The 229,964-nt window shown below is 72.9% G+C and carries 196 protein-coding genes and 5 tRNA genes (1 of these 201 cut by a window edge); 110 read left to right on the top strand and 91 right to left on the bottom strand.

Features of this window, described 5'->3' with window-relative positions:
- Positions 1-583: 583 nt before the first annotated feature.
- The 3 genes from ACZ4VF_RS12300 to ACZ4VF_RS12290 all read left to right on the top strand — a co-directional run bounded on the left by ACZ4VF_RS12300 (position 584) and on the right by ACZ4VF_RS12290 (position 5,783).
- Positions 584-2,080 carry a D-ribitol-5-phosphate cytidylyltransferase gene (locus ACZ4VF_RS12300; RefSeq protein WP_467925351.1) on the top strand — a complete coding sequence of 499 codons (1,497 nt, stop codon included), beginning with the start codon at positions 584-586 and terminating at the stop codon, positions 2,078-2,080.
- A gap of 188 nt (positions 2,081-2,268) precedes the next feature.
- Positions 2,269-4,359: a hypothetical protein gene (locus ACZ4VF_RS12295; protein ID WP_467925647.1), complete on the top strand. Its 2,091-nt coding sequence runs from the start codon at positions 2,269-2,271 to the stop codon at positions 4,357-4,359.
- A gap of 251 nt (positions 4,360-4,610) precedes the next feature.
- Positions 4,611-5,783 carry a glycosyltransferase family 2 protein gene (locus tag ACZ4VF_RS12290; RefSeq protein ID WP_467925646.1) on the top strand — a complete coding sequence of 391 codons (1,173 nt, stop codon included), beginning with the start codon at positions 4,611-4,613 and terminating at the stop codon, positions 5,781-5,783.
- A gap of 129 nt (positions 5,784-5,912) precedes the next feature.
- Here ACZ4VF_RS12290 and ACZ4VF_RS12285 read toward each other — a convergent pair whose 3' ends face one another.
- Positions 5,913-7,322: a polysaccharide pyruvyl transferase family protein gene (locus tag ACZ4VF_RS12285; RefSeq protein WP_467925349.1), complete on the bottom strand. Its 1,410-nt coding sequence runs from the start codon at positions 7,320-7,322 to the stop codon at positions 5,913-5,915.
- A 244-nt stretch (positions 7,323-7,566) separates the two neighbouring features.
- Here ACZ4VF_RS12285 and proB point away from each other — a divergent pair, with 244 nt between their 5' ends.
- From proB to ACZ4VF_RS12260, 5 genes are all read left to right on the top strand, one after another.
- Positions 7,567-8,673, top strand: a complete 1,107-nt coding sequence (gene proB / locus ACZ4VF_RS12280; RefSeq protein ID WP_467925644.1) for a glutamate 5-kinase — start codon at positions 7,567-7,569, stop codon at positions 8,671-8,673.
- A 242-nt stretch (positions 8,674-8,915) separates the two neighbouring features.
- A complete protein-coding gene (locus ACZ4VF_RS12275; RefSeq protein ID WP_467925347.1) occupies positions 8,916-9,341 on the top strand; it encodes a hypothetical protein in 426 nt (141 codons plus the stop codon).
- A 334-nt stretch (positions 9,342-9,675) separates the two neighbouring features.
- Positions 9,676-10,962 carry a glutamate-5-semialdehyde dehydrogenase gene (locus ACZ4VF_RS12270; protein WP_467925345.1) on the top strand — a complete coding sequence of 429 codons (1,287 nt, stop codon included), beginning with the start codon at positions 9,676-9,678 and terminating at the stop codon, positions 10,960-10,962.
- 121 nt (positions 10,963-11,083) lie between these two features.
- Entirely contained in the window at positions 11,084-11,656 is a 573-nt protein-coding gene (locus ACZ4VF_RS12265; protein ID WP_467925343.1) for an SCO2584 family spore wall biosynthesis protein, read from the top strand.
- A gap of 86 nt (positions 11,657-11,742) precedes the next feature.
- Positions 11,743-12,810 (top strand): SCO2583 family membrane protein, encoded by a 1,068-nt coding sequence (locus tag ACZ4VF_RS12260; protein WP_467925341.1) that lies wholly within the window; start codon positions 11,743-11,745, stop codon positions 12,808-12,810.
- Positions 12,811-12,853: 43 nt separating this feature from the next.
- Here the strand turns inward: ACZ4VF_RS12260 and ACZ4VF_RS12255 are convergent, their stop codons facing one another.
- Complete coding sequence (locus ACZ4VF_RS12255; protein WP_467925642.1) at positions 12,854-13,936, bottom strand: M48 family metallopeptidase; 1,083 nt, start codon at positions 13,934-13,936, stop codon at positions 12,854-12,856.
- Between the two features lie 102 nt (positions 13,937-14,038).
- Between ACZ4VF_RS12255 and ACZ4VF_RS12250 the strand changes: the two genes are divergently transcribed.
- The 7 genes from ACZ4VF_RS12250 to ACZ4VF_RS12220 all read left to right on the top strand — a co-directional run bounded on the left by ACZ4VF_RS12250 (position 14,039) and on the right by ACZ4VF_RS12220 (position 18,448).
- Positions 14,039-14,203 carry a hypothetical protein gene (locus ACZ4VF_RS12250; RefSeq protein WP_467925339.1) on the top strand — a complete coding sequence of 55 codons (165 nt, stop codon included), beginning with the start codon at positions 14,039-14,041 and terminating at the stop codon, positions 14,201-14,203.
- A 166-nt stretch (positions 14,204-14,369) separates the two neighbouring features.
- On the top strand, positions 14,370-14,534 hold the full coding sequence (locus ACZ4VF_RS12245; RefSeq protein ID WP_393598561.1) for a hypothetical protein: 165 nt from the start codon (positions 14,370-14,372) through the stop codon (positions 14,532-14,534).
- A 56-nt stretch (positions 14,535-14,590) separates the two neighbouring features.
- Entirely contained in the window at positions 14,591-15,277 is a 687-nt protein-coding gene (nadD, locus tag ACZ4VF_RS12240) for a nicotinate-nucleotide adenylyltransferase (protein ID WP_467925337.1), read from the top strand.
- Positions 15,278-15,293: 16 nt separating this feature from the next.
- A complete protein-coding gene (locus ACZ4VF_RS12235; RefSeq protein ID WP_467925335.1) occupies positions 15,294-17,012 on the top strand; it encodes an LCP family protein in 1,719 nt (572 codons plus the stop codon).
- 158 nt (positions 17,013-17,170) lie between these two features.
- On the top strand, positions 17,171-17,614 hold the full coding sequence (gene rsfS, locus ACZ4VF_RS12230; RefSeq protein WP_467925333.1) for a ribosome silencing factor: 444 nt from the start codon (positions 17,171-17,173) through the stop codon (positions 17,612-17,614).
- Complete coding sequence (locus ACZ4VF_RS12225) at positions 17,614-18,282, top strand: histidine phosphatase family protein (protein WP_467925331.1); 669 nt, start codon at positions 17,614-17,616, stop codon at positions 18,280-18,282. The genes rsfS and ACZ4VF_RS12225 overlap by 1 nt, the downstream gene beginning before the upstream one ends.
- 93 nt (positions 18,283-18,375) lie before the next feature.
- A tRNA-Ala gene (locus ACZ4VF_RS12220) sits at positions 18,376-18,448 on the top strand.
- Between the two features lie 88 nt (positions 18,449-18,536).
- Here ACZ4VF_RS12220 and ACZ4VF_RS12215 read toward each other — a convergent pair.
- A complete protein-coding gene (locus ACZ4VF_RS12215; RefSeq protein WP_467925329.1) occupies positions 18,537-19,439 on the bottom strand; it encodes a helix-turn-helix transcriptional regulator in 903 nt (300 codons plus the stop codon).
- Between the two features lie 382 nt (positions 19,440-19,821).
- Between ACZ4VF_RS12215 and ACZ4VF_RS12210 the strand changes: the two genes are divergently transcribed.
- The 3 genes from ACZ4VF_RS12210 (at position 19,822) to ACZ4VF_RS12200 (ending at position 21,666) form a co-directional block, all read left to right on the top strand.
- Positions 19,822-21,186, top strand: a complete 1,365-nt coding sequence (locus ACZ4VF_RS12210; RefSeq protein ID WP_467925640.1) for an MFS transporter — start codon at positions 19,822-19,824, stop codon at positions 21,184-21,186.
- 69 nt (positions 21,187-21,255) lie between these two features.
- Positions 21,256-21,429 (top strand): hypothetical protein, encoded by a 174-nt coding sequence (locus ACZ4VF_RS12205; RefSeq protein ID WP_365699502.1) that lies wholly within the window; start codon positions 21,256-21,258, stop codon positions 21,427-21,429.
- Positions 21,430-21,432: 3 nt separating this feature from the next.
- Positions 21,433-21,666, top strand: a complete 234-nt coding sequence (locus ACZ4VF_RS12200; RefSeq protein ID WP_030653820.1) for a hypothetical protein — start codon at positions 21,433-21,435, stop codon at positions 21,664-21,666.
- Here ACZ4VF_RS12200 and ACZ4VF_RS12195 read toward each other — a convergent pair.
- Positions 21,656-22,864 carry a glycosyltransferase 87 family protein gene (locus tag ACZ4VF_RS12195; protein WP_467925327.1) on the bottom strand — a complete coding sequence of 403 codons (1,209 nt, stop codon included), beginning with the start codon at positions 22,862-22,864 and terminating at the stop codon, positions 21,656-21,658. The two genes, ACZ4VF_RS12200 and ACZ4VF_RS12195, sit on opposite strands and share 11 nt — an antisense overlap.
- Positions 22,865-22,975: 111 nt before the next feature.
- Between ACZ4VF_RS12195 and ACZ4VF_RS12190 the strand changes: the two genes are divergently transcribed.
- A tRNA-Ala gene (locus tag ACZ4VF_RS12190) sits at positions 22,976-23,048 on the top strand.
- A gap of 118 nt (positions 23,049-23,166) precedes the next feature.
- Here the strand turns inward: ACZ4VF_RS12190 and ACZ4VF_RS12185 are convergent.
- Together ACZ4VF_RS12185 and ACZ4VF_RS12180 are read right to left on the bottom strand one after the other, a co-directional pair.
- On the bottom strand, positions 23,167-24,777 hold the full coding sequence (locus ACZ4VF_RS12185) for an NADH-ubiquinone oxidoreductase-F iron-sulfur binding region domain-containing protein (RefSeq protein ID WP_467925324.1): 1,611 nt from the start codon (positions 24,775-24,777) through the stop codon (positions 23,167-23,169).
- Complete coding sequence (locus tag ACZ4VF_RS12180) at positions 24,774-26,057, bottom strand: cytochrome b/b6 domain-containing protein (RefSeq protein ID WP_467925322.1); 1,284 nt, start codon at positions 26,055-26,057, stop codon at positions 24,774-24,776. The genes ACZ4VF_RS12185 and ACZ4VF_RS12180 overlap by 4 nt, the downstream gene beginning before the upstream one ends.
- 401 nt (positions 26,058-26,458) lie before the next feature.
- Here ACZ4VF_RS12180 and leuS point away from each other — a divergent pair, with 401 nt between their 5' ends.
- The 8 genes from leuS to holA all read left to right on the top strand — a co-directional run bounded on the left by leuS (position 26,459) and on the right by holA (position 37,838).
- Positions 26,459-29,341, top strand: a complete 2,883-nt coding sequence (leuS, locus tag ACZ4VF_RS12175; RefSeq protein ID WP_467925320.1) for a leucine--tRNA ligase — start codon at positions 26,459-26,461, stop codon at positions 29,339-29,341.
- 290 nt (positions 29,342-29,631) lie between these two features.
- Positions 29,632-30,375 (top strand): hypothetical protein, encoded by a 744-nt coding sequence (locus ACZ4VF_RS12170; RefSeq protein ID WP_467925318.1) that lies wholly within the window; start codon positions 29,632-29,634, stop codon positions 30,373-30,375.
- A 72-nt stretch (positions 30,376-30,447) separates the two neighbouring features.
- Positions 30,448-31,293 (top strand): DegV family protein, encoded by an 846-nt coding sequence (locus tag ACZ4VF_RS12165; protein ID WP_467925316.1) that lies wholly within the window; start codon positions 30,448-30,450, stop codon positions 31,291-31,293.
- A gap of 532 nt (positions 31,294-31,825) precedes the next feature.
- Positions 31,826-32,614, top strand: coding sequence for a ComEA family DNA-binding protein (locus ACZ4VF_RS12160; protein WP_467925314.1), 789 nt, complete (start codon positions 31,826-31,828; stop codon positions 32,612-32,614).
- A gap of 77 nt (positions 32,615-32,691) precedes the next feature.
- The gene (locus tag ACZ4VF_RS12155; RefSeq protein ID WP_467925309.1) at positions 32,692-35,244 is read left to right on the top strand and encodes a ComEC/Rec2 family competence protein; all 2,553 of its coding nucleotides are present in this window, start codon (positions 32,692-32,694) and stop codon (positions 35,242-35,244) included.
- Between the two features lie 61 nt (positions 35,245-35,305).
- The gene (locus tag ACZ4VF_RS12150) at positions 35,306-36,172 is read left to right on the top strand and encodes an arylamine N-acetyltransferase family protein (RefSeq protein ID WP_467925307.1); all 867 of its coding nucleotides are present in this window, start codon (positions 35,306-35,308) and stop codon (positions 36,170-36,172) included.
- A 212-nt stretch (positions 36,173-36,384) separates the two neighbouring features.
- Positions 36,385-36,630, top strand: coding sequence for a hypothetical protein (locus ACZ4VF_RS12145; protein WP_467925305.1), 246 nt, complete (start codon positions 36,385-36,387; stop codon positions 36,628-36,630).
- A 218-nt stretch (positions 36,631-36,848) separates the two neighbouring features.
- On the top strand, positions 36,849-37,838 hold the full coding sequence (holA, locus tag ACZ4VF_RS12140; RefSeq protein WP_467925303.1) for a DNA polymerase III subunit delta: 990 nt from the start codon (positions 36,849-36,851) through the stop codon (positions 37,836-37,838).
- A 560-nt stretch (positions 37,839-38,398) separates the two neighbouring features.
- Here holA and rpsT read toward each other — a convergent pair.
- Positions 38,399-38,665: a 30S ribosomal protein S20 gene (gene rpsT, locus ACZ4VF_RS12135; RefSeq protein WP_004001350.1), complete on the bottom strand. Its 267-nt coding sequence runs from the start codon at positions 38,663-38,665 to the stop codon at positions 38,399-38,401.
- A gap of 225 nt (positions 38,666-38,890) precedes the next feature.
- Between rpsT and lepA the strand changes: the two genes are divergently transcribed.
- From lepA to hemW, 4 genes are all read left to right on the top strand, one after another.
- Positions 38,891-40,765, top strand: a complete 1,875-nt coding sequence (lepA, locus tag ACZ4VF_RS12130; protein WP_467925300.1) for a translation elongation factor 4 — start codon at positions 38,891-38,893, stop codon at positions 40,763-40,765.
- A 261-nt stretch (positions 40,766-41,026) separates the two neighbouring features.
- Entirely contained in the window at positions 41,027-42,901 is a 1,875-nt protein-coding gene (locus tag ACZ4VF_RS12125; RefSeq protein ID WP_467925299.1) for an AMP-dependent synthetase/ligase, read from the top strand.
- Positions 42,902-43,147: 246 nt separating this feature from the next.
- On the top strand, positions 43,148-44,968 hold the full coding sequence (locus ACZ4VF_RS12120) for a SpoIIE family protein phosphatase (RefSeq protein ID WP_467925638.1): 1,821 nt from the start codon (positions 43,148-43,150) through the stop codon (positions 44,966-44,968).
- A 27-nt stretch (positions 44,969-44,995) separates the two neighbouring features.
- Positions 44,996-46,228, top strand: a complete 1,233-nt coding sequence (gene hemW, locus ACZ4VF_RS12115) for a radical SAM family heme chaperone HemW (RefSeq protein ID WP_467925297.1) — start codon at positions 44,996-44,998, stop codon at positions 46,226-46,228.
- A 91-nt stretch (positions 46,229-46,319) separates the two neighbouring features.
- Here the strand turns inward: hemW and ACZ4VF_RS12110 are convergent, their stop codons facing one another.
- Together ACZ4VF_RS12110 and ACZ4VF_RS12105 are read right to left on the bottom strand one after the other, a co-directional pair.
- Positions 46,320-47,192, bottom strand: coding sequence for a DUF3097 domain-containing protein (locus tag ACZ4VF_RS12110; protein WP_467925295.1), 873 nt, complete (start codon positions 47,190-47,192; stop codon positions 46,320-46,322).
- An 840-nt stretch (positions 47,193-48,032) separates the two neighbouring features.
- On the bottom strand, positions 48,033-48,755 hold the full coding sequence (locus ACZ4VF_RS12105) for an MBL fold metallo-hydrolase (protein WP_467925293.1): 723 nt from the start codon (positions 48,753-48,755) through the stop codon (positions 48,033-48,035).
- 162 nt (positions 48,756-48,917) lie between these two features.
- Here ACZ4VF_RS12105 and hrcA point away from each other — a divergent pair, with 162 nt between their 5' ends.
- From hrcA to ACZ4VF_RS12080, 5 genes are all read left to right on the top strand, one after another.
- Positions 48,918-49,934, top strand: coding sequence for a heat-inducible transcriptional repressor HrcA (gene hrcA, locus ACZ4VF_RS12100; RefSeq protein WP_467925291.1), 1,017 nt, complete (start codon positions 48,918-48,920; stop codon positions 49,932-49,934).
- Positions 49,935-51,071 (top strand): molecular chaperone DnaJ, encoded by a 1,137-nt coding sequence (gene dnaJ, locus ACZ4VF_RS12095; RefSeq protein WP_189294225.1) that lies wholly within the window; start codon positions 49,935-49,937, stop codon positions 51,069-51,071.
- Positions 51,072-51,316: 245 nt separating this feature from the next.
- Entirely contained in the window at positions 51,317-52,390 is a 1,074-nt protein-coding gene (locus tag ACZ4VF_RS12090) for a nitronate monooxygenase (protein WP_467925289.1), read from the top strand.
- Complete coding sequence (locus tag ACZ4VF_RS12085; RefSeq protein WP_467925287.1) at positions 52,390-53,142, top strand: 16S rRNA (uracil(1498)-N(3))-methyltransferase; 753 nt, start codon at positions 52,390-52,392, stop codon at positions 53,140-53,142. The genes ACZ4VF_RS12090 and ACZ4VF_RS12085 overlap by 1 nt, the downstream gene beginning before the upstream one ends.
- A 30-nt stretch (positions 53,143-53,172) precedes the next feature.
- Positions 53,173-53,565, top strand: a complete 393-nt coding sequence (locus ACZ4VF_RS12080; protein WP_467925285.1) for a VOC family protein — start codon at positions 53,173-53,175, stop codon at positions 53,563-53,565.
- Here ACZ4VF_RS12080 and ACZ4VF_RS12075 read toward each other — a convergent pair.
- Positions 53,507-53,881, bottom strand: coding sequence for a hypothetical protein (locus ACZ4VF_RS12075; protein WP_467925283.1), 375 nt, complete (start codon positions 53,879-53,881; stop codon positions 53,507-53,509). The genes ACZ4VF_RS12080 and ACZ4VF_RS12075 overlap by 59 nt on opposite strands.
- A gap of 89 nt (positions 53,882-53,970) precedes the next feature.
- On the opposite strand from ACZ4VF_RS12075, the gene ACZ4VF_RS12070 reads away from it, so the two are divergent.
- The 5 genes from ACZ4VF_RS12070 to ACZ4VF_RS12050 are packed head-to-tail and all read left to right on the top strand — an operon-like array spanning position 53,971 to position 60,098.
- The gene (locus ACZ4VF_RS12070; protein WP_467925280.1) at positions 53,971-54,492 is read left to right on the top strand and encodes a hypothetical protein; all 522 of its coding nucleotides are present in this window, start codon (positions 53,971-53,973) and stop codon (positions 54,490-54,492) included.
- A gap of 48 nt (positions 54,493-54,540) precedes the next feature.
- On the top strand, positions 54,541-57,768 hold the full coding sequence (locus ACZ4VF_RS12065) for a S41 family peptidase (protein WP_467925278.1): 3,228 nt from the start codon (positions 54,541-54,543) through the stop codon (positions 57,766-57,768).
- Between the two features lie 42 nt (positions 57,769-57,810).
- The gene (locus ACZ4VF_RS12060) at positions 57,811-58,164 is read left to right on the top strand and encodes a histidine triad nucleotide-binding protein (protein WP_467925276.1); all 354 of its coding nucleotides are present in this window, start codon (positions 57,811-57,813) and stop codon (positions 58,162-58,164) included.
- A 3-nt stretch (positions 58,165-58,167) separates the two neighbouring features.
- Positions 58,168-59,073, top strand: coding sequence for a ribonuclease Z (locus ACZ4VF_RS12055; protein ID WP_467925274.1), 906 nt, complete (start codon positions 58,168-58,170; stop codon positions 59,071-59,073).
- Positions 59,074-59,093: 20 nt separating this feature from the next.
- Positions 59,094-60,098, top strand: a complete 1,005-nt coding sequence (locus tag ACZ4VF_RS12050; RefSeq protein ID WP_467925272.1) for an adenosine deaminase — start codon at positions 59,094-59,096, stop codon at positions 60,096-60,098.
- Here ACZ4VF_RS12050 and ACZ4VF_RS12045 read toward each other — a convergent pair.
- Positions 60,050-61,399: an MFS transporter gene (locus ACZ4VF_RS12045; RefSeq protein ID WP_467925270.1), complete on the bottom strand. Its 1,350-nt coding sequence runs from the start codon at positions 61,397-61,399 to the stop codon at positions 60,050-60,052. The genes ACZ4VF_RS12050 and ACZ4VF_RS12045 overlap by 49 nt on opposite strands.
- 287 nt (positions 61,400-61,686) lie before the next feature.
- Here ACZ4VF_RS12045 and ACZ4VF_RS12040 point away from each other — a divergent pair, with 287 nt between their 5' ends.
- The 12 genes from ACZ4VF_RS12040 to ACZ4VF_RS11985 all read left to right on the top strand — a co-directional run bounded on the left by ACZ4VF_RS12040 (position 61,687) and on the right by ACZ4VF_RS11985 (position 73,181).
- Positions 61,687-62,583 carry a 5-dehydro-4-deoxyglucarate dehydratase gene (locus ACZ4VF_RS12040; RefSeq protein ID WP_467925636.1) on the top strand — a complete coding sequence of 299 codons (897 nt, stop codon included), beginning with the start codon at positions 61,687-61,689 and terminating at the stop codon, positions 62,581-62,583.
- Positions 62,580-63,869 carry a glucarate dehydratase family protein gene (locus tag ACZ4VF_RS12035; protein WP_467925268.1) on the top strand — a complete coding sequence of 430 codons (1,290 nt, stop codon included), beginning with the start codon at positions 62,580-62,582 and terminating at the stop codon, positions 63,867-63,869. Before ACZ4VF_RS12040 ends, ACZ4VF_RS12035 begins: the two co-directional genes overlap by 4 nt.
- A gap of 74 nt (positions 63,870-63,943) precedes the next feature.
- Positions 63,944-65,101 (top strand): carbohydrate kinase family protein, encoded by a 1,158-nt coding sequence (locus ACZ4VF_RS12030; RefSeq protein ID WP_467925266.1) that lies wholly within the window; start codon positions 63,944-63,946, stop codon positions 65,099-65,101.
- A 131-nt stretch (positions 65,102-65,232) separates the two neighbouring features.
- A complete protein-coding gene (locus tag ACZ4VF_RS12025; RefSeq protein ID WP_467925264.1) occupies positions 65,233-66,312 on the top strand; it encodes a PhoH family protein in 1,080 nt (359 codons plus the stop codon).
- Positions 66,313-66,324: 12 nt separating this feature from the next.
- Positions 66,325-66,822 carry an rRNA maturation RNase YbeY gene (ybeY, locus tag ACZ4VF_RS12020; RefSeq protein ID WP_030657030.1) on the top strand — a complete coding sequence of 166 codons (498 nt, stop codon included), beginning with the start codon at positions 66,325-66,327 and terminating at the stop codon, positions 66,820-66,822.
- 9 nt (positions 66,823-66,831) lie between these two features.
- Positions 66,832-68,133, top strand: a complete 1,302-nt coding sequence (locus ACZ4VF_RS12015) for a hemolysin family protein (RefSeq protein ID WP_467925262.1) — start codon at positions 66,832-66,834, stop codon at positions 68,131-68,133.
- Positions 68,130-68,489 carry an MmcQ/YjbR family DNA-binding protein gene (locus tag ACZ4VF_RS12010; protein WP_467925260.1) on the top strand — a complete coding sequence of 120 codons (360 nt, stop codon included), beginning with the start codon at positions 68,130-68,132 and terminating at the stop codon, positions 68,487-68,489. Before ACZ4VF_RS12015 ends, ACZ4VF_RS12010 begins: the two co-directional genes overlap by 4 nt.
- Positions 68,490-68,532: 43 nt before the next feature.
- Positions 68,533-69,552, top strand: a complete 1,020-nt coding sequence (locus ACZ4VF_RS12005; RefSeq protein WP_467925258.1) for a S66 family peptidase — start codon at positions 68,533-68,535, stop codon at positions 69,550-69,552.
- A 30-nt stretch (positions 69,553-69,582) separates the two neighbouring features.
- A complete protein-coding gene (locus ACZ4VF_RS12000; RefSeq protein WP_467925256.1) occupies positions 69,583-69,936 on the top strand; it encodes a cytidine deaminase in 354 nt (117 codons plus the stop codon).
- Between the two features lie 212 nt (positions 69,937-70,148).
- Positions 70,149-70,625: a hypothetical protein gene (locus ACZ4VF_RS11995; protein WP_467925255.1), complete on the top strand. Its 477-nt coding sequence runs from the start codon at positions 70,149-70,151 to the stop codon at positions 70,623-70,625.
- Between the two features lie 151 nt (positions 70,626-70,776).
- Positions 70,777-72,105, top strand: a complete 1,329-nt coding sequence (locus ACZ4VF_RS11990; protein ID WP_467925254.1) for a WxL domain-containing protein — start codon at positions 70,777-70,779, stop codon at positions 72,103-72,105.
- Between the two features lie 59 nt (positions 72,106-72,164).
- Positions 72,165-73,181: a DUF916 domain-containing protein gene (locus ACZ4VF_RS11985; RefSeq protein ID WP_467925253.1), complete on the top strand. Its 1,017-nt coding sequence runs from the start codon at positions 72,165-72,167 to the stop codon at positions 73,179-73,181.
- On the opposite strand, the gene ACZ4VF_RS11980 is transcribed toward ACZ4VF_RS11985, so the two are convergent.
- The gene (locus tag ACZ4VF_RS11980) at positions 73,075-73,413 is read right to left on the bottom strand and encodes a P-II family nitrogen regulator (RefSeq protein WP_467925252.1); all 339 of its coding nucleotides are present in this window, start codon (positions 73,411-73,413) and stop codon (positions 73,075-73,077) included. The genes ACZ4VF_RS11985 and ACZ4VF_RS11980 overlap by 107 nt on opposite strands.
- Complete coding sequence (locus ACZ4VF_RS11975; RefSeq protein WP_467925251.1) at positions 73,410-74,720, bottom strand: ammonium transporter; 1,311 nt, start codon at positions 74,718-74,720, stop codon at positions 73,410-73,412. The genes ACZ4VF_RS11980 and ACZ4VF_RS11975 overlap by 4 nt, the downstream gene beginning before the upstream one ends.
- Positions 74,721-74,871: 151 nt before the next feature.
- Between ACZ4VF_RS11975 and era the strand changes: the two genes are divergently transcribed.
- Complete coding sequence (gene era, locus ACZ4VF_RS11970) at positions 74,872-75,825, top strand: GTPase Era (RefSeq protein ID WP_467925250.1); 954 nt, start codon at positions 74,872-74,874, stop codon at positions 75,823-75,825.
- Here era and ACZ4VF_RS11965 read toward each other — a convergent pair.
- The gene (locus tag ACZ4VF_RS11965) at positions 75,822-76,676 is read right to left on the bottom strand and encodes a helix-turn-helix transcriptional regulator (RefSeq protein ID WP_467925249.1); all 855 of its coding nucleotides are present in this window, start codon (positions 76,674-76,676) and stop codon (positions 75,822-75,824) included. The two genes, era and ACZ4VF_RS11965, sit on opposite strands and share 4 nt — an antisense overlap.
- A gap of 124 nt (positions 76,677-76,800) precedes the next feature.
- Between ACZ4VF_RS11965 and ACZ4VF_RS11960 the strand changes: the two genes are divergently transcribed.
- Entirely contained in the window at positions 76,801-77,649 is an 849-nt protein-coding gene (locus ACZ4VF_RS11960) for an NAD-dependent epimerase/dehydratase family protein (protein ID WP_467925246.1), read from the top strand.
- On the opposite strand, the gene ACZ4VF_RS11955 is transcribed toward ACZ4VF_RS11960, so the two are convergent.
- The 3 genes from ACZ4VF_RS11955 to ACZ4VF_RS11945 are packed head-to-tail and all read right to left on the bottom strand — an operon-like array spanning position 77,644 to position 80,382.
- Complete coding sequence (locus ACZ4VF_RS11955) at positions 77,644-78,966, bottom strand: GH1 family beta-glucosidase (protein WP_467925244.1); 1,323 nt, start codon at positions 78,964-78,966, stop codon at positions 77,644-77,646. The genes ACZ4VF_RS11960 and ACZ4VF_RS11955 overlap by 6 nt on opposite strands.
- A 57-nt stretch (positions 78,967-79,023) precedes the next feature.
- Positions 79,024-79,290, bottom strand: a complete 267-nt coding sequence (locus ACZ4VF_RS11950) for a protealysin inhibitor emfourin (RefSeq protein WP_467925242.1) — start codon at positions 79,288-79,290, stop codon at positions 79,024-79,026.
- A 21-nt stretch (positions 79,291-79,311) separates the two neighbouring features.
- On the bottom strand, positions 79,312-80,382 hold the full coding sequence (locus tag ACZ4VF_RS11945; RefSeq protein WP_467925240.1) for a M4 family metallopeptidase: 1,071 nt from the start codon (positions 80,380-80,382) through the stop codon (positions 79,312-79,314).
- 340 nt (positions 80,383-80,722) lie between these two features.
- Between ACZ4VF_RS11945 and leuA the strand changes: the two genes are divergently transcribed.
- The 5 genes from leuA (at position 80,723) to ACZ4VF_RS11920 (ending at position 85,941) form a co-directional block, all read left to right on the top strand.
- A complete protein-coding gene (leuA, locus tag ACZ4VF_RS11940) occupies positions 80,723-82,444 on the top strand; it encodes a 2-isopropylmalate synthase (RefSeq protein ID WP_467925238.1) in 1,722 nt (573 codons plus the stop codon).
- Between the two features lie 189 nt (positions 82,445-82,633).
- Positions 82,634-83,329 (top strand): tellurite resistance TerB family protein, encoded by a 696-nt coding sequence (locus ACZ4VF_RS11935; protein ID WP_467925634.1) that lies wholly within the window; start codon positions 82,634-82,636, stop codon positions 83,327-83,329.
- A gap of 50 nt (positions 83,330-83,379) precedes the next feature.
- Positions 83,380-84,567 (top strand): sialidase family protein, encoded by a 1,188-nt coding sequence (locus ACZ4VF_RS11930; protein ID WP_467925236.1) that lies wholly within the window; start codon positions 83,380-83,382, stop codon positions 84,565-84,567.
- A gap of 79 nt (positions 84,568-84,646) precedes the next feature.
- Positions 84,647-85,012, top strand: coding sequence for a DoxX family protein (locus ACZ4VF_RS11925; protein WP_467925631.1), 366 nt, complete (start codon positions 84,647-84,649; stop codon positions 85,010-85,012).
- Positions 85,009-85,941 carry an RNA polymerase sigma-70 factor gene (locus ACZ4VF_RS11920; protein WP_467925234.1) on the top strand — a complete coding sequence of 311 codons (933 nt, stop codon included), beginning with the start codon at positions 85,009-85,011 and terminating at the stop codon, positions 85,939-85,941. Before ACZ4VF_RS11925 ends, ACZ4VF_RS11920 begins: the two co-directional genes overlap by 4 nt.
- Before the next feature lie 9 nt (positions 85,942-85,950).
- Here ACZ4VF_RS11920 and ACZ4VF_RS11915 read toward each other — a convergent pair whose 3' ends face one another.
- The 7 genes from ACZ4VF_RS11915 to ACZ4VF_RS11885 all read right to left on the bottom strand — a co-directional run bounded on the left by ACZ4VF_RS11915 (position 85,951) and on the right by ACZ4VF_RS11885 (position 93,754).
- Positions 85,951-86,907 carry a dihydrodipicolinate synthase family protein gene (locus ACZ4VF_RS11915; RefSeq protein ID WP_467925232.1) on the bottom strand — a complete coding sequence of 319 codons (957 nt, stop codon included), beginning with the start codon at positions 86,905-86,907 and terminating at the stop codon, positions 85,951-85,953.
- Entirely contained in the window at positions 86,908-87,912 is a 1,005-nt protein-coding gene (locus tag ACZ4VF_RS11910) for an oligopeptide/dipeptide ABC transporter ATP-binding protein (RefSeq protein ID WP_467925230.1), read from the bottom strand. It lies immediately after the preceding gene.
- Positions 87,909-89,888, bottom strand: a complete 1,980-nt coding sequence (locus tag ACZ4VF_RS11905) for a dipeptide/oligopeptide/nickel ABC transporter permease/ATP-binding protein (RefSeq protein WP_467925228.1) — start codon at positions 89,886-89,888, stop codon at positions 87,909-87,911. Before ACZ4VF_RS11905 ends, ACZ4VF_RS11910 begins: the two co-directional genes overlap by 4 nt.
- Positions 89,888-90,844: an ABC transporter permease gene (locus ACZ4VF_RS11900; protein ID WP_230920742.1), complete on the bottom strand. Its 957-nt coding sequence runs from the start codon at positions 90,842-90,844 to the stop codon at positions 89,888-89,890. The genes ACZ4VF_RS11905 and ACZ4VF_RS11900 overlap by 1 nt, the downstream gene beginning before the upstream one ends.
- Before the next feature lie 4 nt (positions 90,845-90,848).
- Positions 90,849-92,486, bottom strand: coding sequence for an ABC transporter substrate-binding protein (locus tag ACZ4VF_RS11895; protein ID WP_467925225.1), 1,638 nt, complete (start codon positions 92,484-92,486; stop codon positions 90,849-90,851).
- 174 nt (positions 92,487-92,660) lie between these two features.
- Positions 92,661-92,939: a DUF397 domain-containing protein gene (locus ACZ4VF_RS11890; RefSeq protein WP_467925223.1), complete on the bottom strand. Its 279-nt coding sequence runs from the start codon at positions 92,937-92,939 to the stop codon at positions 92,661-92,663.
- On the bottom strand, positions 92,921-93,754 hold the full coding sequence (locus ACZ4VF_RS11885; protein ID WP_467925629.1) for a helix-turn-helix domain-containing protein: 834 nt from the start codon (positions 93,752-93,754) through the stop codon (positions 92,921-92,923). Before ACZ4VF_RS11885 ends, ACZ4VF_RS11890 begins: the two co-directional genes overlap by 19 nt.
- A 115-nt stretch (positions 93,755-93,869) precedes the next feature.
- Between ACZ4VF_RS11885 and ACZ4VF_RS11880 the strand changes: the two genes are divergently transcribed.
- The 5 genes from ACZ4VF_RS11880 to ACZ4VF_RS11860 all read left to right on the top strand — a co-directional run bounded on the left by ACZ4VF_RS11880 (position 93,870) and on the right by ACZ4VF_RS11860 (position 97,344).
- A complete protein-coding gene (locus ACZ4VF_RS11880; RefSeq protein ID WP_467925221.1) occupies positions 93,870-94,070 on the top strand; it encodes a hypothetical protein in 201 nt (66 codons plus the stop codon).
- The gene (locus tag ACZ4VF_RS11875) at positions 94,067-94,282 is read left to right on the top strand and encodes a hypothetical protein (protein ID WP_467925219.1); all 216 of its coding nucleotides are present in this window, start codon (positions 94,067-94,069) and stop codon (positions 94,280-94,282) included. The genes ACZ4VF_RS11880 and ACZ4VF_RS11875 overlap by 4 nt, the downstream gene beginning before the upstream one ends.
- 83 nt (positions 94,283-94,365) lie before the next feature.
- On the top strand, positions 94,366-95,112 hold the full coding sequence (gene recO / locus ACZ4VF_RS11870) for a DNA repair protein RecO (protein ID WP_225821203.1): 747 nt from the start codon (positions 94,366-94,368) through the stop codon (positions 95,110-95,112).
- Between the two features lie 18 nt (positions 95,113-95,130).
- Positions 95,131-95,979 (top strand): isoprenyl transferase, encoded by an 849-nt coding sequence (locus tag ACZ4VF_RS11865; RefSeq protein ID WP_189294189.1) that lies wholly within the window; start codon positions 95,131-95,133, stop codon positions 95,977-95,979.
- 39 nt (positions 95,980-96,018) lie between these two features.
- Entirely contained in the window at positions 96,019-97,344 is a 1,326-nt protein-coding gene (locus ACZ4VF_RS11860) for a histidine-type phosphatase (protein WP_467925216.1), read from the top strand.
- 22 nt (positions 97,345-97,366) lie between these two features.
- Here ACZ4VF_RS11860 and ACZ4VF_RS11855 read toward each other — a convergent pair whose 3' ends face one another.
- From ACZ4VF_RS11855 to ACZ4VF_RS11840, 4 genes are all read right to left on the bottom strand, one after another.
- Complete coding sequence (locus ACZ4VF_RS11855) at positions 97,367-97,786, bottom strand: Fur family transcriptional regulator (protein WP_467925214.1); 420 nt, start codon at positions 97,784-97,786, stop codon at positions 97,367-97,369.
- Between the two features lie 61 nt (positions 97,787-97,847).
- Complete coding sequence (locus ACZ4VF_RS11850; RefSeq protein WP_467925212.1) at positions 97,848-98,750, bottom strand: metal ABC transporter permease; 903 nt, start codon at positions 98,748-98,750, stop codon at positions 97,848-97,850.
- Entirely contained in the window at positions 98,750-99,523 is a 774-nt protein-coding gene (locus tag ACZ4VF_RS11845) for a metal ABC transporter ATP-binding protein (protein ID WP_467925210.1), read from the bottom strand. The genes ACZ4VF_RS11850 and ACZ4VF_RS11845 overlap by 1 nt, the downstream gene beginning before the upstream one ends.
- Positions 99,524-99,534: 11 nt before the next feature.
- Positions 99,535-100,515, bottom strand: coding sequence for a metal ABC transporter substrate-binding protein (locus ACZ4VF_RS11840; RefSeq protein WP_467925208.1), 981 nt, complete (start codon positions 100,513-100,515; stop codon positions 99,535-99,537).
- Between the two features lie 160 nt (positions 100,516-100,675).
- Here ACZ4VF_RS11840 and ACZ4VF_RS11835 point away from each other — a divergent pair, with 160 nt between their 5' ends.
- Complete coding sequence (locus ACZ4VF_RS11835) at positions 100,676-102,058, top strand: glycine--tRNA ligase (RefSeq protein ID WP_467925206.1); 1,383 nt, start codon at positions 100,676-100,678, stop codon at positions 102,056-102,058.
- Positions 102,059-103,258: 1,200 nt separating this feature from the next.
- Here ACZ4VF_RS11835 and ACZ4VF_RS11830 read toward each other — a convergent pair.
- Positions 103,259-104,302 (bottom strand): chitinase, encoded by a 1,044-nt coding sequence (locus ACZ4VF_RS11830; RefSeq protein WP_467925204.1) that lies wholly within the window; start codon positions 104,300-104,302, stop codon positions 103,259-103,261.
- A gap of 169 nt (positions 104,303-104,471) precedes the next feature.
- Here ACZ4VF_RS11830 and ACZ4VF_RS11825 point away from each other — a divergent pair, with 169 nt between their 5' ends.
- Both ACZ4VF_RS11825 and ACZ4VF_RS11820 read left to right on the top strand, forming a co-directional pair.
- A complete protein-coding gene (locus ACZ4VF_RS11825) occupies positions 104,472-105,482 on the top strand; it encodes an aldo/keto reductase (protein WP_467925202.1) in 1,011 nt (336 codons plus the stop codon).
- A gap of 25 nt (positions 105,483-105,507) precedes the next feature.
- A complete protein-coding gene (locus tag ACZ4VF_RS11820; RefSeq protein WP_467925200.1) occupies positions 105,508-106,098 on the top strand; it encodes a TetR/AcrR family transcriptional regulator in 591 nt (196 codons plus the stop codon).
- Here ACZ4VF_RS11820 and ACZ4VF_RS11815 read toward each other — a convergent pair.
- The gene (locus ACZ4VF_RS11815; protein WP_467925198.1) at positions 106,095-107,579 is read right to left on the bottom strand and encodes an MFS transporter; all 1,485 of its coding nucleotides are present in this window, start codon (positions 107,577-107,579) and stop codon (positions 106,095-106,097) included. The genes ACZ4VF_RS11820 and ACZ4VF_RS11815 overlap by 4 nt on opposite strands.
- Positions 107,580-107,804: 225 nt before the next feature.
- Between ACZ4VF_RS11815 and ACZ4VF_RS11810 the strand changes: the two genes are divergently transcribed.
- Entirely contained in the window at positions 107,805-108,689 is an 885-nt protein-coding gene (locus ACZ4VF_RS11810) for a helix-turn-helix transcriptional regulator (RefSeq protein ID WP_467925196.1), read from the top strand.
- An 84-nt stretch (positions 108,690-108,773) separates the two neighbouring features.
- Here ACZ4VF_RS11810 and ACZ4VF_RS11805 read toward each other — a convergent pair whose 3' ends face one another.
- From ACZ4VF_RS11805 to ACZ4VF_RS11795, 3 genes are all read right to left on the bottom strand, one after another.
- Entirely contained in the window at positions 108,774-110,303 is a 1,530-nt protein-coding gene (locus ACZ4VF_RS11805; protein WP_467925194.1) for an AMP-binding protein, read from the bottom strand.
- 93 nt (positions 110,304-110,396) lie between these two features.
- On the bottom strand, positions 110,397-111,284 hold the full coding sequence (locus tag ACZ4VF_RS11800; protein WP_467925192.1) for a LysR family transcriptional regulator: 888 nt from the start codon (positions 111,282-111,284) through the stop codon (positions 110,397-110,399).
- A gap of 220 nt (positions 111,285-111,504) precedes the next feature.
- Entirely contained in the window at positions 111,505-111,993 is a 489-nt protein-coding gene (locus ACZ4VF_RS11795; RefSeq protein WP_467925190.1) for a hypothetical protein, read from the bottom strand.
- A gap of 121 nt (positions 111,994-112,114) precedes the next feature.
- Between ACZ4VF_RS11795 and ACZ4VF_RS11790 the strand changes: the two genes are divergently transcribed.
- Complete coding sequence (locus tag ACZ4VF_RS11790) at positions 112,115-112,726, top strand: hypothetical protein (RefSeq protein ID WP_467925188.1); 612 nt, start codon at positions 112,115-112,117, stop codon at positions 112,724-112,726.
- A 196-nt stretch (positions 112,727-112,922) separates the two neighbouring features.
- Complete coding sequence (locus ACZ4VF_RS11785; RefSeq protein WP_467925186.1) at positions 112,923-113,045, top strand: hypothetical protein; 123 nt, start codon at positions 112,923-112,925, stop codon at positions 113,043-113,045.
- Between the two features lie 513 nt (positions 113,046-113,558).
- Here ACZ4VF_RS11785 and ACZ4VF_RS11780 read toward each other — a convergent pair.
- Both ACZ4VF_RS11780 and ACZ4VF_RS11775 read right to left on the bottom strand, forming a co-directional pair.
- A complete protein-coding gene (locus ACZ4VF_RS11780) occupies positions 113,559-115,019 on the bottom strand; it encodes an MFS transporter (protein ID WP_467925184.1) in 1,461 nt (486 codons plus the stop codon).
- Positions 115,020-115,063: 44 nt separating this feature from the next.
- On the bottom strand, positions 115,064-116,503 hold the full coding sequence (locus tag ACZ4VF_RS11775) for an MFS transporter (RefSeq protein WP_467925182.1): 1,440 nt from the start codon (positions 116,501-116,503) through the stop codon (positions 115,064-115,066).
- Positions 116,504-116,604: 101 nt separating this feature from the next.
- Between ACZ4VF_RS11775 and ACZ4VF_RS11770 the strand changes: the two genes are divergently transcribed.
- Together ACZ4VF_RS11770 and dusB are read left to right on the top strand one after the other, a co-directional pair.
- Positions 116,605-117,588 carry a helix-turn-helix transcriptional regulator gene (locus ACZ4VF_RS11770; protein WP_467925180.1) on the top strand — a complete coding sequence of 328 codons (984 nt, stop codon included), beginning with the start codon at positions 116,605-116,607 and terminating at the stop codon, positions 117,586-117,588.
- 53 nt (positions 117,589-117,641) lie between these two features.
- Positions 117,642-118,775, top strand: coding sequence for a tRNA dihydrouridine synthase DusB (dusB, locus tag ACZ4VF_RS11765; protein WP_467925178.1), 1,134 nt, complete (start codon positions 117,642-117,644; stop codon positions 118,773-118,775).
- 44 nt (positions 118,776-118,819) lie between these two features.
- Here dusB and ACZ4VF_RS11760 read toward each other — a convergent pair whose 3' ends face one another.
- From ACZ4VF_RS11760 to ACZ4VF_RS11750, 3 genes are all read right to left on the bottom strand, one after another.
- Positions 118,820-120,544 (bottom strand): alkaline phosphatase family protein, encoded by a 1,725-nt coding sequence (locus tag ACZ4VF_RS11760; protein ID WP_467925176.1) that lies wholly within the window; start codon positions 120,542-120,544, stop codon positions 118,820-118,822.
- 73 nt (positions 120,545-120,617) lie between these two features.
- Positions 120,618-122,555: an amylo-alpha-1,6-glucosidase gene (locus ACZ4VF_RS11755; RefSeq protein ID WP_467925174.1), complete on the bottom strand. Its 1,938-nt coding sequence runs from the start codon at positions 122,553-122,555 to the stop codon at positions 120,618-120,620.
- Positions 122,552-124,126, bottom strand: coding sequence for an MGH1-like glycoside hydrolase domain-containing protein (locus ACZ4VF_RS11750; RefSeq protein WP_467925172.1), 1,575 nt, complete (start codon positions 124,124-124,126; stop codon positions 122,552-122,554). Before ACZ4VF_RS11750 ends, ACZ4VF_RS11755 begins: the two co-directional genes overlap by 4 nt.
- A 120-nt stretch (positions 124,127-124,246) precedes the next feature.
- Between ACZ4VF_RS11750 and ACZ4VF_RS11745 the strand changes: the two genes are divergently transcribed.
- From ACZ4VF_RS11745 to ACZ4VF_RS11725, 5 genes are all read left to right on the top strand, one after another.
- Positions 124,247-125,467, top strand: coding sequence for an ROK family transcriptional regulator (locus tag ACZ4VF_RS11745; protein WP_467925170.1), 1,221 nt, complete (start codon positions 124,247-124,249; stop codon positions 125,465-125,467).
- 418 nt (positions 125,468-125,885) lie between these two features.
- Positions 125,886-128,606: a pyruvate, phosphate dikinase gene (gene ppdK / locus ACZ4VF_RS11740; RefSeq protein WP_467925168.1), complete on the top strand. Its 2,721-nt coding sequence runs from the start codon at positions 125,886-125,888 to the stop codon at positions 128,604-128,606.
- Positions 128,607-128,860: 254 nt separating this feature from the next.
- On the top strand, positions 128,861-130,108 hold the full coding sequence (locus tag ACZ4VF_RS11735) for an ABC transporter substrate-binding protein (RefSeq protein WP_467925166.1): 1,248 nt from the start codon (positions 128,861-128,863) through the stop codon (positions 130,106-130,108).
- Positions 130,105-131,007 (top strand): carbohydrate ABC transporter permease, encoded by a 903-nt coding sequence (locus ACZ4VF_RS11730; RefSeq protein WP_467925164.1) that lies wholly within the window; start codon positions 130,105-130,107, stop codon positions 131,005-131,007. The genes ACZ4VF_RS11735 and ACZ4VF_RS11730 overlap by 4 nt, the downstream gene beginning before the upstream one ends.
- Entirely contained in the window at positions 131,000-131,833 is an 834-nt protein-coding gene (locus ACZ4VF_RS11725) for a carbohydrate ABC transporter permease (RefSeq protein ID WP_467925162.1), read from the top strand. The genes ACZ4VF_RS11730 and ACZ4VF_RS11725 overlap by 8 nt, the downstream gene beginning before the upstream one ends.
- Positions 131,834-131,852: 19 nt before the next feature.
- Here the strand turns inward: ACZ4VF_RS11725 and ACZ4VF_RS11720 are convergent, their stop codons facing one another.
- From ACZ4VF_RS11720 to ACZ4VF_RS11680, 9 genes are all read right to left on the bottom strand, one after another.
- Entirely contained in the window at positions 131,853-132,620 is a 768-nt protein-coding gene (locus ACZ4VF_RS11720) for an SDR family NAD(P)-dependent oxidoreductase (protein WP_467925160.1), read from the bottom strand.
- Between the two features lie 72 nt (positions 132,621-132,692).
- Positions 132,693-133,277 carry a TetR/AcrR family transcriptional regulator gene (locus ACZ4VF_RS11715; protein ID WP_467925158.1) on the bottom strand — a complete coding sequence of 195 codons (585 nt, stop codon included), beginning with the start codon at positions 133,275-133,277 and terminating at the stop codon, positions 132,693-132,695.
- Between the two features lie 42 nt (positions 133,278-133,319).
- Positions 133,320-133,670 carry a nitrite reductase small subunit NirD gene (nirD, locus tag ACZ4VF_RS11710; RefSeq protein WP_467925156.1) on the bottom strand — a complete coding sequence of 117 codons (351 nt, stop codon included), beginning with the start codon at positions 133,668-133,670 and terminating at the stop codon, positions 133,320-133,322.
- Positions 133,667-136,276 carry a nitrite reductase large subunit NirB gene (nirB, locus tag ACZ4VF_RS11705; RefSeq protein WP_467925154.1) on the bottom strand — a complete coding sequence of 870 codons (2,610 nt, stop codon included), beginning with the start codon at positions 136,274-136,276 and terminating at the stop codon, positions 133,667-133,669. Before nirB ends, nirD begins: the two co-directional genes overlap by 4 nt.
- Complete coding sequence (locus tag ACZ4VF_RS11700; RefSeq protein ID WP_467925152.1) at positions 136,277-137,491, bottom strand: NAD(P)/FAD-dependent oxidoreductase; 1,215 nt, start codon at positions 137,489-137,491, stop codon at positions 136,277-136,279.
- Positions 137,492-137,627: 136 nt separating this feature from the next.
- A complete protein-coding gene (locus tag ACZ4VF_RS11695; RefSeq protein ID WP_467925150.1) occupies positions 137,628-138,080 on the bottom strand; it encodes an iron chaperone in 453 nt (150 codons plus the stop codon).
- An 86-nt stretch (positions 138,081-138,166) separates the two neighbouring features.
- Complete coding sequence (locus ACZ4VF_RS11690; protein WP_467925148.1) at positions 138,167-138,796, bottom strand: class F sortase; 630 nt, start codon at positions 138,794-138,796, stop codon at positions 138,167-138,169.
- Between the two features lie 121 nt (positions 138,797-138,917).
- Positions 138,918-139,427 carry a hypothetical protein gene (locus ACZ4VF_RS11685; protein WP_467925146.1) on the bottom strand — a complete coding sequence of 170 codons (510 nt, stop codon included), beginning with the start codon at positions 139,425-139,427 and terminating at the stop codon, positions 138,918-138,920.
- Positions 139,428-139,764: 337 nt separating this feature from the next.
- Complete coding sequence (locus ACZ4VF_RS11680) at positions 139,765-141,414, bottom strand: M4 family metallopeptidase (protein WP_467925144.1); 1,650 nt, start codon at positions 141,412-141,414, stop codon at positions 139,765-139,767.
- Between the two features lie 259 nt (positions 141,415-141,673).
- Between ACZ4VF_RS11680 and ACZ4VF_RS11675 the strand changes: the two genes are divergently transcribed.
- Positions 141,674-142,078, top strand: coding sequence for a gamma-glutamylcyclotransferase family protein (locus tag ACZ4VF_RS11675; protein WP_467925627.1), 405 nt, complete (start codon positions 141,674-141,676; stop codon positions 142,076-142,078).
- Between the two features lie 38 nt (positions 142,079-142,116).
- On the opposite strand, the gene ACZ4VF_RS11670 is transcribed toward ACZ4VF_RS11675, so the two are convergent.
- From ACZ4VF_RS11670 to ACZ4VF_RS11655, 4 genes are all read right to left on the bottom strand, one after another.
- A complete protein-coding gene (locus ACZ4VF_RS11670) occupies positions 142,117-142,956 on the bottom strand; it encodes an arylamine N-acetyltransferase family protein (RefSeq protein WP_467925142.1) in 840 nt (279 codons plus the stop codon).
- Positions 142,957-143,012: 56 nt separating this feature from the next.
- A complete protein-coding gene (locus ACZ4VF_RS11665; protein ID WP_467925140.1) occupies positions 143,013-145,172 on the bottom strand; it encodes a molybdopterin oxidoreductase family protein in 2,160 nt (719 codons plus the stop codon).
- Positions 145,173-145,284: 112 nt separating this feature from the next.
- Positions 145,285-146,754 carry a membrane-associated oxidoreductase gene (locus tag ACZ4VF_RS11660; RefSeq protein WP_467925138.1) on the bottom strand — a complete coding sequence of 490 codons (1,470 nt, stop codon included), beginning with the start codon at positions 146,752-146,754 and terminating at the stop codon, positions 145,285-145,287.
- Between the two features lie 2 nt (positions 146,755-146,756).
- Entirely contained in the window at positions 146,757-147,437 is a 681-nt protein-coding gene (locus ACZ4VF_RS11655) for a SanA/YdcF family protein (RefSeq protein ID WP_467925136.1), read from the bottom strand.
- Between the two features lie 154 nt (positions 147,438-147,591).
- On the opposite strand from ACZ4VF_RS11655, the gene ACZ4VF_RS11650 reads away from it, so the two are divergent.
- The 5 genes from ACZ4VF_RS11650 (at position 147,592) to ACZ4VF_RS11630 (ending at position 154,379) form a co-directional block, all read left to right on the top strand.
- Positions 147,592-148,380: a sirohydrochlorin chelatase gene (locus ACZ4VF_RS11650; protein WP_467925134.1), complete on the top strand. Its 789-nt coding sequence runs from the start codon at positions 147,592-147,594 to the stop codon at positions 148,378-148,380.
- A 28-nt stretch (positions 148,381-148,408) separates the two neighbouring features.
- On the top strand, positions 148,409-149,683 hold the full coding sequence (locus tag ACZ4VF_RS11645) for a deoxyguanosinetriphosphate triphosphohydrolase (protein WP_467925132.1): 1,275 nt from the start codon (positions 148,409-148,411) through the stop codon (positions 149,681-149,683).
- Between the two features lie 104 nt (positions 149,684-149,787).
- Positions 149,788-151,053 (top strand): NAD(P)/FAD-dependent oxidoreductase, encoded by a 1,266-nt coding sequence (locus tag ACZ4VF_RS11640; protein WP_467925130.1) that lies wholly within the window; start codon positions 149,788-149,790, stop codon positions 151,051-151,053.
- 47 nt (positions 151,054-151,100) lie between these two features.
- The gene (gene dnaG, locus ACZ4VF_RS11635; protein WP_467925128.1) at positions 151,101-153,005 is read left to right on the top strand and encodes a DNA primase; all 1,905 of its coding nucleotides are present in this window, start codon (positions 151,101-151,103) and stop codon (positions 153,003-153,005) included.
- Between the two features lie 102 nt (positions 153,006-153,107).
- The gene (locus tag ACZ4VF_RS11630; RefSeq protein ID WP_467925126.1) at positions 153,108-154,379 is read left to right on the top strand and encodes an RNA polymerase sigma factor; all 1,272 of its coding nucleotides are present in this window, start codon (positions 153,108-153,110) and stop codon (positions 154,377-154,379) included.
- A gap of 23 nt (positions 154,380-154,402) precedes the next feature.
- Here ACZ4VF_RS11630 and ACZ4VF_RS11625 read toward each other — a convergent pair whose 3' ends face one another.
- From ACZ4VF_RS11625 to ACZ4VF_RS11600, 6 genes are all read right to left on the bottom strand, one after another.
- Positions 154,403-155,662, bottom strand: a complete 1,260-nt coding sequence (locus tag ACZ4VF_RS11625) for a hypothetical protein (protein ID WP_467925124.1) — start codon at positions 155,660-155,662, stop codon at positions 154,403-154,405.
- Between the two features lie 68 nt (positions 155,663-155,730).
- Positions 155,731-156,240 carry a SigE family RNA polymerase sigma factor gene (locus ACZ4VF_RS11620; protein WP_467925122.1) on the bottom strand — a complete coding sequence of 170 codons (510 nt, stop codon included), beginning with the start codon at positions 156,238-156,240 and terminating at the stop codon, positions 155,731-155,733.
- Between the two features lie 180 nt (positions 156,241-156,420).
- Complete coding sequence (locus tag ACZ4VF_RS11615) at positions 156,421-158,349, bottom strand: ABC transporter ATP-binding protein (RefSeq protein WP_467925120.1); 1,929 nt, start codon at positions 158,347-158,349, stop codon at positions 156,421-156,423.
- On the bottom strand, positions 158,349-160,082 hold the full coding sequence (locus ACZ4VF_RS11610; protein WP_467925118.1) for an ABC transporter ATP-binding protein: 1,734 nt from the start codon (positions 160,080-160,082) through the stop codon (positions 158,349-158,351). Before ACZ4VF_RS11610 ends, ACZ4VF_RS11615 begins: the two co-directional genes overlap by 1 nt.
- 113 nt (positions 160,083-160,195) lie before the next feature.
- Entirely contained in the window at positions 160,196-161,635 is a 1,440-nt protein-coding gene (locus ACZ4VF_RS11605) for an FGGY family carbohydrate kinase (RefSeq protein ID WP_467925116.1), read from the bottom strand.
- 64 nt (positions 161,636-161,699) lie between these two features.
- Positions 161,700-162,005: a YtxH domain-containing protein gene (locus tag ACZ4VF_RS11600; RefSeq protein WP_467925114.1), complete on the bottom strand. Its 306-nt coding sequence runs from the start codon at positions 162,003-162,005 to the stop codon at positions 161,700-161,702.
- A gap of 160 nt (positions 162,006-162,165) precedes the next feature.
- Between ACZ4VF_RS11600 and ACZ4VF_RS11595 the strand changes: the two genes are divergently transcribed.
- The 4 genes from ACZ4VF_RS11595 (at position 162,166) to ACZ4VF_RS11580 (ending at position 164,274) form a co-directional block, all read left to right on the top strand.
- Positions 162,166-162,238, top strand: a tRNA-Asn gene (locus ACZ4VF_RS11595).
- Between the two features lie 6 nt (positions 162,239-162,244).
- A tRNA-Asn gene (locus tag ACZ4VF_RS11590) sits at positions 162,245-162,317 on the top strand.
- 187 nt (positions 162,318-162,504) lie between these two features.
- Positions 162,505-162,578: transfer RNA gene (locus ACZ4VF_RS11585), tRNA-Ile, on the top strand.
- Positions 162,579-162,978: 400 nt separating this feature from the next.
- Positions 162,979-164,274, top strand: a complete 1,296-nt coding sequence (locus ACZ4VF_RS11580; protein ID WP_467925112.1) for a M20 metallopeptidase family protein — start codon at positions 162,979-162,981, stop codon at positions 164,272-164,274.
- 7 nt (positions 164,275-164,281) lie between these two features.
- Here ACZ4VF_RS11580 and ACZ4VF_RS11575 read toward each other — a convergent pair whose 3' ends face one another.
- Positions 164,282-164,716: a hypothetical protein gene (locus ACZ4VF_RS11575; protein ID WP_467925110.1), complete on the bottom strand. Its 435-nt coding sequence runs from the start codon at positions 164,714-164,716 to the stop codon at positions 164,282-164,284.
- A 32-nt stretch (positions 164,717-164,748) separates the two neighbouring features.
- Here ACZ4VF_RS11575 and ACZ4VF_RS11570 point away from each other — a divergent pair, with 32 nt between their 5' ends.
- On the top strand, positions 164,749-165,360 hold the full coding sequence (locus ACZ4VF_RS11570) for an asparagine synthase-related protein (RefSeq protein ID WP_467925108.1): 612 nt from the start codon (positions 164,749-164,751) through the stop codon (positions 165,358-165,360).
- 76 nt (positions 165,361-165,436) lie between these two features.
- Positions 165,437-166,759, top strand: a complete 1,323-nt coding sequence (locus ACZ4VF_RS11565) for a serine/threonine-protein kinase (protein ID WP_467925106.1) — start codon at positions 165,437-165,439, stop codon at positions 166,757-166,759.
- 149 nt (positions 166,760-166,908) lie between these two features.
- Here ACZ4VF_RS11565 and ACZ4VF_RS11560 read toward each other — a convergent pair whose 3' ends face one another.
- Positions 166,909-167,652 carry an ANTAR domain-containing response regulator gene (locus tag ACZ4VF_RS11560; RefSeq protein WP_467925104.1) on the bottom strand — a complete coding sequence of 248 codons (744 nt, stop codon included), beginning with the start codon at positions 167,650-167,652 and terminating at the stop codon, positions 166,909-166,911.
- A gap of 179 nt (positions 167,653-167,831) precedes the next feature.
- Between ACZ4VF_RS11560 and ACZ4VF_RS11555 the strand changes: the two genes are divergently transcribed.
- On the top strand, positions 167,832-168,143 hold the full coding sequence (locus ACZ4VF_RS11555; RefSeq protein WP_467925625.1) for an STAS domain-containing protein: 312 nt from the start codon (positions 167,832-167,834) through the stop codon (positions 168,141-168,143).
- Complete coding sequence (locus tag ACZ4VF_RS11550; protein WP_467925102.1) at positions 168,140-169,105, top strand: anti-sigma factor RsbA family regulatory protein; 966 nt, start codon at positions 168,140-168,142, stop codon at positions 169,103-169,105. The genes ACZ4VF_RS11555 and ACZ4VF_RS11550 overlap by 4 nt, the downstream gene beginning before the upstream one ends.
- Before the next feature lie 21 nt (positions 169,106-169,126).
- Here the strand turns inward: ACZ4VF_RS11550 and ACZ4VF_RS11545 are convergent, their stop codons facing one another.
- The 5 genes from ACZ4VF_RS11545 to ACZ4VF_RS11525 form a co-directional block, all read right to left on the bottom strand.
- Positions 169,127-170,164 carry a rod shape-determining protein gene (locus ACZ4VF_RS11545; RefSeq protein ID WP_467925100.1) on the bottom strand — a complete coding sequence of 346 codons (1,038 nt, stop codon included), beginning with the start codon at positions 170,162-170,164 and terminating at the stop codon, positions 169,127-169,129.
- A gap of 157 nt (positions 170,165-170,321) precedes the next feature.
- On the bottom strand, positions 170,322-174,770 hold the full coding sequence (locus ACZ4VF_RS11540) for an SAV_2336 N-terminal domain-related protein (protein ID WP_467925098.1): 4,449 nt from the start codon (positions 174,768-174,770) through the stop codon (positions 170,322-170,324).
- Complete coding sequence (locus ACZ4VF_RS11535) at positions 174,760-175,854, bottom strand: AAA family ATPase (RefSeq protein ID WP_467925096.1); 1,095 nt, start codon at positions 175,852-175,854, stop codon at positions 174,760-174,762. The genes ACZ4VF_RS11540 and ACZ4VF_RS11535 overlap by 11 nt, the downstream gene beginning before the upstream one ends.
- Positions 175,855-175,894: 40 nt before the next feature.
- On the bottom strand, positions 175,895-177,712 hold the full coding sequence (locus ACZ4VF_RS11530) for a VMAP-C domain-containing protein (RefSeq protein WP_467925623.1): 1,818 nt from the start codon (positions 177,710-177,712) through the stop codon (positions 175,895-175,897).
- Positions 177,712-178,266 (bottom strand): CU044_2847 family protein, encoded by a 555-nt coding sequence (locus tag ACZ4VF_RS11525; protein ID WP_467925094.1) that lies wholly within the window; start codon positions 178,264-178,266, stop codon positions 177,712-177,714. The genes ACZ4VF_RS11530 and ACZ4VF_RS11525 overlap by 1 nt, the downstream gene beginning before the upstream one ends.
- A gap of 181 nt (positions 178,267-178,447) precedes the next feature.
- Between ACZ4VF_RS11525 and ACZ4VF_RS11520 the strand changes: the two genes are divergently transcribed.
- A complete protein-coding gene (locus ACZ4VF_RS11520; protein ID WP_467925092.1) occupies positions 178,448-182,065 on the top strand; it encodes a S8 family serine peptidase in 3,618 nt (1,205 codons plus the stop codon).
- Here the strand turns inward: ACZ4VF_RS11520 and ACZ4VF_RS11515 are convergent.
- Together ACZ4VF_RS11515 and ACZ4VF_RS11510 are read right to left on the bottom strand one after the other, a co-directional pair.
- Positions 182,040-183,428 carry a carboxyl transferase domain-containing protein gene (locus ACZ4VF_RS11515; protein ID WP_467925090.1) on the bottom strand — a complete coding sequence of 463 codons (1,389 nt, stop codon included), beginning with the start codon at positions 183,426-183,428 and terminating at the stop codon, positions 182,040-182,042. The genes ACZ4VF_RS11520 and ACZ4VF_RS11515 overlap by 26 nt on opposite strands.
- Positions 183,421-184,905, bottom strand: coding sequence for an acyl-CoA synthetase (locus ACZ4VF_RS11510; protein WP_467925088.1), 1,485 nt, complete (start codon positions 184,903-184,905; stop codon positions 183,421-183,423). The genes ACZ4VF_RS11515 and ACZ4VF_RS11510 overlap by 8 nt, the downstream gene beginning before the upstream one ends.
- Positions 184,906-185,081: 176 nt before the next feature.
- Between ACZ4VF_RS11510 and ACZ4VF_RS11505 the strand changes: the two genes are divergently transcribed.
- Together ACZ4VF_RS11505 and ACZ4VF_RS11500 are read left to right on the top strand one after the other, a co-directional pair.
- Entirely contained in the window at positions 185,082-185,960 is an 879-nt protein-coding gene (locus tag ACZ4VF_RS11505) for an ATP-grasp domain-containing protein (RefSeq protein WP_467925086.1), read from the top strand.
- A 55-nt stretch (positions 185,961-186,015) separates the two neighbouring features.
- Positions 186,016-186,846, top strand: coding sequence for an oxidoreductase (locus ACZ4VF_RS11500; RefSeq protein WP_467925084.1), 831 nt, complete (start codon positions 186,016-186,018; stop codon positions 186,844-186,846).
- Positions 186,847-186,852: 6 nt separating this feature from the next.
- Here ACZ4VF_RS11500 and ACZ4VF_RS11495 read toward each other — a convergent pair whose 3' ends face one another.
- Entirely contained in the window at positions 186,853-187,410 is a 558-nt protein-coding gene (locus ACZ4VF_RS11495; protein WP_467925082.1) for a hypothetical protein, read from the bottom strand.
- Positions 187,411-187,552: 142 nt separating this feature from the next.
- On the opposite strand from ACZ4VF_RS11495, the gene ACZ4VF_RS11490 reads away from it, so the two are divergent.
- Together ACZ4VF_RS11490 and ACZ4VF_RS11485 are read left to right on the top strand one after the other, a co-directional pair.
- On the top strand, positions 187,553-188,326 hold the full coding sequence (locus ACZ4VF_RS11490; protein WP_467925080.1) for an IclR family transcriptional regulator: 774 nt from the start codon (positions 187,553-187,555) through the stop codon (positions 188,324-188,326).
- The gene (locus ACZ4VF_RS11485) at positions 188,323-189,171 is read left to right on the top strand and encodes an SMP-30/gluconolactonase/LRE family protein (RefSeq protein ID WP_467925078.1); all 849 of its coding nucleotides are present in this window, start codon (positions 188,323-188,325) and stop codon (positions 189,169-189,171) included. Before ACZ4VF_RS11490 ends, ACZ4VF_RS11485 begins: the two co-directional genes overlap by 4 nt.
- Positions 189,172-189,202: 31 nt before the next feature.
- Here the strand turns inward: ACZ4VF_RS11485 and ACZ4VF_RS11480 are convergent, their stop codons facing one another.
- Entirely contained in the window at positions 189,203-190,429 is a 1,227-nt protein-coding gene (locus ACZ4VF_RS11480; protein WP_467925076.1) for an MAB_1171c family putative transporter, read from the bottom strand.
- Positions 190,426-191,028: a toxin-antitoxin system, toxin component family protein gene (locus ACZ4VF_RS11475; protein WP_467925074.1), complete on the bottom strand. Its 603-nt coding sequence runs from the start codon at positions 191,026-191,028 to the stop codon at positions 190,426-190,428. The genes ACZ4VF_RS11480 and ACZ4VF_RS11475 overlap by 4 nt, the downstream gene beginning before the upstream one ends.
- Positions 191,029-191,275: 247 nt before the next feature.
- Here ACZ4VF_RS11475 and arfA point away from each other — a divergent pair, with 247 nt between their 5' ends.
- Positions 191,276-192,796, top strand: a complete 1,521-nt coding sequence (gene arfA, locus ACZ4VF_RS11470) for an arabinosylfuranosidase ArfA (RefSeq protein WP_467925072.1) — start codon at positions 191,276-191,278, stop codon at positions 192,794-192,796.
- On the opposite strand, the gene ACZ4VF_RS11465 is transcribed toward arfA, so the two are convergent.
- On the bottom strand, positions 192,797-195,751 hold the full coding sequence (locus ACZ4VF_RS11465; protein WP_467925070.1) for a beta-galactosidase: 2,955 nt from the start codon (positions 195,749-195,751) through the stop codon (positions 192,797-192,799).
- A 284-nt stretch (positions 195,752-196,035) separates the two neighbouring features.
- On the opposite strand from ACZ4VF_RS11465, the gene ACZ4VF_RS11460 reads away from it, so the two are divergent.
- Both ACZ4VF_RS11460 and ACZ4VF_RS11455 read left to right on the top strand, forming a co-directional pair.
- A complete protein-coding gene (locus ACZ4VF_RS11460) occupies positions 196,036-196,236 on the top strand; it encodes a hypothetical protein (RefSeq protein ID WP_467925068.1) in 201 nt (66 codons plus the stop codon).
- Between the two features lie 195 nt (positions 196,237-196,431).
- Complete coding sequence (locus tag ACZ4VF_RS11455) at positions 196,432-197,085, top strand: DUF4360 domain-containing protein (protein ID WP_467925066.1); 654 nt, start codon at positions 196,432-196,434, stop codon at positions 197,083-197,085.
- Between the two features lie 192 nt (positions 197,086-197,277).
- Here the strand turns inward: ACZ4VF_RS11455 and ACZ4VF_RS11450 are convergent, their stop codons facing one another.
- The gene (locus ACZ4VF_RS11450; protein WP_467925064.1) at positions 197,278-197,751 is read right to left on the bottom strand and encodes a DUF7878 domain-containing protein; all 474 of its coding nucleotides are present in this window, start codon (positions 197,749-197,751) and stop codon (positions 197,278-197,280) included.
- A gap of 200 nt (positions 197,752-197,951) precedes the next feature.
- Between ACZ4VF_RS11450 and ctaD the strand changes: the two genes are divergently transcribed.
- Entirely contained in the window at positions 197,952-199,676 is a 1,725-nt protein-coding gene (gene ctaD / locus ACZ4VF_RS11445) for an aa3-type cytochrome oxidase subunit I (protein WP_467925062.1), read from the top strand.
- Positions 199,673-200,029, top strand: coding sequence for a cytochrome C oxidase subunit I (locus ACZ4VF_RS11440; RefSeq protein WP_467925060.1), 357 nt, complete (start codon positions 199,673-199,675; stop codon positions 200,027-200,029). The genes ctaD and ACZ4VF_RS11440 overlap by 4 nt, the downstream gene beginning before the upstream one ends.
- Before the next feature lie 43 nt (positions 200,030-200,072).
- Here the strand turns inward: ACZ4VF_RS11440 and ACZ4VF_RS11435 are convergent, their stop codons facing one another.
- The 8 genes from ACZ4VF_RS11435 to ACZ4VF_RS11400 form a co-directional block, all read right to left on the bottom strand.
- A complete protein-coding gene (locus ACZ4VF_RS11435) occupies positions 200,073-201,818 on the bottom strand; it encodes a pyridoxal phosphate-dependent aminotransferase (RefSeq protein ID WP_467925058.1) in 1,746 nt (581 codons plus the stop codon).
- Positions 201,819-201,920: 102 nt separating this feature from the next.
- Complete coding sequence (locus ACZ4VF_RS11430) at positions 201,921-203,081, bottom strand: aldose epimerase family protein (RefSeq protein ID WP_467925056.1); 1,161 nt, start codon at positions 203,079-203,081, stop codon at positions 201,921-201,923.
- Between the two features lie 26 nt (positions 203,082-203,107).
- Positions 203,108-204,352 carry a multiple monosaccharide ABC transporter permease gene (gene mmsB, locus ACZ4VF_RS11425; RefSeq protein ID WP_467925054.1) on the bottom strand — a complete coding sequence of 415 codons (1,245 nt, stop codon included), beginning with the start codon at positions 204,350-204,352 and terminating at the stop codon, positions 203,108-203,110.
- Positions 204,349-205,899, bottom strand: a complete 1,551-nt coding sequence (mmsA, locus tag ACZ4VF_RS11420) for a multiple monosaccharide ABC transporter ATP-binding protein (protein ID WP_467925052.1) — start codon at positions 205,897-205,899, stop codon at positions 204,349-204,351. The genes mmsB and mmsA overlap by 4 nt, the downstream gene beginning before the upstream one ends.
- Positions 205,900-205,933: 34 nt before the next feature.
- The gene (gene chvE / locus ACZ4VF_RS11415) at positions 205,934-207,043 is read right to left on the bottom strand and encodes a multiple monosaccharide ABC transporter substrate-binding protein (RefSeq protein ID WP_467925050.1); all 1,110 of its coding nucleotides are present in this window, start codon (positions 207,041-207,043) and stop codon (positions 205,934-205,936) included.
- 37 nt (positions 207,044-207,080) lie between these two features.
- Entirely contained in the window at positions 207,081-208,049 is a 969-nt protein-coding gene (locus tag ACZ4VF_RS11410; RefSeq protein ID WP_467925048.1) for a hypothetical protein, read from the bottom strand.
- A gap of 123 nt (positions 208,050-208,172) precedes the next feature.
- Positions 208,173-209,177, bottom strand: coding sequence for a zinc-dependent alcohol dehydrogenase (locus ACZ4VF_RS11405; protein WP_467925046.1), 1,005 nt, complete (start codon positions 209,175-209,177; stop codon positions 208,173-208,175).
- Positions 209,174-210,337, bottom strand: a complete 1,164-nt coding sequence (locus tag ACZ4VF_RS11400) for a mandelate racemase/muconate lactonizing enzyme family protein (RefSeq protein WP_467925044.1) — start codon at positions 210,335-210,337, stop codon at positions 209,174-209,176. The genes ACZ4VF_RS11405 and ACZ4VF_RS11400 overlap by 4 nt, the downstream gene beginning before the upstream one ends.
- A 201-nt stretch (positions 210,338-210,538) precedes the next feature.
- Here ACZ4VF_RS11400 and ACZ4VF_RS11395 point away from each other — a divergent pair, with 201 nt between their 5' ends.
- Both ACZ4VF_RS11395 and ACZ4VF_RS11390 read left to right on the top strand, forming a co-directional pair.
- Positions 210,539-211,396: an SCO2400 family protein gene (locus ACZ4VF_RS11395; RefSeq protein ID WP_467925042.1), complete on the top strand. Its 858-nt coding sequence runs from the start codon at positions 210,539-210,541 to the stop codon at positions 211,394-211,396.
- Between the two features lie 298 nt (positions 211,397-211,694).
- Positions 211,695-212,855 (top strand): serine hydrolase domain-containing protein, encoded by a 1,161-nt coding sequence (locus tag ACZ4VF_RS11390; RefSeq protein WP_467925040.1) that lies wholly within the window; start codon positions 211,695-211,697, stop codon positions 212,853-212,855.
- 136 nt (positions 212,856-212,991) lie between these two features.
- On the opposite strand, the gene ACZ4VF_RS11385 is transcribed toward ACZ4VF_RS11390, so the two are convergent.
- A complete protein-coding gene (locus ACZ4VF_RS11385) occupies positions 212,992-213,411 on the bottom strand; it encodes an organic hydroperoxide resistance protein (protein WP_467925038.1) in 420 nt (139 codons plus the stop codon).
- A 94-nt stretch (positions 213,412-213,505) separates the two neighbouring features.
- On the bottom strand, positions 213,506-214,504 hold the full coding sequence (locus ACZ4VF_RS11380) for an NADP-dependent oxidoreductase (RefSeq protein ID WP_467925621.1): 999 nt from the start codon (positions 214,502-214,504) through the stop codon (positions 213,506-213,508).
- Positions 214,505-214,593: 89 nt separating this feature from the next.
- On the opposite strand from ACZ4VF_RS11380, the gene ACZ4VF_RS11375 reads away from it, so the two are divergent.
- The 3 genes from ACZ4VF_RS11375 to ACZ4VF_RS11365 are packed head-to-tail and all read left to right on the top strand — an operon-like array spanning position 214,594 to position 216,490.
- A complete protein-coding gene (locus ACZ4VF_RS11375) occupies positions 214,594-215,031 on the top strand; it encodes a MarR family winged helix-turn-helix transcriptional regulator (RefSeq protein WP_467925036.1) in 438 nt (145 codons plus the stop codon).
- Between the two features lie 53 nt (positions 215,032-215,084).
- Entirely contained in the window at positions 215,085-215,879 is a 795-nt protein-coding gene (locus ACZ4VF_RS11370) for an EI24 domain-containing protein (protein WP_467925034.1), read from the top strand.
- The gene (locus tag ACZ4VF_RS11365) at positions 215,876-216,490 is read left to right on the top strand and encodes a LysE family translocator (protein ID WP_467925032.1); all 615 of its coding nucleotides are present in this window, start codon (positions 215,876-215,878) and stop codon (positions 216,488-216,490) included. Before ACZ4VF_RS11370 ends, ACZ4VF_RS11365 begins: the two co-directional genes overlap by 4 nt.
- Here ACZ4VF_RS11365 and ACZ4VF_RS11360 read toward each other — a convergent pair.
- Both ACZ4VF_RS11360 and ACZ4VF_RS11355 read right to left on the bottom strand, forming a co-directional pair.
- Positions 216,462-217,718: a pyroglutamyl-peptidase I gene (locus ACZ4VF_RS11360; RefSeq protein ID WP_467925030.1), complete on the bottom strand. Its 1,257-nt coding sequence runs from the start codon at positions 217,716-217,718 to the stop codon at positions 216,462-216,464. The genes ACZ4VF_RS11365 and ACZ4VF_RS11360 overlap by 29 nt on opposite strands.
- Positions 217,719-217,827: 109 nt before the next feature.
- A complete protein-coding gene (locus ACZ4VF_RS11355) occupies positions 217,828-218,409 on the bottom strand; it encodes a TetR/AcrR family transcriptional regulator (protein WP_467925028.1) in 582 nt (193 codons plus the stop codon).
- A gap of 102 nt (positions 218,410-218,511) precedes the next feature.
- On the opposite strand from ACZ4VF_RS11355, the gene ACZ4VF_RS11350 reads away from it, so the two are divergent.
- Entirely contained in the window at positions 218,512-220,953 is a 2,442-nt protein-coding gene (locus ACZ4VF_RS11350) for a beta-glucosidase H (protein WP_467925026.1), read from the top strand.
- Positions 220,954-221,050: 97 nt separating this feature from the next.
- Here the strand turns inward: ACZ4VF_RS11350 and ACZ4VF_RS11345 are convergent, their stop codons facing one another.
- Together ACZ4VF_RS11345 and ACZ4VF_RS11340 are read right to left on the bottom strand one after the other, a co-directional pair.
- Complete coding sequence (locus ACZ4VF_RS11345; RefSeq protein WP_467925024.1) at positions 221,051-221,962, bottom strand: hypothetical protein; 912 nt, start codon at positions 221,960-221,962, stop codon at positions 221,051-221,053.
- 74 nt (positions 221,963-222,036) lie between these two features.
- The gene (locus ACZ4VF_RS11340) at positions 222,037-223,014 is read right to left on the bottom strand and encodes an aldose epimerase family protein (RefSeq protein ID WP_467925022.1); all 978 of its coding nucleotides are present in this window, start codon (positions 223,012-223,014) and stop codon (positions 222,037-222,039) included.
- Between the two features lie 90 nt (positions 223,015-223,104).
- On the opposite strand from ACZ4VF_RS11340, the gene ACZ4VF_RS11335 reads away from it, so the two are divergent.
- Positions 223,105-223,233, top strand: a complete 129-nt coding sequence (locus ACZ4VF_RS11335) for a hypothetical protein (protein ID WP_467925020.1) — start codon at positions 223,105-223,107, stop codon at positions 223,231-223,233.
- A 42-nt stretch (positions 223,234-223,275) separates the two neighbouring features.
- Here ACZ4VF_RS11335 and ACZ4VF_RS11330 read toward each other — a convergent pair whose 3' ends face one another.
- Positions 223,276-224,160: an SGNH/GDSL hydrolase family protein gene (locus ACZ4VF_RS11330; RefSeq protein WP_467925018.1), complete on the bottom strand. Its 885-nt coding sequence runs from the start codon at positions 224,158-224,160 to the stop codon at positions 223,276-223,278.
- A gap of 256 nt (positions 224,161-224,416) precedes the next feature.
- Between ACZ4VF_RS11330 and ACZ4VF_RS11325 the strand changes: the two genes are divergently transcribed.
- A complete protein-coding gene (locus ACZ4VF_RS11325) occupies positions 224,417-224,911 on the top strand; it encodes a DUF3145 domain-containing protein (protein WP_030649497.1) in 495 nt (164 codons plus the stop codon).
- Positions 224,912-224,979: 68 nt separating this feature from the next.
- Here ACZ4VF_RS11325 and fabF read toward each other — a convergent pair whose 3' ends face one another.
- The 5 genes from fabF to ACZ4VF_RS11300 form a co-directional block, all read right to left on the bottom strand.
- The gene (gene fabF, locus ACZ4VF_RS11320; RefSeq protein WP_467925016.1) at positions 224,980-226,242 is read right to left on the bottom strand and encodes a beta-ketoacyl-ACP synthase II; all 1,263 of its coding nucleotides are present in this window, start codon (positions 226,240-226,242) and stop codon (positions 224,980-224,982) included.
- 136 nt (positions 226,243-226,378) lie between these two features.
- Positions 226,379-226,627 (bottom strand): acyl carrier protein, encoded by a 249-nt coding sequence (locus tag ACZ4VF_RS11315; RefSeq protein ID WP_133885909.1) that lies wholly within the window; start codon positions 226,625-226,627, stop codon positions 226,379-226,381.
- An 81-nt stretch (positions 226,628-226,708) separates the two neighbouring features.
- Positions 226,709-227,740 (bottom strand): beta-ketoacyl-ACP synthase 3, encoded by a 1,032-nt coding sequence (locus ACZ4VF_RS11310; RefSeq protein ID WP_467925014.1) that lies wholly within the window; start codon positions 227,738-227,740, stop codon positions 226,709-226,711.
- Between the two features lie 13 nt (positions 227,741-227,753).
- On the bottom strand, positions 227,754-228,680 hold the full coding sequence (locus ACZ4VF_RS11305) for an ACP S-malonyltransferase (protein ID WP_467925012.1): 927 nt from the start codon (positions 228,678-228,680) through the stop codon (positions 227,754-227,756).
- A gap of 89 nt (positions 228,681-228,769) precedes the next feature.
- Positions 228,770-229,964: the 3' portion of a PucR family transcriptional regulator gene (locus ACZ4VF_RS11300; RefSeq protein ID WP_467925010.1), read on the bottom strand. 11 nt of this gene lie beyond the right edge of the window; the window shows 1,195 of its 1,206 coding nt (coding positions 12-1,206); its start codon lies beyond the right edge, outside the window — the gene reads right to left on this strand; it ends in the stop codon at positions 228,770-228,772.

Raw genomic sequence — 229,964 nt, 5'->3', positions numbered from 1 at the left:
TGGTGGACGACCGCGACCGGGGCGGGCCTTCGCGCGCCTCCGGGACGCTGCCCGGACCGGCCGGGAACTCCCGCGGCCGGTTCCGGACACCTCGAATCGGTCGGCTCACCCTGGCCGAGACCGAAATGCTACGGAAACTTGATGTCGAATTCCGTGGCAATGGCCTCCCCGGCGCCCCGTATTCCCGTCTTGTGCGGGCCGGAGGCGTGCCGCATTTGAAGAACGCGTGCAGTCCCGCGTCCCGGGACGTGAAGATCCCGGCCCCCCCGCAGGGCGGTGGGGGAGGCCCGCGTGACCGGCGCGGAGACGGCCGGGCGGACCGGCGCGCCGGGCACCCTGTCCTCGGTGGCCCGGCGTCGCTGTCCGGGGCGGCCGAGGGCCGCTGAACCCGCCGTTCGCGGGTACCTGTGGACTTACTCACAGCAAATTCACGGGCGTTCACAGCGCCCGCCGTCAATCACCTGGAGTGCAAGGTGAATGACAGGTAGCGCGCACATATGCAGCGAAGGTCACTCACCTTGCACTGCGGTTACCGGAAGTGGGACCATTTCACGGTTCCCTGTCGCCCCAAGGTAGGTCACCTGTGTCCCAGCACATAGCCAAGCCCCGTACCACCGCAGTGATCCTGGCCGGTGGCACCGGTCAGCGGGTGGGTCTGTCGATCCCCAAGCAGCTGCTGAAGATCGCCGGCAAGGCAGTCATCGAGCACACCCTGACCACCTTCGAGAACGCCGACTCGATCGACGACGTCATCGTGCTGATGGCCCCGGGCTACGTGCCGGACATCGAGAAGATCGTCGCCAAGGCGGGCTTCACCAAGGTGAAGAAGATCATCGAGGGCGGCTCGACGCGGAACGAGACCACCGAGCGCGCCATCTCCGCCCTCGGCGAGGGCCTGGCCGAGGGCGAGGACCTCAACGTCCTCTTCCACGACGCCGTCCGCCCCCTGCTCTCGCAGCGCGTCATCGACGACTGCGTGGCCGCGCTGGACCGCTACCAGGCCGTCGACGTCGCCATCCCGTCCGCGGACACCATCATCGTCACGCGCACGCACGGCGGGGACGGCGAGTTCATCACCGAGATCCCGGACCGCTCCCGGCTGCGCCGCGGCCAGACCCCGCAGGCCTTCAAGCTGTCCACCATCCGCCGCGCCTACGAGGTCGCCTCCGGTGACCCCAACTTCCAGGCCACGGACGACTGCTCGGTGGTCCTCAAGTACCTGCCGGACGTGCCGATCCACGTTGTCGCGGGCGACGAGTACAACATGAAGGTGACCCAGCCGGTCGACGTCTTCATCGCCGACAAGCTGTTCCAGCTCGCCTCCACCGCCGCGCCCGAGCAGAAGGGCGAGGAGGCCTACCGCGAACTCCTCACCGGCAAGACCGTCGTCATCTTCGGCGGCTCCTACGGCATCGGCAAGGACATCGCCGAACTCGCCGGTTCCTACGGCGCGAACGTGTACGCGCTCGGCCGCTCCACCACCGGCACCCACGTGGAGAACCCGGAGGAGGTCGACGACGCGCTCTCCAAGGCGTACGCCGAGACCGGCCGGATCGACTACGTCGTCAACACCGCGGGCGTGCTGCGCATCGGCAAGCTCGCCGAGACCGACAACGCCACCATCGAGGAGGCGCTGAAGGTCAACTACCTGGCCCCGGTGCAGATCGCGCGCTCCTCCTACAAGTACCTGGCGGAGACCAACGGCCAGCTGCTGCTCTACACCTCCAGCAGCTACACCCGCGGCCGCGCCGAGTACTCCCTGTACTCCTCCACCAAGGCCGCCATGGTGAACCTCACCCAGGCGCTGTCCGACGAGTGGGCGGGCGACGGCATCCGCGTCAACTGCATCAACCCCGAGCGCACCGCGACCCCGATGCGCACCAAGGCCTTCGGCCAGGAGCCCGCGGGCAGCCTGCTGTCCTCCGAGGCCGTGGCCCGTACCTCCCTGGACGTGCTGCTGTCGGAGCTGACCGGGCACGTCATCGACGTCCGCCAGCAGGACCCGACCGCGGGCGCCGCGAACGCCTCCGGCTTTGAACAGGCGCTGGCCGCCGTGCTGGACCGTCAGGACGGCGTGTAATAATCAGAGGTAATTAAGACTTTGGGAATTCAGGCCTCTGCGGGTACCCGTTCACCGGGTATTCGCAGAGGCCTGTATCCGTACCTCACCCAATTGCCGGTCTCTCCCGGCATACCTGTACAAAACCGGCACTCCCCCCTCCCAGAGCAGGTTTCTCCGTGATATCCACCGCTATTCGCGTCGCCCGGGTGGGCAGCGCGGCCGAGCTTGCCGCGGCGGCCCTCGTGATGCTGGGCTTCCCCGCGCTCATGCTGGCCGCGCTCGTCCCGAGCGTTCCCGCCTTCGCGGCCCTGGCCGCCGTGACGTACCTGGCGGATCACTATCTGCACCGCAAGGGCAGCTACCTGATCAACCGCCTCAGCAAGGTCCGCGCGGGCCTGTCGATCCGCTTCCTGATCCGGCAGCTGCTGCTGATCCTCCTGCTGGCCCGGCTGTCCCTGTCGAACGACCTGCTCTTCTACGGCGCGGTCGCCTGCTTCATCGCGTTCTACGGCCTCCAGGCCCCGCACGGCGCCCTGGTCACCCTCATCCGCAACCGCCGCCGGATGCCGGTCGCCACCCGCAACATCGACCTGAAGTCCCGCATCCGCATCCCGGACGCCCCGCCGCGCGGGCTGCTGCACCGCTCCGCGGAGAAGATGCTGCACCTCGACCTGTGCGCGGTCGCCGGCATCCTCGTCTCCGCCGAACTGGGGTCGGCCGGCTTCGGCTTCCTCGGCATCGGTCTCACCGTCGGCGGGGGCGTGGGGTACGTCCTGCGCCTGCTGCCGTACGTGCGGGGCCGGCGGGTCCCGCCGAAGGCCGACGTCGTCCTCGCCGCCGTCGACGACTGGCTGGCCGTCTACAAGCCCGAGACGGTCCTGTACTTCTCCGGGTCCAAGGACTCCGCGTACCAGGTCAACATGTGGCTGGAGACGATGGAGCAGCTGGACACCCGGCCGCTGATCATCCTCCGCGAGCGGGTCATCCTGAACAACCTCGCGCCCACCACGGTCCCCGTCATCTGCGTGCCCGGAGGGGTGCACCTGATGAACCTGGACCTGTCCACCGTGCGGGTCGCCCTCTACGCGGCCAACGTCGGCAAGAACATCCACCTGCTGCGCGTGCCCACCATGAAGCACGTCTTCATCGGCCACGGCGACAGCGACAAGCTCGCCAGCGTCAACCCGTACAGCAAGGTCTACGACGAGGTGTGGACCGCCGGCCGGGCCGGTCGCGACCGCTACGCCATCGCCGACGTCGGCGTCCGCGACGACGACATCGTGGAGGTCGGCCGCCCGCAGCTCGCCCCCATCCAGAGCTGGCAGGGCGTGCCCGAGGATCGCATCCCGACCGTGCTGTACGCGCCCACCTGGGAAGGCTGGGACGGCAACCCGGGCAACACCTCGATCGTGCTCGCCGGCGAGAACATCGTGACGAAGCTGGTCACGGCCGATCCGCCGGTCCGCGTCCTGTACAAGCCGCACCCGTTCACCGGCACCGTCAGCAAGGACGCCAAGGCCGCCCACCAGCGCATCACCGCCCTGGTCGAGAAGGCCGCCGCCGAGCGCGCCGCCGACTCCCGGTTCACCGCCGACACCGCCGCCCAGGCCCAGGCCAAGGCCGAGCTGGCCCGCATCGAGGCCCGGCTCGCCGAGCTGGCCGGCGCCGGCGGCAGCAAGGGCGACGAGGCCGAGGCCACCCGCGACGGCATCGTGGACGTGCACCGGCACGAGGAGATCGCCCGGCTGCGCGCCGCGTGGAACGACGCCTACTGGCGCTCCTTCCCCTCGTACGAGCACCGCGTCATCACCGGCGCCGAGCCGCGGCTGTACGACTGCTTCAACGTCTCCGACGCGATGGTCTCCGACATCTCCTCCGTCGTCTCCGACTTCATCGCGAGCGGCAAGCCGTACGCCGTCACCGACTCCGGCGAGCTGGGTGCCGAGGAGTTCAAGCGGCACAACACCGCCGTGCGCGCCGCGGTCATCCTGTCCAACAGCGCCGCCGAGCTGGGCGGGCTGCTGGACGCCGTGCGCGACCCGTCCGCCGACCCGCTCGCGGACGCGCGCAAGGAGCTGAAGCAGTACCTGCTCGGCCCGGACGAGCCGAAGTCGATCGACCAGTTCAACGCCGCGGTCGCCGATCTCGCCCTGAAGGCCGAGGCCCGCAACGTCGGCCAGCAGTCCCGGCTGGGGGTGGCGAACGCCGATCCCGCCGAGGCGGCCGAGCTCACCAACGCGGTCCCGGGCCAGCGCACCGCGACGGCCGGGGAGACGGACGGCGTGAACGCCGGCTGACCGCTCCAGCGTGACCACCGGGCCCCCGAGGACCTCCTCGGGGGCCCTCTTCGCGCTCCGTCCCGCCTCAATCGGGGATGCACCTGTGAGGTGCACCACTCTTTGCCTTCCGCAAGGCAACCGCTTGCGCAAGGTGTCCGTCTAACACATTGCGATTGAGGTGATACGGGGGAAATATTCCGTGACTAGGGGGAAGAGTGACCGTCGTGACGCAGCCTGATGTGACTGTGATCATCGGGGCGTACGAAGCGATGCCGTACCTGGTGGAGTGCCTGGCATCCGTCGAGGCGCAGACCATCGGCCCGGCGCGCATGGAGGTCATCGCGGTCGACGACGGCTCGACCGACGGCACCGGCGAGTGCCTGGAGGAGTTCGCGGCCCGCGCCCCCATGTCCGTCACCGTCGTCCGCCAGGAGAACTCCGGCGGGCCCAGCGGGCCGCGCAACGTCGGCCTGGACAAGGCGACCGGCCGCTACGTCTTCTTCCTCGACGCCGACGACCGGCTCGGCCCCGAGGCCCTGGAACGCATGGTCGCCATGGCCGACAAGAACGGCACGGACGTCGTCCTCGGCAAGGTGGAAGGCGTCAACCGCAGCGCCCCGAAGTCCATGTGGGGCAAGACGCTCGACCGGGCCGACGTCTTCACCTCCAACATCAAGTTCACGCTCAGCGCGCAGAAGCTCTTCCGCCGCTCCCTGCTGGAGCGGCACGGCATGCGCTTCGACGAGTCGCTGTTCACCGGCGAGGACGCCCTGTTCACGCTGGAGGCCTACCTGCGCGCCGACGGCGTCTCCGTGGTCGCCGACTACACCTGCTACTACCTGGTCGGCCGCGACGACGGCAAGCAGGTCACCAAGACCGGCAGCTACACCCTCCGCTTCGACTCCGCGCGCGCCCTGATGAAGCTCATCGCCGACATGGTCCCGGCCGGCGAGAAGCGCGACCTGCTCATGGTCCGGCCGTTCCTCATCACGCTGCTGCCCCAGTTCGGGCCCAAGTTCCTCACCGACAGCGAAGAGGTGCGCCGGCACAAGTTCGAGCTGGCCAAGCCGCTGATGGACGCCTACTGGACGCCCGGCGTGGCCCGCCGCCTCAAGGTGAACGAGCGGCTGCGGCTGCACCTGGTCGCCATGCAGCGGCCCGAGCTGCTGCTGGACGTCGTCACGTTCGTCAAGGCGAAGAGGCAGGCCGCGGCCGTGCTGGAGAAGCGCGGCACCCGCCTGTACCTGATCTACCCGCACTTCCGGTCCAGGAAGGCCGGCATCCCCGACGAGATCTACCTCGCCGACCCCCGGGAGGCCCGCCCCTTCCTCGGCTACCGGGAGGCCGCCGCCCAGTCCTTCCCGCGCCGCGCCCTGCGCAAGGCCCGGCGGACCCTGCGGCGCGTACTGCCGGGGAAGGGCTTCGGGGCGGCGGCGGCCTGAGCGGCCCGCGCCGGCGCGAGGGGTGAGCCCGGGCCTGACCGCCCGGGGCTCCGTGCCGCCGCAGGTCTGCTCCTGCTCGCCCGCCGGTGCGCGCGCCGCGGGAGCGGATCCGCTCCCGCCTCGCTCCTGCTACTGCTTGCCCGCCTGCAGCGCGCGCCGCAGGGGCCGGCCCACCACGCGCCGCGCCCGCCGGTAGACGGACGCGGCCGGGGCCGGCACCACCGCCGCGGCCTTCTGCTTCGCCTTCTGCGCCTTCGCCAGCTCCCGCCGCAACTGGGCGTTGTTCTGGGTCAGTTCCGCCATCTGGCTCTGCAGCCAGCCGAACCGGCTGCTGAGCGAGGCCAGATCGGTGTCGTTCCACGGCCGCACGCCCGGCGGGAACGACAGCGCACGCATCCTCTTCTCGAAGGCGGCCCCGCCGTCGCCGTGGGTGAAGGTGTTCCGCAGCCCGTTCCTGTCCAGGAACGCCACGAACCGGTCGAAGCGCTCCCCGTGGCCCCCGACCAGCCGACTGAGATCGGCCTGCTCGTACAGCCGGGCCGGATCCGCCGCCTCCGGGTCCTTCGCGACCTTGTCCAGCCGCAGGTGCGGGATGTCGAAGTACCGGCACAGCTCCAGCGTGCGCGAGTCCCCGCACAGCACCGTCGCCGGCGTCCCCGCGAGCAGCGCCGCGATGTTGCCGTGGATGCGCGAGCCGAAGGAGAAGTCGAAGTCCCGCAGGTCGTCGATCCAGGTGACCGGGTCGACGTACACCCGCACCTTGCCCTCCCGGTACATCGGGTGGTCCGGGTGCGTCGGCATCGCCGTCACCAGCGCGTTCGGGTCCGTCAGGTCCCGCCAGTGCAACTGCCGCGCGTCGCTGATGTTCTGCCCGACGAAGCACAGGTTCGGGTAGCGGGCGTGGGTGCGGCTGATGATCCGGTCCAGGCCCTGCTTCTGCACCGCGCTGTGCGAACCGTTCACCGCGACCCGCGCGTCGGAGGTCAGCTCCGGCAGCCGCTTTTGCACGTCGAGGTCGCGGCCGTGGTGGAACAGGGACGGGCAGCCGATGACCTCCACGTCCCGGAAGCCCATGTCCCGCAGGTACTGCTCGGTGAACTCGCCGCGCACCCCGATCGAGGCGCTGCGGTCCAGCACCGCCGAGCAGAACTCGCGCACGGACTGCTCCATCGGCTTCAGCCGCGCGGCGTCGTAGCCCAGCCCGGTCTGCGCGCCGACGCCCAGCACCACCACGGGGATCCGCAGCTTGCTGATGAGCCGGGTCATGCGCTTCAGCCGGCCCTCGAAGGACGGCCGGAAGGCGTTGGCCAGTGGCACGACGAAAGCGTCGTACTCCTCGTTGATCCGGGCCGCCGCCGACACGTCGGTGCCGATGCCGTTCGAGACGACCTCGGTTCCCGGCACTTCGAGGATCTTGTGCGCGGCGTCGCTGAAGATCAGGTTGCCGGCGTTGGTGGCGATGACGTCCCGGTGAAGGGCCTCCTCGAGGGAGAGGACATCGTACGGGCTCTTGCCCGATCGCAGCAGGATGCGGTTCACAGAAGGAACAGTACGTGACACAAACTTCAACTTATGTTGGTAAGACATTTTATTTCTACAGGCAACCAACACAACTTTTTTGCCGTATGCAAACGGTGAGCGAACGATTACGCACCGCCTGTCCGGGAGGTGGACCGGCGCGCACCGGCCGATCCACTTCGCGTAGATTGCGGGGCAGGCGGCAGCACAGGCGGCCGGAGCGCGCGAGGGGACGGAAGGCACCGTGTCAAGGGCAAGGCAGGCCGTGGGTGAGGCCCGCAGGATCGTCGTCAAGGTGGGCTCCTCGTCACTGACCACCGCCGCGGGCGGCCTGGACGCCGACCGCGTCGACGCCCTCGTCGACGTCCTCGCCAAGAGCCGCGGCGGCGCGGAGCGGGAGGTCGTCCTAGTCTCCTCCGGCGCCATCGCCGCCGGACTCGCCCCGCTCGGCCTGCGGCGCCGCCCCAAGGACCTGGCCCGCCAGCAGGCCGCCGCCAGCGTCGGCCAGGGCCTGCTCGTCGCCCGCTACACCGCCTCCTTCGCCCGCTACGGCGTCCGGGTCGGCCAAGTCCTGCTCACCAGCGACGACATGAGCCGCCGCGCCCACCACCGCAACGCCTCCCGCACCCTCGACAAGCTGCTCGCGATGGGCGCCCTCCCGATCGTCAACGAGAACGACACCGTCGCCACCGACGAGATCCGCTTCGGCGACAACGACCGCCTCGCCGCCCTCGTCGCCCACCTCGTCCACGCCGACCTGCTGGTCCTCCTCTCCGACGTCGACGGCGTCTACGACGGCGACCCCAGCAAGCCCGGCACCTCCCGGATAGCGGAGGTCAAGGGCCCGCAGGACCTCGCCGGCGTCGAGATCGGCAGCGCGGGCAAGGCCGGCGTCGGCACCGGCGGCATGGTCACCAAGGTCGAGGCCGCCCGGATCGCCGCCGCCGCCGGCATCCCCGTGGTGCTGACCAGCGCCGTCCACGCGGCCGAGGCCCTCGCCGGCGGCGACACCGGCACCTACTTCCACCCCACCGGCAAGCGCTCCGCCGACCGCCTCCTGTGGCTCCAGCACGCCTCCACCCCGCAGGGCGCCCTGATCCTGGACGACGGAGCCGTGGACGCGGTCGTCAAGCGGCGGACATCGCTGCTGCCCGCCGGAATCGCCGCCGTGGAGGGCGAGTTCAGCGCGGGCGACCCCGTCGAACTGCGGGACGCGACGGGCCGCGCGGTGGCCCGGGGGCTCGTCAACTTCGACGCCAAGGAGATCCCCCGGCTGATCGGACGGTCGACCCGGGAACTGGCACGGGAGCTGGGCGCCGCCTACGAACGCGAGGTCGTACACAGGGACGACCTGGTGCTCCTGCACGCCTGACTCTCGCAAAACAGCTCGTAAAACAGGGCGTAAGGAACGCCCCCGGTGGGGGACGTTCCGTAAAACCCCCACGCGGAGCCCGGCGGCCTGCTCAACTTTGTCTCGGGGACATGTTGATGGGAACACGTTCCGTCAAGGGGCCATGCGAGCCATACGAGCCAAGCGCGCCTTGCACGCCACGCGAGCCGTGCGCGCCGGGCACGCCATGCGAGCCGAGCGAGCCATGCGTGAAGGAGGCCGTCGTGAGACGAGTGCGCCCGGGGGCGGCGTCCCGCGGTGCTCTGACGAGCGTCGCGGCCGGGGACACCTATGAGGAGCCCAAGGACCTGCCCAGGCTGTGGCACGTCACCCTCAGCGTCTCCGGGGAGAAGGTGCCCCTGCCCGAACTGCGGCGGGCCCTGGAACAGCTCGCCCACGACCACCCCTTCCTGCTGACCAGCAGATACGCGACCGACCACGCGGAGATCCGGTACTGGGAGGAGGCCCGCGACCTGCACGACGCCGCCGCCGTGGCGCTGCGCCTGTGGGGCGAGCACCGGCAGAGCGCCGGCCTGCCGCGCTGGGAGATCGTCGGCCTGGAGGTCATCGACCGCGAGACTTACCACCACCGCATCGCCGAGGGCTACGGGCCACCACCGGCGACACCGGTGGGAGTGCATCCGTTCTGAGCCGGAGCGGGGGCCGGGACCGAGGCGGAGCGGGGGCCGCGGGGCCGGGGGCCGGGACCGAGGCGCGGGCCGGGGATCCCGGAGCCGCGGGTTCCGGGAGTTCCGGAATTCCGCTGGTTCCGGCAGTGCCGGGGCCCGGGATCCGGTCGCCTCGCGGGGCTGCAACGGGAAGGGCGCGGGGGTAGGCCTGGGGGCCGTGGCGCGGGCAGGGGTGGCGGTTCGCCCCCTTTGGGATGCCCCGGGGCGGCGATTCGCCCCCTTTGGGGTGTGCCGGGGTGTCTCGGGGTGTGGGACGTCCGCTGAACCGCCGCGTCCCGCGCACTACCCTTCCCTCATGACCACGCTCTCTCCGTACGACTCGATGTCCCCGGTCACCCAGGCCGCCTACCGGGCCAAGGCCGCCGCCGCCGACCTCGCACCGCTCCCGCGCGCGGTGAAGGACGACGCGCTGCTCGCCATCGCCGACGCCCTGGAGGTCCGGACCGCCGAGATCGTCGAGGCCAACGCCAAGGACGTGGCCAAGGCCCGGGAGAACGGCACGAGCGAGGCCATCGTCGACCGGCTCACCCTCACCCCCGAGCGGGTCCGCGCCATCGCCTCCGACGTCCGCGACGTCGCCGGGCTGCCCGACCCGGTCGGTGAGGTCGTGCGCGGCTCCACCCTCCCCAACGGCATCGACCTGCGCCAGGTCCGCGTCCCGCTCGGTGTCGTCGGCATCATCTACGAGGCCCGCCCGAACGTCACCGTCGACGCCGCCGCCCTCTGCCTGAAGTCCGGCAACGCCGTCCTGCTGCGGGGCTCCGCCTCCGCCTACGAGTCCAACACCGCCCTCGTCCGGGTGATCCGCGACGCCGTCGGCGGCGCCGGGCTGCCCGCCGACGCCGTCCAGCTGGTGCCGGGGGAGAGCCGCGACTCCGTCCGCGAGCTGATGCGCGCCCGCGGCCTGGTCGACGTCCTCATCCCGCGCGGCGGTGCCTCCCTGATCCAGACCGTGGTCAACGAGTCGACGGTCCCCGTGATCGAGACCGGCACCGGCAACTGCCACGTCTACGTCGACGCCCAGGCCGACATCGACACGGCCGTCGAGATCCTGATCAACTCCAAGGCCCAGCGGGTCAGCGTCTGCAACGCCGCCGAGACCCTCCTCGTCCACCAGGACATCGCCCCCGAGTTCCTGCCCCGCGCCCTGGACGCCCTCGCCGAGGCCGGCGTCACCGTCCACGCCGACGAGCGCGTCATGGCCTACGCGAAGGACTCCAAGGCCACCGTCGTCGAGGCGACCGCCGAGGACTGGGAGACCGAGTACCTCTCCCACGACATCGCCGCCGCGGTGGTGGACTCGCTGGACAAGGCCGTCGAACACATCCGGCTGTGGACCTCCGGCCACACCGAGGCCATCGTCACCACCTCCCAGCAGGCCGCCCGCCGCTTCACCCAGCTGGTCGACTCCACCACCGTCGCCGTGAACGCCTCCACCCGCTTCACCGACGGCGGCCAGTTCGGCTTCGGCGCCGAGATCGGCATCTCCACCCAGAAGCTGCACGCCCGTGGCCCGATGGGCCTGCCGGAGCTGACCAGCACGAAGTACATCGTCACCGGCGACGGACACGTGCGCCGCTGACCCGTTCACCCGTCCGGCCGAGCCCGCCGGCGCGCGGCCGGTGTCCTGAACGCCGTCTCACCAGGCAGACGAATTTCCATACCGTCTGCCCAAATTGACCCCCCAGGACTACTCTGGACCCGTGCCGGAGGACGTGGGGGGTACGCCGTTCCCTGACGGCTGGGAGCCCGACGACGACCACGACCACGGGGTGTCGGACGAAGAGTTCGCCTCCGTGGTCTTCGACGAGGCCTTCGTGCAGGCGGCCACGGTCCATGAGCCGACCGCCGTCGAACGCCTCCTGGCCGCCGCCCAGGCCAGAGCCGAGGCCTCCGAGGCGGAGACCCGCCGCGCCCGCGCCCGCAGCGAGCACTACGACGACGGCCACGGCCCCGACGGCATCGCATTCGGCCAGGATCAGGACGACGACGAGCTGGACGACACGTACGTCCTCGGTGTCCGCCGCGGCGCCTTCGGCCCCTACGGCAGACAGGTCCGCTGGCACCGTCCCGTGGCCTGGGTCCTCGCCGTCGTCATGGGCATCGGCATGGTCGCCCTGGCCTTCGCCGCCGTGTACCGGGGAAGCTCCTCGGGCACCCGCGACCGGGTCCCCGCCCCCGCCTCGACCGGCCTGGAACAGGGCGGCGCCTCCCCGCCCGGCGCCCCCGCCGACCCCACACGGCCGGCCGTACCGGCCGTCCCCCACTCACCCTGAACGCCCGCCCGCGCTTGGTGAGAACCTGTCAGAAGTTGTCGAAAGCAGGGCGTTTACCCGGCCTCCGCGAGACCTACTCTGAAAGTATGGGCGGGCCTGGAGACCCACCGGAGGGGACACCCGAGGGCGGCCCCGGAGGTGCGGAGGACGAATACCGATCCGTCGTCTTCGACGAGTCGTTCGTCCGTGCTGCCCGCCTCCAGGAGTTCTCCGCCAAGGAGCGGATGGCCGACCGCACGCCCGCCGTCCGCCGCCGTCCGCCCCTGCACCGCGGACTCGGCCGGCAGGCCCTGGCCCTCGTCCTGCTGATCGCCGTCGCCTTCGGCACCGCGATCTACATGGGCGTCCGCCACCCGTACGGCTCCCCGGGGGTCCGGCGGCCCGTGGAAGCCCTGCGGATCACGGTCATCCCGCTCGCCCCGCAGGGCAAGGTGCCCGGCGCCGCCGACGCCGAGAGCCTGTACGCCCGCAGCCCCGCCGCCCCCTTCGAGGTCGGCGCCGAGGGCATACCCCTGCCGGCCTCGCGCAGCACCTCCCACTTCTCCGACAGCCAGGTGGTGGCCGCCCTCACCACCGTCAAGGACTACCTCGTCCGCTCCTCGCTCTACCCGGAGGTGCTCACCGGCCGCGAGGTGCGTCCCGCCCGGTCCCTGATCGACTCCGACCAGCTCGACCAGTTCGACCAGAGCTTCGACCACCCGGCGGCCGACGGCCGGCACGCGCCCACCGGCTGGGTGATCCGCATCGACCCCGCCCGGGCCCAGCTGGCCGACGACCGGATCCGTGTGCTCGGCTCCCTGGAGGTCACCGAGGCCGACCCGGCGACGCTGGAGATCACGGCCGACCACACCTTCGTCTACGCCCTGCGCCCCACCGGCGCCGCCGGCGCCCCCGCATCCCTCTTCACGGTCCGCCGCGAGGTGACCTTCCACCTCGACCGCGACGACCTGCGCACCCACCAGGTCCAGCTGATCACTTCCCACGTCCAGGCGGGCCCCCTCGCCTGCGCCGAGGACTCCGCCGCCTACCTCCGCCCCCTCCTGGCCGGCCAGACGGCCCGCTCGGGCGCCCCCGCGGGAACCAACCCCTACGAGACGGACAGTCCCACGGCCCTGTGCGGGACGCTGGCCACGGGGGCTCAGCCGAAGGTGTGAGCGCCGCCGAGACGGGCGGCCGCCAGGCGTGCCCCCTCGGCTACTACTCGTCCCCGCCCGGGGCGTCCCCCTCGGCCGGCGGGGGGCTCCGGAAGCCGTCGAAGCCTCGGCGGACCCGGCCCCCGATGTCGCCCGCGCCGCCCGCGAGGTCCGTGACCAGCTTCATCAGCGGGTCCTTGGAGCTCTTCACATCGCTCGCGTAGCTGGCCGCCGACTCGCGGAAGGAATCGCTGACGGACGTGTCCTTGTCCTCGGTGCGCCGCGGGTAGTGCCCGTCCATGAGCCGCTGGTAGTCCCGGGACTCGGCCCACTTCTTCAGCTCGGCGGCCCGCACGGTGGTGAACGGGTGCGAGCGGGGCAGCACGTTCAGGATCTTCAGCACGGAGTCGCGCAGATCGCCACCGGACTCGTACTCCTCGGCCTGCTCCAGGAACGCGTCCACGTTCATCTCGTGCAGGTGGTTGCCGCCCGCGATCTTCATCAGGCCCCGCATCGAGGCCCGGACGTCCTGGCCCACCAGCAGCCCCGCCCGGTCGGCGGACAGCTCCGACTTGCGGAACCACTCCCGCAGCGCCGTGATGATCGCCATGATCGCGAGGTTGCCCAGCGGGATCCAGGCGACCTTCAGCGCGAGGTTCGTCAGGAACAGCAGGATCGTGCGGTAGACCGAGTGCCCGGACAGCGCGTGCCCCACCTCGTGGCCGACGACCGCCCGCATCTCCTCCTCGTCGAGCAGCTCCACCAGCCCCGTGCTGACCACGATGATCGGCTCGTCCAGCCCGATGCACATCGCACTCGGCTGCGGGTCCTGCGTGACGTACATCGGCGGGACCTTCTCCAGGTCCAGGATGTAGCACGCGTCCAGCAGCATGTCGTGCAGGTGCGTGAACTGCCGCTCGGAGACCCGCACCGAGTCGGACAGGAACAGCAGCCTCAGGCTCCGCTCCGGCAGCAGCCCGCTGAGCGCCTTGAAGACGGTGTCGAACCCGCTCAGCTTGCGCAACGCGACCAGGGCCGAACGGTCGGCCGGGTGCTCGTACGCGCGCGAGGAGATCCCCGGGAAGCGCCTGCGCTGCCTGCTCGGCACCCGCTCGTACCCCGCGTGCTGGTGGCCGTCGTCGGACATGTCTTCCCCCATGCGTCTGAGTGCCCCACTGCGCCCCCGAGGCGGGGACCAGCCTAGGCGGAGATACCGTGGACGGGCAGTACACCCCGAAGGAGTCCCGCCATGGAGCACCACCCCGTAGCCGCCCGGCTGACCGAGGCCGCCGCCGGCGCCGTCCAGCAGCACGGAACGGGAAACCTGCTCCGCATCGTGCTGATCGTGATGGTCCTCGGCTGTGTCCTCACCGCCTGGTTCCTGCTGCGCGGCTACAAGCGGAAGGACGACTGACGAGCGGGGAAAGTTCCCCGCCGCCGGGCGCCTGACGCCTGCCCGGAGCCCGCGCCGACGGCGCCCTCCGTCCCCAACGGCGGAGTCGGCGTGATCGCCGCAGCGCCGCCCGCTTACGATGAGCCGACATCTTTATTCCGCCCACACGCGATAGGTCCTGCCGAAGATGAGCTTCCACAGCGCCGCAGCCCAGTTGGTCACCCTTGCCGCCGAGGGCGGGGAGCACGGCGGAAACCACAACAGCCTGAACCCGGCGGTCACCGGCGGCGGCGCCCTGATCATCCTGCTCCTGCTGCTGTGGATCACCACGCGTTTCAACCGCGACCGCTGAGCGGGGACCCCGTCCCCGGCCGGACGTCCGAGACCGGGCCGGTAGGGTCTGCACGCATGGGAGAGCAGGACATGCCTACCGGTCCGGCGCACGAGACCGCCGACGACACGGTGAAGCAGCCGCAGTACGGACCGGGCCACGGCCCCGCCCACACGGGCAAGCGGCGCCTGGGCGTCATGGGCGGAACGTTCGACCCGATCCACCACGGTCACCTCGTGGCGGCCAGCGAGGTCGCCGCGCAGTTCCAGCTGGACGAGGTGGTGTTCGTCCCCACCGGCCAGCCCTGGCAGAAGTCCCACCGCAAGGTCTCCCCGGCCGAGGACCGCTACCTGATGACGGTCATCGCCACCGCCGAGAACCCGCAGTTCTCCGTCAGCCGCATCGACATCGACCGCGGCGGCCCCACCTACACCGTCGACACCCTGCGCGACCTGCGCGCCCTCAACCCCGACACCGACCTCTTCTTCATCACCGGCGCCGACGCGCTCGGCCAGATCCTCACCTGGCGGGACTCCGAGGAACTCTTCTCCCTCGCCCACTTCATCGGCGTCACCCGGCCCGGCCACCACCTGGCCGACCCCGGCCTGCCGGAGGGCGGTGTCTCGCTCGTCGAGGTGCCGGCGCTCGCCATCTCCTCCACGGACTGCCGGGCGAGAGTCGCCAAGGGAGACCCCATCTGGTACATGGTGCCGGACGGAGTCGTGCGCTACATCGCCAAGCGCGAGCTGTACCGCGGCGAGTGAGCCGAGAGGGGCACCGGTGAACGACCGATACGACGCGGGTGACGCGGGCTACGGCGCCGGTCCGTACGAAATCGTCGGCTACGACGAGTACGGCCGGCCCGTCTACGGGCAGGTCCCGGCCCAGCAGACTCCGCAGGCCCAGCAGGCCACCTACGATCCGTACGCCCAGCAGCAGGGCTACGGCTACGACCCCTACGCCACCGGCCTGCAGCAGCCGGCCCCCTCCTACGACCCCGGCCGGCAGCCGCCCGCCTACGACCCCTACGGCTCCCAGACCCCGTACGACCCGTACGCCACCGGCACCCAGGACGCCACGGGCCACGACCCCTACGGGCAGGCCGCGAGCAGCGGACAGCAGCCCCGGGTCGCCGAGCAGACCGCCTACATCCCGCAGCAGGCCGGACCCGCGGAGGACGTGCAGACCCCGCAGGAGACCGGGCCCGACCCGGGCGAACCGGACTACCGCACCGAGCAGTTCGCCTTCGTCGAGGAGCCGGACGGCGACTCCGAGGACGTCATCGACTGGCTGAAGTTCACCGAGAACCGCACCGAGCGCCGCGAGGAGGCCCGCCGCCGCGCCCGCAGCCGGATCATCGCGCTCCTCGTCGTCCTCGCCGTCGTCGCGGCCGGCGGTGTCGGCTACCTCTGGTACGCCGGGAAGCTGCCCGGCCTGTCCTCCTCCGACGGCGGGACCGGCAGCGGCACCCCCGTCACCGCCCAGAAACGGGACGTGCTCGTCGTCCACCTGCACAACACCGCGAAGGGCGGCACCTCCACGGCCCTGCTGGTCGACAACACCACCACCAAGCAGGGCACCACGATCCTGCTGCCCAACTCGCTCGCGCTGACCGGCGACGACGGCTCCACCACGACCCTCGCCAAGTCCGTGGACGACGACGGCTCCTCCGGCACCCGTGACCAGCTCGACACGGTCCTCGGCACCAGCATCCAGGGCACCTGGCGCCTCGACACGCCCTACCTGCAGAACCTCGTCGAACTCGTCGGCAACATCGAGGTCGACACCGACACCGACGTGCCCGACCCGGACGGCAGGAAGAAGGGTGCCGCCCCGCTCGTCCACAAGGGCCGGGAGCAGACCCTCAGCGGCAAGATGGCCGTCGCCTACGCCACCTACCGCGCCGCCGGCGAGTCCCAGAACGCCCAGCTGGAGCGGTTCGGCCAGGTCATGCAGAGCGTACTGCGCAAGATGTCCTCCGACCCGTCGTCCGCCACGACCACCGTGCAGACCCTCGCGCAGATCCTCGACCCGCCGCTCACCGACAAGGACCTCGGCGCCTTCCTCGCCAAGCTCGCCGACCTCGCCAAGAGCGGCGCCTACAAGACCGCCCTGCTGCCCGTGCAGGACGACGGCACCCTCAGCGCGCAGACCAGCGACAGCGTGGTCAAGGACATCCTCGGCGGCACCGCCAAGAGCCCCGACGCCGGCTCCGCGGTCCGGGTCTCCGTGCAGAACGCCACCGGTGTGAAGGACGACACGGAGAAGGCCCGCGTCGTGCTCCTCAACGGCGGCTTCACCTTCCTGGAGGGCGGCAGCGCCTCCGGCACCCAGGCCGCCTCGAAGGTGCTCTACGCGGACGCCGCCCACAAGGCCGACGCCGCGGAGGTCGCCAAGACCCTCGGCCTGCCCGCCGGCTCCGTGACCAAGGGCGGCGTCTCCTCCGGAGCCGACGTCTCGGTGGTCCTCGGCAGCGACTACAAGCCGTCCTCCTCCTGACCCCGGGGCCGCCTTCCGGACGGGAGGGCGGCCCCGTGGGGCACCCCACGTCCGGCAGCAGCACCCGCTGAGCCGCGGTGCTGCCGTAATCACGTGGGGTGCGCCGGGCGGTCCGTGAGACCCTTGATGGCAAAAGACCGCCGACGGAAAGCCGTGTAGTGACCGCCACCGACCGTTCCCTTGAGCTCATCAGCACCGCCGCCCAGGCGGCGGCCGACAAGCTCGCCCACGACGTCATCGCCTACGACGTGAGCGACGTACTGTCGATCACGGACGCCTTCCTGCTGGCCTCCGCGCCGAACGACCGCCAGGTCAGGGCCATCGTCGACGAGATCGAGGAGCGCCTGCTGAAGGAGCTCGGCGCCAAGCCGGTCCGCCGCGAGGGCGACCGCGAGTCCCGCTGGATCCTGCTCGACTACGTCGACATCGTCGTCCACGTCCAGCACAGCGAGGAGCGGGTCTTCTACGCCCTGGAGCGGCTGTGGAAGGACTGCCCCGAGCTCGAGCTGCCCGCCGACGCCAAGGCCACCCGCGGCAAGGCCGAGGAGCACGCCCGGACGCAGGCCGCCGAGGCCGACCAGGAGCCGGGCGGGGAGTGGTGATGAGCGCCACAGGTGAGGTGACCGACCGCAAGGGCCGGGGCCGCCGCATCATCCTGTGGCGCCACGGCCAGACCTCCTGGAACGTCGAGCGCCGCTTCCAGGGCACCACCGACGTCGAGCTGACCGAGACGGGCCTCGAGCAGGCCCGCCGCGCGGCGCGGCTGCTGGCCTCCCTGCGGCCGGACGCGATCGTCTCCTCGGACCTGCAGCGGGCCGTGCACACGGCGGCCGAGCTGGCCGCCCTCACCGGCCTCGACATCACGCGCGACGAGAGTCTGCGCGAGACCTACGCGGGCGTCTGGCAGGGGCTGACGCACGAGGAGATCATCGCCCGGTACGGCGAGGAGTACGCCGCCTGGAAGCGCGGCGAGGCGGTCCGCCGCGGCGGCGGCGAACTGGAGACCGAGGTCGCCGACCGCGCCGCCCCCGTCGTGCTGCGGCACGTCGAGAAGCTGCCCGAGGACGGCACCTTGGTCGTCGTCAGCCACGGCGGCACCATCCGCACCACCATCGGCCGGCTGCTCGGCCTGGAGGCCCGGCACTGGGAGAGCCTCGGCGGCCTCTCCAACTGCTGCTGGTCCGTGCTCGGCCAGGGCGCCCGCGGCTGGCGCCTGCTCGAGCACAACGCGGGCACCCTCCCGGAGCCCGTCCTCGGCGACGACGACTGACCGTCCCGAGGGCCCCCGACCCCGGATTTCACTTTCCGGCAGGTCACAGGCTAAAGTTCTTCTTGTTCGCCCCGCCGAGCGGGAAGAACACAAGGGGCTATAGCTCAGTTGGTAGAGCGCCTGCATGGCATGCAGGAGGTCAGGAGTTCAATTCTCCTTAGCTCCACTGATCGACACTCTGTTGAGTTGTCAAAGATCGGTGATGAGGATCCCGTCCCCGCAGGGGGGCGGGATTTTCTGTGTCCGGCCTCCGATCAGCCGCGGACGCGTTCCTCGGCCTCGACCTCCTCTCCCCGTACCGGCGGCCACAGCCGCTCTCTCCGCTCCCGCAGCAGCGCGATCTTCGTCCGCGCGTCCTCGTCCTCCGGGCTGTAGACCACGATCCGGCACTCCGGCATCCCGTCGATGGACAGCGACTGGGAGGTCATCCGCATCTCGCCGACCGCCGCGTGCCGGAACGTCTTCACCCGGGGCCCCGGAGGCACCACCTCACCGTGCGCCCACAGCTCCGCGAACCAGGGGCTCGCCGCCGACAAGCCGCGTATGTAGTCGTCCCAGGCCGGCTCGCCCACGTGTCTGCCGTAGGAGGACCGCAGCGTCGCCACCATCAGCGGCAGCTCCGTCTCCCGGTGCACCAGCGGACAGATGCCGTCCGGCAGCGTGAAAAGCGTCCACAGCACGTTCGGCAGGCCGGTCCTGGCGGTCTCCGGCACCAGGAACAGATCCCGGTAGGCCGCGTTGGTCGCCAGGACGTCGTACCGCGAGTTGTAGACCACCGCCAGCATCGGGTCGAGGGCGTCGATGATGCCCTGCACCGCCGGGCCGATCTGCCGGGCCAGGCCCTCCGGGTCCGGCTGGAACGGCACCTCGGCCAGCCGGTACAGGTGCTCCCGCTCCGGGGGGTCCAGCAGCAGGGTCCGCGCGACCGCGTCCAGCACCTGCGGCGAGGCGTTGATCGGCCGGCCCTGCTCCAGCCACGTGTACCAGGTCACGCCGACACCCGAGAGCTGCGCCACCTCCTCCCTGCGCAGCCCGGGCGTGCGCCGCCGAAGGCCCGGCGGCATCCCCACGTCGGCCGGCGTGACCCGTGCCCGCCTGGTGCGCAGAAAGGCGGCCAGCTCCGGCCTGCGCCGCTGTGTCCTCGTCCCCATCGTCATCCCCCGTCGTCCCCGTCGTCCCCGTCGTCCCGATGACCCCGTGGCCCTCAGCCCCGCGGACCCGTCGTCCCCGCGTCCCCGTCGTCCCCGTCGTCCTCGTCGTCCCCGTCACATCGTCGGTACGCGGACCCGGCCCTGCCAGGTGCTGGCAGTACCAGCATCGGCGGGCACTCGGCACCCGTACCGCCCCGCCGTCACGCTCGACGCCATGACGACGACATCCCGGACCGGTCCGGGCATCGAGCCCGTTCCGAACCTCGCGACCAGTGAACCACCCGCCACCGACAGTGACCCCGCGACCGTCGGCCACCGAGCCGCATCACCCGTCACGCACAGTGAAGCACCCGCCACTGACAATCGTCCTCGGCTGCTGCTCGGGGTGCTGCTCGCCGCCCTGTTCATGGCAGCCCTCGACGTCTTCATCGTGAACGTCGCGGCCCCCACGATCGGTTCCGACCTGCAGGCCTCCGGCGCCGACCTCCAGCTGGTGATCGCCGGCTACACCATCACCTACTCCGTGCTGCTGATCACCGGCGCCCGGCTCGGCGACCGGCTCGGCCACGGCCGCGTCCACTTCGCCGGGCTGGCGCTGTTCACCGCCGCCTCGCTCGCCTGCGGACTGGCCCAAGGCTCGACCGAGCTGATCGTGTTCCGGCTGGTGCAGGGGGCCGGCTCGGCGCTGATGATCCCGCAGGTGCTCAGCCTCATCCAGCGCACCTTCACCGGCGAGGCCCGGGCGCGGGCGCTCGGCGCCTACTCGGCGGTCCTGGCCGTCGGCGCGGCCGCCGGACAGGTCGCAGGAGGCGTGCTGGTCAGCGCCGACCTGTTCGGTACCGGCTGGCGGCCGGTGTTCCTGGTCAACGTCCCGGTGGGGGCCGCACTGCTGGTGCTGGGCCGGCGAGTCCTTCCCCGCGGCGCCGCGGGCGGCCGGGAGCGGGCCCGGGCTCTCGACCTGCCCGGTCTGGTGCTGCTCGGTGCCGCCGTCTCGCTGCTGACGGTGCCGCTGGTGCTCGGGCAGGAGGAGGACTGGCCGCTGTGGTCCTGGCTGTCGCTGGCCGGAGCGGTGGTGCTGTTCGCCCTGTTCTGCGGCTACGAGTCCCGGCTGGCCCGGCGCGGCGGCGCCCCGCTCATCACCCCCCGCGTGCTGCGCCACCCCGGCATCGGGAGGGCCGTCTTCCGGATCCTCGCGGCGATGTCGGTCAACGCCGGCTTCCTCTTCGCCCTGACCCTGCACGTCCAGGGCGGCCTCGGCTACAGCGCCCTCAGGGCGGGACTGAGCTTCGCGCCGACCGCCGCCGTCTTCGGCGCCGTCAGCCTGACCTGGCGGAAGTGGCCGGCCGCCTGGCAGCGGGCGCTGGCGCCGGCCGGGTTCGCGCTCACCGCGGTGTCCGTCGCCGTGGTCGGGCTGGCCTTCCACGGCGGTGGTGACGGGGGAGCGGCCCTGTACGCGGGGTACGCGGGCACCGGTGCGGGGCTCGCGCTCGCCTTCAGCCCGACGCTCACCGGCGCGCTGGCCACCGTACGGCCCGAGGACGCCGCGGACGCCAGCGGTCTGCTGGCGACGGTCGCGCAACTCGGACAGCTGATCGGCGTGGCCGCGTTCGGCACACTGTTCCTGAACCGGCTTGAGTCATTCGGGGCCCTGCGCCCGTACACCTCCGCGGAGGCGTTCTCGGTGAGCGTCTGGGCGCTGGCCGCGACGGCCGCGGTGGGGAGTGTGTCCGGACTGGTACTGAGGCGTCGCTGACCGTATTGCTCCGGCCGTGGCAGAATCAAACGGCCGGAAGGGGGCGCGGCCCGACGGGAGGGAGTAGCGATGCCTGCGAGCATCCTCGAGGAGGTCGGCCACCTCCTCGGTGCGGCGTTGATACGGGACACGACCGCCCGGCTGAGCTGCCCTTCCTGCGGTTCCGCACATGTGGCCCAGGTTCTCGGCGACAATGGCGGAATCTCCTACGTGTGCACGGCCTGCGGCCACAGCTGGAGCTGATCGATGGGTGCACACCGGCGAAAGTGCGACTGGTGCGGGAGCGGTACGCCGATCGTCCGCGACATGGAGCCGATCAATCCCGACTACCAGTACTGGTGCGAGGAATGCGCGCGGGCGCTGATCATAAAAGGCGACCCGATCGAGACGTACCGGGAACTGGAGGGTGAGCCGATCTACGGCCGCCTCCTCGAGGAGCACTGCACGCTCAAGCGGTTCTACCAGTTCGTCACGGCCTGACACGGACCTCGTCGCCGGACCTCGGCAACGATGTCCGGGCCCGTGCGAGGAAGAGCGCACCGGTCGCCCCATAGACGGCTGACAGCGCCAAGGCCCCCCAGGTCAGGTGCAGTTCGGGCCGGCCTTTTCCGTGCGGCACCCACCAGGGGGCGTACGAGCAGAAGACCAGCAGGGTGCCCAGGGCAGCGGCCCGGTGCCGGCGTGTCCACAGCAGCAGCACCAGGGGCACGCACCACACCCAGTGGTGGGTCCACGACACGGGGCTGATCAGCAGGGCGGTGACCGCGCAGGCGCACACCGCCCAGGCCCGTCGCCCCCGCAACTCCGCCCGCACGGCCACGGTGAGCCCCACGGCGCCCGCCACGGCCGCGCAGGCCGCCCAGAGGACTCCCGGGTCGGGCGTGTGCAGGAAGCGGGCCAGGAGGCCGCGCAGCGCCTGGTTGGCGGTCTCCTCGGCGTGCCCGGCCCGGCTCGGACGGAACACCATGTCCGTCCAGAACCGCCACGAGTCGTACGGCAGGACGGCCGCCGCCAGCAGTGTCGCCCCGGCGAACGCGACGGCCGCCCCGCGCGCGTGCCGCAGCCACGGCCCTCCGTCGCCGCCCCCCAGGCGGGCCACCAGGCCCGTGACGAGCAGGTACACCGGGAACAGCGCGGGCGTCAGCTTGACCGCCGCGGCCAGCCCCAGGCCCACCCCCGTCCAGCGGTCGTGCCCGCCGGCGGGGCGGCGGGTCAGGTCCCACAGCACCAGGACGGCGAGCAGCAGGTTGATCTGGCCGTAGCGCAGTGTCGTCCACACGGGCTCGCACCACACCGCCGGCGCCGAGAGCCACCAGACGGTCTCCGCGCGCGTGTGGCCGACGAGTCTCAGGGACAGCCGTACGAACACCACCAGCAGCGCGAGGTTGCCGGCCGTCGCCAGGGGGCGCAGGAGCGCGGTGTCCAGCAGGGGGAGCGGGGTGAACAGCAGGGCCGCGAACGGCGGGTAGGTGGTGGGCAGGCGCGCGGCCGTCGCGCGCAGGGCGTACAGGTCGCCGCCGGCCCGTACGGCGGCCCCCTCGGCCCGGTAGACCATCAGGTCGATCATCGACACGTGCGCGGCCCGCTGGGCGGCCCAGAACGCCGCGAAGGACAGCAGGCACACCCCCACGGCGACCGGCATCCGGCGGCGGGCGGCGGGAGACGCGATCATGGTCACGAAGCCGACATTAGTGCCCTAATCGGGACGGGCGGGAAACCGATTTGGTGCTGCACTGCGGGCCCTGTAATGTTTACGTCGTCGCCGGGGGAACCCGGCGGGACACAACAAGGGGCTATAGCTCAGTTGGTAGAGCGCCTGCATGGCATGCAGGAGGTCAGGAGTTCAATTCTCCTTAGCTCCACAGAAATCGAAGGCGGATCATCCCACGGATGATCCGCCTTCGGTGTGTTGTGCCCCCATGACGCGCGCGTGGGTGGGGGCGGGTCACCGGCTCGGGTGACCCGCCGTTCCCTACGCGCTCAGCGGCCCAGCGCGCGCCGGCCGCGCCCCTGGGACAGGACCGGCAGGTTCCGCGACGGCGCCTGCCCGCGCGTGTCCTCCTCGATGCGCAGGGCGAGCGCCGGGCAGCGGCGTACCGCGCGCAGGGCCTTCGCCTCCGCGTACCGCGGCACCCGCGCCTGGGCGACGGTCGGGAATCCGTCGGCGCCCAGCTCGAACACCTCCGGGAGGATGTCCGCGCACAGTCCGTGGCCCCGGCACAGCGTCCAGTCGACGTAGATCTTCTGGCGGCTGGAGCCGGACTCCTCGGGCTCTGCGCCGCCCGGGATGCCCGTGGGGGCCCTGCCTCCCTCGAAGAGCGGCAGAACGCCCTCCACGGGCCGTCCGCAGCCATTGCCGAGGACGTGTGCGGCCAAGTCGTCGGTGAACGCCTTGATGGTCGACTCGAGGAACATCGCCGAGCCGTCCGGGTGCGAACACGCCCCGCGCCGCTTCACGTTCTTGGCGACCTGCTTGAGTGCCTCCAGGGCGGCCGGTCCGCCGCCGTTGAGGATGTCCTCCATCCCGCGCGCGGCGGCCGGCAGTCCGAGGTAGCAGGGTCCGCACTGGCCGGCGCTCTCCTCGGCCAGCCACTGCGCGACCCGCAGCGACTCGCCCAGCGGGCACGTCTCCTGGCTGATCGGCAGGATCGCGCCCGCGCCCAGCGAACCGCCCACCGCGTCCAGCGAGTTGCGGGAGACGATCGCCTCGTTCACGGTGGCCGCGTCGATCCACTTGCCGTGATAGCCGCCGGTCAGCACGCCCTGCGGCACCGGCGGGGCGCCCGCCAGCTGCAGCACGTAGCGCAGCGGCACGCCCGTGGGGACCTCGATCACCATCGGGCGGGCCACCGCCCCGGACACGGTGAGCATCACGGTGCCCGGTTCGTCGTACAGGCCGGTGTTGCCGTAGCGCTCCGGGCCGATACGGGCGGCGATGGCCAGCTGCGCGAACGTCTCCGCGTTCGACAGCAGCGTGGGTGCGCCGCCGACGCCGCTCTGCGAGGCGCTGATCTTGCGGCCGGGCGGGATCGCCGGGCCGCCGTCGATCGAGCGGACCAGCGAGGCGGCCGCACCGGTGACCATGCGGACCGGATTGCGCTGCACCCACGCGCGCAGTGCCGATCTACGGCTGTTGCTCAGGCCCCGCTCGGCGAGCGCGGCCTCCATGGAGCGCTGGGTGGACTCCCGGGTGACGCCGATCACGAGCGTGCGCGCGCCGAGCGCCTCGGCGCACAGCAGCGCGCCGTCCAGGATGAGGTGCGGGGCACGGTTGATCAGCACCGTGTCCTTCCGGCAGGCCGGTTCGTCCTCGCTGCCGTTGACCACGACGACCGGCCGCACCCCGCGCTTGATGGCCGACTCGGCGACCGAGCGCAGCTTCTTGTGGAACGGGAAACCGGCGCCGCCGCGCCCCTTCAGGTTGATGCGTTCGGCGAGCTGGGCGAGCTGCTCGCCGCCCAGCGGATCGAGCGGCCCGTGCACCTTCAGATGCATGGGGAGATCGAGCCGCTCCACAAGGTCGAAGCCCGACGTGAGCTGGGGAAGCCCGACCACGCGGACTTCGGGGACGTCGGGCAGGGCCTCGTTCACTTAAAGCCTCCGGAAGGCATGTTCCAAGGTTCGCCCGAACCCGGTGCCTCATAGGACGAACCGGGCAGCGTTTCGGTGGCGGGACCGCTGTTGAACGTGTCACTCGGGTTGTACGTGCCGTAGAGGCCGTTTGTCTCACCGGTGTCGTACACGTCACTCCCGCCGTATCCCGTGGCGCCCGGATTGCCATAGACCGGGATGGTGTAGCCGGTGTCCTGGAGCGGGTCGTACGCGGACGGCGGGGCCTCGCCGACCGGCGGCGGGGACGGGATCGGCCAGCTGCCCGAGGTGCTGGAGGGGCCGTCCACGCGCGGGACGGCCTCCGTGGGCTGGAGATCCAGCGGCAGGTCCATCCGGGCGGTCTGGCCGGCCGCGAAGGGCTGCTGCGGGCGGCCCGGCGTGGAGACCGCGCGGTAGGCCGCCGCGAAGCCGGAGGCGGGCTCACCGGCCGGGGCGGCCGGGGTCTGGTACAGCGGGGACGCCGTGGCCCCGGCGGGTGCCGGCCTCGGCTCCCGGCGGCTCTCGAAGCCGGGCAGCGCCGACTCGGCCACCCGGGAACGGCTCGCGTCCAGATCGTCGAGCCCGGGCCGCTCCGAACTGCCGAACAGGGCCACCAGCCGGTCGGCGACCCTCCGCTTGACCGGGCGCGGTGCGGCGCGCAGCGCGAGGGCGCCCATCACGCCGAGCAGGGAGAGGCTGTAGAGGATCACGAAGACCGGCTTGGCCGATCGACCCGCGTAGAGGCCGTGGACCAGCGCGGCACACCAGGCCGGGTAGGCCAGCATGTGCATGGCCCGCCAGCGGGCGGCGACCGGGGCCGGCGTGGCGAAGTTGCTGCGCAGGGCGCCGGTGATGCCCACGAAGATCATCAGCAGCCCCGCCAGCGAGCCCAGGCCGATCAGGCCGCCGATCCCGGTGACGCCGAGCGAGAACGGGATGATCGCGGCGATCAGCCGGGTGTGGTCCAGGGCGATCTTCGTGGTGATGTGCAGCAACAGGAACGCGATGGAGGCGACCGCGGTCGTCCGGTGCACCGCCTGGCCGATGATCCGCTGCCGGGTGTTCAGGAAGATCCGGTCCTGCGCGAACAGGCCCCAGATCACCGAGCAGCTCAGCGAGACGAGGGAGAGCACGCCCGCGCCGAAGTTCAGGAACTCGCGGAACTGGCTGCCTCCGACCAGCACGATCACGGGTATGAGCAGCAGGACGACAGCGGACGCCACCCCATAGGCCGAGCGGCCGGGTTTGGGGAGCGAGCTGGTACTACGACGAGGGTTCATGGGGGCAACTCCGAGCAGTTTCGGGAAAGCGGTCCCGCTGCCGCACTCTAGGTGGCGCCATACCGATCAGTACGGGGTTTGAGTTATTGCGTTGTTATCAACAGACAATGCGACGGGGGCGGTGTCCCATAGGGGACGGTACGCGAAGTAATTGCTGACCTTCGTTCAGTTCCGGCGGGCTTCGTGACATGTCCATCAGGGATACGGAAGCGCCTCGCGGCTTGCTCAAGGGCTGCGGTACCCTAACGCCATGCGTGCCGTACGCCTTCTGCTTAGCGGGCCGCGCTGATCAGTACCGACCCCGGTCCCACCGTGAGGTCGGCATCGGCGCGGCGTCCCCTCCTGTGCGAGGGGCTTTTTCATTTCCGCAGGCAGAGACGATCGATGGAGCTTTGAGGATCATGAGCGAGACGAACCCCGCTGCCACCGCCGGCGCGTCGGCGGAGGCCGCGCCGCACCGCTACACGGCCGCACTGGCAGCCGACATCGAGGCACGCTGGCAGGACTTCTGGGACGCCGACGGCACCTACGCGGCTCCGAACCCCACGGGCGACCTGGCGGGCGATCCCGCGGTGGCCGCCCGGCCCAAGAAGTTCATCATGGACATGTTCCCGTACCCCTCCGGTGCGGGCCTGCACGTCGGCCACCCGCTGGGTTACATCGCCACCGACGTCTACGCCCGGTTCCAGCGCATGACCGGCCACAACGTCCTGCACACCCTGGGCTTCGACGCCTTCGGCCTGCCCGCAGAGCAGTACGCCGTGCAGACCGGCACGCACCCGCGCGTGTCCACCGAGGCCAACATGGAGAACATGAAGGCCCAGCTGCGCCGGCTGGGCCTGGGCCACGACAAGCGCCGGTCGTTCGCCACGATCGACCCGGAGTACTACAAGTGGACCCAGTGGATCTTCCTGCAGATCTTCAACTCCTGGTACGACGAGGAAGCCCGCAAGGCCCGCCCGATCTCCGAGCTGATCGCTCAGTTCGAGTCCGGTGAGCGCGCGATTCCGGGCTCCACGCGCGCGTGGAGCCAGCTGACCGCCGCCGAGCGCGCCGAGATCCTGGGCGAGTACCGCCTGGCCTACGCCTCCGACGCGCCCGTCAACTGGTGCCCGGGCCTGGGCACCGTGCTGGCCAACGAGGAGGTCACCGCCGACGGCCGGTCCGAGCGCGGCAACTTCCCCGTCTTCAAGGCCAAGCTGCGCCAGTGGAACATGCGCATCACCGCCTACGCCGACCGGCTGCTGGAGGACCTGGAGGGGCTGGACTGGCCCGAGGCCATCAAGCTGCAGCAGCGCAACTGGATCGGCCGCAGCGAGGGCGCCCGCGTCGACTTCCCGATCGACGGCGAACGCATCACGGTCTTCACCACCCGCCCCGACACCCTGTTCGGCGCGACCTACATGGTGCTGGCGCCCGAGCACCCGCTGGTCGACAAGTTCACCCCCCAGGCCTGGCCCGAGGGCACGCACGAGGTGTGGACCGGCGGCCACGCCACCCCCGCCGACGCCGTCGCCGCCTACCGCGCGCAGGCCGCCTCGAAGTCCGACGTCGAGCGGCAGGCCGAGGCCAAGGACAAGACCGGCGTCTTCACCGGCGCGTTCGCGACCAACCCGGTCAACGGCGAGCGGGTCCCGGTCTTCATCGCCGACTACGTCCTGATGGGCTACGGCACCGGCGCGATCATGGCCGTCCCCGGACACGACAGCCGTGACTTCGCCTTCGCGCGCGCCTTCGAGCTGCCGATCCGCTGCGTGGTCGAGCCGACCGACGGCCGCGGCACCGACCCGTCCACCTGGGACGACGCCTTCGTCTCCTACGACGCGAAGATCGTCAACTCCGACAGCGACGACGTGAAGCTGAACGGCCTGGGCGTGGTCGAAGCCAAGGCGCGCATCACCGAATGGCTGGCGCGCGAGGGCATCGGCGAGGGCACCGTAAACTTCCGGCTGCGGGACTGGCTCTTCAGCCGCCAGCGCTACTGGGGCGAGCCCTTCCCGATCGTCTACGACGAGGACGGCGTCGCCCACGCGCTGCCCGAGTCGATGCTGCCGCTGGAGCTGCCCGAGGTCGAGGACTACAGCCCGCGCACCTTCGACCCGGACGACGCCGACACCCAGCCCGAGACGCCGCTGTCGCGCAACGAGGAATGGGTCAACGTCACCCTGGACCTGGGCGACGGCCCCAAGAAGTACCGTCGCGAGACCAACACCATGCCCAACTGGGCCGGTTCCTGCTGGTACGAGTTCCGGTACCTGGACCCGCACAACGACCGCAAGCTGGTCGACCCGGAGATCGAGCGGTACTGGATGGGTCCGCGCGAGGGCCAGCCGCACGGCGGTGTCGACCTGTACGTCGGCGGCGCCGAGCACGCCGTGCTGCACCTGCTGTACGCGCGCTTCTGGTCCAAGGTCCTGTACGACCTGGGGCACGTCTCCTCCGCGGAGCCGTTCCACAAGCTGTTCAACCAGGGCATGATCCAGGCCTACGTCTACCGCGACAGCCGTGGCATCGCGGTGCCGGCCGCCGAGGTGGAGGAGCGCGACGGCGCCTACTACTACCAGGGCGAGCAGGTCAGCCGGCTGCTGGGCAAGATGGGCAAGTCCCTGAAGAACGCGGTGACCCCGGACGAGATCGCCGCCGAGTACGGCGCCGACACGCTGCGCCTGTACGAGATGGCGATGGGTCCGCTGGACGTCTCCCGCCCGTGGGACACGCGCGCGGTGGTCGGCCAGTTCCGGCTGCTGCAGCGGCTGTGGCGCAACATCGTGGACGAGGCCACCGGCGAGGTCACCGTGACCGACGCCGAGCCGGACGAGGACACCCTGCGCGCCCTGCACAAGGCGATCGACGGCGTCCGCCAGGACCTGGAGGGCCTGCGCTTCAACACCGCCATCGCCAAGGTCACCGAGCTGAACAACCACCTGACCAAGGCCGGCGGCCCGGTGCCGCGGTCCGTGGCCGAGCCGCTGGTGCTGATGATCGCCCCGCTGGCCCCGCACATCGCCGAGGAGCTGTGGCGCAAGCTGGGCCACACCGACTCGGTCGTCCACCGGGACTTCCCGGTCGCCGACCCGAACTACGTCGTCGACGAGACCGTGACCTGCGTGGTGCAGGTCAAGGGCAAGGTCAAGGCGCGACTGGAGGTGCCGCCCGCCATCTCCGAGGAGGAGCTGGAGAAGGTGGCGCTGGCCGACGAGAAGGTCGTCGCGGCGCTGGGCGGCGCGGGCATCCGGAAGGTGATCGTGCGGGCGCCGAAGCTGGTCAACATCGTTCCCGCGTGAACCCGCGTGAACCCGCGTGAACCCGCGTGAACCCGCGTGAACCGGCGTGAACCCGCGTGAAAGGGGTGACCGGTCCCACATGACGACCGCGGACCGGTCCCTCGCCGCGACAACCGTGTCATCCCTCCTGCGTGACGGGTGCTTTCCATCGGCTCGGGGTAGCCCCCTACGGGGAGGTTCAGGGTCCTCTGCGGGCAGGTTCGGGGTTCTTCCGGAACTCCGGGCCTGCCCGCAGCGTTTACCGTGGAGAGCACAGCGGCTCGTGCCGTACCGGCCGGAGGAGGAGCGTCATGGACGTAGTGCTGACCGTGTTCGTTCTGCTCTTCCTGCTCGTCGTCGGCCTCGGCGCGTACGCCACGGTCAAGGCGGTCCGCGCCACCAAGCGGGGGGTGGACCGGACCATCGCCCAGGCCCGCCGCGCGGTCGAGGACCAGACCCTGCGCGCGAAGTCCTTCACCCAGACCGGTCCTGCCGCCGAGATCGCCCAGCTGCGGCTCGCGCTGCGCACCTCCATGCGGGCCACGCAGGACGCGCTGCACGCGGGTGCGGCCGAGGACGAGTCGCTGAAGGAGTCCCTCGGCCTCTTCGAGCGGCTCAGCGCGCACGGACACGAGCTGGACGCCGACCTCAAGCGCCTGGAGTCCGAGCCCGACCGGGCCACGCTCACCGAGCGCCTGCCCGAACTGCGCAGCCGTACCGAGCGCATCACCCAGTCCGCCGACTCCCTGCGCTGGGCCGTCCGCGACCGGGCCCGCCGCTTCGCCGACGACGATCTGGGCACCCTCAGCGCCCAGATCGACATCGAAGCGGGCGCCCTGCGCCACTGGACGCGTGCCGAACCCGGCCACGCGTCCCCGCCGTGGCCCGAAGCACCCGCCTCCGCCGCGGCTGGCAGACAGGCCACCGAGCAGACCCGGCCGAAGGCACCCGGGCCCCGCGCGGCCGACGAGCCCGCTCCCGAGGCGATCGCCCCGCCGTCATGGCGTCCCGCTTCCCCTTGGCAGAAGAAACCCCGTCCCGAGAGCACCACATGAGGGTGCGGCTCCACGGCCGCGGCGCAGGGGCCGGGCTGCCGCGCGCGCACGACGACAGGTAACCTCCAGCTCATGTCCCGCCATGTCGCGATCGTCACCGATTCAACGGCCTACCTGCCGCCCCGGGCGATGGAGCGTCATGGCATCACCGCGGTCCCGCTGACCGTGGTCCTCGGCGACCAGGCCCTCGAAGAGGGCACCGAGATTTCGACCCGCTCCCTGGCCCAGGCGCTGCAGAAGCGGCGCTCCGTCACCACCTCCCGGCCCAGCCCGCAGGTCTTCGCCGAGACCTACCGCAGGGTCGCCGAGTCCGGCGCGAGCGGCATCGTCTCCCTGCACCTGTCCGCCGAGTTGTCCGGCACCTACGACGCGGCGGTCCTCGCTGCACGTGAGGCACCGGTGCCCGTGCGGGTCGTGGACACGGGAATGGTCGCGATGGCGCTCGGCTTCTGCGCCCTCGCCGCCGCCGAGACCGCCGAGGCCGGCGGCACTGTCGACGAGGCCGTCGCAGCCGCGGAGAAACGGGCCGCCGGCACCTCCGCCTACTTCTACGTCGACACCCTGGACTACCTTCGCCGCGGCGGCCGGATCGGTGCCGCGCAGGCCCTGCTGGGCTCCGCGCTCGCCGTCAAGCCGCTGCTTCAGCTGGGCGACGGCCGGATCGAGCCGCTCGAGAAAGTCCGTACGGCGTCCAAGGCGATCGCGCGCCTGGAGGAACTGGCCGCCGAGCGGGCGGGCAGCGCCGAGGTCGACATCGCCGTCCACCACCTCGCGGCCCCCGACCGCGCCGCCGCCCTCGCCGACCGGCTGCGGGCCCGCGTCCCTGGCCTGGCCGATCTGCATGTCAGTGAGGTCGGAGCGGTGATCGGCGCACACACCGGGCCCGGGCTGCTGGGCGCGGTCGTCTCCCCCCGCTGACACCGGTCGTTCCGGAGCCGGCCTTCCCGCTCGGCTCCGGAACCCGGCCCGTTTCACTCGTCCGGGTGGCGGAGTTGTCCACAACTGCCCGGGCGTCCACGGAAATTCACCAAGATCATCGCGATGCGGTGGAATGCCCCATCCTCGTCGCATGACACTCCGATCTCGCTCACGTACGGCAACCCCGACCAGCGGCCCCGGCCGTGGCCCCGCCTCCGACGGCCGCCTCCGGCACCGCCGTACGACCGGCCCTCGCCGCCGCGTCCGCCACCGCCCGTCCGAGCCCGCGGAGGAGCTGCGCCGTCGGGTACGACTCCTCTTCGGTGAACAGGCCGTGCAGTGGCGGGAGTCGGGAAACGCGCCGCCGGGCCCGGACGGGCCTGGCGGCGCACCGACGGCAACGGGGACGGGCTTGGCCCCCGGACTGAGCGCGACTGGGGGTTCCGGGCGGGCGGTGCCGGCGGTCAGGTCGGCGCCGCGCGGGGACTGGGAGAGAGCGGCGACTGCGCCTGCACGCGAACCCGGTGGTGCGGTGAGGCTGCCGGAGCGGGAGCCGGAGCCGGAGCCGGAGTCGGCGCTGAGGCGGAAGCCGGACGCGGAGCACCCGGCGGCCGCGGACTGGCGGGTGCGGGCCGGACTGGCTCTGCGCGAGCGGATGCCGGTGTGGCTCCAGACCCGGTACGCGGTGGAGCGGCGGGGAGCCGTGGCGCTCGCCGTGGTGCTCGTGGTCGCCGCGGTCTTCGCGGTGCAGCACTTCTGGGCGGGCCGGCCACAGCAGCTGAGTGCTCCTCAAGTGGTGCGTACCCCCGTGCCCTTCGGGAAGAAGGCCGGGGGAGCGGCCGCCGGACCGGCCGTGGGGACGTCGGCGGCACGCGGTGCGGAGATCGTCGTGGACGTCAGCGGCAAGGTCCGCAAACCGGGGATCCTGCGGCTGCCGGCCGGCGCACGGGTGGCCGACGCGCTGCGGGCGGCGGGCGGCGTCCGGCCGGGCGTGAGCTTGGAGGGACTCAACCGGGCCCGCTTCCTGGTCGACGGCGAACAGGTCGTCGTCGGCACCCCGGCCGGCTCCGCCGCCCCACCCGGCCCGGCAGCCGGTCCGCTCTCCGGGTCCACCGGCACGGGACCGACAGCGCCGGTCTCCCTCAACACGGCCTCCGTGGACCAGCTCGACACCCTCCCCGGGGTCGGCCCCGTACTGGCCCGGCACATCATCGACTACCGCACCCAGCACGGTGGTTTCCGCTCCGTGGACGAACTGCGGGAGGTCAACGGGATCGGCGACCGCCGGTTCACCGATCTGCGCGAGCTGGTACGGCCGTGAACCGCGCGCCCGACAAGGCCGGCCCGCGCTCGGAACCCGGGCGAGGTGAAGCCGGGCAGGCCGTCCGGGGCGGCCCCATGGACCTGCGCCTGGTCCCGCCCGCCCTCACGGCGTGGGCCACGGCGGCCCTGACCCTGGACGCGCCGGCGCCCTGGACCGCCGCGTCCGCTGTCGTCTGCCTGGTCGGCGGCGTCGCCCTCCTGCTGCTGTCGGTACGGCGGCCGGGGACAGGCGGGCGTGGTACCCGGTTCGGCTGGGCGCGCCCAGCCGTCGCCGCGACCCTGCTCTGCGCCGCCGCGGCAGCCACGTCCGCCGGGCTGCACGGGGCTGACGTGCGGCGCGGGCCGGTGCCGGAGCTGGCACGGCGGTCCGCGACCGTGACCGCAGAGGTCGAGGTGAGCGGCGATCCCTGGCTGAGCAGGCCACGGGTGCGAGGCGATCACGCGGCGCCCGTGGCGGTCCTGGCCCGGGCCGAGCTGCGGACCGTCGAGGAGACCGACGGAACGCGTGTGCGGACCCGGACACCCGTGCTGGTGGTCGTCGACCCGGACGTCCCGGCGCCGGACGGCGGTGCCGAGGGGAGCCGGAGTCCCGGGCCGCCCCCGGCCCGTGCCGGACAGGGCACCCCGGCCGGCCGGGCCGCCTGGCTCGGGGTGCTGCCGTCCACACGGCTGCGGGTTGCCGGGCGCCTGGCTCCCGCCCTGACCGGAGGTGACCGGACCGCGGCCGTGCTGCGGGTGCGTGGCCGGCCGGCACCGCGGATCGTGGCGGGGCCGAGCGCAGCACAGCGACTGGCGGGCCGGCTCAGAGCGGGCCTGCGGGAGGCGACCGCGGACCTGCCGGGAGACGCGCGGGCCCTGCTTCCGGGGCTGGTCGTCGGGGACACCTCGCGGATCACGCCGGAACTGGACCACGCCTTCGAGGAGACGGACCTGACGCACACGCTCGCCGTCTCCGGCAGCAACCTCACCGTTCTGCTCGCACTGCTCATCGGGCCGCCCGGCCTGGCACACCGGGCCGAGCGCCGTGGCCTGGCCCCACGACTGGGGCTCTCGCTGCGGGCCACGGCGCTGCTCGCGGGAGCGCTGACGCTGGGCTTCGTGGTCGTCTGCCGCCCCGACCCCAGTGTGCTGCGGGCCGCCGCCTGCGGCACGGTCGCGTTGCTGGCCCTGGCCACCGGGCGCCGCAGGTCCCTGGTGCCGGCGCTGGCCACGGCCGTCCTGCTGCTGGTGCTGTACGACCCGTGGCTGGCCCGCAGTTACGGCTTTCTGCTGTCGGTGCTGGCCACCGGCGCCCTGCTGGTGCTGGCGCCCGGCTGGAGCGAGGCGCTGCGACGCCGCCGGGTGCCGCCGCGGCTCGCCGAGGCACTGGCGGCGGCGGGAGCGGCGCAGGCGGTGTGCGCGCCGGTCGTGGCGGTGCTGTCGGCCCGGGTGAGCCTGGTGGCGGTGCCCTGCAACCTGCTGGCCGAGGTGGCGGTGGCGCCGGCGACCGTGCTCGGCTTCGCGGCGCTCGCGACGGCGCCGATGGTGATGCCGGCGGCCAAGGTTCTGGCGTGGTGCGCGAGTTGGCCCGCCGGGTGGATCGCCGGGGTCGCCCGGGCCGGGGCGGCACTGCCCGGCGCGGGAGTGGACTGGCCGGGAAGCTGGCCGGGGGCGCTGACGCTCGCGGCGGTCACCGTGGCCGTCGTCCTGGCCGGCCGGAGACTGCTGCGGCACCCGCGGTGGTGCGCGCTGCTCGGCGCACTGGTCCTGCTGCTGGTGACGCGGCCGGCGCCGCTGACCCGGGTGATCACGGGCTGGCCGCCTCCGGGCTGGCGGTTCGCGATGTGCGACGTCGGCCAGGGCGACGCGACCGTGCTGGCGGCGGGGGAGGGTGCCGGAGTGGTCGTGGACGCCGGACCCGATCCGGCGCTGGCCGACCACTGCCTGCGGCGGCTGGGCATCACCCGCGTCCCCCTCCTCGTCCTCACCCACTTCCACGCCGACCATGTGGCGGGCCTGCCCGGCGTCCTGCGGGGCCGCTCGGTGGCCGCGATCGAGACGACGGGGCTCACGGAACCGGCGGACCAGGCGGCGTTCGTCCGGCGGGAGGCTGCCGGACGGCACATCCCCGTCACGACGGCCGTCGCCGGAGAGGAACGGCGCACCGGCCCCCTCACCTGGCAGGTCCTGTGGCCCCCGCCGCAGAGCACGCGTCCGCCCGGCGGGGCGGCGGTGCCTCCGCTCCGTCCGGGCGCCCTGTTCGAGCCGGAGGGGCCGAACGATGCCAGTGTCGCGCTGCTCGTGCGCACGGGCGGGCTGAGGCTGCTGCTGCTCGGAGACCTCGAACCCCCGGCCCAGCAGGCCCTGATGCGGTCACCGGCGGCCGCCGAGCTGGCCGGAGTGGACGTGCTGAAGGTGGCCCATCACGGCTCGGCCCATCAGGACCCGGAGCTGATCCGCCTCGCGGCACCCCGGGTGGCACTGGTCTCGGCGGGCGCCGGCAATCCCTACGGCCATCCGGCACCGACGACCATGGCCGCGCTGCGGGCCGGTGGCGCGGCGGTCCTGCGCACCGACCGCGACGGAGCCCTGGCGATCACCGGGACCGGAGGAGTCAAGGGAGGGATACAGGTGGCGAGAGAGAACTAGACACCAGGGAACACGACCAGGGGGTTGGGGGAGCGGCCTGGCCAGAGCCCAGACTGACCCCATGACACCAGCACAGACCGATGCCTGTCCGGCCGACGCCCGTTCGATCGATGCCTATCTCCGCCGGCTGGACCTCGCCCGCCCGCCGCGGCCCACCAGTGAGGCGCTGCGCGAGCTGCACCTGAGCCATCTGCGGACCGTCCCCTTCGAGAACCTGTCCGTCCACCTGGGAGAGGAGATCACGCTGGAGGAGAAGGGCCTGTTGGACAAGGTGACCGAGGCCCGCCGGGGCGGCTTCTGCTACGAACTGAACGGCGCGTTCGCGACGTTGCTCACCGCCCTCGGTTACCAGGTGGAACTGCTCGCGGGGCGGGTGTACGACAGCGAGGGGCGGCTCGGGATCCCCTTCGACCATCTCGCGCTGCGGGTACGGACGGCGGAGGGGGACACCTGGCTCGCCGACGTCGGATTCGGGGCGCACAGCCACTACCCGCTGGCCTACGGGGAGCGCGGGGACCAGGACGACCCCGGAGGCAGGTTCCGGGTGGTGGAGGCCGGCCCGGACCCGGCCGGGGTGCGCGGCGCCGCTGAACCGGGCGCCGGGGACCTGGACGTCGTACGGGAGGGCGAACCGCAGTACCGGCTGGAGACCCGGGCCCGGGTGCTCGGGGACTTCGCGGCCGGGGCCTGGTGGCACAGCACCTCGCCGACGTCGCACTTCACGCGGTCGCTGGTCTGTTCCCGGATCACCGGGGACGGAGGGCGCATCACCCTCAGCGGGCGCAGGCTGAAGACGACCGCGGCGGACGGCACGCAGCGGACGCGCGAGCTGGAGACGGACGACGAGGTGCTGACGGTCTACCGGGAACGCTTCGGGATCGAGCTGAGCTGTGTACCGACTGTGCGAAACCCCGACCCGGCCGGCTGATCCGCCTCGGTCGCGGCGCACGCACGTAATGCGCGTGGATTCACGTGATCGTCGGTTCCGCCCGGAGGTTCCCCTCCCCGCCCGGGCTCGCCCCCGCCCCAGCCCAAGGCCGGCCTGGGCGTCGTGCCGCACGGGCGACCCCGGGCCGTTCCTCCCGCCGCCCCCGCCTGACCTGCCTCTTCACCCCGTCCCCGGTGCCGGACAATGGGCCCGTGAGCGATGTGAGACATGTGCTGGTGCTGCCCGACCGCGACGCCGCCGAGGAGGCGGCCGAGGCGCTCGGGGAGCGGTTCGGGCTCCACGAGGAGCCCCAGCTGGTCCGGGACGCCCTGGCCGGCGAGGACGATGCCGAGGACGCCCAGTGGCTGGTGGTGGTGCGCGACGAGCACGAACGCCTCGACCCCGCCGAACTGGACGCCTTCGCGGGGGAGTGGGACGGCTGGCGCGAGGAGCCCTGACCCCGGCCCGGCCCCCGGACCGCGACCCCTGGAGCCCGGCCCCTGGACCCCAGACCCGGACCCCGGACCCCGGACCATGGACCCCGGCCCCCGGACCCCAGACCCCAGACCCTGGGTCCCCGGTACCCGGGCCCTGACCCCCACCAAGGGTCCGCTCCGGGCCCGGTCAGGGTGCCGGGGCCGCTTCGGTGTCAGTGCCGCGTGGGATGCTGTGAGTGATGGCCAGGAAGACTGCGAACGACGACCCTCTCGCCCCGGTGACCCTTGCCGTGGGCCAGGAGGACCTCCTGCTCGACCGTGCCGTGCAGGAGGTGGTGGCCGCCGCCAAGGCCGCCGACGCCGACACGGACGTACGTGACCTGACCCCGGACCAGCTGCAGCCCGGCACACTCGCCGAGCTGACCAGCCCGTCGCTCTTCGCCGAGCGCAAGGTCGTGGTCGTACGCAACGCGCAGGACCTGACCGCCGACACGGTGAAGGACGTGAAGGCGTACCTCGGTTCGCCCGCCGAGGAGATCACGCTCGTGTTGCTGCACGCGGGCGGCGCCAAGGGCAAGGGGCTGCTGGACGCCGCGCGCAAGGCGGGCGCGCGGGAGGTGGCCTGTCCGAAGATGACCAAGCCGGCGGACCGGCTGGCCTTCGTGCGGGGGGAGTTCCGCTCGTCCGGACGGTCGGCCACCCCCGAGGCGTGCCAGGCGCTCTGCGACGCCATCGGGAGCGATCTGCGGGAGCTGGCCTCCGCGGTCTCCCAGCTGGTCGCCGACGTGGAGGGCACGATCGACGAGGCGGTCGTGGGACGGTACTACACGGGCCGTGCCGAGGCGTCCAGCTTCACCGTCGCCGACCGGGCCGTGGAGGGCCGTACGGCGGAGGCGCTGGAGGCGCTCAGATGGTCGCTGGCCACGGGCGTGGCGCCGGTGATGATCACCAGCGCGCTGGCGCAGGGCGTGCGGGCGATCGGGAAGCTGTCCTCGGCGCGCGGCGGACGGCCGGCCGATCTGGCACGTGAGCTGGGCATGCCTCCGTGGAAGATCGACCGGGTCCGGCAGCAGATGCGGGGCTGGACGCCCGACGGGGTCGCGGTGGCGATGCGAGCGGTCGCCGAGGCCGACGCGGGCGTGAAGGGAGGCGGGGACGATCCCGAGTACGCGCTGGAGAAGGCGGTCGTGGTGATCGCACGGGCGGCGCGGTCGAGGGGCCGGGGCTGATCCGTTCACCCGGCGGTCGCGGCCAGGAGACTCGCACGACGAAGGGCCAGGACACGGCCATCGGGAGGTACGGCCGGCTCTGCCAGGAGACCACGGGAGACCGGTGGCGGCTTCCGGGTGATCCACGCCGGGCGCGAGGCGTCGGCCGGCGGTGCGCCGTGGCCCTGCATCCCATCACACCGGAGCACTAGGACAGGCGGTTCCGAGGGGGCGGCCACCTCGGTCTCCGGAGTGCCGAAGACCGGACCACCGGCATCGACCAGTGCGTCGAGGACGACCAGTGCGTCTGAGGACGATGAACATGCCGAGGACCCCGACAAGCGGGGCAAACGGGACAAGCGGGGAGGCGGGTCGGGTCCGGGGCTGAGTCCCTGGCGCATGCCGAAGGCCCCGGCGCCTGCCTTGGGGAAAGGAGAGGTGCCGAGGCCTTCGGATCAAGCTGGTGTGAGCCCGTTCCCGCGTGGCGAACGCAGGCCGCGAACAGGCTCGGGGGTGCCGGACGGGAGCGGATGAGAGAGGGCCCGCTCTGGGTCCTTCCGGCGGTCAGATCAGAAAGGAGTTCAGCCCTTGAGGGACGCGACCTTGGAAGCAAGCGCCGACTTCTTGTTGGCGGCCTGGTTCTTGTGGATGACGCCCTTCGAGACGGCCTTGTCGAGCGCACGCGCGGCAGCGCGCTGCAGCTCGGTGGCCTTCTCGACGTCACCGGCGGCAGCGGCCTCACGGGCCTTGCGGATCGCGGTCTTCAGGGAGGACTTGACGGCCTTGTTGCGCAGCCGAGCCTTCTCGTTGGTCTTGATCCGCTTGATCTGGGACTTGATGTTCGCCACGAAGGAGCCTTTTCAGGTTCAGGTACGGGGCCGCGGGGGTCCCGTACCGGTGATCCAAACTTTTCTGTCGCGCCTCGCGCTGAGAGGGCATGAGGCACAGCCATCTACAGTACCAGTGGCCTTCCGGACGGCCCAAAACGGCCCCCGGTCCCTCCCCGTGGGACCATGGAGACTACGTAACGATCCGACCCGAGGCATAAGGCGCCTCAAGAGACAGGACCCTGCGTGCCCGCGACCCCTAACCATGTGCCCGAGCCGAGCCGTACCGCCCCGGCTCTGATCCGCAATTTCTGCATCATCGCGCACATCGACCACGGCAAGTCCACGCTCGCCGACCGGATGCTCCAGCTGACCGGTGTGGTCGAGCAGCGGCAGATGCGTGCTCAGTACCTCGACCGGATGGACATCGAGCGCGAGCGCGGCATCACGATCAAGTCCCAGGCGGTGCGTCTGCCCTGGGCCCCGACCGAGGGCCCCGACCAGGGCACGACCCACATCCTCAACATGATCGACACCCCGGGGCACGTCGACTTCACCTACGAGGTCTCGCGGTCGCTCGCCGCCTGCGAGGGGACCATCCTCCTCGTCGACGCCGCCCAGGGCATCGAGGCGCAGACCCTCGCCAACCTGTACCTGGCGATGGAGAACGACCTCACGATCATCCCGGTGCTGAACAAGATCGACCTGCCGGCCGCCCAGCCGGAGAAGTTCGCCGAGGAGCTGGCGAACCTGGTCGGCTGCGACCCGGAGGACGTGCTCAAGGTCTCCGCGAAGACCGGTCTCGGCGTGGACGCGCTGCTGAACAAGGTCGTCAAGGAGATCCCGGCGCCGGTCGGGGTCGCCGACGCACCCGCCCGCGCGATGATCTTCGACTCGGTGTACGACTCGTACCGCGGTGTGGTGACGTACGTCCGTGTCATCGACGGCCAGCTCAACAAGCGCGAGCGCATCAGGATGATGTCGACCGGCGCCACCCACGAGCTGCTGGAGATCGGCGTCAGCTCGCCCGAGATGCTCCCGGCGGACGGCCTCGGCGTGGGTGAGGTGGGATACCTCATCACCGGCGTGAAGGACGTCAGGCAGTCCAAGGTCGGTGACACCGTCACCAGCCAGGCCAAGGGCGCGACCGAGGCGCTCGGCGGCTACAAGGACCCGAAGCCCATGGTGTTCTCGGGTCTGTACCCGCTGGACGGCTCGGACTACCCGGAGCTGCGCGAGGCCCTGGACAAGCTGCAGCTCAACGATGCCGCGCTGGTCTACGAGCCGGAGACCTCCGCCGCCCTCGGCTTCGGTTTCCGCGTCGGCTTCCTCGGCCTGCTGCACCTGGACGTGATCCGGGAGCGGCTGGAGCGCGAGTTCGGCCTCGACCTGATCGCCACCGCGCCGAACGTGGTCTACCGGGTGGTGATGGAGGACGGCAGCGAGCACACCGTCACCAACCCGAGCGAGTTCCCCGAGGGCAAGATCAACGAGGTGTACGAGCCGGTCGTGCGGGCCACCATCCTCGCGCCGACCGAGTTCATCGGCTCGATCATGGAGCTGTGCCAGACCCGGCGCGGCACCCTCCTCGGCATGGACTACCTGTCGGAGGACCGGGTCGAGATCCGCTACACGCTGCCGCTCGCGGAGATCGTGTTCGACTTCTTCGACCAGCTGAAGTCCAAGACCCGCGGCTACGCCTCGCTGGACTACGAGCCCACCGGCGAGCAGACCAGCTCCCTGGTCAAGGTCGACATCCTGCTGCACGGCGACAAGGTGGACGCGTTCTCGGCGATCACCCACAAGGACCAGGCGTACGCGTACGGCGTGCGGCTCGTCGCCAAGCTCAAGGAGCTGATCCCGCGGCAGGCCTTCGAGGTCCCGGTGCAGGCCGCCATCGGCTCCCGGGTCATCGCCCGCGAGACCATCCGCGCCATCCGCAAGGACGTCCTCGCCAAGTGCTACGGCGGTGACATCTCCCGTAAGCGGAAGCTGCTGGAGAAGCAGAAGGAAGGCAAGAAGCGGATGAAGATGGTGGGTTCCGTGGAGGTTCCGCAGGAGGCCTTCATCGCGGTCCTGTCCAGCGATGACAGCGCGGGGTCGGGCAAGGGCAAGAAGTAACCTGAGGTAACAGCCGGTCACGTCCGCAAAGCGGGCATGCGGGGGCCCGTCGTACGAAAGTGCGGCGGGCCCTTGCGCGTGCGTAGCGTCGCGCCGAGTGGAAAGCAACAGGCCGAAGCCCCTTACGCACGGGCCGGTCGCCCCTTACCCTGATCCCTGCTCGATAGTTACTCGCGAGTTAAACAACAGCCCGAAACCCCACCGTGAGTTAACCCAGCCGCACCGAGTCAGCCGCACCGTCGCGGGCCCCCGGAGGATGTCGTGAGCGACACACAGACCCTGATCGAGAACCGTCCGCCGTCCGTGGCAGCCCTCTTCCTGGAGCGCGTGGCGGCCACACCGGACGCCGAGGCCTACCGCTACCCGGTCCCACCGGCCTCCGGCCAGGGCCCCGACGACTGGAAGTCGCTGAGCTGGGCCGAGGCGGCCGAGCGGGTGTACGCCATCGCGGCCGGCCTCATCGACCTGGGCATCCAGCCCGAGCAGCGGGTGGCGCTCGCCTCGTCTACCCGGGTCGAGTGGATCCTCGCCGACCTCGGCATCATGTGCGCCGGCGGCGCCACCACGACCGTCTACCCGCAGACCAACGCCGACGAATCGGCGTTCATCCTCTCCGACTCCGAGAGCCGGGTGCTGATCGCCGAGGACGCGGCCCAGCTCGCCAAGGCCCTGGAGAAGCGCGCCGAACTGCCGGAGCTGACCAAGGTCGTGGTCGTCGACGCGGCCGGCGTCGAGACCGGCGACTGGGTGATCAGCCTCGCGGAGCTGGAGGAGCGGGGCAACGCCTACCTGGAGCAGCACCCGCAGCTGATCAAGGAGCGCGTCGGCGCGATCGCCAAGGACCAGCTCGCCACCCTCATCTACACCTCCGGCACCACCGGCCGCCCCAAGGGCGTGCGCCTGCCGCACGACAACTGGGCCTACATGGCCAAGGCCATCGCCGCGACCGGCCTGATCAGCGGCGTGGACGTGCAGTACCTGTGGCTGCCGCTCGCGCACGTCTTCGGCAAGGTGCTCACCTCCGGCCAGATCGAGGTCGGGCACGTCACCGCCGTCGACGGCCGGGTCGACAAGATCATCGAGAACCTCCCGGTGGTCCAGCCGACGTACATGGCGGCCGTGCCGCGCATCTTCGAGAAGGTCTACAACGGAGTCGCCGCCAAGGCCCGCGAGGGCGGCGGGGCCAAGTACAAGATCTTCCAGTGGGCCGCCGAAGTCGCCCGCGAGTACGCCAAGGCCAGCCAGGACAACTTCCGCCGCACCGGCACCGCCTCCGTGCCGTTCGGGCTCGGCGCCAGGCACAAGGTCGCCGACACCCTCGTCTACGGCAAGCTCCGCGAGGCCTTCGGCGGCCGGCTGCGCGCCTGCGTCTCCGGCGCCTCCGCGCTCTCCCCGGAGATCGGCTACTTCTTCGCCGGCGCCGGCATCCACATCCTGGAGGGCTACGGCCTCACGGAGACCTCCGCGGCCTCCTTCGTCAACCCGGGCGAGGCGTACCGCACCGGCACGGTCGGCAAGCCGCTGCCCGGCACCGAGGTCCGCATCGCCGACGACGGCGAGATCCTGCTGCGCGGCCCCGGCATCATGGAGGGCTACCACCAGCAGCCCGAGAAGACCGCCGAGGTGCTGGAGTCCGACGGCTGGTTCCACACCGGCGACATCGGCGAGCTGTCCCCCGACGGCTACCTGCGCATCACCGACCGCAAGAAGGACCTCATCAAGACGTCCGGCGGCAAGTACGTCGCCCCGGCCGAGGTCGAGGGGCAGTTCAAGGCGGTGTGCCCGTACGTGTCCAACATTCTCGTGCACGGCGCCGACCGGAACTACTGCACCGCCCTCATCGCCCTGGACGAACTCGCGATCCAGGAGTGGGCGAAGGAGAACGGACTGGAGGGCAGGCCGTACGCCGAGATCGTCGCCGCGCCGCAGACGGTCGAGATGGTCGACGGGTACGTGCGGCAGCTCAACGCCGGGCTCCAGCGCTGGCAGACGATCAAGAAGTTCCGGCTGCTGCCGCGGGACCTCGATGTGGAGCACGGCGAGATCACGCCGAGCCTGAAGCTGAAGCGGCCGGTGGTGGAGCGGGAGTACAAGCACCTCATCGACGAGATGTACGCGGGGACGCGGGAGGCGTAGCGCCGTTCCGGAGGGCCGGTCGGGTCGGTGGGGCCGGTGGGGAGCGCCGGCGGTCGCGGGCCGTCCGTGGGGCCGGGCGCGCCCCGCGGCGGACCGCGTGCCGACACCGCCCCGCGCCGCTTGGGGAGTTTGTGACTGGGCGCCGCCGTCGCGTGCTCGACGGCGCTCGAAAGTGTCCGCCTTCCGGCCACTTGAGTAACTCACCGCTTATACGCGCCCCCTGTCTGTCACCCTGACCGCATGGATATGGCGGCCATACCGACGCAGCGGGAGAGCGGCGCCCAGCCCGGGGAGCGGCGGGGGCGGGCCACGCTGCCCGGGAGCGCCCTCGCCCCGGGGTCGGCCCGCGCGCTGGTGCGGGCCGCCCTGACCGCGGCGCCCGGGGTCTCCGCGCGGCTCGCCGACGACGTCATGGCCGTCGTCAGCGAGCTGGTCACCAACGCCGTCGTGCACGCCGGCACCGAGGTGCACGTCGAGTGGCGGCTGGAGGAGACCGGCGCGTTCGTGGTCGAGGTGGGCGACCAGCACCCGTTCCGTGCCCCGCGGGACGCCACGGGAGGCGAGGGGACGTACGACACCCCGGAGTACGGGCGCGGCCTGCGCCTCGTCGCCACGCTCGCCGAGTCCTGGGGCGTCACCTACCGCACCGGCGCCAAGACCGTGTGGGCGCGGCTGCCCCCGGGCGACGGCGAACCCCTGGACGGACCCGCCCCCGAGCCCGCCCTGGGGATCGCCGAGGACCTCGCCCCGCAGCCGCACCGCGCCGACGGCGACCGGGACTGGCTCGGCCGGGGCGCCCTGTCCTTCCTCGCCGAGGCCTCCGACCTGCTCGCCGGACAGCTGGACGAGAACCTGGTCGTCGCGCTCACCGGCCAGCTGATCGTGCCCCGGCTCGCCGACTGGTGCGCGGTCTGGCTGGAGGACGAGGCGACCGTACGCGGCGGTGCCGACCACGGGCCCGCACGGGTCTGGCACGCCGGCGAGACCCGCGTCGAGGAACTGCGGTGCGCCCTGGAGAAGGAACCGCCGGGCCCGCCCGACGGGCTGCGCTCCGGCCCCCGGCCCCACCCCTGGCCCGGCCACGCGCTCGGCCCCCAGGGCGCCCAGGGGACGGCGCTGTCGTACCGGCTGATCGCGGGCGGCCGGCCGCTCGGCACACTGGTCATCGGCCGGTGCGGGCCGGAGGGTGTTCCCGACGAGGTCACCGGGCTGCTGGAGGACCTCGGCCGCAGGGTCGCGCTGGCCATCGGCGCGGCCCGCCAGTACGCCCGCCAGGCCACCATCAGCGCCGTCCTGCAGCGCGGCCTGCTGCCCGGCGCGGTCGCCGAGATCCCCGGCATGCGCAGCGCGCTCGTCTACGAGCCCTGCGACAAGGGCGGCCCGAGCGGCGACTTCTACGACCTGTTCCCGGCGGGCGACGGCCGCTGGTGCTTCGCCGTCGGCGACGTCCAGGGCAAGGGCCCCGAGGCCGCCGTGGTGATCGGCCTCGCCCGGCCCTGGCTGCGCCTCCTCGCCCGCGAGGGCTACCGCGTCGCCGACGTCCTGGACCGCCTCAATCAGCTCCTCCTGGACGACGCCACCGAGGCGTCCGACGCCGCCGCCCGCGCCCTGGTCGCCGCCGGCGCCCGGCCCCTGGCCGCCGGGGACGGCCCGCAGACCCGCTTTCTCTCCCTGCTCTACGGCGAGCTGCGGCCGTACGACGGCGGGGTCCGCTGCACCCTCGCCTCCGCCGGCCACCCGCTGCCGCTCGTGCTCGGCCCCGACGGCACCGTCCGCACCGCCGCCCGTCCGCAGACCCTGCTCGGCGTGGTCGAGGACGAGACCTACACCAGCGAGACCCTCGACCTGCGCCCCGGGGACAGCCTGCTGTGCGTCACCGACGGGGTGACCGAGCGACGCTCCGGGACCCGCCAGTTCGACGACGGCGACGGGCTCGCCCGCGCCCTGTCCGGCTGCGCCGGGCTCGACGCCGAGCAGATCGCTGAAAGGATCCGCCGCCTGGTCCACGACTTCGGCGGCGGACTGCCCGAGGACGACCTCGCCCTGCTGGTGCTCCAGGCGGAGTAACACCACCGGTGCTGGACAATGGAAGGCATGCCTTCCGCACTCCCCGACGGCGAGCCCGTCCCCACCTACGGCGCGCTGCCCGCGCACGCGCTCGCCGGGGCCGCCGACCGCCCGCTCGGTTTCTACCTGCACGTCCCGTACTGCGCGACCCGCTGCGGGTACTGCGACTTCAACACCTACACGGCGACCGAGCTGCGCGGCACCGGCGGGGTGCTCGCCTCCCGGGACAACTACGCGGACACGCTGACCGACGAGATCCGGCTGGCCCGGAAGGTGCTGGGCGACGACCCGCGCGAGGTCCGTACGGTCTTCGTCGGGGGCGGTACGCCGACGCTGCTGGCCGCCGACGACCTCGTACGGATGCTGGGGGCGATCCGGGACGAGTTCGGGCTGGCGCCGGACGCCGAGGTCACGACCGAGGCGAACCCGGAGTCCGTCGACCCCGCCTACCTCGCCACCCTCCGCGAGGGCGGCTTCAACCGGATCTCCTTCGGCATGCAGAGCGCCAGGCAGCACGTGCTGAGGGTCCTGGACCGCACCCACACCCCCGGCCGCCCCGAGCGTTGCGTCGCCGAGGCGCGGGCGGCGGGCTTCCAGCACGTCAACCTGGACCTGATCTACGGCACCCCGGGCGAGAGCGACGACGACTGGCGGGCCTCGCTGGACGCCGCCCTCGGCGCCGGCCCCGACCACGTCAGCGCCTACGCGCTCATCGTCGAGGAGGGCACTCAGCTCGCCCGCCGGATCCGCCGGGGCGAGGTCCCGATGACCGACGACGACGTGCACGCCGACCGGTACCTCATCGCGGAGGAGATGCTGGGCGCGGCGGGCTTCGACTGGTACGAGGTCTCCAACTGGGCCACCTCCGAGGCGGGCCGCTGCCTGCACAACGAGCTGTACTGGCGCGGCGCCGACTGGTGGGGGGCCGGGCCGGGCGCCCACTCGCACGTGGGCGGCGTCCGCTGGTGGAACGTGAAGCACCCGGGGGCGTACGCGGCGGCGCTGGCGTCGGGGAAGTCGCCGGGCGCCGGGCGTGAGCTGCTGTCCGACGAGGACCGGCGGGTGGAGCGGATCCTGCTGGAGCTGCGGCTGCGGGAGGGGGTCCCGCTGTCGCTGCTGAAGGAGGAGGGACTCGCCGCGTCCCGTCGCGCGCTGGCGGACGGACTCCTCCAGGAGGGGCCGTACGGGGAGGGGCGGGCCGTGCTGACGCTGCGGGGGCGGCTGCTGGCGGACGCGGTGGTGCGGGACCTGGTCGACTGATCACCCCGGCGCGTGAGTGCCCCCGGGACGCCGGGCCCGTCCCCGACGTGACGACGGCCGGCCCCGACACCGTGCACGGCACTCCCCGGCGTCAGGCCCCGCCGCTGCCCGTGACGAAGTCGATCAGCTCCTCCACGCGTCCCAGCAGCTCCGGCTCCAGGTCCTTGTAGGACCCCACCCGCTTCAGGATCGCCTGCCACACCGCGCCGGTGTTCTCCGACGGCCAGCCCAGGGCCCGGCACACCCCCGTCTTCCAGTCCTGCCCCTTCGGCACCGCCGGCCAGGCCGGGATGCCCAGGGCCGCCGGTTTCACGGCCTGCCAGATGTCGATGAACGGGTGGCCGACGACCAGGGCGTGCTCGCTGGTCACCGACTCCGCGATGCGCCACTCCTTCGTGCCCGGCAGCAGGTGGTCCACCAGGACGCCGAGGCGGGCGTCGGGGCCCGGGGCGAAGCCGGAGACGATGGAGGGCAGGTCGTCGACGCCCTCCAGGTACTCCACGACCACGCCCTCGACGCGCAGGTCGTCGCCCCACACCTTCTCGACCAGCTCGGCGTCGTGCCGGCCCTCGACGTAGATGCGGCCGGCGCGGGCCACGCGCGCGCGTGCCTGGGGGACGGCGACGGAGCCGGACGCCGTACGGGTGGGACGTACCGGGGCCGAGGGGGCGGGCCGTACGAGCGTCACCACGCGGCCCTCCAGCAGGAAGCCGCGCGGCTCCAGCGGGAACACCCGGTGCTTGCCGAAGCGGTCCTCCAGGGTCACCGTGCCGGCCTCGCAGCGGATCACCGCCCCGCAGAACCCGGTACCGGGCTCCTCCACCACCAGGCCCGGCTCGGCCGGCACCTCCGGCACGGGCTTCCGCTTCTTCCACGGAGGGGTCAGGTCGGCGGAGTACACACGAGGGCGCGGACCCGGGGGGCCCTCGTGGGAGGGGTGCTGGCGGGAGACGGGTGGGCGCATTCGGATGACGATAGGAGAACCCGTACGGAGCCGCTCACGACACGCCGGAGATCGAGCCGAAACGCCGGGTGTTCCGGGCCGGGGGTGGGTTTGCGCCGCACGGGTCTGCCGGGCGTCCCTCGCCGTGGGCCGGCTCGCGCCGCACAGGACCGCCGTGTGTTCCGCGCCGGGGTCCGGCTCGCGCCGCGCAGGACCGCCGTGTGTCCCGGGCCGGGGGCGGGCTCGCCCCGCACGAGTCCGCCGTGTGTTCCGCGCCGGGGTCCGGCTCGCCCCGCACAGGACCGCCGTGTGTCCCGGGCCGGGGGCGGGCTGGCGCCGCACGAGTCTGCCGGGCGTCCCGCGCCGTGGGCCAGCTCGCGCCGCACGAGTCCGCCGTGTGTCCCGCGCCTTGGTCCGGCTCGCCCCGCACAGGAACCGCCGTGCGTCCCGCGCCGTGGGCCAGCTCGCCCCGCACAAGACGGCCGTGCGTCCCGGGCCGGGGGCTCGCGCCGCACAGGACCGCCGGGTGTTCCGGGCCGGGGCCGGCTCGCCCCGCACGAGTCCGCCGTGTGTTCCGGGCCGGGGCCGGCTCGCCCCGCACGAGGCCGCCGTGCGTCCCGCGCCGGAGGCCGGCTCGCCCCGCACAGGACCGCCGGGCGTCCCGCGCCGGGATCCGGCTCGCCCCGCGCGAGTCCGCCGGCCGTCCCGCGCCGGAGGCCCGCCGCAGCCGCCGTCCCGCGCCGGAGGCCCGCCGCGGCCGCCGTCCCGCGCCGGAGGCCCGCCGCGGCCGCCGTCCCACGTCGGAGGCCCGCCGCAGCCGCCGTCCCGCGCCGGAGGCCCGCAGCCGCGCCCGGCCTCCGCTCACCCCACACCGAACCGCCTCGCCAGTTCGTCCCGCTGTCGTCGTACGAAGTCCGCGTCCACCACCGCTCCGTGGCCGGGTACGTACAGCGCGTCCTCGCCGCCGAGGGACAGCAGGCGGTCGAGGGCGTCCGGCCAGCGGGACGGGACCGCGTCCGGGCCCGCCTGGGGCTCGCCGGACTCCTCCACCAGGTCGCCGCAGAAGACCACCTCCGGATCGCCCGGCACCAGGACCGCGAGGTCGTACGCGGTGTGGCCGGGGCCCACGTTGGCCAGCAGCGCCTGGCGACCGCCGCCGAGGTCGAGGGTCCACTCGCCGGAGACCAGGTGCCGGGGGGCGGTCAGGGCCTCCACGGCCTCGTCGGCGTCGGCCACCGGCAGCCCGTTGCGGACCGCGTCCAGACGCAGCTCGTCGCGCTCGTGCGTCAGCGCGGCGTCCACCCCCACCGCCCCGTACAGCTCCGCCCCCGCGAACGCCGCCGCGCCGAAGACGTGGTCGAAGTGGGGGTGGGTGAGCGCGAGATGGGTCACACCGCCGCCCGCCAGCCGCTCGGCCCGCGCGCGCAGCCGGGCCCCCTCCGCCAGGCTCGAACCGGCGTCCACGAGGAGGGTCGTGCCCTCCCCCAGGACCAGCCCCGCCGTGCAGTCCCAGCCGGGCAGCCGGCACCGCCCCACCCCGGCGGTCAGCCGCTCCCACCCCAGCTCTTCCCAAGTCACGGTCATACCCGCGACGCTAGCGGTACGACCCCGTACCGCGGCCCGACCTTGCCCAGTGTGCACCCGACAGCCGTACACTGGGCCGGGGATCGCTGGCACTCGCGTGGGAAGAGTGCCAGGCGGAGGACCCGAAGGGACGAGGGGACGACATGCTGGAGGTGCGCGCGGATGCTGAGTGAACGCAGGCTTCAGGTACTGCGCGCCATCGTCCAGGACTACGTGGGCACCGAGGAGCCGGTCGGGTCGAAGGCCCTGACCGAGCGGCACAACCTCGGCGTCTCCCCGGCGACCGTCCGCAACGACATGGCGGCCCTGGAGGACGAGGGGTACATCGCCCAGCCGCACACCAGTGCCGGGCGCATCCCCACCGACAAGGGCTACCGGCTGTTCGTGGACAAGCTCGCGGGCGTGAAGCCGATGACCGCGCCCGAGCGCCGCGCCATCCAGAACTTCCTGGAGGGCGCCGTCGACCTCGACGACGTCGTGGCGCGGACCGTGCGGCTGCTCGCCCAGCTCACGCGGCAGGTCGCCGTCGTGCAGTACCCGTCGCTGACCCGGTCCACGGTCCGGCACGTCGAGCTGCTCTCGCTCGCTCCGGCGCGCGTGATGCTCGTGCTGATCACGGACACCGGCCGGGTCGAGCAGCGCATGGTCGACTGCCCGGCGCCGTTCGGCGAGGCCTCGCTGGCGGATCTGCGGGCGCGGCTGAACAGCCGGGTCGCCGGCCGCCGTTTCGCGGACGTGCCGAAGCTGCTGGAGGACCTGCCGGACGCCTTCGAGCCGGAGGACCGCGGTACGGTCTCCACGGTGCTCTCCACTCTTCTGGAGACACTCGTGGAGGAGAACGAGGAGCGGTTGATGATCGGCGGCACCGCCAATCTGACCCGTTTCGGACATGACTTCCCCCTCACGATCCGGCCCGTCCTGGAGGCACTGGAGGAGCAGGTCGTGCTCCTCAAGCTCCTCGGCGAGGCGAAGGACCCGGGCGTGACCGTGCGCATCGGCCACGAGAACGCCCACGAAGGACTCAACTCCACCTCCGTCGTGTCGGTCGGCTACGGTTCTGGCGGCGAGGCGGTTGCCAAGCTCGGCGTGGTCGGACCGACCCGCATGGACTACCCGGGAACGATGGGAGCGGTACGCGCAGTGGCACGGTACGTCGGACAGATCCTGGCGGAGTCGTAAGTGGCCACGGACTACTACGCCGTTCTCGGCGTGCGCCGCGACGCGTCGCAGGATGAGATCAAGAAGGCGTTCCGTCGGCTCGCTCGCGAGCTGCACCCGGACGTCAACCCCGATCCGAAGACCCAGGAGCGGTTCAAGGAGATCAACGCCGCTTACGAGGTGCTGTCGGACCCGCAGAAGAAGCAGGTCTACGACCTCGGCGGCGACCCGCTCTCCCAGTCGGGCGGGGCCGGCGCGGGCGGCTTCGGCGCCGGCGGCTTCGGCAACTTCTCCGACATCATGGACGCGTTCTTCGGTACGGCGTCGCAGCGCGGGCCGCGCTCGCGCACCCGGCGCGGCCAGGACGCGATGATCCGGATCGAGGTGGAGCTGGACGAGGCGGCCTTCGGGACCACCAAGGACATCCAGGTCGACACCGCGATCGTCTGCAACACCTGCAACGGCGAGGGAGCCGCCCCCGGCACCTCCGCGCAGACGTGTGACATGTGCCGCGGCCGGGGTGAGGTCTCCCAGGTCACCCGGTCCTTCCTGGGCCAGGTCATGACCTCCCGCCCGTGCCCCCAGTGCCAGGGCTTCGGCACGGTCGTGCCGACCCCGTGCCCGGAGTGCGCCGGCGACGGCCGGGTCCGCTCGCGGCGGACCCTGACCGTGAAGATCCCGGCCGGTGTCGACAACGGCACCCGGATCCAGCTCGCCGGCGAGGGCGAGGTCGGCCCCGGCGGCGGCCCGGCCGGCGACCTGTACGTCGAGATCCACGAGCTGCCGCACCCGACGTTCCAGCGGCGCGGTGACGACCTGCACTGCACGGTCACCATCCCCATGACGGCGGCGGCCCTCGGCACCAAGGTGCCGCTGGAGACGCTGGACGGCATGGAGGAGGTCGACATCCGGCCCGGCACCCAGTCCGGCCAGTCGATCCCGCTGCACGGCCGGGGCGTCACGCATCTGCGCGGCGGCGGCCGGGGCGACCTGATCGTGCACGTCGAGGTGACCACCCCGACCAAGCTGGACCCCGAGCAGGAGCGACTGCTGCGCGAGCTGGCCAAGCTGCGCGGCGAGGAGCGGCCGCAGGGGCAGTTCCAGCCCGGTCAGCAGGGGCTGTTCTCCCGGCTGAAGGACGCGTTCAACGGGCGCTGACGTGGCCCGCGGGGCCGGCCGGGACGTGCGGGGACCGGCCCCGGGCCGGCGCGGCCGGGCCGGTCGGCGGAGGCTGTTCCCCGGCCCGGAGGACGCGTTCGGCGGGCGCTGCCCCTGACCGTCCCCCGACCGTCGGGGAACGCCGGGCGGCGGCGTACGGAGGGCTCCCGCCCCGTGTGCCAGGGGCCTGATGCCGGGGGAAGCCCGGATTCGGACTTGTACGGAGGACGTGACAACATGCGGTCATGTCCTCCGCACTGACCGATCTCTTCCCCCAGCCGATCGTGCAGGCCCCCATGGCGGGCGGCGTCTCCGTCCCGCGGCTCGCCGCCGCCGTCTCCGAGGCCGGTGGCCTGGGCTTCCTCGCCGCCGGGTACAAGACGGCCGACGGCATGTACCAGGAGATCAAGCAGCTGCGGGGGCTCACGAGCCGCCCGTTCGGCGTGAACGTGTTCGTGCCGCAGTCGGACCAGGCCGAGTCCGGCGCGGTGGAGGTGTACGCGCACCAGCTGGCCGGCGAGGCCGCCTGGTACGACACCGAGCTGGGCGACCCGGACAGCGGCCGCGACGACGGCTACGACGCCAAGCTCGCCGTCCTCCTCGACAACCCGGTGCCGGTGGTCTCCTTCCACTTCGGCGTGCCGGCCCGCGAGGTGCTCGACCGGTTCCGCCGGGCCGGGACCCTCACCCTGGTCACCGCCACCACCGCGGAGGAGGCCCGCGCGGTCGAGCGGGCCGGGGCGGACGCGGTGATCGCGCAGGGCGTGGAGGCCGGCGGCCACCAGGGCACCCACCGGGACCTCCCGGAGAACGACGGCTCCGGCATCGGACTGCTGTCGCTGGTCGCGCAGGTGCGGGAGGCCGTGCGGATCCCGGTCGTCGCCGCCGGCGGCATCATGCGCGGCAGCCAGATCGCCGCCGTCCTCGCGGCGGGCGCGAGCGCGGCCCAGCTGGGCACCGCCTTCCTCGCCACTCCCGAGTCCGGGGCGCACGCCCTGCACAAACAGGCGCTGACCAACCCCCTGTTCGCGCGCACCGAGCTGACCCGTGCCTTCACCGGACGCCCGGCCCGCGCGCTCGTCAACCGCTTCCTGCGCGAGCACGGCCCGTACGCCCCCGCCGCCTACCCGGAGGTCGGCCACCTCACCGCGCCGCTGCGCAAGGCCGCCGCGAAGGCCGGGGACGCGCAGGGCCTGGCGCTGTGGGCGGGACAGGGGCACCGGATGGCGCGGGAGCTGCCGGCCGGACGGCTGGTGGAGGTACTGGCGGCCGAACTCGCCGAGGCCGGGACAGCGTTGTCGGCCGGGGGTGGTGCGTGATGACCGCGCCGGTGTTCGTCGTCGACTCGCTGGAGGGCGTGGGCCCCGGCTCCGTCGTCGACGTCCAGGGCCCCGAGGGGCGGCACGCCGTCTCGGTACGGCGGTTGCAGCCGGGCGAGCACGTGGTCCTCACCGACGGCAGGGGCCGGGGCGCGGCCGGGGCCGTCGTCAGCGTGTCGGGCAAGGACCACCTGGTGGTCGAGCCCTCCGAGTTCCCGGTGGAGCCCGAGCCCAGCCCCCGCATCACCGTCGTCCAGGCCCTGCCCAAGGGGGACCGCGGCGAACTGGCCGTGGAGACGATGACGGAGACCGGTGTCGACGCGATCGTGCCCTGGCAGGCGGCCCGGTGCATCACCCAGTGGAAGGGCGAGCGGGGGCTGAAGGCGCTCGCCAAGTGGCGGGCCACCGCACGGGAGGCCGGCAAGCAGTCCCGGCGGCTGCGCTTCCCGGAGGTCGCGGACCTGGCGACCACCAGGCAGGTCGCCGAGCTCCTCGCCGCCGCCGACTTCGCCGCCGTGCTCCACTCCGACTTCGAGCACGTCAGCCGGCCCCTGGCCACCGCCGAACTCCCCACCGAGGGCGAGATCGTGCTGGTCGTGGGGCCGGAGGGCGGCGTCTCCCGGGACGAGCTGGCGCTCTTCGAGGAGGCGGGCGCGAAGGCCTGCGTCCTCGGTCCCACCGTCCTGCGCACGTCCACCGCCGGCACCGCCGCGACGGCCCTGCTGCTGGGCCGCACCGGCCGCTGGTCCTGACCCCTCGTCCCGACCCGTCGCGGAGGCCCCGTGGAACTCGCCCAAGTCCGGCTCCTGGTCACCGACTTCCCCGCCTGCTACCGCTTCTACGCCGACGTCCTCGGCCTCAAGCCGCAGTCCGGCGCCGCACGCGGCCCGTACGAGAAGTTCAGCCCGCACACCGGCTCCGCCGGGATCGCCCTGCAGGACCGGGCGATGATGGCCGAGGTCCTGGCCGAACTGGGCGACACCGCCACCGGCCACCGCTCCCTGGTCGTCCTGCGCGTGGACGACCTCGACGCCTACTGCGCGGAAATCACCTCCCGCGGCGCCACCCTGCTGCACGGTCCGGCCCCCATGACCGACCGCATGCGCGTCGCCCACCTCAAGGACCCGGAGGGCAACCTGGTGGAGCTCCAGGAGTGGCTGCTGCTGCGCGGCTGACGGCGGGCAGCAGCAGCCAGCCGTCCACCTCGCCGGCCACCGGCCCGCCACGGCCCCGCAGTTCGTCGACGAAGGCCCGGACGACGCGGGGTTCGTGCAGGTTGACGGTGTGTCCGTGCCGGTCGAAGACCAGACCGGAGTGCCCGTAACCGCCGACGACCACGCCGGGGAACACGATGTGCGTCACGGTCCCGTCCCGGTTGAGCGAGAGCACCTCCGTACAGGGTCCGCCCTCGGTGTGGCGGTGCCGGACCCGCCACCGGTACTCGGTCCCGTCGGGCAGGACGAGCCGTCTGAGCCTGCGTTCACTGCGCACCGGACCACCGTAGGCGGCCCGCCCCCCGAACGGGTGAGTGGCCGTATGCGGGCTTCCGCGCGGTGCGGGGCGGTGGCACGCTGCGCTGTATGGGCGTATCGAGGCGGATACGGCGCGGGTCGCGGACGGCGGCCGTGGTGGGGCTCGTCGCGGTGGGCGCGGGAGCCGTCGTGGCGTGTCAGCCCGGCGGGCTCGGGTCCGCGACCGTCGCCTACACCACGGACCGGACCGCGACCGCCGCGCTGGAGCACCGGCAGGTAAACGTCGCCTGGCTGACCTGCACCGGGCGGCAGGGCGACGACGGCACCCGGGGTGCCTCGCCGTCGCCGACGGAGAGCACGCTCGTCTCCGTCGACTGCCGGGGGGAGACGGACGACGGACGGAAGATCGTCGTCACCGGGGTGGTGACCAAGGCCGTCGACGGGGCCTGCGTCCGCGGTGACCTGACGGCCAAGGTCGGCGGCAGGCAGGTCTTCCACGTCGACGGGCTGGGCGACTGCTCGGCGACGCCCGGACCGACGTACCGCCCGCCCACCGGGGGCCGGCCCGATCCGGCGGTCACCGTCACCGTCACCGTCACGCGGACCGTGTGGCCCGTACCGGGCAAGTGATCGGCGAACCGGGAGCGGAGCACACCGGTCGCTGCGTACAGTGACGGGGTGACTCAGGGCGCCTATCTCCGATTCCCCCACCTGTACGGCGACTTGGTGACCTTCGTCGCCGAGGACGACGTGTGGCTCGCCCCGCTGGACGGCGGCCGGGCCTGGCGGGTCAGCGCCGACAACGTGCCGGTGACCCGGCCCCGGATATCACCCGACGGACGGCACCTCGCCTGGACCTCCACCCGGGACGGCGCCCCCGAGGTGCATGCCGCCCCGGTCGACGGCGGCCCCGCCGAGCGGCTGACGTACTGGGGCAACCGCCGCACCGAGGTGCGCGGTTGGACCCCCGACGGGCGGGTTCTCGCGCTCGGCGCGCAGGGCCGGCCCAGTCTCCGGCACTCCTGGGCGCACGCCGTCCCGCTGGACGGCGGACCGGCCGAGACCCTGCCGTACGGCCCGGTCGGCGACGTGGCCCTCGGCCCGGCCACCGTGCTGCTGTCCGCGCCGATGGGCCGCGAGGCCGCCCACTGGAAACGCTACCGGGGCGGCACCGCCGGAAAGCTGTGGATCGACCGGGACGGCGACGGGGAGTTCGTCCGGCTGCACGAGGACCTCGACGGCAACATCGAGTGCCCGGTGTGGGCGGGGATGGGGGTCCCCCCTGTTCGAGCGGAGCCGAGAACTCGGGGGAGGATTGCCTTCCTCTCCGACCACGAGGGCACCGGCGCGCTCTACTCCTCCCTCGCCGACGGCTCCGACCTGCGCCGGCACACCCCCCTGGGAGGCTTCTACGCCCGGCACGCGGCCGGTGACGGCACCCGGGTCGTCTACAGCTCGGCCGGTGAACTCTGGCTGCTGGACGACCTGGACGGCGCCGAGCCGCGCCGGCTGGACGTACGGCTCGGCGGACCCCGCGTCGACCTGCGGCCCCGCCCGGTCAACGCCTCCCGCTGGTTCGGCGAGGCCGCACCCGACCACACCGCGCGCGGCAGTGCCGTCTGCGTGCGCGGCGGCATCCACTGGGTCACCCACCGTTCCGGCCCCGCCCGCGCCCTGGCCGCCACCCCCGGCGTCCGCGCCCGCACCCCGCGCGTCTTCCGCGCCGAGGGCGAGGAGTGGGTGGTGTGGGTGACGGACGCCGAGGGGGAGGACGCCCTGGAGTTCGCGCCCGCCACCGGCACCGTGCCCGGCGCCCCGCCGCGCCGGCTCGCCGCCGGAGAGCTGGGCCGTGTCCTGGAACTGGCCATGGCGCCCGACGGCAGCCGGGCCGCCGTGGCCGCGCACGACGGCCGGCTGCTCCTGGTCGAACGCGAGACCGGCGAGGTCCGCGAGGTCGACCGCAGCGACGACGGCGAGGTCTGCGGCCTCGCCTTCTCACCCGACTCGGCCTGGCTCGCCTGGGCCCACCCCGGCCCCCGCCCGCTGTCCCAGCTCCGCATCGCCCACACCACCGACCTCTCGGTCACCGAGGCGACCCCGCTGCGCTTCCAGGACTACGCGCCCGCCTTCACCCTCGACGGCAGACACCTCGCCTTCCTCTCCAACCGCGCCTTCGACCCGGTCTACGACGAACACGCCTTCGACCTCGCCTTCGTGGTCGGCGCCCGGCCGCACCTGATCACCCTGGCCGCCACCACCCCCTCGCCGTTCGGCCCCCAGCGCCACGGCCGCCCCTTCGAGACCCCCGACAAGGACGAGGTCCCCGACGGCGAGGGCGCCCCGGCCACCCGCATCGACCTGGAAGGCCTCGCCGACCGCATCGTCCCCTTCCCGGTGGAGGCCGGCCGCTACTCCACGCTCCGCGCCGCCAAGGACGGCGTCCTGTGGCTGCGCCACCCCGTCGAGGGCGTCCTCGGTGCCGCCCGCGCCCACCCGGAGGACCCCGACCCGCACACCGAGCTGGAGCGCTACGACCTCGCCCAGCGCCGCCTGGAACACCTCGCCTCCGCCGCCGACCACTTCGAGGTCAGCGGCGACGGCAAACGCGTCCTGCTGTGGAGCGACGGCCGGCTCCGGGTCGTCCCCGGCGACCGCCGTACCGGCAGCGACGACGACGGCGACACCAGCGTCACCGTCGACCTCGCGCGCGTCCGGCAGACCCTCGACCCGGCCGCCGAGTGGCGGCAGATGTACGACGAGACCGGCCGCCTGATGCGCGACCACTTCTGGCGGCCCGACCTCGGCGGCGCCGACTGGACCGGCGTCCTCGACCGCTACCGCCCGCTCCTTGCCCGCCTCGCCACCCACAGCGACCTGGTCGACCTGCTCTGGGAGGTACACGGCGAACTCGGCACCTCGCACGCCTACGTCACCCCGCGCGGCGGCTCCGGCGGCACCCGGCACGGCCTGCTCGGCGCCGACATCTCCCGCCACGAGGACGGCAGCTGGCGCATCGACCGCATCCTGCCGTCGGAGACCTCCGACCCGGACGCCCGCTCCCCGCTCGCCGCACCGGGGGTCGCGGTCCGTCCCGGCGACGCGATCATCGCGGTCGCCGGCCACCCGGTCGACCCGGTGACGGGCCCCGGACCGCTGCTCGCCGGCACGGCCGGCCACCCCGTCGAACTGACCGTCTCCCCGGCCGCCGGCGGCGAACCCCGGCACACCGTCGTCGTCCCCGTCGCCGACGAGGAACCCCTGCGCTACCACGCCTGGGTCGCGGACCGCCGGGCCCACGTCCACGCGGCCTCCGCCGGCCGCCTCGGCTACCTCCACGTCCCCGACATGCAGGCACCCGGCTGGGCCCAGATCCACCGTGACCTGCGCGTCGAGGTCGCCCGCGAGGGCCTCGTGGTCGACGTCCGGGAGAACCGGGGCGGCCACACCTCCCAGCTCGTGGTCGAGAAACTGGCCCGCCGGATCATCGGCTGGGACCTCCCGCGCGGCATGCGCCCCACCAGCTACCCGCTCGACGCCCCCCGGGGCCCCGTCGTCGCCGTCGCCAACGAGTTCTCCGGATCCGACGGCGACATCGTCAACGCGGCCGTCAAGGCCCTCGGCATCGGCCCGGTCGTCGGCACCCGCACGTGGGGCGGTGTCATCGGCATCGACAGCCGCTACCACCTGGTCGACGGCACCCTGGTCACCCAGCCGAAGTACGCGATGTGGCTGGAGGGCGTCGGCTGGGACGTGGAGAACCACGGGGTGGATCCGGACGTGGAGGTCGTACAGAGGCCCCAGGACTGGGCGGCGGGCCGGGACACCCAGCTGGACGAGGCGATCCGGCTCGCACTGGAGGCACTGGAGGAACGCCCCGCGAAAACACCACCGGGCCTGCCCGGCTGACCGACTACGATGCCCACGGAATGGATCACAGGAGGCACACGCATGGCCGGAGAACCGCAGGACGACTGCCTGTTCTGCAAGATCGTCGCGGGTGAGATCCCGGCGACGATCGTCCGCGAGACCGAGACGACCGTAGCCTTCCGCGACATAAATCCCCAGGCCCCCACCCACGTCCTGGTGATCCCGAAGGCCCACTACGAGAACGCGGCCGAGCTCGCCGCGGGCGCCCCGCAGGTGGCCGCCGACGTGCTCGCGGAGACCAGGGCCGTGGCCGACGAGGAGAAGCTCGACAGCTACCGCCTCGTCTTCAACACGGGCTCGGGAGCCGGCCAGACCGTCTGGCACGCCCACGCCCACGTCCTCGGCGGGCGCGGCCTCGAGTGGCCGCCCGGATAAGCGGTGTCCGTACGCGAGTTGGTGGTCCTCGGCACCGCCAGTCAGGTCCCCACCCGGCACCGCAACCACAACGGCTACCTGCTGAGGTGGGACGGCGAGGGCATCCTGTTCGACCCCGGCGAGGGCACGCAGCGGCAGATGCTGCGCGCCGGGGTCGCCGCCCACGACCTGAACCGGATCTGCGTCACGCACTTCCACGGTGACCACTGCCTCGGACTCGCGGGAGTCGTCCAGCGGATCAACCTGGACCGGGTGCCGCACGAGGTCACCGCGCACTACCCGCGCTCCGGGCAGCGTTTCTTCGACCGGCTGCGCTACGCGACCGCCTACCGGGAGACGGTCGGCCTGACCGAGGCCCCGGTCGCCGCCGACGGCATCCTCGCGGTGACCCGCTCGTACACCCTGGAGGCCCGCCGGCTCTCCCACCCCGTCGAGTCCTACGGCTACCGGCTCATCGAACCCGACGGCCGCCGCATGCTGCCCGACCGGCTCGCCGCGCACGGTCTCAGGGGCCCTGACGTGGGCCGCATCCAGCGCGACGGCCGGCTCGGGGACGTCACCCTGGAGGACGTCAGCGAGGTGCGGCGCGGGCAGCGGTTCGCGTTCGTCATGGACACCCGGCTCTGCGACGGCGTGCACGCGCTCGCGGAGGGCTGCGACCTGCTCGTCATCGAGTCCACGTTCCTCGACGAGGACGTCGAACTCGCCGTGGAACACGGGCACCTGACGGCCGGACAGGCCGCCGCCGTGGCCCGGGACGCCGGCGTACGGCACCTGGTCCTCACCCACTTCAGCCAGCGCTACACCGACCCGGAGGAGTTCGAGCGGCAGGCGCGGGCGGCGGGCTTCGAGGGCGAGCTGACCGTGGCGTACGACCTGCTGCGGGTGCCGGTTCCGAAACGGCGGTGAAGCGGCCGTACGATGCTTTGATGCCCCTCCCGAAAGCAGAACTGCACCTCCATATCGAAGGCACGCTGGAGCCTGAGCTGGCGTTCGAGCTGGCCGCCCGCAACGGTGTGACCCTCCCGTACGCGGACACCGAGGCCCTCCGCGAGGCCTACCGGTTCGAGGACCTCCAGTCCTTCCTGGACCTGTACTACGAGCTGATGGCCGTCCTGCGCACCGAGCAGGACTTCGCCGACCTGGCGAACGCCTACCTCGCCCGGGCCGCCGCGCAGGGCGTGCGGCACGCGGAGATCTTCTTCGACCCGCAGGCCCACCTGGCCCGGGGCGTGTCGATGGGCACGGTCGTGGAGGGGCTGTGGCGGGCGCTGGGGGGCAGCGAGGCGCGCCACGGCGTGTCCACCAGGCTGATCATGTGCTTCCTGCGGGACGAGTCCGCCGAGTCGGCCCTGGCCGCGCTGGAGGCCGCGAAGCCGTACCTGGACCGGATCACCGGGGTCGGCCTGGACTCCGCCGAGGTCGGGCACCCGCCGGTGAAGTTCCGGGAGGTGTACGAGGCCGCCGCCGCGCTCGGGCTGCGCCGGGTCGCGCACGCCGGTGAGGAGGGGCCGCCGGAGTACATCACCGAGGCGCTGGACGTCCTCGGCGTGGAGCGGGTCGACCACGGACTGCGCTGCATGGAGGACCCGGCGCTCGTCGAGCGGCTGGTCCGGGAGCGGATCCCGCTGACCCTGTGCCCGCTGTCCAACGTCCGGCTGCGCGCCGTGGACACCCTGGCCGGCCACCCGCTGCCGGCCATGCTCGACGCGGGCCTGCTGTGCACGGTGAACTCCGACGACCCCGCGTACTTCGGCGGCTACGCGGGCGACAACTTCGCGGCCGTGCACCGGACCCTGGGCCTGTCCCGGGACCGGCTGCGCGAGCTGGCCCGCAACTCCTTCCTCGCCTCCTTCCTGGAGGACGACGAGGAGCGGCGGGCGCGTTACCTCGCCGAGGTGGAGGCGTACGAGTTCGGGGACGCCGTCTCGTAGGCACGCCGGGCGGGTACGGCGGGCGACTCCACCGGGATCTCGACGACCGGGATCTCGACGACCGGGATCTCCACGACCGGAATCTCCGTGGCAGGGACCTCCGCGACCGGGATGTCCCGAGCCGGTGCCATGACCGGCCGGGGGAGCCTGCCCGCCCGCACCGCCACCGCCGTCATCGGCACGGCCACCAGCAGCAGCCCGGCGCCCAGCACCCGCCCCATCGCCGGGAAACCCGCCCCGGCCGCCAGCGCACTGCCCGCGAGCGGCCCCGCCGCCGTCCCCAGTGAGGACGCCGAGCCCACCAGGACCGTCCAGCGGCCCCGCGGGTCCAGGGACGCCGCCAGGGCGATGACGTACGACAGCACGACCGGGTACAGCAGGTTCCAGGCGATCTCGCCCGCCGCGAACGCGGGCAGGTCCGTCGCCGCCGCGCTGAGCGCGACGCAGCCCGCGATGAGGGCCGTACCGGCACCGATCGGCAGCGCCCGGCCCAGCCGCGGGCCGAGCGCGCCCGCGCCCACGACACCGAGGAGCCCGGCGCCGAGCGCGACCGCGAAGACCGCGCCGACGGTGACCTCGGTGAGGTGCGCCTGAGCGAGGCCGATCCGGCCGCTGACCCCCCACAGGGCGTTCTGGGCGAGGGACCAGCAGGGCATCGCGGCCGCCAGGAGGAGCCCGGCCCGGAGGTGGGGGAGACGGTCGTACCCGGCCGTGGGGCGGACCGGGGCGGTACGCGGGGACAGACGTCCGGTGAGCGGCCAGACGGCGAGCGCGGTCAGCGCGATCGCGGCCAGCGGGAGGCCGTGGCCGGGGCCGAAGCGGGGGATCGTCAGGTACAGCGCGCCCGCGAGCGCGGAGACACCGAGCAGACCCAGCGTGGTGACCCGGTGCGGATCCGCCCCCCACGCTCGGACGCCCTCGCGCGGGGGGAGACCCACGGCCGCGATGCCGCTCGCGGCGACCGCCGTGACCGTCCCCGACCCGAACCCGCCGAGCACCGCGCCCGCGACCACGGCCGGTACGGCGCTGGTGAGGGCGGCGCCGCCGTAGCCGAGGACGGCGAGCGCGAGGCCGGCGCGGGCGAGGGTGCGCGGGCCGGCCCGCTCGACGCGGGAGGCCAGCAGGAAGCCCGCCGTCGCGGCGCTCAGCAGCAGCGCGCTGCCGACGGCGCCGGCCTGAGTGGCCGTCAGCGGCAGGCCCGCGTCCAGGCGTCCGACCGTCGTCGGCAGGAGGTAGGGGGCGAGGTACCCGGCCACGAAGAGGGCGACGAGGGGCCAGGGCAGGGTGCGGCGGGCGGACACGGGCGTTCCCAGGGCAGGCGAGCGGTACGGCTCGGAAAGGGCTTGAGGAGAAAGGGGGATGGGCTGCGACCGTCGACGGACAGGAACGCGCGAGCAAGTTGTATCAAGCACGCGGTTTCGGAAGAAGACCGGCCGGTGTGATCCGGACCACGGTGGGGTTTGGGGGTGGTGTCCAGGGGCAAGAAGCCCTAGCCTCCGTTCTCATATGTGGACGATATTCATAAGAGGAGATGCTCGTGAGCGGCGACCCGGCTCCGCAGAAGGTGGCGCGGCGACTGCGGGAGGGGATGGCGCGCGGGGTGCTCTCCTTCCCGCTCACCGCGTTCCGCGACGACGGCGCCCTCGATCCCGACGGCTTCCGCGCCCACGTCGCCGGCCGGCTCGCCGCCGGCCCCGGCGCCCTCTTCCCCGCCTGCGGCACCGGCGAGTTCTTCTCGCTGGACGAGGACGAGTACCGGACCGTCGTCACCGTCGCCGTCGAGGAGGCGCACGGCCGTGTGCCCGTGGTGGCCGGCACCGGCTACGGCTGGGCGCAGGCCGCCCGGTTCGCGCGGATCGCCGAGGAGGCCGGCGCCGACGCCCTGCTCGTGCTGCCGCACTACCCGACCGAGGCCCCGCAGGACGGCCTCGCCGCCCAGCTGGAGCACCTCGCCGCCCGCACCCGGCTGCCGCTCGTCGCCTACCAGCGCGGCCAGGTCGCCTACACCGCCGGCTCGCTGCGCCGCCTCGCCCGCGTCCCGAACGTCATCGGCCTCAAGGACGGCCACGGCGACCTCGACCGGCTCCAGCGCCTCACCCTGGCCGCCCCCGACGGCTTCCTCTTCTTCAACGGCGCCGCCACCGCCGAGATCCAGGCCCGCGCCTACGCCGCCGTCGGCGTCCCCGCCTACTCCTCCGCCGTACACGCCTTCGCCCCCGAGATCGCGGGCGCCTTCTTCACCGCGCTCCGCGACGGCGACCACGGCACCGCCGACGAACTGCTGCGCGGCTTCTACGTCCCGTTCGTCGAACTCCGCGACCGGGTGCCCGGATACGCGGTGTCCCTGGTGAAGGCGGCGGCCCGGCTGCGCGGACAGCCGGTCGGGCCCGTGCGCGCCCCGCTCACCGACCCCGCGCCCGCCGACCTCGCCGACCTGAAGGCCCTCCTCACCGCCGGACTCGACCTCGTAGGAGCCTCCCTGTGACCCGTGACCTGACCATCGCCGAGGTACGGCTGACGCCGATCCTGGTCGCCGACCCGCCGCTGCTCAACACCCAGGGCGTGCACCAGCCGTACACCCCGCGGCTGATCGTGGAGATCGTCACCGCCGACGGGGTCACCGGACTCGGTGAGACGTACGGCGACACCAAGTACCTGGAGCTGGCCCGGCAGCTGGCCGAACGACTCCCCGGACGCTCGGTCACGGATGTGAACGGCTTGTTCGGGATCGACCTCGCCGTGGACGCCTCCCGGGTCGAGGGGGAGGCGGACGCGGGCGGCCTGCGCGGGGTGCAGACCGCCGACAAGCTCCGGCTGTCCGTGCTGTCCGCCTTCGAGGTCGCCTGCCTCGACGCCCAGGGCAGGGCACTCGGGCTGCCCGTGCACGCGCTGCTCGGCGGCAGGGTGCGGGACGCCGTCGAGTACAGCGCCTACCTCTTCTACAAGTGGGACGGGCACCCGGCGGGCGTCTCCGCCGAACCCGACGCGTGGGGCGCCGCGCTCGACCCGGCCGGCGTGGTGGAACAGGCGCGCCGGATGCGGGAACTGCACGGGTTCGGCTCGTTCAAGCTCAAGGGCGGTGTCTTCCCGCCCGACGAGGAGATCGCCGCCGTCCGCGCCCTCGCCGACGCCTTCCCCGGCCACCCGCTGCGGCTCGACCCCAACGGCGCCTGGTCGGTGGAGACCTCGCTGAAGGTCGCGAGGGAACTCGGCGACGTCCTGGAGTACCTGGAGGACCCCACGCTGGGCACACCCGCCATGGCCCGGGTCGCCGCCGGCACCGCCGTCCCCCTCGCCACCAACATGTGCGTGACCACCTTCGGGGAGATCAGGGAGGCGTTCACCGAGGACGCCGTCCAGGTCGTCCTCTCCGACCACCACTACTGGGGCGGGCTGCGCAACACCCAGCGGCTCGCCGCGGTCTGCGCCGCCTTCGGGGTCGGGGTGTCCATGCACTCCAACACCCACCTCGGCATCAGCCTCGCCGCGATGACCCAGGTCGCGGCCACGGTCCCGAACCTGCACCACGCCTGCGACTCCCACTACCCCTGGCAGTCCGAGGACGTCCTCACCGAACGGCCCGCCTTCGACGACGGCAGGGTCGCGGTGTCCGATACGCCGGGCCTCGGCGTCGAACTCGACCGGGACGAACTCGCCCGCCTGCACCGGCGGTGGGCCGAGGACGACGGCGCGCTGCGCGACCGCGACGACGCCGCGGCGATGCGCGTCGCGGAACCGGACTGGCGGACACCGGTCATGCCCCGCTGGTGACCGACGCCGTGCGGCATCCCGGTGCCCGACCTGGTGCACACTGGCCAGAACCGCACCACGCCAGGGAGCGCACCGTGACGCCGTCGCACACCCTCACCGGAGAGGAACCGGAACACCTCACCCAGGCAGCGCGCTGCCAGACCCAGGTCGACCCGCTCGCCGCGCTGCGCGCCCCCGGCGACCCGCCCTGGGACGTCTACCTCACCGGCACGGTCTTCCTCGACATCATCTTCACCGGCCTGGACTCGGCACCGGTGCGCGGCACCGAGTCCTGGGCCCGCGGCATGGGCTCCAGCCCCGGCGGGGTCGCCAACATGGCCACCGCCCTGGCCCGGCTCGGCCTGCGCACCGCCCTCGCCGCGGCCTTCGGCGACGACCACTACGGCGAGTACTGCTGGGACGCGCTGGAGCAGGGCGAGGGCATCGACCTCTCCGCCTCGCGGACCGTGCCCGGCTGGCACTCCCCGGTGACCGTCTCGATGGCCTACGAGGGCGAGCGGACCATGGTCTCCCACGGCCACGAGCCGCCGCCCGAGGCCGTGTTCCCCGACGAGGGCGCCCCCGCGCACCCGCCCCGCGCGCGTGCGGCCGTCGCCTCCCTCACCCCCGGCACGCGCGCCGCGTGGATCGCCCGGGCGGCCCGCGACGGCACCCGGATCTTCGCCGACGTCGGCTGGGACGACACGGGCGCCTGGGACCTGTCCGGGCTGGCCGACCTGGAGCACTGCGAGGCGTTCCTGCCCAACGCGGAGGAGGCGAAACGGTACACCGGCACCGACTGCCCGCGGCTGGCCGCGCACGCCCTGACCGAGCACGTGCCGGTGGCCGTGGTCACCCTCGGGGAGGAGGGCGCCTACGCCGTGGACCGGCGCACGGGGGAGGCCGCCGAGGTGCCCGCGATCGCCGTGGAGGCGCTGGACCCGACCGGGGCGGGGGACGTGTTCGTCGCCGGGTTCGTGACGGGCTCCCTCGCGGGCTGGCCGCTCGCCGACCGGCTGGCCTTCGCCGGGCTGACGGCCGCGCTGTCCGTGCAGGAGTTCGGGGGCTCGCTGTCGGCGCCGGGCTGGTCGGAGATCGGCGCGTGGTGGCGGCGCGTGCAGTCCCTGCCGGGGCAGTCGCCCGCGGCGCTGCGGCGGTACGAGTTCCTGGAGGGCCTGGTCCCCGAGCGGCTGGACCGGCCCTGGCCACTGCGGCGAGCCGTACCCACGATCGGCTTCCGCCGTTCGGGCTGACGTACCGGGTGAAGCGGTCGTATGAAAAGCCCTACGGCGATGTCGGCCCCCCGTCGTACCCTGGAATCGCGAGGCCGCCCTCAGCTGTGCGGCCGTGACGAGGAGGAAGCGCAGGCCTTAAGCGCCGGCCCATGACACAGACACCTACAGCTCACACCCCCGCGCAGGAGCAGGCGAGAGCGCAGTTCACCGTCCCCGCCCAGCACCCCATGGTGACCGTGCTGGGGTCCGGCGACGCCCTCCTGCGGGTGATCGAGAAGGCCTTCCCGGCGGCCGACATCCACGTCCGGGGAAATGAGATCAGCGCGGTCGGCGACCCGGTGGACGTCGCCCTGATCTCGCGCGTGTTCGACGAGATGATGCTGGTGCTCCGCACCGGGCAACCGATGACGGAGGACGCAGTGGAACGCTCGATCGCGATGCTCAAGGCGAGCGAGAACGGGACGAGCGACGGCCCGGAGACCCCGGCGCAGGTGCTGACGCAGAACATCCTGTCCTCGCGCGGCCGGACGATCCGCCCCAAGACCCTCAACCAGAAGCGGTACGTCGACGCGATCGACAAGCACACGGTCGTCTTCGGCATCGGCCCCGCCGGCACCGGCAAGACCTACCTGGCCATGGCCAAGGCCGTGCAGGCCCTCCAGTCCAAGCAGGTCAACCGGATCATCCTGACCCGTCCGGCGGTGGAGGCCGGCGAGCGCCTCGGCTTCCTGCCCGGCACGCTCTACGAGAAGATCGACCCGTACCTGCGCCCGCTGTACGACGCGCTGCACGACATGCTCGACCCGGACTCCATCCCCCGGCTGATGGCCGCCGGGACGATCGAGGTCGCGCCGCTCGCCTACATGCGCGGACGCACGCTCAACGACGCCTTCATCATCCTGGACGAGGCCCAGAACACGAGCCCCGAGCAGATGAAGATGTTCCTGACCCGCCTCGGCTTCGACTCGAAGATCGTGATCACGGGTGACGTGACCCAGGTCGACCTGCCCAACGGGCAGAAGTCCGGTCTGCGGCAGGTGCAGGAGATCCTCGAAGGGGTCGAGGACGTCCACTTCTCCCGGCTGTCGTCCCACGATGTCGTCCGGCACAAGCTGGTGGGCCGTATCGTCGACGCGTACGAGAAGTACGACAGCAAGTACGGCACCGAGAGCGGCGCCCCCAAGGGCGGCCGTGGCACGTCCGGCGCCAAGGGCACCAAGGGGAAGTAGACCAGCACGACCATGTCGATCGACGTCAACAACGAGTCCGGCACCGAGGTAGACGAGCAGGCGATCCTGGACATCGCCCGCTACGCGCTCGCGCGGATGCGCATCCACCCGCTCTCCGAGCTCTCGGTGATCGTCGTGGACGCCGACGCCATGGAGCAGCTGCACATCCAGTGGATGGACCTTCCGGGCCCCACCGATGTCATGTCGTTCCCGATGGACGAGCTGCGCCCGCCGTCCAAGGACGACGACGAGCCGCCGCAGGGGCTGCTCGGCGACATCGTCCTGTGCCCGGAGGTCGCCGCGAAGCAGGGGGCCGAGGCGCCCACGCAGCACTCCATGGACGAGGAGCTGCAGCTGCTCACCGTCCACGGCGTGCTGCACCTGCTCGGGTACGACCACGAGGAGCCCGACGAGAAGGCCGAGATGTTCGGCCTCCAGGCCGCCATCGTGGACGGATGGCGGGCCGAGCGCGGCCTGACCGGGCCGTCGCCGGCGCCGACCGTCTCGTAAGCGGGCCGGATGTCTCCGCAGATCGTGGTCGGCGCGATCGCGCTGGTCGTCGTCGCCTGGCTCGCCGCCTGCGCGGAGGCGGGCCTCGCGCGGGTCTCCAGCTTCCGGGCCGAGGAGGCCGTGAAGTCCGGCCGGCGCGGCGGTGCGCGGCTCGCGCAGCTCGCCGCCGACCCCACCCGCTATCTGAACGTCGCCCTGCTGGTCCGCGTGGCCTGCGAGATGGCCGCCGCGGCCCTGGTGACCTACGCCTGCCTGCAGGAGTTCGCCGCCACCTGGCAGGCCCTGCTGGTCGCCATCGGTGTGATGGTGCTCGTGTCGTACGTCGCCGTCGGCGTCTCCCCGCGCACCATCGGCCGCCAGCACCCCGTCAACACGGCGACCGCGGCGGCGTACGTGCTGCTGCCGCTGGCCCGCGTCATGGGGCCGATCCCGTCGCTGCTGATCCTCATCGGCAACGCGCTCACGCCCGGCAAGGGCTTCCGGCGCGGGCCCTTCGCCTCCGAGGCGGAGCTGCGCGCGCTGGTCGACCTCGCGGAGAAGGAGTCGCTGATCGAGGACGAGGAGCGCCGGATGGTGCACTCGGTCTTCGAGCTGGGCGACACCCTGGTCCGCGAGGTGATGGTGCCGCGCACCGACCTGGTCACCATCGAGCGCTTCAAGACCATCCGCCAGGCCCTCACCCTGGCCCTGCGTTCCGGTTTCTCCCGCATCCCGGTCACCGGGGAGAGCGAGGACGACATCGTCGGGATCGTGTACCTGAAGGACCTGGTCCGCAAGACGCACATCAACCGGGAGGCGGAGGGCGACCTGGTCTCCACGGCGATGCGCCCGGCCGTCTTCGTGCCCGACACCAAGAACGCCGGCGACCTGCTGCGGGAGATGCAGAAGGAGCGCAACCACGTCGCCGTCGTCATCGACGAGTACGGCGGCACCGCCGGCATCGTCACCATCGAGGACATCCTGGAGGAGATCGTCGGCGAGATCACCGACGAGTACGACCGGGAACTGCCGCCCGTGGAGGACCTCGGCGACGACCGCTTCCGGGTCACGGCCCGCCTGGACATCACCGACCTCGGCGAGCTGTACGGGCTGGAGGAGTACGACGACGAGGCAGTGGAGACCGTCGGCGGACTTCTCGCCAAGGCGCTCGGCCGGGTGCCCATCGCGGGTGCCTCGGCGGAGGTCGCCCTGCCCGACGGGCGCAGCCTGCGGCTGACGGCGGAGGCCGCGGCCGGCCGCCGCAACAAGATCGTGACGGTCCTGGTCGAACCCCTCCCGGCCCCCGTCCCCGAGGAGGCCGGGCCCGAGTGACCCCGCAGCAGCTGCGCGCCTTCTGCCTCTCCTTCAACGCGGTGGTGGAGGACTTCCCGTTCAACCCCGAGACGTCCGTCTTCAAGGTGCTGGGCAAGATGTTCGCGCTGACCAGCCTGGACGCGCGGCCCCTGACGGTGAACCTCAAGTGCGACCCGGAGGACGCCCTTCGGCTGCGCGGGGAGCACGAGGGACTGATCGTCCCCGGCTGGCACATGAACAAGCGGCACTGGAACACGGTGACGGTGGACGGCGGACTCCCCGACGGGCTCGTGAAGGAGCTGATCGAGGACTCGTACGACCTGGTCGTCGCGGGCCTTCCGAGGGCGGAGCGGCTGCGGCTGGACCGGCCGTGAAAAACCGTTGCCGGGTCCAGGCGGGTGCATGTCAGAATCCGGCATGACCGTGCGATATCCACGCCCCCTGCGCCCCGGTGACCGTATCGGCGTGACGTCCCCGTCCAGCGGGGTGGCCGAGGAGCTCCGGGGCCGCCTCGACCTCGCCGTACGCGACCTGGAGGCGCGCGGGTACGAGGTGGTCGTCGGCCGGTGCATGGACGGGACGACCCACGTCAGCGCGCCGGCGGCGGAGCGCGCGGCCGAGCTGACCGAGATGCTGACCGACCCCGCCGTCCGGGCCGTGGTCCCTCCCTGGGGCGGGGAGACCGCGATCGACCTGCTGCCGCTGCTCGACCTCGAACGGATCGCGCGGGCCGAGCCGACGTGGATGGTCGGCTGGTCCGACATCTCCACGATCATCACCCCGTTGACCCTGCGCACCGGCATCGCGACCGTGCACGGCAACAACCTCATGGACACGCCCTACCGCACGCCCGAGGGCCTCGTGTCCTGGCTCGACGTCGTCACCGCCGCACAGGGCGAGCCGTTCACCCAGAGCCCGCCGGGCCGCCACCGGACCGGAGGCTGGGACGACTGGGCCGCCGACCCCGGCATCCGCGACCTCACCCTCGACGCCGAGGGCGGCTGGACCCGCCTCGACGGCGGCGGAGACGTCGACGCCGAGGGCCGGCTGATCGGCGGCTGCATCGAGATCCTCGCCAACCTCACCGGGACGCCGTACCTGGACACGTCCTCCTTCGCCGTCGGCGAGCCGCTGCTCGTCTACGTCGAGGCCTGCCAGGACGACGCGTTCGAGATCTGCCGCAATCTGCACGGCCTGCGCCTCGCCGGCTTCTTCGACCGGGCGGCCGCCGTCCTCGTGGGCCGCACCCACGCTCCCGACAGCCGCACCCTCACCCAGTACGAGGCCGTCCTCGACGCCCTGGGCCCGCTGGGCGTGCCGATCGTCGCCGACGTCGAGTGCGGGCACGTGCCGCCCCACCTCCCCCTGGTGAACGGGGCACGGGGGCGAGTGGTGCACACGGGCGCGCGCAGCGAGATCACGCAGACCCTCGACTGACTCCCGGCCGGGACTTCGTATGCTCGGGGCATGACCGAGAGCAACGCGCTTGACCCCGAGGACCGCAAGATCGTCACCCTGGCCCGTTCCGCCCGGGCCCGCAACGCGGTGCCCGAGGGCGCGGCCGTACGGGACGACACCGGACGGACCTATGTCGCCGGGTCGGTGGAGCTCGCCTCGCTGAGGCTGAGCGCGCTGCGGACGGCCGTCGCCATGGCCGTGGCCTCCGGGGCCACCTCTCTGGAGGCGGCGGCGGTGGTGAGCGAGGCGGAGTCCGTGCCGGCGGAGGACCTGGCCGCCGTCGCCGACCTGGGAGGCGCCGGGACGCCGGTGCTGCTCGCCGCGCCCGACGGCACGGTGCGGGACACCGTCTCCGCGGGCTGAGGCGGCACCGGACAGCGCGTCACCGAACAGAAGGTCGGCCGGAATTCAACCTTGTTGGGTTCCGGCCGCCGCGCGTCAATGGGGCCATACGTTCCGACGGGCCGTCAGATCCGCACCCCCGCGCAGTGTGCCCGCACCCGCCTGCGCGAGCCCTCCCGTCCGTCGGCCGTCCCCACGCGGCACTCCCCACCAGGAAAGGGAAGCGGATCCCCATGAGAGGCAAGCGCACGGCAACGGGTGCGGCACTGGCCGCCGGGGCCCTCGCGGTCACCGGACTCGCCTTCGCCCCCACCGCGGCCGCCGTCACCCCCCAGTCGGCGACCATCACCGCGAACTGCGGCATCTTCGGCGGCGGAACGGCCACGCTCACCGCCACCCAGGCCGGCACCTCGGCCACCCTCACCCTCACCTCCACCGCGATCAGGACGCCGGTCGCGGTGGCCCAGGACTCGATCGCCTCCACGCTCACCATGGTCAGGGCGAGCGGCGGCACCACCGTCTTCAGCGGCACGAAGAACCCGGCCATGGCGAGCGGCTCGGCGGTCACCGTCGGCCCGCTGCCCGGCACCGTGGGCGCCGGCGACAGGCTGGAGGCGTACGGCGGCTCGCTGAAGATGGTGATCTTCGGGGTCACCGTGACCTGTACGGCCTCGGCCAAGCAGTCGCCCGGCCCGTTCGTGTTCGACTGACCCGACCGAGCGAAGTGTTCCGGATGCCGCGGAAACTGATGATCCGTCAGCTTTCTGCGGCATCTCCATTGACTTCTCACCCCCGCTCCACATCAATGCCCCCTGTCGGCGCAGACGAGCCGCTGCGCCAGCAACCCTCAGGAGGGGGCCCATGGGTCCGACACCCCGAAGAGCCCGACGGTGGCGCTGGGCGTCACTGCTCGGGGCGACCGCCCTCGCGGTCACCGCGAGCGGCGCGCTGGCCTGCCCGGCCGGCGCCGCCGGCACCGACGTGGACTTCGCCACGCACTGCATCCCGCCGGCCGTCGCGGGCATCCCGCCCATCGACGGCACCACCACCGGGAACGTCACGGTGGACAACACCAGCCCCAAGGTCGGCGACACCGTCACCGTGACCTACACCGTGGTCAAGGCCGCCGCCAGCAACCCCACCGACCTGGCCCTGCCGGCCGACATCATGACCCCGACCGGGAAGGTGACGCTCGGCGGCGCCCAGAGCGGCGCCGTCACCGTCGCCGGACCGAAGAAGAACCCGCCGGTGCCGGGGAAGGCCGCCTTCCCGTCCTTCTCCATGACCGGCACGTTCACCGTCACCAAGGCCGGGCAGATCACCCTCTCGCCCGGTGACTACACCATCCACACCAGCTACATCCTGGAGCTGGACACCCCCTGCACCGTCATCACCCCGCCCGCCCCGGTCTCCCAGACCGTCACCGCGACCGACGGCACGCCCGGCAACACCCGGACCATCTCGCTGGGTTCGGCCTCCGGTGCCCCCGGGGCCGGCGTCACCGTCAGCGGCAGCCACTTCACACCGGGCGCCACCGTCACCCTGGCCGGGCGGGCCGGCGACACCCAGACCGCGGACACCGCGACCGTGACCGCGAACGCCCAGGGCTCCTTCAGCGGCACCCTCGTCGTCCGCGACAAGGCGACGACCGGGATCGTGGCCTACGAGGGCGGCTCCTGGAACCCGGACAAGGGCGCCGGCCCCGCGGCCTACGCCGTCGACGACGGCACACCCGTCCCGGCCGGCGGCCAGAAGCTCACCACCACCGTCAAGGCGGGCACCCTCTCCATGTCCCAGGCCGGTGACTCCGTCGCCCTGTCCGGGGTCGACTTCGGCCGGGGCGGAGCCTCCACCGGCAGTCTCAACACGGTGACCGTCAAGGACTTCCGCGGCGGGCCCGCGGGCTGGTCCCTGACCGGCAAGGTCACCGACTTCACCGGTCCCGGCGCCAGGATCGACGCCGGCCGGCTGAGCTGGACGCCGGCCTGCGCGACCAAGGCGGGCAGCCCCAGCACCTGCAAGGCCGGCTCGGCGGGCACCGTGGGCAGCGCGGGCGCGACCCTCGCGTCCACCTCCGACGGCACGCTGACCGGCGGTGAGTTCACCGTCGACGCCGGACTCTCGCTGGACGTGCCGGCGTTCACGCCGCCCGGCGCGTACTCCGGGGTGCTCACGCTGACGCTCACCTGAACGCACGGGCGTCCGCACCCGCCCGTTCCCCAGTCTCCCGTCCGTGGGGGTCCGCACCCATGCGCAAGCTGTACGTCCTCCTGAGCCTGACCGCCCTGCTCCTCGGCCTGCCCACGGCAGTGGCCCGCGCCGCCGACAACGGCAGCTGGTCCGTCTACCCGGTCGCCTCGAAGACCGCCGCACGGCCCTACTTCACCCTCTCCGCAGAGCCCGGCCAGACCCTCACCGACAAGGTCGCCGTCCGGAACAGGACCGCCCGGCCGCTCACCTTCCGGCTCTACGCCGCCGACGCCTACAACACCGCCCGCGACGGCGGGTTCGCCGTCCGCACGCTGAAGGAGCGCATGCGCGGGGTGGGCGCCTGGGCCAGGCCCGCGACGTCCCGGATCACCGTGCCGGGCCACCGGACCCGCACCGTGCCCTTCACCCTGCGCATCCCCGCCGGGGCCGGGCCCGGCGACCACGCCGGTGCGATCGTCGCCCTGGACGAGCGGGTCGACAAGGGCGCCGGCCGTCTCGCGCTCGGCGTCCAGCGGGCCGTCGGCGCCCGGGTCTACCTGCGGGTCGGCGGTCCCACGCTGCCCGCTCTCGCCGTCGGCGACCTGCGCGTCAGCCACCACCAGCCGCTCGTCCCCGGCCTCGGCGACAGCACCGCCACCGTCTCCTACACCCTGCGCAACACCGGCAACGTCACCCTCCACCCCACGGTGGAGCTGACGGCGCGCGGACTGTTCGGCCGTACGCTGCTCGACCGGGAGCCGGCCCGGGTGCCCGCCGAACTGCTGCCGGGGCAGCGGGTACGGCTCACCGAGACCTGGCGCGGGGCACCCCAGTTCGACCGGGCGGAGCTGACGCTCACCGCGAGCGCCCAGGACAGCCGCGAGTCGGCGAGCGCCGGCTTCCTCGCGCTGCCCTGGCTGCCGGTGGCGCTGGTGTTCGCCGCCGGTGTGCTCACCGGGGCGCTGCTGGTCAGAGCGCGTCGGGCCCGCGCTCGCCGGTCCGCACCCGGACGACCGTCTCCACCGGAACGGCCCACACCTTCCCGTCCCCGATCTTCCCCGTCTGCGCGGCCCTGACGATCGCGTCGATCACGTCGTCGGCGACGGCGTCCTCCACCACGACCTCGATCCGCACCTTCGGCACCAGGTCGACCCGGTACTCGGCCCCCCGGTACACCTCGGTGTGGCCGCGCTGCCGGCCGTAGCCGCTCGCCTCGGTCACGGTCAGACCCTGCACCCCCAGCTCCTGCAGGGCGGTCTTGACCTCGTCGAGGCGGTACGGCTTCACGGTGGCGGTGATGAGCTTCATGCCTGGGTCTTGACCTTCTGGGCGGAGGTGAGGACGGAGTGGGAGACCGGGGCGCCGTGGCCCAGGACGCCGTGATCGTATGCGGTCTCGGCGTGCACCGTAAGGTCCAGACCGGTGTGCTCCTGCTCCTCGCTCGCCCGGAAGCCCATGGCCTTGTCCAGCAGCGTGCCCAGGCCGTACGTCACCGCGAAGGCGTACACCGCAACGGCCACCACGGCCAGCAGCTGCCTGCCGAGCGGGGCCAGCCCGCCGCCGTAGAACAGGCCCTCCGCCCCGCCGGTCATCGCCTTCTCGGCGAACAGGCCGATCAGCAGGGTGCCGATGATCCCGCCGACCAGATGGACGCCGACGACGTCCAGGGAGTCGTCGTAGTCCAGCTTGAACTTCCAGCTCACGGCGTAACTGCAGACGACACCGGCGGCGAGGCCCACGACGAGGGCGCCGAGCAGGGACACCGTGCCGCAGGACGGGGTGATCGCGACCAGGCCGGCCACCGCGCCGGAGGCCGCGCCCAGGGTGGTCGGGTGGCCGTCGCGCCGCTGTTCCACGAAGAGCCAGCCGAGCAGACCGGTGCAGCCGGCGGCGAGCGTGTTGAGGAACGCGGCGGCGGCGAGGCCGTTCGCGCCGAGCGCGGAGCCCGCGTTGAAGCCGAACCAGCCGAACCAGAGCAGACCGGCGCCGAGGATCACCATGGGCAGGTTGTGCGGGCGCATGGCGTCCTTCTTGAACCCGAGCCGCGGGCCCAGGACCAGGCACAGGGCGAGCCCGGAGGCACCGGAGGTGATCTCCACCGGCAGGCCGCCGGCGAAGTCGAGCGCACCCAGCCTGGCGAGGATCCAGCCACCGGGACCCCACACCCAGTGCGCCACCGGAACGTATACCAGCAGCGTCCACAGCGGGACGAAGACCAGCCACGCCGAGAACTTCGTCCGGTCGGCGACCGCACCGCTGATCAGCGCGGCCGTGATGATCGCGAAGGTCAGCTGGAAGGTGGCGAAGAGGGCGGTGGGGACGGTGCCGTGGACGCTGTGCGGGGTGATGTGCGCCATGCCGGCGTGGTGCAGGCCGCCGATCAGTCCCGCGCCGAGGTCGTCGCCGAACGCCAGCGAGTAGCCGGCCGCCAGCCACACCACCGTCACCAGGGCGATCGACACGAAGCTCATCATCAGCATGTTCAGGACGCTCTTCGTGCGGACCATGCCGCCGTAGAAGAGGGCGAGACCCGGCGTCATCAGCAGGACGAGGGCGGTGGCGGCGAGGAGCCAGGCGGTGTCACCGGTGTTCACGGCGGCGGCGGCGAGGGTCACGGGCGTCTCCAACGGTGGGCGGGCTGCGTCAGAGGGTCACCGGTGCGGGTTTCCGGTCGCGTACGGCCGTGTTTCCGTGACGTTTCGTTGCGCGGAGGTCACCGAAACCTCACGGTACGGCGTGCTCCGTGAATCAGGGAGAATGAACGGCATGAGCGTTCGCACCCAGTCATCCGAGCAGCCGGCCGAGACCGTCCACCGCGCCGGCTTCGCCTGCTTCGTGGGCCGCCCCAACGCGGGCAAGTCCACCCTCACGAACGCTCTGGTCGGGCAGAAGGTGGCGATCACCGCGGACCAGCCGCAGACCACGCGGCACACGGTGCGCGGCATCGTGCACCGGCCGGACTCCCAGCTGATCCTGGTGGACACGCCCGGTCTCCACAAGCCGCGCACGCTGCTCGGCGAGCGGCTCAACGACGTCGTACGGACGACGTGGGCCGAGGTCGACGTGATCGGCTTCTGCCTCCCGGCGAACGAGAAGATCGGCCCCGGTGACCGCTTCATCGCCAAGGAGCTGGCCGGGATCCGCAAGACCCCCAAGGTCGCCATCGTCACCAAGACCGACCTGGTCGACTCCAAGACACTGGCCGAGCAGCTGATCGCGATCGACCAGCTGGGCAAGGACCTCGGCATCGAGTGGGCCGAAATCGTCCCGGTGTCGGCGGTGGGCGCCAAGCAGGTGGATCTCCTGGCCGACCTCCTGGTCCCGCTCCTTCCCGAGGGTCCGCCGCTCTACCCCGAGGGCGACCTGACGGACGAGCCCGAGCAGGTCATGATCGCGGAGCTGATCCGCGAGGCCGCGCTGGAGGGTGTCCGCGACGAGCTGCCGCACTCCATCGCCGTGGTCGTGGAGGAGATGCTCCCGCGCGAGGACCGCCCCGCCGACCGTCCCCTCCTGGACATCCACGCCAACGTCTACATCGAGCGCCCCAGCCAGAAGGGGATCGTCATCGGCCCCAAGGGCAAGCGCCTGAAGGAGGTCGGCATCAAGTCCCGCAAACAGATCGAGGCACTCCTCGGCACGCCCGTCTTCCTGGACCTCCACGTCAAGGTCGCCAAGGACTGGCAGCGCGACCCGAAGCAGCTCCGCAAGCTGGGCTTCTAGCCGACGGCCCCCTGGGGGGTCATGTCCTGCAGGCCCACCACCCTCAGCAACCGGAGCCTGTCGTACGACTCCGTGCCGGGGCGTGCCGTGTGGATGACGAGGTGGTGGTGGGCCTCGTGGCTCAGGAGGACCTCGCAGTCGAGTTCCAGGAGCCCGACCACCGGGTGCAGGAAGCGTTTGGTGGCGGGGCGGCGCAGCGACACCTCGTGGTTCTGCCAGAGCCGGGCGAACTCCTCGCTCTTCGTGCGGAGTTCGCTCACCAGGGCCGCGGGTTCCGGGTCGTCGGGGCGGGCCGCGGTCACCGCCCGGAGGGTGGCCACGTGGTCGCGGGCGTGTGCCGGGAGGTCCTCCGGCGGGAACAGCGCACGGGCCGTCGGGTCCAGGAAGAAGCGCCGGGTCAGGTTCCGTTCCCGCGCCGGGCGGGCGGACGCGTCGCCGACCAGGGCTTTGGCCAGCGCGTTCTGTGCCAGCACCGTCCCCCAGTCCGTGACCACCTGTGCCGGTGAGTCGTACAGCCGGTCCAGGACCAGCAGCAGGCCGGGGCGGACATGGGGCGACGCCCCCTGCCGGCGCGGCGGCTCCTCGCCCACCAGGTGGAAGAGGTGGTCCCGTTCGTCCTCGGTCAGGCGCAGCGCCCGCGCCAGCGCCGTCAGCATCTGGCGGGACGGGCGCGGGCCGCGCTGCTGCTCCAGGCGCGTGTAGTAGTCGGCCGACATCCCGGCCAGCGACGCCACCTCCTCCCGGCGCAGTCCGGGCGTACGACGGCGGGCGCCCGCCGCGAGGCCCACGTCGGTCGGTTCCAGCCGGGCGCGGCCACGGCGCAGGAAGTCGGCGAGTTCTGCTCGGTTCACCCCTCCAGCGTGGGGCAGCCCGCCCGGCTTATCCAGGGACTGCCGATCCCACGATCAGGAGGTCTCTCCCGGTCCGTGCTCCGGCCGCCGAGGGTGGAAGCCGTCCACCGAGAGGAGCACCACCATGTCCACCACACTCGTCACCGGCGCCACCGGCCAGGTCGGCACCGGGTTCCTGCCGAGGCTGCTGGCCCAGCGGCGGCCGGAGGAGCGGGTCCGGGTCCTGGTGCGGGACCCCGCCCGCGCCGACCGGCTCGGCGACCTCGGCGCCGACCCCGTCCTCGGCGATCTGCGCGACACCGACGTCCTCGGCAAGGCCCTCACCGGAGTCGACGCCGTCGTCAACATCGCCGCCTCCTTCCGGGGCGTGACGGACGAGGAGATGCGGGCCGTCAACCGCGACGCCGCGCTGGAGCTGGGCCGGGCGGCCCTCGCCTGCGGGGTGCGGCGGTTCGTGCAGGCCGGCACCGTCCTGGCGTACGGCACGGGCCGCGGCCGGCCGCTCGTCGAGGACGACCCCACCGTGCCGGGCGGCCCGATGTGGATGGCGTACCCGCAGGCCAAGGCGGAGGCCGAGCGCGGACTGCTGGCGCTGGACGGGCTGGACGTCCGCGTCGGCCGCCTGGGCTTCGTCTACGGCGAGGGCGACCCGCACCTGCCGGGCATCACCCGCTGGACCGCCGCCCAGCCCGCCACCAAGCGGCACCACCTGGTGCACGTCGCCGACGCCGCCCAGGGCCTGCTGCGCCTGCTGTACGCCCCCGGCGCCGACGGCCGCACCTACAACATCGCCGACGACGCCCCGGTCACCGTCCTGGCCATCCACCGGATCCTCGGCGTGGAGCCGCCCGCGGACGGCCCCGACCCCGACCCCTGGTACGCCATCGCCTCCACCGACCGCATCCGCCGCGAACTGGGCTACCGGCCCCACTTCCCGACCCTGTGGTCCGCCCGGGACGCCGGAGCCCTATGAGCGCGGACCCTGGGCCCGCAGCAGGTCCCGGTACCACCGGTACGACGCCTTCGGCGTCCGCTGGAGGGTCTCGAAGTCCACGTGCACCAGGCCGAACCTGCGGGCGTAGCCCTCGGCCCACTCGAAGTTGTCCATCAGGGACCACACGAAATAGCCGCGCACGTCGACCCCGGCCTCGACCGCCCGGTGCAGGGCCCGGACGTGGGCGTCCAGGTAGGCGATCCGCTCCTGGTCGTCCACGCCCTCGTAGGAGCAGCCGTTCTCGGTGATGACGACGGGCGGGAGCCGGTCGCCGTAGCGCTCGCGGAAGCCGGTGAGCAGTTCCGTCAGGCCCTCCGGTACGACCGGCCAGCCGAAGTCCGTCACCGGGCGGCCCTCGATCCGCCGGACGGAGAAGGGGAGCTCGGCCGGCATCGTCACGCCGCCGAACTCGGTGTCGCCGCCCTGCGGTGCGCCGACCAGCGTCGGGGCGTAGTAGTTGATGCCGTACCAGTCGACCGGCTCGGCGATCACCTTGAGGTCGGCCTCCACGTCCCCCGGCATCAGGGCGCCCATGCCCTCGGGGTACTCGCCCAGGAGGACCGGCTCGGCGAAGAGGCGGTTGAGGAGGACGTCGTAGAAGCCGGCCGCCTCCAGGTCCGCCTGCTGCCGCGAGGCGGCCCAGGTGGGGCCGTGGGAGTTGGCGATGCCGATGTCGCCCGCACCGGCCGCGCGCAGCGCCCGTACCGCGAGGCCGTGGGCGAGGAGCTGGTGGTGGGCGGCCGGAAGGGCGTCGAAGAGCAGCTGCCGGCCGGGGGCGTGGGCCCCCAGGGCGTGCCCGAGCAGTGTGTGTTCGGCGGGCTCGTTGAGAGTGATCCACTTGCGTACCCGGTCGCCGAGCCGCTCCGCGACCACCGTCACGTGGTCGGCGAACCGGGCCGCCGTGTCCCGCTCCAGCCAGTCCAGGTCCGCCGGCAGGTCCCAGTGGAAGAGGGTCGGGACCGGGCGGACCCCCGCCGCGCACAGCTCGTCCACCAGCCGGTCGTAGAAGTCCAGGCCGCCGGGTGAGTTCACCCGCGGCCAGGAGACCGAGAACCGGTACGCGTCCACGCCGAGGCCGGCGAGGAGGGCCACGTCCTCGGTGTAGCGGTGGTAGTGGTCGCAGGCCACCGCCGCCGTCGAGCCGTCCTTCACCCGCCCGGGCTCGGCCGTGAACACGTCCCACACGGACGGCTCCCGCTCCCCGGCCGCGCCTTCGATCTGGTGGGCCGAGGTCGACACGCCCCACAGGAAGCCGGGCGGGAACCGGGGGACCGGGGTGCCTGCGTCAGTCGCCATGGCCGGATCATCCGTACCGCCGGTAACGGAAGTCAACGCCCCTGCGGGAAACGGCCGTCACGCACCCTCCTTCAGCACCCTGGACACCAACTCCCGTTCGTCCTCGCTGAGTCGGGGGTCCGCCGCGTACACCGTGCGGCCGTCCACCGAGATCTCGTAGGCGAAGCCGTCCGGAACCCCGGCCGGAGGGGTGCTCCGGCCGGACGCGAGGACGCGTCCGGCCAGGGCCTCCCAGTCGGGGGCGTCGGGCCGGGCCGAGGTGTCCACCTCGGCCCGGCGCTCGATGCCCGCGAAACCACCCGTGCGCCGCACTCGAATCCACATGGGTCCGTGTCTAGTACGGAACTACAGCGTCCGCACCCCCACCTGTTCCCACGCCTTCTGCACGGCCTGGAGTTCACCCCCGGCGCCGTACCGCTCGCGGGCCGCCTTCACCGTCAGCGTGGCGAAGTCGGAGAAGAGGGCGTCCTCCCGCAGTCCGCCGCCGGTCAGCACGTCGTACCAGATCTGCCCGGCCTTCTCCCAGGCGTAGCCGCCGAGGGCGGTGGCGGCCAGGTAGAAGGCGTGGTTCGGGATGCCGGAGTTGATGTGCACGCCGCCGTTGTCGCGGCCGGTGCGGACGTAGTCCTCCATCTTGGCCGGCTGCGGGTCCTTGCCGAGGACGTCGTCGTCGTACGCCGTGCCCGGGGCCTTCATCGAGCGCAGCGCCACGCCCGTGACGCGCGGGGCGAGCAGCCCGGCGCCGATCAGCCAGTCCGCCTCGGCGGCGGTCTGGCCGAGGGTGTACTGCTTGATCAGCGAGCCGAAGACGTCCGACACCGACTCGTTCAGCGCGCCGGACTGGCCGTAGTACTCCAGGTTCGCGGTGTACTGGGTGACGCCGTGGGTGAGCTCGTGCCCGATGACGTCGACCGGGATGGTGAAGTCGAGGAAGATCTCGTTGTCGCCGTCGCCGAAGACCATCTGCTCGCCGTTCCAGAAGGCGTTGTCGTAGCCCTCGCCGAAGTGCACGGTGGCGTCCAGCGGCAGCCCGTTGTCGTCGATGGAGTGCCGGCCGTACGCCTTCAGGTACAGGTCGAAGGTGGCGCCCAGGCCCGCGTAGGCGCGGTTGACGGTGGCGTCGGAGCCGGGCTCGGAGCCCTCCTCGCGGACCTTGGTGCCGGGCAGGTCCTGGGTGTGCCCGGCGTCGTAGATCGTGCGGTGCGGCTGGTCGGCGGCGGCGCCGGCGGGCGGGGTGGCGGCGGCCGCGCCGATCACCGTGGTCAGGCGGCGCTTGGTGCGCTGGTAGGCGTCGTGCTCCAGGGACCGGCGGGCCGGGCCGGAGAGCGCGGGGTCCTCGTGCCGGGCGAGCCGGTCGAGGACGTGCGGCGGCACGATCGTGCAGAAGACGGGCTGGAAGCCCCCGTTGGTCGTCATATGCGCACCATTGCACTGCGTGATGACGATGTCACTAGCTGCCACCATGATTGGTGAAATACCGGGACACGGAACGCCACGGTCCGTGACGATGTGGTACGGCGATGTGGTGCGGCGCACTTTTTGTCCCTGTTTGCCGTGCGGTCCCGCATACTGGGACAGGCCCGCGCACCCCGGAACGGCTCCGCTAGGCTGCGGAGCATCATGCGTTTCTGGCTGCTTCTTCTTAGCTGCCGCGGCGAGGGCCTGTAGTCGAGGCCGACTCCCTCCCCGCGGAGCTTGGCGTTGCGTCGTCGGCCGCCCACTCGGATATCGGACATCCTGAGGAGCCCACGCCATCATGGCCAACCGCCAGCAGCCCAGCACCATGCCGATCCACAAGTACGGCCGCTACGAGCAGGTCGACATCCCCGACCGCACCTGGCCGGACCAGCGGATCACCACCGCCCCCCGCTGGCTCTCCACCGACCTGCGCGACGGCAACCAGGCCCTGATCGACCCCATGTCGCCCGAGCGCAAGCGGCGCATGTTCGACCAGCTGGTCAAGATGGGCTACAAGGAGATCGAGGTCGGCTTCCCCGCCTCCGGCCAGACCGACTTCGACTTCGTGCGCTCGATCATCGAGGAAGAGGGCGCGATCCCCGAGGACGTGACGATCTCCGTCCTGACCCAGGCCCGCGAGGACCTGATCGAGCGGACCGTGGAATCCCTCAAGGGCGCCCGCCGGGCCACCGTCCACCTGTACAACGCCACCGCCCCGGTCTTCCGCCGGGTCGTCTTCCGCGGCTCCCGGGACGACATCAAGCAGATCGCCGTCGACGGCACCCGCCTGGTGATGGAGTACGCCGATAAACTGCTGGGCCCGGAGACGGAGTTCGGCTACCAGTACTCGCCGGAGATCTTCACCGACACCGAGCTGGACTTCGCCCTCGAGGTCTGCGAGGCGGTCATGGACGTCTGGCAGCCCGGCCCGGGCCGCGAGATCATCCTCAACCTGCCCGCCACCGTGGAGCGTTCGACCCCCTCCACGCACGCGGACCGCTTCGAGTGGATGCACCGCAACCTGACCCGCCGCGAGCACGTCTGCCTGTCCGTCCACCCGCACAACGACCGCGGCACGGCCGTCGCCGCCGCCGAGCTGGCCCTGATGGCCGGCGCCGACCGCGTCGAGGGCTGCCTGTTCGGGCAGGGCGAGCGCACCGGCAACGTCGACCTGGTCACCCTGGGCATGAACCTGTTCTCGCAGGGCGTCGACCCGCAGATCGACTTCTCCGACATCGACGAGATCCGTCGCACGTGGGAGTACTGCAACCAGATGGAGGTCCACCCGCGCCACCCGTACGTGGGCGACCTGGTCTACACGTCCTTCTCCGGCTCCCACCAGGACGCCATCAACAAGGGCTTCGACGCTATGGAGGCCGACGCGAAGGCCAAGGGCGTCACCGTCGACGACATCGAGTGGGCGGTGCCGTACCTGCCGATCGACCCGAAGGACGTCGGCCGCTCCTACGAGGCCGTCATCCGCGTCAACTCGCAGTCCGGCAAGGGCGGTGTCTCCTACGTCCTGAAGAACGACCACAAGCTGGAGCTGCCGCGCCGGATGCAGATCGAGTTCTCCAGGATCATCCAGGCGAAGACGGACGCCGAGGGCGGCGAGATCACGCCGAAGGAGATCTGGGCGGTCTTCCAGGACGAGTACCTGCCGAACCCCCAGAACCCGTGGGGCCGCATCCAGGTGAAGACCGGCCAGTCGACCACCGACACCGACGGCGTGGACACCCTCACCGTCGAGGCCACGGTCGACGGCGAGGACCGGATCCTGTCCGGCTCCGGCAACGGTCCGATCTCGGCCTTCTTCGACGCCCTGCAGTCCATCGGCATCGACGTACGCCTGCTGGACTACCAGGAGCACACGATGAGCGAGGGCGCCTCCGCGCAGGCCGCCTCCTACATCGAATGCGCGATCGACGGCAAGGTCCTGTGGGGCATCGGTATCGACGCGAACACGACGCGTGCGTCGCTGAAGGCGGTCGTCTCCGCGGTGAACCGCGCGGCCCGCTAGACCCCGTCCGACCGGCACTTTCGGCGCCCTGACCGCGGAACGCGGCGGTCGGGGCGCCGTCGTGTATCGGCCATCGCGCCCCTCAGGTCACGGAAAGGTCTCTTACGGGGTACTGACTCCGCCTCGGTGATGTGGCTAACATCACGCCAGCGCGGCGATGTTGCCGCGCCGTTACGGAGGTGCGACGTGCTGCTGCCAGTACGGGGACGAGACGGCCGTGCCACCAGGGCTGTGCGCATCCTGGGCACCCGCACCGCGTGGACACCCGTCGGAGACGGCGAGTTCTTCTGTCCCGGCTGCGGCGGCGACCGCAATTACCAGCGCCTCACCGGCCGGCGCCGGCTCACCGTGCTCGGCGTGCCGGTGCTGCCGCGCGGGACCACCGGACCGGTGGTGGAGTGCGCGGCCTGCGAGCACCACTTCGGCACCGAGGTGCTGGACCACCCCACCACCCGCCGCTTCTCCGCGATGCTCCGCGACGCCGTGCACACCGTCGCCCTCGCCGTGCTCGCCGCGGGCGGCACCGGCTCCCGCACGGCCCTGGAGACGGCCGCCACCGCGGTCCGCGCGGCCGGCTTCGACGACTGCACCGAGGACCAGCTGGCCGCCCTGGTCGAGGCCCTCGCCGCCGACACCGGCCGCTACTTCGAGCAGCCGTGCGGGGCCGGGCTGACCATAGAGCTGCACGAGGCCCTGGACCCGCTGGCCCCGCACCTCGCCCCGGCCGGCCGCGAGTCCCTGCTCCTCCAGGGCGCCCGCATCGCCCTCGCCGACGGCCCGTACACCCCCGCCGAACGCGACGCCCTCACCACCGTCGGCGCGGCCCTCACCATCTGCTCCGACGACGTGACCCGCCTGCTGGCCGCCGCCCGCACCCCGTCCTGACCACCCGCACGGAGTAAGGCCGGCCCCGCGACCGCGGGCAGCCTCAGGGAGTGACCCCGCGCAGCCGCTCCCTCCTCGCCGGCCTGGTGCTCCTCGCCTCGCTCACCGCCCCCCTGCCCGCGCACGCCGCACCCGCGTCCGGCGGCTGCGACTCCTCCGTGCCCTACGTCTCCGGGCAGGGCGGCTACGCCGTCTACCGCATCCCGGCCGTGGTGAGGACCCGGCAGGGCACGGTCCTCGCCTTCGCCGAGGGCCGCCGCTCCGGTCCCGCGGACACCGGGGACATCGACGTCGTCCTGCGCCGCTCCACCGACGGCGGCTGCACCTGGGGCCCGCTGACCGTCGTGGCCGCCGGGCAGGGCGACACCCGGGGCAACCCCGCCCCCGTGACCGACCCGCACACCGGCGCGATCGTCCTGGTGACCTGCGCCAACAGCGGGACCGTGACGGAGGACCAGATCATGCGCGGCCGGGTGACCCCCCGGCAGGGCCGCCGGGTCTACGTGCAGCGCAGCCGGGACGACGGCCGGCACTTCACGGCCCCCCGCGACATCACCGCCCAGGTGACCCGGCCGGGCTGGCGCTGGTACGCCACCGGCCCCGGCCACGCCCTCGCCCTCACCCACGGCCCCCACACCGGGCGCCTGCTCGTCCCCGCCGACCACTCCGAAGCCCCGCCGCCCCGTTCCCCCGACACCGGCCGGGAACCCAGGTACTACGGCGGCCACGCCCTCTACAGCGACGACCTCGGCCGCACCTGGCACCTCGGCTTCACCGACGACACCCCCGACGGCCGGACCAACACCAACGAGACCAGCGCCGCCCAGCTCCCCGACGGCCGCGTCTACCTCGGCGCCCGCGACCAGAACGGCACCGCCCCCGGCAACCGCCTCGACACCTACTCCCGCGACGGCGGCCGCACCCTCGACCGCCCCTTCACCGTCCAGCCGGCCCTGAACGCCGTCCCCGTGGTCCAGGGCAGCGTCCTGCGGCCCCGCGGCCCCCGCGCGCCCCTGCTGTTCTCCGCGCCCTCCGTGCCGGACGCCCGCCGCGCCCTCGCCCTGTGGGCCAGCACGGACGCCGGCCGCACCTTCACCCGGCTCCGCACCCTCTCCGGTCACCCGGCCGCCTACTCCGACCTCGTCCAGCTCGCCCCCGGCACCATCGGCGTGCTCTACGAGACCGGCCGCCAAGGCCCCTACGAGTCGCTGGAGTTCCGCAGGATCCACCTGCCCTGACTGCCCTGGGTGTCACAGGCGCGCCCGCCGTCTCGTCGTAGGGGGTGCACGCACCGACCGGTACAAGGAGTGGATGACGGTGGACCTCGCCCTGTGGATCGCCGCCGGACTGCTGGCCGCAGTGGCCCTGCTCGGCGGAGTCACCAAGACGTTCGTGCCGCGGGAGAGACTGGCCGCCGTGCACGGCGGGGGGTGGACCGGCGAGGTCGGCGCCGGTTTCGTGAAGACCCTCGGCGTGCTGGAACTGCTGGCCGCTGCGGGTCTGATCCTGCCCGCCGCCCTCGGTACCGCCCCGGTCCTGGTACCGGTGACCGCCGTCTGCTGGATGCTGCTGATGACCGGTGCGATGATCACCCACGGGCGGCGCGGCGAGTTCGCGCTCGTCCTGCTGAACCTCGGCTATCTCGCACTGGCCGCATTCATCGCATGGGGGAGAGTCATATGAGCCGGACAGAGGAGTTCCAGGAGCTGCGGCCCCTGCTGTTCTCGATCGCCTACCGGATCCTGGGGAGCGTCAGCGAGGCCGAGGACGCCGTCCAGGAGACCTGGCTGCGCTACGTCGACTCCCCGACCGAACCCCGGTCGGTCAGGGCCTTCCTGTCGGCCACGGTGACCCGGCTCTCCATCGACGTGCTGCGCTCGGCCCGCGTCCGGCGGGAGGCCTACGTCGGACCGTGGTTCCCGGAGCCGCTGCTCGCCGACCCCTACGAGGACCCGGCACGCTCGGCGGAGCTCGCCGACTCCGTGTCCATGGCCGCCCTGCTCCTGCTCGAACGGCTCAGCCCGCTGGAACGGGCGGTCTTCGTGCTGCGGGAGGTGTTCGACTTCGGCTTCCCCGAGATCGCCTCGGCCGTCGGCCGCTCGGAGGCCGCCTGCCGCCAGCTCGCGGTGCGGGCCCGCCGCCACATGTCCGAGGGCCGGCCCCGCTTCGAGGCCGACCGGACCGAACGGGAGGAACTGGCGTCACGGTTCTTCGACGCCCTCCGCGAAGGCGATGTCACCGGGCTGCAGGACCTGCTCGCCGCCGACGCGTCCATGGTCGGCGACGGCGGCGGCAAGTCGCCGCAGCTGGCCCGGGCCGTCCTCGGCGCCGACAAGGTGGCCCGGCTGCTCGGCTCCGTCATCTCCCAGCTGGCCCTGGTCGACGCGACCTTCGAGACCCACGAGGTCAACGGCCAGCCCGGCGCGATCTTCCGCGACCGGGACGGCAAGGTGCTCCAGACCCTGGTCCTCGACGTCCTCGACGGACGGATCCAGGCGGTCCGGCTGGTGGGCAACCCGGACAAGCTCGGGCACGTGGGCCCGGTCGCGGACGCCTGGGCCGTCCACCGCGAGCTGCAGCGGCTCCGCAGGGACGCCCGGCGCACACCGTGACCGCCGCCCTCAGCGCCGGTGCGTCCCCCGCGCCCCGGACCCCAGCAGCCCCGCCGCCGCCAGGAACTTGCCGACCTGCTCGATCTCCGCGCCGGACAACGGGACCTGCGGCTCGGCGGTCACCGGGCAGTCGATGATCCCGCGCAGATGCAGCGCCGCCTTGAACGCGCCCAGCGCCGACGAGCTGCCGCCCATCCGCGCGGGATCCCCGGCGCCCACCATCCCGAACAGCGCGCACAGCCGCTCCTGTTCGGCCCGCGCCCCGTCCTGGTCGCCCGCCACGCACAGGCGGTACAGACGGACGTACCCGTGCGGGTCGACGTTGGCCAGACCCGGCACCGCCCCGTCGGCGCCCAGCGCCAGCGCCGCGTCGGCGACCAGCTCCGAACCGGTCAGCACACTGAACCCGGCGTGGGCCCTGGCTCCCGTGACGACCTCCCGGAACGCCGCCAGGTCCCCGCTGGAGTCCTTGATCCCGGCCAGTACCCCGTCCCCGGCGAGCCCCAGCACCAGCTCGGCGGGGAGCTTGGTGTGCACGGCGACCGGAATGTCGTAGGCGATCACCGGGACCGGGCTGGCGGCGGCGACCCGGCGGTAGTGGTGGACGATCTCGGCGGGGTGGGTGCGGGCGTAGAAGGGAGCGGTGACGACGACGGCCTGCGCGCCGGCCGACGTGACCGCCCGGACGTGGTCCAGGACACGGGGGGTCGTCATGTCGATGGCACCGGCGAGCACGGGCAGCCGACCGCCCACGTGCCCGGTGACGGCCGCCACCACCTGCCGGCGCTGGGCGTCCGTCAGAAAGGCCGCCTCCGAGGTGGAGCCCAGCAGGAACAGCCCGTGCACCCCGCCCTCCACCAGGAAGTCGACCAGGCGCAGCAGCGAGGGCACGTCCACCTCGCGCTCCGGCGTCAGGGGCGTGCAGACGGGCGGGACGACACCGGTCAGCGGGGCGGGGAACGTCATTCACGGCTCCTGGCGGGCTAGGTCTCGGGTCGGCTGGTCCTCCTCCACAGGATGGTGGCACCGGTAGCGGTGTCCGGGCCGTGACGCGGCCGAGAAGTCCGGCATCGCCCCGGCGCAGACCCCGTCCGCCTTCCAGCAGCGGGTGCGGAACGGGCAGCCGCTCGGCGGACGGGTCGCCGACGGCACCGGCCCGGTCAGCGGGATCGGGTCGATCGGGTCCAGCAGCCCGGGCGTGGCCGAGAACAGGGCGCGGGTGTACGGGTGCCGGGCCGCGTCGGTGACCCGGTCCGCCGGGGTCTCCTCCACGATCCGGCCGAGGTACATGGTGATCACCCGGTCGCTCATCCGCCGTACCGTCTGGATGTCGTGCGAGACGAACACCAGGGCCAGCCCGAGCCGCTCCCTCAGATCGAGCAGCAGGTTCAGGATCTGCGCGCGGACCGAGACGTCCAGCGCACTGGTCGGCTCGTCCGCGACGACCAGCGCCGGGTCCAGGGCGAGCGCCCGGGCGATGGCGACCCGCTGCCGCTGCCCGCCGGACAGCTGCCCCGGCAGGGCGTCCGCGAGCGCCCGCGGCAGCCCCACCAGCGCCATCAACTCCCGCACCCGCTCCTCCCGCTCCGCCCGGGTGCCGCGCCGGTGGACGTCCAGCGGGTCTCGCAGGACACGGCGGACGGTCAGCCGGCGGTTCAGCGCGGTCGACGGATCCTGGAAGATCATGCCGGTGCCCGCGCCGACCGTGGCCCGGCGCTCGGCGGCCGGCATCGCCCACAGGTCCCGGCCCCGGAACGACACCGTCCCGGACACCGGCCGCTCGACGCCCACCAGCACCTTCGCCAGCGTCGACTTCCCGCACCCCGACTCACCGACCACCCCGACCGTCTCACCGGCCGCCACCGACAGATCGGCGCCGGTCAGGGCGTACACCCGGTCCCGTCGGAACAGGCCGCCACTGCGCGCCCGGTGCACCACGTGCGCGTCCCGCACCTCCACCACAGCGCTCACTGCACCGCCTCCTCGCTCTGCGCCGACGTCGGCTCGACCGCCGGGTGATGACAGGCGGCCGAGTGCGCCGGGACCCCCGCGAGGACCGGCACGGTCGTGCGGCACACCTCGGTGGCGAGCGGGCAGCGGTCGGCGAACCGGCAGCCCGCCGGGAAGTCGGCCGGCGCCGGCACGACCCCCTTGATCTGCGTCATCCGCTCCTGCGCCGACTCCAGCGAGAGCACGCTCCCGAGCAGCCCGCGCGTGTAGTGGTGGGCCGGCGCCGCCACCAGCTCGGCGGTCACCCCCGTCTCCACGATCCGCCCGCCGTACATCACCGCCACCCGGTCGGTGACGTCGGCGACCAGCGCCAGATCGTGCGAGACGAGGACCAGCGCGAAGCCCAGCTCCTCCCGCAGCCGCAGCAGCAGCTCCATCACCTGCGCCTGCACGGTGACGTCCAGCGCCGTGGTCGGCTCGTCGGCGACGATCAGCTTCGGGTCCCGGGACAGCGCCATCGCGATCAGCACCCGCTGCCGCTGCCCGCCGGACAGCTCGTGCGGATAACTGCGCAGGGTGCGCTCCGGATCCAGGCCGACCAGCTCCATCAGCTCGCGCGGACCACGCCTGCCCCCGCGCCGGACCAGCTGCTTCAGCTGGGCGCGGATCGTCATGGCCGGGTTCAGGGAGGACAGGGCGTCCTGGTAGACCATGGCCATCTCATGGCCCAGCAGCCGCCGCCGCACCCGCATCGGCTCGGCCGACAGATCCCGCTGCCGGAACCGCACCTGCCCGCCGACCCGGGCCCCCTTCGGCTGCAACCCCATCACGGTGAGCGCGGTCAGCGACTTCCCGCAGCCCGACTCGCCCACCAGTCCCAGCACTTCACCCGGGTACACCTCGAAACCGACCCCGGCCACGATGTCCACACCCCGGTGCCGGTCCGGGAAACCGATGGTCAGGTTCTCCACCGTCAGCACCGGCTGCCCGCCGGGAGCGGGGCGCGGGCGGGCCCGGGCCCGCAGCCGCCGGGCGGCCTCGGTGAGCCCGGGCAGCGGCAGCACCTCACCGGTGCCGGGCTCGGGTGCCTCCAGCCGGTCCTCCGGCCGCCGTGTCTCGCGGGGCGCGGGCGCCGCCCAGGCGTCCGAGACGCCCTCGGAGAGGATGTTCAGCGACAGCACGGTGAGCAGGATCAGCAGCCCCGGGAAGACGGTCGCCCACCAGCCGCCGGTCAGCACCAGGTTCTTGCCGTCGGCGATCACACTGCCCCAGGACGGGTCCGGGGGCCGCACGCCCGCGCCGATGAAGGACAGCGAGGCCTCGAAGACGATCGCCTCGGCGACCTGGACCGTGCAGAACACCAGCACCGGAGCGGCACAGTTGACGGCCACGTGCCGCAGCACGATGTGCGCGGTGCGGGCCCCGACGACCCGCTCGGCGGTGACGTAGTCCTCGCCGTACTGGTCCAGCACGTTGGCCCGTACGACCCGGGCCACGGGCGGGGTGAAGAGGAAGGCGATGGCACAGACCAGCACCCCGATCCCGCCGCCGAACACGGCCACCAGCACGGCCGCGAGCGCGATCCCCGGGAACGCCATCACCACGTCCAGACAGCGCATCAGCGTCTCGTCGACGGCCTTCCGGGAGGTGGCGGCGACCGCCCCCACGACGGCCCCGACGACGAGCGCCAGCACGGTCGCGCCCAGCCCGATGGCGAGGGACCAGCGGGCGCCGTACATCAGCCGGCTGAGGATGTCCCGGCCGAGGCTGTCCTGCCCCAGCCAGTGCGCCGCCGACGGCCGCCCGGACCCGCCGACCGGGTCCTGCTGGTCGAGCGGATCGTCCGGGGCGAGGACGGGGGCGAGCACGGCGACGAGGAGGACGACGGCCAGGAAACAGACCGCGAGCCGCGACAGCGGCGGCAGCCGTCGCCAGCCGCGCACCCGGATGCCGCCGGGCCGGGAGAGCCGCTCGGTGAGCTGCGCGCGCGTGACCATCAGCCCGCCCTCAGACGTGGGTTGACCAGCAGATACAGAAGGTCGATGACGAGGTTGACGACGACGAACCCGGTCGCCGTCGTCAGGACGACCCCCTGTACGACGGCCGGATCCCCGTTCTGCACGGCGTCGATCATCAGCTTGCCCATCCCGGGCAGCGAGAAGATCGTCTCGATGACGACGGCACCGCCGAGGAGGTAGCCGACCCGCAGCCCGAGCACGGTGAGGGGGTTGACGAGCGCGTTGCGGAGCACGTTCCGGCCGACGACCACACGCGGCGGCAGCCCGCTTCCGATCGCCGTGCGCACGTAGTCCTTGTCCAGTTCCTCCACCACGGAGGTCCGCACGATCCTGGTCAGCTGGGCGGCGACCGGCAGGGACAGGGCGACGGCGGGCAGCGCCATGGTCCTCAGCCAGCCGGTGACCGAGTCCGCCGGGTTGACGTACCCGCCGGTCGGGAACCAGCCGCGGTCCACCGCCAGGTACTGGATCATCAGCAGCGCCAGCCAGAACCCGGGCGCCGCTACCCCGACCAGCGAGACGACGCGGATGACCTGGTCCGGCAGCCGGTCCCGGTACACGGCGGCCGTCACCCCGCCCGCCAGCGCCAGCACCACCGCCACGGCCAGGCCGAGGAAGGTCAGCTGGAGGGTGAGCGGCAGCGCGGTGGTGACCTGGTCGGCCACCGGCGCCCGGGTCAGGACGCTGGTGCCGAGGTCGCCGTGGAGCAGGTCGCCGACGAAGTGGACGTACCGCAGGGGCAGCGGGTCCAGCAGCCCGTTGCGCTCCCGGAACTCGTGCAGCTGCCGCGGGGTCGGATTGGCACCCTGGAAGAACGCGGACGCGGGGTCCACGTCCGAGAACCGCATCACCAGGAACACGAAGAGCACGATGCCGAGGAGCAGCGGCACGAGCAGGGCGACGCGGCGGAGCAGGATCCGTACGACGGCCGTCATCCCGTCAGACCCACCTGGCCTGGAGGAGGTTGATGCCGGGGTAGGGCTGCGCCCTTATCCCGCTGAGCCGGCGTGGGTCCCAGGCGGTCATCAGCTCGTTGTGGACCACCGGGTACAGCACGGCCTGCTCGGCGACGACGTCGATGTAGTCCTGGACCATCGCCTTCTTCCGCGCGGGGTCCGGCTCCCGCGTCGCCCGGTCCATGTCCTTGAAGAGCCGCTTGGCGACGGGGTCGCCGGCCCACCGCGTGTACTGCATCCACAGGTTCCCGGGCCCGTAGTTGTAGTGCATGACCAGGTCGGCGTCGAGCCCGAACTGGTTGGGGTTGGAGGCGGCGGCGACGACCTGGTAGTCCCGCTTCTGGTCCATCTTGGTGAACACGGCGGTGGTCTCCTGCGGCACGAGGGAGGTCTCCACACCGATCGCGTCCCAGGAGGCCTTGATGGTCGGCAGGCAGTCCGCGATCCAGCTGACGTTGACGGCGAGGAGATCGACCTTGAGCCCGTCGACCCCGGCGGCCTTCAGCAGCGCCTTCGCCCTGCCGGGGTCGTGGTCGTAGACGGTCCTGGCCCGCCGGTAACCGGGATTGCCCTCGTTCAGGAACGAGGAGGCGGGCTTCCCGTGCCCCTTCAGCGCGACACGGATCATCTTCTCGGTGTCGATGGCGTAGTGCAGGGCCTGGCGGACACGGACGTCGTCGAAGGGCTTGTGCCGGGTGTTGAACATCAGGAAGAGGTTGTTCATCCCGGCCCCGCCGGCGACCTTCAGTCCGCCCTGCTCCAGCCGCGGGATGTTGGCGTAGGGAATGTTGTCGGCGATCTGCGCCCCGGCCCCGGTACCGGAGATCTTCGCGACACGGGGAGCGGCGTCCACGATCGTCAGCCAGTTCATCCTGCGGAAGGCCGCCCTGCGGGGCCCGTTGTAGCCGTCGAACGCCTCGAAGGTGGTGTTCGACTTCGGGTGGTGCGCGGTCTGCCGGTACGGCCCCGAGCCCACGGCCAGCCCTTTGATCGCGTCGTCCCAGGCACCGGGCCTGGAGAAGACGTGCTTCGGCATGATCTTGGCGAGCGTGAGCCGGGCGAGCCCGTCCGGGAAGGGGAACTTCAGGGCGAGTTCGACGGTCCGGGCGTCGACCTTCCGGACGGAGTCCAGCCAGGGGGCGAAGAACCCTTTGGCGAGCGTCTGCGTGCCGGGGTCCAGGATCCGGTCGAAGACGAACACGACGTCGTCGGCGGTGACGGGCCTGCCGTCGTGGAAGGTGGCACCGGCGCGGAGCGTGAACCGCCAGGTGGTGGCGGAGGGGTCGCGGGGCACCGCGGTGGCGAGCGCGGGGTAGGGCGTCCGGGTGATCGGATCGGTGTCCAGCAGCCCCTCGTAGATGTGGTTGTTGGCGGCCATCGCGAACGCCGACGCCGTCTGCGTGGGGTCCCAGCTGCCGTCGTTGCCGTACCCGATCACGGCGGTCAGCGTCCGGTCCTTCCCCGTCCCCCCGCCTCCCGTCTCGTTGGTGGACTCGGGGCCGGCGGAACAGGCGGCCAGGGCGGGGGCGGCACCGACGGCCGCACCGAGCGCACCGAGGCCTTTGAGCAGGGAACGGCGGTGGGGGGTGGACCTGTCGGCGGTCACGTCGTCGTCGCGCACGGGTCCTCCAGCGGGGTGGAAGGAAGGGAGATACGACGTCCTACGTCCTACGTCCGGTCGGTAGCGCGACCATAGGAGGGGCTGTGGGGGCGGTCAAGACAGCGCACACGAATGGCGTAGCCGCCGGGCGGGAACGCCGGGGCGGGGAAGCGCCGGGCGGAGCCGAAAGGCCGCCTAGAAGCGGGCGGACCCCACGGCGCCGACGAACTCCGTCCACGCAGCCGACCCGATCACCAGCACCGGGCCGCTCGTCACCTTGCTGTCCCGGACCGGTACGACCCCGGGAACTCCGTCGGCGACCTCGACGCAACTGCCGCCTTCGCCGTTGCTGTAGCTGCTCTTGCGCCACGCCGCGCCGGGGAAGTCGTAGCCGACCTCGACGCAGTCTCCGCCCTGACCGTTGCTGTAGCTGCTCTTGTGCCAGCGTGCATTGCTCAGGTCGAACTCGCGCATCGTCTGAAGTCCTCCGCCGCCGATTCGATCAGGGGCAGGGACGCCCTCGGCGACAATGCGGCGGCCCTGAGCAGATCGTAGGCGCGCTGTGCGTGCTTCACCACTGCCGGATCGTCCAGCAAGTTCCCCGAAAACTCCGTCTCTGTATAGGCGGTTGGTGGAGCGTCCGCGAACTCCATGAGCTTCAGCGATCCCGTCATGTACGCGTGTGCCCCTTCCGTGCACGGCAGCACAGTCACCAGGACCTTCCGTTCCCGAGCCAACCCCGCGATCTGCTCCAGCTGCCCCGCCATCGCCCCCGCCCCGCCCACCGGAACCCGTAGCACGTTCTCGTGCAGGATCACCCAATACTCGGGCCTCGTGGCGTCCTTGAGGATCCGTGCCCGTTCCAGCCGGGCTCCGACGATCTCCTCGACGTACTCGTCCGTGACGAACGGGTTGGCCGCGACGGTCACCGCCTCGGCGTAGGACCTCGTCTGCAAGAGGCCCGGCACCGCCGTCGGCGCGAACTCGCAGATCTTCGTGGCCACCCGCTCCAGCTCCACGACCTCCGCGAAGTACGCCGCGTACCGTCGGTCGTCGATGAGCTTTCGGCACAGGCGCTCGAAAATGCCGTCGGTTTGCAGGACGCGGTCGATCCGCTGGGCGATGTCCGGCTGGGGTTTGCGAATGGCCTGCTCGAACTGGCCGATGTAGGCGCCGGAGACGAAGACGAGGGCCCCCAGCTCCACCTGGGTGAATCCCGCGTCCTCCCGGCGGCGTTTCAGTTCGGCGCCGAAGAACTCCCAGACCGCCTGCCGTGAACCGTTGGCCATGGCCAACCCCCTTGCTCTGCCGCGCTCTTGTAGGGCGCAGACACCTTCCGAGTGTAGATGCGGAGCGTCACGCTTGATGTGCGAAGCGTGAAATCCGGAGGCGGAGGGGAGCAAGGTGAAGGTTGTCGAAGAGGCGGAGGAGGCGTTGAGGGAATTGCGGACGGCTCTCGAAGAGGTCGGGGTGATCCTGCCGTCGCTGGGGCTCGACCCGGTGAGTCTGGCGCGGGAGGTGCCCTGCCCGCTCGTGGAACTGGGGCGGTGTTCCGTGGAGGCCGCGCGCCGGCTCACGGCCGCGTTGACGGGGGCGGTGCGGTGAAGCCCGACGTCGGCAGTCATGTGATGGACACCGGTTCCGGGAAGGTCGGCATCGTGATGGGGCACGAGGGGCCGTACGTGCAGTTGAGGCCGTACGGCGGCGGGCGGGAGTGGGACGCGGAGCCGGGCGCCCTGCGCGCCGCCACCCCCGCCGAGCGGCTCAGTGCCGCCACCGCCCACGCCAATGCCCGCAGCCGTGGGGAGACCCTTTAGCGGACGCCCGGGAGGTCCGCGTCATCCCGAGGGGTTCCCCCAGCCGGGCGGGAGCCCCGTCGGCATGGGCGAGAATGGGTGCCATGAGTCTGTTCCGCGACGACGGCATCGTGCTGCGCACCCAGAAGCTGGGTGAGGCGGACCGGATCATCACGCTGCTCACGCGCGGTCACGGACGGGTGCGGGCCGTGGCGCGCGGGGTGCGGCGCACCAAGTCGAAGTTCGGGGCCCGGCTGGAGCCCTTCTCCCACGTCGACGTGCAGTTCTTCGCGCGGGGGAGCGAGCTGGTCGGGCGCGGGCTGCCGCTGTGCACCCAGAGCGAGACGATCGCTCCCTACGGTGGGGGGATCGTCACCGACTACGCGCGGTACACCGCCGGGACGGCCATGCTGGAGACGGCCGAGCGGTTCACCGATCACGAGGGCGAGCCGGCCGTGCAGCAGTACCTGCTGCTCGTGGGGGGTCTGCGGACGCTCGCCCGGGGCGAGCACGCGCCCCACCTCGTCCTCGACGCCTTCCTGCTGCGCTCCCTCGCCGTGAACGGGTACGCGCCCAGCTTCGGCGACTGCGCGAAGTGCGGGATGCCCGGCCCGAACCGGTTCTTCTCCGTGGCCTCCGGCGGGTCCGTCTGCGTCGACTGCCGGGTGCCCGGCAGCGTCGTACCGTCGCCGCAGACCCTGGTACTGCTCGGGGCGCTGCTTACGGGAGACTGGGAGACGGCGGACGCCTGCGAGGCGCGGTACGTCCGCGAGGGCAGCGGGCTGGTGTCCGCCTACCTGCACTGGCATCTGGAGCGCGGGCTGCGTTCGCTCAGGTACGTCGAGAAGTAAGAGGGAGACGAGAGGCACATGGTCGTACGCGGGATCCTGGGGCGCCAGCGGCGCGAGTACCGGGCGCCGGAGCCGCACCCGTCGGGTGCGCGCGCGCCGAAGCTCCCGGGTGAGCTGGTCCCGAACCATGTGGCGATCGTCATGGACGGCAACGGGAGGTGGGCGAAGGAGCGGGGGCTGCCGCGCACCGAGGGGCACAAGGTCGGGGCCGAGCGGGTGCTCGACGTGCTCCAGGGGTCCATCGAGGTCGGGGTGCGCAACATCTCGCTGTACGCCTTCTCCACCGAGAACTGGAAGCGGTCGCCCGACGAGGTCCGCTTCCTGATGAACTTCAACCGCGACTTCATCCGCAGGACCCGGGACCAGCTCGACGCGCTCGGGATCCGGGTGCGCTGGGTGGGCCGTATGCCCAGGCTGTGGAAGTCGGTGGCGAAGGAGCTGCAGGTCGCCCAGGAGCAGACCAAGGACAACGACCTGCTCACGCTGTACTTCTGCATGAACTACGGCGGCCGTGCGGAGATCGCCGACGCGGCGCAGCGGCTCGCGGAGGACGTGAAGGCGGGCCGGCTCGACCCGTCGAAGGTCTCCGAGAAGACGATCCAGAAGTACCTGTACTACCCGGACATGCCGGACGTCGACCTGTTCCTGCGTCCGAGCGGTGAGCAGCGCACCTCCAACTACCTGCTGTGGCAGAGCGCCTACGCGGAGATGGTCTTCCAGGACGTGCTGTGGCCCGACTTCGACCGCCGTGACCTGTGGCGGGCCTGCATGGAGTTCGCCTCCCGTGACCGCCGCTTCGGCGGGGCCGTGCCGAACGAGGAACTGCTCGCCATGGAAGCCGCCATGAAGGGTGATTCCACCTCGTAGCCACCGGGGGTTCACGCGGGCTGCCGAGCATACGGGATCATGAGACGTCTCACTCCTGTCCTCGCCCTCGGCGCCCTGCTGCTCACCGCCCTGCCCGCGCACGCGGCCGACGGGCCCGCGCACCGCGAGAGCTACGGCACCAAGGCGCCCTACGCGCCGCAGCGGAACCCGCACGGTTACCAGCGGCCCCCGGCCGGGTTCGAGCCGGTCTTCACCGAGAACGTCTCCCGGCACGGCTCCCGCGCGGCCACGGACGGCGAGGACGGTGACCTGGTCCTCGCGCTGTGGGACCAGGCCGAGGCGGAAGGACAACTGACCCGGAGGGGCGAGGAGTTCGGGCCGACGGTCCGCGCCCTGGAGGCCGCCATGGCCGGGGTCGGCCACGGCAACCTCAGCGGGCGCGGCAAGCGGGAGCTGGCGGACACGGCCGTACGCATGCAGCGGCGGCTGCCCGCCCTGTTCAAGGAGATCGCGGACGACGGGGAGAAGATCGACGTCGTCAGCTCGGGGCAGGGGCGGGCCGTGGACAGCGGCACCGTGTTCACGGACGCCCTCGCCGAGGCCGATCCGGCGCTGAGACCGCTCATCGGGCCGGCCCGCACCGACAAGGACCTGCTGTACTTCCACAAGGCGGCGGGCGGTGCCGCCTACCGTGACTACATCGCCCACGACCAGCGGCTCAAGGACACCCTGAGCCGGATCACCGGCAGGCCCCGGACACGGCAGGCCGCCCGCGGGGTACTGCGGAAGATCTTCAAGGACGCCTTCGTGGAGCGGATCGACGACCAGGCGGGTGCCGCCGAGGCCGTCTACAACCTGTACGCCATCGCCCCCGCGATGAGCGAGGAGAGCCCGGGCGGCGCGGGCTGGGGCATGGAGCGGTTCGTCTCCCGTACGGACGCGGCCTGGTTCGGGTATCTCGGAGACGCGGAGGACTTCTACGAGAAGGGACCCGGCTTCGCCGGCAGCGACATCACCTACCGGATGGCGGACGTCCTGCTGGACGACCTGTTCCGGCAGGTCGAGGCCAAGCGCGCGGGCACCAGCCGGCTCGGCGCCGAGCTGCGCTTCACCCACGCCGAGGAGATCGTCCCGCTGGCCGCGCTGATGGGTCTGCCGGGCAGCACGGAGCCGGCGACGCCGGGGGAGCCGTACACCTACGCGGACAACCCGTGGCGGGGCGCCGACGTCTCCCCGCTGGGCGCCAACATCCAGTGGGACGTCTTCCGCAAGGGCGACCGCTGGCTGGTGCGGATGCTCTACAACGAGAAGGAGACGGCGTTCAAGGCGGGCTGCCGTCCGGTCGCGAAGGGCAGTGCCTTCTACGACCTGGACGAGCTGGAGCGGTGCTTCGGGCGGGGCTGAGCCGGAGCGGGCACCCCGGCGGTCAGGCCTGGGCGCAGTCGGCGCAGTCGGCACAGGTGCCGAAGATCTCCACCGTGTGCGCGACGTTCACATAGCCGTGCTCCGCCGCGATGGCCTCGGCCCACTTCTCGACGGCCGGGCCCTCCACCTCCACCGCCTTGCCGCAGGCGCGGCAGACCAGGTGGTGGTGGTGCTCGCCGGTGGAGCAGCGCCGGTAGACGGACTCTCCCTCGGAGGTGCGCAGGACGTCGACCTCGCCGGCCTCGGCGAGGGACTGGAGGGTGCGGTAGACCGTGGTCAGGCCGACGGAGTCGCCCTTGTGCTTGAGCATGTCGTGCAGTTCCTGCGCGCTGCGGAACTCGTCGACCTCGTCCAGGGCCGCCGCCACGGCTGCACGCTGTCGGGTCGCGCGGCCCCTCACAGGCGGTCCAGCGGTCGTCACCCTTGCCTCCTCAACGTCTCGCGTCTGCCCGGGCCATTGTGCCAGCCCGGACTGTCGGCGGTCAGACGCCGACCTCGTCGCCGGCCCCCCGCGCGGCCGGAATGGAGCACTCCGCCGGGTCGCCGGCGGGCTGGGCCGCGGCGGCGGCGCGGGCGCGTCGCCGGGCCAGCGGGCCGGCCAGCGCGGTCAGCACGATGAACGCGGCGATGGTGAGCAGGACGATCGTGGCGCCGGGCGGAACGTACTGGTAGTACGACGTGACCGTGCCGCCGACGGCCACGACCACCCCGATCGCCACCGCGATCACGAAGGTGACGGTGAAGCTGCGGCTGAGCTGCTGCGCGGCCGCCACGGGGACGACCATCAGCGCGGACACCAGCAGCAGGCCGACGACGCGCATGGCGACCGTGACGGTCACGGCCGCGGTGACGGCCGTCAGCAGGTTCAGCGCGCGCACCGGCAGGCCCGTGACCCGCGCGAACTCCTCGTCCTGGCTGACGGCGAACAGCTGGCGGCGCAGGCCCAGCGTGACCAGCAGCACGAAGGCGGCGAGCACGCAGATCGCGGTCACGTCGGACTCGGACACCGTCGACAGGGAGCCGAACAGGTACGACATCAGGTTGGCGTTGGAGCCGCCCGGCGCGAGGTTGATCAGCATCACACCGCCGGCCATACCGCCGTAGAACAGCATGGCCAGGGCGATGTCGCCGCGCGTCCTGCCGTACCAGCGGATCAGCTCCATCAGGATCGCGCCGAGGACGGAGACGGCCGTCGCCATCCACACGGGGGAGGTGGACAGCAGGAAGCCGAGGCCGACGCCGGTCATGGCGACGTGTCCGATGCCGTCGCCCATCAGGGCCTGGCGGCGCTGGACCAGGTAGATGCCGACCGCGGGCGCGGTGATGCCGACCAGGACGGCGGCCAGCAGCGCCCGCTGCATGAAGGCGTAGTTCAGGAAGTCCATCAGCTCAGCAGTCCCGTGCGGATCGGTTCGGCGCCCGCGGGTGCGTGCGGGTGTACGTGGTCGTGGCCGGGCAGCGCGTGCTGGCCGACCGCGCGCGGCGGCGGGCCGTCGTGCAGCACGCAGCCGTCGCGCAGGACGACCGCCCGGTCGATCAGGGGCTCCAGCGGGCCCAGTTCGTGCAGCACGAGCAGGACCGTCGCACCGGCCTCCACCTGCTGCTCCAGCGTCCGCGCCAGGATCTCCTGGCTGGCCAGGTCGACGCCCGCCATCGGCTCGTCCATGATCAGCAGTTCGGGTTCGGAGACCAGCGCGCGGGCGATCAGCACCCGCTGGTGCTGGCCGCCGGAGAGGGCGTTCACGGAGTCCTTGGCGCGGTCCGCCATGCCCACCAGTTCCAGGGCCCGGCGCACGGCCTCCCGGTCGCCGCGGCGGAAGAGGCCGAAGCGGGTGCGCGACAGGCGCCCGGAGGAGACGATCTCGGTGACCGTCGCCGGGACGCCGCCCGCGGCCGTCGTGCGCTGCGGCACGTAGCCCACGCGCGCCCAGTCCCGGAAGGAGCGGCGGGGGGTGCCGAACAGCTCGATCTCGCCGCCGCTGACCGGGACCTGGCCGATGATCGCGCGGATCGCCGTGGACTTGCCGGAGCCGTTCGCGCCGAGCAGCGCGACGACCTCGCCGCGGCCGACGGTGAGGTCGATCCCGCGCAGCACGGGACGCGCGCCGAGTTCGGCGGTCACCCCGCGCAGGGCTATGACGGGCTCGGTGGCTGTCATCTCTTCTCCCCTCACCGGGCGCCCAGTGCCTGCTGGAGCGCCTTGAGGTTGGCGTCCTGGACGGCGAGGTAGTCCTTGCCGCGGGACGCGTCGGTGATGCCCTCGATCGGGTCGAGGACGTCGGTCTTCAGGCCCGCGTCCTTCGCGATGGTCTTCGCGGTCCTGTCGCTGACGAGCGTCTCGTAGAAGACGGTGGAGACGCCGTCGGCCTCGGCCGTCCTCTCCAGGTCCCTGATCCGGGCGGCGCTCGGCTCGGACTCGGGGTCGAGGCCGTTGACGGCCTCCTCGGTGAGGCCGTAGCGCTCGGCGAGGTAGCCGAAGGCGGCGTGCGTGGTGAGGAAGACCTTGCTCTTCGTGTGCGCGAGGCCGTCCTCGAACCGGGTGTTCAGCGCGTCCAGTTGCCTCACCAGGGCCGCGGTGTTCTTCCGGTAGTCGGCCGCGTGCCGGGGATCGGCCTTCTCGAAGGCCTTGCCGACGCCCTCGGCGACCTGGGCGTAGCGCACCGGGTCGAGCCAGATGTGCGGGTCCTTGCCGGCGGACTCCCCGTCCTCGTGGCCGTCGTGCGCGGCCGCGTGGCCGCCGACCTCGGTGCCGTGGTCCTCCAGCGTGGTCAGGGAGGCCGCGTCGATCTTCGTCCCGACCGGGGACTGGGCCACCGCGTCGTCGACGGACGGCTGGAGGTTCCTCAGGTACAGGACCGCGTCGGACTCCTGGAGCGCCGCGATCTGCCGGGGGCTGATCTCCAGGTCGTGCGGCTCCTGTCCGGGCGAGGTGAGGGTGGTGACGTGGACGTGGTCCCCGCCGATCCGTTCGGCGAGGAACTGCATCGGATAGAACGACGCGACGACGTCGAACTTGCTCGTGTTGGCCGCGACCGCCGCGTCGCCCGAGCAGCCGGAGAGCGTGCCGACGCCGAGGGCGGTGGCCACGGCGACCGCGGCGGCGGGTATGAGGCGGTGCGCGCCGGACCGGACGCGTCGTCGTACGTTCATGACAGTCATTTTCAACAAACATGGAAACCGTTGTCAACAACGCTCATCAGATGGTCTGGGCAGGGGCCGATTTGGTCGTGGGGGAGCCTGCGCCGGTAACCTGAATCATTCGCTGGAAGCATCTCGCTTCAACGCCCGTCGTCGTAATGAAGAGAGCACCGTGGCCGCCGACAAGATCGACACCATCGTCAGCCTGAGCAAGCGCCGTGGCTTCGTTTTCCCTTGCAGTGAGATCTACGGCGGACAGCGTGCCGCCTGGGACTACGGACCGCTGGGTGTCGAGCTCAAGGAGAACATCAAGCGCCAGTGGTGGCGCTACATGGTGACGTCCCGCGAGGACGTCGTCGGTATCGACTCGTCCGTCATCCTGGCCTCCGAGGTCTGGGTGGCCTCCGGTCACGTCGCCACCTTCACGGACCCGCTGACCGAGTGCACCTCCTGTCACAAGCGGTTCCGCGCGGACCACCTGGAAGAGGCGTACGAGGAGAAGAAGGGCCACGCCCCGGCGAACGGCCTCGCGGACGTCAACTGCCCGAACTGCGGCAACAAGGGCCAGTTCACCGAGCCCAAGCAGTTCTCCGGCCTGCTGTCGACGCACCTCGGCCCGACCCAGGACTCCGGCTCGGTCGCCTACCTGCGCCCCGAGACCGCCCAGGGCATCTTCACCAACTTCGCCCAGGTGCAGACCACCTCGCGCCGCAAGCCGCCGTTCGGCATCGCCCAGATGGGCAAGTCGTTCCGCAACGAGATCACGCCGGGCAACTTCATCTTCCGCACCCGCGAGTTCGAGCAGATGGAGATGGAGTTCTTCGTCAAGCCGGGCGAGGACGAGCAGTGGCAGGAATACTGGATGGAGCAGCGCTGGAACTGGTACACGGGCCTGGGTCTCCGTGAGGAGAACATGCGCTGGTACGAGCACCCGAAGGAGAAGCTCTCCCACTACTCCAAGCGCACCGCCGACATCGAGTACCGCTTCCAGTTCGGCGGCAGCGAGTGGGGCGAGCTGGAGGGTGTCGCCAACCGCACCGACTACGACCTCGGCGCGCACTCCAAGGCCTCCGGCCAGGACCTCTCCTACTTCGACCAGGAGGCCGGCGAGCGCTGGACGCCGTACGTCATCGAGCCGGCGGCGGGCGTGGGCCGCACCATGCTGGCCTTCCTCCTCGACGCCTACGTCGAGGACGAGGCGCCCAACGCCAAGGGCAAGATGGAGAAGCGCACGGTGCTCCGCCTGGACCACCGCCTGGCCCCGGTGAAGGTCGCCGTCCTCCCGCTGTCCCGCAACCCGGAGCTGTCCCCGAAGGCCAAGGGTCTCGCCCAGGCGCTGCGGCAGAACTGGAACATCGAGTTCGACGACGCCGGCGCCATCGGCCGCCGCTACCGCCGCCAGGACGAGATCGGTACGCCGTACTGCGTGACCGTCGACTTCGACACCCTCGAGGACAACGCCGTCACGGTTCGTGAGCGCGACACCATGAAGCAGGAGCGCGTGTCCCTCGACCAGATCGAGGGCTACCTGGCCCAGCGCCTGCTCGGCTGCTGACGCCGCCCGGCGATCTCCCGCCCACCCACCGTCCGGCACGCTCGGCCGGTGGGTGGGCGCTTTGCCGCCCGCGGACGGCCACCGTGCACCGGCCGCCCGCTCAGGAGCGCTTCAGCCGACCCCGGGAGACGGCCTGCGCCGACCCCGGCCGCCCGGCACATGGGCACCCGCGCGAGGCCGGCGGGAGTGGTGGCGCGAGGGGCCCGTGGGAGAGGGTCTGTGCCGCTGGTTCGGTGCCGGGCGCATCGGGTGCTTGTGTGAGGCCGGGAGTCCGGTCGGCGGGAGGGGTGGCGCGAGGGGCCCGTGGGGGAGGGTCTGTGCCGCTGGTTCGGCGCCGGGCATATCGGGTGCTCGTGTGAGGCCGGGAGTCCGGTCGGTGGGAGTGGTGGCGCGAGGGGCGCGTGGGGGAGGGTCTGTGCCGCTGGTTCGGTGCTGGGCACGTCGGGTGCTTGTGTGAGGCTGGGAGTCCGGTCGGTGGGAGTGGTGGCGTGAGGGGCGTGTGGGGGAGGGTCTGTGCCGCTGGTTCGGTGCCGGGCGTATCGGGTGCTTGTGTGAGGCTGGGAGTCCGGTCGGTGGGAGTGGTGGCGCGAGGGGCCCGTGGGGGAGGGTCTGTGCCGCTGGTTCGGTGCCGGGCGCGTCGGGTGCTTGTGTGAGGCTGGGAGTCCGGCTGGCGGGAGTGGTGGCGCGAGGGGCCCGTGGGGGAGGGTCTGTGCCGCTGGTTCGGTGCCGGGCACGTCGGGGGCCCGTGTGAGGCCGGGAGTCCGGCCGGCGGGAGTGGTGGCGCGAGGGGCCCGTGGGGGAGGGTCTGTGCCGCTGGTTCGGTGCCGGGCACGTCGGGTGCCCGTGTGAGGCCGGGAGTCCGGCCGGCGGGAGTGGTGGCGCGAGCGGTCCGACGGCCGGAACCAAGCGACGGAGGCGGCGCGCCGCATCCACCCGGCCGCGCACCCGCTGCCCCCGCGCGGAGGCGGCGGCACTACGGCCGCCGGTCTTCGTACCGCTCGTTGCCGTCCTCCCTGGCCCGGGCCGCCGGGGGCGCGCACCGCCCGCCGTACGCCGCGCCGGCCCGCGCGCACGTCGCGGGCGCTCGTTCCGGGCGATCCGGACACCGGGAACCAAGGGGGGCTCCCTGGCCGTACCGACGGACCGACGTACCGGTGGACGCCGGTACGGGTACAACAGGCGCCGGCCGCCCGGAGGGGTTCAGCGTCCCTGGAGCGCCCTGACGTTGTCGCCGAAGGTCCAGTTCTTCGCGCCGTCCCAGTTGACCGACCACGTCATCAGGCCCTTGAGCGACGTGCCGTAGTGCTTCCAGGACTGGGCGACCAGGGAGGGGGTCATGTAGCCGCCGCCCGCGCCGGGTTGGGCGGGCAGGCCCGGCACCTGCTTGTCGTACGGCACCCTGATCGTCGTGCCCTGCACCACCAGGCCCCTGTCCAGGCAGTCCGTCTGGGCGGTGAAGCCCTGGACGGTGCCGGCCGCGTAGGAGTCGCCGGAGCAGCCGTACATGCTGCCGTTGTAGTACTGCATGTTCAGCCACCACAGCCGGCCGTTGTCCGCGTACTTCTTGATCACCGGCAGGTACGCGCCCCAGATCGAGCCGTAGGTCACGCTGCCGCCGGTGACGTAAGCCGTCTCCGGCGCCATCGTCAGGCCGAAGCCGGACGGCATCCGGGCGAGGATCCCGTCGATGATCCGGATCAGGTTGGCCTGGGACGCGGAGAGCCGGCCGATGCTGCCGCTGCCCACCAGCCCCGTCTCGATGTCGATGTCGATGCCGTCGAAGTTGTACTGCTTCAGGATCGGCACGATCGTCGCCACGAACCGGTCGGCCACGGCGGAGGACGACAGGTCGATGCCGGCCGCCGCGCCGCCGATGGAGAGCAGGATCGTCTGCCCGGACGCCTTGGCCGCGCACATCTCGGCGGGCGTGGCCACCTTCACTCCGGCGTCCATGCCGTCCTCCCACAGCGCCGTCCCGTCGGAGCGGATCACCGGGAAGGCGGCGTTGAGGACGTTGTAACCGTGGGCGGCGATGCGGGAGTCGGTGATCGGGGTCCAGCCGAAGGGCGGGTGGACGCCGTTGGCGGCGCCGTCCCAGTTCTCCCAGTAGCCCTGGAGCACCTTGCCGGCCGGCTTCGGCTTCACCGCGCAGGTGTCGGCGGCGGAGGCGGCGGGCGCGGTGGCGAGGCCCAGGGGGGCGAGGAACGCGGCGGTGAGCGCGGTGACGAGCAGGCGTCTGATCATGCGCGGCCTCCCGGTGGGGGTGCGGTGAGGTGTCGTAGGCATGACAGTGCTCTGGTCCATACCTCTCGTCAATAGGTCTGGACCAATCAGATCGCCTCGGCGGCCGCCGAGTGACAGAGTTCGAATGACAGATATTGAAATCTGTCATTCGTCATGGCAGGCTGGAGCCATGACGATGCGAACCCGAACCCTCGGAACCACCGGCCCCCAGGTCTCCGCCCTCGGCCTCGGCTGCATGGGCATGTCCGGCATGTACGGCGACGCGGACCGCCCCGAGTCGATCGCCACCCTCCACGCCGCCCTGGAGGCCGGCGTGACCCTGCTCGACACCGGCGACTTCTACGGCATGGGCCACAACGAACTGCTGATCGGCGAGGCGCTGCGCACCGCCCCGGCCGCCCTGCGGGAGAACGCGGTGCTGAGCGTGAAGTTCGGCGCCCTGCGCGACCCGGACGGCGGCTGGTCCGGCTTCGACGGCCGCCCGGCAGCCGTGAAGAACTTCGCCGCCTACTCCCTGCAGCGCCTGGGCGTCGACCACATCGACGTCTACCGCCCCTCCCGGCTCGACCCGGACGTCCCCATCGAGGAGACCGTCGGCGCGATCGCCGAGCTGGTCGAGAAGGGCTGGGTCCGGCACATCGGGCTGAGCGAGGTCGGCGCCGAGACCATCCGCCGGGCCGCCGCCACCGCCCCGATCGCCGACCTCCAGATCGAGTACGCGCTCGTCTCCCGCGGCCCCGAGCGGGAGATCCTGCCCACCCTGCGCGAGCTGGGGATCGCCGTCACCGCGTACGGTGTGCTCTCCCGCGGACTGATCTCCGGCCACTTCACCCCCGACCGGCAGCTCGCTGCGCACGACTTCCGCGCCCACTCGCCCCGCTTCCAGGGCGAGAACCTCCGGCACAACCTCGGGCTGGTCGAGTCCCTGCGGAAGGTCGCGGAACAGAAGGGCGTCACCGTCGCCCAGATCGCCATCGCCTGGGTGCTCTCCCGTGGCGAGGACATCGTGCCGCTGGTCGGCGCCCGCACCCGTGAGCGGCTCGGCGAGGCGCTGGGCGCGGCGGACGTGACCCTGGACGCGGCCGACCTCGCCGCCATCGAGAGCGCCGTACCGGCGGACGCGGCGGCCGGCGACCGGTACGCCGCGGAGCAGATGGCCATGCTCGACAGCGAACGGTGAACACCGCGCCGGGTACCGTCTAGGCATGCCACCGACCAGCGAGATCCTGACCGCCGAGCGCATCCTCGAAGCCACCGAGGAGGTGCTGCGCCGCCACGGCCCGGCCAAGGCCACCGTGGTCGACGTCGCCCGCGCGCTCGGCGTCAGCCACGGCAGCGTCTACCGGCACTTCCGCACCAAGGCGGCGCTGCGCGAGGCGGTCACCAAGCGCTGGCTGGACCGCACCTCCGAGCGGCTCGCCGGGATCGTCACCGCCGGGGACCGCGACCCGGAGCAGCGGCTGCGGGACTGGCTCGCCGCCCTCTTCGCCGCCAAGCGGCACAAGGCCGGCGACGACCCCGAGCTGTTCGCCACCTACACCGTGCTGGTCGACGAACTCGGCGGTGTGGTCCGCGAGCACATAGCCGATCTCACCGGCCAGCTCACCCGGATCGTCGCCGCCGGCGCGGAGGCGGGCGCCTTCCGGGTCACCGACCCGGCCACCGCCGCCCGGGCCGTCTTCCAGGCCACCGGCCGCTTCCACGACCCGTGTTACGCCCGCGAGTGGACCGCTGCGGGCGTCGACGAGGAGTTCACGGCGCTGGTGGACCTTCTGGTACGGGGACTGAGGGCCTAGTCCCGGTCCCTGTCCTGAGCGGTGGCTTCCGCCGGTCCGGCGGAGGAGCCCCACCCGGACACGCGCGGCAACCGCAGGCTCAGCAGTCCCGTCAGCACCGGGAGGCCCAGCTGGACCAGGAGCGTGACGAGCAGCGCGTCCCGCATGCCCATGTGCGGCACGAGGGTCAGGAACAGCGTGCCCAGCGTGGCCACGCCCAGGGCCAGCGCCGACTGCTGCGTGGTGACCATCACCCCGCTGCCGACGCCGGCCCGGGCGGGCGGCACCTCGGACAGCACGATCCGCATCACGTTGGGCAGCTGGAGCGCCTGACCGGCACCGGCCACCGCCGTCCCCGGCAGCAGCGCGACGACGTCCAGCCGCGGCCAGTCCCGCCACACGGTCAGCAGGATCAGCAGCAGGCCCACGCCCTGGAGCACGGCCCCGGCCGTGACCACCCGGGTGCCGTGACGGGCGATCAGCCGCGGCCCGGCCAGCGAGACGAGCAGGTACGCCACCGCCATCGGCGCGAGCGCGAGCCCGGCCGGCACCGGACCGAGCCCGGCACCCTGCTGCAAGGCCAGCGCGATCATGAACATGAACCCGCTGAAGCCGATGGAGAACGGCAGCAGCAGCTCCAGACCGCGCCGCATCGACGGCACCCGGAACAGGCTCGGCGGCACCAGCGGCGTACGCCCCGACCGGTCCGCCCGCCGCTCCACCACCCAGAACGCGCCCGCCGCGCACGGGAACGCGGCCAGTGACAGCCACGTCCACAGCGGCCAGCCCGCGGCCCGGCCCTCGGTGAGCGGCGCGAGCAGCGTCAGCAGCGACACCGCGAGCAGCACCGTGCCCGGCCCGTCCACCGGCTCCGGGTGCTGCGACCGGGTCTCCGGCACGTACCGCGCGGCCAGCGCCAGGCCGGCCACCACGACCGGCACGTTGACGAGGAAGATCGCCCGCCATCCGGTCCCGGCGACATCGGCGGCGACCAGCACCCCGCCGAGTATCTGCCCCGCCACCATGGCCAGCCCGGCCGTGGCGCCGTACAGGCTCATGGCCTTCGCCCGGCGTGGGCCGCTCGTGGCGGACTGGATGGTGGCGAGCACCTGCGGCAGCATCGCGGCGGCCGAGGCGCCCTGCGCGATCCGGGCCGCCACCAGGCTCCAGGCGCCGGGCGCGAGTCCGCAGGCCAGCGAGGTGAGTCCGAAGGCGGCCATCCCGCCGAGGAACAGCCGACGGCGCCCGAACAGGTCCCCCAGCCGCCCGCCGAGCACGAGCAGCACGGCGTACGCGACCCCGTACCCGGCGACGACCAGCTCCAGCACGGACTCGCCCGCCGCGAGGTCGGCGCCGATGGCCGGCAGGGCCACGTTGACGATGAAGAAGTCGACCAGCGGGAGCGCCGCGGCCAACAGGACGGTGAACAGCCCGGGTCCGCCGAGCGCGGGCGGCGCGGCCGTCGGTCGGACGGCCGGGGCGGTGACGGTGGTTTCCCTCATGCCCCCGAGCCTGCGGGAGCGCCCAGACAGGTACCAGAGTCTCCCTCTCCTGGTACAGGAACTACCCGGCAACAGGCTGACCCCGCCCGGCCGCCGTCGGCACCCGCGCCGGCGACATGACTCCGGCTGGTGCCGGGCGCTGCCGCCCAGCCTGGTGGCGGGACGCCGTCATCCTGGTACCAAGAGCACCTGGAAACAGGATGCCCGGCGCGGCACCCTGGCTCCATGACGACCACGGCCCAGGAGACCGCCCCGCCGCGGCCGGCTCGGGGAGCGGAGATCCGCCGGCACGAGCTGGCCGCGTTCCTGCGCAGCAGGCGCGAGCGCATCACCCCGGAACAGGTGGGCCTGCCGCGCGGCGCCCGCCGCCGTACCCCGGGGCTCCGCCGCGAGGAGGTCGCCCAGCTCTCCGCGGTCGGCGTCACCTGGTACACCTGGCTGGAACAGGCCCGCGACATCCAGGTCTCCGTGCAGGTCCTGGACGCCCTCGCGCGCGCCCTGCGCCTCGACGCCGGTGAACGCGCCCACCTCTTCCAGCTGGCCGGCGCGACCGACCCGACCCCGGCCGCGACCTGCCCGAGCATCACCCCGGCCCTGCGCGAGATGCTGACCCGGCTGGAACCGATCCCGGCCTGCATCCAGAACAGCCGGTACGACATCCTCGCCTACAACCGCACCTACGGCCGTCTCCTGGGCGACCTGGACTCGGTCCCGCCCGAGGACCGCAACTGCATGCTCCTCGTGCACACCGACAAGCGGTGGCAGGAGGCGGTCGTCCACCTGGAGGAGACCCAGCGCCTGATGGCCGCCCGGCTGCGCGCCGCCCTCGCCGGCCACCTCGGCGAGCCCGCCTGGAAGATGCTGCTGAAGCGGCTGGAGGAGTCCCCCGCCTTCCGCGAGAACTGGCAGCGCTACGAGGTGGTCGCCACCCGCTCCCGCACCAAGGAGTTCCGCAACCCCCACGTCGGCCTCCTCACCCTGCAGCACACGGACCTGTGGCTGGCCCCCCAGTCGGGCGCCCGGATGGTGACGTACACCCCGCTGGACGAGGAGACCCGGGAGCGGCTGGAACGGCTGTACGCGCTGGCGTGCGGGGTGCCGGCCGGCTGACCCCCCGGCCCACACCTCACCTCACCCCACCTCGCCGCGGACCGCGGCCCGGGACACCGCCGTCCCCCGCTCACCGGGGGCGGCTCAGCCGGACAGCCGGGACCGCAGCAGCTTCTTGTCCGGTTTGCCCGTCGCCGTCAGGGGGATCTCGGGGACGAGGTGCAGGGCGTCGGGGGCGTAGAGGCGTCCCTTACGGGTGGTGACGAAGTCCCGGAGGTCCTCCAGCGACGGCTGCCGGCCGGGGGCGGGCACCACGGCGGCGTGGACGTGCTCCACCGACTCCTCGTCCCGGACGCCGTACACCGCGCACCGGGCCACGTCCGGATGACCCAGCAGCAGCTCCTCCAGCTCCGCCGGGTACACATGGCCGCCGACGACCACGATCATGTCCTTGATCCGGTCCACGATGTAGAGGTAGCCGTCCTCGTCGAGATAGCCGACGTCACCGGTGTGCACCCACCCGTCCCGCAGCACCTCGGCGGTCAGCTCGGGCTGCTTCCAGTAGCCGGACATCACGAAGGGCGAGCGCACCAGCACCTCGCCCCACCGCCCGGGCGGCAGGGTCGTACCGTCGGCGCCCCGGACGGCGATCTCCACACCGGGCAGGGCTCGGCCGACCGTCAGCTGCCCGCCGGCGCCGGTCACCTCCAGGTCCCCGGGCCCCGACGCGGTGATGTGCTGGGCCTCGGCCTGCCCGTACAGGCCGTACAGCACGGGCCCCAGGACCCTGGCCGCCTGGCGCATCCTGGCCGGTGACGCGGCGGTGCCGCCGTAGCTGATCCGGCGCAGGCTGGACAGGTCGGTGCCGGGCAGGTCCGGGTGGTCCAGCAGCCGGTACAGCAGCGGCGGGAGCAGCCAGGTGTGGGTGATGCGCTCGCGCTCGATCGTGGCGAGCACGTCGCCGGGTTCGAACCCGTGCCGCAGGACCACCGAACCGCCCTGGAGCAGGGCCATGTCGGCGAAGATCCCGGCGAGGTGGGCGAGGGCGGTACAGGCGAGGTAACGGGGCGGCGGCGCGCCGGCGTCGGCGGCCGCCCGGTCCAGGCCGGTCCGGTAGGAGCCGTGGCTCATGCGGATGCCCTTGGGGATCCCGGTCGTCCCGCCGGTGTGCCGGATGCACCAGTCGTCGTCCGGGCGGACCAGTCCGCCCATCGGCCGGGGGGCCCGCCGCGACGCCGCGGCCAGTACGTCCTCGGCGAACGCGCAGGGCCCCAGCGAGAGCGTCTCGGGGACGCCGGACGACACCTCCGGGGCCGTCTCGTGCCGCTGGTCGTCCACCAGCAGCAGGGCGCAGTCCACGCTCTCCAGCACGCGGGCCATGACGGGCGGGCTCATGCCCTCGTAGAGGGAGACCACGCGCGCACCGGCCAGGTTGGCGGCGTACCGGGCGATCAGGGCCTCGGCGGTGTTGCCGGTGAGGAGACCGACGGTGGTGCCGCGGCCCGCCCCGCGGTCCGCCAGTTCCCCGGCGAGCCGCAGGACCTGGTCCCGTAACTCCGCCGCGCCGATCACCCGCCCCTCGGCAGTGGTGACGACCGCCCGGTCCGGCTCTGCGCCCAGAGCGTCCGTCAGAACCTCTGCGTAACCGCGGAAACCGGTCTCGCCGTGCCCCATCGCGCTTACCTCCACCCTCGCTCGGAACCGCTGGACACCGCCGACGCTACTGTCCGGCCGCTCATGCCTTCCACGACCGGTTCCGCCATATGCTCATGGCCGGCCGGGCATGAACTGTTCCTCGGCCAGCCGACGGAAGTCCCGGGCGGCGGGGGAGAGGTAGGCGTCCTCGCGCCACACGAGGGTCAGGACCCGGTGGCAGTCGTCGGTGTCCAGCCGCGCCCAGGCGACCGGGCCGTCCTCGCCGAGGGCCCGCCGGGCGACGGCCGGCATCAGCCCGAGACCCAGCCCGGCTCCGATCAGCCCCGGAGTGGCGGCGGCCTCGTCCCCCTCGCAGACGACACGCGGTACGAGTCCCTCCCGGGCGAACAGCCGCTCCAGGAGCGCCCGCTGCCAGTGGCCGGCCCGCGTGCTGACGAAGTCCTCACCGGCCAGCTCGGCCACCGCGACGCGCTCCCGCCCGGCCAGCCGGTGTTCCGGCGGCACGGCGAGCAGCACTTCCTCCCGGACCAGCTCCACCGCACACAGCCCGGGCCCGGCGAGCGGCTGCGACGCGATGGCGAAGTCCACCTCGGCGGCCCGCAGATGCCGTCGCATGGCATCCACCGGCGCCTGGAAAAGACGCACCTTCACCCCGGGCCGCAGCTCCCGGAAGGCGGACAGCACCTCCGACAGCTGCAGGAGCGTCTCGGCGGCCACGGCGACCCGCCCCGGCCCCGCACCGGCGGCATCGGCCAACTCCCGCTGGGCGTCGTCCAGTTCACCCAGCGCCCGCTCCACCCGGGCCAGGAAGGCCGCGCCGTGCTCGTTGAGCCGTATCCGACGCCCCTGCCGGTCGAACAGCCGCGTCCCCAGCTCGGCCTCCAGCCGGATGATCGTCCGGCTCACCGAGGGCTGCGCGACCCGGAGTTCCTCGGCGGCCCGGCTGATGTGCTGGTGGCGGGCCACGGCTCGGAAGTGGCGGAGGGAGAGGAGGTCCATGGGGGTAGTGTCACCCGGCCCGGCCCGGCGGGCAGGCCGGGCCTGCCGCTCTGGTACCCGGCTGCCCCCGCGGGGACTCCGCCGCGAGGCTCTGGACGGCCTTGCAGGAAAGCACGCCTTCCGCCGTCTGCGTCAGGGCTGCGTGTGCCTCCTCGGCGCTGAGGCCCCGACCCAGGCAGGCCTCAGCGTCGGCCGTACGCGCGGAAGGAACGCGATCGTGTCACTCAGCGTCGCTGACGGCCTTCTCCAGGGCCTTCACCAACTCGGTTCGCCGCTCGTCGGAGGTGGTCTTCTGGTCCCGGGCCGTCCACGCGAGCGCGAATCGGCCGACCTGCCGCCAGTCCCCGTTGACCTTCATCGCCTTGACCCAGTGCGCGGCGACCGCCGACGTCCTGTACTCGTAGATCGAGACGGTGTCCGTGGTGATGAGCTGGGTGCAGTCGTTGGGGTTCGGCGCCTTGCCGGCGGCCTTCTGGGAGCAGGCCGAGGTGTTGTCAGCCGGGTTGCCGAGGGTGGTGACGCCGGTGGCGTCGGCCAGCTTGTCGGCGGCCTGCTGTGCGGTCAGGCCGGCGGGCTTGGCCGCGGCCCTGCTCGCGGAGGCCTTCGGGCTCGGGGCGCTCTTGGTGCCGGAGTCGCTGTCGGACGAACAGGCGGTGAGAGTGAAGGCGGCGGCCGCGAGGAACGCGGCGACGGTGGTGCGGGTGTTCATGGTTCCCTCGTGGCGGTCGTGGCTGAGAGGCCATCATGTCCTATGTGAAGGCGAAGTGAAGCGGGCGGGAATGTGACCCCCCAGGGATGGGCGTCGGTGCCTGGTGGATCGGGAGGGGTGCATGGGGGCTGTGCAGTGGGGAGACGTGCCTACGTGGATCGCGTCTGGGTTCGCTGGTGCGGCGGCGTTGTTCGCGTACCAGACGATCAGGAGCCAGCGGCAGCAGATCGGGGAGCAGCGCGAATTCATCGGCGAGCAGACACGCTTCATGGCTGAGCAGCAGGAGAACCTGCTGCTGGAGCGCACCGAGCTGCGGGCGCAGGCCGAAGAGCGAAGGATCTCACAGTCCCGGCACGTGAAGATGGAGTTTCGGGCTGCCGGGAGCAGCCGCATCAATGAGTACGGCGACGAAGACGGTTTCGACCACTGGCGCGTGACGGTGACGAACTCCAGCGTCGACCCCATCCACGACGTCCTGGTGCGCTTCGGCGACTCGTACAACGCCGCATCCGCGACCGATTACGGTGCGCCGCATCCCGATCGAGGCATGCGTCCGGTGCCCGTACAACTCGTCCCTGCTGGTAGTCAGATTGTCTTCAGCTCACCGCGCTGGTCCGAAGCGACGGTGGAGAACAACCGGCCCGCTCTGCTGTTCACGGACGACAGCGGGGTCCGGTGGCGTCGCGACTCCTACGGGAAGCTGGAGGAGCTGTCCGCTGACGGAACGTCGTGACGGGCGGCTCGCCGGGCCTGCTCCCTCCGCGAGGGCGCATGAACCCGAACTTTTGCTGATCCAGGGCGAGTTGGCTGACGTTCTCCTATGCTTGTCCTCGCTTCACCTGCTCCTCCTCCTCGACTCCGTCGATCTCCAAGGGAAGTCGACGGATGCCATAAGAACAGGGTGACAGGAGGAGAAGGAGGAAGCAGTGGTGGGATCCAGCATGGGAAAGCCGCGCAGGCAATGGACCGGCCCTGAGAAGTGGTCGGTGGGACTTGCCGCCGTCGGCGTGCTCGTGGCGATCATCGCCACCGTGGGGCAGTTCGTCCAGTAGGGACGCCCACACACGAGAGACGGTCGCGACCGGGGCCGCACACGCAGCGAGCCCGGTCTCCCTGAGAGCGACCGGGCTCGTGAACTGCGGCGTGCGGGGGGCTCGCTCGGGCAGGAGCGGGTCCTCCGCAGTCGCACGAAAGCGGTAAGCAGCTCTCGTGTAGCTACAAACTTACCTGGACAAGCGAATGTGTGGAGCGGTTTGCGTTCCAAATATGAGGAACGCAATGTCCCTCGAATCCAGGGCTCTACGGGTGCTCGTGGACCGATGTCCCGGACGATGGTCGCTTGCCGCGTCAACGCGGATAGTGCCGGCCTGACCGGAGTCACCGACCATTGCATGACCACCACCATCGGCTACGCGACGACGGAGCCGCAGGACTGGAATGGTCCCCGGGCCGGCGCGCCTCGATCGCCCCGCGTCCGGGGTGGGGTGCCGAACGGAGGCGCGCCGTCGTCGGACGGCATACCCCCGGCCCCTGTTGGCGGGTAGCCCCCCGCGTCCCTGCGCCCCCTACGCCCGCCCCGCGCCCCCGGCCACCCCCACGGCCTCCCGGATCTCGCCCGCCTCCAGGCTCTCCGCCGTCCGCTCGGCGGTCCTGCGGGCCCAGTGGCCGCTGGTCAGGAAGCCGAGGACCAGGACGGACAGGCCGCAGGCGGTGAGGATCCACCAGCCGGGGCGGGCTGCCGAGACGAAGGCGTGGCGGTACGGGGACGAGCCGATGCCGGAGGCCAGGACGGCGCCGACCACCGCGACGCCGAGGGTCTGGCCGAGCTGCCGGCTGGTGGAGGCGACGGCGGCGGCGACTCCGGCCTGGGCGCGGGGCATGCCGGAGACCGCCGTGTTGGTGATCGGCGCGTTGACGAAGCCGAAGCCGATGCCGAAGAGGACGTAGCCGAGCAGGAGGGTGGAGTTGGTCGTCTCGGCTTCGAAGGCGGCGAAGAGCACACTGCTCGCGGTCATCGCCGTACCCGCGATCAGGAGGGGCAGGCGCGGGCCGCGGCTGCCGACCAGGCGGCCGGAGAGCGGGGCGCACAGGAACGTCGGCAGGGCCATCGGCAGCATCCACAGACCCGCGTGCAGGGCGTCGAGGCCGCGCACGTTCTGCAGGTACAGGGTGGAGAGGAAGAGGAAGCCGCCGAGGGCCGCGAACGCGCTGATCGCGATCACCGTGGCGCCGCTGAACGGGGCCGAGCGGAAGAAGCGGAGGTCGATGAGGGGTTCCTCGCGCCGGGGTTCGTACCGCAGGAGAGCCAGGAGGGCGGCCACCGCGATCACCGCGAACGGTGCCACGGGGGCGGCGCCCGACTCCGGCGCCTCGATGATCGCGTACGTCAGCGAGCCGAACAGGGCGATCACCAGCACCTGTCCGACCGGGTCGGGACGGCGGGCCCGCGGCGCACGGGACTCGGGGACGAAGCGGAGGGTGAGGAGGAGGGCGGCGAGGCCGACGGGCAGGTTGACCCAGAAGATCGCGCGCCAGCTCACCGACTGCACCAGCAGCCCGCCGACCAGCGGCCCCGCCGCCATGGAGATGCCGACCACCGCGCCCCACACGCCGATCGCGCGGGCGCGTTCGCGGGCGTCGGTGAAGGTGTTGGTGATGATCGACATGGCGACCGGGTTGAGCATCGAGCCGCCCACCGCCTGGAGCATCCGGAACACGATGAGCAGTTCCAGGTTCGGCGCGAGGGAGCAGAGTACGGAGCCGATGGTGAACACCGTCAGGCCCGCCATGAAGACGCGTTTGCGTCCGATCCGGTCGGCCGTGGAGCCCGCGAGCATCAGCAGCGAGGCCAGGACCAGCGTGTAGGCGTCGATCGTCCACTGCAGGCCGGAGGTGGTGGCGTGCAGATCGCGTTGCATCGAGGGCAGGGCGACGTTCAGCGCGGTGTTGTCGAGGCTCACGATGAGCAGGCTCATGCAGCAGATCGCGAGCACGAGCAGGCGTCGGCGAGGACTCAACTCGGGCATGGTCCCATCGTACGCCCAACTCAATAGTGCGTCTAACTAATGAGTCATACATGATCCTCCGCCGGGCGAACGGAGGAGCGGGCCAGGCCCAGCGAGGCCAGCCCCACCAGCCCCGCCGCCTGCACGGCCAGCACCACCGCCAGCGCCTCCCGCATCCCCAGGACCGGTACGAGGGACAGGAACAGCGAACCCAGCGTCGCCACCCCGACCGCCAGGCACGACTGCTGGAGCGTGGCCGCCAGCCCGCTGCCCGCGCCGGCCAGCCGGTCCGGGATCGCCGCCAGCAGGAAGCGGAAGTACAGGGGCAGCTCAAGGCCCTGGCCCGCCCCGCACAGCGCCAGTCCGGGGGCCGGCGTGAGCGGGCTCAGGTGCGGCCACGGGCCCAGCAGCACCGTCGCCACCAGCATCGCGAGGCCCGCGAGGTGGACGACCGCCGCCCACGTCACCGCGCGCCCGCCGAACCGCCGTACGGCACGGGGCGCCAGCATCGACGCGGCGAACTGCGCCACCCCCATCGGCACCAGCGTCAGCCCCGCCCGCAGGGCCCCGTACCCCAGGCCCTGCTGCAGCATGACCGCCGTCACGAACATCCAGCCCGCGAAGCCGACGAACACCGGCAACCCCAGCAGCAGCCCCCGGCGCACCTCGGGGGCCCTGAGCAGTGACGGGGGCAGCAGCGCGCCACCCGACACACGTTCCACCCGCCGTTCCACGCCGTGGAAGGCCACGGCGACGAACGGCGCCGCGCACAGCAGCAGCACCGACCACAGCGGCCAGCCCGCCGCCCGGCCCTCGGTCAACGGCAGCAGCAGCGCGGTCAGCGCCGCCGCCAGCAGCGCCGTACCGGCGACATCGGCGCGCGCCGGCCGCTCCGCCCGGCTGTCCGGCACCGACCGCAGCGCACAGCCGAACGCGGCCGCCGCCACCGGCACGTTCACCAGGAACACCGCGCGCCAGCCGGTGCCCGCCAGGTCGGCGGCGACCAGAACTCCGCCCAGCACCTGCCCGAGCACGACGGACACCCCGCCCACCGAGCCGTACAGGGCGACCGCGTGGGCCCGGCGCTCCCCGGACGTCGTGGCGTGGAGGGTGGCCAGCACCTGCGGCAGCAGTGCCGCCGACGCGGCGCCCTGGGCCACCCGCGCGGCCACCAGCCACCAGGCGCCCGGCGCCAGCCCGCAGGCCAGCGAGGTCAGCCCGAAACCGGCCACCCCCCACAGAAAGAGCCGCCTCCGGCCGTACGAGTCCCCGAGCCGGCCGCCGAGGACCAGGAGCACGGCGTACGCCACCGCGTACCCGGCCACCACCATCTCCAGGGTGGCCGGGGGCGCGTGCAGGTCCCGTTCGATCGTAGGCAGCGCCACGTTCACGACGAAGAAGTCGATCATCGGAAGAGCGGTGCCGAGGAGAAGAGTGAGCAGGCCGAGGCGGCTGAGGGCCGGCCGGGGCGGGGCGGTGGTCACGGGTGAGGTCGTCGTGGTCACGCCTCGACCCTGCGGCAGGCCCCAGCCGGGTACCAGGCGGCGGTTGTCCAGGTACTGGCACCACCTGGAACGGGGTGACGGCCGGACGGCACCCTGGTGCCATGACCACCGCAGCGCCCGGGCAGACCGAGCAGACCGAGCAGACGGCGGAGCAGAGGCAGGGACGGGCCCGGGCGCCCCGGACGCCGCGGACAGGCGAGGCGCCCGAGGTGACCGAGGCGACGCGGGCACCCGAGCGGAACACCGAGGTCCGGCGGCGGGAACTGGCCGCCTTCCTGCGCAGCCGGCGCGAGCGGATCACCCCGGAGCAGGTGGGCCTGCCCCGCGGCACCCGCCGCCGCACCCCCGGGCTGCGCCGCGAGGAGGTCGCCCAGCTCTCCGCGGTCGGCATCACCTGGTACACGTGGATCGAACAGGCCCGGGCCGCCCACGTCTCCGCGCAGGTGCTGGACGCCGTCGCCCGGGCCCTGCTCATGGATCCCGCCGAGCGCGCCCACCTGTTCGCCCTCGCCGGGACCGCCGACCCGCGCGCCGAGGCCGAGTGCCCGGTCGCGTCGAAGACCGCCCTGAAGGTCGTGGAACGCCTCGCTCCCTACCCGGCCTCCCTCCAGAACGCCCGCTACGACGTCCTCGCCGCCAACCGCCCCTTCGCCCAGCTCTTCGGCGACCCCGCCGAGCTGCCCCCGGCCGACCGGAACTGCCTGTGGCTGCTGACCACCAGCGCGCGCTGGAGGCGGGACTTCCTGGACCGGGACGAGATGCTGCGGGACCTCATCGCGAAATACCGGGCGGCCATGGCCGAGCATGTGGCCGAGCCCGCGTGGAAGCAGCGGCTGGACCGGCTCCTCGGGGTCTCCGCCGAGTTCCGCGAGCTGTGGGAACGGCACGAGGTGGCGCCGATGTCCCCGCACGTCAAGCGGTACCGGCACCCGGTGGTCGGGCTGGTCCGGCTGGAGCACCGGAACATGTGGCTGGCGCCACAGGCCCCGGCCCACCGGGTGGTCGCCTACCTGCCCGCGGACGAGGAGAGCGAGGAGCGGCTGCAGCGGCTGGCCGAGCTGCCGGACGAGCGGCCGGCCGGATGAGGGACAATGGACCCTCGCCCCTGTCGCCGTAGATCCGTCCCGGAGCCCTGACGATGACCCACCCGCTCTCCATCGGACCGCACGCCGTGACGCCGCCCGTCGTGCTCGCACCCATGGCGGGGATCACCAACGCGCCCTTCCGGACCCTGTGCCGGGAGTTCAGCGGCGGCAAGGGCCTGTTCGTCAGCGAGATGATCACGACCCGGGCGCTGGTCGAGCGCAACGAGAAGACCATGCAGCTGATCAGGTTCGACGCGAGCGAGCAGCCGCGCTCGATCCAGCTGTACGGCGTCGACCCCTCGACCGTCGGCAAGGCCGTCCGCATGATCGCGGAGGAGGGCCTGGCCGACCACATCGACCTGAACTTCGGCTGCCCGGTGCCGAAGGTCACGCGCAAGGGCGGCGGCTCGGCGCTGCCGTACAAGCGGAACCTGCTGCGGGCCATCCTCAGGGAGGCCGTGAGCGGTGCCGGTGACCTTCCCGTCACCATGAAGATGCGCAAGGGCATCGACGACGACCACATCACCTACCTCGACGCCGGCCGCATCGCCGTGGAGGAGGGGGTGACGGCCATCGCCCTGCACGGCCGTACGGCCGCCCAGCACTACGGCGGCACCGCCGACTGGGACGCCATCGCCCGGCTGAAGGAGCACGTGCCGGAGATCCCCGTGCTCGGCAACGGCGACATCTGGTCGGCCGAGGACGCGCTGCGGATGGTGCGGGAGACCGGCTGCGACGGGGTCGTGGTCGGCCGCGGCTGCCTGGGCCGGCCGTGGCTCTTCGCGGACCTGGTGGCCGCCTTCGAGGGGCGCACCGAGGACTACGTGCGGCCGTCCCTGCGCGAGGTCGCCGCCGTCATGGTCCGGCACGCCACGCTGCTCGGTGAGTGGAGCGGCGACGAGACCAAGGGCGTGGTCGACTTCCGCAAGCACGTCGCCTGGTACCTGAAGGGCTTCGCGGTCGGTTCCGAGATGCGCAAGCGGCTCGCGATCACGTCGTCCCTGGAGGAGCTGCGGGCCGGCCTCGACGAACTGGACCTGGACCAGCCGTGGCCGTCCGGCGCGGAGGGCCCCCGCGGCCGCACGTCCGGCAACAACCGGGTGGTACTGCCGGACGGCTGGCTGAAGGACCCGTACGACTGCGCGGGCGTCACGGAGGACGCCGAACTCGACACGTCGGGCGGGTGACCGTCCGCCCGCGGGGCTCCGGCCCGGCCGGCTGAGGCGGGCCGTCAGCCCTTCCTGGGATGCGGAGTGGAGCCGTAGGCCCGCAGGAAGCGGTCGCGGAAGGAGCTCATCTTCCAGACCGGGGCGTCGTGGGCGGGGCGGAGGCCGTTCGTCCAGTTCCAGTCGGCGATCTTGTCGAGCAGCTTCGGGTCCTTGGCGACGATCGACACCGGGACGTCGCGGCTGGCGTGGTTGCCGCTGACGCGGGCGATGGGCTGGTGGTCGCCGAGGAAGACCAGGACGGTGTCCTTGGTGCCGTAGCGCTCCAGCCACTCGGTCAGCGCGGTGACCGAGTACTGGATCGACTTGCCGTACTCCTCACGGGACCGGGTGCTGTCGGCGATGACGTCCTCCGCCTTGTTGCCCGCCGCCTCGATGCCCTTGAAGACGGAGCCGTCGCCGAGCCGGTCCCAGTCGACCCGCTTCGGGATGGGCGCCCAGGGCTGGTGGCTGGAGGTCAGGATGAGCAGGGACATCCGTGACCTGCCCTTGGCCGGCGGCTTGCTGTGCACCCGTTCCTGGTACTGCTGGAGCGCGTACTGGTCGGGCATGGTCGACCAGCTGAACTTGGGGCCCCGGTAGCCGAGCTGGAAGGCGTTGTACACCTTGTCCAGGCCGTACCACTTCTGCTCCGGCCACCCCTTCTGCACGCCCGGCATGACCCCGACCGTGTCGAACGCGCCGGTCTTCCGGAACGCCTCCGTCAGGCTGAGGTGGTCGCTGGCCATGACCGTGCGGTAGCGCTGCTGGTTGCTGATCCACAGGCCCGACATGGTGGTGGAGTGGCCGAGCCAGCTGCTGCCGCCGTAGGTCGCCGAGGTCAGCCAGCCGCTCCGGGCGTGGAAGCCGGCCCCGGCCAGGGCCTTGGTGCGGATGTCGAGGGTCCGGTCGACGCCGGGCGCCATGACCGGGTCCTCGATCGCGCTCCGGCCGTAGCTCTCGATGAAGGTGAAGACCACGTCCTTGCCGCGCAGGTCGGGGACCAGCTGGCTGCCCGGCGTGTTCCCGAACGCGTCGACCCGGGCCACCTTCTCGAACTCCGCCTCGTCCCTCAGCGTGGCCGAGACCCGGCGGGCCTGGGCCTTCAGCGCGGTCGCGGTGCGGTCGGAGGCGAGCGGCACGCCGGCCACCTGGAGGCCGAGGGAGGAGCAGGTGATCCAGACGACCCCGGCGACCAGCGTGCCCCGCGTCGCGGTCCCGGGATACCGGGCGAGGAGGTTGCCCAGCCGGATCACGGACAGCGCCAGCAGCACGAACAGCAGCAGGACCAGGGCGATCACCCCGGCCACCGCGGCGATCGTGGTCGTACGGCCCAGGGAGTCCTCCAGATACGACTCCGCGTCGCCGAACAGGCTCCAGTCCAGGACGACGTTGAAACTGCGGCCGAGGTACTGGTTGAACCCCATGTCCAGGGCGTTCAGCACGGTCATGACCCCGAGCAGCACCCCGGACACCGCCGCCACCACCACCCGGGGCCGGCGCGGCAGCGCGAGCAGCACGGCGGCCCCGACGACCGCTTCCGCGGGTATGCGGAGGAACGTCGCGGGCCCCAGCCGGACCACCGTGCCGGGCATCACCAGCGCGGCGACGACGAGGGCGGCGGCGAGGACGGTGACGGTGACGGACAAGGCCTGAGCGGCGGTGGGGTACCGCTCCCGCCAGCGCGGCCCGGGCACGGGCGCGGTGACCTCGTCGGGGACGGTCTCCTCGGCTGACTGGAGCGCACTCATGCCCTCCCGTACGGCCCGCGGGAAACCCCCGTTCACGACGGTTGGGCAAACAGCTGGTCAATCCCCCGGCCCCTCAGGCGCCTCCCACCGCCGTCAGCAGGGCGAGGGGCGCCGCCGCGGACCGGGCCTCCCTGCCGCACGCGCGCGGATACGGCACCGGTGGGCCCTGCGGGGTGCGTCCGTAGCCCGCCAGCACCTCCGGCAGCCGGTGCCCGCCCCCCGTGGCCGCGTCGATCAGCGCGTGGGCGACGGTGCGGGCCTCGTCGTGCAGCCCGTAGCGGGCGAGTCCCAGGGCGATCAGCGCGTTGTCGTGCGGCCAGACCGAGCCGCGGTGGTGGGACAGCGGGTGGTAGGCCGGCTGTCCGGCGGCGACCGTGCGGACGCCCCATCCGGAGAAGAAGTCCGGCTCCAGCAGCCGCCGGCCCACCACCTCCCCGTACTCCTTGTCCAGCAGGCCCGACCACAGCAGGTGCCCCGCGTCGGAGGCCAGCGCGTCGATCTGCCGGCCCCGATCGTCCAGCGCCAGCGCCGGGAAGGACCGCTCCCGCATCCAGAAGTCCCGCTGGAAGCGGTCCCGCAGGTCGGCCGCCGCCTGCTCCAGCAGCGCGGCGTACGTCGCGTCCGCCCACACCGACCGGGCCACCCCCGCCGTGCGGCGCAGCGCGTCGTACGCGTAGCCCTGGGCGCCCGCCGCCATCACCGCGCCGGTGGGCCGGGAGCCGTCGGCGCAGCAGATCGCGCCGGGGGAGTCCTTCCAGTTCTGGTTGGCGAGGCCGCCCGCGTCGGCGCGGTGGACGAGGTAGCCGCGCGAGGTGAGGCCGCCGTGGTCCAGCATCCAGCCGATCGCCGCGCGGGCGTGCGGCTCCAGGCGGCGGGCCAGGTCCGTGTCCCCGGTCTGTTCGACGTAGGCGCCGAGCAGGACCAGGAACAGCGGGGTGGCGTCGACCGAGCCGTAGTAGCGGCGGAACGGCACCTGGCCGAAGTGGGCCAGCTCGCCGTGCCGTACCTCGTGCACGATCTTGCCGGGCTGGGCGGCGGGAGAGCCGCCGGTGCCGGTGGCCTGGGTCGCGGCGAGCGCGGACAGGGTGGCGGCGGCCAGCCCGGGGCGGTACGGCAGGGCGAACAGGGAGGCGAGGAGCGCGTCGCGGCCCATCAGGGTGAGGAACCAGGGCGCGCCGGCCGCCGGTACGCGCAGCTCCTCGCCGTCGGGTCCGGTGGCCGGCACCTGGAGCGCCGCGAGGTCGGCGAGGCCCCGGGCGCAGGCGGCGGCCAGCTCCGGCCAGCCGGCCGGAAAGGCCACGCCCTCCATGAACTCGGCTTCCCTGGCCAGGAGTTGCTCCCGCACGGCGGCGGGGTCGCGGGGCACGCGCAGTGTGCGTCGCTCGCCGTGCGGGCGGGCGATCACCCGCAGCAGCAGCTCGGTGGTGCCGTGCGGGCCGAGGCCGAGGGTCCACACCAGGCGGCGGGCGCCGGTGCCGGTCTCCTCCACGGCGTCGGGGGCCGGGTCGGCGGTGATCGTCGTGCGGGAGCACCACTCCGCGCGCCGGTAGGTGAACTCGACGCCGTCGTCGAGGACCTCGCGGGAGCGTACGGCTCCGGCCTTCGCGTAGGTGCGGTGGTCGGAGCGGAGTTCGAACTGGTCGGCGAAGTCGGCGTCGACGGTGAGCGCGAGCCGGACGGTGGTGGGCACCGGCCGGTTGCCGGTCACCTTCACCGACTCCACGAACGAGCTGTCGCCCACGGCCTGTTCCCGGAAGAGGGTGTGGGCCGGGGGCTCCTGCGGGCCGCCGCGCGGGACGAGGACGCAGCGGGTCGCGTCCCCGTCGGTGACCGGGGTGAGCACCTCGGGCACCGCGCCGTCGACGGTGAGCTGCCAGCGGCTGAGGTGCCGGGCGTCCCGGACGAACAGCCCGTCCGGGCTGCCGCCGCCCCGCACCCCGCTGATGTCGCCACGGTCGCCCACGGCGGCGAACGTGGCGCCGTGCACGAGCAGATGATGCCGGTCCGTCATCCCCGGTCCCCTCCTCTGTCACTCCTGTCGAACGGTGCGCTGCCCGTGGGGGGTACGTCGTTCTCTGCGCCCTTGTCCAGTCTTTGTGGGCTCTTGTCCAGCCGTTGACGCTGCGGGGGCCGCTCCCGGCGCACCGGATTCCGGTCCCGCCGGTCCCGGTCCCGGCTCCGCCGGTCCTCCGCCGGGCGCTCCGGCGGTGCGGCGCGCCGGTGGTGCAGGTCGAGTGCGAGGGCCGCCGTCCAGCTGAAGCCGGTGGCGCCGCAGGCCTCGCCGGTGAACGGGTCGACGTACTCGGCGAAACCGGTGGCGGTGGCGAGGTCCAGCACCGCCTCCCGCAGGGCGTCGGCCCGCTCCCGCTCGCCGTGTGTGCGCAGGCCCCGCTCCAGCAGCCAAGCGGTGTTGAACCAGGCCGGTCCGCGCCAGTAGCGGTGCGGGTCGAAGGCCTCGCCGAGGAGGTCGTAGCTCGGTACCAGCCGGGTGCGGTCGCCGAGCGCGAAGTGCGGTCCGGTCACGGTGCGGACGAGCGCGGCGGCGATGTCCCGGGGGAGTCCGGGCAGCAGCAGCGGGACCAGGCCGGAGACGCCGCGCTCGGGAACCAGGCCCGCGCCCCGCAGGTCCCGGCACAGGAACATCCCGGCCTCCGCGTCCCACAGCCGCTCCACCAGCGCCGCCGTCAGCCGTTCGGCGCGCGCGTGCCGGGCCGAGCCGGCCGCGCCCAGTTCGCCGGCGATGTGGGCGAGGGCGTGCTCGGAGGCGATGAGGAGCGCGTTGAACGCCGGGTCCTCCACGGCGAACCGCCCGCCCCCGTCCGCGTATCCACCGTCCCGGTAGTCGGCGGCCAGCCGCACGTACCGCCCGTAGTCCAGGTCCGTCGGCCGGTCCTCGGCGGCCCCGTGGTCGAGGTCGGCGCGGCGGAAGGAGCGGGCCGGGGCCGGGGTGATCCGGGCCAGCGGGGCGTCCCAGCAGGGGCTGTTGTCCATGCCCTGCTCCCACGGGTGGACCACGGACGCGAGGCCGCCGCCGCCCAGGTCCCGGCGGTGCAGCAGATACCGGTGCCAAGCGGCCAGACGCGGGTACAGGCGGGCCAGGAAGCCGCGGGCCCGGGACAGCTCCGGGTCGGCGCGGTGCACCAGCCAGGCGGCCAGCGCGTGCACCGGTGGCTGCACGATGCCGGAGGTCTGTACGGTGCGCGGGGCGCCGGCGGTGCGTCCGGCGGTGGAGGAGCGCCAGAAGTCGGGGCTCGGGAAGTAGGCGTCGAGCGGGACGGAGGGGTTGAACACGATGTGCGGGACCCGGCCGTCACCCCACTGGGCCGCGAGCAGCGACTCCAGCTCCGTCTGGGCCCGCAGCGGGGAGAGGTGCCGCAGCCCGATGGCGACGAACGCCGAGTCCCAGGACCACTGGTGGGGATACAGGTTCCGGGACGGCACGGTCGAGCCGCCCGTCCAGTTGGCCTCCAGCACCTCGGCCGCTCCGGCGGGCGGGGACGCCGTGGCCGCCGGTGCGGCCGGTGGATCGTACGCGGTCTCCCGCTGGGCGGGACGTGCAGTGAGCTGGGCAGTGCGATCCACTCGGGGCTCCCCGATGACGTCCGGGCGACCGGGTTTGGCTGCAATCACCGTTGGGTTACGTCTATTTAACACGCAAAACTCACTATGTAATGCAGGCTTGATGAACACAAGGGGGTGCGCATGACGGGACGTCCGGGAAGGACCGGCAAGGGCGGGAACCAGGCCGGCGCCGGCGATCTGCTCGAACTGGTGCGCAGCGGACGGGCCGTGACGCGTGGCGCGCTCCAGCAGGCGACCGGGCTGTCCCGGGCCACCGTCGGCCAGCGCCTCGACCGGCTGTTCCGGGCGGGCTGGCTGCGCGAGGGCGCCGGCGGCCCGGTCGGCTCACCGCTCGGCGGACGCCCCTCCATCACCCTGGAGTTCGACGACTCCCACGCGGTGGTCCTCGCCGCCGACCTGGACACCCGGCACGCCCGCGCGGCCGTCCTCTCCCTGACCGGGGAGGTCCTCGCCGAACACGGCGGCACACTGGTGGTCGAGGACGGCCCGGAAGCCGTCCTCGGTGAACTCGGCCACTGGTTCGCCGAGTTGCTGACCAAGGCCGGGCACCGGGGCGAGGAGGTCTGCGGGATCGGGCTCGCGGTGCCGGGCCCGGTGGACAGCACGACCGGCCGCGTGGTCCAGCCCCCGATCATGCCGGGCTGGGACGGCTACGACATAACCGGCCGGCTCTCCCGTGCCTTCACCCAGCACACCGGAGCCCCCTCGGTCCCGGTCCTGGTCGACAACGACGCCAACCTCATGGCGTACGGCGAACAGCGCACCGGACACCCCGACTGCTCGGCCTTCGTGCTGGTGAAGGTGTCCACGGGCATCGGCGCCGGGGTGGTCGTGGACGGCTCGATCTACCGGGGGGCCGACGGCGGCGCCGGCGACCTGGGGCACATCCGCGTCGGTGCCGACGCGCTGTGCCGGTGCGGGTCGTACGGCTGTCTCGCGGCGGTCGCGAGCGGCGGTGCCGTGGCCCGGCGGCTGGCCGCGTCCGGGGTGCCGGCCGCCTCCGGCGCGGACGTGCGGGACCTGCTGGCCGCGGGGCACCCGGAGGCCGCCGCGCTGGCCCGGGAGGCCGGGCGCGCGGTCGGGGACGTGCTGGCGACGGTGGTGTCCCTGCTCAACCCGGGCGTGCTGATGATCGCGGGCGATCTGGCCGGAACGCCCTTCCTGACCGGGGTGCGCGAGCTGCTCTACCAGCGGGCGCTGCCCCGCTCCACGGCCCACCTGGACGTCCTCACCTCCCGGCTCGGCGACCGGGCCGGGCTGGTCGGCGCGGGGGCGCTGGTGGTGGAGCATCTGTACGCGCCGCAGCGGGCGGAGGAGCGGTTGTCGGAGATGGGCGTCTGACGCGGGGTTTTCCGCCCGTCCCACCGGTCCGCGGGAGGGTCCGCATGGTGAAACGGGGCGGTGTGTGGCAGCGTGATTCTCGCCACCCTTGATAAGGGTCGCGCTCAGATGAGCGGATCATGCGCGACTGCACTTCCTCAAGGGGTGGCACTCGGTGCCACCCCTTGATCGTTCATCGATCGAACTCAGTCGCGTCGGAGGCTGCTCATATGAGCGGGAAACCGCACCTGTGGGCGCGCTTGTCTTCAAGAAGTGAAAACATACGGCTGGCTTCGCTTGCCAAGCCTTGACTTTCGATCCGCTGGCGGACGAGTGGTTACAGGCGCATGACGCGCAAGTGGACGTACCCAGGAACCTTCGATCTGGGTATGTTCCTGGCCGTCAGGGCAGCCACCGTGGCCTCAAGGAGTCGAGACCCGTGTCGGAAAACAAAGAACCCCACGTAGCGAAGTTCGTTTACGACTTCACCGAGGGCAACAAGGACCTCAAGGACCTCCTCGGCGGCAAGGGTGCCAATCTCGCCGAGATGACCAACCTGGGTCTGCCGGTCCCTCCCGGCTTCACCATCACCACGGAGGCCTGCAAGGTCTACCTGGAGAGCGGTGAGGAGCCCGCGGCACTGCGTGACGAGGTGAGCGCGCATCTCGACGCCCTCGAAGCGAAGATGGGCAAGAAGCTCGGCCAGGCCGACGACCCGCTTCTGGTCTCCGTCCGCTCCGGCGCCAAGTTCTCCATGCCCGGCATGATGGACACCGTCCTGAACATCGGCCTCTCGGACAAGTCCGTGCAGGGCCTGGCCGCCCAGGCCGGCGACGAGCGGTTCGCCTGGGACTCCTACCGCCGCCTCATCCAGATGTTCGGCAAGACCGTCCTCGGCGTCGACGGCGACCTCTTCGAGGAGGCCCTCGACAAGGCCAAGGACGCCAAGAAGGTCACGGTCGACACCGACCTGGAGGCCGCCGACCTGAAGAAACTGGTCACCACCTTCAAGAAGATCGTCAAGAAGGAGGCCGGCCGGGACTTCCCGCAGGACCCGCGCGAGCAGATGGACCTCGCCATCAAGGCGGTCTTCGACTCCTGGAACGGCGACCGCGCCAAGCTGTACCGCCGCCAGGAGCGCATCCCGCACGACCTGGGCACGGCCGTCAACGTCTGCTCGATGGTCTTCGGCAACCTGGGCCCGGACTCCGGCACCGGTGTCGCCTTCACCCGTGACCCCGCCTCCGGCCACCAGGGCGTCTACGGCGACTACCTGCAGAACGCGCAGGGCGAGGACGTCGTCGCGGGCATCCGCAACACCGTCCCGCTCGCCGAGCTGGAGCAGATCGACAAGAAGTCGTACGACCAGCTCATGCAGATCATGGAGACGCTGGAGAACCACTACAAGGACCTCTGCGACATCGAGTTCACGATCGAGCGCGGTCAGCTGTGGATGCTCCAGACCCGGGTCGGCAAGCGCACCGCCGGCGCGGCCTTCCGCATCGCCACCCAGCTCGTCGACCAGGGCCTGATCGACGAGACGGAGGCGCTGCAGCGCGTCACCGGCGCCCAGCTGGCGCAGCTGATGTTCCCGCGCTTCGACGAGCAGGCGAAGTCCGAGCAGGTGGCGCGCGGTATCGCCGCGTCCCCGGGCGCGGCGGTCGGCAAGGCGGTCTTCGACTCGTACACGGCGGTGAAGTGGTCCCGCTCGGGCGAGAAGGTCATCCTGGTCCGCCGTGAGACCAACCCCGACGACCTGGACGGCATGATCGCGGCGGAGGGCATCCTCACCTCCCGCGGCGGCAAGACCTCGCACGCGGCCGTCGTCGCCCGCGGCATGGGCAAGACCTGTGTCTGCGGCGCGGAGGAGCTGGAGGTCGACACCAAGCGCCGCCGCATGACCGTGCCCGGCGGACACGTCGTGGAGGAGGGCGACCTCATCTCCATCGACGGCTCGTCCGGCAAGGTCTACCTGGGCGAGGTCCCGGTCGTCCCGTCCCCCGTCGTGGAGTACTTCGAGGGCCGGATGCACCCGGGCGCGGACGACGCGGACGAGCTGGTCGAGGCCGTCCACCGCATGATGGCCTTCGCCGACCGCAAGCGCCGCCTGCGGGTGCGCGCCAACGCGGACAACGCCGAGGACGCGCTGCGCGCCCGCCGCTTCGGCGCCCAGGGCATCGGTCTGTGCCGCACCGAGCACATGTTCCTCGGCGAGCGCCGGGAGATGGTCGAGACGCTGATCCTCGCCGACACCGAGGAGGAGCGCGAGGCCGCCCTGCGGGAGCTGCTGCCCCTGCAGAAGAAGGACTTCGTCGAGCTCTTCGAGGCGATGGACGGCCTCCCCGTGACGGTCCGTCTGCTGGACCCGCCGCTGCACGAGTTCCTCCCGGACATCACGGAACTCTCGGTCCGCGTGGCCCTGGCCGAGTCCCGTCAGGAGCCCCACGAGAACGAGCTGCGTCTGCTCCAGGCGGTCCACCGCCTGCACGAGCAGAACCCGATGCTGGGCCTGCGCGGTGTCCGCCTCGGCCTGGTCATCCCCGGCCTGTTCACGATGCAGGTCCGGGCGATCGCGGAGGCCGCGGCCGAGCGCAAGAACGCCAAGGGCGACCCGCGCGCCGAGATCATGATCCCGCTCGTCGGCACGGTCCAGGAGCTGGAGATCGTCCGCGAGGAGGCCGACCAGGTCATCGCGGAGGTCGAGGCGGCGACGGGTACGAAGCTGAAGCTGGCGATCGGCACGATGATCGAGCTTCCGCGCGCCGCCCTCACGGCCGGCCAGATCGCGGAGGCGGCGGAGTTCTTCTCCTTCGGCACGAACGACCTGACGCAGACGGTGTGGGGCTTCAGCCGCGACGACGTCGAGGCCAGCTTCTTCACCGCCTACCTGGAGAAGGGCATCTTCGGCGTCTCCCCCTTCGAGACGATCGACAAGGACGGCGTCGGCTCCCTGGTGAGGGCGGCCGCGGAGGCCGGCCGGCGCACCCGCCCCGACCTCAAGCTCGGCGTCTGCGGCGAGCACGGCGGCGACCCGGAGTCGGTCCACTTCTTCCACCAGGTGGGTCTGGACTACGTCTCCTGCTCCCCGTTCCGCATCCCGGTCGCCCGCCTCGAGGCCGGCCGCGCGGCCACCCAGTCGGAGGGCAGCGACCACCGCTGACCTCCCCGAACCCCGGAGCCGCCGTCGGTCCCCGACCCTCACCGATCGGCGGCGGCCCCGGCGCACGAAAGAGGAGGGGCGACATCCCGGTGCGGCGGGTGTCGCCCCTCCGGTGCGTCCGCCGTCCCCCGACGGACCGCGCGCCGAGCCGCCCCGGCGCGCGGCCGGGACACGACCGCAACTCGCCTTACGTAATCGGCCCGCGCGGTTGATCGTTGGACTGTGCATCGGTGACGGACACCAGGGGGCACACGATGACGATCACACGGAGGGGCCTGCTGGGCGCGGCCGCCGGCGCCGCCTCGCTCACGGCCTGCGGGTCGGACACCGGGCGGGGCGGCGGGGGCTCGGGGGCCGGGCTCGTGCAGTGGTACCACCAGTACGGCGAGCCGGGGACCGAGCAGGCCGTCCGGCGGTACGCCGCCGGGTTCGAGAAGGCGCGCGTCTCCGTGCAGTGGCGGCCGGGGAACTACGACCAGCAGACCGCGGCCGCGCTGCTCACCGACTCCGGGCCCGATGTGTTCGAGGTCAACGGGCCCACCCTCGACCAGATCCAGGGCGGGCAGGTCCTCGACCTGACCGAGGTGGTGGAGGGGGTGAGGGACGACTTCAATCCGGCCGTGCTCGCACCCAAGACGTACGGCGGGAGGGTGTACGGCGTTCCGCAGGTCATCGACATGCAGCTGCTCTACTACCGGAAGAGCCTGCTCCAGGACGCCGGAGTCGAGCCGCCCACCAGTCTCGACGCCCTCGTGGACGCGGCCCGCGCACTCAGCGGGGGCGGGGTCAAGGGGCTGTTCCTGGGGAACGACGGGGGAGCGGGGGCACTCGGAGGGACTCCGCTGTACGCGGCCGGGCTCCAGCTCGTCACCGAGGACGGCGAGACCGGCTTCGACGAACCCGCCGCCGCCCGCACCCTCGGCAAACTGCGCCGGTTCCACACCGACGGGTCCCTCCTCCTCGGTGCCCCCGGCGACTGGGCCGACCCGTCCGCCTTCGTCCAGGGGCTGACCGCCATGCAGTGGTCCGGGCTGTGGGCGCTGCCCCGGGTACGACGGGAGCTCGGCGACGACTTCGGGGTGCTGCCCTTCCCCGGGGACGGCGGTCACGGCCGGCCCTCGGTGCCCGTCGGGGCCTACGGCGCCGCGGTCAACGCGCGCAGCAGGCACCGGGAGCCGGCCAAGGAGTACGTGAAGTGGCTGTGGGTCGAACGGACCGACCTCCAGCAGGACTTCGCGCTGTCCTACGGGTTGCACATCCCCGCTCGGGTCTCCCTCGCCAGGAAGGCCACCCGGCTCGCCACGGGCCCGGCCGCCGAAGCCGTGCGCTTCGCCACCGACCACGGGTACGCCCAGCCCCTGCTGTGGACCCCGGCCGCCCAGACCGCCTACCAGGACGCGCTCAGCCGGATCATCCGGAGCGGGGCGAGTCCCGAGCGTGAGGTGCGGAAGGTGGTACGGAAGGTGTCGGAGGAGCTGGCCCGGGTGAAGAAGAAGCGATGAGACGCACCAGAACGCTCTGGTTCTGGGTGTTCGTCGGGCCGTTCGCGCTCGGGCTCGCCCTGTTCACCTACGTACCGCTGCTGTGGAGCGTGGCGCTCAGTTTCTTCGACGCCCACAACACCGTCACGCCCACGCACTTCGTCGGGCTCGGCAACTACGCGGCCATGCTGCGGGACGACGCGTTCGTCGGCAGTCTGGAGACCTTCCTCGCCTTCACCGCCTTCATCGTGCCCGTCACCTACGCCGTCTCGCTCTCCCTCGCCCTGATGGTCAACCGGGTCCGGCGGGCCCGGGCCTTCTTCCGGTCCGTGTTCTTCCTTCCGGCCGCGTGCAGTTATGTCGTCGCCGCGCTGATCTGGAAGATGTCGATCTTCAACGGGGTGCGGTTCGGGCTGGCCAACACCGTGCTGGGCTGGTTCGGGGGCGAACCCGTCGCCTGGCTGGCCGGCACGGATCCGCCCTGGTACTGGCTGGTCGTCGTGACCGTACGGCTGTGGCTGCAAGCCGGGTTCTACATGATTCTCCTCCTCGCGGGGCTGCAGCGGATCGACCCGGTGCTGTACGAGGCGGCGGCCGTGGACGGGGCCCGGCCCGGCTGGACGGTGCTGCGGCACATCACGCTCCCGCAGCTGCGGGCCACCTCGGTCGCGGTGGTGCTGCTGCTCGTCGCCAACGCCTTCCAGGCCTTCGACGAGTTCTACAACCTGCTGTCCGACGCCCGCGGCTATCCGCCGTACGCCCGGCCACCGCTCGTCTACCTCTACTACACCGCCCTCGGGCAGGGGCAGGACCTAGGGCTCGGCAGCGCGGGCGCGGTGCTCCTCGCGCTGGTCATCGCCGTCGTCACGGTGGCGCAGGCGCGCTGGTTCGGGCTGGGGAAGGGGGAGGGCGATGGATGACGGCCTGGTGCGGGTCGGGCGGGCGCTGCGGGTGGTGGTGCTGATCGTCCTCGCCCTCCTCTTCCTGGTTCCCTTCTACCTGCTCGTGCGCAACGGGCTGGCGGGGGACCGGGACATCACCTCGCCCGGGTGGACCTTCCTGCCGCGCGAGGTGAGGTGGTCGAACGTGCGCGAGGTCTTCGCGGACTCCTCCGTGCCCTTCGCCCGCTCCCTGCTCAACTCCGCGCTGATCGCCGTCGCCACCACCCTCGGCACCCTGCTCCTGGCCTCCCTCGCCGGTTACGGGCTCGCCCGCATCCCGTACCGGCACGCGAACAAGGTCTTCCACGCCATCCTGGGGACCCTGCTGGTGCCGGCGGCCGTCACCTTCGTGCCGAGCTTCGTGCTGGTGTCGTCGCTGGGCTGGGTCTCCACGCTGCGCGGACTGATCGTGCCGACCCTGTTCTCCGCGTTCGCCTGCTTCGTCTTCCGCCAGTACTTCCTCGGGTTCCCGCGGGAGCTGGAGGACGCGGCGCAGCTCGACGGGCTGGGGTACTGGCGGACGTACTGGCTGGTCGTCGTGCCGAACACGCGGCCGGTGTTCGCGGCCGTCGGGACCATCGTGTTCCTCGGTGCGTGGAACTCCTTCCTGTGGCCGCTGGTGATCGGGCAGGACCAGAGCGCCTGGACGGTGCAGGTCGTCCTGTCCTCGTACACCACGGCCCAGGTCGTACGGCTGCACGAGCTGTTCGTCGCGGCGGCCGTGTCGATCCTGCCGCTGCTGGTGGTGTTCCTGTGCTTCCAGCGGTGGATCGTGGCGGGGGTGGAGCGGTCCGGGATCGACTGACGCAGACCGACAAGGCGGCTCAGGCGGTGGCGCCGCTGTCCACGACCAGGTCGGTGCCGACGACCGAGGCGGCGTCGTCGGAGGCCAGGTAGAGGACGGCGGCGGCGACCTCCCGGGTGGCGGCGATCCGGCCGAGCGGGAGGGTGGCCCGGGCCCGCTCGGTCCGCTCCGCCTCCGTCTCGCCCGGCCGCAGGGACATGGGGGTGTCGGTGGCGCCGGGGCTGACCACGTTGATCCGGACGCCGTCCCCGATGTGGTCCAGGGCGGCGCCCCGGCTGAGCGCGGTCACGGCGGCCTTGGTCGCGGAGTAGGCGGTGGCGCCGGGGGAGGAGGCGTGCCGGCCGAACGTGGAGGAGACGTTCACGATCGCGCCGCCCGCCGGCTGGGTGCGCATCTGCCGGATCTGGGCCTGGAGGGCCAGGTGGACGCCGGTGACGTTGATCGCGAGCTGTTCGTGCCAGTCCTCCTCGGGGAGGTCCGCGAGCGGCCGGCCGCCGCGGAAGACGCCCGCGTTGTTGACGGCGACGTCGAGCGAGCCGAAGTGCTCCACCGCCGCCCGTACCAGCGCCTCGGCGTCGGCCGCGCGGGAGACGTCGGCGGACACGGCGAGGGCCTTGCCGCCCTGCTCCTCGATCAGCCGGACGGTCTCCGCCAGGGGCTGCAGGCGCCGCCCGGCGACGACGACCCGGGCACCCTCGGCGGCGAACGCCAGGGCGACGGCCCGGCCGATCCCGGAGCCGGCGCCGGTGACGAGGGCGGTGCGGCCGGTGAAGCGGTACGACATCATGGACTCCCTTTTTCTTGACCGTTCGGTTCAATATCGGGGCGGGAAAAACGCCCCCCGGGTGGAGGGCGTGTCTCAGTCGAGCAGGGTCAGGGCCTGTTCCGCGGCGTCCCGGACCCGGGCCGGGTCGGCCGACGCCTTGCCGACGACCCGCAGGCCCTGCATCAGCACCAGCAGGGTGCGGGCCACGGCGAGCGGGTCGCGGCCGGCCGGCAGCTCGCCCTGGCCGCGGGCGCGGACCAGCGCCGAGTGCAGCAGCGTCTCCAGCTGGTCCCAGTTGCGTTCCACGCGCCGGGCCGCGGCCGGGTCGTGCGGGGCCAGTTCGGCCGCCGTGTTGGTGACCATGCAGCCCTGGAGCCGCAGCCGCTCGTCCGCCGCCTCCCGGGCGTAGCGCCGGACGAGGGCGCGTACGGCCGGCAGGGCGGGCCCGGGCCGGGACAGCTCGTCCACGATCGGCGCGAGGCCCGACTGCTCGTAGCGCTCCAGTGCCCTCAGGTACAGCTCGTGCTTGCTGCCGAAGGTGGCGTACAGGCTCGCCTTGCCGATGCCCAGGTGGGTCACCAGGTCGGCCATCGACGTCGCCTCGTAGCCGCGCCGCCAGAACAGCTCCAGAGCTGACTGCAGCGCGGCGTCCGGATCGAATTCCTTGGTCCTGGCCACACGGGCAGCCTAGGTTTTTCTGGAACGATCAGTCAAGTATGTTCAGGCCGCGCGGACTTCGTACGCCGTCACCCGTACGCCCTCGTCGTCCAGGCACTGCCCGCCGGCCAGGTCGAAGCGCTGCTTCAGCAGCGGGGACGCGACGAACGGGCGGCCCTCGTGGGTGCCGGTCAGGCCGCGGGAGAGGACGGCCGCGCCGGTGAACGGGTCGCGGTTGTCGATGGCGTACAGCCGGTCCGCGCGGTCCCGGAAGACCGCCACCTGGCGGCCGTCCGGCAGCAGGGCGGCCACCCCGCGGCCCGGTACCAGCGTGTCCAGGTCGCAGACCGTGAACCAGGCACCGGCCAGCTGGAGCTGGACCTTCAGGGTGGTCGTCTGGGCGGTGAGGGTCATCGCTGGGCGCTTCCTTCCAGGATGTCGTCGGCGGGCCGCAGGCCGATGGTCAGCAGCGGCAGGTCGGGCTTGATCTGGTCGCGCTCGGGGACGAAGGAGACGACCGGATCGGGGGTGTCCGGTGCGTTCACGAAGGACACGAACCGGGCCAGCTTCTCGGGGTCGTTGACGGTCTCCGCCCACTCGTCGCGGTAGTGCGCGACGTGCGCCCGCATGAGCCTCTCCAGCTCGTCGCAGATGCCGAGCGAGTCGTGCACCACCACGTCCCGCACGTGCTCCAGGCCGCCGGGGATGCGTTCCAGCCAGGTGCTGGTGCGCTCCAGGCGGTCGGCGGTGCGGATGTAGAACATCAGGAACCGGTCGATCAGCCGCACCAGTTCGGCGTCCGACAGGTCCTGGGCCAGCAGGTCGGCGTGACGGGGGGTGGCGCCGCCGTTGCCGCCGACGTACAGGTTCCAGCCGTTCGCGGTGGCGATCACCCCGAAGTCCTTCGACTGGGCCTCGGCGCACTCGCGCTGGCAGCCGGAGACCGCCGACTTCAGCTTGTGCGGGGACCGCAGCCCCCGGTAGCGCAGCTCCAGGTCGATCGCCATCCTGACGGAGTCCTGCACGCCGTACCGGCACCAGGTGGAGCCCACGCAGGACTTCACCGTGCGCAACGCCTTGCCGTACGCGTGCCCCGACTCGAAGCCGGCGTCCACCAGTCGCGCCCAGATCAGCGGCAGCTGCTCCACCCGGGCGCCGAACATGTCGATCCGCTGGCCGCCGGTGATCTTCGTGTAGAGACCGAAGTCCCGGGCGATCTCCCCGATCACGATCAGCTTCTCCGGCGCGATCTCCCCGCCGGGGATGCGCGGCACGACCGAGTACGAGCCGTTCTTCTGCAGGTTGGCGAGGAAATGGTCGTTGGTGTCCTGGAGCGCGGCCTGCTCGCCGTCCAGGACGTACCCGCTCGCGCCGATCGTGGGGGCGAGGGAGGCGATGATCGAGCCGACCGCCGGCTTGCACACCTCGCAGCCGTCACCGCCCCGGGCGCCCTCGCGGCCGTAGCGGTCCAGCAGTTCCTGGTACGACGCGACGCGCAGCGCGAGGACGATCTCGTACAGCTCCTCGCGGGTCTGGGAGAAGCAGGCGCACAGGCCCTTGTCGACCTCGACGCCGGACGCCTCCAGCTCCGCGGTGACCAGCTGGCCCAGCACCTTCACGCAGCTGCCGCAGCCGGTACCGGCCTTGGTGCACTTCTTCACCTCCGGCACCGTGGTGCACCGGTGGTCGGTGACCGCGCCGCGGATCGTGCCCTTGCTGACGTTGTGGCAGGAGCAGACGACCGCGTCGTCCGGCAGCGCGGACGGGCCGAGCTGAGCCCCCGACCCCGCTCCGGCGGGCAGGACGAGCGACTCGGGGGCGACGGGCGGCACCGAGCCGGTCAGCGCGCGCAGGGTGCCGTACGCCTCGGCGTCACCGACCAGGATGCCGCCGAGCAGCGTGCCGTCCGCGCCGATGACCAGCTTCTTGTACAGGCCCGCGCGCGAGTCGGAGTAGACGACGTCCAGGCAGTTCTCGGTGGTGCCGTGCGCGTCGCCGAACGAGGCGACGTCCACGCCGAGCAGCTTCAGCTTGGTGGACAGGTCGGCACCGGTGAAGGAGGCCTCGTCGTCGGCGATGGCGGCCGCGGCCGTCTCCGCCTGCTCGTAGCCCGGCGCGACCAGGCCGTACACCCGGCCGTCGGCGGCCAGCGCGCACTCGCCGATCGCGAAGACGTGCGGGTCGGAGACGGTACGGCACTGCTCGTCCACCGCGATGCCGCCGCGCTCGCCGACCGTGAGGCCGCAGGCGCGGGCCAGCTGGTCGCGGGGGCGGACGCCGGCGCTGAAGACCACCAGGTCGGTGGCGAGTTCGGAGCCGTCGGACAGCTTCATGCCGGTGACGGCACCGTCGGCGTCCGTCACGATCTCCTGGGTGCCCACACCGGTGTGGACGGCCAGGCCCATCTCCTCGACGGTCCGCAGCAGGGCCGCGCCACCGCCCTCGTCCACCTGCACCGGCATCAGGCGCGGCGCGAACTCCACGATGTGCGTGTTCAGTCCGAGGCCCTTGAGCGCGCCGGCGGCCTCCAGGCCGAGCAGGCCGCCGCCGACCACGGCACCCGTCGTCGCCCGGGTCCCCGCGTACTCCTCGACGGCCAGCAGGTCCTCGATGGTCCGGTACACGAAGCAGCCGGTGGCGTCCTTGTTCGGGACCGGCGGTACGAACGGGTAGGAGCCGGTGGCCAGGACGAGGACGTCGTAGTCCACGACCAGGCCCGAGCGGGCGGTCACCGTCCGCGCCTCGCGGTCGATCGTCTCCGCCGGGTCGCCGAGGTGCAGCTCGATGCCGTGGTCCTCGATGAACGCCATGTCGGTCAGGGAGAGGTCCTCGGGGGTCCGCCCCGAGAAGTACGAGGTGAGCTGCACGCGGTCGTACGCCGGACGCGGCTCCTCGCACAGCACGACCACGCGGTGCGTGGCGGTCAGGCCGCGCTCGGCGATCGCTTCGAGGAAGCGCTGGCCGACCATGCCGTGGCCGACGAGCGCGATCGTGGGGGTGGCCCCCGGGGTGGCGGTCATTCAGGAGCCTCCGTCGTTGGTGAGCAGGTGGAGCAGGGGGCCGTCGTCGGGGAGCGGCTCTGCTCCCTCCCAGGCACGGGCGAGCGCGCCGACGGTGCCGAGTTCGCCGACGAGGACCCCGCCGACCAGGCGGTCGTCACGGACGACGACCTTGCGGTAGGTGCCCCGGGTGGCGTCGGCGATCCGTACGACGTCGTCACCGGGGCGGGGTTCGGTCTCGCCGAACGCGGCCAGGTCGAAGGGGGAGCCGGGACCGGTGAGGGTCAGCCGGGTCAGGGAGCGGGTGCCGGTGTAGCGGGCCCGGGTGTCTCCCGCCAGCAGCCCGGCGAGCGCGTCGGCCTGTTCCAGGGCCGGGGCGGCCAGTCCGTAGACGGTGCCGTCGTGCTGGGCGCAGTCGCCGACGGCGTGGATGTGCGGGTCGGAGGTGCGCAGCGCGTCGTCGACGAGGACGCCCTGGTGCACGGCGAGGCCCGCCTGCTCCGCGAGACCGGTGCGGGGCCGTACGCCGCAGGCGAGGACCACGAGGTCGGCGTCGAGGGCGTAGCCGTCGGCCAGCTCCACCGAGCGGACCGCGCCGGCGACGCAGCGCACGTCCCGCACCCGGCACTCGGTGTGCGTCTCGACGCCCAGGTCGGTGAGGTGCCGCAGCACCAGCCGGGAGGCGTCCGGGTCGAGCTGGCGCTCCATGAGCCGCTCGGCCTGCTGGGCGAGCACCACCTGGGCGCCGCGCACGGCGAGCGCACGGGCCGCGGAGACGCCGAGCAGCCCGCCGCCGATGACGACCGCCCGCACCCCGGGCCGCACGGCCTTGGCGAGGCCCAGGCAGTCGTCCATGGTGCGGAACGCGTGGACGCCCTCGGGGAGTTGGTGGCCGGTCGTGAACAGGCCGCGCAGCGGGGGCAGCACCGGGTTGGAGCCGGTGGCCAGGACCAGCGTGTCGTACGCGAGCGACGTGCCGTCGGCGCAGTCGACGGTCCGGGCGGCCCGGTCGATGCCGGTGACCCGGGCGCGCAGCAGGCCGGCGTGCGGCGGGAGGGCGATCACCTCCGGGGCGTACCGGCCGGCGAGTACCTCGGCCAGCAGCACCCGGTTGTACGGCGCGTGCTCCTCGTCGCCGACGAGCAGCACGGGCACACCCAGCTCGCCGAGCCGCCGGGCGAGCCGTACGCCCGCGAGGCCGGCGCCGATCACCACCACACGCGTATTCGAGGTCATGCCCCGAGACTGCGGCCCGGACGTTACCCGGCAGCATCACGTCTGTTTCCCGGCAGGAACGCTGCCCTCATCGGGCGGCGGCCCGGGATGTGAGGCGGAGACCCGGGTGGGGCGGGGGTGGGGAGGGGGTGGCGCCTCAGCGCACCGCCTGTGCCACGAGGGCGGCTATGCGCGCCTCCACCTCCGGTGTCACCTCGGTCAGCGCGAAGGCCGTCGCCCACATCGAGCCCTCGTCCAGCCGGGCCGCGTCGTTGAAACCGAGCGTGGCGTAGCGCGACTTGAACTTCGCCGCGCTCTGGAAGAAGCAGACGACCTTGCCGTCCCGGGCGTAGGCCGGCATGCCGTACCAGAGCTTCGGCGCGAGGTCCGGGGCGGCGGCCGTGACGACGGCGTGGACCCGCTCGGCCAGGGTCCGGTCCGAGTCCCCCATCTCGGCGATCTTCGCGAGCACGTCCTGCTCCGCCTGCGCCGCCTTCTCCGCGCGCGAGCCGCGGCGCGCCGCCGTCCGCAGCTCCTGCGCGTGCTCCTTCATCGCGGCCCGCTCCTCGGCCGTGAACCCCTCGTGCGTGCTGGTGTCGGTGTCACCCATGGCAGGCCCCCCAGAAGAATCCGTGAAGAATCCGTGTGTGCGATGTGGGAGGGACCCTACCCGGGCCCACTGACAACGGGCCCTCTTCAGCGGCTTCCCGTCAGATGGGCGAAGACCACCACGTTGCCCTGGTAGCCGGTGGTCCGCGAGTACCCTCCGCCGCAGGTGATGACGCGGAGCTCGGGCCGGGGTGCCGCGCCGTACACCTTCTCGTCGGGGAAGTTCCGCGCCGAGTACACCTCCACCGCGTCCACGGTGAACACGGCCACGCTGCCGTCCCGGCGGTCCACCTCGATGCGAGCGCCCCGCTTCAGCGCCCCGAGGTCGTAGAAGACGGCGGGCCCCTCGGTGTTGTCGACATGGCCGGCGACGATCGCGGTGCCCGTCTCCCCCGGGGTGGTGCCGGCCTCGTACCAGCCGGCCAGGTTCTTCTCCTTGGCGGGCGGCGCGTCCAGGTTGCCGGAACGGGTGAGGGCCAGGCCCGTCAGCGGGGCGTTCACGCGGATCGCGGGGATGCGGATGCGGACCGGCGGGGACGGCGCCAGCGCGGCGGCCGCGCCCGGCTCGTCAGCGGGGTCGAAACGGCCCTCGGCGGCGGCCGGCTGCGGTGGCGTGTGATCGACGGCGCCGCCGCCGAGCAGCCACACCCCCGAACCGAGGGCCACGACGGTGACCGCGGCTATGGCGGTGTCGCCGAGCCTGGAGCTGCTGCGCATGCGATCCCCTCTCCCGGGGGCGGACCTCCCGAATCCCTCTCCCCCTCCGGGCCGCGAGGGGCGTCGGACCCGGAGGGGGCGGGATGTGCGGTACCGGCGGACGGACAGCGGAGGGTGTCCGTCAGATCCCGTCGCCTCTCGCCCGGCGATGCAGGAGCCAGGTACCGCCCGCGGCGGCGACGGCCAGTGCCGCCACACCCGCCGCGGTCTGCACGGGGTCGGGGCCCAGTCCGCCGCCGACCCCCGTCTTCACGCTTCCCCGCGGCTGCACCTGTTCGTACGCCGCGCTCAACGCCACCACCAGGTCGCCCGTCACCTGCCGGTCCCCCTCGGCGCACCGGGCGACGATCTCGTACGTCCCCGGCTGCGCGCTCGGCGGCACCCGGAACTGGCCGATCGCCTCGCCCTCGTGCGTGCTGGGCGCCAGTGGGAACGTGCCGGCGCCGACCGCGCCCGCGTCACCGGTCGCGGCGCCGGAGTCCCCGCACGCGGCGGTGTTCACCGAGACCTGGCCACCGGGTGCCACGGTGGACGGGTACACGTCCAGTCGGCCGGACCCGGCGGCGTGGGCGGGTGCCGCGGCGGCCACGGCGAGCGCGGTACCGGCCAGCAGACGGGCAGTGCGTCGCATGGTGCTCCCCAGAGCTTGTCCGACTCGTCCAGGGGTGCGCCCCTGCCCTTCCGAGGTAAGTCGCTCCGGGGCGCGGCCGCTTCCTGAGGGAGCGTCAGAATTGCGGTGAACGGGTGTCGCCGGTGCCCCCCGCCCGGCCTAGTCCGCGCGGTGTTCCGGCAGGTGGTGGCGTTGTCGGGGAGCAGGACGAGACGGTGGTACGAAAAGCACACGAATGGACCGGCGGGGGCGGTGAACGGGTGACGAAGAGGGCCGGCGCCGTGCGGCACCGGCCCTTTTCGGTCACCGCCCCGGTGCCGGGTGCTCCGGGGCGGTGCGCGTCGGCTGTCCTCGCGGGTCAGTTCACGTTGACCGCGCTCCAGGCGGCGGCCACCGCGTTGTACTCCGTGCTGCCCGCGCCGTAGAGGTCCTTGGCCGCGCTGAGGGTGGCCGTGCGCGCGCCCGCGTACTTGGTCGAGGAGGTCATGTAGACCGTCAGCGCCCGGTACCAGATCTTGCCGACCTTGTCCCGGCCGATGCCGGTGACCGTCGAGCCGTTGTACGTCGGCGAGTCGTAGTCGACGCCGTTGATCGTCTTCGCGCCGCTGCCCTCGGCGAGCAGGTAGGCGAAGTGGTTGGCGACACCGGAGGAGTAGTGGACGTCGAGGTTCCCGACCGAGGAGCTCCAGTAGTCCGCCGAACTCCCGTCCTTTGACGGCTTGTCCATGAAGCGCAGCGCCGCCTTGCCGAAGCCCGGCTTCACGATCTTCTCGCCGATGAGGTAGTCACCGGGGTCGGAGGAGTTGTCCGCGTACCACTCGACCATCGTGCCGAGGATGTCCGAGGTGGCCTCGTTGAGCCCGCCGGACTCGCCGGAGTACGTCAGCGCCGCCGTCTTCGACGTCACTCCGTGGCTCATCTCGTGCCCGGCGACGTCGAGGGCGACGAGCGGTCCGAAGGTGGTCCCGTCACCGTCGCCGTACGTCATGCAGAAGCAGCTGTCGTCCCAGAAGGCGTTGTTGTAGTTGCTGCCGTAGTGGACGCGGTTGTACGAGCCCTTGCCGTCGCCGGCGATGCCGTTGCGGCCGTGGACGTACCTGTAGTAGTCCCAGGTCTCGTTGGTGCCGTACTGCGCGTCGACGGCGGCGGAGGAGCGGTCCGCCGTGGTGCCCGTGCCCCAGTGGTTGTCGGCGTCCGTGAACAGGGTCGCGGGGGCCCGGCTGAAGCAGATCCCGAAGAGGCACAGGTCCGTCTTGTTCTCGGCGTCACCGGTGTAGGTGTTGCCGCGCGTCGGGTCCTTGAGCTGGTACGACGACCCGGACTGGGTGGCCTCCAGCGCCACCGTCCCGCTGTAGAGGCCCTTGCCGTCGCCGGTGGCCGTCTCGATGCTGTCCCAGGCGTCGATCCGGGCCCCGGTGCGCGCGTCGGTCAGCACCGTGCGGGCGACGGGGTTGCCGAGCGAGTCCAGGCCGACCGCGGTGGTGCGCCAGGCGAGCTTCGGGCTGCCGTGCAGGGCGTCGACGACCAGTTCCGGCTTGGCCTTGACCTGCTTCAGCGTCGTACCGGGGGTGGCCGCGCGCAGGGCGTTCACGGCGAGGCCGGCGGCCTTGGGACCGGAGACCGACGGGGTGACGGAGGGCAGGGAGATCGCCTGCCGGGTGGCGCGGTCGGCGCCGCGGTAGCCGCCGTGGGGGCCCAGGTGGACGACGAAGTCGCCGCCGACGACCGGGAGTCCGCGGTAGGTGCGGTCGTAGCGGACGTGCTGGGTGCCGTCCTTGTCCACGATCACGTCCCGGACGCTGGTGTCCTGGGGGGAGGTGAGGCCCAGGGCGGTGGCGTGGGCGAGAAGTGCCGAGGCCGCGTTCTCGATCGCGGCGGCCCGGGTGGGTCTGCCGTCGGCGTGGGCGGCGGGGGAGAGGCCGACGGCCAGCAGGGTCGCGGTGGTGAGGGCGACACCGGCGGTGGCCGTGCGACGGGTTCCTCGGATGTGCTGCCGTATCCGGCTCATACGTCTCCTCGGGGAGGCGCCAGGCTAGGCGTGGGGGTGGCGCTGGTCTCCGAGATTTAAGTGCGCATGACATGTCATGTCCATAGCGTCGTCATGGAGATGTGTGGGGAGCCGGCGAGGGTACAGAATCGTTTCCGTGACCGCCGAGGACCTCCCCCGCGAGGACAGCAGCGACGGCGCCCGCGAGGACAGCCGCCAGGACGTCCGGGAAGACGGCTGCGAGGACGCCCGCGAGGGCAGGCGCGAGGGCGCCCGTCCCCTGCCCTTCTTCGTCTACGGCACGCTCCGCCCCGGCGAGCCCCACCACGGCCTCCTCCTGCGCGGCCGCACCCTCGCCGAGGAACCGGGACGCCTCACCGGTGCCGTCCTGTACGAGGGCCCCGGCTACCCCTACGCCGTCGAGGAGCCCGGCGGGACCGTGCGCGGCGAGCTGGTGACCGCGCGCCCGGAGGCGTACGCGGACCTGCTCGCCGCCCTGGACCGGCTGGAGGAGTACGTGCCGGGCGACCCCCGCAACCTCTACGAACGCGCCGCCCGGGACATCGCCCGCGCCGCCGGCGGCACCGTCCGCGCCTGGGTCTACCTCGCCGCCCCCCGCGTCGCCGCCCGGCTGCGCGGGACCGGCACCCGCGTCCCCGGCGGCGACTGGCTCGCCCGCCGCTGACACGGTCCCGCGGCCTCGGCGCCGCCGGCCCGGCGGACTCAGCCCAGCAACTGCAGACCCTCCGGCACCTCGATGCCGAACTCCTCCGCCACCAGGCGCCGCGCCTCCGCCTCCTGGGTCAGCGTGCGCTCGGTCACCGTGCCGTCGGCGCGGGTCTCGGTGAACCGGGCCCCGTCCAGGGCCAGATGACGCTCGGCCGTGGTCCGCTGCAGATAGGGGCGGCGGGTGAACGGGGAGCGCGGGTGGGTGCCGACGAACCAGTTGAACACCTCGAAGTCCGGCGCGGCGAACGGCTCCTGGGTGAACGCGTACTGCCCGGCCCACACCTCGTCCCGGATGTCGTGGGCCTGCAACTCCCACAGCTCCAGCGGCCCCTCGTGCGGCAGCCGCACCAGCCGGTGCCGGCGTCCGGCGCCCTCGAAGTCGGTGCCGGTCACCAGCGGTACCGGCAGCAGCAGCGCCCCGGGCGCGCCGAAGCCGACGTCCGCCAGGTACGGCCGCGGCTCGCCCGGCACCTCCACCCGGAGCATCGCGTGCGTGCGCGGCCGGCTCTCCGGTGTCCCGGCGCCCACCACCACGCGGCCGGCCAGCGGCGTCACCCGGAACCCGAGCGCCTCCAGCGCCAGCCGGAGCAGGGTGTTGTGCTCGTAGCAGTAGCCGCCGCGCCGGCCGTGGACCATCTTCGCCATCAGATCGGCGGGCGCCAGCGAGGGGGCCGTCCCGCGCACCGGGTCCAGGTTCTCGAAGGGCAGCGACAGCGCGTGCGCCAGGTGCACGCCCCGCAGGGTGGCCAGGTCGGCCCGCCGCTCGCCCTTCCAGCCGATGCGGTCCAGATAGGCGTCCAGGTCGTACGACGGGGTCTGCTCGGTGTCGGACATGCTCCGAACCTAAGGCAGCCCCGCCGCCCGCGCCCCCTCCGGCGGACGGAACCGGGCTACTCCCCTGGTCCCAGGACCTCCACCCGCACCGCGCACGACTTGAACTCCGGCATCCGGGACGTCGGGTCCAGGGCGGGGTTGGTGAGCGTGTTGGCGCGGCCCTCGCCCGGCCAGTGGAAGGGCATGAACACGGTGTCCGGCCGGATGGCGGTCGTGATCCGGGCCGGTGCCACGGCCCGGCCGCGCCGGGACACCACCGCCAGCCGGTCGCCGTCCGCCGCGCCGAGGCGGGCCGCCAGCCGCGGATGCAGCTCCACGAAGGGTCCGGGCGCAGCCGCGTTCAGCTCGGCCACGCGCCGGGTCTGCGCCCCCGACTGGTACTGCGCCACGACCCGCCCGGTGGTCAGCAGCAGCGGGTACGCGGCATCCGGCTCCTCCGCGGTCGCCCGGTGCACCACGGGCACGAACCGGGCCCGGCCGTCGGGGGTGGGGAAGCGGTCGAGGAAGAGGCGGGGGGTGCCGGGGTGCGCCGTGCCGGCGTCGGCCACCGGGCCGCCGGGCAGCGCGTCCGGGGCCGTGTCCGCGTCGTCGGCCGTGACCCGCGGCTCCGGCTGCTCCGGGCACGGCCAGAAGACGCCGTTCTCCTCCGCCAGGCGGCGGTAGGTGATGCCCGAGTAGTCGGCGGGACCGCCGGCGCTGGCACGGCGGAGCTCCTCGAAGACCTCCTCCGGGTCGGCCGGGAAGCCCTTCTCCACGCCGAGGCGGCCGGCCAGCTCGTGCAGGACGTACAGGTCGCTGCGGACGCCGGGCGGCGGGGTGACGGCCTGGCGGCGCAGCAGCACACGGCCCTCCAGGCTGGTCGTCGTGCCCGTCTCCTCCGCCCACTGGGTGACCGGCAGCACGACGTCCGCCAGCTCCGCCGTCTCCGACAGCACGACGTCGGCCACCGCGAGGAAGTCCAGTGCGCGCAGCCGCTGTTCGACGTGGGCGGCGCGCGGGGCCGACACCACCGGGTTGGAGCCCATCAGCAGCAGCGCCCGGACGTCCGTGCCGAGGGCGTCGAGGAGTTCGTACGCGCTGCGCCCGGGGCCGGGCAGACGGTCCGGGTCCACACCCCACACCGCGGCGACGTGCCGCCGCGCCGCCGGGTCGTCCAGCTTGCGGTAGCCGGGCAACTGGTCCGCCTTCTGGCCGTGTTCGCGTCCGCCCTGCCCGTTGCCCTGCCCGGTCAGGCAGCCGTACCCGGACAGCGGACGGCCCGGACGCCCCGTCGCCAGGCACAGGTTGATCCAGGCGCCCACCGTGTCCGTGCCCTTGGACTGCTGCTCCGGTCCGCGCGCGGTGAGCACCATCGCCGACTCCGGCGCGCAGAACATCCGCACGGCCTCCCGCAGCTGCGGCACCGGGACCCCGGTGATCCGCTCCACGTACTCCGGCCAGTGCGCCATCGCCGCGGCCCGGGCCTCCTCCCACCCGGAGGTCCGCTCCCGGATGTACTCCTCGTCCGTGCGTCCCTCCGCCACCACCAGGTGCAGCAGGCCGAGGGCGAGGGCCAGGTCGGTGCCGGGGCGCGGCGCGAGGTGCAGGTCCGCCTGCTCCGCCGTCCTCGTGCGGCGCGGGTCGACGACGATCAGCGTGCCGCCGTTCTCCCGCAGCTCGGTGAGGAAACGCAGCGACGGCGGCATGGTCTCGGCCAGGTTGGAGCCGACGAGGATCACACAGCCCGTCCTCGGGACGTCCTCCAGCGGGAACGGCAGCCCCCGGTCGAGACCGAACGCCCTGGTGCCGGCCGCCGCGGCCGACGACATGCAGAACCGGCCGTTGTAGTCGATCTGCGAGGTCCCCAGCACCACCCGCGCGAACTTGCCGAGCGCGTACGCCTTCTCGTTGGTCAGCCCGCCCCCGCCGAACACCCCGAGCGCGTCGGCTCCGTGCCGCTCCCGCGTCGCCCGCAGCCGCCCGGCGATCCGGTCCAGCGCCTCGGCCCAGCTCGCCTCCACCAGCCGGCCGCCCTCCCGCACCAGCGGCGCGGTCAGCCGTACCGCGGGGGACAGCACCTGGGCCGCCGTACGGCCCTTGCCGCACAGCGCCCCCCGGTTGACGGGGAAGTCGGGGCGCTCGGTGACCTCGACGCCCCCCTGGGGCAGGGGCGTGATGTTCATCCCGCACTGCAGGGCGCAGTACGGGCAGTGGGTGGGCGTCGAGGTGTTCTCCATACCGCCCAGCGTGCGTCCGGCGTGTTACGCGCCCGTGCCGCATCCGGTTACACACCCGGCACGGCGACCTCCCCGCCGCTCCGGTGCCGCCGTGAGGTTTCCAGGGACGCGCCTACTGGCGGCTCAGGGAACGGGTGATGCCCGCCGCGATCGTGGTGGCGAGCACCCAGCCGGTGGCGATCAGCAGGTACGACAGCCACTGGTACCAGCCGCGCGGCGCGAAGGCGTCCTGCTGGCCGAAGTCGATGACCGGCAGCAGCAGGTCGAGGGCGTAGACGAGCGGGTTGAACGCCGGGGCCTCCGAGGGCTTGAGCGCCGGCGGGTGGCGCAGGGCGAACGCGAGCGTGCCGGTGCACAGCAGCATCAGCAGCCAGCCCGCGGCCCGCATCGGGCGGAAACCGTAGCCGACGGCCGCGTCCTGCAGACAGCCCCACACTCGGGCGTACGGCGGCAGCGTACGGCGGTGGCGACGGAGCCTGGCCAGCCGGACGGTGCGCGCGGCTTCGTCGTCGCCGACCGCGCGGTAGGCGGTGGCCAGCTGCTCGTAGGGCTGCGGGAGGTATCCGGCAGGCTCGCGTTCCAGCAGCTCAAGGCGTCGTCCGGCCGGGAGGTGCGGGGTCAGCGCGCGGTAGGTGAGCCCGTCGGTCGCGACCTCGGGCGGCCACACCTCGGGCGGCACGTGCAAGAGGTCGAGCTGGGCACGGCGCAGATTGACGAACCCTTCGACAGGCGCGGCGTCCCGCAGCCACAGCTCGCCGATCACGCCGCTGCTGGCACGCAACGCCTGTCCGCCCGGGTTGGACAGCCGGGCATGGGCGAGATTGAGCTGCCGGGCGATCCGCGCACCGCCCAGGTTCACCCGGCCCCTGACGCGCAGTCGCATGGCGTGCAGGTCGGTGCCGACCGTCAGGACCTCGGCGTGCAGCGCGGTCTGGCCGGGGGCGGTCAGTTCCGCGTCGTCGAGGTTCACCTGGTTGCGGACCACCGCCCCGTTCAGGTGGACCCTTCCGTGCGCCACCAGGCCCGGGGCCCAGACGTCCGTGCCGACCTCGGCGTGGTTGAGCTGGAGCAGGGGCTCCTCGGGTACCTCGCCGGGCCTGCCGAACCGTGCACCGTTCGCGAAGAACGCCCCAGCCAGCTTCGCCCCCTGCAGCCGCACCGGGCCCGTGAAGCGGCAGCAGGTGATCCGCACCACGCCTTCGGCACGCAGGTTCCCGGCCGTCAGCCCCGGCAGCGCCGAGTCGCTCAGAACCAGGGCGCCGACCTGCGCCCCGTAGAGGTCCGGCGCCTCCTCGAAGTGGCAGGAGCGCAGCCGGACCGGGTGGCCGACCGTGCCGTACTTGAGGTCCAGCCGCCCGGTGATCCGTGCGCCCGTCACCTTCAGACCGGCGATCCGCCCCTCTCGCACCGGCCCGTCGAGCAGCAGCTCCCGCAGCACCTCCGCCCGCAGGGTGCGCTCCGGTCCCCAGGAGCCGCCCTGCTCGGGATCTTCGTCGTCGCTCTGACGGAAGTCGACTCCCTCGCCAAGCGGGAACGCCTCAAGGACGCGGCGCTCGGCGGGTGTCAGCCCGGTGGTCTCCACGCTCAGTCCCGTCCCCCCGCAAGCGCCCTGGCCACCCCCGGCTCCCGCGGCCCCAGGAACCGCGGATCCGGCCGCAGCACCGCGTCCAGGGCCGCCTTGCCCGCCGCGAACACCTCGCGCGTCCCGCCGTAGTACCAGGTCGCGTCGTGTTTCGCGTCGACCCCGACGCCGTACGAGTCCACCCCCGCCGCCTCGCACAGCGCCACCGCCCGCCGGATGTGGAAGCCCTGGCTGATCAGCACCGCCCGGTGCACCCCGAAGATCCTCCTGGCCCGGACACAGGAGTCCCAGGTGTCGAACCCGGCGTAGTCGCTGACGATCCGCGTGTCCGGCACGCCGTGCCGCGTGAGGTACGCGCGCATGGCGTCCGGCTCGTCGTAGTCCTCCCGGCTGTTGTCCCCGGTGACCAGGACCACCTTGATCCGCCCCGCCCGGTACAGCTTCGCCGCCGCGTCCAGCCGGTGCGCGAGGTACGGCGACGGCTCGCCCTGCCACAGCCCGGCCCCGAACACCACCGCGACATCGGTGCGCGGCGCGTTCGCCGTCGTCCGCAGCCGGTCCGCCGTGGAGACGTACAGCCAGGTCGACGGCAGCAGCGCCAGCACGCACCCGGCCACCACGGCCTGCACCAGCCGCCGCTGCCCGGCCCGTGTGCGCGGCCACCGCGGTCGACGGATCTTCATACGGTCCCCCCTGTGATCGCCTCCGACCAGGGAGGACGCCGGGGACGGCGGTCCGGTTCGCCTCACATCGTGCATCCGTGCGCGGTGAATCCGCGGTAAACACCCGTGACGGCCGCGCAACGGGCCCGCAACGTCTCCCGGTCAGGATCCTTCCATGACGGCGTCCACCCCACCCCGCACCCCCAGCCGGCCGGTCTCCCGGCTCGGCCGCCGCCGCCCGGCCCCGCCCGCCCTCGTGCTGGTCGCCCACGGCAGCCGCGACCCGCGGGCGCTCACCACCGTGCGGGCCCTCATGGCCCGGGTCCGCGAGCTGCGTCCCGGCGTCCCCGTCCACCTGGGGCACATCGAGCTGAACGAACCCCTGCTCCCCGACACCCTCGCCGCACTCGGTGACACCCCCGCCGTCCTCGTCCCGCTCCTCCTCAGCCGCGGCTACCACGTCAAGCACGACATCCCGGAGATGGCCGGCGCCGCACGCGCGCGCACCCGCCTGGCCGCACCGCTGGGCCCGCACCTCCTCCTCGCCGAGGCCCTGCACGCCCGCCTGGCCGAGTCCGGCTGGCCCTCCGGGACGGACGACACCGCCCGCCGCTCGATGGCGGTCGTCCTCGCCGCGGCCGGATCCCGCGACCCCGACTCGACCACCGACACCCGTCGCACGGCCCGCCTGCTGTCCGCCCGGCTGGGCGTCCCGGTGGTCCCCGCGTACGCCTCGGCGGCGACGCCGACGGTGGCGACGGCGCTGCGGCTGCTGGCGGCGAGGGGACGCCACAGAGTGGCGGTGGCCTCCTGCTTCACGGCCCCGGGCCGCTTCGCGACCCAGTGCGCGGGGACGGCGCCGTGGATCGCCTCGGCCCCCCTGGGTGCCCACGACGCGATGGCCCGCCTGGTCCTGCACCGCTACGACCAGAGCCTGGGGGCGACGTCGGCCGAAGCCGCCTGAGGGACGCGGGGTGGCTTAGTGTCGACCCATGGAAGGCACCGCACTCTCCACGGCATACGACCCGGCGTCAGCCGACCGCTGGGTCCCCGAACCCGACAAACGCCCGGGCCGCACAGCCTTCCAGCGCGACCGCGCCCGCATCCTGCACTCGGCCGCCCTGCGCCGCCTCGCCGGCAAGACGCAGGTCGTCACCCCGGGGACGCACCACCAGGCGTGGGACCCCAGCCCCCGCACCCGCCTCACCCACTCCCTGGAATGCGCCCAGGTCGGCCGGGAGCTGGGCGCCGCCCTCGGTTGTGACCCGGACCTGGTCGAGGCGGCCTGCCTCGCCCACGACCTCGGTCATCCCCCCTTCGGCCACAACGGCGAGACCGCGCTGAACGAGTTCGCCGACGACTGCGGCGGTTTCGAGGGCAACGCCCAGTCCCTCAGGCTCCTCACCCGGATCGAGCCCAAGCGGTTCACCGAGGACGGCTCCGTCGGCCTGAACCTCACCCGCGCCACCCTCGACGCCGCCGCCAAGTACCCCTGGCCGCGCGGCGCTCACCCCACCGGCCCGGCGTCGGGCAAGTTCGGCGTGTACGAGGACGACCGCCCGGTGTTCGACTGGGTCCGGGCGTACGCGCCCGGCACCCGCACCTGCTTCGAGGCGCAGGTCATGGACTGGTCGGACGACGTGGCGTACTCGGTGCACGACGTCGAGGACGGACTGCACGCCGGCCACGTCGACCCCAACTGCCTGCACGCGGAACCCGAACGGCAGGAGGTGTTCGCGGTCGCCGTCGGCCGGTACGTGCCCGCGGACACCGATCCGGCGGAACTCGCCGCCGCCCTGGACCGCCTCCAGGACGAGGAGTGGTGGCCGCACGGCTACGACGGCACGGCCGTCGCCCAGGCCCGGCTGAAGGACGCCACCAGCCAGCTCATCGGCCGGTTCTGCCTGGCCGCCGAGCGCGCCACCCGCACCGCGTACGGAGCCGGCCGGCTCACCCGCTACGGCGCGGAACTCGTCGTACCCCGCGAGACCCGCATGGAGTGCGCGGTGCTCAAGGCGGTCGCGGACCGGTACGTGATGCAGCGCGCCGAGCAGGAACGGCTGCGCGCCGACCAGCGGGTCATCGTCGCGGAACTGGCCGAGGCGCTGACCGCCCGCGCGCCCGAGGGCCTGGACCCACAGTTCCGGGCGCTGTTCGACGCGGCGGCCGACGACCGGGCGCGCAAGCGGGTGATCGTCGACCAGATCGCCTCCCTCACCGACGCCTCCGCGCTCTCGCTGCACGCGAGACTGACAGGGCATATGTGAGAGGAACATGACCGGCCGTGGCCTGATCGGGTCACACCCTCTTCCCGCAGCACGCCGTGTGCGGGACGCTCGCATGTGGCGGCACCCTTACGAGGAGGCATCAAGTGGTCGACGCGGATCAGACATTCATCATCGTCGGAGGCGGTCTCGCCGGCGCCAAGGCGGCCGAGACGCTCCGCGCGGAGGGCTTCAGCGGCCGGGTGATACTGATCTGCGACGAACGCGACCACCCGTACGAGCGCCCGCCGCTGTCCAAGGGCTACCTGCTCGGCAAGGAGGAGCGCGACAGCGTCTTCGTGCACGAACCCGCCTGGTACGCGCGGAACGACATCGAGCTGCACCTCGGGCAGACCGTGGACCGGATCGACCGTGCGGCGAAGACGGTCCGCTTCGGTGACGACGGCACCCTCGTCCGCTACGACAAGCTGCTCCTGGTCACCGGCGCTGAGCCGCGCCGCCTGGACGTCCCCGGCACGGACCTGGCGGGCGTCCACCACCTGCGCCGCCTCGCGCACGCCGAGCGCCTCAAGGGCGTCCTGCACCACCTCGGCCAGGAGAACGGGCACCTGGTGATCGCGGGCGCCGGCTGGATCGGCCTGGAGGTCGCGGCGGCGGCCCGCGAGTACGGCGCCGAGGTCACGGTGATCGAACCGGAGCCGACCCCGCTGCACGGCGTCCTCGGCCCCGAGCTGGGCAACGTCTTCGCCCAGCTGCACCGCGAGCACGGCGTCCGCTTCCACTTCGGCGTGCGGCTCACCGAGATCATCGGCCAGGACGGCATGGTCCTCGCGGCCCGCACGGACGACGGCGAGGAGCACCCGGCGCACGACGTCCTCGCGGCGATCGGCGCGGCACCGCGGGCCGCGCTCGCGGAGGCGGCGGGCCTGGAGATCGCCGACCGGGCGCACGGCGGCGGCATCGTCGTCGACGAACGGCTGCGCACCTCCGACCCCGACATCCACGCGGCCGGCGACGTGGCGTCCTTCCCGCTGGCCCTGTTCGGCACCCGGCTGCGGGTGGAGCACTGGGCGAACGCCCTGAACGGCGGCCCGGCGGCGGCCCGCGCGATGCTGGGCCAGGACGTCACCTACGACCGGGTGCCGTACTTCTTCACCGACCAGTACGACCTGGGCATGGAGTACAGCGGGTGGGCGCCGCCGGGGGCGTACGACGAGGTGGTGATCCGGGGCGACGTCGGCAAGCGGGAGTTCATCGCGTTCTGGGTGAAGGAGGGACGCGTGCTGGCCGGGATGAACGTGAACGTGTGGGACGTCACAGAGCAGATCCAGAACCTGATCCGTTCCCGGGCCCGGGTGAACGTCGAGGCCCTCTCCGACCCGCACGTACCCCTGGGCGACCTCGTCTCCTGATCTCCGGGAGCACCGGGACTGTCACCGCGCCCCCGTAGACTTCACCCGTGGCAGGACGGATCAACGACGAGGACGTGAAGGCGGTACGGGACGCGGTCCCGATCGACGCCGTGGTCTCCGAGTACCTCCAGCTGCGCAACGCGGGCGGCGGCAACCTCAAGGGCCTGTGCCCGTTCCACGACGAGAAGTCGCCGTCCTTCCAGGTCAGCCCGAGCAAGGGACTCTTCCACTGCTTCGGCTGCCAGGAGGGCGGCGACACCATCACCTTCGTGATGAAGGTGGACCACCTCTCCTTCTCGGAGGCGGTCGAGCGGTTGGCCGCGCAGGCCGGCATCACGCTGCGGTACGAGGAGGGCGGGTACAACCCGGCGCACCAGCGCGGCGAGCGGATCCGCCTGGTCGAGGCGCACAAGATCGCCGCGCAGTGGTACGCGGAGCAGCTCGCCACCAGCGCCGAGGCCGAGACCGGGCGGATCTTCCTCGCCGAACGCGGTTTCGACCAGGCCGCCGCCGTCCACTTCGGCGTCGGCTACAGCCCGCAGGGCTGGGACCACCTCACCCGCTACCTGCGCGGCAAGGGCTTCACCGACAAGGAGCTGGTCGTCTCCGGCCTGTCCCAGGAGGGCCGCCGGGGCCCCATCGACCGTTTCCGGGGCCGCCTCATGTGGCCGATCCGGGACATCGGCGGCGAGGTCGTCGGCTTCGGCGCCCGGAAGCTGTACGAGGCGGACAACGGCCCGAAGTACCTCAACACCCCCGAGACGCCGATCTACAAGAAGAGCCAGGTGCTGTACGGCATCGACCTGGCGAAGAAGGAGATCGCCAAGTCCAGCCGCGCCGTGGTGGTCGAGGGCTACACGGACGTCATGGCCTGCCACCTGGCCGGGGTCACGACGGCCATCGCGACCTGCGGTACGGCCTTCGGCGGCGAGCACATCAAGATCCTGCGCCGGCTGCTGATGGACAACGGCAGCGCGCGGGTCATCTTCACCTTCGACGGTGACGCGGCCGGGCAGAAGGCCGCGCTGCGCGCCTTCGAGGACGACCAGAAGTTCGCCGCGGAGACGTACATCGCGATCGCGCCGGACGGCATGGACCCGTGCGACCTGCGCCTCGCCAAGGGCGACGAGGCGGTGGCGGACCTGGTCGAACCGCGCACGCCGCTCTTCGAGTTCGCGCTGCGCCAGATCGTGGCACGGTACGACCTGGACACCCCGGCGGGGCGCGCCGCCGCCCTGGACGAGGCCGCGCCGATCGTCGCCAAGATCAAGAACAGTGGCGCCCAGCACGAGGTCGCCGTGGAACTGGCCGGCATGCTCGGCATCCTCGACACCCAGTTCGTGGTCCGCCGGGTCGCCCAGCTGGCCCGCTGGGCCCGTGACGGCAAGGGCCCGCAGCAGGACGACCGGCGCCGCCGGCCCGAGCAGCAGTGGGCCGAGTCCCCGCGCCCCGCGAACTCCGGCCCGGCGCTCACCCTGCGCAACCCGGTGTTCGCCGCCGAACGCGAGCTGCTGAAGCTCGCCCTCCAGCGTCCCGAGCTGGTCTCCCCGGCCTTCGACGCCTACGGCGTGGACGAGTTCACGGCGCCGCCGTACGCCGCCGTGCGCCAGGCCGTCGCCGAGGCGGGCGGCGCCGAGTACGGCGTCCCGGACCCGCAGGAGTACCTGGTCCGGGTCCGCGAGGCCGCGCCGGACGACACGGTCCGCGCGATGGTCACCGAGCTGGCCGTCGAACCGATCCTGCGCCGCACGGTGGACGAGACCTACGCCGGCACGGTCCTCGTCCAGATCCGCCGCCGCGCCGTGGAACGCCGCATCCGTGACATCCAGTCCCAGATGACCCGCCTCTCCACCGGCGGCGACCCCGCCCAGCTGGCCGCCGTGCAGAACGAGCTGTGGGTCCTCCAGCAGTACGACCAGGCCCTGCGGGAACGGGGCGCGGAGGCGCTGTAGGGAGGCGGCCCGCACCTTGCCGTCGCCCGGCAACGCGGACCGACGCCCGAAGGTGCCAAGCGCATAGTCCGACGAGCTGCGTAACCGCTCCGTCACGGACCGATGCAAAAAGTCACCGCACGACCCTCGTGGCGGCCTTGTGTCGTACCCCACACTGGGGGCGGTGCCCGAGCCTCGGAGCGCACGCTGCCGCACACCTTCAGGCAGCGATCATCCTGGAGGTCGCCCCCCGTGCAGACCCAGACCCTCACCCAGACCCGCAGCACGACCAGCGCCACCAGCACCACCCCGGACGAGCCGGACGCGGAGGCGGACGTCCTCACGGCCGTGCCCCCGCAGAGCCGTCTCCCGCTGCACCCGGAGGCCGTGCCGGAGGAGACGGCGGAGCCGCCCGCCGACGCGCTCGCGGACGAGCCGGAGGAACCCGTCGAGGTTCCCGTCGTCGCGCGCCCCGAGTCCGGCGGCCCCTCCGCCGACCTGTTCCGCCAGTACCTGCGCGAGATCGGCCGCATCCCGCTGCTCACCGCCGCCGAGGAGGTGGAACTCGCCCGCCGGGTGGAGGCGGGCCTGTTCGCGGAGGAGAAGCTCGGCAGCACCCCCGACCTGGACAGCCAGCTGGCGCTCGACCTGGACCGGCTCGTCGTCATGGGCCGCGTGGCCAAGCGGCGGCTCATCGAGGCGAACCTGCGGCTCGTCGTCTCGGTGGCCAAGCGGTACGTCGGCCGCGGCCTGACCATGCTCGACCTCGTCCAGGAGGGCAACCTCGGGCTGATCCGGGCCGTGGAGAAGTTCGACTACGCCCGCGGCTACAAGTTCTCCACCTACGCCACCTGGTGGATCCGCCAGGCCATGTCCCGGGCACTCGCCGACCAGGCCCGCACCATCCGCGTCCCGGTCCACGTGGTGGAGCTGATCAACCGGGTCGTGCGCGTGCAGCGGCGGATGCTCCAGGAGCGGGGCTACGAGCCGACGCCCGAAGAGGTCGCCGCCCACCTCGACCTGCTGCCCGAGCGGGTCTCCGAGGTCCTGCGCCTCGCCCAGGAGCCGGTGTCGCTGCACGCCCCGGTCGGCGAGGAGGACGACGTCGCCCTCGGTGACCTCATCGAGGACGGTGACGCGGCCAGCCCGGTGGAGTCCGCCGCGTTCCTGCTGCTGCGCGAGCACCTGGAGGCCGTCCTGTCCACGCTCGGCGAACGCGAGCGGAAGGTCGTCCAGCTCCGGTACGGCCTGGTCGACGGACGCCCGCGCACCCTGGAGGAGATCGGCCGCATCTTCGGCGTGACGCGGGAACGGATACGGCAGATCGAGTCCAAGACCCTCGGCAAGCTCCGCGACCACGCCTTCGCGGACCAGCTGAGGGGCTATCTGGACTGAGGGGCTCCCCGCGCCGGGGGGCCTCAGCTCCGCCAGTGCCGGTCGAGGGCGATCCCGCGGAGCTGCGCGACGGTGAGGGCCGGGGTGCTCCGGGTGGCGGAGTCGTGCTGCGAGCCGGAGTTGAAGGCGCTGACGACGACCCGGAAGCCGTCCTTGCGCATCGTGTCGACGGTCCACATGACCACGCCGTCGCCGCCCTTCTCGCCGGGGCCCTGGTGCACGGCGACCCGCGTGCCGTCGGCGAGCGTCTCGTCGTCGGGGCCGAAGAGATCGTCGCGGACCCCGTTCTGCTGCGGCTGCACGTTGACCTGCACCAGGCTCCTGCCCTTGCCGTCGTCGACGACGACGTAGGCGAAGTCGCCGTCGTCACGGCTCTTGCCGACGACCTTCAGCCCCCGGGGCAGCAGGGACAGCAGCCGGGAGCGGGCGTGCAGGCCGGCCCCGGGGTCCGTGGGATCGGGGGCGGGCCGGCGCGGGTCGCGCGGGAGGGCGTCCACGAGGGTCCGCCACTCCTCGGCCGACGCGAGCCGGGTCAGGGCGGCCGGGTCCAGCGGGGGCTCGTCCCGGCTGACGGCGGCACCCTTCTCGGAGGGCGCGTTCCACTCCGACACGGCGACGTGCTGACCGGCCGGCGTGACCAGCTCCGCGGTCCACAGCTTGGTGTCCGCACGCCGGTCCGGGTACTCGTAGCCCCGCATGACCCTGATCACCGAGCCGTCCGTGAGGTGGTCGGTGACGCAGGAGTCGTACGGGACGTAGACCTTGTCCGGGCACTCGACGGCCTGCCGCGCGTCGGTCCCGCCGGGCTCCACGCGGTTGACGCTGACGGAGACGGCGGCGGCGCCGTGGCCGTCGTCGTACACGACGGAGGCGAACGGGAAGACGGCGGGGCCCTCCTCGGACCCGCGCCCCGTCTCCTGGCCGGACTTCCCCGGCGGGAGCAGCCGTTCCAGGGTCCGGATCATCCGCTCCTTGCCGACGCCCGGCGCGTGGGTCCCGGCGGGACGCGGGCCGGCGGCGAGGGAGGACGGCTGCGGCGCGGCGGGGGAGGCGTGCCCCCACGGCACGAGGAGCGCCCCGCAGGCTCCGGCGAGCGCCACCCCGGTGATGCCGCCGGCGACGGCCGCCCGGCGCCGCAGCCGCAGCCGCCGGCCCCGCAGCGCGCCGGCCGCGGCGAGCGCGCCCCGGTCGGTCTCGAAGGCGCCGCCGGCCTGGTGCAGGGCGGCGGACAGCCGGTCCTCGAAAGGGTCGCTGTGCGGGTCGCTGTGCTGGTCGTGAGGCATGGCGGAACCACCGTTTCGGCGAGGTGAGTGACAGGGGTCGGGTGACGCGGGGCGGGTGGACCGCGGTGTCAGGGCCGGGCGTACGCGCCGACGTCCTCGCCCAGCAGCTCGCGCAGCCGGGCCAGCGCCCGCGTGCAGCGGGTCCGTACGGCGGCGGAGCTCGCGTCGAGGGCATCGGCGGTCTCCTGGACGGACCGGTCCTCCCAGTACCGCAGGACGACGACGGCCCGGTCCTTCGCGGGCAGCCGCGCGAGCGCGTCGAGCAGCGTCAGCCGCAGCGGCGTGTCCCCGGCGGCGTACGCCACCTCGGGCAGCGTGCCGGTCGCCCGCTCCCCGCTGCTGCGGCGCCGCTGATGGGCGAGGAACGCGCGGGTGAGCACGGTCTGCGCGTACGCGGCCGGGTTGTCGGCCCGCGCCACGCGTGCCCAGCGGACGTAGATCCGCCCGAGCGTCTCCTGCACGAGGTCCTCGGCGAGATGCGTGTCGCCGGCGGTCAGCAGACAGGCGGCGCGGTACAGATGTCCGGCCCGCACGGCCGCGAACTCCGCATACTCCTCGGCCCTGGCCTGTCGTCCCATCTGCTCCCCTTGCATCGCGTGGCGCGTCCACCTCATTGATGCGGTGAGAGAGGGAAATGTTTCACGGGGTTCCCCGCGGATCCCCCTGGCCGCCGCCACGGCCGGGGCGGGCCCGCGGACCGCCCGGGCCGGTGTGCGGGACTCGCACCTTTGGTCCGGCCGGTCCGCGGGAGGGACGCGCTAGTCGACCTCGGCGACCGCCTGCGCGAACTGCGCCTTGTACAGCCGGGCGTACGCCCCGTCCGCCGCCAACAGCTCGGCGTGCCCGCCCTGTTCCACGATGGAGCCGTTCTCCATCACCAGGATCGTGTCCGCGTCCCGGATCGTGGAGAGCCGGTGGGCGATCACGAACGACGTACGGCCCGCCGCCAGCTTGGCCATCGCCTTCTGGATCAGCACCTCGGTACGGGTGTCGACCGAGCTCGTCGCCTCGTCCAGCACCAGGATCACCGGGTCGGACAGGAACGCCCGCGCGATGGTGATCAGCTGTTTCTCACCGGCGCTGACCCCCGTGCCCTCGTCGTCGATCACGGTGTCGTACCCGTCGGGCAGGGTGCGGATGAACCGGTCCGCGTGCGCGGCCCGGGCCGCCTCCTCGATCTCGCCCCGGGTGACCTCGCGCGAGGCGCCGTACGCGATGTTCTCCGCGATGGTCCCGCCGAACAGCCAGGTGTCCTGGAGCACCATGCCGATCCCGGACCGCAGTTCGTCCCGGGTCATCCTCCGGATGTCGACCCCGTCCAGCGTGATCCGGCCGCCCGACACGTCGTAGAACCGCATCAGCAGGTTGACCAGCGTGGTCTTGCCCGCGCCGGTCGGGCCGACGATCGCCACCGTGTGCCCGGGCTCCACCGTCAGCGACAGGTCCTCGATCAGCGGCTTCTCGGGGTCGTACCGGAACGACACGTGCTCCAGCCGCACCCGCCCGCGCAGCTCCTCCGGCCGCTCGCCCGGCACCGGATCCGCCTCCTGCTCCTCCGCGTCCAGGAGTTCGAAGATCCGCTCGGCCGAGGCGACACCGGACTGCACCAGGTTCGCCATCGACGCCACCTGGGTCAGCGGCATCGAGAACTGCCGCGAGTACTGGATGAAGGCCTGCACGTCACCGATGGACAGGGAGCCGGACGCGACGCGCAGCCCGCCCACGACCGCCACCAGCACGTAGTTCAGGTTCGACACGAACATCATCAGCGGCTGCATGACACCGCTGTTGAACTGCGCCTTGAAAGCGGCCTGGTACAGCGCCTCGTTCTGCTCGGCGAACTGCTGCGCCGACTCCCGCTGCCGGCCGAACACCTTCACCAGGGTGTGCCCGGTGTACATCTCCTCGATGTGCGCGTTCAGCTTGCCGGTGGAGCGCCACTGCTGCACGAAGTGCGGCTGCGACCGCTTGCCGACCCGGGTGGCGACCACGAACGACAGCGGTACGGTCACCAGCGCGACCAGCGCCAGGATCCAGGACACCCAGAACATCATCGCGAGGACGCCGACGATGGTCAGCACCGAGTTGATCAGCTGGCCCATCGACTGCTGGAGCGTCTGCCCGATGTTGTCGATGTCGTTGGTCGCCCGGGACAGCACCTCACCGCGCTGCCGCTTGTCGAAGTACGACAGGGGCAGCCGTGACAGCTTGGTCTGCACGTCCTCCCGCAGCCGGTACATCGTGCGGTTCACGGCCCGGTTCACCAGCCGGGTCGCGACCGCCATCAGCAGACCGGCGACCAGGAACGTGCCGAGCGCGAGCAGCAGGACGTCCCCGACGGCGCCGAAGTCGATGCCCTTGCCCGGGGTGAAGTCGGTGCCCCCCAGCATGTCCGCGATCCGGCCCTGGCCGCGCTCGCGCATGGAGTCGAGCACCTGCTGCTTGGTGGCGCCGGCCGGCATCCCCCGGCCGATGATGCCGGCGAACACCAGGTCCGTGGCCCGGCCGAGGATCTTCGGGCCGACCACGTTGAGGCCTACGCTGACGACCACGCAGAGCAGCAGGCCGTAGATGGTGAGCCGTTCCGGTCCGAACTGGGCGACGAGCCGTTTGCCCGACCCCTTGAAGTCCATCGAGCGCTGGTCGGGGCCGCCCCCGGCCATCATGCGTCCCATGGGCCCGGCCATCAGGCGGCCTCCGCTTCCGTCAGCTGGGAGAGCACGATCTCCCGGTAGGTCTCGTTGGATGCCATCAGCTCGGCGTGCCGGCCGGTGCCGACCACCCGGCCCTCGTCCAGCACGATGATCCGGTCGGCGTCCCGGATGGTCGCCACCCGCTGGGCGACGATCACGACGGTCGCCTCGGCGGTCTCCCGGGAGAGCGCCGCGCGCAGGGCCGCGTCCGTGGCGTAGTCGAGGGCGGAGAAGGAGTCGTCGAAGAGGTAGATCTCCGGGCGCTGCACCAGCGTGCGGGCGATGGCGAGCCGCTGCCGCTGACCGCCGGAGACGTTGGTGCCTCCCTGCGCGATCGGCGCGTCCAGGCCGCCCTCCAGCCTGCTCACGAAGTCCTTGGCCTGCGCCACCTCCAGCGCGTGCCACAGCTCCTCGTCGGTGGCGTCCGGATTGCCGTAGCGAAGGTTCGTGGCGACCGTGCCCGCGAACAGGTACGGCTTCTGCGGCACCAGTCCGACGGTCTTGGCGAGCAGCCGCGGGTCGACCTGCTGGACGTCCGTGCCGTCGACGAGGACCTCGCCCTCGGTGGCGTCGAACAGCCGGGGGACGAGTCCGAGCAGCGTCGACTTGCCGCTGCCGGTCGAGCCGATCACGGCGGTCGTCTCGCCCGGCCGGGCCGTCAGGTCGACGGACTTCAGCACCGGCTCCTCGGCACCCGGGTAGCGGAAACCCGCCCCCCGGATCTCCAGGTGTCCGTGCGCGCGCAGCTCGGTGACGGGGGCCGTCGGCGGCACGACGCTGGACTCCGTGTCCAGGACCTCCTGGATGCGCTCGGCGCACACCTCCGCGCGCGGCACCATCATGAACATGAAGGTGGCCATCATCACGGACATGACGATCTGCATCAGGTAGGCGAGGAACGCGGTGAGGTCGCCGATGGCCATCTGGCCGCTGTCGATCCGGTGGGCGCCGAACCACACCACCGCTATGGACGACAGGTTCACCACCGTCATCACGATCGGGAACATCAGGGCGAGCATCCGGCCGGTGGCCAGCTGCATGTCGGTCAGCTCGGCGTTGGCCTTCCCGAACCGGTCCTGCTCGTACCCGTCGCGGACGAAGGCGCGGATCACCCGGTTGCCGGTGATCTGCTCGCGCAGCACCCGGTTCACCGTGTCCAGCCGGACCTGCATCGACCGGAACAGCGGGCGCAGCCGGCGCACGATCAGCGTCACGGAGACGCCGAGCACCGGTACGACCGCGACCAGCACCGCCGACAGCGGCACGTCCAGGCCGAGCGCCAGCACGATCCCGCCCACGCACATGATGGGCGCCGACACCATCAGGGTGAACGTCATCAGGGCCAGCATCTGGACCTGCTGCACGTCGTTCGTCGTACGGGTGATGAGGGAGGGGGCACCGAAGTGACCCACCTCACGCGCGGAGAAGGACTGGACCCGGTCGAAGACGGCACCGCGCACGTCCCGGCCGAGCGCGGAGGCGGTCCGGGCACCGTAGTACACGGCACCGATGTTGCACACGACCTGCGCCAGCGAGATGCCGATCATCAGGGCGCCGAAGGACAGGATGTAACCCGTGTCCCCCTTCACGACACCGTTGTCGATGATGTCCGCGTTGAGAGTGGGCAGGTAGAGGGTGGCGCAGGTCTGCAGGAACTGCAGCACCACCACCAAGGCGATGGGTTTCTTGTAGGGCCTGAGATAGGTCCGCAGAAGTCGTATGAGCACGCTACGTCTCTCGGAGTCGGCGACAGGGGCTGAACGGTTGCCCTTGGCCCCTATCGTCGGACACTCCACCCGCGTTACCTCAAGCGATTAACCCGGCCGCCGCCCTCTTCGCGCTAAGAGCGGAAAGCCCCCGGGTGCGTCTGCTCCCGCACCGCCGTGAACTGCTGCCGCACCGCCTGCCCCACGGCCAGCTCCTCACCGGGCTCCAGCACCTGCGCCGCCGCACCCTGCCAGGCCGGCGGGGTCCGCGGGTCGAGCGTGCCCTGTGACACACCGAGTGCCCAGGCGGCCTGCCGGGCCGCGCCGATCGCCGTGTAGTCCGCGGGCTGCGGGACGACGACCTGCGCGCCGAACAGCGACGGCGCCGAGGCCTGCACGGCGGGCAGCTCGGCGGCCGGCCCCAGCAGGAAGATGCGCCGCACCTCCACGCCGCGCCCGCGCAGCACGTCCAGCGCGTCGGCGAGCCCGCACAGCATGCCCTCGAACGCGGCGCGCGCCAGGTGTTCGGGCTTCATCGACTCGCGCCGCAGCCCCGCGAGGGTCCCCGCGGTGTGCGGCAGGTTCGGCGTCCGCTCGCCCTCCAGGTAGGGCAGCAGCACCAGCCCGTGCGCGCCGGGCGTGGACTTCATGGCCAGGTCGGACAGGCTCTCCAGGTCCGGGAGACCGAGGAGTTCGGCGGTGCCGCGCAGGGCGCGCACGGCGTTCAGGGTGGTGACGACCGGCAGGTGCATGCCGGTCGCGTCGGCGAGCGAGGTGATCATCCCGGTCTGGTCGGCGAGCGCCTCCGGGTGCACGGCCATCACCGAGCCGGACGCCCCCAGCGACACGACCGCGTCCCCGAGGCCGATCCCCAGCCCGAACGCGGCGGCCATGGTCTCCCCGGTGCCGGCGGAGATCAGCAGCCCCTCCGGGGTCGTACCGGCCGCGTCGGCCGGGCCGATCACCTCCGGCAGCACCGCCTGGTGGCCGAGCGCCAGCTCGACCAGGTCGGGCCGGTAGGCGCCGGTGGCCGCCGACCAGTAGCCGGTGCCGGAGGCCCCGCCGCGGTCGGTGGTCCGGCGCACGGGCCGGCCGAGCAGCTGCCAGACCAGCCAGTCGTGGGCCTGGAGCAGCACGGCCGTGCGCCGCGCGTTCTCCGGTTCGTTCTTCGCGAGCCAGCGCAGCTTGGTGACCGGCCGGGCCGCCTGCGGCACACAGCCGACGGCCTGCGCCCAGGCCTCCTTGCCGCCGAGCGCGTCCACGAGGTCGGCGGCCGCGACCTGGGCGCGCTTGTCCCCGCCGACCATGGCCGGCCGGACGGTGTTGCCCTGGGCGTCCAGCGGCACGACCGCGTTCTGCTGGGACGCCACCCCGATGGCCTGCACGCCCTCCAGCAGGCCGCCGCCGGCCGCCTCCCCCAGGGAGAGCAGCCAGGCCTGCGGGTCGACGTCGCTCGGACGTCCTTCCATCGGGTGCGGGGCGTACCCCTGCCGTAGTACGGCACCGGTGTCGGTGTCGCAGACCACGATGCGCGTGAACTCCGGTGAGCTGTCCAAGCCGGCGACTATCCCCATGCCAAGGAATTTTGCCGTATCGGCGGGGGTGACTGTGATCCGCCGGGGCGCGGGTTCCCGCCCCCTAGGTGTTGCTCGTGCCCCAGTCGTCCCCGCCGCTGCCGTCGACGCCGCGTTCCCGCAGTGAGCGGACCCGCTGGGCCACCGACTCCGGGACACGGTCGCCGACCTTGTCGCTGACCGTGTGGAACGCCTTGCCGGCGTAGACCCGGCCCTGCTGGGCCGCGCTCTCGGCGGTGTTGCGCACCGCGGGGTTCTGCGCGATCTGCCGGGCCGATTTCTTCAGCTGCTCGTAGCGCTCGCGTCCGGCCCTCGTGCCGAGTACGTAACCGAGGGCCAGTCCGCCGAGGAACGTGAGCCGGTAGCGCATGGCTGCCACCCTTCCCGTGTGTAGGTCTCGTGGTGCGGCGCTGGCGCCGGGGAGTACCGATTGGCGGAGCACCCCCCTGCTTGCGCTAATGTATGTGTCGCAGCGAGCGCCCGCCCCCTGGCGAATACCCGGGTAGGTGCGTTCGATGCAATCGAGGCGATCCTCCGTAGCTCAATTGGCAGAGCAGCCGGCTGTTAACCGGCAGGTTACTGGTTCGAGTCCAGTCGGGGGAGCTTCGGTCCTCCGTAGCTCAATTGGCAGAGCAGCCGGCTGTTAACCGGCAGGTTACTGGTTCGAGTCCAGTCGGGGGAGCGCAGTGAACTGGGACCCCTTGGGGGTCCTTTTTCATGTCCGTTCCCTGTCGGCGGGAACCGCCGCCCCCGCGGCGGTGTCCTCAAGGTCATGAGCAGCGCGGAAGCCGACCATCCGAGGCAGGAGATCGTATGAGCGGCTATGCTGCGGCAGACGGCGCGCACACTTGTACGCGACACGCCGCTATGGGGCGGTAGCTCAGCCGGTTAGAGCAGCGGACTCATAATCCGTCGGCCGTGGGTTCGAGTCCCACCCGCCCCACCGAGGCGCTTCGGCGCAGGAACGTTTTCAGCTGCGAGACAGTGTCAGCCCCCTCGTGCCGGAGGGGGCTTTCCCGCTTCCGAGGAGCGTGCGCGCCACGGCGCGAGGTGACTCGCCCGGTCCCGTGGACGGTATTCCACTCGGGTCCATCAGGTTCCCGTCCCATCATGTCAGCGCGCCGGGCTCCGGTCGGGGCGCGGAATCCGTCATCCTGCAGGCGGCCGCCGCCGGCCGGATCCCGGCGCCGGGGCCGCGGGGGACTGTCCGGCACGGCCGCGCCGTCCCTACGGTGAGGGAGTAGCGCCTCCCCGTGGTCCCCGCGGTGAGGGGGTGCCGCCTCCCCGGGCGCCGCCCCGGGGGGTCACGCCGCCGCCGGGCCGGGCCCGGGAAGGAGAGATCCATGACGCCTCCGCCTCGGGCCGCGCGTGGCGCGTCGGACGCGGACCCGTACGCCGCCCCCGCCGGCGCCGTCGCCGGTTCCGAGTTGCTCGGTGAGGCGCGCCGGCTGGCCCCCGGGGCCGTTCAGTTGCGCCGCGCCCTGCACCGGGTCCCGGAGCCGGGGCTCGAACTGCCGCGCACCCAGCGGCTGCTCCTCGACGCGCTCGACGGGCTCGGTCTCGAGGTCCGTACCGGGCGCGGGCTGTCCTCCGTCACCGCGGTCCTCGCCGGCGCGGACGACGGGCCGACGGTCCTGCTGCGGGCCGACATGGACGCGCTGCCCGTCACCGAGGAGACCGGGCTGCCGTTCGCCTCGCGGAACGACGGGCTGATGCACGCCTGCGGGCACGACGTCCACGCGGCGATGCTGGTGGGCGCGGCACGGCTGCTGGCCGGGCGGCGGGAGACGCTTCCCGGGCGGGTGGTGTTCATGTTCCAGCCCGGCGAGGAGGGCCACCACGGCGCCCGGCGGATGATCGAGGAGGGGGTGCTGGAGGCGTCCGGCACCCGGGTGGACGGCGCGTTCGCCCTGCACGTGCACCCGAACCTGCCGGCCGGGACGGTACGGCTGCGGCCCGGGCCGCAGATGGCGGCCTCCGACCGGTTCCGGGTCGTGGTCCGGGGCCGCGGCGGACACGCCTCCGCCCCGCACACCGCCTGCGACCCGGTGCCGGTGGCCTGCGAGATCGTGCTCGCCCTGCAGACGGCGGTCACCCGGGGCGTGGCCGCCGACGACAGTGCCGTGCTGAGCGTGATCCGGCTGAGCGCGGGCACCGCCACCGGTGTCATCCCGGACACCGCGGAACTCTCCGGCACTCTGCGCACGCTGGCCGCGCCGACCCGGCTGCGGCTGCACGAGGTGATCGACCGGGTCGCCCGGGGCGTGGCCGCCGCGCACGGGGCGACGGCGGAGACGACCGTCGAGACCGGCTACCCGGTCACCGTCAACGACGCCGCCTTCACCGACCTCGTGCTGTCCGCCGCCGCCGGCACGCTCGGCGCCGACGCGGTGGAGGTGCTGCCGGCCCCGCTGATGACGGCGGAGGACTTCTCCTACGTGCTGCGGGCCGTGCCCGGTGCGCTGGCCTTCCTCGGCGCGTGCCCGCCGGACACGGCACCGCACGAGGCCCCGTCGCTGCACTCGCCCCGCATGACCGTCGACGAGGACGTGCTCGCCGCGGGCATCGCCTGCGAGGCCGCCGTGGCCCTCGCCTTCCTGACGGGTTCCGCCTCCGTGCCGGCGCGGCCCGGCGGGTGAGGGGCCGTCACGCCGCCGGCGCGGGGAACCAGGACACCATCTCCTCGTACTCCGGCGGGACGTCGCCGGCGGGGGAGAGCCAGTCGGCCTCGCCCGCGCGCCACTCGAAGGCGCGGTGGCGGGCGCCGAGTTCCTCCACGAGTTCGGCGGCCAGCCGGGAGGCCTCGTACAGGTCCTGGTCGGTGCTCCGGGAGCCGGCGGCGACGATCAGGCCGCGCACCTCGGCCGAGTGCCCGTAGCGGAAGGCGCCGGTGCCGAGCAGGTGCGGGTCCGTGTGCACCGGGGTGCCGTTGTCGCCGCCGAGGCGCCGGTGGGCGGCGGCCTTGGCCGCGGCCTTGGGCAGGAAGCGGCGCGCGTCCTCCCCGACCGTGACGGCGCCCAGCACCGCGTCGGCGGGGGCGGTGCCCGCGCCGGCCGTGGGGTCGAGGACGACGAAGCCCATCGCGGGGCGCGGGTAGGGCCCGCGGGGGCGGAGTGGTTGCGCAGGACACTCTCGGCGCGGCGGCGGCCGAGGTCCGTCAGCAGGTCGGTCAGCTCGTGGTCGGTGAGCATGTAGGTGTAGGGAACGAGATCGACGCCCGCCGGCACCTGGACGACCCCGCCGAGGCCCGCTACCGCGAGGTCACCTACCTCGCCCTCACCCGCCACGCCCAGGTCCTCTTCGACCGCAAGGACCGCATGAGCATGGCCTGCGGCCTTCAGGTCCGCGTTCCGTTCGCCGGCCACCGGCTGGTCGAGTACACCTTCAACATCCCCTGGGTGATGAAGAGTTTCGACGGCCGGGAGAAGAGCCTGCTGCGGGCCGCCATGAAGGACCTGCTGCCCACGGCGGTCGCCCAGCGCGTCAAGACGCCGTACCCGTCCATCCGGGCCGAGGCCTGCAACCGCACCCTGCGCGAGCGCCTCGCCGCCCTCGTCCGCACCGGAACCGGCCCGCTCGACCCCTTCTTCTCGCCCGACCTGGGGTCACGGGTACGGCGGGACGGGGCCGCGGCGCTGGAGGAGGGCATGAGCCGGGCCGCGCCGGAGACGACCCTCCAGCTCGACGAGTGGCTGCGCGCGTACGACGTGGACATCGTGCTCTGAGCCGTACCGGCCGCCGGACCCGGACCGTACCCGCCTGGGCATGGACGGGTCAGGTCCGGCGGCCATACTTGTCCGCATGGAACGCATCGGGGGATACCTCGTCGAGCGCCGGCTCGGCGAGGGCGGCATGGGCACGGTCTATCTCGCACGGACGCGCGGCGGGCGGGCCGTCGCGCTGAAGGTGGCCAAGCCCGAACTGGCCGCCGACCCCGTGTTCCGGGAGCGGTTCCGCAGCGAGGCGGAGGCGGCCCGCGCGGTCGGCGGCTTCCACACGGCGCCCGTGGTGGACGCCGACGTCGACGGCGACCCGCTCTGGCTGGCCACCGCCTACATCCCCGGCCCCACCCTCGCCGAGCGGCTCGCCGCCGAGGGCGCCATGGACGAGCCCCGGCTGCGGTCCCTGGGCGCCGCCCTCGCCGAGGCGCTGGAGTCCATCCACTCCTGCGGCCTGGTGCACCGGGACCTCAAGCCCGGCAACATCATCATGGCCGCCGACGGGCCCCGCGTCCTCGACTTCGGCATCGCCCGGGCCGTGGAGTCCACCCGCCTCACCGCCACCGGCACCGCCTTCGGCACCCCCGGATTCCTCGCTCCGGAACAGGCGCTCGGCCACGATGTGACCGGCGCCGCCGACGTGTTCGCCCTCGGTGCCGTGCTGGTCGCGGCGGCGGGCGGCGCCGCCTGGGGCGAGGGCACGCCGATGGGGCTGATGTACCGCTCGGTGCACGAGCCGCCGGACCTGTCCGCCGTACCGGCCGCGTTGGCGGACCTGGTCTCGGCGTGCCTGGCGAAGGAGCCCGCGGACCGGCCGACGCCCACCGCGCTGCTGGACCGGCTGACGGACCCGGCACCGGCGTACCCGCCGACCGTCCTCGCCACGCCGCGGACGACACCTCCGCAGGCGACACCTCCGCAGGCGGCGGCACCCCCGCGGCCGCCGACACCCCCGCAGGCGGCCGCGCCGGCCCACGCGTTCACCCCGCAGGCCTTCGCCCCGCCCGCGCAGCCCGCCACACCCCCGCACCTGCCCGCGCAGCCCGCCACACCCCCGTACCTGCCCGCGCAGCCCGTCGCCCCGCCGCCGCCCGGGTTCGGGCCGCCGCCCGTGCCGTACGGCGGCGGCTACGGCAGTTCGGAGGCCGTGCTCGCCGACGCGCAGTCCGGCGTGGTCGTGGGCGCCGCCGGAGTGCTCCTCGAAGTGGCGGGCGCCGCCGCCGACTTCCCCTGGGCGGAGATCGCCCACGTCGAACGCCACTGGCGCGGCCACCGCCTCACCGTCACCGTGCGGCTGTGGGACGGCGGGGTGTACTCCTGCGAGCTGAACGCCCGCCGCAGGGCCCGGCTGACCGCCTGGCTGGCCCAGCTCGACCCGGTCCTCGCCCGGTACCTGACCCGCTAGGGGCGCACGGCCAACCACCGTGACGACGTCATGACTTGGCCCGTACAGGCTTGAACCGGCCGGGTCCTGGGCACGCACCTCCTACCGGCGTCGAGCCGGGCGGTGTCGGCAGGAGGAGGGCGTCATGGACCGTCGGATCCGGGTGCGTGTCAGCCGGCGGCCGGCCGCGCCGCGCGGGCAGGAGATCGACCGCAGGACTCCCTCGGGGCGCATCCTGCCGTACTGACCCGGCGGGCCGCCGCGGCCAGCGCCGTGCGCAGTGGTTCCGGCGGGGCCGGTCCGTCCGGCGCCGCGCTCGCCGTGACCGCCGAAGCCACCCGCCGCAGCTTGGTGTTGCACCGCTGGGACGCCTCCCGCAGGATCTCCCACGCCTGTTCCGGGGTGCAGCCGTGCGCCGCCATCAGGATGCCGCGGGCCTGGTCGATCACCGGTCGCGAGTCCATCGCGTGCCGCAGCTGCTCTATCTCCAGGCGCAGCATGTCCAGTTGCTCGGCGCGCTCGCGCGCCACCGCCGACGCGCCCCGGCCGGACACGTCCGCGGACCGGGCGGCACCCAACGGGTCCTCGGGATCCAGTCCCACCAGCTCCAGCACCCGGCGCGGCTGCCCCTGCCAGCCGGTGACCCGTACCGGCAGCCCGTGCCGGCGGCCGTACGCGCTCAGCGTGTCCAGGGCGGCCAGCCCCGCCGTGTCCAGGAAGGAGACCCCGGAGACGTCCAGTTCGACCCCGCGGGCGTCCGCCGGGAGGGCCGTCAGCGCCCCGGTGACGGTGTCCGCGCAGCCGTGGACCAGTTCGCCGTGCGCGGTCAGCAGGGCCCGGCCGCCCTCCGTACGGCCCTCGACGGCCAGGGGGACGGGCCGTCCGGGGTGCGAGGCGCCTGCCGCTGAGCTCATGTCTCCGTTCCGCTCCGCCGTTCGTCGTTCACCTCTCGCCTGCCCTCGGTGCCGCGACCGACACCCGCTTTCCGGGGATGGGGGCGCATACTGGGCACTCAAGTACCTGTGCGCTGGGAGACGACGTGAGCGGACCCGAGCCGGCGTGGCCCCCGCCGGCCGTCGCCGTGCCGCAGCCCATGACGCCGCGGCTCGATGTGCAGCCGCTGGCCGGACGGACCGGATTCCGGGCGGCGGGCGAGGTGAGCCTGCCCACGCGCCGCATCTGGGAACGCGCGCTGGACCGGGCCGTTCGCGAGGGCGAGGACGTGTATTACTTGGAGCTTTCCGCGCTGACCTTCGTCGACGTCGCCGGTGTCGGCGCGCTGGCGGACGCCGCCCGCAGCCTCGGCGGCCGGCGGCGCCTGGTGCTGGACCGGCCGCCGGACACCGTGCCACGCATGCTGGACCTGCTGTGGCCCGGCCTGCCCGGGATCGAGGTGGCCACGTGACGACCGGGACGGCCGAAACCGCGGGATCCGCCGAGCCGTTCGTGCACCCGGCCCTGTTCTACGGCGCCACGCACGAGTACCTGGCCGGCACCGTGCCCTTCGTGCGGGCGGCGCTGGAGGCGGACGAACCCGTCGCGGTCGCCGTCCCCGGCGAGAACCTGCGGCTGATCCAGGACGAGCTGGGCGCCGACGGCGCCGCCGTGCGCTGGCTGGACATGCGGGAGGCCGGCCGCAACCCCGGCCGGATCATCCCCGGGGTGCTGCGCGCCTTCGCCGACGCCCAGCCGCCCGGCCGACGGGTCCACATCATCGGCGAGCCGGTCTGGGCGGGCCGCAGCCCCGTCGAGTACCCGGCCTGCGTCCAGCACGAGGCGCTGATCAACGCCGCGTTCCGGGGGCGCCGGGTCACCATCCTGTGCCCCTACGACACCGCCCGCCTCGACGAGCGCGCGCTCGCCGACGCGTACGCCACCCACCCCGTCGTCGTCCCGGCCGGCTCCGGTGCGCGGCACCCCAGCGCGGCCTACGACCCCGAGGGGGTGATCGCCCGCTACAACGAGCCGCTGCCGCCCGCCCCCGGCGCCGCCCCGGACGTGTTCGAGGCCGCCTTCGACGAGGACTCCCTGTCCGCGGTCCGGCACCTGGCCACCGACCACGGCGCCCGCCTCGGCCTGGCCGGCCTGGCCCTGGAGAACCTGGCCCTGATCACCGCCGAGCTGACCACCAACAGCGTGGTCCACGGCGGCGGCACGGGCGTGCTCACGGTGTGGCCCGAGGACGGGTACGTGCTGTGCGAGGTCCGTGACAAGGGCCGCCTCACCGACCCCCTGGCCGGCCGCCGCCCCGCGAGCCGCGACCAGCGCGGTGGACGCGGGCTGCTGATGGTCAACCTCCTCGCCGACCTGGTGCGGACCCACACCGGTGCGCGGGGCACGACCATCCGGTGCCACCTGCGCCGCTGAGGCGCCCGCGCCCGGGGCCGCTCAGGCCGCGAGCGGGTTCAGCGTCAGCGGCTCGATCCGGCCCTCCAGCATCGCGCCCAGTCCCTGGGCCGCGCACACGTCGGGCCGCTCGGCGATGTGCACCGGCATCCGGGTGGCCCGCCGCAGCATCTGGTCGAACCCGGGCAGCAGCGCCGAGCCGCCGACCATCGTGATCCCGCGGTCGGCGAGGTCGGCCACCAGATCGGGCGGGCAGTGCCGCAGCACCTTGCCGATGCCGTCCAGGACGGCCGTGAGCAGGGTCTGGACCGCGTCGCGCACGGCCGCGGTGTCCACCCGCACACTGCGTGCCAGCCCCGTCACCACGTCCCGGCCCTGGATCTCGGCGGACACCGGGCCGTTCGCGGACAGCCCGTCGCCGGACAGCGCCAGCTGCAGCGGCCGTACCGCCTGACTGGGCAGCATCAGCGCGTGCTCGTGCCGCAGGTGCTGCACGATCGCGGCGTCCACGGCCTCCCCGCCCACCGGGATCCGCTCGGCGGCGACGATGGACCCCAGCGAGAGCACCGCGACCTGGGTCGCCGCCGCCCCGCACACCATGATCATGCTGGCCTCGGGCCGTTCCACCGGCAGCCCGCACCCCACGGCGGCGGCGATCAGCGTGTCCACCAGCTCCACCCGGCGCGCCCCCAGCCCGACCAGCGTCTCGATCGTCGCCCGCTGGGCCAGCGGATCCGCGTCGTGCGGGGCACAGGCCGCCGCCCGCAGCCGGGCCTTGCGGCGCAGCGCCCGGCGCATCTTGTCGCCGAGCAGGTGCCGCAGCATCCGCTGGGCCATCTCGATGTCCACCACCGTGCCGCCGGAGATGGGCCGTACGACCCTGATGTAGTCCGGGGTGCGTCCCGTCATCCGCTCCGCGAACTCGCCCACGGCGATCAGCCCGCCGGTGCGCATGTTCACGGCGGCGACCGAGGGCTGATCCACGACCAGACCGGCGCCCTTCACATACACCCGGGTGCGGGCCGCGCCCAGGTCGACGGCGAAGTGGCAGCGGCGCAACTGCTCCAGGCTGACGGTCACGGTGGATCCTCCCGAGTGCGGTGGCCATGGGGCCCCGTCCGATTCGGCGGGCTCACTGGCATCCTGCGCGGGGCGGGAGGCGGACGCCCGCTGTGCGCGCCCGGGCGGGGTGCCGCTGAACGGGCGTACTTCCGGGCCGTACCGGTGTGTCGGCGGGTCACAGCGAGCGCACGGCCTCCAGCAGCGGCTCCAGCGACGAGACGTTCACCTCGCTGCCGGCCTCCCGCAGACCGCGCCGCCCGGCCGCGCCGGGCGCGTACCCGATGAAGCGCAGACCGAGCTGCTGGGCGGCGGTGACCTCGGCGACCGAGGAGCTGATCAGCACCCCCGAGCGGGACGGCGTACCGCGCACCCGCAGGGCGCGCAGCAGACAGTCCGGATGGGGCGTCAGCAGGCTCAGGTCGTCACGGCGGCCGTGGATGCCCGCGAGCGGCAGCCGGTAGGGCTCCAGATAGCGGTGGACGGCCGGCGTGCACACGTCCGTCACCACGCTCACCCGGCGGCCGGACCGGTGCAGGGCACGGACGAGCGCCAGGGAGCGGTGCGTCGTGGGCGCGTCCGGCACGGCCCGCAGCTCCAGCTCGTCGAGGCGCGCCCGCAGCAGCGGGCCGAGCCGGTCGTGGGCGAAGGCCCGCAGCAGGTCCAGCGGGTGCGGGAACGCCTCCTGGCCTGGCGCGCCCGCCACCGGCAGCGGCCGGCCCGCCAGGGCGGCCTGCGGACCGCGGTGGTCGGCCACGACCGACAGCAGGTCGAGCACGGCCTCCCGCGCCGTCTGCGCCGGGAACAGCCGGGCCAGCGGCCCGTCGAAGCCGACCAGCACCGTCTCCGCGTCGCCGAGCAGCGCCGACAGCCGCCGCCGTGACGGCACCGGTGGCTCCGCCTCCGGCGCGGGCGCCCACTCCGGCACCAGCTGCACCGTGTACGACACGGCGAGCCCCGGCACCGGCCAGCCGTCCACCCCCGCGTTCACCGCCCGCTGGGCCGCGCCCGCCCGGCGCAGCGGATAACGGCGGGTGACCGGGGCCGCCGCGGCCCGCAGATGCTCCAGCAGCAGCCCGCGGACACCGTCGGCCTCGGCGCGGACGAACGCCACCGGGTCCTCGACCCGCCAGGACAGCTTCACCGCGGCCTGGAACGCGCCCTTCCCCGAACTCGGCAGGGACACGATCTGCCGGGCCTCGTGCGGGGCGAGATCCACCGTGTAGTACGTCTCCGGACGCGGCGGACGCGTGCCGTACGGCTGGATCGGGTCGAGCAGCGTGAGCGGGCCGCCGGGCCGGGTGTGCACCACCGCCGTACGGCCCGGTGTGGGCACGCCCAGCTCCCGCAGGTCGTGCGTGATGAACGGCCCCTGCACCAGGTCACGCTCCCCGGCGTCCGCCGGCCCCGCCCCGAGCAGGCAGTACCAGGCGGCCGGCGGGCTGTCCGGCGCGCTGTCGCCGAACACCGGCCGGAACCGCGGGGAGCGCCGGGCGGCGGAGCTGGCGGCGAAGTCGTCGTACAGGGCGGGCGGTACGACCACCACGCAGTCCGCCGCCGCCTGCGGCGGCCGGGCGGGCGGCTGCCCGAACGTCACCCGCAGCCGCGGGGGATCGGTCAGCCGGGTCAGCGCGTGGGGCAGCTCGCGCAGCACGGCGACGAGAACGGGCAGCAGGTACGCCCCCGGCTCGGCCCGCACCAGGTAACCGTCCGGCCGGACGTCCACCTCGTACTGCCGGGGGCTCAGCGCACCACGCGAGAGGATCTCGTGGACCGCGGCTTCGAGGGTGATCCGGGCTTCGGGGCGGCCGGTGAGGTCGTCGGCCGTGAAGGCGATCCCGGGGCGGTGGGCGGGGGTCCCGGGTCCGTGGACGGGGGGCGCGGAGCGGTGGACGGGGTGCTCGGCCGCGGCCAGGATCACGTCGAGCGCACGGCGCCGGAGGGTGCCGAACCAGGACCGGGCGGCTCCGGCGGCCGGGCCGGGCACCCCGGGCAGGGGCTCGCCCCGCCACAGGTCCCGGGCGGCCATAGCGAGTTCGCGGGCACGGGCCGGGTCCTCGTCGGCCCGTGCCCGCTCGGCCTCGGCGACCAGCCGGCGGAGGCGGAAGACGTCGACGTCGTCGGGGGCGCAGACGTGGTCGAGGCGGAGGGCGTAGCCGCCGTCGGTGGTCAGGACGTCCGGGCCGAGGAGGTGGCGGAGGCGGGTGAGGGACGTGTCGGGTGAGCGGGTGCCGGACCCGGGTTCGTCCGAGAGTCCGGCGGCCAGTTCCTCCCCGCCGACGGGCCGGCCCTCCCGCAGCAGCAGCATGCACAGGACGGCCTGGTCGTGGGGGTCGGCGACGTCGAGCGGGCGGCCGCCGCGCGTGACCTCCAGCGGTCCGAGGAGGGAGAAGCGGAGGGGGCCGAGGCGGAGGAGGCGCTCGACGGCCTGCCGCCGGGTGTGCGGCAGGCCGGAGAGAAGCGCGGCGACGGCCTCCTCCAGCTCCGCCCCGAGCGGGCCGGAGCCGTCGCGGAGCAGGGCCCGCAGGATCACCCCGAGCGCGTGCAGGGCCTCGTCACGGCTCCCGTGGACCAGCGGTGCGGAGTCCAGGCAGGTCAGCACCGGCCCGTCGGGAGTGAGGACGACGGAGCGGGTGTCCGGCACGCCGCGCGGCCCCTCCTGCGCGTGCAGGGCCAGGACCGCTTCGGTCAGCCGCGGGATCAGGGCGGTGACCTCCGCCGCGGGCAGACCGCCCCCGGCGTCATCGAGGCGCTGCCGCAGCGTCCGGCCGGCCACGAAGTCCCGTACGAGGTACGGACGACCGTCGGCGAAGCCGTGGTCGCGAACCCGCGCGATGCCGGGGTGGCGGATCTCGCCGAGCTGCCGGCAGAGATCGGTGAACGCGGCGGGGGACGGCCCCGGCGGGTACCGGAGCAGGACGACACGGACGCCGTCCTGCCGCGTGTCCTCGGCGAGCCAGCCGGTGTCCCCCGTCCGCCGCACCAGCCGGTACCGCCCCGCGAACAACCCGCCCGGGGCCTTGTCGGAGAGACCGGCCGCCGACAGCCGTCGCACGCTGTCCTCGCTGAGCGTGGCGAACGGGTCGGTCTCCGCCGCCGTGCCGGCCCCGCGCGGGGAGGGGACCACCGCCCGGAACTCGCCCGGGGCGCGGCCCGCCCGGTCGTCGATGAACTCGCCGATCCGGTCGAGGAGTTCGCCGGTGCGGTGGCGCTCGGTGCGGGGCAGGCCGAGGAGGAGCAGCTCGCGGACGCCGTCCCGGAAGGCGTAGGAGCCGGGCGGCCCGCCCGGATCGGTGGTGAGCATGCCGCTGAGGATGACCTCGGCCAGGTGCCGGGGCCGCGGATCCGGTGTGACCGCCGCCTGGACCAGCCGCATCACCGACAGGTCGGGGCGGCCCACCGCGAGGTGGCCGGCCAGCCGCACCGCCTCGGGGGACGCGGTCGCCCGGAACCGCAGGACCAGCTCCTCGGCGGACAGCAGCCCGACGTCCGTGCGGTCCTCGGCGTCCCCCGGCAGGGGACGGCCCAGCCGGGCGGCGGCGCCGGGGATCTCCGCTCCGCCCTGCGTGGTGAGCAGGGCCGCCCAGTTCGCCAGCCACCTCGGCTCCGGCTCCAGCACGGGCAGCGGGACGGCGGCGCCGGCCACGGTGAACTCGTCCGTCTCGGGCCGCTCGTACGGCGTGAACGCGAGCGTCGCCGTGGGCGCGGCGGGGTGCGGGGCCGACAGGGTGCCCGGGCTGGTGGGCAGGGCCGTGTTCCGCCACAGGTGCTCCGGGAGCGGCTGTACGACGGCCAGGGGCATCCGGCGCGCCCAGCGGTGCAGGGTGGCGTACCACAGGGTGCCGGCGGGGCCCTCCCGCCACTGCGGGCCCATGCAGTCGCTGATCAGCAGGGTGACGGTCCGGCCGTCGGAGGGGGCGTGCGGGTCGGGTCCGTGCACGGTGCCGTCGGCGGCGGCCCGGTACAGGGTGACCGTGCGGAACGCGCCCGACTGGGCCAGCACCGTGTGCAGTTCGCGGACCAGGGGGCGCCAGACCGGCATCGTGGGCCCGGCGTCGTACACCAGGTTCAGGCGCAGCCACCGCTCCCGGGCGGGGCGCAGCACCGGCAGCCACCAGGCGGGGTCGGCGCCGAGGCGGGCGATGCGGTCGGCGGTCGCCGGTTCGTCCAGCTCCCGGCCCACGGGCGCGTCGACACGGCGTGCCAGCGGGCGCAGTGCGCGTTGCAGCGCGAGCGGGTGGCGCAGCATCGGCGGCGCCGGGGCCAGCAGCGGGCTGTGGGACCGGTCTGCCGTCGGCCTGCGGGAGGGCAGGTGGAGGGGGACACGGGACGGCGGCCCGGTGGCGGGGCGGGGTTCGGGCGACGGGGTGCGCTCCTGCGGGGGCGGGACGGGTCCGGGCTCCGCCGCCGCCTCCCGGGGCGGGCGAACCGGCTCCAAGGGCACCCCGCCGGCGCCGTCGGGCGCGACGGGGGCCGGTTCCATCTGCCGCGCCAGCCAGAGCAGTTCGGCCAGTTCCCGGGGGCTCGGGCGCACCCCGTGGGCCGCCGCGGCCAGGATGTCGGCCAGGCGGACCAGCGGATCCGGGGAGCCGGACGGCTCGGCGGGCCCGGCGGGTTCAGAAGACATCGGACGGTGTCGTCGGCCCCAGGTACGGCATCAGCTGCTCGGCCAGCCGGTCCAGGGACTCGGCGTCCAGGTCGGCGGAGCGGGCCAGGTAGATCGCGTTGAGGAGCTGGTCCGTGGCCAGGTCGCCGACGCCCGACCGGGACAGGAAGCGCTCGATCAGGGTGCGGGCGTACGCGTCCGGTTCGCCCAGGTGCGCGCGGACGATCTCGGCGAGGTGCAGGTCGTCCGGCTGGCGCAGGTGCAGCGTGACGCACCGGCGCAGGAAGGCGGGCGGGAACTCGCGCTCGCCGTTGCTGGTGAGGACGACGAACGGGAAGGCCCGGCAGCGCACCCGGCCGCGGGCCACCGGGACCCGCTCGTCGGTGCCGTCGGCCAGCACCTCGGCGACACCGTCCGGGGTGAGCCGGGAGGTCCGCACCAGCTCGGGGATCTCGTACTGGCCCTCCTCCAGCACGTTCAGCAGGTCGTTCGGCAGGTCGAGGTCGCTCTTGTCGATCTCGTCGATGAGCAGCGCGCGGGGGCGGCCGTAGGGCAGCAGCGCGGTGCCGAGCGGGCCCAGCCGCAGGTGGTGCTCGATGCCCGACCGGTCCTCCGTGCCCGCGGTGCCCTCCGTGCCCTTCGCGCCCTCCGTGTCCTTCCTGCCCTCGGTGCCCTCCGCCCGGCTGGAGGCGGTCCGGCCGGCCTCCTGCCGGGCCGCGTACAGCCGGGAGAGCGGGTCGTACTGGTAGAGGCCGTCGTGGAGGGTGCTGCGGCTGGTGATGTTCCAGCGCAGCACCGGGCCGAGCCGCAGCTCCCGGGCGACCGCGTACGCCAGCGAGGACTTGCCGGTGCCGGGCGGGCCGGTGACCAGCAGCGGACGGCGCAGGTACAGGGCCGCGTTGACCAGCTGGACCGTCTCCCGCGTGGCCTGGTACGTCTCGGCGCGGTGGGTGCGGTCGGGGGAGACGGCGGAGGCGTCGGCGGCCGCGTCCGGCGCCGGGAGCACCGGACCGCCGTCGAAGGCCCGCCAGGGCGGCGGCGGGGGCAGCTTCGTGATGCCGTCGTGCGGCTCGTTCGTACCGGTGTAGACGGGCCACAGGGGCATGGGCTCTTCTTCTCCGTGGGCGGTTCGGTCGTACGGTCGGTCAGGCGACGGGCGAGTGCAGACTCGCGGTGGTCTCGGGGAAGCAGCGCGGGTCGTCCCACAGCAGCTGGAGGTCTCTCGCCCAGTGCCGGTCGGGTTCCTCGGCGGCGTCCGCGGTGAGCCTCAACGACAGGATGTGTCGCGGGAGTTCGGCGGGCGGAACGCCGGTGACCGAGGCGGTGAGCTGGTCGAGGAACGCGGTGCCGGGGCAGGACGGCTCCCCGGCAGGGGGGTCGGGGCAGGGGGCGTCGTCCTCGTGGCCGGGGCAGCCGGAGCCGGTCCGGGGCCACAGCAGGACGGGGACGGGGACATGGAGGCCGACCTCGAAGTGCTGCCGGGCCGCCGTGGGCGGGACCGTGAACCCCGCCAGCCCGGCCTCGCCGTCCCACAGGCGTTTGCGCAGGCTCTGCGGCCGCTCCCGGGTGCCGCACTCGACGCGGTGCACCTCGACCGCCCCGCCCGCGTCCAGTTTCTGCCACTTCTTGCGCAGCTGGTGGCGCAGCCGGCCGCTGTGGTGGCGGGCGCGGTCGGTCACCACCAGGGGGTAGGCGCAGCCGAGGGGCGTGCTGTCGTCCGCGCCGCACTCCCAGTGCGCCACCGCCTCGTTGAGCCACTCGCGCGGCAGCACGAAGGTCACCAGTTCGTCGGCGTCGGGCGCGAGGTGGGCCACGGCCTCGTCGATGCGGTTCTGGACGTAGGCCCGCACCGCGTTCCGCGGCAGCCGGCGGGCGCCCACCGGCCGGCGCCGGCCGTCGCGGTACGCCGACACCTCCACGGTGACCTGGTCGGGACCGGCGCCGCTGTGGTCGATCTCCACGACGACCGGGGACCAGGCCGGCGCGTCGGACGCCGCGGAGGCCGACGGGACCGCCGACGGGACCGCCGACGGGACCGCCGACGGGGCGGCGTCGGGGGCCGGCGGGGCTGCCGGGGCCGGGGCGGCCGCCGGGCCCGCCGGGGGCCGTAACGCGCCTTCCCCGTCCAGCAGTTCCCGGAGCCGGCCCGCGAACCGGGTGACCGCCTCCGGGTCCGGGACCTCGCCCTGCACATAGGCGGCCGCCGCCCCCAGGGAGGGGAAGCCGCCCGGGGGCAGCGGCGGCCCGAAGGCGCCGACCGCGTCGACGTACAGCCGGTTCGGGTCGCACACCCGCTCGGACGCGGCGGCGGCCCGGCGCAGCAGGCCGTCCAGCCACCCGCGGGCGTCGTGCCGGTGGCCGGGGCCGGGCACCAGCTCGCCCAGCGCGGGCCAGTACCGGGCCATCACGTCCAGCGGCAGCATGCGGCCCTTGCGCACCTCCGGCGTGTCCGAGGCCGCGGTGACCATGCCGGCCACCCTGCCGTCCGGCAGCGTCGCCGCCGCCCCGCTGAACCCGCCCACGAGCGGCTGCCCGTGCCCGTTCCACGCCACCAGCTCCAGCCACTCGCCGGCGATCAACTGGCCCGACACCGCCTGGTACTCGGCGAGGGTGCCCTCGTCGTACCCCTCGGGGAAGCCGTACGCGACCAGTTTGGGGTACGGCTCGGTGTACGCGGCCTGGGGCGGCGCGAATCCGGCCGGGGCGAGCGGGACGTCACGGTCCAGTTCGAGTACGGCGACATCGCCGGGGTCGGTGACCGCGCCCGCCCAGCCGCCGTGCACGACGACCGAGGCGGTCAGCTCGCCCAGCCCCCGGGCGTTCGGGAAGGACACCGTGACCGCCGCCCGGTCGCTGCACCGGACGACATGGGCGCAGGTGAGCACCCGGCGGCCGGTGACCAGGAAGCCGGCCCCCACCTCGTCGCCGCAGGCGATGCGGGCGTGCCAGGCGGCGCTGTGCATCACCGGTCGGCGGACTCCGGGCCGGACACGGCGGTTCCCGGGCCGGACACGGCGGGCGCCGGCACGGTCTGCCCGGGCACGGTCGGCGCGCTCTGATCGGGTGCGGCCGGGACGCTCCGGTCGGGCACGGCCGGCACGGTCTGCTCGGGTACGCCCGGCCGGGACTCCCCGGGCGCGGTCCGCTCCGGCTGCTGCCCCGGCGACCAGCTGAGCTTGACGACGAGGTGGCCCTCCGCCGAACCCTTCGCGATCACGGCCCCGGCCTCGGCGGACAGCCGTACGCCGAACTCGATCTCCACCGCGTCGGGACGCAGGCTGCCGTCCCGGAAGACCCGCAGCGCGGCCACCGCCGCCGCGCGGACGCCGTCCAGCGCGCCCTCGAAGGTGCGCGCGGCCTGCGCGGGTCCGTCGCCGCGCGAGACGAGGCGGGCCCCCGACCGGGTGGTGCCGGCGCCCTCCACGACGACGAGCGCACCGTCCTCGGTCCTGAACTCCACCAATCCGTCCATCGCGGTGTCCGCTCCCCGTCGTACCTGACCAGTGACACCGCCCATGTTACGGACGGTGCCACCGGAGTCACACGACCGGCGGTGCGCGGCGGGACGTCCACCGAGGTTGGCGGAAACCCGCCAGGGCGCCTTTGCACCGGTTCCGGCCAACTCCCTTGCGGGAAAAGACACATCACACCCGTCACAACGCGCTCGACGCACTCGGCACACCGGAGAAGAGGCGTGGATGAGCACACGACCGGTCAGATACGGGGCGGCCCTGCTGGCGGCGGGGCTGGTGGGCGCCCTGCTCCCGGCCGGCCCGGCGGTCGCCGCCCGGCGCACCCCCGGCCCCGGACCCGGCGGCCGCGACACCGCCACCGTCACCCTGGTCACCGGCGACAAGGTGACCGTCACCGACCTCGGACACGGCAGACGGACCGTCACCGTCCAGCGCCCGCGCGGGGCCACCGGCGCCGTCCGGACGCAGCGGAGCGACGGGGACCTCACCGTCGTACCGGACGAGGCGCTGCCGTATCTGCGCGCCGGCACCCTGGACCGGCGGCTGTTCGACGTCAGCGGGCTGATCCGGCAGCAGCTCACCGACGCGAGGACCGGCGCGCTGCCGCTCATCGTGACCTACGGCAAGGGCGTACGCGCCGCGACCCCGGCCGGCACCGAGCGGATCCGCGCGCTGCCCAGCCTGCGCGGGACCGCCGTGGTGGCCGGCAAGGGCCGTACCTTCTGGCGGTCGTTCACCCGGACGCCCGGCATCGACAAGGTGTGGCTCGACGGGCGGGTCTCGGCCCAACTCGCCGAGAGCAACGCCCGGATCGGCACGGCGGCGGCCTGGGACGCGGGGCTGACCGGCAAGGGCGTCACCGTCGCCGTCCTGGACACCGGCGCCGACCTCGGCCACCCCGACCTCGCGGACCGGGTGAGCACGACGAGGAGCTTCGTGGAGGGAGAGGAGGTCGCCGACCGCAACGGGCACGGCACCCACGTCACCTCCACCGTCGGCGGCAGCGGCGCCGCTTCCGACGGCCGGGAGAAGGGCGTGGCACCCGGCGCGACCCTCGCCGTCGGCAAGGTGCTCGGCGACCAGGGCTCGGGCAGCGAGTCGCAGATCATCGCCGGGATGGAGTGGGCCGCCCGGGACGTGCACGCCCGGATCGTCTCCATGAGCCTGGGCTCCACGGAGCCGAGCGACGGCACCGACCCCATGGCGCAGGCGGTGAACACCCTCTCGGCACAGACCGGCGCGCTGTTCGTGGTCGCCGCCGGCAACACCGGCGCCCCCTCCTCCATCGGCTCGCCCGGTGCCGCCGACGCCGCGCTGACCGTCGGCGCGGTGGACCTCGCCGACCAGGCGGCCCCCTTCACCTCGGCCGGCCCCCGGTACGGCGACGACGCCCTGAAGCCCGACCTGGCCGCCCCCGGCGTCGGCATCCTGGCCGCCCGCTCCGGGCTCGTCCCCGGCTCCGGCCCCTACACGTCCATGAGCGGTACGTCGATGGCGGCCCCGCAGGTCGCGGGCGTCGCCGCGCTCCTCGCCGAGCAGCACCCCGACTGGACCGGCGCGCGGCTGAAGGACGCGCTGATGTCCACCTCGAAGCCCCTGGACGCCTCCGCCTACGTGCTGGGCGCGGGCCGGGTGAGCGTGCCGGACGCGGTGCACGCGGCGGTCACCGCCACCGGCGGCGCCGACCTCGGCTCCTGCACGTGGCCGTGCGACACGAACCGGCCGGTCACCCGGACCCTCACCTACACCAACTCCTCCCCGGAGCCGGTGCGGCTGAGGCTCGCGGTGCGAGGCGCCCCGGCGGGTGTCGCCACCCTCGCCGACGACACCCTCACCGTCCCCGCGCACGGCACCGCCTCCACCACCGTCACCGGCGACGGCTCCAAGGCACCGGTGGGCGAGGCCAGCGGACGGATCACGGCCACCGACCCGGCCGGCGCGACGGTCGCGCACACCGTGTTCGGGCTGGTCAAGGAGGAGGAGCGGTACACGCTCACCGTCCACGTCAGGGACCGTGCCGGCGCGCCCGCCGCCGCCGGACTCACCGTGCGGCGGCTCGCCGCCGGCGCGGACCCGGAGGACGTCCGCGTCGGCGACTCCGGCACGCTCCGACTGCGGCTGGAGCCCGGCACCTACTCCGTCGCGTCCTTCCTCGACGTGCGCGGCAGCCACGGCGCCGACTCCCTCGGCCTCGGCTTCCTCGCCGCCCCCGAGATCACCCTCGACCGGGACCGCGAGGTCACCCTGGACGGCCGCGCGCTGCGGGAGGTCCGCGCGCGGGCCGGCCGGCGCACCGAGACCCGCCAGCTCGTCATGGAGTACGACCGGACGGCGGACGGCACCGACCTGTCCGAGGCGGTCCAGGTGCCCCTCACGTACGACAGCGTCTTCGCCGCGCCCACCCCGAAGGTCACCCGCGGCGGCTTCGAGTACCGGACCGTGTGGCGGCTGGCCAAGCCGCTGCTGGAGGTCGGGGGCGTCGGCGAGGCCACCGTGCAGCCCGGCGGCACCCTCGTCGAGGGCCGCAGCAGGCTGTCGCTGGTGGACGTGGGCGACGGACCCGTCACCGGGGTGTCCGGCAAGGCCGTGCTCGCCCGCCTCGCCGACGGCGCCGACCCGGCCGCGCTCGCCCAGGCCGCGCAGGACGCCGGCGCCAGGGCCCTGTTCGTCACGGACGACGCGCCCGGCCGGCTGATGGCCTGGTGGGGCACCGACGACAACGCCGGCCGGCCGCTGCAGATCGCCACCGTGAACCAGGCGGACGCGGCACGCCTCAGGGCGGCGGGCCGGGTCGACATGACCGGCACGGCCGACCCGCCGTACGTGTACGACCTCTCCGAGGGCCACCGGGGCGCCATCCCGGACCGGGACCTGACCTACGCGCCCGGCCACCGGCGACTCGCCGCCGTGCACGTGCGGTTCCACGCGGCACGCCCGCAACAGGGCGGCGAGTTCCGGTACTCCCTCACCGGCACGTTCCCCGTCGGCCTCGGCTTCCAGGAGCGCGTCGCGCTGCCCGCCGAGCGCACCGACTACGTCTCCACCGGCCCCGGCCAGCTGTGGAACGAGTCCGTCACCACCGCAGGCGGCGCGCTGGAGGAGCGCGGCGGGCTCGTCCGCTACACCGGCGGCACCCGTCCGGTGCTGAACTGGTTCCGGCCGGTGTGGCACCCCTGGCCGGGCACCGGACTCGGCTGGGGCCAGCAGCGCGCCGGGAACCGGATCCGGCTGAACGTGCCCGGCTGGGGCGACTCCGGGCCCGACCACACCGGCTTCGGCGACGTGTGGAGCGAGGACAGCGGAATGCACCAGACCACCGCCGTCCACCTCGACGGCACCCTGGTCGACCGCCGGACGGGTCCCGCCGCGTACGTGGAGGACGCGCCCGCCGGCACGCACACGTACCGGGTCGTCACCGACACCGGACTCGACGCCGGCCGGTGGCCGCTCGCCACCCGGGGCCACACCGAGTGGACGTTCCGCTCGGCCGCCACCCCGGAGGACCACTGGACGTACCTGCCGCTGGTCAGCCTCTCCTACGACCTCGGCACCGACCTCGCCGGCACGGTGCCCGGCGGGCGGCGCACCACCGTCGGCCTCGGCGCGCGGTACGTCGCCGGGGCCGCCGGAACGGGCACGCTCGGCGGGGGCCGACTGGAGGTGTCGTACGACGACGGCGCGACCTGGCGGCCGGTTCCCCTGGCCACCGGCCGCGGCGCCTCCTGGCGGGGCACGCTGACCGTGCCGGGCGGCGCGCCGTCCGTGTCGCTGCGGGCCTCGGCCCACGACGACGAGGGGGGATCGGTGACGCAGGAGATCATTCGGGCGGTGGGGGTGAGGTGACCTGCGGCCAAGGAGGGTCCACGCGGTCCACGACGCCCCGGGCCACCCCCAGCTCCACCAGGTCCTGGGGGCGGATGCGGAGCTGGTCCGCCGTCGGCCGGACCTCCTCCGGCCGGCGCTTCAGGATGGCGGCGGCGAGTTCCGGGCTGATCACCGAGAAGTAGCTGTCCGGGGTGACCCAGGTGTTGCCGGGCGCGGCCAGTGCGAGCGCGCCGCCCGATCCGCCCTCGCCGATGACGAGGGTGGTGACCGGCACCCGGGCGGCGGCCACCGCGCCGAACACCTCGGCGATCGCCGGGCCGACGCCCTGCCGCTCGGCGTCCGCGTCGTTCGCGGCACCCGGGGTGTCCACCAGCGTCAGCACGGGGATGCCGAGCCGGTCCGCGAGCCGGATCAGCCGGGCGGCGGTGCGGTACCCGGCGGGGCGGGTCGCCGTCCCGGTCTGTGCCGCGTACGCCACGGTGCGGCCGTCCCGTTCGCCGAACCCGCACAGCATCCCGCCGGGGTCGGTACCGCCGCACCGGTCCCCGCCGAGTGGCAGCCGGTCGGCGAAGTAGGCGTCCAGATAGGCGTGTGCGCGCGGCCGCCCGGCCGCCCGGGCCGCCTCGACGGCCTCCCAGCCGCTCCCGGGCAGCCCGCCGGGTCCGAGCGCCCGGGGCACGGGGGCGGGCGCCGGTTCCGCGGGCGCCCCGGCCAGCAGCCGCAGCCACCGCCCGAGCACCCCCTTCAGTTCGGCCGGTTCCACCACCGCGTCGGCCGAACCCGCCGCGGCCTGGGCCTCGGCCGTGTACGCGGCCGGGTCGGCGTCCGGTGGGCGGACCCGGGAGCCGGCGAAGCCGACCTGGGCGCCGGGCAGGGCGAGGACGACGTCCGCGCCGGCGCCGAGGGTGGCCCAGCCGCCGCCGGTCGTCGGGTCCCGCAGGACCGCGATCTGGGGCAGCCCGGCCTCCCGGGTCAGCGCGGACTGCCGGGCCACCCGCTGCAGCTGGGTCAGCGCGAGCATGCCCTCCTGCATGCGGCTGCCCCCGGTCGCGATCAGCGGCACGACGGGCAGCCGGTGTGCGCGGGCATGGGTGTACGCCGCCTCCAGCCGGTCCCCGGTGCGCTCGCCCAGCGAACCGCCGAGGAAACCGAACTCGAAGGCGATCAGGACGGCCCGGGTGCCGTCGACGCTCGCCGTGCCGCAGACCACCGACTCCCGCTCGCCGGTGCGCGCGGCGGCGCGGGCGCGCGAGGCGTCGTAACCCCGCCAGCCGAGGGGCCCGTCCGGGCTGTCCCGCCCGGACGGCGAGGGGGGTTCGCGGAAGCTGCCCGCGTCCGTGAGCAGTGCCAGCGCCTCCCGTGCCGAGAGCCGCTCAGGCATCGGCGAGGGCCCGCTTCATGATCTTGCCCATGTCGTTGCGGGGGAGCGCCTGGAGGTAGCGGACGACGCGCGGGCGCTTGTGCGGGGCCAGCCGCCGGGCGACGTGGTCCGCCAACTCCTCGGAGCCGGGCGGGTCCTCCGGGTCGGCCGGGACGATCCAGGCCACGATCCGCTCGCCCAGGTCGGCGTCCGGCTCCCCGGTGACCGCGGCCTCCCGCACCCCAGGGTGCTCCAGCAGCGCGTTCTCGATCTCACCGGCCCCGATCTTGTAACCCCCGCTCTTGATCAGGTCGGTGGCCTTGCGCCCGACGATGCGGACGTAGCCGTCCGGCTCGCGCACCGCCATGTCACCGGTGCGGAAGAACCCGTCGGCGGTGAACGCGGCGGCGGTCGCGTCGGGCCGGTTCAGGTACTCCGTGAACAGGTTCGGGCCGCGCACCTGGATCTCCCCGACGCTCTCCCCGTCGTACGCGGTGATCTCCGTGCCGTCCTCCTCCACCAGCCGCAGCCGCACGCCCGGCAGCGGCACCCCGACCGTCCCGGCCCGGGCCTCGCCGTCGGCCCGCACGCTGGTGTTCATCAGCGTCTCCGTCATGCCGTACCGCTCGATCACCCGGCGACCGGTGGCCGCCGCGATCCGCTCGTGGTCGTGCACCGGCAGCGCGGCCGAGCCCGACACCAGCAGCCGGGCACCGGCGAGCGCCTCGGCCAGCTCCGGGTCGGTGGGCAGCGCCTCCGCGATCCGGTGGTACATCGTCGGCACCCCGAACACCATGGTCGCGCCGTCGTTCAGCTCGCGGGCCACGCCCTCGGGGCTGAACCGGCCCAGGTGCCGGACCGATCCGCCGCGGCGCAGCGGGCCGAGGACGCCCAGCACCAGTCCGTGCACATGGAACAGCGGCAGCCCGTGCACCAGTACGTCGTCGGCGGTCCACCGCCAGGCGTCGGCGAGCGCGTCGAGGGTGGTGGCGAGGGCCCGGCGGGGCAGGACCGCTCCCTTGGGCGGGCCGGTGGTGCCGGAGGTGTAGACGACCAGCGCCGGGTCGCCGTCCGACGCCCGCTCCTGCGGCACGGCCCCGGAGGCGGACGCGTCCACGTCGATCCGCGGCAGGCCGTCGAGAACGGGCGGCAGTTGCGCACCGGGCGCGGCGAGCACCAGGTCCGGCGCGCTGTCGGACAGGATGTGCGCCAGCTCCTTCTCGCCCGACTTCGGGTTGAGCGGCACCGCGGCCGCCCCGGCGAGCAGCACACCGGTCACCGCGACGGCGGTCTCCAGCTCCGGCACGGCCCACACGGCGACCCGGCCGGAGCCCTCGATACGGGCGGCGAGGGCGCCCGCGGCGCCCGCGAGCGCGCCGTACGTCAGGGTCCGTGCCCCGAACCGCAGGGCGACCCTCTCCCGGACTCCGTCCGGGGGGACCCCCCACTCGCTGCGCTCGGCGGGACTGCCCGTCAGGGCGGGGAAGAGGGAGGACACGCGGCGTACTCCTTACTGTCGACGGTGCCGGCCGCCGGGGACGACAGCACCCTTCCTACACCAGGAGCCGCGTCCCGACGACCGTGCCCCGGACCGGCCGCGACCGCGGCCCGCCCCCCGCTTGTTAGCCTCACAGCCGCGCCACCCTCGAACCCCCGCACGACAGGGAGCCCGCCGTGTCCCGGATAGCCCTCGCCACCTACGACCCCGGGACCGAGCCGGGCAAGGACGCCGATCTGCCGCTGCTGGTGCGGGCGCTCACGGACGCCGGGGCCGAGGCGGAGGCCCGGTACTGGGACGACCCGGCGGCGGACTGGGGCGGCTACGACCTCGTCGTCATCCGCTCGACCTGGGACTACAGCTGGCGGGCCGCGGAGTTCGGCGCCTGGGTGGACCGGGTCGGCGCGCTGACCCGGCTCGCCAACCCGGCGCCGGTGGTGCGCTGGAACGCCGACAAGCGCTACCTCGGCGACCTCGCGGCGGCCGGTGTGCCGACCGTCCCCACCCGTTACGTGCCGCCCGGTGAGCCGGCCGGCCTGCCCGTCGGCGGGGAGTTCGTGGTCAAGCCGACGTCCGGCGCGGGCGCCCGCTTCGCCGCCCGCTACACGCCCGCCGAGCACGACGCGGCGGTACGGCACCTGGCCCGCATGCACGCGGAGGGCCTCACCGCGATGGTGCAGCCGTACATGCCGCGCATCGACGTCGGCGGCGAGCGCGCCCTGCAGTTCTTCGGCGGCCGGCTGCTGCACGCCAGCCGCAAGGGCGCCGTCCTCACCCCCGGCACCCCGTACGACGCCGACAAGGTGGCCCACCCCCGCCTGGCGCCCTGGGAGCCCACCGACGCCGAACTCGCGGTGGCGGACAGGACGTTGGCGGCCGTGCCCGGCGCTTCCGGGCTGCTGTACGCCCGTGTCGACCTGGTCGACGGCGACGACGGCGAACCCCGTCTGATGGAACTGGAGCTGGTGGAGCCGAACCTGTTCCTGTGGCTGCACCCGGACTCGCTGCCGCGCGTCGCACAGGAGATCCTGGCGGCGGCCGAGGACTCCGCCTAACGTGTGACCCTCGTGCGCGTGATCACCAATGCGCCGCAGACGAACGGGAGTTGACGTGGAGAAGGTCTGGCTGGTGACCGGGGCGAGCAGCGGCTTCGGGCGGGAGATCACCGAGGCGGCCGTCGCCGCGGGCGACCTGGTCATCGGGGCGGTCCGCCGCCCGGAGGCCCTGGACGACCTGGTGGCCGCCCACCCGGGCCGGGTCGAGGCGGTCCGTCTGGACGTCACCGACCTGGCCGCGGTCGACGCGGTGGTCCGGGAGGCCGTGGACCGGCACGGCCGGATCGACGTGCTGGTCAACAACGCGGGCCGCACCCACGTCGGCGCGGTCGAGGAGACCACCGACGCGGAGCTGCGGGACCTGTTCGACCTGCACTTCTTCGGGCCGGTGGCGCTCGTGCGGGCCGTGCTGCCGCACATGCGGGAGCGGCGCTCGGGCGCGATCGTGCAGATGAGCAGCATGGGCGGGCAGATGTCCTTCGCGGGCTTCGGCGCGTACAGCGGCACGAAGTTCGCGCTGGAGGGCCTCTCCGAGGCGCTCGCGGACGAGGTGGCGGAGTTCGGCATCAAGGTGCTGATCGTGGAGCCGGGGGCGTTCCGGACCTCGCTGTTCGGCGCCGGCCGGTCCGGGGCCAGCCCGGACAGCGGGGTGTACGCCAAGGTGAGCGACACCCGCGCGGCCGTGTCCGGCGGCGACGGTACCCAGCCCGGCGACCCGGCCAGGGCGGCGGCCGTGATCCTGGCCGCGCTGGAGGCCGAGCGGACCCCGCTGCGGCTGCCGCTCGGGGACGACGGGGTGAGCGCGGTCCTGGCCCATCTCGACCAGGTCCGCGGGGAGGTCACGGAGTGGGAGAAGCGGACGCGGGCGACGGGCTTCGACGCCTGACGCCCCTCAGGGCAGCACCGCCGTCCGCTGGAGCAGCCCCCACGTGAACTCGGCGACGACCTCGTGCCGTACGCCCTCCCGGTCGGGGGCGGTGAGGGCCAGGCCCCACCGGGTGGGGGCGGTGCCCTCCAGCGGGCGGGCCGGAGGGAAGGCGCGGGCGGCCTCGTCCACGGTGCAGGACCAGGGCGTCAGGTCCTCCAGGGTGCGCAGCGGGGGTGCGGGTGCGCCGGGCGCCCGTACCAGCCACTCGTTCCAGACCCCGCCGTCGGGCCCGACGAGCACCTCGAAGCGCAGGCCCGGCCAGAGCGGCAGGGCCCACCGCCGGGCCTCGCAGACGGCGTCGCCGAGGCGGCGGGGCGCGACGGACTCGGGCGCGCCGAGGACGGACCGGTACCGGGCCGCCGCGCCCCGGGCCCGCGGCGAGCGGACCATGGCCTGCCACCGCTTGTTGGCCTCCCGCATGTCCGCGGCCGACGCGCCGAGCCGCCGCCGGGCCTCCTCGACCAGGCCCGGGTTGTGGTCGGCCATGCGGCGCAGCAGCACCAGCTGGAAGTCGAGGTCCATGGCCTCCATGGTGCCCGCGACCACGGGGGCCGTTCCCGACCCATTGCCCGTACCACCCGCCATGACTAGCCTGTGTTCGTCATGCCGATCGTCTGTTGAAATCTCGAACGCAGACGCCAGACCGTAAGGGAGGGGGCCGGACGTGGGACGCCTCGTGCCTGCCGTGACCCGGGCTCTCGACATTCTTGAGCTGTTCCTCGACGGGGACGGGACGCTCTCCGCCCCCGACATCGTGCGCAGGCTCCAGCTGCCGCGCACCACCGTGCACGAGCTGGTCACCACGCTCGCCGCACGGTCGTACATCGTGCCGGTGCCCGGCCAGCCGGGACGGTACCGGCTCGGCGTACGCCCGTACCAGCTCGGCAGCCGCTACGCCGAGCAGCTCGACCTCGCCGCCGAGGGCCAGCAGGTGGCCCGCTCGGTCGCCGAGACCTGCGACGAGACCGTCCACGTCGCCATCCTCGAAGGCACCGACGTCATCTACATCGCCAAGGTCGACTCCACGCACGCGGTCCGCATGGTCTCCGCCGCCGGCCGCCGCCTTCCGGCCCACTGCACGTCGGTCGGCAAGATGCTGCTGGCCTCCCTGCCCGAGCCGGAGCTGGCCGCGCGGATCCCGGACGGCGCCGGGCTGGCCGCGATGACGCCCAACAGCATCACCGATCCCGCCGTCCTGCGCGAGACCCTGGCGGAGATCCGGCAGCGGGGGATCGCCGTGGAGAACCGCGAGTCCAACCCGGACGTCTCCTGCGTGGCCGCCCCGGTCCGCGACCGCACCGGCCAGGTCGTCGCCGCCCTGTCCATCTCGGTGCCGATGATCCGCTGGAGCGAGGACCGCCGGGCCGAGCTGGAGCAGCTCGCCGTCAAGGGCGCGGCGGAGCTGTCGGAGCGCCTGGGCCACCGGAGCGCGGCATGACGGCGTACGAGGTCGCGGTGCGGGCGGAGGCGGCGCTCGGCGAGGGCCCCACCTGGGACCCGGCGACGGGCCGGCTGGTCTGGCTGGACATCCTGGGCATGCGGCTGCACACCTACGACCCCTCCTCCGGCCGCCGCACGCTGCGGACGACACCGCAGCACATCGGCGCCGCCAAGCCCCGGGAGGGCGGCGGCCTGGTGCTGAACCTGCGCGACGGTGTCGGCCTGCTGGACCCCGACGACACGTTCCGCTGGCTGCACCACGAGCCGGTCCCCGGCCGCCGCGCGAACGACGCCGCGGTGGCCCCCGACGGCTCCCTCTGGGCGGGCACGATGCGCTACGACGAGGCACCGGGCGGCGGCACCCTCTCCCGCCTGACGGGGGACGGAACGGTGACGACGGTCCTCCCCGACGCCGCCGTCAGCAACGGCACCGGCTGGAGCCCCGACGGCCGCCTCATGTACTACGTCGACTCCCCGACCCGGCGCGTGGACGTCTTCGACCACGACCCCGACGGCACGGTCCGCGACCGCCGCCCCCTGGTGCGGATCGAGGAGGGCGCCGGCTTCCCCGACGGCCTCACGGTCGACGCGGAGGGCTGCGTGTGGGTGGCGCTGTGGGACGGGGGAGCGGTGCGCCGCTACACGCCCGCCGGTGTCCTGGACCGAGTGATCACCTTGCCGACCCCGCGCACGACGGCCTGCGCGTTCGGCGGCGAGGACCTGACCGACCTGTACGTCACGACGGCCCGCACGGGGCTGGCCTCCCCGGACCCCCTGTCGGGCTCCCTCCTGGTGATCCCCGGGGCGGGCCAGGGCCTGTCCCAGCCGCCGTTCCGGGGCTGAACCCGGTCCGGCGCGCCGGCGGCCCGCGCCGTCACTCGGGAACCGTGACGCTCCGCGCCGGCGCGGCCGCCGTGCGGACCGCCGCGATGTCGGCGGGGCGCCGCAGCGCGCGGGAGACGGCGCCGATCTCGCGGAGCAGCTCCGCGGTGTCGGCCCCGGCGGCCGGCTCCGCCGGCTCGTGCGGCGCCGCCCTTCTCCCGACCGCGTCGAGAACGGCCACCGCCGCGGCCAGCGCACGGGCCCGCTCCGGCGGGTGGCCGAGGCCGAGCGCGGCGTCGTACGCGCGGCTGCCGAGGCCGGTGTCGATGTGGCGGGCCAGTGTCAGAAGCACGTCGCGGATGAACGTCTCGCGCCGGGTGAGCCGCAGTTCCGGCGTGGCACGCAGCGTGAACGGCACTCCCTCGCCGGTCGCGGTGGCGAGCACCCGGTACAGCGGCCGCAGTTCGCGGTGGGCGCGCCGGACCCGCCGGCGGTCGTGCAGGTACTGGCCGGCGTGGGGCAGGGCGAAGCCGGCCGCGACGAGGATGGCGGAGAGGGCCGCCACCGGCGGGGCCAGGTCGGTGCTCAGCCAGTCCAGGTCCCGCCCGGACCAGCGCGCGACCACCGCGGTCAGCTTGGCCGCGCCGAACAGCAGGTTCAGGACGTAGCCCGCGCCCAGCAGTCTCAGGCCCCGGCGCAGCCACGCGTCCAGCCCGGCGGTCCGTACCCAGTCCCGGATCAGCCGGCAGGTGAGCACGCAGGCCACGGCGTGCGCGACCAGGTAGAGCACGATCTCCTCGCGCATGAACGGCGTGGTCGCGTAGTAGGTGTCCAGGTCCCGCACCCGCTCCTCGTGCGCGTCGGCGAGCGCGAACAGCAGCCACAGGGCGGCGATCACACCCGAGTATCCCGAGACCACCCACCGCGTCGCCCGGCGCGTGGCGGCCGAGCGGCCGTACGGGCCGTTGCGCCAGGTGACGAGGAGCAGCAGGCAGGAGCCGCAGAACGCGGTGATGAGCGAATAGCACCAGGGCGCCGAGAGGTTCGGCACGCCGGTCAGCCGGTTGACCCGGGCGATGGTGGACGGGGTGCAGAACACGAACACCGCGCAGGCGAGCAGCAGCAGTCCGCCGACGGCGCGCAGCAGGGTGTCCCGCCACAGCCGGATGATGCTGGGCAGCTTGATCACGAGGGCGGCGGTGAGCACGGCCGTGGGGATCCAGAAGGAGATGTAGAACGTGCCGAGGACCCCGGAGGGGTTCTCCGCCGGCAGGGTCACCGAGCCGTTCCCCCGCGCCCCCGGTAGCCGAGGGAACGCTGCACCGGGTCCAGCGCGGCGGTGGCGTTTTCGGCGAGGCGGCCGCGGAACAGGGTGGCCAGGCGGTGCCCGAAGTCGTCGGCCTCGGCCTCGTCGGCCTCCCGGGAGCCGTTGCGGGCGGCGACGGTGAGGGCGGCCTCCCGCCAGCCGGGGGTGTCGGCGAGGGCCCGGGCGGCGGCGTCCCCGGCGAGGTGGTGGTGCCGGTGCCCGGTGTGCAGGTGCCACAGCTCGTGTCCCAGGATGACCAACTGCTGCACGGCCTCGGCCCGTTCCTCCACGATGACCAGGTCGAAGTCGGCGAACTCGACCCACAGCCCGGTGACCTCGAGCTCGTCCGGGAAGCGTTCGAAGCGCAGTTCGACCGGCCGCCCGCCACGCAGCGCGCTCATCTCCTCGCACAGTGCCCGGCACAACGGCCGTACGCCCTGCGGCTGTTCGGGCCGGGCGCGGACGGCGGCGGCGAGGTCGCCGGACAGGGCACGCATGGCCGGGCCCGGGCGGGTGCGCCGCAGCCGTGCGGCCAGGCGTACCGCCTGCTCCCGCGCGCCCCCGAAGCTCATCCTTCTCCCCTTCCACCGCCGGTCGCGGCTGGTCCGAGCGTACGCGCAGGGATGTGCCCACGTCATGTGATCCGACGGCCGTCGTTCAACGGGTAACCACCCGGGGGCTCGTGTCCCACCCATTGACGTGGACGCGGTTGGAATCTACGGTCCCGTTCGAAGTCGCGAGCGTTATCCGATATTTCGAACGGTGGGGCAGGATAGCGGACAACCTGGCCTTCCACGATTCGTGACACGGAAGGACCCCATGAGCAAGCGCACCGCCCGCTTCACCCTCGACCCCGCCTTCACCGTCGGCCGCGTGAACCCCCGTGTCTTCGGCTCCTTCGTGGAACACCTCGGCCGCTGCGTCTACACCGGCATCCACGAGCCCGGCCACCCCGCGGCCGACGCCGAGGGCCTCCGTACGGACGTGCTGAAGCTGATCCGCGAACTCGGCGTCACCGCCGTCCGCTACCCCGGCGGCAACTTCGTCTCCGGCTACCGGTGGGAGGACTCCGTCGGCCCGGTGGAAGACCGCCCCCGCCGCCTGGACCTGGCCTGGCACTCCACCGAGACCAACCGGTTCGGCCTCTCCGAGTACATCGCGGTCCTGAGGAAGCTCGGCCCCCGGGCCGAACCCGTGATGGCGGTGAACCTGGGCACGAGAGGCGTGGCGGAGGCCCTCGCACTCCAGGAGTACGCCAACCACCCCGCCGGCACCGCCCTCTCCGACCTGCGCGCCGCCCACGGCGACCGGGAGCCCTTCGGCATACGGCTCTGGTGCCTCGGCAACGAGATGGACGGTCCCTGGCAGACCGGCCACAAGACGGCCCGGGAGTACGGCCGGATCGCCGCCGAGACCGCCCGCGCCATGCGCCGGCAGGACCCCTCCGTGGAACTGGTCGTCTGCGGTTCCTCCCACCAGGCCATGCCCACCTTCGCCGCGTGGGAGGCGACCGTCCTGGAGGAGACGTACGACCTGGTCGACCACATCTCGCTGCACGCGTACTACGAACCCGTCGACGGCGACGTGGACTCCTTCCTCGCCTCGGCCGTCGACATGGAGTCCTTCATCGAGAACGTGGTCGCGACCGCCGACCACGTGGGCGCGAAGCTGAAGTCGAAGAAGAGGATCAACCTCTCCTTCGACGAGTGGAACGTCTGGTACCTCTCCCGGTGGGAGGAGCACGCCACAACCATCGGCCAGTCCGACTGGCCGGAGGCCCCCCGCCTGCTGGAGGACGACTACAGCGTCACGGACGCCGTCGTCGTCGGCTCGCTCCTGATCGCGCTGCTCCGGCACGCCGACCGCGTCACCGTCGCCTGCCTCGCCCAGCTCGTCAACGTGATCGCGCCGATCAGGACCGAGCCGGGCGGCCCGGCCTGGCGGCAGACCACGTTCCACCCGTTCGCGCAGGCCTCCCGGTACGGCCGGGGCCGGGTGCTGGACGTGCGCGTGGACTCGCCGACGTACGGGACGGAGAAGTACGGCGAGACCGACCTGCTGCACGCCACCGCCGTCCGGGCGGACGACGGCACGGTCACCGTGTTCGCCGTCAACCGCGGCCGCACCGATCCGCTGTCCCTCGAAGTCGCGCTGAACGGCCTGGAGCTGACGTCCGTCACCGAGCACAGCGCGCTCGCGGACGCCGACCCCGACGCCCGCAACACCCTGGCCGACCCCGACCGCGTCACCCCGCACCCGGTCGAGGGCACCGCCCTGAGGGACGGCACCCTCACCGCCGTCCTGGAGCCGCTGTCCTGGAACGTGATCAGGCTGGCGTGATCAGACCGGCTGGACCGGTACGCCGCCCGTCGTCCTGCCGAGCAGCGTCAGCCGTACCGACCCGGGGCCCGACAGCGTGGTGAACTCCGAGAGGACCGCCAGCGCGAGGGTGTTGGTGCCCCGGGTGCGCAGGATGCCGTTCGGCAGGACGAAGGTGTGCTGCGGGCCGACGTTGTTGATGTACTGGCCCAGGTTCCAGCCGTTGAGGAAGATCTGGGCGCGGTAGGCGCGGTACGGGTCGTCGTCCAGGGTCAGGCCGATGGACGCGTCGACGTCGGCCGGCACCGACAGCTTGAACGTGGTCCGGTACCAGGTCACGCCCTGGTACCGCGCCGCGCGCGGGAAGGCCGCCTTCTCCCAGTCGCGGTCCCGGAAGCCGGGCAGGTGCCAGCCCTGCCGCTCGCCGTACAGACCGCCGTTGTTCATCGGCCCGCGCACCGGGTCGGGGGCGCCCGCGCCCTGGACGCGCCAGCGCACCTTCGGCTCGGCGCCCTTGAAGGTGACCGCCGTCAGGCCCCGCGCCGCCTTGTGCGTGTCGAGCGCCTTGCCGTCCTGGTCGTGCTGCATGCGCCGGACCAGGACCGACAGCACGTGCCGGCCGGGGGAGCGCAGCCGCTCGCGCACGGGGAAGACGGCCGTCTCCGCCCACGTGCCCTTGCGGATGGTCGCGGACTTGTCCGGCACCGGCATCCGGTGGGTGCCCAGCGGTTCGCCGTCCAGCCAGGCCATCAGCAGGCCCTGCGTGCCGGTGCTGTAGGCGAGCGAGACCTCCTCGACACCGCTGGTGCCGGTGAGGGTGCCCCGGTACCAGACGTCCCCGTAGTGGAAGCCGTAGTCGTCGGCGAAGAGGACCGGCTGCCCGTCCGGGACGGCCGTGGTGCTGTACGAGGTGGTCTTGTCGGCGAGGGGCCACGAGGAGTCGTCGAAGCCCGGGCCCGCCTCCGGGTTCTCCGTCCGCATCCGCCAGCCGCCCAGCTCGGGCAGCCGCACCTCGGGGGTGTCCGGCAGCATCCCGGTGGTCATCAGGCTGCCGGAGAGGGTGACCCGGGTGGGCAGCTTGTGCCCGTTCCACACCAGGGTGTCGATCCCGCGCGGGCCCCACACCTCCATGCTGGTCCGCTCGGCGATGTCACCGGTCAGCCGGACCTCCGAGCCGTGCACCTCCGCGTGCCGCAGCAGCGCCGGGCCGTAGACCAGGAGGGCCCCGGACGGGGTGTCGTACGGGAAGAGGCGCAGGGCGGTCGCGTCGTCGGCGAGGAGCAGCAGCAGCGGGGTGTCGCTCTCGCCCTTCTGCACCAGCACCCGGGTCAGCCCGCCCTGCCCGAGGGGGGCGTTCACGTGCAGCTCGCCCCGGTCGTAGGCCCAGCCGGCCTCCTCGTCCAGGCGCTGCACGAAGGGCTCTTCCGCGCAGTCCAGCACCAGCTCGGCCATCTCGTCGCGCCGCCCGGCGAACACGGCGATGTCCTGCCGGCCCGCCGTCACGAGGGTCATCGGCGCGGCGGTGGAGTACTTCAGCTTCCGCCCGCCCAGCGGCAGGCCGGTGGTGACCAGCTTGGCGTCCTTGCCGGGCACGGTGATCCGCAGCCCGCCGGCCTCGGTGGGCAGTTCGGTGGTGACCGGGTCGGTGCCGTCGTTGCGGGCGACGTACACATGGCTGCCGGTGTCCGGGTTGGCCAGGTGGTACACCTTCAGTCCCTCGGCGGTCACGTCCGCCGCACGGTCCAGCTTGGCGAAGTCGGGCACGCGCTGGAGCAGGTGCCCGAGCTGGTGCATCGCCGCCATCTTGTCCGTGACGTTGCGGCCCTCGTCGATGGCGGCGCCGTAGTCGTACGACGTGTAGACGACCGGCGCGGGCAGCCACCCCCACGAGGTCCCGCCGAACGTCATGTAGACGTTGTGCAGGGTGAGCCCGTTGGCGAGGTTGGTCAGGTAGAACCGGCGCTCGTACGCGGCGTCCCGGGTGCGCCGCGACTCGGCGTACCCCTTGCCGTCGAACCAGGCCCCGCCCCACGGGTCGAACCAGCCGCCCCCGAACTCGGGCACGAACCCGGGCGTGGACGGCGAGGCGGTGGCCCCGCCCTTCGGCCCGCCCGGACCGTAGTGCCCCCAGTCCGGCGGGGTCTGCGACGGCGACGGATAGCCGTCGAAGCCGTACAGCCAGCCGCCCCTCTCCCCGCCGGTGTCGAAGGACCCCGGCGCCCAGTACCCGTTGCGCCCCTTGTCGTTGTGGAACAACGGGACGTCGATCCCGTCGTCGCGCACCTTCCGGTACAGGTGGGACATGTAGTTCCGCCCGGTGGCGTCCTCCGCGTGGGCGTCGTACTCGTTCTCGATCTGGTACAGCAGGACCGTGCCGGTGCCCTGCGTGAACAGGTGCCGGCGGGCGATCCGGTTCACCTGGGTCAGCCACTCGTCCACGTACGACAGGTAGACCGGGTCGTCGGTCCGGGCGGTGCCCCTGGTCGCGGTCAGCCACCCGGGGAATCCGCCCCCGTCGACCTCGGCGTTGATGTAGGGCCCGGGCCGCAGGACGACGTACAGACCGGTCTCGGCGGCCGTCCGCAGGAACAGGTCGAGGTCCCGGACACCGCCGAAGTCGTAGCGGCCCGGCGCGGGGGAGTGGTAGTTCCAGGCCACGTAGACGCTGACGGCGTTGAAGCCGTGTGCCCGCATCTTCTGCAGCACGTCCCGCCACAGGGACGGACTGGGCAGCCGGAACGGGTGCATCTCGCCCGACCACAGCACCAGCCGCCGCCCGTCCACCAGCAGCGAGTAGCGGTCGTACCCGATGGTGTGCCGCCGGCCGTCGGCGCTCGGCGGGGCCGGTGCCGGACCGGTCGGAGCGCTGCCGCCCGCGTACGCCGAGGGCGCCCCGGGGCCGCCGCTGCCCCCCAGGGCCAGCCCGAGCGCGGCGGAACCGGCCAGGGCACTGAAGGTACGTCTGCTGAGCGCCAAGGTGGATCCTCCCGGCGGTCCTACGGGGGCGCGGTCGGGCCATTCTCCACACGGGCACGCCCCGCGACGGACCCCTGGGGGTCTCGGCACGCGGGCGGATCACGCGGTACGGGCGGTACCGGAGCTGGCCGTACGGCAGGGTAACGGCCCGGTGAAGGCAGAGGAAATCGCCACCCGCCCGGCCGCCCCGGCGCCTCGGCGGCGCCCTGTGGGCGGGCGTCCGCCGCTGGTCCACCCGGGGGACGGGAAGGTTTCCCCCGGGGGCCTCGGTCGTTGGTAAGGCCATGATCAAGAAGCTCACCTGCGTCACCGTCCTGGCCGCCGCCCTGCTGGCCGCCGCCCCCGCCGCCGAGGCCGCCCAGCGCCCCGCCCCGCCCACCGCCGTCCCCGGCGGCGCCCTCCTGAACGGACTCCTCGGCTCCCTCGAAGTGGGCCACCCGGTCACGTCGCTGCGCACGCTGCTCCCCACGCGGCTCCAGGGCTGACCGGACGGAACACGTCCAACAGGGCGATTCCGGGCGGGCCGTGAATGGCCGGAGTTCACTCTCCCGGCCCCGGGCGGGGGTCCCTACGCTACCCACGCCTCCACCCCGGCTTCACAGGTGACGCACAAGTCTTTCACCTTTGAACCGACTTCGGGCGGAGGCGGCACCCCCCCACTCGACAACCGGGAGAAACCCATGGCCGGTGGACTCCTCATGGGCGGCGCAGTGGCCGCCCTGCTCACCACCGCAGTAGCGCCCGCCCAGGGCTCGTCCCCCTTCGACGACCCGCCCCCCGACAAGATCGTCATCGACGTCGCCACGGTGAACGGCTCGGGCTGTCCCGCCGGGACGGCCGCCGTGGCGGTGTCACCGGACAACACGGCGTTCACGGTCACGTACAGCGCCTACCTGGCCCAGGCCGGCGGCAACTCCGACCCCACGGCCTTCCGCAAGAACTGCCAGCTCAACCTGGTGGTCCACGTCCCCCAGGGCTTCACCTACGCGATAGCCAGCGCCGACTACCGGGGCTTCGCCTCACTCCAGCGGGGCGCCACCGCCACGCAGAAGGCCTCGTACTACTTCCAGGGCTCGTCCCAGACGGTCCCCAGGACCCACCCGTACAACGGCCCCTACAACGACGACTGGCAGGCCACCGACTCCACGGACTGGGCCCAGCTGGTCTGGGCGCCCTGCGGGGTCCTCCGCAACTTCAACATCAACACCGAACTCCGCGTGAACGCGGGCACCGCGACCCCCGACAAGGTCAGCTTCATGACGATGGACTCGACGGACGGGGACATCAGCACGGTGTACCACCTGGCGTGGAAGGAGTGCCGCCCGGCTTCCTGAGCCGGGAAGACCGCGGGCCGCTCGCGCGAGGCGAGCGGCCCGACGGCCGCTTCCCGGCGTGGTCGAAGGCCGGCCAGGCGGTGGGGGAGAGGGCGAGCCTCGGGCCTCGCCGCCACGGCGTCGTCCGGTGGACCGCCATCAGGGCGGTCCGCACCGATCCGGCGGACAACGGCGGCACCCCGAAGCCCGGCGTCAACCCGCTGAACCGGTCGACGGGCCGGCCGGTGGCGTACTGAGCCGGGGGACCAGCGCCGGATCGGCACCGAGGGCCGCGACCCCCTCCCGGACGGCGTCCGTGAACCGCGTCAGCTCCGCCGCCAGGACCTCCCGGGCGACCGGCGTGCTCCACTCGTCCGGCTCCGACACCGAGCCGATCCGCCAGCCCCCGGCCGACTCCTCGATCCGTACCACGCCGGGCTCCGCGAAGGACATCGAGTCGAAGCGGAAGCCGCCCGGCACCTCCTGCCCCAGCCAGCCGGCCAGATCCCGCGCCAGCTCGGCGACCGGGAACTCCTGCGCCGCGAACACCACCCGCCCGCCGTCCCGGACGGTGAGATCCGCCTCCAGGTCCACCAGCAGCTCGTGCACGGACGCCGTCGCGGGCGTCACGCCGCGCCTCGGCAGGTCCGAGGTGTTCAGGTTCTCGTACGTCACCGTCACCGACATCGGGCGAACCTACCAAGCGCACCGGGGCACCGGGGCACCGGGAGGACGGGCCGGTCCGCTGCTCCGAACGGGTGCATCCGTCATCCCAATGGCCGTGCCTCGGCCGCTCAGGGCCTCCCCGCCGCCGTCGCGCGGCCAGGATGGCGGGTGACCGGCGCCATGGCGTGGCCGGACGGCGAGCATCGGGAGACGGACGACCTGTGAGCATCCTCAACGAACCCCAGGACGGGGCGACGGCAGCCGAGGACTCGTACGAGAACGAGCTGCCGCTCCGGCGCAAACAGCCCGGCAACGTCGTGGTGAGGTGGTTGACGACCACCGACCACAAGACGATCGGCACGCTGTACCTGTCGACGTCGTTCGGGTTCTTCCTGCTCGGTGGTGTGCTGGCGCTGATCATCCGGGCCGAGCTGGCCCGCCCCGGCCTGCAGCTGATCTCGAACGAGCAGTACAACCAGATGTTCACGATGCACGGCACCGTGATGCTGCTGATGTTCGCCACCCCGCTGTTCGCCGGGTTCACGAACTGGATCATGCCGCTCCAGATCGGCGCCCCGGACGTCGCCTTCCCCCGACTGAACATGTTCGCCTACTGGCTCTACCTCTTCGGCTCGCTCATCGCCGTCGGCGGCTTCCTCACCCCCGAGGGCGCGGCCGACTTCGGCTGGTTCGCGTACACGCCCCTGTCGGACGCGATCCGCAGCCCCCAGCTCGGCGCCAACCTGTGGATCCTGGGCCTGGCCTTCTCCGGCTTCGGCACCATCCTCGGCGCCGTCAACTTCATCACCACGATCATCTGCATGCGCGCCCCCGGCATGACCATGTTCCGCCTGCCGATCTTCACCTGGAACGTGCTGCTGACCGCCGTCCTGGTCCTGTTCGCCTTCCCGGTCCTGGCCGCCGCCCTGTTCGCCCTCGCGGCGGACCGCATCTTCGGCGCCCATGTGTACGACGCGGCCAACGGCGGCCCGATCCTGTGGCAGCACCTCTTCTGGTTCTTCGGCCATCCGGAGGTGTACATCATCGCCCTGCCGTTCTTCGGCATCGTCACCGAGATCTTCCCGGTGTTCTCCCGGAAGCCGATCTTCGGCTACATGGGCCTGGTGGCGGCCACGATCGCGATCGCCGGTCTGTCCGTCACGGTGTGGGCACACCACATGTTCGTCACCGGCGCCGTACTGCTGCCGTTCTTCTCCTTCATGACCTTCCTGATCGCGGTTCCGACCGGTGTGAAGTTCTTCAACTGGATCGGCACGATGTGGAAGGGGAGCGTCTCCTTCGAGACGCCGATGCTGTGGGCGACCGGATTCCTCGTGACGTTCCTCTTCGGCGGCCTGACCGGCATCATCCTGGCCTCGCCGCCCATGGACTTCCACGTCTCCGACAGCTACTTCGTGGTGGCCCACTTCCACTACGTGGTCTTCGGCACGGTCGTCTTCGCGATGTTCGCCGGCTTCCACTTCTGGTGGCCCAAGTTCACGGGCAAGATGCTGGACGAGCGCCTCGGCAAGATCACCTTCTGGACGCTGTTCGTCGGCTTCCACGGCACCTTCCTGGTCCAGCACTGGCTGGGCGCCGAGGGCATGCCCCGCCGGTACGCCGACTACCTGGCGGCCGACGGCTTCACCGCGCTGAACACGGTCTCGACCATCAGCTCCTTCCTGCTCGGCCTGTCGATGCTGCCCTTCCTCTACAACGTGTGGAAGACGGCCAAGTACGGCACTCCGGTCCGCCTGGACGACCCGTGGGGCTACGGCCGCTCCCTGGAGTGGGCGACCTCCTGCCCGCCGCCGCGGCACAACTTCCTCACCCTGCCGCGGATCCGCAGCGAGTCCCCCGCGTTCGACCTGCACCACCCGGACATCGCCCTGCGGGAGCAGGAGGCCCACGCGCTGCCGGGCACGGGCGGCCGGGGCCTGGAATGAGCGGTCTGCCCCAGCAGGGGGCCGACGCCGGCGGCGACCTCGGCAACGAGGTGGAGGGCTATCTGCTGTGGCAGGCCCGGATCGCCGAGGCGGAGCGACGGGCCCGGGAGTTCACCGGCCCCCTGGACTGGATGACGACGGCCCAGCGCGAGCAGGTCGAACAGCACTACGTCGCCGACAGCCTGCAGCGGGCCAAGGCCGACCTCGAACGCATCGCGGCCCGCTGCGTCTCCCTGCGCGCCGAGTACGAACAGCGCTACCAGGAGCTGCGCCGCCGCTGCCTGGGCGTCGCCCTGGCGGTGTGCGCCGGCCTCACCACCGCCATGGCCGCGCTGCTGCTGCTCCTCCTGTGACGCCCGGCCCTCATGCCCCGGAGGACCGTGCGGCGGTACAGCCTCAGCCCGCCGCCTGAGCCGCACCCGCCGCGTCGGGCCAGCTCTGCGCGTTGGGCCAGCCCGTCGCGGGCGCCGGGGTCAGGCCGGCCGCGGGGGCGGGGGCCGTCATCCCGCGGACCTGGGCCGCGGTGAGCCCGCCACGGGCCGGAACACCGGGCGGAGTGGGCGCGAGGGCCACCGCGGGGGCGGCCGGGACGGGCGCGGGGGCCATCGCGGCGGGCGTGAGCGAGGCGGGAGCCATCGCCGCGGGGGCGATCGGCGGGGGCGCGAGCGGCGCGGGAGCCATCGGTGCGGGCGCCGGGGCCATCGGGGCGGGAGCGGGCGCCTGAGCCGGCGCGGGAACCGGGGGCGGTGCGGGGATCGGTGTGAACGCCGGCTGCGGTGCGGGTGCGGGCGTGGGTGTGGGAACCGGGGCCGGGGCCGGCAGTGGCTGGGCTGCCGCCGGCATCGGCATCCCGCCGCCGGCCGGTGCGACCGCGGCGGGGAGCGGCATGCCGGTGCCGGCGGCCGGAGCGGGGCCGGCCGGTGTCAGCCGCATCCCGGCCCCGTTGGTCTCGCTGACCAGCCGGTCGACCGCCGCCGTACCCGAGCTGTAGCTGGTCCCGGTGCCCGGCCCGGGTACGGCGGCTCCCCTCCCGGACCCGTAGAGCACCTGTTCCAGGCCGGACACCAGGCGACGCACGTCGACCTGGGGGCGCACCACGAGCCGCAGGAAGCGGCTGGAGGATCCGATCTTGTTGCCGCACTCACGGACCAGGATCCGGTGCTCGGTGAGCATCCGGTCCCGCACCACCGTGCCCTCGGCGCCCACGGGCAGGCGCACGAACAGGAAGTTGCCCTGGGAGGGGTAGACGGTGAGGCCGGGGAGCGCGGAGAGGTGGCTGGCCATCTCCAGCCGGTCGCGGCGGACCTGCTGGAGGCTCTGCGCGTACGCGGAGCCGTGCTCCTTCAGCATGAACACCACGTGCTCGGCGAAGGAGTTGAGGTTCCACTTCGGCAGCATCGAGCGGATCCTGCCCGCGAGCGCCGGGTTGGCGACGAGGTAGCCGAAGCGGATGCCGTGCAGGCCGAAGTTCTTGCCGAGGCTGCGCAGGACGATCACGTTGGGCCGGAGCACGGCCTCCTGCACGACGCTCGGCTCGGCCTCCGCGTCGGCGAACTCCAGGAACGACTCGTCGACCACGACCAGGTCCAGGTCCGCCATGGCGTCCATGAACTGCACCACCTGCTGCCGGCGCAGATAGCCGCCGTCGGGGTTGTTCGGGTTGCAGACCACGGCCACCCGGGTGCCCCGGCTGCGGATGAACTCGGCGTACTGGGCGAGGTCCAGGCCGAAGCCGTTCGCCTCCTGGAGCGGGAACATGTCGACCCGCTTGCCGGTCTCCATCGGCTGGTCGGTCCAGCGGCCGAAGGTGGGGACCGGTACCGCCAGGGACTCACGGACCAGCAGGTGGTCGATCCAGGTGATCAGCTCCGTGGAGCCGTTGCCCATCGCCACGCACTGCGGCGGGAGCCGGAGCAGGTCGCACAGCTCCGCGGTGATGGTGTCGGCGCCGCTGGGGTAGTACGTGACGATCTCGCGCAGCCGGACGGCCATCTCCTCGAACATGGCGGGAGTGGGGAAGTACGGGTTGCACGGGATGCAGAAGTCCACCGGGCCCGACCCGTCGCTCTCCCGCGTCAGCGCCGCCATCGAAGGGCTGTGCGCGGCGGTGTTGCGGAACAACGAGGTGACGTTGTCAGGCAAGGGAACCTCCGTCGAAGGGTGGCCCGTGCGGGGGAGCACGGGCCGCCCTTCGATACGGAGGAGGCCCCGGTGGTGTTCAACTCGTGCGGCGTGTGAGCCGGTTCACTGCCCGAAGGTGTGGACGGTCGTCGTCCGGTACGTCCGCCCCGGCCTGAGCACCGTCGACGGGAAGGCCGCGTGGTTCGGCGAGTCCGGGAAGTGCTGCGTCTCCAGGCACAGCGCGTCGCCCTGCCGGTAGGTGCGGCCGCCGCTGCCGGTGAGCGTCCCGTCGAGGAAGTTGCCGGAGTAGAACTGCAGGCCCGGCTCGTTGGTGGCGATCTTCAGGGTGCGGCCGGAGCGCGGGTCGCGCAGGGTCGCGACGTGCTCGGGGCGGGCCGTGATCCCCTTGTCCAGGACCCAGTTGTGGTCGTATCCCTTGGCCTGCACCTGCTGCTCGTGGCCGGCCCGGATGTCCCGGCCGATCGGCTTGGCGTGCCGGAAGTCGAACGGGGTGCCCGCCACCTTCGCCAGCTCCCCGGTGGGGATCAGCCCGGAGTCGGTGGGGGTGTAGCGGGCGGCGGCGATCGTGAGTTCGTGGTCCTCGATCGTGCCGCTGCCCTCGCCGGCCAGGTTCCAGTAGACGTGACTGGTGAGGTTGACGACGGTGGCCTTGTCGGTGGTGGCCTCGTAGTCGATGCGCCAGTCGCCGTGCCGGGTCAGGGTGTACGTCACCTTCGTCCGCAGCGTGCCCGGGTAGCCCATCTCCCCGTCCACGCTGGTGTAGTGCAGGTGCAGGCCGACGTCGGTGCCCTTGGCGAACGGCTCCACGTCCCACACGTGCTTGTCGAAGCCCTTCGCGCCGCCGTGCAGGCTGTTCTCGCCGTCGTTCACGGAGAGCTGGTACGCCGTGCCGTCCAGCGTGAACCGCCCCTTGCCGATGCGGTTGCCGTACCGGCCGATCAGCGCGCCGAAGTACGGGCTCTTCGCGACGTAGTCGGCGAGGTCGCCGAAACCGGCGACCACGTTGGCGTACCGGCCGTGCCGGTCGGGGACCTCCAGGGTCTGGACGATGCCGCCGTAGGACAGCACCTTCAGCCGGGTGCCGCCGTTCTCCAGCGACCAGCGGTACACCTTCGTGCCGTCGGCGAGGGTGCCGAAGACCTCCTTCACCGGCTTGCGCCGTCCCGGACCGGTGGCGGCCCCGGCGCTGCCCGTGCCGAGGGCGGTGGCGGCGAGGCCCGCCGCGGCTGCTCCCGCGATGACCGTGCGTCTGTTCAGTTCCATGGTGCGGCTCCGTGTTGTCTGGGCGCTTACGAACCGGACTTGCGCTTGTTCCACACGTCGAACCCGACCGCCACCAGCAGGGCGAGGCCCTTGATGACCTGCTGCCAGTCGGTGCCGACGCTGAGGAGGTTCATGCCGTTGTTCAGCACGCCGAGGACGAGACCGCCGATGATGGCGCCGAGGACGGTGCCGACACCGCCGCTCATGGAGGCGCCCCCGATGAACGAGGAGGCGATCGCCTCCAGTTCGAAGTTGACGCCCGCCTTCGGCGAGGCCGCGTTCAGCCGGGCGGCTACCACCATGCCCGCCAGGGCCGCGAGCACGCCCATGTTCAGGAAGACGTAAAAGGTGACCTTCTTGTCCTTCACACCGGACAGCTTGGCCGCCGGCAGGTTGCCGCCGATCGCGTAGATGTGCCGGCCGAAGACCGCGTTGCGCATGACGTAGCCGTAGCCGACGACCAGCGCGCCGAGGATGATCAGCACGATCGGGGCGCCCTTGTAGCTGGCGAGCAGCAGGGTGAGGACGAGGATCGCGGCGACCAGCGCGGTCAGCTTCAGCAGGAACAGCCGGGCGGGCAGCACGTCCAGGGAGAACTCCTGCTGGCGGCGGCGGTCCCGGAACTCCTGCCACACCACGGCGGCGATCAGGACGAGCCCGAGCAGCAGGGTGAGGTTGTGGTAGTTGGTGTTCGGGCCGGTCTCCGGCAGGAAGCCGTTGCCGAGCTTCTGCAGTCCGTCGGGGAACGGGCCGAGGGTCTGGCCCTTGAGGAGGATCTCGGTGAGGCCGCGGAAGAGCAGCATCCCGGCCAGGGTGACGATGAAGGACGGTATGCCGAGGTAGGCGATCAGGTAGCCCTGGACCGAGCCGGCCGCGGCGCCCACCAGCAGGCACAGCACCAGCGCGACGGGCCAGGACACGCCGTGCTGCACGGTCAGGACGGCCGCGAAGGCGCCGACGAACGCGGTGAGCGAGCCGACCGACAGGTCGATGTGCCCGGCGATGATCACCAGCATCATGCCGATCGCGAGGATCAGGATGTAGCTGTTCTGGAGCACCAGGTTGGAGACGTTGCGCGGCAGCAGCAGGTCCCCGTCGGTCCAGATCGCGAAGAGGACCACGATCAGGCCGAGCGCGAGCAGCATGCCGTACTGGCGCATGTTGCGGCGCAGGCCGGCCAGCACCAGGCCGAGCAGTCCCCCGTCGGCGGCCGGTCCGCTCCTGCCCGGCGGCGCGGGGGCCGGGCTCTTGGCGGTCACATCCGTGCTCATCGCGTTACCTCTTTGTCCTTCGTCATATGGCGCATCAGCACTTCCTGCGTGGCCTCGGCCCGCGGCACCTCACCGGTCAGCCGCCCGGCGGCCATCGTGTAGATGCGGTCGCACATGCCGAGCAGTTCGGGAAGCTCGGAGGAGATGAAGACGACCGCCTTGCCCTGGGCGGCGAGCTGGTCGATGACTGTGTAGATCTCGTACTTAGCGCCCACGTCGATGCCGCGGGTCGGTTCGTCGAGGATCAGCACGTCCGGACCGGCGAAGATCCACTTGCTGAGGACGACCTTCTGCTGGTTGCCGCCGGAGAGCTTGCCCACCGGCTCGAAGACCGTGGGCGCCTTGATGTTCATGGACTTCCGGAAGCCCTCGGCGACCTGCCGTTCCTCGTGTTCGTCCACCACGCCCCGCCGGGCGACCTTGCCGAGCGCGGTCAGCGAGATGTTCCGGTTGATGGTGTCGATGAGGTTCAGGCCGTAGTGCTTGCGGTCCTCGGTGACGTACGCGATGCCGTGCCCGATCGCCTCCGCCACGGTCTTCGTACGGATCTCCGTGCCGTCCTTCAGGACGGTGCCGGCCGCGTACCGGCCGTAGGTCCGCCCGAAGACGCTCATCGCGAGCTCGGTGCGGCCCGCGCCCATCAGGCCCGCTATGCCCACGATCTCCCCGCGGCGCACGGTCAGCGACACGTCGTCCACGACCTTGCGCTGCTGGTCGATCGGGTGGAACACGGTCCAGCCGCGGATCTCCAGCGCCGGCGCCGCCCCCTCCTCCGGCTGGTGCGGGCTGCGCTCGGGGAAGCGGTGGTCGAGGTCGCGGCCGACCATGCCGGCGATGATCCGCTCCTCGGTCGTCTCCGGCGCCTTCACGTCGAGGGTCTCGATGGACCGGCCGTCCCGGATGATCGTCACCGAGTCGGCGACCTTGCGGATCTCGTTGAGCTTGTGGGAGATGATGATCGAGGTGATGCCCTGGTTCTTCAGCTCCAGGATCAGGTCGAGGAGCTTGTCGCTGTCCTCGTCGTTCAGGGCCGCCGTCGGCTCGTCCAGGATCAGCAGTTTCACCTGCTTCGACAGCGCCTTGGCGATCTCCACCAGCTGCTGCTTGCCCACGCCGATGTCGGCGACCCGGGTCTCCGGGTGCTCGTCCAGACCGACCCGGCGCAGCAGCTCGGTGGCGTGGCGCAGGGTCTCGCGCCAGTTGACGAGTCCGCGCGTGGCGTGCTCGTTGCCGAGGAAGAGGTTCTCCGCGATGGACAGGTGCGGTACCAGCGCCAGTTCCTGGTGGATGATGACGATGCCGTGCTGCTCGCTCGCCCGGATGTCCTTGAACTGGCAGGTTTCTCCCTCGAAGAGGACGTCCCCCTCGTAACTGCCGTAGGAGTGGACGCCGGAGAGCACCTTCATCAGGGTGGACTTGCCGGCGCCGTTCTCCCCGCAGATGGCGTGGACCTCGCCCTGCCGGACGGTCAGGGTGACGTCCGACAGCGCTTTGACACCGGGAAAGGTCTTGACGATCGAGCGCATTTCCAGGACGGGTCCCGCCATGGTCGTGCCTTCCAATCCGTAGGAAATGGGCGGGTTACTTGAGGTCGCTCTCGGTGTAGTAACCCCCGTCGACGAGGACCTGCTGGTAGTTGGACTTGTCGACGCTCACCGGCTGGAGCAGGTAGGCGGGCACGACCTTGGTCCCGTTGTCGTAGGTCTTGGTGTCGTTGACCTGCGGCTTCTTGCCCTTGAGGGAGTCGTCCATCATCGAGGCGGCGACCTCGGCGAGCTTGCGGAGGTCCTTGTAGACGGTCTGCGTCTGCTGGCCGGCGATGATCGACTTCACGGAGGCCAGCTCGGCGTCCTGGCCGGTGATGACCGGCAGCGGCTTGCTGCCCGAGCCGTAGCCGTCCGACTTCAGCGCGGACAGGATGCCGATGGAGATGCCGTCGTACGGCGAGAGGACCGCGTCGACCCGGCCGGTCTTGTAGGACGAGGTGAGGATGTCCTCCATGCGCTTCTGCGCGGTGGTGCCGTCCCAGCGCAGGGTGACGACCTGGGGCAGCTTCGTCTGCCCGGACCTGACCACCAGCTGCTTCTTGTCGATGTACGGCTGGAGGACGCTCATGGCGCCGCCGAAGAAGTACTTGGTGTTGTTGTCGTCGTTGGAGCCCGCGAACAGCTCGATGTTGAACGGGCCCTTCCTGCCCTTGCTCAGCCCGAGCTTGTCGGCGATGTACCGGCCCTGGAGCTTGCCGACCTTCTCGTTGTCGAACGACGCGTAGTAGTCGACGTTCTTCGTGCCGAGGATCAGCCGGTCGTAGGAGACGACCGGGATGTGCGCGTCCGCGGCCTGCTGGAGCACGCTGTTCAGGGACTTGTTGTCGATGGCCGCGATCACCAGGCCCTTGACGCCCTGCGTGATCAGGTTCTCGATCTGGGAGACCTGCTGCTCGGGGTCGTCCTCGCCGTAGACCAGCTTGGTCTTGTAGCCCTTGGCCTGGAGGTCCTTGACGACGTTCTTGCCGTCGTTGATCCAGCGCTCGGAGGACTTGGTCGGCATGGCGATGCCGATGGTGGCGCCCTTGGTGTCGCCCGCCTTCTCCTTGCTGCCGCCCTCGCCGCTCTGGCCGCAGGCGGTGAGGGTGAGGGCGAGCGAGGCGGCTGTGGCCATGGCGGCGAGTGCGGCTCTGCGGTTGCGCATGGGGATCAGTCCTTGTTCTTCTCGTCGTGGAGAGGGGTCACGCGGTGACGGGGAAGCGGTGGAGCGTTCCGGGCGACCGGGAGCCGAGCGGCGCCATGTCGCCGTCCGCGCCGTGCCGGGCCAGCAGGTCCAGGGCGAGCCGGCCGCGCCGCACCCGCTCCCGGGCGGTGTCCAGGGTCACGTCCCTGAGGTGGGTGCCCCACGGGTAGATACCGGGGGCCTTGGACAGACCGAACTTCAGGTAGAGCGGTGCGCCGCGCCGGATCAGCTCGGCGACCTCGTACATCCGGACGTAGCCGCCGAGGTCGTCGGGTGCCTCGATGTACATGTCCATGGGGGCGCCGGAGACCCGGCGGATCTCGGTGAGGTGGTCCAGCGTCAGATCGCTGGGGACGTTGACGGAGTCGGCGCCGAGCCGCTCGTACACGGCGTACGAGGTCGGGTTGACCGGGCCGATGAGCGCGGAGACCTTCAGCGTGGTGTCGGCCGGGATGATCCCGGCCTCGCGGGCCCGGTGCAGGGTCCACAGCACGCCCTCGTCGGCGACGAGCAGGCACTTGACGCCCAGCTCGGTGGCCCGGACGGCGTCCTCGACGCAGCCGGCGACCGCGTCGTGGCCCCGGGCGCGCAGTCCGGCCCCCCGCGAGTCGGACCGCACCGAGCCGCCGATGTCCCAGGTGCCGCGCGGACCGGTGAACAGGCAGAGCTCGATGTCGCGTTCGCCGGTGGCGTCGACCATCTCGGTGATCTCGGCGTCGGTGAGCATCCACACGCCGCTGCCCTGGCTGATCCGGTGGATCGGCACATCGAGGCGGGAGGCCTCCTTGAGGACGACCGCCAGCGCTTCGGGACCCTCGCACGAGGGGATCTCGGTGCGCCAGCGGCCGCCGCCCGGGAAGGTGTGGGCGGAGGCGTCGGCGGGGTCGAGGGCGGGCGCGCCGAGGCCGAGCGCGGCGAGCGCCTGCTCGCCGGGCCTGCGGGCTGCCGGGACGGAAGCGTCGGTCACAAGCTGTCCTTAGGGTCCTGAGTGTTCGGTATTTCGGACAAGGTTCGCGGCTCGGGGTGCGGAAAAGCGCTGGGTGTACGCCGGTCGGGGCGCCGTCAGGTCACGCCCTGACCGGCGTACGGTTCAGGGGCGGAGCAGCACCTTGCCCACCGTGGGATCACCGGCCCCCACCAGCTCGATCGCCCGCGGGAACTCGGTCAGCGGCACCTCGTGCGTGACCAGCGGCAGGGGATCCAGCAGCCCGGCGCCGAACACCCGCACGGCGTGCGCCCAGGCCTCCGGCGGCGCCCCGAAGACGGTGTGCACCTCCAGCTGCCGTACGACGAGATCGGTCGGGTCCAGCCCGTCCGCGCCCGGCGCCGGGATCCCGGTGAGGACCAGGCGCCCGCCGCGCCGCAGCAGCGCGGCGGCGGTGCGGGCGGCGGAAGCCGATCCGGCGGTCTCGATCACCACGTCGAAGTCGTCGGGCAGCTGCTGGTCCTTCAGCCGGAAGTCGCTCGCCCCGAACCGCCGGGACAGCGCCTCCCGGTCGTTCCGCGTGCCCACGACCAGCAGCTCCGCCGGCGAGACCGCCTTCAGGAACTGCACGGCGAACATGCCCAGCGTGCCCGTGCCGACCACCGCGACCCGCTCGCCCGGCCGCGCGTTCGCCTTCAGCGCGGCGGCCGCGACGCAGGCGGCCGGCTCCAGCAGCGCGGCGGCGGTGAGGTCGGCGTCGTCCGGCAGGACGTGCAGCAGCCGGGCGGGCAGGGTGAGCGTGGCCGCCATCGCGCCGGGCTGGGTGAACCCGGTCTCCTCGTACCCGGCCGAGCACAGCGTGGTCTCGCCCGCGTGGCAGCGCTCGCACACCTGGCAGTTGCGGAAGCCCTCGCCGACGACCTTGCGGCCCACGAGCGGGCCGGGCACCCCGGCCCCCACCGCCGTGACCGTCCCCGACCACTCGTGCCCGGGCGTGAGCGGATATCGCACGTACCCGTCCGGCCGGTTGCCCTGGTACACCTCGCGGTCGCTGCCGCAGATGCCGGCCGCGTGCACCGCGACCAGCGCCTCGCCGGGACCGGGCTGCCGGGGCGTGTGAGCCTCGACCCGGTGCACCCCCGGCGCCTCGACCAGGACCTGGGAACTCACTTCGTGCCCTTCGGCTTGCGCTGCTCCCAGCCCTCGGCCCACAGGTCGAACCGGGCCTGCTGCTGCGGGAACTCCGCCGCCGCGTCGACGTCGAGCTCGACTCCGAGCCCGGGCGCGTCGGAGAGGTGGAAGCAGCCGTCCTCCGGGTTCACCTGCGGCGCGCCCTTGACCACCTTCTTGATCTCCGCGTCCGCGAAGTCGTTGAAGTGCTCAAGGATCTTGAAGTTCGGGGAGGTGAAGCCGACCTGGAGGGAGGCGGCGGTGAGCACCGAGCCGCCCACGTTGTGCGGGGCGACCAGCATGTAGTGCGTCTCCGCGGTGGCGGCCAGCTTCCGGGTCTCCCAGATGCCGCCGATGTGGCCGACGTCGGGCTGGATGATGTCCACGGACTGGCTGTCGAACAGCTCGCGGAACTCGATGCGGTCGTGGATGCGCTCACCGGTGGCCACCGGGACGTCCACCTTGGCGGCGACCTTCTCCAGCGCCTTCAGGTTCTCCGGCGGCACCGGCTCCTCCAGCCACGCGGGCTTGAAGGGGGCCATCTCCTTGGCCAGCCGGACGGCGGTGGCGGGGGAGAAGCGGCCGTGCATCTCCAGCATCAGCTCGGCCTCGGGACCGATGGCGTCCCGTACGGCCTCGATGAGCGAGACGGCGTACAGGGTCTGCTCGTGGTCCAGTTCGAAGTGCCCGGTGCCGAAGGGGTCGATCTTCAGCGCCCGGTAACCGCGCTCCATCACCCCCTGGGCGGCCTTGTGGTACGCCTCGGGCGTTCGCTCGGTCGTGTACCACCCGTTGGCGTACGCCTTGACCTTGTCGGTCACCTTCCCGCCGAGCAGCTGCCAGACCGGCACGCCCAGCGCCTTGCCCTTGATGTCCCAGCAGGCCATCTCGACGACCGCGATGCCGGACATGACGATCTCGCCGGCGCGGCCGTAGTCGCCGTACTTCATGCGGCGGACCAGGTCCTCGGCGGCGAACGGGTCGGAGCCGAGAATGTGGTTGGCCTCGGCCTCCTTGAGATAGCCGATCAGCGCGTCGGTGTGACCGAGCATCCGGGTCTCGCCGACTCCCGTGATCCCCTCGTCGGTGTGCACCTGGACGTAGGTCAGGTTGCGCCACGGCGTGCCGACCACGTGCGTGCTGATTCCGGTGATGCGCACGGCAGTTGCCCCTCAGCTGTTCGAGATTTCGTCACACGTTCGAAATGCTGGCGTGACAGTAAGGAGGGTGCGGCAGGGGTGTCAATGGGTCGAACAGGTAACAGTTTCGGCAAGGCTGCCGGGAAATCTTTCGACCCCGCACGAAACCTTCACAGCGGCGCCTGGAACCGTGTCCCGGGCGGACTCTAGTCTTCCCGCGTCATGGACTACTGCCCCCCGTGCCAACGGCACCTCAACGGCGCCCTGGCCTGCCCCGGGTGCGGAACACCGGCCGGCCGCCTCGCCGTCACCACGGCCGTGCCGGCCGTCCACGCGCACGGGTACGCGCAGGCGCCCGCGGGGTACGGGGGAGGGGCGTACGAGGCGCCGTACGCGCCGCCGCACGAGCCCTCCCACGGGCAGCCCTACGACGGGCCGCACGAGAACCCGGTCCGGCTGGAGGAGACCGCCGAGGACGGCCCCGGGGACGACGGCGAGGCCCCCGGCGACGACGCTCCCGCCGGCCGGCGCGCCGACCGTGCCGGGGCGAGCCGACGGGACCGCAAGGCCGCCGTGCACCGGCGCCGCCGTCGCCGTACCGTCCTGATCGCGGCCGGTTTCGTGCTCGCGGCCGGCGGACTGAGCCTCGCCGAACTCGGCACCGACGCCCCCTTCTCGCCGTTCTCCGGCGACACCCCGGCCCCGGCCGGGGACACCACCGCCGACGGCGGCGCCGCCTCCAGCGCGCCGGGCGGCACCACCGTCGACCCGGCCGGCGCCGGCTCCGCCGGCTCCCCGCGCCCGGGCGCCTCCGCCTCCGGATCCGCCTCAGGATCCGCCTCGGCTTCCGCGTCCGCCTCGGAGTCACCCCAGGGCAAGGACTCCGCCTCCCCCTCCGCCGGCGCGACCGGCGAGGCCCGGCAGTCGACCCCGGCCGGTTCCGGTACGGCCCCGGCGAGCCCCGCCGCCCCGCCCCCCGCCCGGCCCGCCACCCCCACCGCGGCCCCGACGACCTCCGCCCCCGCCCCCCAGCCGACGCCCACCAAGACCTGCGACCGCTTCCTGTGGTGGTGCACCTGAGTGCTGTGAGCGCTGTGAGTGCTCCGGACGCACCCGAGACGAGAACGCCCGGCCGCACACCGCCGCACACGCCTGGACCTGACTGCCCGTGACGGCATCCGGGTGTATCGGGAGCACACCCCGGCGCACCCGTGCCGCACCGTCCCACCGGCCATCCGGGGCATCCGTGACACCCGCGGGCCCTCACGGGGGTTGAGTCGAACAGGCACGTCTCGCCGTACCGGTTCGGGAACGCCCGAGGCCGGGACGGGTGTTGTGCCAGGTGGAGCAGCGAGCAGCGGATGGTCAAGGAGTGCGGATGACGCGGGAGATCACCGTCCAGGGCACGGTCGCCGAGGGCTTCGAGCCGGTGCGCGAGGAGTTCGCCGCCTTCGTCGCCGGCGAACGGGACGACTACGAGGGCCAGTTGTGCGCGTACGTCCACGGACGCAGAGTCGTGGACCTGTGGGCGGGCCCGGGAGTGACGGGTGACTCGCTGTACGCCCTGTACTCGGCCACGAAGGGCGCCGCGCACCTCGTCGCGGCGCTGCTCGTGCAGGAGGGCACGCTGGAGCTGGACCGCAAGGTCACGTACTACTGGCCGGAGTTCGCCGCCGAGGGCAAGGGCGCGCTGACCCTGCGGGACCTCCTCGCGCACCGCGCCGGGCTGGTCGGCACCGACACCGGCTTCACCCTCGCCGAACTGGCCGACGACCGGATGATCGCCGAGCGCCTCGCGGACCAGCGGCCCTTCTGGCGGCCGGGCACGGCCTTCGGCTACCACGCGCTGGTGATCGGCGCGCTGACCGGCGAGGTCGTCCGCCGGGCGACGGGCCGCACGCTCCAGGAGGTGTACGAGGAGCGGATCCGCGCCCCGCACGGCCTCGACCTGCACCTGGGGCTGCCGGCCGCGCACGAGCCCCGCTTCCGCACGGTCCAGCCGATGCTGCCCACCCCCGCGCAGCAGGCGCAGCTCGACGCCGTGCCGGGCGGCCCGCACACCCTCGTGTCGATCGCCTTCAACCGGCACGGCACGGACCCCACCGACCTGGAGGACCTGCCGAACGAGCGGCTGGTGCGCGCCAAGGGCCCGGCGTCGGTGGGCGGTGTGGGCTCGGCGCGCGGCCTGGCGGCCATGTACGCCGCCGTGATCGGCGAGGTGGACGGCAGGACCCCGCTGCTGAAGGAGGACACGCTGGCGGAGTTCGCCCAGATCCACTCCACGGGCTACGACCTCGTGGCCCGCGCCCACAAGTCCTTCGGTCTCGGCTTCCAGGCGACCGCCGACACCTGGCACCCCTTCCTGGGCGCCAAGACCGTCGGCCACAGCGGCGCGAGCGGCGTCCAGTCCTTCGCCGACCCGCACAGCGGGATCGCCTACGGCTACACGAGGCGGAGGTTCGCGTTCCCCGGCGGAGCGGCACCCGAGAACAACAGGTTCGCGGCCGCCGTCCAGCGGGCTGCCCTGGCGGCGTCCTGAAGGTGCGCGGGACGGCGCGAGCGACCGCCCGCGACCCGTACGCGACACCGCGCGGTCCCCGGCGTACGCCCCCGGACGGCAGAGCAGCCGCACCCCACGTCCAAGGATGCGGCTGCCGAGTAGGCAACGACGAAGGTCAGACCAGCGTCACGGTGATGTCGCCCCGAGTCGCCTTCGAGTAGGGGCACACCTGGTGCGCCTTCTCGACGAGGCTCCTCGCGGTCGCCGCGTCGACGTGGGGGATGCTCGCCGAGATCTCCACGATGATCCCGAAGCCGTCCTCGTTCTTGCCGATGCCGACCTTGGCCGTGACGGTGGAACCGGAGACGTCGGCGCCCTCCTGCCGGGCCACCACCCCCAGCGCCCCCTGGAAGCAGGCGCTGTACCCCGCGGCGAACAGCTGTTCCGGGTTGGTCCCGGACCCGCTGCCACCCATCTCCTTCGGCGGGTTGACGACGACGTCGAGTCGGCCGTCGTCCGTGGCGACCCGCCCGTCCCGGCCGTTCTCGGCGGTGGCGACGGCGGTGTACAGGACGTCGGACTGCGTGATGGGCATGCGGTTGTCTTCCTCCTCGGTCCGCCGCGACTCGCGCCCACGATCGCGACAGATTTCGGAAAGAAGTTACCGCATGCCGAAAATCTCGGGAACCCTAGAGCTTGACGACCATCTTGCCGACGTTGTCGCCGCGCAGGACCCCGAGGAACGCCTCCAGGTTGTTCTCGATGCCCTCGACCACGGTCTCCCGGTACTTCAGCGCGCCCGAGGCGACCCACGGCCCGACCTCCTGGACGAACTGCGGCTGCAGGTCGTAGTGGTCGCCGACCAGGAAGCCCTCGATCCGGCCGCGGGTCTGGATGAGGCGGGCGAGGTTCTTCGGGCCGGGAGCGGGCTCGGTGTTGTTGTAGACCGAGATCATGCCGCAGACCGCGATCCGGCCGCCCTCGTTCAGCGAGCCGATGGCGGCCTCCAGGTGGTCCCCGCCGACGCTGTCGAAGTAGACGTCGATGCCGTCGGGCGCCGCCTCGCGCAGCTGCTCGGCGACCGGGCCGTTCTTGTAGTTGAACGCGGCGTCGAAGCCGTACTCGTCCACCAGCAGCCTGACCTTCTCGTCGGAGCCGGCCGAGCCGATGACCCGGGAGGCGCCCTTGAGCTTGGCGATCTGGCCCACCTGGCTGCCCACGGCCCCGGCCGCACCGGACACGAAGACGGCGTCGCCCTCCTTGAAGGAGGCGGTGCGCAGCAGGCCGGCGTAGGCGGTCAGGCCGGTCATGCCGAGGACGCCCAGGTACGTCGACAGGGGGGCGGCCTGGGGGTCGACCTTGACGGCGTGCCGGGCGTCCACGGCCGCGTACTCGCGCCAGCCGAGGAAGTGCAGGACGTGGTCGCCGACGGCGATGCCCTCGGCGCGGGACTCGACCACCTCGCCGACCGCGCCGCCCTGCATGACCTTGCCCAGCTCGAAGGGGGCGACGTACGACTTCGCTTCACTCATCCGGCCACGCATGTACGGGTCGACGGAGAGGTACGTGTTCCGCACCAGCACCTGGCCCTCGCGCGGGGTCGGGACCGGTGCCTCGACCAGGGCGAAATCCTCGGGCTTGGGCCAGCCGACGGGACGGCTGAGCAGGTGCCACTCGCGGTTGATCATGACGGTGCCTTTCACGATTACTTCAGTACCTGAAACAACCATGCTCCTGAATATTTCAGTATGTCAAGTAACCGGGTATCCTGGCGGGTATGTCCACCCCATCGAAGAACCGTCGCCCCGACGCCCTCACCCTGGAAGTCGTGGAGCTGATCGGCGACGTCGTGGCCCGCTTCTACGCGGACTACGAGAAGGCGGCGGCCGAGCACTCGCTGACCGGCCCGCAGGCCAGGCTGCTCAGCCTGCTCTCGCTGGAGCCGCTGCCCATGCGCAAGCTGGCCCAGAAGCTCAAGTGCGAGCCGTCGAACGTGACCGGGATCGTGGACCGCCTGGAGCTGCGCGGACTGGTGGAGCGCCGCCCCGACCCGGCCGACCGCCGGGTGAAGGTGGCCGCGGCCACCGAGGAGGGCCGCCGCATGGCCCGGGACCTGCGCGAGAACCTCGACTTCGCGCGCGAACCGCTCGCCGCCCTGAGCGACGACGAACGCGGCTCCCTGCGCGACCTGCTCCGCCGCATGCTGGACGTCTGACCCCCCTCGTCCGGCGTCCCGCCCTGTCACACCCAGCCAGTAGAGTCCTCGCCATGCGCGATCTCGGGGTGGGTTTCGGTTATCTCCTGAAGGGCCAGCGGTGGGTGGCCCGGCACGGGCGGAGTTACGGCTTCGGGCTGCTGCCCGGCCTGATCACGCTGGTGCTGTACACCGCCGCGCTGGTCGCGCTGGCCCTGTGGGGCGAGGACGCGGTCGGCTGGGCGACCCCGTTCGCGGACGACTGGTCCAGCCCCTGGCGTGGCCTGTTCCGCGGCTTCCTGACCGCCGTCCTGTTCGCGCTCGGCCTGCTGCTGGCCGTGCTGACGTTCACCGCCGTCACCCTGCTGGTCGGCCAGCCCTTCTACGAGAGCCTCTCCGAGAGGGCCGACGCCGACGCCTCGCCCGACGGCACCGCCGCCCGGTCCGGCCTGCCGCTCTGGCGGGAGCTGTGGATCTCGGCCCGGGACAGCCTGCGCATCCTGGTCCGGGCCGGCCTGTGGGGCGTCCTGCTCTTCGCGCTCGGCTTCCTGCCGTTCGTCGGGCAGACCGTCGTCCCCGTGATCGGCTTCTTCGTCACCGGCTTCTTCCTCACCGAGGAGCTCGCCGCCGTGGCCCTGCAGCGCCGGGGCGTCGACCTGCGCGCCCGCCTCACCCTGCTCCGCTCCCGCAAGACCCTGGCCTGGGGGTTCGGCACACCCCTGGGACTGGCCTTCCTGGTTCCGTTCGTCGCGGTGTTCCTGATGCCGGGCGCGGTCGCGGGCGCCACGCTCCTCGCCCGTGACCTGCTGGGCGAGGAGACCGCGGGGGAGGGCACCGACGCGCCCGAAGAGGAGAACGCCACCCCGTGACCGAGATACTCGCCGTCGCCGTCATCACCGTCCTGGCCGTCATCGCCCCCGGCGCCGACTTCGCGATGATCGTCCGCAACAGCTATCTGTACGGCCGCCGCACCGGCCTGCTCGCCGCCGCCGGAGTCGCCGCCGGCGTGCTGGTCCACGTCACCTACACGATGCTCGGCGTGGGCCTGCTGATCGCCTCCTCCACCTTCCTGTTCACGGTCGTCAAGCTGATCGGCGCCGCCTACCTCGTCCACATCGGCGTGCGCACCTTCCGCACCCGCGGCGAGGTGAAGGTGGACCTGGAGCACAAGGCGACACTGACCCCGCTCGCCGCGCTGCGCACCGGCTTCCTCACCAACGTCCTCAACCCCAAGACGACCCTGTTCGTCGTCTCCACCTTCGCCCAGGTCGTCAGCCCCGGCACACCGGTCTGGCGGCAGGCGGGCTACGGCCTGTTCATGTCGCTGGCCCACCTGCTGTGGTTCGGCGTCGTCGCGCTCTTCTTCTCGCAGGAGCGCATGCGCACGCTGATGCTCCGCGCCCAGAAGGTCCTCAACAAGGTCATCGGCTCCGTCCTCGCCGGCCTCGGCATCAGCCTGGCCTTCGCTCCGTCGCACTGACGGCCACGGCGACGATCGCCCGCACCTGGGCGATGATGTCCAGCCGGTTGCGGACGAACTCGGGGTCGGTCACCTCGGTGGTGTTCCCGGCCCCGAACTGCAGCACGGGGGTGTGCACGTGCCCGCCCGGCAGCGTGTCGTGCAGGCCGAGCCGGTCCCGCAGCAGGGTGGCCCGGTAGGCGATCTCGTTGGACAGGTAGTCGCCGCCGCCCCCGGCCCGGGCGGTGGAGCCGGGGGTCGGCCCGTCCGGCCGCACGACGGGATCGCTCCCGCCCGCGGGGATCTCGGTGACCTCCGTGTGGTCGTACACCGGGAAACGCCCGGTGCGCGCGGCCGCGAGGGCGGCGTACGGCAGGGTCGTGGTCGTCCACTGCGGCTGTGTGGCCGGGTCCGTGACCGGCACGGTCTCCGTCCGGCCGACGTCGTCGTTGTCCGGGAAGCCGCCGCGCCAGGCGCCGTTGGTGCGCTCGACGTCGAACCGGCCGACCCGCCCCTGGCTCACGGTCGTGAACAGGTCCGCCTTCGGCAGGTACGGCCGCAGGGTCCGCTCCACCGTGCCCTCGGCGAAGTCCCGCCAGCGCACCGGGAACACGGCGGTCTCGATGCGCGCCGGTCCCGCCGCCGTCTCGACGACGGTGCCGTCCAGCGCGAGCGCCGCCGCCCCGGACGGGTTGGAGGTGCGGATGTCCCGGTCGAGCGTGAAGGGGTCGAAACCGGTGAGGACGACCCGGCGCGAGGTGTCCGCGGCCGGGAGGCGGAGGTCGGTCTGCCCCCGCGAGGTCCGCTCCAGCCGGTCGAGCAGCGCGTTCCGCTGCCGCTCCGTGAGCCCGAAGTCCGGCCGCCAGGTGCGCACGTCCCGGGTCATGCCCAACCGGGCCCAGTACAGCGGCCGGTCGTCGCCCCGGTCCAGGTCCCCGCCGGCGGGTCCCCGCCCCTGCGCACGGTCCACGGCCCGCCGCCACAGCGCGGACCCCTCCCGTGCGACGACGCGGCGGGCCTGCGCGTAGGACCGCGCGTGCTCCAGCGCGCGTCCGAACTCCCGTGCCACGCCGTCGAACCCGGAGCGCCGCAGGATCTCCTGCGGCTCCGCCCGGTCGAGCCGCTGCTCCTCGACGGTGGGGGAGGGGGCGGGGGCGGGCGGGGCCGCCGAGGCGGTGGCCGGGGGCGCGGACAGGCCGGCGAGCAGCGCGAGTCCGAGGACGCCGAGACGAAGTCGTGTGGGGCTCAAGGGAGTTGGGCTCCTTCCGGGAAGCGCCGTGACTGCGGCCCACCGTACTCGGCCGCGCGCCGGCGGGCGCCGGTCGCGCAGGTGTCCGCCTCCCGGGGGGAGCGATCCCTCAGTCCGCCCGCTCCCCCAGCAGCCGCAGGAAGTCCCGGAACGCGCCCGGCATGTCGACCGAGTCCGGGTCGAGGAGCCACTGGTACTGGAGGCCGTCCATCACGGCGACCAGCAGGGGGGCGGTGCGTTCGGGGGTGAGGCCGTTCGGGAGCCGGTCGCCGTACTCGCCGCGCAGGACGGCGGTCATGGAGGCGCGGACGCGCGCGTACCGCTCGGTGAAGTAACCCCGCGCCGGATGACCCTCCGTCACGCTCTCGCCGAGCAGCGCGGAGAAGGTCTGGATGATCGCCGGCCGCATCGCGTTGTACTCCACCAGCGAGGCCAGCAGGTCCGTCCGCCACCGCGAGTCCGGCACCGCGTCCCACCGGTCCCGGTCCTGGAGGACCGCCACCAGCAGCGCCTCCTTGGTGGGGAAGTGGTGCAGCAGCCCCTGCTGGGTGAGCCCCACCCGCTCGGCCACGGCCGCGAGGCTCGCGCCCCGGTAACCGCGCTCGGCGATCACCTCCAGGGCGGCCCCCACGATCTCCGCGCGCCGCTCCTGGCCCCTGACCCTCGCGTTCATGACGTCACCGTACGGCATCCTCGCCCCCTCGATGTAACGGCAAGATAACGAAACCTACCCGTCGACAGGTGACGCGGGCACGATGGAGACACCTGCACGGACTCGACGAGGAGGACCCCGATGGCGGGAGCCCAGCCCACCCCGGCCGACCAGGCCCGCGAGGCGGTCGTGGAGGCCGCCCTCGGCGCGCTCGACCTCGACGCCAAGACCCGGCTGCTGGCCGGACAGGACATGTGGAGCCTGCCCGCGCTCCCCGAGATCGGCCTGGGCTCCCTGGTCATGTCGGACGGACCGATCGGCGTCCGGGGCGTGCGCTGGACCGCCGACGACCCCTCCGTGGCCCTGCCCTCGCCGACCGCGCTCGCCGCCACCTGGGACCCCGGACTCGCCCGCCGCGCCGGTGTGCTGCTCGCCCAGGAGGCCCGCCGCAAGGGCGTCCACGTCCTGCTGGCGCCCACCGTCAACCTGCACCGCTCCCCGCTCGGCGGCCGCCACTTCGAGTGCTACAGCGAGGACCCCTGCCTGACCGGCGTCATCGGCACCGGCTACGTGACCGGCGTGCAGTCCGGCGGGGTCGGCACCACCGTCAAGCACTTCGTCGCCAACGACGCCGAGACCGACCGCCTCACCGTGAACAACCTGGTGCCCGAACGCGCCCTGCGCGAGCTGTACCTGGCCCCCTTCGAGGCCATCGTCACCGGCGCCCGCCCCTGGGGGATCATGACCGCCTACAACACGGTCAACGGCACGACGATGACCGAGCACCACCACCTCGTCAACGAGGTCCTGCGCGGCGAGTGGGGCTTCGACGGCTTCAACGTCTCCGACTGGACGGCCGCCCGGGACACGGTCGCCGCCGTCCACGGCGGCCTCGACGTCGCGATGCCCGGCCCCCGGACCGTGTACGGCCCCGCCCTCGCCCAGGCCGTGCGCGACGGCAGGGTCGCCGAGGCCACCGTCGACGCGGCCGTCCGCCGGGTCCTCCGCCTGGCCGCCCGCGTGGGCATCCTCGCCGGCGCCGAACCGGTGGTCACCGAGCCGCCCGCGCCCGTCGACGGCGAGGCCCTGGCCCGCGAGATCGCCCGCCGCTCCTTCGTCCTCCTGCGCAACGAGCGCGGCGCGCTCCCGCTGCGGCCCGGCGCCACCGTCGCCCTGATCGGCGCCGCCGCCCGCGACGCCCGCGTGCTCGGCGGCGGCTCCGCCACCGTCTTCCCGGCCCGGACCGTCTCCCCGCTCGACGGCCTCACCGCCGCCCTCCCCGACGGCACCCTCCGCTACGCCGTCGGCGCCGATCCCGCCACCGAACTGGCCGTCGCCGACCAGGGCTTCACCCTGCGGGCCGTCTGCCGGGACGCCGCCGGCGACGTCATCGGCACCCGCTCCGCCCCCGGCGGCCAGATCCAGTGGATGGGCTCCGACCTCCCCGACGGCGTCACCCACGCCACCCTCCACACCATCGAGCTGACCGGCACCTTCACCCCCCGCGAGTCCGGCCCGCACACCTTCGGCATCAAGGGCACCGGCCCCTTCACCCTCACCGTCGACGGCACCACGTACTACGACGACGTCCAGCGCCCCGCCGAGGACGACCCCTTCGAGGCCTTCTTCGCCGCCCCCGTCCCCCGCGCCGAGACCGAGCTGACCGCCGGCGAACCCGTCGACATCTCCCTCACCCACGTCGTCCGGCTCCCGGAGGACCTGCCGATGAAGGTGATCGCCTTCGCGCTCGCCCACTCCGGCCCGCGGCGCGATCCCGACGAGCTGATCGCCGAGGCCGCACGGGCCGCCCGGGCCGCCGACACGGCCGTGGTCGTGGTCGCCACCACCGACCGCGTGGAGTCCGAGGGCTTCGACCGCCGGGACCTGCGGCTGCCCGGCCGCCAGGACGACCTGGTCCACGCGGTCGCCGCCGCCAACCCGAACACCGTCGTGGTCGTCAACGCCGGCTCCCCGGTGGAACTGCCCTGGCGGGACGAGGTCGCCGCCGTCCTGCTGACCTGGTTCCCCGGCCAGGAGGGCGGCGCGGCCCTCGCCGACGTGCTCACCGGCGCCCACGAGCCCGGCGGCAGGCTCCCCACCACCTGGGGCTCCCTCGCCGACGCCCCGGTCACCCAGGTCGTCCCGGTGGACGGCGAACTGCCCTACAGCGAGGGTGTGTTCATCGGCCACAGCGCGTGGGAGCGGGCCGGTCGCACCCCGTCGTACCCCTTCGGCCACGGTCTCGGCTACACCGACTGGGCCTACGAGTCCCTGGAGGTCGACGGCACCACCGTCCGCGTCCGCGTGCGCAACACCGGCGAGCGGGCCGGCCGGGAGATCGTCCAGGTCTACGTCTCACCGGCCGGGCCCGGCCCCGAGCGCCCGGCGCGCCGGCTGGCGGGCTTCGCGTCGGTCGAGGCCGGCCCCGGCCGGAGCGCCGAGGCCGCCGTCGAGCTGCCGCGCCGGGCCTTCGAGGTGTGGGACGAAGAGGCGAAGGCGTGGTCGTGTGTGAAGGGTTCGTACGAGATCACCGCCGGACGCTCGATCGCCGACCGCCGGCTGACCGCGCCGATTAACGTCTGATCCGGGACAAGTCTCCCCGCATGAGCAGCCCCGGCCCGGGACCTGACCCCTGGGCCGGGGCTTGGCATGTGCGTTTAGCAGCGTGGTGTCCGGTCGGTCAAGGTACGAGTTTCCGGAACCTGACCGGGGTGCGGCCGCCGGGGTTCATTTGAAGCAGCCCGAGAACGGCTCGGGCAGCAACCCCCCTCGGAGGCGGATTCCCATGACGAACATCGAGCGCAAGAACTACAAGAAGCGCCTGGCGATGCTGGCCACCACGGTCACCCTGGCAGCCGGCGGTGTCCTGATCCCCACCGCCGCTTTCGCCGCACCGGCGGCCGCACCGGCCCACACCCAGACGCTGCACCACACGAAGCACTGCAACCCGCACAAACTCGTTGGGGCTCCTCAGGGTGCTGGTGCTGGTGCTGGTGCTGGTGCCGGGGCGGGTGCGGGTGCGGGTGCGGGTGCTGGAGCGGGTGCCGGTGCTGGTGCGGGTGCAGGAGCGGGTGCTGGGGCCGGTGCCGGGGCAGGCGCAGGCGCAGGCGCTGGTGCGGGTGCCGGAGCCGGTGCGGGCGCTGGTGCCGGGGCTGGTGCTGGTGCTGGAGCGGGCGCTGGTGCCGGGGCTGGTGCTGGTGCCGGAGCGGGTGCTGGGGCCGGTGCCGGGGCAGGCGCAGGCGCAGGCGCTGGTGCGGGTGCCGGAGCCGGTGCGGGCGCTGGTGCCGGTGCTGGTGCTGGTGCCGGTGCCGGGGCTGGTGCTGGTGCTGGTGCTGGAGCGGGCGCTGGTGCGGGTGCGGGTGCGGGTGCTGGCGCCGGAGCGGGTGCCGGTGCGGGTGCCGGTGCGGGTGCTGGTGCTGGAGCCGGTGCCGGTGCGGGCGCTGGTGCTGGTGCTGGTGCGGGCGCTGGTGCGGGCGCGGGTGCGGGCGCTGGTGCGGGTGCCGGTGCGGGTGCCGGTGCGGGCGCCGGTGCCGGGGCCGGGGGCTGAGTCCCGGCATCCGGTCCGGTCGGTGGGGACCGTTTCCTCCCTCACCACCGTCGAGGCCTTCGGGCCGGTGGGACTCCCCGTCCCGCCGGCGCGGAGGCCTCCTCCGCGTCGCGGGCCGGTCAGGACGCCGAGAGGGCGTACACCGTCTCGGAGCGGAAGACCTCGCCGGGCCGCAGCACCGTGCTCGGGAAGTCGGGCCGGTGGGGCGAGTCCGGGAAGTGCTGCGTCTCCAGCGCGATCCCGGCGCAGGGTGAGAACAGCCCGGAGAGATGGTCGGCGGTGTACAGCTGGAGGCCCGGCTCGGTCGTCGCGACCGTCAGCCTCCGCCCGGACGCGGGGTCGTACAGCTCGGCCACCTCCTCGGCCGCGCCGGTCACCCCCTTGTCCAGGACGAAGTTGTGGTCGTAGCCCGAGCCCGTCCTCCGGGCCGTACGGAAGTCGAAGCGGGTCCCCGTCACGTCCGCCGGTTCCCCGGCCGGGATCAGGTCCGCGTCCACCGGCGTGTACCGGGACGCGGCCAGCCGCAGCTCGTGTCCGCCGGCGGGACCGGAACCGGAGCCGCTCAGGTTCCAGTACGTGTGCTGGGTGAGGTTCACGACCGTCGGCGCGTCGGTGTCCGCCTCGTAGACGATCCGCAGCGCACCCGACTCCGTCAGCGTGTACGTCACCGTCACCGCCAGCCGGCCCGGGAAGCCCTCCTCGCCGTCCGCGCTCACCCGGCTCAGCCGCAGCCCGTGCGCCACCGGCTCCACGTCCCACACCCGCTTGTCGAACCCGCGTTCACCGCCGTGCAGCGAGTTCGGACCGTCGTTCGCCGGCAGGGTGTACATACGGTCGTCCAGACGGAACCGGCCGCCCGCGATCCGGTTCGCGTACCGGCCGATCACGGCGCCCAGATACGGCTCCGGGTGGGCCAGGTAGCCGGCGAGCTCCGGGAACCCCAGCACCACGTCCGCCGTCCGCCCGGCCGCGTCCGGGGCCTCGAACGACTGCACGATCCCGCCGTACGACAGCACCCGCACCCGCACCCCGCCGCGCTCCAGCGTCCATCGGTGCACCGCCGTGCCGTCGGGGAGTGTGCCGAAAAGTTCGTTCATGTGGAAACCCTAGTAGTGCCGTCGGCAGTCGCATCCGCCGAGGGTGACGGTTCACCGCATGCGCCGCGCCCGCACTCGACGGGGTGTCGTGTGTTCCCGGGCTTCGTCGTGTCGGTCTTCGTCGGCCCTCCGGCCTGGTTCCCGGGCATCCTGTTCGCCGCACTGGCCGTGAGTGTACTGATCATCTGGACCGAGCAGAAGAAGCGCGGCCACCGCTGAAGCCGCGCTGCCTGTCGGACCCGCTGACCGGAACGGGGCCGGTCACGGATTTCCCGCCGTGATCCTGCGGTACGCGATCTCCGCCAGCCGTGCCTGGCCGTCCTTGCTGGGATGGAACCAGTCCCAGTGACTGAGCTGGTCCGTGCCGAAGCGGTAGTCGTGCACCGCGTTGCCGTCGAAGCGGCAGCGGCGGTCCTTGGCACAGACCTCCGCCAGCACCTTGTTGTAGGCCACGACCCGCTGCTGCACCGCGTCCCGGCGCAGCATCGCCGCGCTGGTCAGATCGTCCGCGTCACCCAGCATCGAGGGGCAGATGCCGAGCTTCCACACCTGCTTGCCCAGCGCGTTCGACCGGCCCTGCGACCACAGCCGCTTCAGATTGGGCACGCTCGACACGTACACCTGCGTCTTCGGCAGCGCCGAGCGCAGCCTGTCCAGCGCCTCCTCGAAGTCCGCGCGGAAGTCGGCCACCGGGGTCATCGCCGACGCCGAGGACCGGCAGGCGTCGTTCGCCCCCACCATCACCGTCACCAACTCCGGGCGGCGGCCCACCGCCCGTTCCATCTGCTCCGGCAGGTCGGCCATGCGGGCGCCGGTCACCGCGTAGTTCCAGCTGTGCTCCGCCGCGCCCGTCACCCCCAGCAGCCGCACCGCCAGGCTGTCCACCCGGGCGTCGCTGCCCGTCGCCCACGACACCTCCGGGCAGTCCGACAGCACGGTGCACGCGTCGAAGCCGCGCGTGATGGAGTCGCCCACCGCGGCGATGGAGTCCGGGCTGCGGTCCCACACCGGTGGCCGGGCCCCGCGTGCCGTGGTGCCGTGGGGCGCCGGGGAACGCCCGTCCCCGCCGCCGCAGCCGGCGGCTCCCAGCACCACGGCCGCCACGACGGCGAGAACGGCCCGCACACGGTGGCTCGGTTTCCGCATCCCTGGTGTTCTCCTCGCTCGACGGTCGGCACCCCCCTCCCATAACAACGTGCGAGGGTTCCCGCCCCGGCACCCGGGAACGGCGCACCCCCGTACAAGCGTCCCCCTGGGTGAATGGCGGCGGTTTCCTGGCACCGGGACCGACGGTACGTCACACTCCTTGCGCCGTCGCAGGGTAGCCTCGCCATCAACGCGGCCGTCGCGCCACTGCCGCCCAGCCAGTCCGCAAGATGTCCCGCTCTGCCCGGAGGTTCCGGTGACGACACGTGGAGTTCTGTACGTGCACTCCGCGCCGCGCGCGCTGTGCCCGCACGTCGAGTGGGCCGTCGCCGGGGTGCTCGGCACGCGCGTCAACCTCGACTGGATCCGGCAGCCCGCGGCCCCCGGCACCTGGCGCTCGGAGTTCTCCTGGCAGGGCGAGGCCGGCACCGCCTCCAAACTCGCCTCCGCGCTGCGGGGCTGGCACCTGCTGCGCTTCGAGGTCACCGCCGAGCCCTGCGCGACCGCCGAGGGCGAGCGCTACAGCTGCACCCCCGACCTCGGCATCTTCCACGCCGTCACCGGCATCCACGGCGACATCCTGATCCCGGAGGACCGCCTGCGCGCCGCGCTGACGCGGTCCAAGCAGGGAGAGACCGACCTGGAGGCGGAGATCGCCAAGCTCCTGGGCAAGCCGTGGGACGACGAACTGGAGCCCTTCCGCTACGCCGGCGAGGGCGCCCCGGTCCGCTGGCTGCACCAGGTCGTGTGAGCCGTCCCGCACCACCGGGCATGCCGAAGGGCCCCCACCAGCCGGTGAGGGCCCTTCGCTCATGTCTCTCAGACGGTCCTGAACGCCAGCACCACGTTGTGCCCGCCGAAGCCGAACGAGTCGTTCAGCGCGGCGATACGTCCCTCGGGCAGCTGACGGGCCTCACCGACCACCACGTCCGCGTCGACCTCCGGGTCGAGGTTCTCCACGTTGATGGTCGGCGGAGCCGTGCGGTTCACCAGGGCCAGGATCGACGCGACGGTCTCGACACCGCCGGCCCCGCCGAGCAGGTGACCGGTCATCGACTTGGTCGCGGAGATCGCCATGTGGTCGACGTCGTCGCCGAACACCTTCCGCAGCGCCTTGATCTCGGCGACGTCACCCTGCGGCGTCGAGGTGGCGTGCGCGTTCACGTGCACGATCTCGGCCGGCTTCAGGTCGGTGCTGTCCAGCAGGTTCTGCAGCGCCTGCGCGATGCCGTTGCCGGACGGCTCGGGCTGCGTGATGTGGTGGGCGTCGGCGGAGATGCCCTGTCCGACCGCCTCGGCGTAGATCCGGGCACCGCGTGCCTTCGCGTGCTCCTCGGACTCCAGGACGATCACACCGGCGCCCTCGCCGAGCACGAAGCCGTCCCGGCCCGCGTCGTAGGGACGCGAGGCGCCCTGCGGGTCGTCGTTGTTCTTGGACATCGCCATCATGTTGCCGAACGCGGCGATGGGCAGCGGGTGGATGGCGGCCTCGGTACCACCGGCCACGACCACGTCCGCACGCCCGGTGCGGATCATCTCGATCGCGTACCCGATGGCCTCCGCGCCCGAGGCGCAGGCCGAGACCGGGGTGTGCACACCGGCGCGGGCACCCAGCTCGATACCGACGTTGGCCGCCGGCGAGTTGGGCATCAGCATCGGCACGGTGTGCGGGGAGACGCGGCGTACGCCCTTGTCCTTGAGGACGTCGTACTGGTCCAGCAGGGTCGTCACGCCGCCGATGCCGGAGGCGATGACCGCACCGAGACGATCGGGGTTCACGGACGCGTCCTCGCCGGCCCTGGCGGTGAAACCGGCGTCCTTCCAGGCCTCCTGGGCGGCGATCAGCGCGAACTGCGCGGACCGGTCCAGCTTGCGGGCCTGCGGGCGCGGGATGATCTCGCCCGGCTCGACGGCGATCTGCGCGGCGATCCGGACGGGCAGCTGGGCCGCCCACTCCTGCTCCAGCAGGCTGACACCGGACGTGCCGGCGACGAGGGCCTCCCAGGTCGAGGCTGCGTCGCCACCCAGCGGTGTGGTTGCGCCGATACCGGTGACGACCACGGTGCGATTGGTCGGGCTCACGGGAATTCTTTCTCCAACGGAATACGGGAGGACTACCCCCGCCTCAGCGGGGATTACGGCGCCACCGCCGGGTGGCGGGGCCTTGCAGCCGGACGGGCCTCGCGGCCTGACGGCCTGTGAGGGCCTAAGGGATGGCTCAGGCCTGGTGCTCGAGGATGTACTTCGTCGCGTCACCGACGGTCTTGAGGTTCTTGACGTCCTCGTCCGGGATCTTCACGTCGAAGCGCTCTTCGGCGGCGACGACGACCTCGACCATGGACAGCGAGTCGACGTCCAGGTCGTCGGTGAAGGACTTGTCCAGCTGGACGTCCTCAACCGGGATGCCGGCGATCTCGTTCACGATTTCGGCGAGACCGGCGACGATCTCTTCCTGAGTGGCGGCCATGTCAGGCGCTCCTTCTTAGATGTTCCGAACGGTTTGTGGCAGTTGTCCCCCTGCCGGACCGCATGATCCGGCACGGAGTGCCTAGGGGAGGGTAACGACCGTGGCGGCGTAGACGAGACCCGCCCCGAATCCGATGACGAGCGCGGTGTCGCCGCTCTTCGCCTCCCCGGTCGCCAGGAGCCGCTCCATCGCGAGCGGGATCGAGGCGGCCGAGGTGTTGCCGGTGGTGCGGATGTCACGGGCGACCGTGACGTGCTCCGGCAGCTTCAGCGTCTTCACCATCGAGTCGATGATCCGCACGTTGGCCTGGTGCGGAATGAAGACGTCCAGGTCGTCCGGGGTGATTCCGGCCGCGTCCAACGCCTGCTGGGCGACCTTCGCCATCTCGAACACGGCCCAGCGGAACACCGCCTGGCCCTCCTGCGTGATCGCAGGGAACTTGATGTTGCCCTCGCTGTCGAGGGGCAGCTGGGAGACGTCGCCGAGCCGGAACCGGTCCCACGGGACGGTCTGCTTGATCGTCCCGGACTTGTCGCCCTCCGAGCCCCACACCGTCGGACCGATCGCCGGCTCCTTGGAGGGGCCGACCACGACCGCGCCGGCGCCGTCACCGAACAGGAAGGCGGTCGCCCGGTCCTCCAGGTCGGTCAGGTCGCTCAGCCGCTCCACACCGATGACGAGCACGTACTCGGCGGAACCTTCCACCACCATGCCCTTGGCGAGCGTCAGGCCGTAGCCGAAGCCCGCGCAGCCCGCCGAGATGTCGAAGGCGGCGGCCTTGTCGGTGCCGAGCTTGTCGGCGATCTCGGTGGCGACGGCCGGGGTCTGGCTGAAGTGCGAGACGGTCGACACGACGACCGCGCCGATCTGCTCGGCGTCGATGCCGGCGTCCGCGATCGCCTTGCCGGAGGCCTCGATCGACATCGCGGCCACGGTCTCCTCGGGACCCGCCCAGTGCCGGGTCTCGATGCCGGAGCGGGAGCGGATCCACTCGTCGGACGAGTCGATCCTTTCGAGGATCACCTCGTTCGGCACCACCCGGGTCGGCCGGTAGCCGCCGACGCCGAGAATGCGCGCATACGGGGCACCCTTGCTGGGCTTGATCTTCGACATGCTCTCGGGCTCCTTAGGCGCCGGCGTGCTCGGCGATGAGCTCGCGAGCGGCGTCGAGGTCGTCGGGGGTCTTCAGGGCGAGGTTCCTGACCCCGGGCAGGGCCCGCTTGGCCAGGCCGGTCAGGGTGCCGCCCGGGCACACCTCGACGATCGCGGTGACGCCCAGCTCCTTGAACGTCTCCATGCACAGGTCCCAGCGGACCGGGTTGGCGACCTGGCCGACCAGCCGCTCCAGCACCTCGGCGCCGGAGGAGACGGTCCGGCCGTCCTTGTTGGAGACGTAGGGGATCTTCGGGTCGGCCGGCGACAGCTGTTCCGCCGCCTTGGCCAGGGTCTGCACCGCGGGCGCCATGTGGGGGGTGTGGAAGGCCCCGGCCACCTTCAGCGCGACGATCTTGCGGACACCCTCGGGCTTGTCGTCGTTCAGCGCGGCCAGCTGCTCCAGCGTGCCGGCGGCGACGACCTGGCCCGCGCCGTTGATGTTCGCCGGGGTCAGACCCAGCTTCTCCAGGTGCGCGACGGAGGTCTCCGGATCGCCGCCGAGCAGCGCCGCCATGCCGGTCTCGGTGACCGCGGCGGCGTCGGCCATCGCCAGACCCCGCTTGCGGACGAGACCGAGGGCGGACGTGTCGTCCAGCACACCGGCGAAGGTGGCGGCGGTGATCTCGCCGACGCTGTGCCCCGCGACCGCGCCCGGCGCGATCTCGGACATGTCACCGAGTGCCGCGGCGGACAGGATGCCGGCGGCCACGAGCAGCGGCTGGGCCACCGCGGTGTCACGGATGGCGTCGGCGTCGGCCTGGGTGCCGTAGTGGACGAGGTCCAGTCCGATGGCGTCCGACCAGGCGGCGACGCGGTCGGCGGCACCGGGCAGTTCGAGCCAGGGGGTCAGGAAGCCGGGCGTCTGAGCGCCCTGGCCGGGAGCGACGAGTACGAGCACTCTCACACTCTCTCTTGGGGACGGCCACGGCCGCCCGTGGGGACAGGGACGAAGAACACGAAGGGCTTTTGTGGGCCTCCGACAAAACCCTATGCCTGGGATTCGGCGTCGGCCAGACGCCCCAGGATGAGCGCGATCCGTAGTGTGAACGCGGATCGTACATCCGAGGGCGACCATCCGGTGACGTCTGTCACACGTCGGAGCCGGTAGCGCACGGTGTTCGGGTGAACGAAGAGCATCCTCGCCGCGCCTTCGAGGCTGCTCGCCTGCTCCAGGTAGACACTCAGGGTTTCCAGGAGAGCCGAGCCCGCCTCCTCCAGCGGTCTGTAGATCTCCTCCACCAGCTGCTCGCGGGCGCTCGGATCACCCGCCATGGCGCGCTCCGGCAGGAGATCGTCCGCGAGCACCGGCCGCGGCGCGTCCTGCCAGGCCGAGCAGGCCTTCAGCCCCGCGGCGGCGGCCTGCGCGGACCGGGTGGCGGCCAGCAGGTCGGGTACGACGGGCCCCGCGACGACCGGGCCCGCGGCGAACGGCCCGATCAGCGACCTGGCGACGGCGAGCGGATGGGGGCTGCCACCGGCGATGACGACCAGCCGGTCCCCGAGCACCCCCGTGAGCACCTGCAGCTTGGCGTGGCGCGCGGCCCGCCGGATCGCCTCGACGGTCAGCTCGCTGTCCCCGTCGGGCGCGGTCCCGAGCACCACGCACACGTGCTCCGGCGAGTTCCAGCCCAGCGCGGCGGCCCGGCTGACCGCGCCCTCGTCCGCCTCCCCGCTCAGTACGGCGTTCACGACCAGCGACTCCAGCCGCGCGTCCCAGGCACCGCGTGCCTCGGCGGCCTGGGCGTACACCTGGGCGGTGGCGAACGCGATCTCCCGGGCGTACACCAGCAGCGCCTCGCGCAGCACGCTCTCGTCACCGGGAGCGGCCACCTCGTCGATGGCGCTCTCCATGACCTCGATGGTGGTCCGCACCATCTCCACGGTCTGCCGCAGCGTGATGGCCCGGGTCAGCTCACGCGGGGCGGTCCCGAAGACGTCCGTGGAGATCGCCTGGGGCGCGTCCGGGCGGCGGAACCACTCGGTGAAGGCCGCGATGCCCGCCTGGGCGACGAGACCGATCCAGGAACGGTTCTCCGGGGGCATGGCCCGGTACCACGGCAGGGTCTCGTCCATCCGCGCGATCGCCTGCGCGGCGAGTCTCCCGGAGGACTTCTCCAGCCGCTTCAGGGTCGCGGAGTGCGCGTGGACGTCGTGGGCTGCGGGATCGCCGTGGTGGGATTCG

The organism is Streptomyces sp. NPDC029151 (assembly GCF_055564315.1).
The sequence above is the reverse complement of the archived record's forward strand: the minus strand, read 5'-3'. Positions and strand labels throughout refer to the sequence as shown.

Coding starts and splice junctions, on each gene's coding strand:
- ACZ4VF_RS11620 (WP_467925122.1), bottom strand. CDS start 156,240: ATGGGACGACAGGCCAGGGCCGAGGAGTATGCGGAGTTCGCGGCCGTG.
- ACZ4VF_RS11430 (WP_467925056.1), bottom strand. CDS start 203,081: ATGGAACTGAACAGACGCACGGTCATCGCGGGAGCAGCCGCGGCGGGC.
- ACZ4VF_RS11390 (WP_467925040.1), top strand. CDS start 211,695: ATGACGCGGGAGATCACCGTCCAGGGCACGGTCGCCGAGGGCTTCGAG.
- ACZ4VF_RS11780 (WP_467925184.1), bottom strand. CDS start 115,019: ATGCCCGAGTTGAGTCCTCGCCGACGCCTGCTCGTGCTCGCGATCTGC.
- recO (WP_225821203.1), top strand. CDS start 94,366: ATGAGTCTGTTCCGCGACGACGGCATCGTGCTGCGCACCCAGAAGCTG.
- ACZ4VF_RS11955 (WP_467925244.1), bottom strand. CDS start 78,966: ATGGCGACTGACGCAGGCACCCCGGTCCCCCGGTTCCCGCCCGGCTTC.
- ACZ4VF_RS11520 (WP_467925092.1), top strand. CDS start 178,448: ATGAGCACACGACCGGTCAGATACGGGGCGGCCCTGCTGGCGGCGGGG.
- ACZ4VF_RS11720 (WP_467925160.1), bottom strand. CDS start 132,620: ATGATGTCGTACCGCTTCACCGGCCGCACCGCCCTCGTCACCGGCGCC.
- ACZ4VF_RS11950 (WP_467925242.1), bottom strand. CDS start 79,290: ATGTGGATTCGAGTGCGGCGCACGGGTGGTTTCGCGGGCATCGAGCGC.
- ACZ4VF_RS12005 (WP_467925258.1), top strand. CDS start 68,533: ATGACCGTGCGATATCCACGCCCCCTGCGCCCCGGTGACCGTATCGGC.
- ACZ4VF_RS11645 (WP_467925132.1), top strand. CDS start 148,409: ATGGAAGGCACCGCACTCTCCACGGCATACGACCCGGCGTCAGCCGAC.
- dusB (WP_467925178.1), top strand. CDS start 117,642: ATGACCCACCCGCTCTCCATCGGACCGCACGCCGTGACGCCGCCCGTC.
- nirB (WP_467925154.1), bottom strand. CDS start 136,276: ATGACCGCCACCCCGGGGGCCACCCCCACGATCGCGCTCGTCGGCCAC.
- holA (WP_467925303.1), top strand. CDS start 36,849: ATGGCCAGGAAGACTGCGAACGACGACCCTCTCGCCCCGGTGACCCTT.
- ACZ4VF_RS11815 (WP_467925198.1), bottom strand. CDS start 107,579: ATGAGGGAAACCACCGTCACCGCCCCGGCCGTCCGACCGACGGCCGCG.
- ACZ4VF_RS12060 (WP_467925276.1), top strand. CDS start 57,811: ATGGCCGGAGAACCGCAGGACGACTGCCTGTTCTGCAAGATCGTCGCG.
- ACZ4VF_RS12250 (WP_467925339.1), top strand. CDS start 14,039: ATGGAGCACCACCCCGTAGCCGCCCGGCTGACCGAGGCCGCCGCCGGC.
- ACZ4VF_RS11655 (WP_467925136.1), bottom strand. CDS start 147,437: ATGAAGATCCGTCGACCGCGGTGGCCGCGCACACGGGCCGGGCAGCGG.
- hemW (WP_467925297.1), top strand. CDS start 44,996: ATGCCTTCCGCACTCCCCGACGGCGAGCCCGTCCCCACCTACGGCGCG.
- ACZ4VF_RS12215 (WP_467925329.1), bottom strand. CDS start 19,439: ATGACGATGGGGACGAGGACACAGCGGCGCAGGCCGGAGCTGGCCGCC.
- nadD (WP_467925337.1), top strand. CDS start 14,591: ATGGGAGAGCAGGACATGCCTACCGGTCCGGCGCACGAGACCGCCGAC.
- ACZ4VF_RS11355 (WP_467925028.1), bottom strand. CDS start 218,409: ATGCCGTACGGTGACGTCATGAACGCGAGGGTCAGGGGCCAGGAGCGG.
- ACZ4VF_RS11560 (WP_467925104.1), bottom strand. CDS start 167,652: ATGAGCTCAGCGGCAGGCGCCTCGCACCCCGGACGGCCCGTCCCCCTG.
- leuA (WP_467925238.1), top strand. CDS start 80,723: ATGGCCAACCGCCAGCAGCCCAGCACCATGCCGATCCACAAGTACGGC.
- ybeY (WP_030657030.1), top strand. CDS start 66,325: ATGTCGATCGACGTCAACAACGAGTCCGGCACCGAGGTAGACGAGCAG.
- ACZ4VF_RS11375 (WP_467925036.1), top strand. CDS start 214,594: ATGTCCACCCCATCGAAGAACCGTCGCCCCGACGCCCTCACCCTGGAA.
- ACZ4VF_RS11945 (WP_467925240.1), bottom strand. CDS start 80,382: ATGACGACCAACGGGGGCTTCCAGCCCGTCTTCTGCACGATCGTGCCG.
- ACZ4VF_RS11625 (WP_467925124.1), bottom strand. CDS start 155,662: ATGCCTCACGACCAGCACAGCGACCCGCACAGCGACCCTTTCGAGGAC.
- ACZ4VF_RS11670 (WP_467925142.1), bottom strand. CDS start 142,956: ATGTCCGACACCGAGCAGACCCCGTCGTACGACCTGGACGCCTATCTG.
- ACZ4VF_RS11985 (WP_467925253.1), top strand. CDS start 72,165: ATGCGCAAGCTGTACGTCCTCCTGAGCCTGACCGCCCTGCTCCTCGGC.
- ACZ4VF_RS11315 (WP_133885909.1), bottom strand. CDS start 226,627: ATGGCCGCCACTCAGGAAGAGATCGTCGCCGGTCTCGCCGAAATCGTG.
- ACZ4VF_RS11455 (WP_467925066.1), top strand. CDS start 196,432: ATGGCCGGTGGACTCCTCATGGGCGGCGCAGTGGCCGCCCTGCTCACC.
- ACZ4VF_RS11920 (WP_467925234.1), top strand. CDS start 85,009: ATGAGCCGGACAGAGGAGTTCCAGGAGCTGCGGCCCCTGCTGTTCTCG.
- ACZ4VF_RS11795 (WP_467925190.1), bottom strand. CDS start 111,993: ATGAACACCCGCACCACCGTCGCCGCGTTCCTCGCGGCCGCCGCCTTC.
- ACZ4VF_RS12200 (WP_030653820.1), top strand. CDS start 21,433: ATGGGTGCACACCGGCGAAAGTGCGACTGGTGCGGGAGCGGTACGCCG.
- ACZ4VF_RS11825 (WP_467925202.1), top strand. CDS start 104,472: ATGACGATGCGAACCCGAACCCTCGGAACCACCGGCCCCCAGGTCTCC.
- ACZ4VF_RS11770 (WP_467925180.1), top strand. CDS start 116,605: ATGACCACCGCAGCGCCCGGGCAGACCGAGCAGACCGAGCAGACGGCG.
- ACZ4VF_RS11840 (WP_467925208.1), bottom strand. CDS start 100,515: ATGAACGTACGACGACGCGTCCGGTCCGGCGCGCACCGCCTCATACCC.
- ACZ4VF_RS11340 (WP_467925022.1), bottom strand. CDS start 223,014: ATGAACGAACTTTTCGGCACACTCCCCGACGGCACGGCGGTGCACCGA.
- leuS (WP_467925320.1), top strand. CDS start 26,459: ATGAGCGAGACGAACCCCGCTGCCACCGCCGGCGCGTCGGCGGAGGCC.
- ACZ4VF_RS11790 (WP_467925188.1), top strand. CDS start 112,115: ATGGGGGCTGTGCAGTGGGGAGACGTGCCTACGTGGATCGCGTCTGGG.
- ACZ4VF_RS11865 (WP_189294189.1), top strand. CDS start 95,131: ATGGTCGTACGCGGGATCCTGGGGCGCCAGCGGCGCGAGTACCGGGCG.
- ACZ4VF_RS11555 (WP_467925625.1), top strand. CDS start 167,832: ATGACGCCGCGGCTCGATGTGCAGCCGCTGGCCGGACGGACCGGATTC.
- ACZ4VF_RS11885 (WP_467925629.1), bottom strand. CDS start 93,754: ATGGCCAACGGTTCACGGCAGGCGGTCTGGGAGTTCTTCGGCGCCGAA.
- era (WP_467925250.1), top strand. CDS start 74,872: ATGAGCGTTCGCACCCAGTCATCCGAGCAGCCGGCCGAGACCGTCCAC.
- ACZ4VF_RS11525 (WP_467925094.1), bottom strand. CDS start 178,266: ATGGGCGGTGTCACTGGTCAGGTACGACGGGGAGCGGACACCGCGATG.
- ACZ4VF_RS11725 (WP_467925162.1), top strand. CDS start 131,000: ATGGATGACGGCCTGGTGCGGGTCGGGCGGGCGCTGCGGGTGGTGGTG.
- ACZ4VF_RS12085 (WP_467925287.1), top strand. CDS start 52,390: ATGACCGCGCCGGTGTTCGTCGTCGACTCGCTGGAGGGCGTGGGCCCC.
- ACZ4VF_RS11830 (WP_467925204.1), bottom strand. CDS start 104,302: ATGATCAGACGCCTGCTCGTCACCGCGCTCACCGCCGCGTTCCTCGCC.
- hrcA (WP_467925291.1), top strand. CDS start 48,918: ATGCTGAGTGAACGCAGGCTTCAGGTACTGCGCGCCATCGTCCAGGAC.
- chvE (WP_467925050.1), bottom strand. CDS start 207,043: ATGCGCAACCGCAGAGCCGCACTCGCCGCCATGGCCACAGCCGCCTCG.
- ACZ4VF_RS12205 (WP_365699502.1), top strand. CDS start 21,256: ATGCCTGCGAGCATCCTCGAGGAGGTCGGCCACCTCCTCGGTGCGGCG.
- ACZ4VF_RS11475 (WP_467925074.1), bottom strand. CDS start 191,028: ATGAGCTTCGGGGGCGCGCGGGAGCAGGCGGTACGCCTGGCCGCACGG.
- ACZ4VF_RS12290 (WP_467925646.1), top strand. CDS start 4,611: ATGCCGTACCTGGTGGAGTGCCTGGCATCCGTCGAGGCGCAGACCATC.
- ACZ4VF_RS11575 (WP_467925110.1), bottom strand. CDS start 164,716: ATGGGCTTCGTCGTCCTCGACCCCACGGCCGGCGCGGGCACCGCCCCC.
- ACZ4VF_RS12000 (WP_467925256.1), top strand. CDS start 69,583: ATGACCGAGAGCAACGCGCTTGACCCCGAGGACCGCAAGATCGTCACC.
- ACZ4VF_RS11805 (WP_467925194.1), bottom strand. CDS start 110,303: ATGGGGCACGGCGAGACCGGTTTCCGCGGTTACGCAGAGGTTCTGACG.
- ACZ4VF_RS11745 (WP_467925170.1), top strand. CDS start 124,247: ATGACGGGACGTCCGGGAAGGACCGGCAAGGGCGGGAACCAGGCCGGC.
- ACZ4VF_RS11685 (WP_467925146.1), bottom strand. CDS start 139,427: ATGCGACGCACTGCCCGTCTGCTGGCCGGTACCGCGCTCGCCGTGGCC.
- ACZ4VF_RS11960 (WP_467925246.1), top strand. CDS start 76,801: ATGTCCACCACACTCGTCACCGGCGCCACCGGCCAGGTCGGCACCGGG.
- ACZ4VF_RS12245 (WP_393598561.1), top strand. CDS start 14,370: ATGAGCTTCCACAGCGCCGCAGCCCAGTTGGTCACCCTTGCCGCCGAG.
- ACZ4VF_RS11680 (WP_467925144.1), bottom strand. CDS start 141,414: ATGAGCCGGATACGGCAGCACATCCGAGGAACCCGTCGCACGGCCACC.
- ACZ4VF_RS11905 (WP_467925228.1), bottom strand. CDS start 89,888: ATGGTCACGCGCGCGCAGCTCACCGAGCGGCTCTCCCGGCCCGGCGGC.
- arfA (WP_467925072.1), top strand. CDS start 191,276: ATGAGCAAGCGCACCGCCCGCTTCACCCTCGACCCCGCCTTCACCGTC.
- ACZ4VF_RS12040 (WP_467925636.1), top strand. CDS start 61,687: ATGGCGCGCGGGGTGCTCTCCTTCCCGCTCACCGCGTTCCGCGACGAC.
- ACZ4VF_RS11380 (WP_467925621.1), bottom strand. CDS start 214,504: ATGATCAACCGCGAGTGGCACCTGCTCAGCCGTCCCGTCGGCTGGCCC.
- ACZ4VF_RS11730 (WP_467925164.1), top strand. CDS start 130,105: ATGAGACGCACCAGAACGCTCTGGTTCTGGGTGTTCGTCGGGCCGTTC.
- ACZ4VF_RS11385 (WP_467925038.1), bottom strand. CDS start 213,411: ATGCCCATCACGCAGTCCGACGTCCTGTACACCGCCGTCGCCACCGCC.
- ACZ4VF_RS11460 (WP_467925068.1), top strand. CDS start 196,036: ATGATCAAGAAGCTCACCTGCGTCACCGTCCTGGCCGCCGCCCTGCTG.
- ACZ4VF_RS11800 (WP_467925192.1), bottom strand. CDS start 111,284: ATGGACCTCCTCTCCCTCCGCCACTTCCGAGCCGTGGCCCGCCACCAG.
- ACZ4VF_RS12105 (WP_467925293.1), bottom strand. CDS start 48,755: ATGACCGTGACTTGGGAAGAGCTGGGGTGGGAGCGGCTGACCGCCGGG.
- ACZ4VF_RS12165 (WP_467925316.1), top strand. CDS start 30,448: ATGTCCCGCCATGTCGCGATCGTCACCGATTCAACGGCCTACCTGCCG.
- ACZ4VF_RS11695 (WP_467925150.1), bottom strand. CDS start 138,080: ATGGGTGACACCGACACCAGCACGCACGAGGGGTTCACGGCCGAGGAG.
- ACZ4VF_RS11630 (WP_467925126.1), top strand. CDS start 153,108: ATGCAAAAAGTCACCGCACGACCCTCGTGGCGGCCTTGTGTCGTACCC.
- ACZ4VF_RS11690 (WP_467925148.1), bottom strand. CDS start 138,796: ATGCGCAGCAGCTCCAGGCTCGGCGACACCGCCATAGCCGCGGTCACC.
- ACZ4VF_RS12120 (WP_467925638.1), top strand. CDS start 43,148: ATGGCGGCCATACCGACGCAGCGGGAGAGCGGCGCCCAGCCCGGGGAG.
- ACZ4VF_RS11515 (WP_467925090.1), bottom strand. CDS start 183,428: ATGCCTGAGCGGCTCTCGGCACGGGAGGCGCTGGCACTGCTCACGGAC.
- ACZ4VF_RS12110 (WP_467925295.1), bottom strand. CDS start 47,192: ATGCGCCCACCCGTCTCCCGCCAGCACCCCTCCCACGAGGGCCCCCCG.
- ACZ4VF_RS11395 (WP_467925042.1), top strand. CDS start 210,539: ATGGACTACTGCCCCCCGTGCCAACGGCACCTCAACGGCGCCCTGGCC.
- ACZ4VF_RS11535 (WP_467925096.1), bottom strand. CDS start 175,854: ATGCCCCTGTGGCCCGTCTACACCGGTACGAACGAGCCGCACGACGGC.
- ACZ4VF_RS11450 (WP_467925064.1), bottom strand. CDS start 197,751: ATGTCGGTGACGGTGACGTACGAGAACCTGAACACCTCGGACCTGCCG.
- ACZ4VF_RS12150 (WP_467925307.1), top strand. CDS start 35,306: ATGACACCAGCACAGACCGATGCCTGTCCGGCCGACGCCCGTTCGATC.
- ACZ4VF_RS12050 (WP_467925272.1), top strand. CDS start 59,094: ATGCCCCTCCCGAAAGCAGAACTGCACCTCCATATCGAAGGCACGCTG.
- ACZ4VF_RS11990 (WP_467925254.1), top strand. CDS start 70,777: ATGGGTCCGACACCCCGAAGAGCCCGACGGTGGCGCTGGGCGTCACTG.
- ACZ4VF_RS12270 (WP_467925345.1), top strand. CDS start 9,676: ATGACCACGCTCTCTCCGTACGACTCGATGTCCCCGGTCACCCAGGCC.
- ACZ4VF_RS11600 (WP_467925114.1), bottom strand. CDS start 162,005: ATGCGCTACCGGCTCACGTTCCTCGGCGGACTGGCCCTCGGTTACGTA.
- ACZ4VF_RS12255 (WP_467925642.1), bottom strand. CDS start 13,936: ATGTCCGACGACGGCCACCAGCACGCGGGGTACGAGCGGGTGCCGAGC.
- ACZ4VF_RS11915 (WP_467925232.1), bottom strand. CDS start 86,907: ATGACGTTCCCCGCCCCGCTGACCGGTGTCGTCCCGCCCGTCTGCACG.
- ACZ4VF_RS11350 (WP_467925026.1), top strand. CDS start 218,512: ATGGCGGGAGCCCAGCCCACCCCGGCCGACCAGGCCCGCGAGGCGGTC.
- ACZ4VF_RS11820 (WP_467925200.1), top strand. CDS start 105,508: ATGCCACCGACCAGCGAGATCCTGACCGCCGAGCGCATCCTCGAAGCC.
- ACZ4VF_RS11735 (WP_467925166.1), top strand. CDS start 128,861: ATGACGATCACACGGAGGGGCCTGCTGGGCGCGGCCGCCGGCGCCGCC.
- ACZ4VF_RS11700 (WP_467925152.1), bottom strand. CDS start 137,491: ATGACCTCGAATACGCGTGTGGTGGTGATCGGCGCCGGCCTCGCGGGC.
- mmsB (WP_467925054.1), bottom strand. CDS start 204,352: ATGAGCACGGATGTGACCGCCAAGAGCCCGGCCCCCGCGCCGCCGGGC.
- ACZ4VF_RS11530 (WP_467925623.1), bottom strand. CDS start 177,712: ATGCACAGCGCCGCCTGGCACGCCCGCATCGCCTGCGGCGACGAGGTG.
- ACZ4VF_RS12180 (WP_467925322.1), bottom strand. CDS start 26,057: ATGAACCCTCGTCGTAGTACCAGCTCGCTCCCCAAACCCGGCCGCTCG.
- ACZ4VF_RS11370 (WP_467925034.1), top strand. CDS start 215,085: ATGCGCGATCTCGGGGTGGGTTTCGGTTATCTCCTGAAGGGCCAGCGG.
- ACZ4VF_RS11605 (WP_467925116.1), bottom strand. CDS start 161,635: ATGGGGATAGTCGCCGGCTTGGACAGCTCACCGGAGTTCACGCGCATC.
- ACZ4VF_RS11665 (WP_467925140.1), bottom strand. CDS start 145,172: ATGGAGAACACCTCGACGCCCACCCACTGCCCGTACTGCGCCCTGCAG.
- ACZ4VF_RS11890 (WP_467925223.1), bottom strand. CDS start 92,939: ATGCGCGAGTTCGACCTGAGCAATGCACGCTGGCACAAGAGCAGCTAC.
- ACZ4VF_RS12225 (WP_467925331.1), top strand. CDS start 17,614: ATGAGCGCCACAGGTGAGGTGACCGACCGCAAGGGCCGGGGCCGCCGC.
- ACZ4VF_RS11310 (WP_467925014.1), bottom strand. CDS start 227,740: ATGTCGAAGATCAAGCCCAGCAAGGGTGCCCCGTATGCGCGCATTCTC.
- ACZ4VF_RS12170 (WP_467925318.1), top strand. CDS start 29,632: ATGGACGTAGTGCTGACCGTGTTCGTTCTGCTCTTCCTGCTCGTCGTC.
- ACZ4VF_RS11650 (WP_467925134.1), top strand. CDS start 147,592: ATGACGGCGTCCACCCCACCCCGCACCCCCAGCCGGCCGGTCTCCCGG.
- ACZ4VF_RS11580 (WP_467925112.1), top strand. CDS start 162,979: ATGACGCCTCCGCCTCGGGCCGCGCGTGGCGCGTCGGACGCGGACCCG.
- ACZ4VF_RS11755 (WP_467925174.1), bottom strand. CDS start 122,555: ATGACGGACCGGCATCATCTGCTCGTGCACGGCGCCACGTTCGCCGCC.
- ACZ4VF_RS11900 (WP_230920742.1), bottom strand. CDS start 90,844: ATGACGGCCGTCGTACGGATCCTGCTCCGCCGCGTCGCCCTGCTCGTG.
- mmsA (WP_467925052.1), bottom strand. CDS start 205,899: ATGGCGGGACCCGTCCTGGAAATGCGCTCGATCGTCAAGACCTTTCCC.
- ACZ4VF_RS12025 (WP_467925264.1), top strand. CDS start 65,233: ATGACACAGACACCTACAGCTCACACCCCCGCGCAGGAGCAGGCGAGA.
- ACZ4VF_RS11845 (WP_467925210.1), bottom strand. CDS start 99,523: ATGACAGCCACCGAGCCCGTCATAGCCCTGCGCGGGGTGACCGCCGAA.
- ACZ4VF_RS11810 (WP_467925196.1), top strand. CDS start 107,805: ATGACGACCACGGCCCAGGAGACCGCCCCGCCGCGGCCGGCTCGGGGA.
- ACZ4VF_RS11495 (WP_467925082.1), bottom strand. CDS start 187,410: ATGGACCTCGACTTCCAGCTGGTGCTGCTGCGCCGCATGGCCGACCAC.
- ACZ4VF_RS11980 (WP_467925252.1), bottom strand. CDS start 73,413: ATGAAGCTCATCACCGCCACCGTGAAGCCGTACCGCCTCGACGAGGTC.
- ACZ4VF_RS11760 (WP_467925176.1), bottom strand. CDS start 120,544: ATGAGTGCGCTCCAGTCAGCCGAGGAGACCGTCCCCGACGAGGTCACC.
- ACZ4VF_RS11485 (WP_467925078.1), top strand. CDS start 188,323: ATGACGGCGTACGAGGTCGCGGTGCGGGCGGAGGCGGCGCTCGGCGAG.
- nirD (WP_467925156.1), bottom strand. CDS start 133,670: ATGACCCTCACCGCCCAGACGACCACCCTGAAGGTCCAGCTCCAGCTG.
- ACZ4VF_RS11540 (WP_467925098.1), bottom strand. CDS start 174,770: ATGTCTTCTGAACCCGCCGGGCCCGCCGAGCCGTCCGGCTCCCCGGAT.
- ACZ4VF_RS12090 (WP_467925289.1), top strand. CDS start 51,317: ATGTCCTCCGCACTGACCGATCTCTTCCCCCAGCCGATCGTGCAGGCC.
- ACZ4VF_RS11850 (WP_467925212.1), bottom strand. CDS start 98,750: ATGGACTTCCTGAACTACGCCTTCATGCAGCGGGCGCTGCTGGCCGCC.
- ACZ4VF_RS12070 (WP_467925280.1), top strand. CDS start 53,971: ATGGGCGTATCGAGGCGGATACGGCGCGGGTCGCGGACGGCGGCCGTG.
- ACZ4VF_RS12155 (WP_467925309.1), top strand. CDS start 32,692: ATGGACCTGCGCCTGGTCCCGCCCGCCCTCACGGCGTGGGCCACGGCG.
- ACZ4VF_RS12015 (WP_467925262.1), top strand. CDS start 66,832: ATGTCTCCGCAGATCGTGGTCGGCGCGATCGCGCTGGTCGTCGTCGCC.
- ACZ4VF_RS11330 (WP_467925018.1), bottom strand. CDS start 224,160: ATGCGGAAACCGAGCCACCGTGTGCGGGCCGTTCTCGCCGTCGTGGCG.
- ACZ4VF_RS11615 (WP_467925120.1), bottom strand. CDS start 158,349: ATGGCCGGGCCCATGGGACGCATGATGGCCGGGGGCGGCCCCGACCAG.
- ACZ4VF_RS11860 (WP_467925216.1), top strand. CDS start 96,019: ATGAGACGTCTCACTCCTGTCCTCGCCCTCGGCGCCCTGCTGCTCACC.
- ACZ4VF_RS11565 (WP_467925106.1), top strand. CDS start 165,437: ATGGAACGCATCGGGGGATACCTCGTCGAGCGCCGGCTCGGCGAGGGC.
- ACZ4VF_RS11995 (WP_467925255.1), top strand. CDS start 70,149: ATGAGAGGCAAGCGCACGGCAACGGGTGCGGCACTGGCCGCCGGGGCC.
- ACZ4VF_RS12260 (WP_467925341.1), top strand. CDS start 11,743: ATGGGCGGGCCTGGAGACCCACCGGAGGGGACACCCGAGGGCGGCCCC.
- ACZ4VF_RS11440 (WP_467925060.1), top strand. CDS start 199,673: ATGAGCGGTCTGCCCCAGCAGGGGGCCGACGCCGGCGGCGACCTCGGC.